Here is a 214,100-nt window from a genome sequence, read left to right as displayed (position 1 = left end):
AAATCAATCGCTGCCTCCATTTTTCGGACTAAATGATTTTCAGGCACCAACTGGTCTAAAGCGACCATTTCTACTTGATCACGTTGAATGGAATTATGTTTCGAAAGCATCTTCATCACTCCAAGTATTGTTTCTACCTTTATTCTAAAACAAAAAAGACTGTAGGAAAACTCGATTTTCATCGAGTTTGTCTACAGTCTGAAGCGTAGCTGAACTGCTACGCTTTTTTGTGTTCGTAAAGAAGCTAAGCCATTGCGGTTTTCTCAGATATATGTCATGAAATGCCAATATATTTGCTTTTTCCCTGATATATCAAGAATATAGCCGATATATCTTATGATTTTCCGATATGCATATGGACAAATAGAACGACTTTTTTTCGCTCTTCCTGCATAAATATTAATCAAAGAAATAAAGGAGGAACGTACATGGCTAAAAATCGTTATATTCTTTGCTTATTAGCGAGCGCTGCGATGCTCTATTTTGCTTTACCTAGATTGCCGATCCATGACGGTGGACTTGCTGGTATTTTCGCACTATCCTGGCTTGTTCTCTGCCTTATTGTGATCGCTGGCAATCTTTCAGCGTTACTATATGAACCGAAAAAAGCAAAAGCAAATGTGAGACAATCACCGGTAAAGTCGCAAAAACGTCTTCGTTCATACAATTGATTGAATCTATTGCCTCCTTCACCTTATAATAAGAGAAGAAATCGGAAAATTTTATCATGGTAGATAAAGACAGGAAAAAGCCATGTTGAAATATAATGAGATGATAATTTAAATTTAAAGGGTGAAGGTCTTGGCTACAAAGCATGAACAAATTTTAGAGTATATTGATCAACTACCAGTTGGAGAAAAAATATCTGTACGACAAATTGCCAAGGCATTAAATGTAAGTGAAGGTACTGCGTACAGGGCTATTAAAGATGCTGAAAATAAAGGGTATGTAAGTACGATAGAACGAGTTGGCACGATCAGAATTGAACGTAAGAAAAAAGAAAATATTGAAAAATTAACATATGCAGAGGTTGTCAACATTGTTGAAGGACAAGTACTAGGTGGACGAGCTGGCCTGCATAAAACACTTAATAAATTTGTGATTGGTGCCATGAAGCTTGATGCGATGATGCGCTACACAGGGGCAGGCAATCTGTTGATTGTTGGAAATCGGACAAGGGCTCATGAACATGCTTTAAAAGCAGGTGCGGCTGTTTTAATAACAGGAGGGTTTGATACGGAGGATGAGGTAAAAAAACTCGCAGATGAACTTCAGCTCCCGATTATCTCAACCAGTTATGATACATTCACCGTTGCGGCAATGATCAATCGAGCGATTTATGATCAGTTAATTAAAAAAGAAATTGTCTTAGTTGAAGATATTTTAACACCTGTTACCGATACGATTTATTTAAACACAACTGATACGGTGTCTAAATGGTATGAATATAACCGTGAAACAACGCATGGGCGCTATCCGGTTGTAGATGAGAATATGAAAGTGCAAGGAATGGTTACTTCCAAAGACGTTATTGGGGTAGATCCTGAGCAGTTGATCGAAAAAATTATGACGAAGAATCCGATGACGGTTAGCGGACAAACAAGCGTTGCTTCATCTGCCCATATGATGGTTTGGGAAGGGATCGAGCTTTTGCCCGTTACAGACAATAATAACAAGCTCATAGGTATTATAAGTCGTCAGGATGTGTTGAAAGCCTTGCAAATGATTCAACGCCAACCACAAGTTGGGGAAACGATTGATGATATTGTTACGAGCCAGTTAGTGCTGTCAAAAGGGAAAATGAAGAATGATGAAACTTATCGCTGTGAGGTCACGCCACAAATGACGAACCATCTTGGCACGATTTCTTATGGCGTCTTTACAACAATTGTAACGGAGGCGGCGAACGGTGTTTTACGAGGTTTTAAAAAAGGAGATTTAGTGGTTGAAAATATGACCATTTATTTTTTGAAGCCGGTACAAATTGACAGCACTTTAGAAATTTATCCAAAGGTGCTAGAGGTGGGGCGTAAGTTTGGCAAGGTTGATGTAGAGGTCTTTAATGATGGGGTTCTCGTAGGCAAAGCAATGATGATGTGCCAGTTGTTAGACAGACAATAGTAAGTGTGACTGTGCAATGGGGCTAGTATGAAAAGCAAATGAAAGCTAGTCGATCGCTTATCTACATTTGCTTTTTGCTTTAATCATGGAAGTATAGAATACATCTAGCACAGGCCTTCTCACCTATCAAACGGCTCCGATAAGCCAAAATATGTAAGGGGCTGGATAAGGAGGAAGACTCCTTTACTTCATTCGTGCCGAAACTATTCCGAATGGGTGCAAAAAAATGTCCAAAAAAGCGAGACCTTTTTTGGACATTTTTTGCGCACATTATTTAGAAAAGACCATTATTTTTCTAACTGCTCAGCTTCTTCAATCGCATGAGGTAAATAAAATTTATAAGACTTCACTCCACCCCATACATTAATAGCACCTAACAGGAGAAAGACACTTCCAACGATATATCCAACCGCGGTTTGATTGATAAAGAACTGATTCAATCCAAAAAGGGCCACAAATAAACCAAGTGCAACAGTAGCTTTTGCTGAAACCCACTTTTTTTCTGCAGGTCTTTGTGTGCGAAAATACTTCACCTTATAAAAAATATAGAAAGAGAAAGCGAACACAAATAAGATAACGAGTATTTTCATTTGATATTTCCTCCAAGCTTGAACAACTTCACTCTTTATCTTAACGATTTTTATGAGAAAATGCTACTGTCATCATTTTTTTTGTACTAAAAGCTGGCAGCATCTTAAAGAAAGAATTTGTATAAATGATCTTTTCTTTTCATTTTTTTATGGTAAAAATGGAGATAGATAAGTTTTTTGAGGAGTACACTACAATAGCGGATAAGGAGTAAAAAATGAGAGAAAAGATATTTGAAACCATTCAAAAATATGACACCATTATTATCCATCGTCATGTCCGCCCTGATCCGGATGCTTATGGGTCACAAGGGGGATTAGCCGAGTTGCTCAAGGCTTCCTTTCCGGAAAAATCGATTTATATGGTTGGGAAGGAAGAACCGTCATTACATTATTTATCACGGCTTGATCACATTGCTGATGAGACCTATAAGGGAGCATTGGTCATTGTGACAGACACAGCGAATGAAGCGAGAATTTGCGATCAACGTTATCAGCTTGGTGATTGTCTTATTAAAATTGACCATCATCCGAATGAAGAACCGTACGGAGATTTGATCTGGGTTGATACTGATGCAAGCTCTTGCAGTGAGATGATTTATGAATTTTACCTTGCAGGACAGGTTTCAGGTTTGAAAATGTCTGATGCTGCAGCCCGTCTTTTGTATGCTGGAATCGTTGGAGATACTGGCCGTTTTCTTTATCCAAGTACAACAGAGAAAACCTTTGCTTATGCGAGCGAACTAATTAAGTATAATTTTGACAGAACAGAGCTGTTTGATCGGATGTATGAACTAGAACCTAATCTCGTTAAATTAAAAGGATACGTTCTGCAAAATTTTAACATGAATGAACACGGTGTTGCTTCGATGATTATAAATAAGGAGCTTTTAAAAGATTTTGCTGCGATTCCTGCAGAAGCTTCACTTCTTGTTAGTACATTAGGGGATGTGAAAGGCCTCCTTGCTTGGGTATTCTTTATTGAAGAAGAGGATCAAATTCGTGTTCGGTTACGTTCGAAAGGACCTGTTATTAACGGCATTGCGAGAAAATTTAATGGGGGTGGGCATCCGCTTGCGGCAGGAGCCTCCATTTATTCATGGGATGAAGTTGAGCATGTCATGAAAGAGTTAGAAGAAGCGTGCATCAATTATCGGCAGAAGTCTTAATGGGGAATGAGGGAATGGCGCATATGCAAATTCCCTCTCCGTTATTTATCAAATTGCAGTTCAACTTGAATGGTTAAGGTTGTATAAAAAACGATTTCCTTGATTTTAAGGCGGTAACGTTTTTCATGGGCTTTAAAGGTCCGGTTTTCAATCGTCCTTTGAATAAGGTCTCTGCTTTTAAAAGCAGTTTCAATATTTTGTGTTAATAACGTGCGAATATCTTCCTTTGCAGACTCCTCGATTTCATGGACACTGTAAGTATCAAGCTTGTATCTTTCGTGGTTTAAAATTTTAACTTCAATTTTTTGGATCGTCAGTTTTTCTTCATTTTCTTTATTGATTTTTTCAACATCCTCTTGCCAAATTTCTTTTTCTTTTTTCAGATCTTGAATTTCTTCTTCTTGAAGCTTGATTTCCATGCTGTAGTCCTCCATCCACTCACCAAAGATAAAAAGGAAGATAAGCCAACTGATGAGTGCGCCAATGGCCATTCCTGCGAATAATCTTCGCCATTCTTGAAATTGATGATAGGATGGAATTCTCATTCGGACACATGCTCCCCTGTTAATAGCGTAATAAAGAAGGAGCCTGTTTGTGCACCACCAAGAGCACTTAATATCAGGAGGAAGGTTTTAAAGATATCCTTCGTATCCCCGGCAAATAGTCCTCGCTCAAAACTATAGACTGCATCAAATGTACCGCCAATTGCAGCAACGATGGCCCAAATTCTGATTTGTGAGGAAATGCGGAAAATTTCTGTCATCAGTGGTTTACCAGTTAAAAAGGCACCGATGCCACCAATTAGTGCTCCTCCAAGCAACACACCTAATGCAATAAAATAGCTATCAATTAATAGAGAAAAAAAAGGTTGCTCTTTCATGTACGTTCATCCTCACTACGGAATTTTGGAACATTTTCAACGAGAATTGTTACCTGCTACTTTGTTCTGTCTCTATTTTGCATCGATTTACCAACGACATCTCGAGCCAATGTCAATAAATGCGTGCTTATTACATTCATATGGACAAATATTTGAAAATATGATTTTTCATCCGGAGTTGTTGGACGAGTTTTTCTTAAAAAAAGAGAACATCTTTTCTTTTTTTTATTTGAGGTTCTATAATAAGAACTGAAGATACTTAGAAGAAATCGAGATGGACATGATCAATAGGCAGCTAGAAAAACCAATATACAAAAAATCTGCTGCTTCTAGTTTACAAACGAAATGGTTCAAAACAGCGTATGGAAAGGTGGGATCGTATTGTCATTTGTTCACCTTCATGTATATAGTTCATATAGTCTATTAACGAGTACGACGAGGATCGCAGAGCTTGTTCAGGCTGCAAAGCAAAAAGGGTTCTCCAGCATTGCCCTTACTGATCAAAATGTCATGTATGGAACGATTGCCTTTTATAAGGAATGTTTGAAGGCAAAGATTAAACCGATTATCGGTCTGACAGTTATGGTTGAGAGCGAAAGAAACGAAAGCTCTTACCCCCTCGTGCTGTTAGCGAAAAATCAAAAAGGATTTCATCATCTCCTCAAAATATCGAGCGTTGTCCAGACTAATTCACCGACAGGAATTCCGATGAAATGGCTAAGGGGTTATGCGGACGGCATTATTGCCATTTCTCCAGGAATGAAAGGGGAAATAGAAGAGAATCTTGCAGCAGGAAATTATGATGAAGCTGTAAAGAGTGCGACGGTCTACAAAAAAATTTTTGCAAACGGTCATTTTTATTTAGGAATTCAACATCATGGCATCGCCATTGAAGAAACCATTAATAAAGGAATCATTGACCTTTCTAAAGATTTACAGCTTCAACTAGTGGCTACGAACGAGGTATATTACATCAATAAAGAAGATTCTTTTGCTCACGAATGTCTTCTTGCGATTAAAAATGGGGAGAAATTACAAGATGAGGCGAGAGAAAAGTTAGAAAATGATCACTATTATTTAAAAACAGCGGATGAGATGGGAGAGCTTTTTTCCTATCTTCCTGACGCTTTAGAAAATTCTCTTCGAATTGCAGAAGCATGTAATGTCATGATTGAATTAAACCAAATGAGCTTGCCAAAATACCCAACGAATGAAGAAAAAAGCTCGGAGCAATTATTAGAGGAGCTTTGCTATAAAGGCTTTCAAGAGAGGTACCGAGAAAGCACGGATGAACACCGAGCGAGATTAGAGTATGAATTAAGCATTATTAAGAACATGAAATTTGCTGATTATTTCTTAATTGTTTGGGATTTCATGAGGTTTTCAAGAGAAAATGGAATTTTAACTGGACCTGGAAGGGGCTCTGCAGCAGGCTCGATGGTCGCTTATGTTCTGTATATAACCGATGTGGACCCGATTAGCCACCAGTTATTATTTGAACGCTTTTTAAACCCTGAGCGGATTTCAATGCCGGATATTGATATCGATTTTCCAGATCATCGCAGAGATGAAGTGATTGAATATGTTGCAAATAAATATGGGAAGATCCATGTTGCGCAAATCATTACCTTTGGAACGCTTGCAGCCAAAGCTGTTATGAGAGATGTCGGGAGAGTTTTTGGCCTTCAAGGAAAAGAGCTTGATCAAGTATCAAAGTTAATTCCTTCTCGTCCAGGAACGACATTGACAACGGCGGTAAAGGAATCAGAAGGGCTGCGTAAATTCATTCAAGAATCACCTCTTCATCAACGATTATTTGCAGTGGCAACAAAATTAGAAGGTCTGCCGCGACATACGTCTACTCATGCAGCTGGAGTCGTGTTAACGGAAAAGCCGTTGGTGGAGTCAATTCCCATTCAGGCAGGCCATAATGATATTTACTTAACACAGTATCCAATGGACCATCTTGAAGAACTTGGATTACTCAAAATGGATTTCTTAGGACTGAGAAATCTTTCACTGCTTGAGACGATACTTGATTCCATCAATCGAAAAACTGGCAAACGTATACAGATAAAAGAAATACCACTTGAGGATGAAGCGACTTTCAAACTCCTTTCGCAAGGGGAAACAACAGGAGTATTTCAGTTGGAATCAGATGGAATGAGAAGTGTCCTGAAAAGATTGCAACCAAGTCGCTTTGAGGATATTGTCGCTGTCAATGCTTTATATCGTCCAGGTCCAATGGAGAATATACCACTGTACATTAATCGAAAGCATGGGAAAGAAACGGTCACCTACCCCCATCCTGATTTAATTCCTATTTTAGAGCGTACATACGGTGTCATCGTATATCAGGAACAAATCATGCAAATCGCTGCGAACATGGCTGGTTTTTCTTTAGGGGAAGCGGATCTGTTAAGAAGGGCAGTTTCAAAGAAGAAAAAAGAGGTCCTTAATAAAGAAAGGGAACACTTTGTCCAAGGTGCTCTTGCAAAAGGCTATGATCAAAATACAGCTAACGAAATTTATGATTTAATCGTTAAATTTGCCAATTATGGCTTTAACCGGAGTCATGCAGTAGCTTACAGTGTCATTGCTTACCAATTAGCTTACTTAAAGGCACATTATCCGGTGCATTTTATGGCAGCTCTCCTATCATCGGTGAGCAACAGTGAATCAAAAATTGCCCAATATATACGTGAAACTAAACAGATGGGGATTGGACTTTTGCCTCCATCGATCAACCAAAGTGGTTATTCATTCCTTGTTGAGCAAAATGGAATCCGTTTTAGCTTAGCAGCCATTAAAGGGGTAGGAGTTGCAGCACTTAAAGAAATTTTTCTAGCAAGAAAGAAAAGAAAATTTGTTGATTTATTCGATTTTTGTCTAAGAGTTTCTACTAGAGCGGTGAATCGCAAAGTGCTGGAAGCGCTAGTTCATTCAGGGAGCTTTGATGAATTCGGGAAAGATAGGGCGGTTTTACTTGCAAGCATTGATGTTGCGATTGAGCACGCCCAGTTAGTAAACCCAAATGAAGAAGGAGTAGGGGATTTATTTGCAGATGAAGAGACGTTTTTTTTAAAGCCTAAATATGTTGAAGTCAGCCCGATTGAAGTGGAGCTGAAGCTTCAATTTGAAAAAGCTGTTCTTGGTTTTTATTTGTCAGATCACCCCGTCTCTATTTTTAATGGGTATATGGAGCGACTAGCGATTACAGAAATAGAATTTGCTCAACCAAATCAAAAATGGGTAAAGTCGCTTATTAATATATCAGAACTTAAAAAAATTCGTACGAGAAAAGGAGAAGAAATGGCGTTTTTAGCTATTTCAGATCAAAGTGGCGATATGGACGCCGTTGTATTTCCCAATGTTTTTAAACGTTTTGCCGGTGTTTTGCAAAAAGGCAATATTGTCATAATTGAAGGGAAAATAGAAATTCGTGAGGAAAGTAAACAATTTATTATCCAGTCCGCCTTAGATGCTAGAAAGGTAATCGAGAATATGGAAAAGCCGGCGGCTACCCTCTATTTAAAGATTGAAAAGGAAAAGGAAACAGCTCCACTTTTAGCAAAGCTAAAAGAGCTAATTAAGAAGCATAAAGGCTCGACTGCTGTCGTATTATTTTATGAAAGCAAGGAGCGGACGATTCGATTAGGAGAGGATAATAGGGTAGATCCTAGCGATTCATATCTGCATTCATTGAAGCTGTTGCTCGGAGAAAAAAATGTGATTTTGAAAAGTGAATAATGAACGTTATTATTAAACAATGATTCAAAATATTAATCTTTACAATTTAAGTGAATATGGTATATTGTTCTAATATACAGCGTGGTCAGACCACTTGCGGATTTTAGAGGGGTATAATCGGAAAAGGGAGTGAATTTGGCTTGACTTTACGTGAAGAAGCATTGCATATGCATAAAATCAACAAAGGGAAATTGGAATCAAAATCAAAAATACCGGTAAGAAATGCAAAGGATTTAAGCTTAGCCTACTCACCAGGAGTGGCAGAACCATGTAAAGCGATTTATGATAAGCCTGAAAGTGTTTATGATTATACGATGAAGGGTAATATGGTAGCAGTTGTCTCTGACGGGACAGCCGTGCTTGGTTTAGGGAATATCGGTCCTGCCGCTGCCTTGCCAGTTATGGAAGGGAAGGCTGTCTTATTTAAAAGTTTTGCTGGAGTAGATGCTTTTCCTATTTGTTTAAATACATCAGATGTGGACAAAATCGTAGAAACAGTCAAGCTTCTTGAGCCGACATTCGGCGGTGTAAATTTAGAAGATATTGCTGCGCCTAAATGCTTTGAAATTGAAGAAAGACTAAAAAAAGAAACTTCTATTCCTGTATTTCATGATGATCAACATGGGACAGCGATTGTTACGGTCGCTGGGTTAGTAAATGCTCTTAAGCTAGTGGGAAAGAAAATGACCGAAATTAAAGTGGTTGCTAGTGGGGCAGGAGCAGCAGGAATTGCTATTATTAAATTATTATACCATTACGGAGTTCGCGATCTTATTATGTGTGACACGAAAGGCGCGATTTATGAAGGGCGCTCCTTCGGTATGAATGCGATCAAAGATGAAGTATCAAAATTCACGAATCGCAATAATGAGGAAGGAAGTCTCGCTGACATTATAAAAGGTGCAGATGTTTTTATTGGCGTTTCTGTGGAAGGTGCCTTAACTACAGAAATGATTCGCTCTATGAATCCGGATCCGATTATTTTTGCGATGGCAAACCCGAATCCTGAGATTATGCCAGACGATGCAAAAGAGGCAGGAGCTAAAGTGGTGGGTACTGGTCGCTCGGATTTCCCAAATCAGGTTAATAATGTACTAGCATTTCCAGGGATTTTCCGCGGGGCATTAGATGTACGTGCGACACATATAAATGAAAAGATGAAGGTTGCTGCTGTAGAAGCGATTGCTAGCCTCGTTGGAGCAGACGAGCTATCAGCTGATTATGTTATTCCTGCTCCGTTTGATCCTAGGGTCGCTCCGGAAGTGGCGGCAGCTGTTGCCAAGACAGCAATGGAAACAGGCGTTGCTCGTATTAAAGTTGATCCAGAAGAAGTGAAACAGAAGACGAGCCGGCTTGCTATCATTGGTAAAAGTGAGTGATGAAGAAATTTGAATTCTGAAGCTGTAAGCAAAAAAATTTACATTGAAATTGTGAAAAAGATTAGAAAGATGATTGATGAGGACGGGTTAAAGCCTGGTGATAAAATCCCTTCAGAACGGGAACTCTCGGAGCGCCTTCAAGTTGGGCGCTCTTCCGTTCGCGAAGCGTTGCGAGCGATTGAATTATTAGGTTTAATTGAAACGCGAAGAGGGGAAGGCACTTTCCTCCGAGATGCCCGTGGAAATCAAATGGTTCAGCTGCTGAGCACCTTCATCCTCCAGGATCAAAAGGCAGTCAAAGATTTAAAAGACACCATTCAGTTTATTGAAATGGATTGTTTAAGAGTGATTCTGCAAAGAAATAATGATGAAGGGATTCATCACTATCGGCAGACAGTCGAAATGCTGGATGACGTTTCGGATGACGAGTTTTTTTTGAAGATGGTCGAATTAACGGATAATCACTTGCTCTATCGCATCTGGGTCGTTTTAAACGACTTTTATCGTTCCTTAGATTTGAAAAAAGAGACGAGCTCCAAACCTGCATATTTAGCAGTGTTAGATGCCTTAATGAATGGAGAAGAAAAAGAAGTTATTGAAAAGTACAAGAAATTAAGAAAATTATTGTGAAAATAGGCTCTTTTCGCAAACGTGGTTGTCAATGGATCATCGTTGCAGATAGGAGCGAAAAGTAGCTTTTTAAAGATGTCCATGTCTAATGAAACTGGACAAAAAAAGTGTAGAAATCACATATCGACAACAAATGAGAAACATTCACACATGGAAAGTCAGGAATTTATTTGCCCTAAATTAGGCATTTCTTTATCTACTAGTGGTCAGACCACTAAGGAAGAGATTCAAAATGTGTGACATGGGGAGGTTAGAGAGACCGTGATCAAGGATTTATTTACAAAACCAAAAAAGAAAAAGTATGCAACAATCCCTTCTGAAGCTGCAAAACATGATGTACCTGAAGGTATTATGACAAAATGTCCAAACTGTAAAAAAATCATGTATTCAAAGGAATTAACCAAAAATCTTAAAGTCTGTACTCACTGTCAATATCATCATCCAATGAATGCAAATGAGAGAATTGCCAGTTTTTTAGATCAGGGAAGTTTTGTGGAAATGGATCAGCAGTTGACTTCTAGTAATCCACTGCAATTCCCGGAGTACATTGAAAAGCTGGAAAAGGATCAGAAGAAAACGAAGTTAAATGAAGCGGTCGTAACTGGTACGGGGCGTGTTAATGAGCATGAAGTCGTCGTAGCTATTATGGACTCAACTTTTCGAATGGGTAGCATGGGCTCGGTTGTCGGCGAAAAAATTACGAGGGCGATTGAAAAGGCAGACGAGCTTTCCGTACCCTTTATTATTTTCACTGCTTCTGGTGGGGCAAGGATGCAAGAAGGGGTCTTAAGTCTCATGCAAATGGCAAAAACAAGTGTAGCTTTGAAACGGTTTAGTGATCACGGTGGCTTAATTATTTCGATTATGACTCATCCAACTACAGGTGGAGTTTCAGCAAGCTTTGCCTCATTAGGAGATTATAATTTTGCAGAACCGGGTGCCTTAATTGGTTTTGCAGGAAGAAGAATCATCGAGCAGACGATCCGTGAGGAATTGCCAGAAGACTTTCAAACAGCAGAATTTCTATTAGAAAAGGGTCAGTTAGATGCGGTTATCTCTAGGCTCGATTTAAAGGAAAAAATAACGACATTACTCGATATTCATCAGCCTGGAGGTGACCTCGAATGGTTGGAGAGTTAGAATTTGAAAAACCGGTCATCGAGCTAAGAAAAAAAATCTCGGAATTAAGAGAAATTACGAAAGAGGCGGACGTCGATTTAACAGATGAGATTGAAAAGCTAGAAGTCCGTCTTGAAAAGTTAGAAAAAGAGATTTATGAAAATATGAAACCTTGGGATCGCGTTCAAATTGCTCGCCATCCTAATCGTCCGACTACTTTGGATTATATTTCTCTTCTTTTTACGGACTTCTTTGAATGTCATGGCGATCGTAACTTTGGCGATGATGAAGCGATTGTTGCCGGGGTCGCTAAATTCCAAGGACTCCCTGTTACAATTATTGGGCATCAGCGTGGGAAAGATACAAAGGAAAATATTCGCAGGAATTTCGGAATGCCTCATCCAGAGGGATACCGCAAAGCGCTCAGAATCATGAAGCAAGCGGATAAATTTCGTAGACCGATCATTTGCTTTATTGATACAAAAGGTGCTTATCCCGGTAAAGCAGCAGAAGAAAGAGGGCAAAGTGAAGCGATCGCACGAAATCTTTTTGAAATGGCAGGTCTTCGTGTTCCTATTATTTGTATTGTCATTGGTGAAGGTGGAAGCGGCGGGGCGCTGGCGTTAGGAGTAGGTAATCATCTTCATATGCTGGAGAATTCAACATACTCTGTTATTTCCCCTGAAGGAGCTGCCTCTATTTTATGGAAGGATGCATCGAAAGCAAAGCTCGCTGCTGAGAAAATGAAAATAACCGCTCCAGATTTGAAAGAGCTTCATGTAATTGATGAAATTATTCCGGAAGTTAAAGGTGGGGCACATAAGGATACGGCATTGCAAGCTGAAGCGATTCATCATGCCATTGTACAATCATTAAAAGAATTATTGCCTTTAACCGAAGAGGATCTCATCGCGAGCAGATATGAAAAATATAAACAGATTGGCGAGTATACTGTACAAGCCGAGAATGAATATATAAGTACAACCTAAAAATAGGGATAAGCAAAAAGACGTACTTTAACGAAAAAAGTACGTTTTTTTGCTTAAAATTCCATTATAAAGCGCTTGCATTTTACCAATTATTCTGCCATATTGATGTAAGCATTTCCATAAGTTGTGAACCTATATGCTTCATGGTATTTTAGAAGTAAATAATACAGGACATTCTGTTTATAATAAGAAGGTGAATTGTAGATACTAGCAAAGCTTTGGTAATAGCTCGTAAATTATTTTGGTAGTTATTGTATTTTTATAGGTGATAGAGTGTGAAATCTTTATCATGTCAAAAGTCATTAAGTTTGAGGTGATTAATGTGAAGAAGATTGGTGTATTAACAAGTGGGGGAGATGCCCCTGGAATGAATGCGGCCGTCCGCGCTGTTGTTCGGAAAGGTATTTTTCATGATCTAGAGGTTTATGGGATTTATGGAGGTTATTCAGGGTTAATATCTGGAAACATAAAAAAGTTAGAACTTGGTTCTGTAGGTGACATCATACATAGAGGCGGTACATTTCTATATTCTGCCCGCTGTGAAGAATTTAAAACAAAAGAAGGACAACAAAAAGGAATTGAACAACTGAAGAAGTTCGGTATTGAAGGTTTAGTAGTCATCGGTGGAGATGGTTCTTATCGTGGAGCTAAGGCCCTTACTGAACAAGGATTTCCTTGTGTTGGTGTACCAGGAACAATCGACAACGATATCCCTGGAACTGATTTTACGATTGGTTTTGACACGGCATTAAATACCGTTATTGATGCGATCGATAAAATTCGTGATACGGCAACATCACATGAAAGAACATTTATCATTGAGGTTATGGGTCGTGACGCTGGAGATATCGCATTATGGTCTGGATTAGCTGGTGGTGCTGAAACCATTCTTATTCCAGAGGAAGATTATTCAATCGATGATATCGTTGCTCGGCTAAGAAAAGGAAGCGAGCGCGGCAAGAAACACAGTATTATTATCGTTGCTGAAGGAGTAGGCAGTGGGGTTGAAATCGGGAAGCAAATTAAAGAAGCAACTAATTTTGATACACGCGTGTCAGTTCTAGGGCATATGCAGCGTGGAGGAACTCCTACAGCAAATGACCGTGTGTTAGCAAGTCGCCTTGGCGCACGGGCTGTAGAATTACTTTTGGATAAAAAAGGCGGGCGCGCAGTAGGAATTGTGAAAAATGAGTTAGTTGATTATGATATTATTGAAGCATTAGAAAACATGAAGCATCAAATTAATATGGGAATGTTAAAGCTTTCAAAAGAACTATCTATTTAATCCTCGATTTTATAGATAATCTTAGATAGCTGCGATAGATAAAAAATCAACGATTTTTCAGGAGGGTTACACGTTAAATGCGTAAAACAAAAATAGTTTGTACAATTGGTCCAGCTAGTGAAAGCGTGGAAAAGCTCACGCAACTTATGGAAGCTGGGATGAATGTTGCTCGTTTAAACTTCTCCCATGGAGATCATGCTGAGCATGGTCAGCGTATAAAAAATATCCGCGAAGCTTCAAAAAAGGCAAATAAAAACATCGCTATTTTATTAGATACGAAGGGTCCAGAAATTCGTACTCACAATATGGTGAATGGAGCAATCGAATTAGAAGCTGGAAAAACAGTTACCATCTCTATGAATGAAGTAGAGGGAACTGTAGATAAATTTTCAGTTACATACGAGGGTTTAATTGATGACGTTCAAACTGGAGCAAAGATCTTATTGGATGATGGACTTATTGGTCTTGAAGTGTTGGAGATTGATCGCTCTGCGAAGGAAATTCATACGAAAATTTTAAACAGTGGAACTTTAAAAAATAAAAAAGGCGTTAATGTTCCAGGCGTGTCTGTAAACCTACCGGGTATAACAGAAAAAGATGCAAAGGACATTCTTTTTGGCATTGAGCAGGAAGTTGATTTTATTGCTGCCTCTTTCGTTCGCCGTGCCTCTGACGTAATGGAAATTCGCAAGCTTCTTGAGGAAAACAACGGGACTTATATTCATATCATTCCAAAAATCGAAAACCAAGAAGGCGTTGATAATATTGACGAGATCTTGGAAGTATCTGATGGTTTAATGGTCGCTCGTGGAGATTTAGGCGTTGAAATTCCGGCTGAAGAAGTTCCTTTAGTTCAAAAGGAATTAATCAAGAAATGCAACGATTTAGGAAAACCTGTTATTACCGCAACGCAAATGCTTGATTCTATGCAAAGAAATCCGCGCCCAACAAGAGCGGAGGCAAGCGATGTGGCAAATGCTATTTTTGACGGAACCGATGCGATTATGCTTTCAGGTGAAACAGCAGCAGGTATGTACCCTGTAGAAGCAGTGCAAACGATGCATAATATTGCTTCCCGTGCAGAATCTGCTCTTGACCATAAACGTCTTTTAACAAAAAGAACGAAAGCTGTCGAAACCAATATTACCGATGCAATTGGTCAATCTGTTGCCCATACGGCATTGAATCTTGCTGTTAATGCGATTATTACACCAACTGAGAGTGGTCATACTGCAAGAATGATTTCAAAGTATCGCCCACAGGCTCCTATTATAGCTGTGACGTATCATCCATCAGTTTATCGCCGCTTAGCTCTTGTTTGGGGTGTGTACCCACAATTAGGAGAAAGTGCAAATACAACAGATGATATGCTTGATATCGCTGTTCAAGAAAGCCTTAATAGCAAACTAGTGAAGCATGGTGACTTAGTCGTTATTACGGCTGGAGTTCCTGTTGGGGAATCAGGTACAACCAATCTGATGAAAATTCATGTTGTTGGAGATGTGCTTGTAAAAGCTCAAGGAATTGGTCGTAAATCAGCTTATGGAAAAGTAGTTGTTGCTCGAAATGCAGGAGAGGCATTGGCAAAGGTAACGGAAGGTTCTATCCTTGTTACGATTGGTTCTGATGCAGATATGGTTCCAGCAATCGAGAAGAGCGCCGCTCTAATCACTGAAGAAGGTGGTTTAACGAGCCATGCAGCAGTAGTCGGATTAAGCTTAGGCATTCCAGTAATCGTAGGTGCTGAAAAAGCAACATCCATTTTAAAAGATGGACAAGAAGTAACAGTTGATGCTACAAGAGGTGTCATTTATAACGGTCATGCAAGCGTCCTTTAAAAGGTCACGCTTCGAAATAAAGCAAGTGGCGAAAAACGGATTGTTTTTCGCCACTTGCTTTTATATTATGCACGAATGCCAAAATCAAAAACTTGCTCTGTCCTTGTTGATTCTGTTGCAAAGTGAATTAAACATATAAGGACAGAAGAGTTTCTGCAATTATTGGACTGGACGAGGGCAATCTTGTCTTATGAACGTTATATGAGGACAAGGCATGCATGGAAAATGCGAGAGTATCCTTCATCCTCCTGTATGAGGATATACTTTATAATTAATTTCTTCATGCCTCCTACATGAAGAGCTCTTTTTTTGTGAGGAGGCCAAAAAAGTTAGTCTTTGTACGCCCCCGCCCCGCAAAAATTTGCGGAAAATGAATTTTAGGAAGGGGTATCACCATTTTAATTAGTCCCTTTTTCTATACAAGCAGTTGCCGTATTGTTTGAACGAAGCGGCACGCAGTTAAGCGCGAGATAAGTATTTTGCTTTTGCCTGGGTTGCTGCGATGGGGAGGATGAAGGCTTTTTCGCGTGAGCTTTGCTGGAAAAGTTGAAATTGAATTTTTCAAAAGGTGCCTTCATGTTCTTCTTATCATTCGTTTTTTTAGGAGGACAAGAATATAATAGAGGTATGAGGGACGAGGTAGTGGCTTGAAAAGGAGGTTAACTATGAAATATATATTGTTACTCTTGCTTATAATCCCGGCGGGGGAAATTTTCGTTCTACTCCTTTCCGGCAGGATCATTGGTGTTTGGACAACGCTCTCCATCATTATTTTAACAGGGGTTATTGGTGCCTATTTAGCAAAGCGGCAGGGACTGGAAGCGTTGAGAAGAGCGCAATTAGATATGCAGTATGGCAGGGTTCCTGGTGAGGCGATTGTCGATGGAATGTGCATACTTGTTGGGGGAGTATTGCTTTTAACTCCTGGTTTTATTACGGATGCTATCGGTTTTTTATTGCTTATCCCTTTAACACGGCTTTATTTTAAAGGATTTTTGAAAAAAGGCCTGAAGAAATGGATCGATAATGGCAATGTGACCATTATTCGATAACAGTAGGGCGGTATGTGGAGCAAGGGACACGCTTACGAACAACAAATATAGAGCTCATTTTCACAAGCGACTAAGGGAACTTACAATCCTTTTCACAAGTTTAGGTCTCTGAGCTTCTAACGGAAAAAATTCTCGTAAAAGAAAGGGTGTCCGAAATGGACTGCTCCCAAAAAGTTTGGGGCAAATTCATTTCGGACACCCTTCTGTGTTTATGCTTCCTTCCCTTTTATAAATGCCCAAATATCTCTAAAAACATTGGCCCTATGTAAAGTTGTGATCAAAACTAATGTGACAGGTCCAACGATTAGACCAAGAAACCCGATCAGTTTAAAGCCTACAAAGAGGGCAATTAATGTTGCGAGTGGGTCTAGTCCTATATTCGAAGATAAAACTTTTGGTTCCATGATTTGTCTCTGCACAAGCACGATTATGTAGAGCACTCCTAATCCGATAGCCATGGAAACTTCTCCAATGACTGCTTCATAAATAATCCATGGGACAAATATTAGCCCTGTTCCTAAATACGGGATAATGTCAACTAGTCCAGTGACAAGAGCGATTGTAATAGCATAATCTACCCGCAGGATGATAAGCCCAATTAAAATGATCAACGTTGTGAGTGAAACGAGTGTTAGCTGTGCCTTAATAAAACCAAACATAGCCTTTTTTAAATCCAAAAACACGGTTTGGGTGCTTGACTTTGCTTTCGAAGGTAGGAGTTTCCCTGCTAATGCCGATAGTCGCCTCCAATCCTTGCTAATGAAAAAGGTAGCTAATAAAGAGAAAATAACGACCGTAGCTGCATTTGGGAACCAAGTGACGATATTTGGGATTTTCTCAAAAAAGGCTTGGATAAAGTTCCCTAAGGTTGTCCCAATGGTTTTTCCTACATTTTCAATATTTTCTAAGATGGTGTTTTGCTGCCCTGTACCAAGACTGTTAAACATGCTAGTTATTTTATTATAAAAAGGAATGATTTGCGCAGCAAACAAATGTTCAATATAATCAATTAATGTTTCTAAATGGTTGGGAACAACTTGTGCTAAATAATCTGCACCGGAAACAATTTCAGCAATGAGTAATGTAATTAATCCTGCAAAGACAGCAAATATGATGATAAGTCCAAGGAGTACGGCGAGTGTTCTTGGCATTCTTGCTTTCTTTTCAAAAAAGTTGACTAAAGGATTCATTAAAAAGGCAATAATCAATCCGATAATAAAAGGATAGGTAATCTTTGAAAGATAGTATAAAGAAAGAAACCCAAGTATGACCATTCCGACAACAGTGACAAATCTAACGGTTCGATGCAAGTATATACTATTCAATGTGAACCTCCTTATATTAATTGATGTGCTCATAGACTATTTCTAATGACTACGTATAAAGAAGAAAAAAGATTCTCATCCTCTCAAAATTTGTAAAAGTCCTTTAACGAATGAGATGGTGACATTATGTTACAATAACATAGAAGGATGAAAGGATGTTTTTGCACGATGTTTTCTCAACCGTTGTTATTTCTACTTCTTTTATTAGTTATAGCGTTGATTGCTAAAAATAGCTCGCTTATTATAGCAGTTGCTTTTCTTCTTATTATGAAGGTATTTGGCGTAGATTCAAAGCTTTTTGCAATTTTGCAGTCAAAAGGAATTAATTGGGGAGTCACAGTGATTACAATCGCTGTATTAGCACCTATAGCAAGTGGCGATATTGGATTTAAAGATCTTTCTAGTGCATTTAAATCTCCATATGCATGGATCGCGTTAATTTCCGGGATTGTTGTAGCTTTATTAGCGAAAGGCGGCGTATCTTTATTAACTGAAGATCCCCATATTACAACAGCTCTTGTACTAGGAACCATTATTGCCGTTTCGCTGTTCAAAGGAATTGCTGTTGGTCCATTAATTGGGGCAGGGATCGCTTATATGGCAATGAAGATCTTCGATTTTTTCAAATAGCTCTTTTTATCGTTTGAAGCGGAGGAGTAAAGCAATACTCTCTTGTCTGCACTGCACAATCCATTTGCTGTGTGTGGAATAAGAGAGTTATATTTTTCTAATAAAATATTAGTTTTTTCACATTTTAGTTACTTTTCATTCACAAATGTCAGATAATTGTTTATAATAGGACTTGTAAGCGCATCCGTATTGTGATGCGAAACAAATTTTTTTAGGATTGCATATATTGTGCATCATTTTAGCGGTGAGTTCAATTTGGTGAAAGCATTTTCTTTTTTGAGTATAATTGAGCAACCGCTCAGGGGATGTCATCACAGTTTATTGTCCGGACTTTTAAGTCGGGCTTTATGGTCTTTGCGATCATTTTTTGTAAAGTGAATCAATTTCATAATTTCGTTTGCTGTAAAGGACGAAACATGATAGCTGCTTTTCTTTATAGATTTCAAAATCATTCGTTTTTTAGAGACCTTTGCAAAATTGTGGAATCGATTCAAGGAACAGAGAAAATGGGTATGGGGAAATTTTAAATGGTAAAGGAGAGGTTGAGCATGACAGTGACACGTGGACTTGAAGGGGTAGTTGCAACATCGTCGTCTATAAGTTCAATTATCGATGACACACTAACATATGTTGGGTATAATATCGATGATCTTGCGGAGAATGCTAGTTTTGAAGAAGTCATTTATTTACTTTGGCACAGAAAGCTTCCAACACACGCCGAATTAGAAAAATTAAATAAAGAACTTGCAGATAATGCAGAGTTGCCAAAAGAAGTAATTGAGCATTTTAAGTTGTATCCAATTGATAAAGTTCATCCGATGGGTGCGCTCCGTTCAGCTGTTTCATTGTTGGGGCTTTATGATGAAGAAGCGGATTTAATGGAGCCGGAGGCTAACTATCGAAAAGCGGTGCGCTTACAGGCCAAAATGCCGGCAATTGTGACTGCTTTTGCCCGTATTCGTAAGGGACTTGAGCCTATTGCACCAAGAAAGGATTTAAGCTTTGCAGCGAATTTTCTTTATATGCTTTCAGGTAAGGAGCCAGAGCCAATTGCTATTGAGGCGTTTAATAAGGCGCTTGTCCTTCACGCCGATCATGAGCTAAATGCCTCTACGTTTACAGCCCGTGTTTGTGTGGCAACCTTGTCGGATGTTTATTCTGGTATTACAGCAGCGATCGGTGCTCTTAAAGGACCGCTCCACGGTGGTGCAAATGAAGCAGTTATGAAAATGTTAACGGATATCGGTTCTGTAGATCAGGTAGATTCTTATATTCGTGAGAAACTTGCCAAGAAAGAAAAAATTATGGGCTTTGGTCACCGAGTATACCGTCAGGGGGATCCGCGCGCCAAACATTTAAAGCTCATGTCTGAAAAGCTGACAAATCTTACAGGTAAACCAGAATATTATGAAATGTCAACCCAAATTGAGAGCATTGTGACGGGTGAAAAGAATTTACCACCAAATGTAGATTTTTATTCAGCCTCTGTTTATGATAGTCTCGGAATCGACCATGATCTGTTCACGCCAATTTTTGCAGTAAGCCGTGTATCAGGATGGTTAGCACATATTCTAGAGCAGTATGATAACAATCGTTTAATTCGTCCTCGTGCAGAATACACTGGACCGGGAATGCAGCAGTACGTACCTGTTGAGCAAAGGGGCTAATAAAGTCTTTCATGGATTTTATTATTCAACCTTTGAATGCACTTATGGTAAAATAAAATAGTAAAAGTGTTTATTAAAGGTATTTTTAGTAAAAAGTGAGAAGCCTATTTGTTCAATCTTGCTTTTATATAAGCCGTTGTTGTGCGAGGGCGAAACTGAAGTCGTTTTTCGCAACAAACAACATCTTTATATAAATCAGCCAAGTAAGAATGACTGCGATAGGAATGAGGAAAGGTTAGCTGACAAAGGCCTGTATACAAAATGGTCTAAGTCTCTAACCTTTGATTACGCATTTAAAGGCAGCATGAATACTGGGGCATACGAATTTGGAGGGAGAATGAAAATGACAGGAGAAAAAATAACAGTAACAAACGGGGTATTAAATGTTCCAAATAATCCAATCGTACCTTATATTGAGGGAGATGGAATTGGTCCAGATATTTGGGCAGCAGCATCAAGAGTATTAGACGCAGCTGTTGAGAAGGCATATAAAGGTGAGCGAAAAATTGAATGGAAAGAAGTTTTAGCGGGAGAAAAAGCTTTTAACCAAACAGGTGAGTGGCTTCCGGCGGAAACTCTTGACGTTATTAGAGAATATCTTATTGCGATTAAAGGGCCATTAACTACGCCTATTGGCGGTGGAATTCGTTCATTGAACGTTGCTCTTCGCCAAGAGCTTGATTTATTTGTTTGTTTACGTCCAGTGCGGTGGTTTGAAGGAGTTCCATCTCCAGTGAAACGTCCGCAGGATACAGATATGGTTATTTTCCGTGAAAATACTGAGGATATTTATGCAGGTATTGAATATGCAAAAGGTTCTGAAGAAGTGGAAAAATTAATTTCATTCCTAAAAAATGAATTAGGTGTAAATAAAATTCGTTTCCCTGAAACATCAGGTATCGGAATTAAGCCTGTATCAGAAGAAGGTACTAGCCGTCTAGTTCGTTCCGCAATTGAGTATGCCCTTAAAGAAGGACGCAAGTCTGTAACCCTTGTACATAAAGGTAATATTATGAAATTTACAGAAGGTGCATTCAAAAACTGGGGCTATGAATTAGCAGAAAGAGAATACGGTGATAAAGTATTCACTTGGGCACAATACGATAGAATTAAGGATGCAGAAGGTGTGGAAGCGGCTAATAAGGCACAGGCAGAAGCGGAAGCAGCAGGAAAAATTATCGTAAAAGATGCGATTGCTGATATTTTCTTGCAACAAATTTTAACACGTCCTCGTGAGTTTGATGTTGTCGCAACAATGAACTTAAATGGAGACTATATTTCTGATGCCTTGGCTGCTCAAGTTGGAGGAATCGGAATTGCTCCAGGTGCAAATATCAATTATGAAACGGGACATGCGATCTTTGAAGCTACGCACGGTACTGCTCCTAAATATGCTGGTTTAGATAAAGTAAATCCATCATCTGTTCTTTTATCTGGTGTGTTATTATTAGAGCATTTAGGATGGAATGAGGCGGCTGATCTTATTACAAAATCAGTTGAGAAAACGATTGCCTCTAAAGTGGTAACCTATGACTTTGCGCGCTTAATGGAAGGCGCTACAGAAGTGAAGTGCTCTGAATTTGGTGATGAATTAATTAAAAATATGTAAGTTTTGCCTTGAGACTGACTCATTTTTGGGTCAGTCCTCTCCAGTTTAGAAAAGAGTTAATCTTTAAGGAGGAAATCATTATGACTTTGAAGCGTAAAAAGGTATCGGTCATTGGTGGAGGCTTTACAGGAGCAACAACAGCGTTTTTATTAGCACAAAAAGAACTTGGTGATGTCGTACTAGTAGACATTCCACAAATGGAAAACCCAACAAAAGGAAAAGCATTGGATATGTTAGAGGCTAGTCCTGTACAAGGATTTGATGCAAATATTACCGGCACTTCGAATTATGAAGATACCAAAGACTCGGATATAGTCGTGATCACGGCTGGAATTGCCCGTAAACCAGGAATGAGCAGAGATGATTTAGTTCAAACCAACCAAAAAATCATGAAAAGTGTGACACAAGAAATTGTAAAGTATTCTCCGGACGCTTATATCATTGTGTTAACCAATCCGGTAGATGCCATGACATACACTGTTTTCAAAGAATCTGGTTTTCCAAAAAATCGCGTTATTGGCCAGTCAGGTGTGCTAGATACGGCGCGTTTCCGAACGTTTATTTCTCAAGAATTAAACTTGTCAGTTAAGGACATTACGGGATTCGTTCTAGGTGGACACGGTGATGATATGGTTCCGCTCGTTCGCTATTCATATGCTGGCGGAATTCCGTTGGAAACATTAATTCCAAAGGATCGTTTAGATGCGATTGTTGAACGCACTCGTAAAGGGGGCGGGGAAATCGTAAATTTATTAGGGAATGGCAGCGCTTACTATGCTCCTGCAGCTTCATTGGTTGAAATGTGTGAAGCGATACTAAAGGATCAGCGTCGTGTTTTACCTTCGATCGCTTATTTAGAAGGGGAGTATGGCTATGATGGCATTTATTTAGGAGTTCCGACGATTCTCGGAGCAAATGGAATTGAGAAAGTGATTGAACTAGAATTAACGGCTGACGAGAAAGCCGCGTTAGATAAATCGGCAGAATCCGTTCGAAATGTGATGGCGGTATTAGCCTAACGAACGTCGAAAAATCCAGAGTGAAAGCTCTGGATTTTTCTTTTTACCAAGCTTCTATGGTAAAATTAAAAGTGTGATCATTCATAAAAAATAAAATGTATGCGTTTACAACTAAGGATAGAGGTGGAGGAAATGTTGTTAGGACGGAAACGGAAATTAGGAAGAATGATAGATGAAATGACTAAAGGTGAGAAATTAACCTTAACAGAAAAGATTGAAGATAAAGATTTATTATTGTATTTAGGGCTAACGGATGATGCGAACCCCCTTTATATTCAGCATGACTATGCATCGCAAACTTCATTTAAAAAACCACTTGTTCCAACGATTATGCTTACAGGAATTATTACATCTGCAGTTTCAAAATATTTGCCAGGTCCAGGGAGTCATATTCACAAACAAGAAATCCATTTTCTAAAACCTGTTTATCATTATGGGACTGTTAATTTATTTTTTGAAGTAATTGAAGTTGTAAGAAGTACAAATACGGTTACAATCAGAGTGGAAGGCATGAATGAGGACGAAGAAATGGTGATTCAGGGTGAATTGCAAGTTTCGCCGCCAGAGCGTCTTGAAAAAATGGATGGAAAGGCTTTAGAGAATTTTTAATTATAAGGCTTTGTTAAACAGATTTGTTGTGAAAATGGTTTTTGGTCCTTTCGTGTGAAATCATGGTTTCACAGCGAAAATGAGCTAAAAATCAATATCGACCATTAATTGTAAAAACTTAGAGAAAAAATAGCAATAGTAGCACAAAAAGTGCAGCTATTGCTATTTTTTTTAGGTTTGTAAATGATATTATTAATAAAATAAGGACAACAGCTTACGCGCACACTACTTATAGAAAATGAACGAAAGCGAAATAAATTAAGGTGTTAAGGTGGGAACTGCATTCGTTTGTTTGCATGCTGCATTGGCAGTACTCAATTGAATTTCACTTTTTTTAAAGAAAGGTGACTTTGTAAAAGAATTGTAAATTCTGACCTAGATTGAAAAATTATATTATAATGAACATAGGAACAACTGGCGGACAGGAGGAGCTAATCGTGAAAAAAGTACTTGTGGTTGACGATGAACAATCGATCGTTACGTTATTACAATATAATTTACAGCAGGCTGGATACGAGGTTATTACGGCGATGGATGGCGAGGAAGGGATGAATACGGCCATTTCTGAGCAACCAGATTTTATCATTCTCGACTTAATGCTCCCAAAAATGGACGGGATTGAAGTTTGCAAGCACTTAAGACAGCAAAAGGTATCAACGCCTATTTTAATGTTAACTGCAAAGGATGAAGAATTCGATAAGGTTTTAGGCTTGGAATTGGGAGCCGATGACTATATGACGAAGCCGTTTAGCCCAAGGGAAGTAGTAGCACGGGTAAAAGCAATATTACGGAGGATTCAAGTACAGCCTTTAGCAGAGGGACAAGAACAAGAAAAGACAGACTATATAAAAGTAAAATCTTTAAAAATATACCCTGAGCATTATGAGGCTTATTTTGATGATGAACAACTAGAGTTAACACCAAAGGAATTTGAGCTTCTGTTATATTTGGCACAGCATAAAGGAAGAGTACTAACGAGAGACCAATTGTTAAGTGCGGTTTGGAATTATGATTTTGCTGGTGATACGAGAATTGTAGATGTTCATATTAGCCATCTTCGTGAAAAAATCGAAGAGGATTCAAAAAAACCAACCTTTATTAAAACGATTCGAGGCCTAGGTTACAAGATGGAGGAGCCTAAAGGAGAATGACAAAATATCGAACAAGGCTTCTTTTCGGTCTAGTTACCCTTATTTTTATCGTGTTAATTGGTTTAGGGATACTGTTAGGCCAGTTATTTAAAAATCATTTTATAAGTACATATGATTCACGTCTAAATAAAGAAAGCAGCCTTATTGCCGCCTTCATTGAAGAAGATGGAGGAATTGATCATCTGAATCAAAAAGAGTTAGATTCATTTAGTAATACACTCGATAGTAGAATTACTGTAACAGACTTAAATGGTGAGCTTAAATTCGATAGCGGCAGTATTGATAATCAGGTAGATGAAAAAAGACATTTAACTATTCTTGAAAATATTCTCGAAACTAAGCTAAATGGCAATTCTAATGTTCAAGCGTATGAAGTAGGGGGAGGCTTCAATCTTCACTACTATTGGCAGCCGATTTCAAGCAACGGGGTCGAGGAAGGATTTCTTTTTCTTAGTACTAAATTGACTGAAATTCAGAAGGCATATCAGCAAATATGGTGGCTGTTAATTATAAGCTTAGGATTGGCGCTTATTGTTATTCTCATTTTAGGTGCTCGTATTACTGCAAGATATACGAAACCGATCGAGTCGGCAACAAAGGTTGCGATTGAACTTGCAAAGGGCAATTATCGTGCGAGAACTTATGAGGATCCTCTTGAGGAAACAGGAATGTTAAGTACGTCCATTAATATATTAGCGCGAAACCTACAAGGAATGGTTAAGGCAAATGAAATTCAGCAAGGAAGATTAAGCGCCCTCATTGAAAATATGGGAAGCGGGCTTCTCCTCATTAATAGTAAAGGCCACATCAATTTAATAAATCGAACTTTTATCGAAGTTTTCCGTGTAGAAAGGCAAAATTACATTAACAGGCTTTATTATCATGTGATTGAGCATCAAGAAATTTCTGAGTTAATTGAAGAGATCTTCATGACTGAACAAAAGGTCAAAAAACAAATGCATCTTCCTATCGGAATAGAAAGGCGTTATTTTGAAGTATACGGAGTCCCAATATTAGGAACAAATGAAGAGTGGAAAGGGATATTACTTGTTTTTCATGATATTACTGAAATGAAAAAGCTTGAGCAAGTGAGAAAAGATTTTGTTGCGAATGTATCCCATGAATTGAAAACACCGATCACATCGATTAAAGGTTTTACAGAAACTTTGTTAGATGGTGCTAAAGAAGACAAAGAAGCATTGGAGCACTTCCTTAAAATTATTTTGGAAGAAAGCGATCGCTTGCAATCGTTAATCCTTGATCTGTTAGAATTATCAAAAATCGAGCAGCAAGGATACACCCTCTCAATTCGCGAAGTTAATATGAATCAGTTGTTAGAGGAAATGCTGCCGATCGTAAATCAAAAAGCAGAAGAAAAAGAGATAAAAATTATCCTACAACCACTGCAAAAAAATATTACGATCGATGGCGACTATTATCGATTAAAACAAATATTCATTAATTTAATCAGCAATGCAATCGCTTATAGTTTACAAGGTGGTCGAGTAACGGTTTCGATTAAAGAAGGAAAGAATACCATTGCGGTTTCCATTTCCGATACAGGGATTGGCATAGCGAAGGAAGAAATTCCGCGAATTTTTGAACGTTTTTATCGAGTTGATAAGGCGAGAAGCAGAAATTCTGGCGGGACAGGATTAGGTCTTGCTATTGTGAAACATCTGGTAGAAGCGCATAAAGGAAAAATAAGTGTCGAAAGTGATCTTGGTAAGGGAACGACATTCACAATTGAATTACACAAAACGTTTCCAAAGGAGAAAAAATAAAGCGCAGTATAGGCTAGCAATAAGTTGTTATAAAAAGCAAGTGAAGATAAATGTTTTTTTCTTCACTTGTTTTTTCTATTTGAAAGGTGTATCAGTCCTAGGTTTCATAAGATATGTAACAATGTTGTTTAACAAAGTCAAAGCTGTAAAAGATTTATTGTGTCAGATAATTGAAACCTTTTTGTCACTTAACCGTAATAATGCATAGAGAAATTTGTTTTGAGGAAAGGAGAACTTATGATTAGTTTAAAACGAATTTATACAATTGTGGGGCTAGTTATTGCTATAGCCGTATTAAGTGTGGTGGCGTTTACGACCTGGTATACGGTCGATGAATCAGAACAAGCTGTTATTTTGACCTTTGGAAAAGTAGAGGAAGGAATAACAGAGCCTGGTTTAAATTTTAAATTACCTTGGCCAATTCAAAGTGTTGAAAAACTATCAAAAGAAACATTTAGTCTTCAATTTGGTTTTGAAGAGAAGGACGGGGAGATTGTAGATTTTGAAGATGAAACAAAAATGATTACTGGGGATGAAAATATCGTCCTTGCCGACTTGGTTGTGCAATGGAAGATAACTGATCCTGGCAAGTATTTATTTAATGCAGATAATCCACGTGAGATTTTGCGGGATGCAACGTCTGCTTCATTAAGAAGCATTATCGGAAGCTCTGAAATTGATGACGCGTTAACGTCTGGAAAGGCAGAGATTGAGGCGGAAGTTCGCGATCTGCTTGTCACTTTAGTTGAGAAATACGATATTGGAATTTCGGTCCTTGGGGTTAAACTACAGGATGTAGAACTTCCGAATGATGAAGTTCGTCAAGCATTTACGCAGGTGACCGATGCCCGGGAAACGATGAATACAAAGATTAACGAAGCAAATAAATACAAAAATCAGAAGGAAAACGAGGCAAAAGGTGAAGTTGAAGCGATCCGCTCTAGGGCGAAAGGTGAGAAAGCTGCCCGTATAGAAACTGCTAGGGGTAGTGTAGCTGTCTTTAATGAATTATATAATGAATATAAGAATAATCCGGAAATCACAAGGCAGCGTTTAGTATTAGAAACGTTAGAGCAAGTTCTTCCAGGAACCGAAATTTACATTATGAATGATGATGGAAACACAATGAAGTATTTCCCTATTCGTCCACTTGAAAATAATCAACCGAAAGCAGAAGAACAAACAAAAGAAGAAGGGAGTGGGAATCAATAATGAGTGATCAAAATGTTATTGATATGAACGAGCGTGGTGGTAATGGTTTTAATGGCCGCTCTTACATTAAGCTAGGAATTTTTGCTGTTGTTGTGATCGGGATTCTTGCTCTCGTCTTGACAAATGTATATGTGGTAAAAGAAGGAGAATACAAGGTCGTTCGCCAATTTGGAGAAGTGGTTCGTATTGATGAAACACCTGGAATTTCTTTTAAAATTCCGTTTATCCAATCGGTGACTTCCCTGCCAAAATATCAAATGACTTATGACGTGACTGAAGCAGAGATTAATACGAAGGATAAAAAGAGGATGATTATCGACAACTATGCTGTTTGGAGAATTGAGGATCCGAAATTGATGATTTCAAATGCGAGAACAGTTGTCAATGCTGAATCACGTATGGAAGAGTTTATTTATTCCGTTGTTCGTACCGAGTTAGGGCAATTAAATTATGATGAAATTATCAATGATGAAAAATCATCTCGTGGCTCATTAAATGACCGAATTACAGAAAAAGTAAATGAACTGTTAGAAAATGATAAATATGGAATTGTCGTTACAGATGTCCGTATTAAACGAACAGATTTACCAGTTGAAAACGAGCAATCTGTTTTTACAAGAATGATTTCTGAACGTCATTCAACTGCTCAAGATTACTTATCTAGAGGGGATGCGGACAAAAACAAGATTGAAGCGGAAACCGATCGAGTCGTTCGTGAAATGCTTTCCAAAGCACAGGCTGAAGCTGAGAAAATTCGTGCAGAAGGGGAAGCAGAAGCAGCCAAAATCTATAATTCAGCTTTTTCAAAGGACCCAGAATTCTACTCTTTATTTAGAACTCTTGAATCCTATAAGAAAACGATTAATGATCAAACAGTGATTGTATTACCGTCTGATTCACCGTATGCACGACTTTTAATGGGATATACTGAATAATATCATGCCGTTATTTTTCCTTCTTTATATTCTCATGATAGAATATAAGGAAGAAAATAACGGCTTTTTTTATGAAAGGTGAGGTATGAATAGATGTCTAAAAAATTGGTTTTAATTGATGGGAATAGTATTGCTTATCGTGCTTTTTTTGCACTGCCCCTATTGAACAATGACAAAGGAATACATACAAACGCTGTTTACGGCTTTACCATGATGCTGATGAAGATTTTGGAAGAAGAGAAGCCGAGCCATATTATGGTTGCTTTCGATGCTGGAAAGACAACGTTCAGACATAAAACATTCAGCGAATATAAAGGCGGGAGACAAAAAACACCACCGGAGCTCTCTGAGCAATTCCCATATATTCGTGAATTGTTGGATGCATATCGAATTCCACGTTATGAACTGGAGAATTTTGAGGCAGATGATATTATTGGAACCCTGTCATTAAAAGCTGAACAGGATGGTTTTAATGTGAAAGTAATTTCTGGAGATAAGGATTTAACCCAGCTAAGTTCTGAAAAAACGACTGTCGCGATCACACGCAAAGGGATCACTGATATTGAAGAGTATACGCCGAAACATATTATGGAGAAATATGGTCTGACTCCAGAGCAAATTATTGATATGAAGGGCTTAATGGGAGATAGCTCAGACAATATTCCTGGAATACCTGGCGTAGGAGAAAAGACAGCGATTAAGCTGTTAAAGGAGTTTCAGACTGTTGATAATTTGTTGAATTCGATTGAACAAGTAAGTGGAAAAAAACTGCAGGAAAAAATTGCAGAATTTCAAGAACAGGCTTTAATGAGTAAGGAATTGGCAACCATTATTCGAAATGCACCTGTTGAAGTGGAACTTAGTGAGATTGAATATGATTCGTTTGAGCCGGAAAATGTAGTAAAACTCTTTAAAGAATTAGGCTTTAATTCCCTTTTAAATAAGCTTGACGTAGTTGAAGAGAGCAAGCCGTTAGAGGAAATTGAATATAAAATCGTACAGGAAGTAACGGCAGAGCTCTTTACCGACGAATCCGCCTTTTATGTTGAAATTCTTGAGGATAATTATCATTATGCCCCCATTATAGGCTTTGCCATCGTTCATAAAGAGGGGAGCTACTTTTTATCAGCAGATTTGGCTTTAAAGTCCGATGCTTTTAAAAAATGGGCAGAGGATGAAAAAAAGAAAAAATGGGTCTATGATGCGAAACGCTCTGAAGTTTCTTTAAGGCATCATGATATTCATTTAAAAGGAGTTGAATTTGATTTATTAATCGCTTCTTATTTATTAAACCCGTCTGAAACAATTGATGACATTGCTTCTGTTGCACATTCATATGGTTATCGTAATGTAGAATCGAACGATGCTTTTTATGGAAAAGGGGCAAAGAGAAAGATCCCAGAAGAGCAGCTTCTTGCAGAGCATTTAGTGAGAAAAGCCATTGCCTTATTTGAGCTAAAGCCAATCTTGGAAGAAAAACTAGAAGAAAACGAGCAATCTGACCTCTTCTTTGAGCTAGAAATGCCTTTATCCCTTATTTTGGCGGATATGGAATCGACCGGGATAAAGATCGATTTACAGCGTCTGCGCAATATGGGGGAGGATATCAATGGGCAATTGGTTCAAATTGAGAAAAGAATATTTGAACTTGCCGGCGAGGCTTTTAATATTAATTCACCAAAGCAATTAGGAATTATTTTATTTGAGAAATTACAATTACCAGCAATTAAGAAAACGAAGACAGGTTACTCGACCTCTGCAGATGTATTGGAAAAATTGGAGAACGAACATGACATTATCGGCGAGATCCTTCATTATCGACAACTTGGGAAGCTGCAATCAACGTATATTGAAGGACTATTAAAGGTTGTTAATCCTGAGAATGATAAGGTTCATACTCGCTATAATCAAGCACTTACACAGACGGGAAGACTGAGCTCAACTGATCCGAATTTGCAAAATATCCCTATTCGTCTTGAAGAGGGAAGAAAAATTAGACAGGCGTTTATTCCGTCTGAACAGGATTGGGTCATTTTTGCTGCAGACTATTCTCAAATTGAATTGCGTGTATTAGCCCATATAGCGGATGATGCAAAGTTAATTGAAGCTTTCAAGGAAGGTCTTGATATTCATACGAAAACAGCGATGGAAGTGTTTCACGTTTCACAAGATGAGGTAACAGCCAATATGCGTCGCCATGCCAAGGCCGTTAACTTTGGAATTGTTTACGGAATTAGTGATTATGGTCTTTCACAAAGCTTGAATATTACAAGAAAAGAAGCAGGGAAATTTATTGAGAAATATTTAGAGAGCTATCCTGGTGTTAAGAATTACATGGAAGAAATCGTACAGGATGCAAAGCAAAAGGGGTTTGTTTCTACCTTGCTTCAACGCCGAAGATATTTACCGGAGATTACGAGTCGGAATTTTAATATTCGCAGTTTTGCTGAAAGAACTGCAATGAACACACCAATTCAAGGAAGTGCGGCAGATATTATTAAAAAAGCAATGATCGATATGGCTGCACGGTTGGATGAAGAAGGCTTAAAAACGCGACTCCTTCTCCAAGTTCACGATGAATTAATTTTTGAAGCACCGAAGGAAGAAATCGAGATATTAAAAGAAATGGTTCCAGAAGTGATGGAGCAAGCGGTACAATTAAAAGTTCCGCTTAAGGTCGATTTTTCTTATGGTCCTACTTGGTTTGATGCAAAATAAATGAATAGAGGATGAGAGAGAATGCCTGAATTACCAGAGGTTGAAACGGTTCGAAGAACGCTCGAACAGCTTGTAATAGGAAAGGTAATTAAACGAGTTTCTGTAACTTGGCCAAAAATGATAAAAAGACCAGTAGAGGTTGAACAGTTTAAGGACGCTCTTGTTGGACAGGCCATTGAGGAGATCGGTCGCAGAGGAAAATTCTTGCTCATCTATACACCCGACTTTGCACTCGTTTCCCACTTGCGCATGGAAGGAAGATACGGACTTTTTACTCCTGATGATGAAATTGATAAACATACACATGTTATCTTTTATTTTACGGATGGCACCCAATTACGGTACCGGGATGTGAGGAAATTTGGAACGATGCATTTATTTAAAAAAGGGGAAGAGCTTAAAGAGCTTCCGTTATCGCAGCTTGGTCCTGAGCCTTTCTCATCTCAATTTACGGTTTCTCGTATGCAGGAGATGTTGGCGAAAACGAACCGAAGTATTAAAACGGTATTACTTGATCAAAAGCTTGTTGTGGGCTTAGGGAATATTTATGTAGATGAATCACTCTTCAAAGCAGGTATTCACCCTGAAAGGGCTGCTAATTCCTTATCGCAAAAAGAACTTGTTCAATTACATGCTGAAATCGTGAAAACGTTGGAGGAAGCTGTTGAAAAAGGAGGAAGTACGGTTCGCTCCTATGTGAATACGCAGGGCCAAATCGGCATGTTTCAATTGGAATTATATGTTTATGGCCGAAAAGGAGAGAAATGTAAAGTTTGTTCGCAAGAGTTAGAAAGAATTGTTGTTGGCGGCAGAGGAACGGTCTTCTGTCCGCAATGTCAAAAGAAAAAGAAATGATAATTTTGTTAACTATGCTATCTTTCTCGTTTATTTGCGGGCTTTTGTTTACATCCGCTGAATCTAAATATTAACATTGGAATGGCTCCTTCCATATACTATCTTAGCTTTTTGATGGGAAGGAGCTTATACCAGTGTTTACATTTTCACTTATTCTACTCGCATTTGCGGTAAGCTTAGATAGTTTTAGCGTCGGTTTTACTTATGGATTGCGAAAAATGAAAATCCCTTTTAAATCGATCATCGTCATTGCATGTTGTTCCGCAATCACATTAATTGTGGCAATGGCAGTGGGAAAAGTAATTGAAACCTTCCTTTCTCCTGACATGGCTGAGAGGATTGGGGGAATTGTTCTTGTCTTATTAGGTGGATGGATTTTGTATCAATTTTTTCGAACAGAGAAAGCGAAAGAGGCGCTCCCCCATGAAAAAATGATTGTTAATTTTGAAATTAAATCATTAGGGCTTGTGATCAACATTTTGAAGAAACCGATGTCTGCCGATTTTGATCGCTCAGGGACGATTACTGGAATTGAAGCGTTTGTTCTCGGATTAGCTCTTTCTCTCGATGCTTTTGGGGCGGGTATTGGGGCAGCTATGCTGGGCTATTCACCTCTCGCCTTGGCGGTTACAGTGGCTGTGATGAGTTCACTATTTGTAACTGTTGGGATGAAGATTGGTGCTATGCTTTCGAGAAATACTGTTCTGCAAAAGTTTTCGTTTATCCCTGGAATTCTACTTATTTTTATTGGGATTTGGAAATTGTAATGGGCTATTGATGTACTAGGAGCAGCAGTTAAAGATAAAGTGAGGAATCATTATGGCAATAGTTGTAGGATTAACCGGTGGAATCGCTAGTGGGAAAAGCACTGTATCGAATATATTGAGGGAGCATGGAGTGCCGATTATTGATGCGGATTTAGAGGCCCGTTTGGCTGTAGCAGCAGGGGAGCCAGCCTACAAGGAAATTGTTGCCTACTTCGGTCAAGATATTTTGCTGCCAAACCAAGAAATAGATCGAGCGAAATTAGGCGCGATCATTTTCAATCATGAAGAAAAGAGGTTGAAATTAAACAGCATAGTCCATCCAGATGTTCGCAGAAGGATGATTGAAAAACGTGAGCATGCTGTGAATGCCGGTGAAAAACTGATCGTTTTGGACATCCCTCTTTTATTTGAAAGTAAATTAACCCATTTGGTCGACAAAACATTGCTTGTTTTCGTGAATGAAGAAGTACAATTAAAAAGATTGATGGCACGCAACCAATTCACTGCCGAAGAGGCTCTTGCCCGAATACAATCGCAAATGCCTTTAAAAGATAAAATCAAATTAAGTGATGCCATCATTGACAACAATGGAACGATTGAGGAGACAAAAAAGCAATTAACTGCGATTTTGGAACAATGGGGGCTCGACATGAAAATGTAAAGCTTTTTACATGCCTTAAGCCTGTAGATGAGTTCGAAGTAAGTGGGACTTGTCTACAGGCTTATTTACATATGAATAGACTTAATCGCTAAGTTGAAATTCATTTCATCATTTCTCACCATAGAATACTGCTGCTGACAACCTCGTAATTGTATTTCATAATTTTTATAATATTAAGAGTGTTCGGTGAGAACCTTTTTTAAGAATGAATTCATGTTTTTTTCCATTTTGATTTGCTCAATAATGGAAATCCTTCAGTGAAAATGATCAACTCCATTTTTCTTCCATCATGGTTTTCAACATATAAAGCTTGGTTTACGACAAAAGCGGTAGAACCACCCTTCATTCCAAGATGTGCATATATTTCCTGATTTGAGACATTCACTTTCATGGGCATTCCATAATATTGCGGAGGATGTCTTCACCGCCTGGGAACGTGGGGGTATCATTGGAACTGGCGCTCATAACCTTGCCATAGTCTTCTACCGTTGCATTAGTAGACGGTCAGACCATATTTTCTGTAAATCGATAGGAATTGAAACAGAGCCGTTGAAAAAATCGGCTTTTCTATGTTTTAACAAATGGTGAATCCCCCAAGAGAGCTCTCTATAATCTTCAAGTGACAAGGATTGTAATCTGTCTAGCAATTGGCTGGTACTCGATTTTTTATCCTCATTTAGATAAGTAGAAACTAATAATGATGAAACTAGTGGATAAACTGGAGCGTGATTTTCTAGACCTAAAGATTCTATCACATGATTAATTGATTCAGGACCTAATTTATCGAGTAAAAAATCAGTATTTGTATTGGAGCTGAACATAATCATTCCCTTTGCAACTTCCTGTAAAGAAACTGCATCATTTTTGATCTGGTCTCCATCTTTCATTTCTTTAAGCCAATTTGGATGAGCTCCCCCATCTGTGTTGACAAGGTAAAACTTTTCTAATTCTACTAATGGAATTTGTTCGTCAGGGTCGATTTTTCCTTCCACTACTTGATTGGCAAATTCAATAGCAATGATTGTCTTCACCACACTGGCAAGAGGACCTTTTACTTCACCTTGTTTACATATCAAATTTTCTCCATCTACACTTAAGTGCATGGAGGCTAAGTCTGGATTCTTATCAATATAGTTTTGGACATAATCTGGATCATCGTGAAATAAGTAATAAGCCAAAACAGAAAGAATGAGTACAGCCCATTCCAGTAATAATTAATCCCGTTTTTGTGTAGGTGGATTTGTCAGCAAGAATGGTTACGATCATAATGAAAACGATCGGCATTATTGGTGGGGTGTAAAAAATTTCAATTGCAACAATGGCAATGATGATAGAAAGCGTGACAATAATCGTCTGGATGATATTCCATCTACTCCTTTTTTTAGCTGAAAGTAATGGAAATGCAGTTAGGAGGAAAATTCCAATAAAAATGATCCATAAATAAAGGGTCATGATAAAAATCCTTTCTGTTTAATTAAAGAACTACTTACAAATTTAGAGAATCTATTTAATTATTCGAGTAACGTCTTAAAGGGTTTCACTTTTGGAGTTTCGGGAACTGAAGAGTATCTAAAAAGAAGTTAGAAGAATTGTAGGGCATATTTAGGGAGCTTAAATGATCTTTAGAATGATTTTTCTTAATTTCCGCATTTAATTCAGCACAAAATCTTCTCATTGTGTTATACTAATTGTGATAAACGGTTTAAAAGTATAACATTTATTCGAGAGGAGCCGTAAGATGAAGGCAAAAATTGCGATCAATGGGTTTGGAAGAATTGGCAGAATGGTATTTAGAAAAGCCATTCTTGAAGATAGTTTAGAAATTGTAGCAATCAATGCTAGTTATCCAGCGGAAACGTTGGCACATTTAATAAAGTATGACACCAATCATGGGAAATTCGAAGGCAACATTATCGCAGAAGACAACGCCTTAGTCGTTAATGGTAAACGAGTCAAATTATTAAGCAATCGTAACCCAGCTGAGCTTCCTTGGGAGCAGTACGGGATTGATATAGTCATTGAAGCAACGGGGAAATTTAACGCAAGAGACAAAGCAAGCTTACATTTGCAGGCAGGGGCAAAGAAAGTCATTTTAACAGCACCTGGTAAAAACGAAGATGTCACCATTGTCATGGGAGTTAATGAAGAAGTACTTAATCTCGAAAGACATGATATTATTTCAAATGCTTCTTGTACAACCAATTGCCTTGCTCCGGTTGCCAAGGTATTAGATGCACAATTTGGTATTGTTAACGGGTTAATGACAACGGTTCACGCTTATACAAATGACCAAAAAAATATTGATAATCCGCATAAGGATTTAAGGCGTGCAAGAGCCTGTGCCCAATCGATTATTCCAACCTCAACAGGTGCTGCCAAAGCATTATCGCTCGTACTCCCAAGTTTAAAAGGGAAGCTGCATGGAATGGCTTTACGAGTTCCAACCTCAAATGTGTCGTTAGTTGATCTCGTTGTTGATCTGAAAAGAGAGGTTACGGTTGATGAAGTGAATAATGCGTTCCTATCAGCCTCAAAAGGAGCTTTAAAAGGGATATTGGATCTCACTGAAGAACCGTTAGTGTCCGTTGATTTTAATACGAATGAGCATTCAGCGATTATTGATGGCTTATCCACAATCGTTATGGGTGCAAATAAGGTAAAAGTATTAGCTTGGTATGATAATGAATGGGGCTATTCTTGTCGCGTTGTTGATTTAACAAAACATGTTGCCCGTGCCTTGCTCCAGAGAGCGGAAGTAAAAGTAAGTTAATAGATGGCTAATTATAAGTCCCTCATTTCTTTGAGTGGACTTTTTCTCTGTTTCGGTAATGACAAAATGTAAACAATGTCTATAACTCTAAATCAGTTTGTCCTCGTCTAGCTCCGGCACTTAGGCTCTATCACGTACGATAAGACAACCAGAGATGCTAGCACCATAGGTTTCCTATATCTCCTACCTGAATGGTCCGATTTTTACGGGTCTGAGCAAAGCGCCTGCGCTTTTGTACTGTTTTCCGGAATTGTAGGGTGAAATTCCGGAATTAATGCAATTTTTTCGGAAATACATCTGCTTTTTCCGGAATTAAGCAGAAAAATTCCGGAATTATTCACGATTTTTCCGGAATTCACCTACATTTAAGTAGTACACACGATTTGTTCCTTAAATATAAACAAATTTCCCCCTATATATTGCAAAAGAAATGCAAACAAAGTATACTATTCCACGTGAACTTCATGAATGAAGGATTTGTTTGCTACTTAAAGGGTTAGGACCTCTCTGGACTAACTTTCCCCCGTGGTAGTGAGCGTCCACTAGAAAAATTCATGTGTTTTCGTAAAAAGCCAAAAGGGGGAAATTGAATATGGAAACAATGGGTCGTCATGTTATTTCGGAATTATGGGGTTGCGATTTTGAAAAGTTAAACGATATTGAACAAATTGAACGGATTTTTGCAGATGCAGCATTAAAGTCAGGTGCTGAAATTCGTGAAGTCGCATTTCATAAATTTGCTCCACAAGGCGTGAGTGGAGTTGTGATTATTTCAGAGTCGCATTTAACGATTCACAGCTTTCCTGAACATGGATATGCTAGCATTGACGTGTACACATGTGGGGAAATGGATCCGAATATTGCTGCCAATTATATTGCAGAAGCGTTAGGAGCAAAGACACGAGAAAATATTGAACTACCGCGTGGAATGGGTCCTGTTCAAGTAAAGCAAAAAATTAATCTGTAGGTGCAAACGTAAATCAATGTGAAGTCATGCAGTAAATAAATTTTAGCGAGTGCAAGAGGTGTTTGATACACCTCTTTTTTTAATTTCCTCTCTATTACTTGTACTACTTTCTCCTTTTTAATAAGATATATTTATAAGACTGTTTTTGTACAGACCTGTGGTTTTGCATGGGTTAGTTTTTCGACCTCTTGCATTCCATCAAAGTATAATTGCACGGATATAATATGTTGGCACTTTTCTTATTCTTCATTCTTTTGCATCAAAATACTTTCACATGCACAACAGCCAGTTGAAAAACGAGCACGAAATTGTTAATTCGTTTTTCACCGTCTAGGAAAGATAGAGTTCGTAGCTTGTGGCTCACTTTTTTCTGGTGTACTTGTGTGTTGGCGGATAACGTACCGTGAAAATGAGTATTTGGACAATCTTCGCTAAGCAACTAGGGGTACTGCACCGCGCTTCCTTTATCGTAAAAGGGTCCTTTATAGTATGGACGGTGATAGATAGATAGAAAGCTCTTTGGCTTTATCTTCTTAATAAACCCATTGAACTTTCATTGTTTTCAAATGCGCGTCCAGTGCCTATATTACTTGTTGTAGCCCATTATGAACTTCGCAGCGGTATACCTTCCAAAAGGAGAATAGTTTGAGAAAAGAGCTATAAATAAAGATTTTCAGAATTCGGAGCTGATTGTAGTATGAAATGTCCTTCATGCCAAAATAGTAATACACGTGTCCTTGATTCTCGTCCAGTAGATGATGGTCGTTCCATTCGACGTAGAAGAGAGTGTGAACGCTGTTCTTCACGTTTTACCACCTTTGAGAAGGTTGAAGAAATACCTTTGATTGTTGTGAAGAAGGAGGGAACACGGGAAGAGTTTAGCCGTGATAAAATCTTGCGCGGCTTAATAAAGGCCTGTGAAAAGCGTCCTGTTGCTTTGCAGAAATTAGAGAACATTACTGCTGAGGTAGAAAAGGAGCTTCGCAGTCAAGGGGTGTCTGAAATTGATAGCGAGGTTATTGGTGAAATGGTGATGGAGCGTCTTGCCAAGATTGATGATGTTGCTTACGTTCGCTTTGCCTCAGTATATCGTCAATTTAAGGACATCAATGTATTTATTGAGGAGCTTAAGGAGCTCATAAAAAAAGAACAGTAAATGGTAGCCGATGGAGTGAAAGGCTAAGAGACATTTAAGAATGAACAAATCCTTTGGCTTTTTTCTTCATTAGCTTTAAAAGGAAAGGTTGGAACACAAATGGCCCAGCATTGGAAAGAAATGTTGCCAATTGATCGATATACAGTGGCCTGTAATGGAATACTCCACGAATATGACCGAAAGATCATTACGTTGTTGTATCAGCCTTTAATTGGTCCCGTATCAATGAGTTTATATATGACGTTATGGGCTCAGGTTGAAGAAAATAGACTATGGTCGCAAAGTAATTCCCATCATAGTCTTATGAGTTTTATGGATCTTCATTTAAAGTCCATCCATGAAGCTCGCCTTAAGCTTGAAGGCATCGGGTTGCTTAAAACCTTCGTTCAAGAAAATGAGGGCTCTCGCTCTTTTGTCTATGAGCTTCAACCACCTTTGCCTCCTGAACAATTTTTCTTAGATGGCATGTTAAATATTTTTTTATATCAGAAGGTTGGTAAAACGCAATTTACAAAATTAAAGAAGTTTTTTTCTGATAAGGTGCTTCCTGCTGAGACTGATGGTTATGAGAATGTTACGAGAGCATTTCAGGATGTCTATGATTCTGTCACCCCAGAGAATTTCCAAATGATGGATGGTGTTCTTGATCAAGGAGCTGATGAGGCATACATAGGACGAGTTGTTCAAAAAGGAATTCAAGTTGAAGTCGATGAAAGTTTTGACTTTGAACTACTGATGGCTGGGTTATCTGAATCGTTAGTTCCGAAAAAAGCGTTTACTCCAAAGGTGAAAAACGCGATCAGCAATCTAGCGTATCTTTATGGTATTGATTCTCTGCAAATGAAAAACCTAGTCATAACAGCAATGGATGAGTTGGAAGGAAAAATAAATATTGAAGAACTTCGCAAAGCGGCTCGGGACTGGTATCAGCTTGAGCACCAAGATAAGCTCCCAGTATTAGTAGATAAAATCCAGCCAGCATTGAAACAATCCAATGTAGATGAACCGAAGACGAAGGTCGAGAGGCTTATTCATTATTTGGATACGACATCTCCAAGACAGCTTTTAAGTGATATTTCGGGTGGGACGGTACCATCTAAAGCCGATCTAAAAATTATAGAAGATGTTATGTTTAAACAAAAACTCTTGCCTGGAGTCGTCAATGTCCTGATTCAATATGTATTATTGAAAACAGATATGAAGCTAACGAAGGCGTATGTCGATAAAATTGCCTCCCATTGGGCACGAAAAAAAATCTCTACTGTCAAAGACGCCATGGATTTAGCCATTAAAGAGCATCGTCAGTATTTAGAATGGGCAGATAATAAAAATACAAAGTCTGATTCAAAGAGAAAACCGATTAGAACAGAAGCGTTGCCAGATTGGTTTGATGAAAAGGAAGAAGCTTCTCCTCCATCCAATCAGGATGCGCAACTTGAAGTTAGAAAACGGGCATTAGAAGAACGATTGAAAAAATATAAAAATTAAGGAGGTGCCCTCCTCAGGTGGAAAGAATAAATGAAACATTAAACAAATTAGGAAACAGTATGAGTTTCCAAGAGCGTTATAAAAAAATGAGACAGGAAATCCTCCACGATCCTTATGTTCGCGAATTTCTTGTTCGTCATGAAGAAGAGCTGACACAGGAGATGATCGAAAGGAGTTTGATGACGCTTTACGATTACGCACAGCAGAGTAAGCATTGCCAAGATTGCCCGAGCCTTGGGGAATGCCAAAACCTGTTGAAGGGCTATCATCCTCAGCTTGTGATTGGAAGAGGGGCGATTGATATTTATTATGATCGCTGTCCGAGAAAGATTATGGACGATGAGAAACGAAAAAGTGAAAAGCTAATTCGAAGCATGCATGTTCCAAAGGATATTATTCGTGCTTCTTTTGCCGATATTGATTTGCTTGATGGTAGCCGCATAGAAGCCGTCGAGCGAGCAGAACAATTTGTTGAAAATTATGATCCGAATGGAAAACAAAGGGGCCTCTATTTTTACGGGAAATTTGGGGTAGGGAAATCCTTTTTATTAGGAGCCATTGCTAACGAGCTTGCTAAGAAAAATGTGTCGTCAATGATTGTGTATTTTCCAGAATTATTGAGAGAATTGAAAAATTCGATTGGTGATTCCACATTAAACGAAAAAATTGAAACAATTAAAAGGCAGCCGGTTTTAATGATTGATGATATTGGAGCCGAAACGATGTCAAGTTGGACTCGTGATGAAGTATTAGGGCCTATATTGCAATTTAGAATGCAAGAGTACTTGCCAACTTTTTTTAGCACAAATTTTGATTATGATGGACTTGAACACCACCTCACATACAGCCAGCGTGGTGAGGAAGAAAAAATGAAAGCTCGCCGTATTTTAGAACGGATTCGCTTTTTAACTGACCCGGTATTAGTGGATGGACCTAACCGGAGAAGGTAGAATAATTTAGGAGAAGCTGATACAAAAGTCGATTGTAAAAAGACTTTTGTACCAGCCTCTTTTTCGTTTAAAGAGAATTAATTCGATTACTTCTATTTTTGTGTAAATCCCCATATACATGTTACAGAGATTGGACTAGTTCAGGGCGGAATAGTTCAAGAGGAGATTGTTAAAGGGGGGATTTGGTTGGCTGAAATTACATTTCAAAATAAAGAGGATGCTAGCCAGTTTCACAATTACATACAACATCAAGTACAAACGAATTCTTTAAACGAAAAAATAACTCTTCAAAATGAAGATGATAATAAAGCGAAGGTGAAAATCGACAAGGACATAAAGGAATTAGTAGACGCAAGTAAAGCGGCATTCCTCCAATTTATTATAAAAATTAAGCTTCATGATTGGTTTAGGATGATCTTAAAGGAAAAATTTTATTACGAAGATGAAGATGAGATCCAGCAAATTTTGGATATTATTTACTCCATTGTTGAAGGTGAACGGGAAGATTTAGAGTCGTTAATTCATGATATAAATATGAACCAACAAATGGAAAAGGCGGTTTCGCAAATATTTGATGAGCAGCATTCCTTTTCGTTTGATTCCTTTGTTCGCTTTAGAATGCGCCCATATATGGAACAATTAGAAAAATATGTTGAAATCTCAATTGATGAATATAAAATGGAGCAAGAATATCAGATGTTCATTCAAACATTACGCCAATTTATATCAGAGAGAGCACCAAAAATAGAACAGCTTCATTTATATGTTGGTGATGGGGTCACGTTCTATGACCAGTATTTTTCTGAAATTAAGAGAGCTGAACTCATTCGCATGATCGACCGAAAGCTGATTTCAAATCATCCGGTTTATATTGATTCAGTCACCATTGCACCGCTTCTTTCCATATCCCCATCGAAAATTTATGTGTATACAGATGATGAGGAGGAGCCTCTTGTCCGGACGATACAAAATATATTTGAAGAACGTGTTCGCTTGAGAGCAGTGGACGATTTTCAGCAGTTTAAAAATAACTTTTTTGAGGGATAATTTTTTCGACAAAACTTGATTTTCCTAAACTAAACTACTATAATTACCTACATAATGATTCATGTACAATTGAATGTAGTAAAAGTTACGATGAGGACATGGGTATTCTTTAACCGGTTAATAGAGAGGGAAGACTAGGCTGGAATCTTCCTAATACGAATCGAATGCTTACCACCTCTGAACTTCAACCATGAATATAGCTAAGCTATTAGTATTGGTTGACGGTCAAAACCGTTATTTTGTTGCTAAAGTCATTTTTTGCTGTTCTGGAAAAATGAGAATTTGGGTGGAACCACGTGTTAATGATGATAACTCGTCCCTATTTGAGGGACGGGTTTTTTTATGTTCCAGAGGGTTTTGTCAAAACCGATATGTACTTTATGAATTAGTTAAGTTTGGCATTTTTCGCAGTTTTTTCATGGAGATAATGAAATGATTATCGAAAGGAACTGGTGGTTTGCGAAAAAGCCTTTTATTTCAAGGGAGGAAAAGAAAATGTCAGATGTGATTAAATTATCGTTTCCAGATGGTGCTGTAAAGGAGTTTCCATTTGGAACAACAACTGAAGATGTGGCTGCGTCGATTAGCCCTGGATTAAAAAAGAAAGCTATTGCTGGAAAACTAAATGGAGCGATGTATGATCTTCGTCGGCCAATTGAAGAAGATGGTGCGATTGAAATCGTGACAGTTGGAAGTGAAGAGGCTTTAGAAGTGCTGCGCCATAGTACTGCCCATTTAATGGCCCAAGCAATCAAGCGTTTATATAAAGATGTCAAGCTTGGAGTTGGCCCAGTTATAGAAGGTGGTTTTTACTATGACATTGATCTAGATCAATCCATCACACCGGAAGATCTCCCACTTATTGAAAAAGAAATGAAGAAGATCATTAACGAAAACATTGAAGTAGTTCGTAAGGAAGTCAGTCGTGATGAGGCGATTCAGCTTTATAAGGAAATTGGTGATGAATATAAACTAGAATTAATCGACGCTATTCCTGCTGATGAGAAGGTAACAATCTACGAACAAGGTGATTTCTTTGACCTATGTCGTGGTGTACATGTTCCTTCAACAGGGAAAATTAAAGAATTTAAGCTATTAAGCATTGCTGGTGCCTATTGGCGTGGAGATAGTAATAATAAAATGCTGCAAAGAATTTATGGTACAGCCTTCTTCAAAAAGGAAGATTTGGACGAGCATTTACGTCTGCTTGAAGAAGCAAAAGAGCGTGATCACCGTAAAATTGGAAAAGAGCTTAACCTGTTTACCAGCTCTCAATTAGTCGGTCAAGGGCTGCCGTTGTGGCTTCCAAAAGGGGCAACCATTCGTCGCACAATTGAGCGCTATATTGTCGATAAAGAAGTACGCCTTGGCTATGACCATGTGTACACGCCGATTATGGGCAGTGTTGAGCTTTATAAAACTTCTGGCCACTGGGCGCACTATCAGGAGGATATGTTCCCACCGATGGAGATGGATAACGAGCAGCTCGTTTTGCGCCCGATGAACTGTCCACACCATATGATGGTATATAAACAAGGAATTCATAGCTACCGCGAGCTGCCAATCCGCATTGCTGAGCTTGGGACGATGCACCGTTATGAAATGTCTGGTGCTCTATCAGGATTACAGCGTGTCCGTGGCATGACGTTAAATGATGCTCATGTATTCGTTCGTCCTGACCAAATTAAAGACGAGTTTAAGCGTGTTGTAAATTTAATTTTAGAAGTATACAAAGACTTTGACATTAATGACTATACATTCCGATTATCGTATCGTGACCCAGCCGATACTGAGAAGTACTTTGACGATGATGAAATGTGGGAAAAGGCTCAATCGATGTTAAAAGAAGCAATGGATGATTTAGGGCTAGATTACTTTGAAGCTGAAGGAGAAGCGGCTTTTTACGGACCGAAGCTCGACGTTCAAGTTAAGACAGCACTTGGAAAAGACGAAACTCTTTCAACTGTTCAGTTAGACTTCTTATTACCTGAACGTTTTGATTTAACTTATGTTGGGGAGGATGGAAAGCAGCATCGTCCTGTCGTTATCCATCGTGGAGTCGTATCAACAATGGAACGTTTTGTCGCTTTCTTAATCGAAGAATATAAAGGCGCGTTCCCAACTTGGTTAGCTCCTGTACAAGTTCAAGTCATCCCAGTATCGCCAGACGTCCATTACGATTATGCTAAAGAAGTTCTCGACCAGCTGAAGGCTGATGGGTTCCGTGCTGAACTTGATGACCGTAATGAGAAAATGGGTTATAAGATTCGTGAGGCGCAAATTCAAAAAATTCCATACATGCTTGTTGTAGGAGATAATGAAATGGCGGAGAAGGCTGTTAATGTCCGTAAATATGGAGAGCAAAAGTCTGAAACTGTCCCATTTAATGAGTTTCTTGCGGCATTAAATAAAGAGGTTGCACGGGTATAAGCTTATTTTATGTGTGGGGGCTGATTTAATTGTGTCCTTCCGTTGATGGAATAAAGAAATGAAGGCCTTAGCTCGTATTCTAAAAAAATACGAAACATTGCATCCAGTCAAAATAAAAAAGTTGTTGCCAAGCTCTTAAAATTTTGATAAGATATTTTTTGTCATTGCAATTTAGATAGTTGCTTGAAACAAGAAGTGTTACATTGACAGGTAACATCGATTATTGTAAAATAGTTAGGTAACTGAATACGAGTTTAGGGAAAAGAAGAAGCACCCGCTTCTCACCTGATTGACGCAAAAGCGCAGTTGGCAGGTTTTACGAACATAATTATTTGTTTACGTTTGTTTTCGTAAAGTGTGGGTGTTTCATGCATCCACACTTTTTTATTTGCGAATTAAGGTAAACACTGCGATTCAACTCCTGAGTCATGGATGATTTGGAATCGGTGCAATTATTGATCGTTTATGTTGGAAAATTCTTGACCCAAACGTTGTGTTCGTAAAAATTCTTGGAGGTGTCTAACTATTAGCAAAGACATGTTATTGAATGAAGGTATTCGTGCCCGAGAAGTTCGTCTTATTGATCAAAATGGCGAGCAGCTTGGAATTAAGTCAAAGAACGAAGCACTTGAAATTGCTGCACGTGTGAACTTGGATCTTGTGCTTGTTGCACCGAATGCGAAACCGCCAGTAGCTCGTATTATGGACTACGGTAAGTTTAAATTCGAACAACAGAAGAAGGAAAAAGAAGCACGTAAGAACCAAAAGATTATCAATGTTAAAGAAGTTCGTTTAAGCCCAACAATTGATGAGCATGACTTTAATACAAAGCTACGAAATGCCATTAAATTTTTAGAAAAAGGCGATAAGGTAAAAGCATCGATTCGATTTAAAGGTCGTGCCATTACTCATAAAGAAATCGGTCAACGTGTTTTAGTCCGTTTTGCGGAAAGCTGTAAAGAGGTTGCAACTGTTGAATCTCATCCAAAGATGGACGGAAGAAGCATGTTTATGATGCTTGCCCCTAAAAACGAAAAGTAATAAGGAGGAAATTCCAAATGCCAAAAATGAAAACTCACCGCGGCGCTGCAAAGCGTTTCAAGAGAACAGGATCTGGTAAACTGAAGCGTTCTCATGCATACAGAAGTCATATGTTTGCTAACAAATCTCAAAAACAAAAGCGTAAGCTTCGCAAAGGAACTCTTGTTTCTTCTGGCGATTACAAGCGCATCCGTAATTTATTAGTCAACCTTAAGTAAAACTGAGGAATATAGGAGGGAAATAGAATGCCACGTGTAAAAGGCGGTACAGTTACTCGCAAACGTCGTAAAAAGGTTTTAAAATTAGCTAAAGGTTATTTCGGTTCAAAACATACATTATATAAAGTTGCTAACCAACAAGTAATGAAATCATTAATGTACGCTTATCGTGATCGTCGCCAGAAAAAGCGCGACTTCCGTAAGCTTTGGATTACTCGTATCAATGCTGCAGCTCGCATGAACGGACTTTCTTACAGCCGTTTAATGTTTGGTTTAAAGCAAGCTGGTATCGAAGTAAACCGTAAAATGTTAGCTGATTTAGCTGTTTCAGATGAAAAAGCATTTGCTGAATTAGCATCAGTTGCAAAGCAAAACTTAAGCAAATAAAATATAGGTGAAAATCGACATCCGTCGCTCTCACTTATTTCAATAAAGCCATTCTCTCCAGTGAGAGGATGGCTTTTATGTATCTTTTGAGAAAGGAATGAAAAGGAATGCTAGAAGCGATAATCTACATAGTAGCAATCAATGTGATTGGACTTTATCTCATGTATAGTGATAAGCAAAGGGCAAAGAAAAATGAATATCGTATTAGTGAAAAAACATTATGGACGGTAGCGCTAATAGGTGGTGCTCTCGGGATGACGGCAGGTTATGAAAAGCCAAGTATCTGTACATGATTTCAAGAAAGTATAGGATATTTTTTTATGGTGTTCTATAATTATGATTAGTGGGGTTATTGTCTATATCCATTTATAAAGAAAAACATAAAGGTTCTATTTGTAGTTGGATGGGGACGTAGCCCACAGCGGGAGGCGTATCCGCAGGTCGATAGACCGAGGACCTTATACCTTGGGGGTAAAACTATATGGGTGTAATTAAGGATAGACAAACATCGTTAGGAACAGTTTATGAACGATACGACAGTAATAATGAGCTTATCCAAAAGTTTGGGATGATTGGCTTTATAAAGCTATCAACCGTAAGAAGGAAAACTTACTTCATAATTACAGATTTAAAAGGAAACTTAATAGAAGATGCCAATATCTATTTGAATGAAAAGATTGGCGATGACAAATATAAAAAAAGAGAAACTGCTTTTTCAGCTTTAAAGGTGTTCTACTCCTTTTTGGAACTTGTACATATTGATAATCCGCAAAATTTAACTAGCGGTGATATTAGGGATCTACGCTTGTTTTTAGAAGGGGGGAAAAAAGAGGGTAGTGTATGGAGTGTTGATCTCCGAGTTAGACGAGACAATCAGACATATAACAACTATCTAAATGTTTATAGAAATTTTTTAGAGAAAATGTATGGCATAACAGATTCATTTTTGTTTGAAACGATAAAAATAGGTACAACTATAGGTAATGGATTCTTTGCACATGCACATAAAGGGACTCAGGAACGATACAAGGCAAATAAAAAAGTATTTAAGCAACAATCTGTTCCGAAATACATAAAGCCATATCAATACGAAAGAATTATGGATGTAATTGAAAGAAGCTATGGGATACGTGAAAAAGTGATTATTGATTTGATGTATAATTATGGGCTGCGTATAGGAGAGGTTTTAGGGCTAACATTTGAAGATATAGTGCCATCATATAAAGAAGGTTATTATAACCTCATCATCCGTGATAGAATGTCTGACAAGCCCACACAAAGGGCCAAAGGGGTTATAACTCCTACATCGAAAGATGAATATAATGATGCTTGGTATAGAGAACAAGGTAATCACCTTGGATACCAGACGGTTCTAATTGAAGAAGAAATGGCAGAATTGATTCAAGAATACATAGACGAATCGAGAGATGACATTCTTTTAAGTAAAAGTCCAATTAAAAGGGAAAACCTAAAAAATAATGCAGTAGCAGACAGGGTTAGTACGACTCACCTTGTAAACAATGAGAATCAATATATCTTTTTAAATCACCAACACTATACTCCTATTACACAGGCTGGATGGGGGTATGTTCTTCGGGGGATTTTTAAAGAAGCAGGGATTCATGTAGATAAAGGTTCTAAATCTACTAATTTAAGCCATCGTTTTCGACATGCTTTCGCTATGAAACGAGTTAAAAGTGGAATGCAAATTTTAGAACTGCAAAAAGAACTTCGTCATGCCAGTCCGAAAAGTTGTGAAGCCTATTATAATCCTGATGATGAAGATAAAGTAGAATTATTGAGGAAAAACAACGAAAGGTACAAAGAGACTTATGATAAAGACAAAAACAAATGATTATTATACTGACATTGAAAACGAGACCATTATCTCAATAATTGCATCTCTTGAATCCGATTTGCAAATAAAAAATTTACTTTGGGAATGGCTTCAAACTAAGGATACTTGCGACATTCTGATGAAACGGAAATTCAAAGCAAAAAGAGGAAACTTGAAATTATTGTATATCAAAAAATTTTTGTTAATTATCGGAAAATACATACGAAGCCAAGAGGATTTTAATTGGGAAAATTATTGTTTCATTTTTCATGAAATCTCTAAACTTGGTAATTTCTCCCAAACATCAAGAGAGCTGATTAGCAATTTATATCAAAATATCATCTCTTTTGATGTGATTAAGAATCCCGAAGTGAAGTTGTTTATAGTAAATTATAGAAATCTGTTCTTGCCATATGAGTTTGAATTGAGAAGTAAGAAAAAACTTAATATAACTCCTTTTATTGAAAGAATCAGTACCAATTTTCCGATTAATTCAAAGGTTGGACAAATTATACAGATAGGTTATTACGCTCATAATAAGTTCATGTACGGCAATTTTTTTATGCCTACGGATAATAAGTTTTTATTTAGTATTGTGAAAAGTTTTTTAGAGATTTTTGATCAACAAAGCGGTTTCAAATTTACCATCCAACATAGAGTAATGACTACATTATTTGAGGATAGTTTAAGTGGCTACAAAATTAATAGATTTGAGGATTTTAACGAGAAAACGTTTAAAGAGCAATTGATCTATTTTAATCGCATGAATGATGAATATAATCCTCTTGGAAGACGTGAAGCCTACCCTTTTCTCTCAATGTTTTATAGATACATAGATGATATGTATTTAGAAGAAACAGGAGAAAGGTTATTCAATTCGTTTTTTTTCAACAGAGATCTTTTCACACACAACCTATATCAAAAAAGTCTTGAAGAGGGCTATGAGGTTGTAAACACCAATGGAATAGGCGACTATTCTGAAAGCGATAAGTGGTTTGTTGTTGCTGACCTTAATAAAAGTGGAACTCACATAGGAAACATTAATAATTCCTTTATGAACTTTGAGAAGGTACACAATATCGAATTTAGAGAAGACTTAAAAGATTACATATGGAAATCTGATTTGACATATCGAGGTACTTACAACCATTTTTATGTCTTAGTAGACTTTTTAAACCAAGCAGAAATGTATTATCAAGATGAAATGAAAGTATTAACCTTAAAACCTTCATTAACGGTATCCGACAAACTATTGGGTTCAAGTGAGGTTAATCCTTTTTCAAACAGATTTTTAATTTATTATCATGCAAGTCTCATATCAAATGAAAATTACAACGATAAAACAACCAAATCACGAATTGTTATCATACGCAGTTATCTAAAACATATTCAACGTAAATATAGCATTACTATGTTGAGTATTGACCAATTCAGTTCAATTCAAATTGAAAATAAGGGTGGAATTCCAATTCCATCAGAAGACTTTACCGAAATACAAAAGGAATTTACTCGAAGAGTAAAGACTAAAGAAGATGAAACATTATTAATTGTTTTACAATTATCTATTGAAACAAAACTTCGTCACGGTGAGATATTGGGATTAGAAAGAGATTGCATTGTATCAATTGATGATAGTGGGGAATTTGGCACAATTAAATATTACTCTAAGACTTCTGGAAGAAAATATAAGACAGAGATCTTCATGATAGAACATATTCGATTAATTGAAAGGGCTTTAAAACTAACTCAAGCAATTTATGAAAAAGCAGATTCACCTTTAAAAAAATATATTTTTATTTGTAGTCATTACTATCTTGATAATAAAGTGATTAGAATAAAGGGAAGATTTATTCATTTATTTACAGAAGTTTGTAAGAACTTATATGATCAAGAGAAAATTAGATTACAGTACAGCCCTAATAATTTACGAGATACATATATTGAGAGAGCTTGGCAAATGGTTGAGGATGGTCTTATTTCAACATTAGAGGTTGGCGTAATCACAGGAAACACAGCCGGAGTTGCAGCTAAACATTATCGTGATAGAGAGAATACAAAACGGTATGTTGAGGCACTTTATGAAGTTTCAATTTTGGATGATGAATTACAGGGAGAAGTTGTTGATATTGAATCAGTTAAAAACTTACCACCTGTTCAAGATGGTGCGGGTAATTGTGCAAGTGAATCATGTATAAAAGTTGGACTGGACGAAGAAAGTTTTTATAAATGTTTGACTTGTAAAAAGTTTGTAACAACTATTGAACGAAGTTCTTATTTTGAAGAGAAAATGAAAGTTTATAAAAAAAATAAAGAAAATGCGACCTCAGTGGCTGAGAGGAACTTTTATTCAGGTTTGATGGAGTTGTATGGAAGTTACTTAGCAAAAATGTATTCGATTATGGAGGGGAAAAATGAACACTGAGAAAATAGAGTGGAATATAGATAATGCAAGTACTTTATCCGGGCAACAGAATTACCTAGAAAGTGATTTTATTGATGAACCCCCCCTCTTGATTAGGACAAATTTGAGGTTTTCTGATAATAGATGGGAGATTGCCGATAAACTACACCCAAAGGCACACCCACTTGATTTTTCCCCTATCAAGTCAAAAATGTTTAGAGTATTATTGAAAAAAATTATGCTGCGTGAGCTGTTTAATAAACGAAATAGAAACAGTACAGTTTATAGCAGATTCAATGATATAAAAAGATTCATTTTTTATCTGGAAAAAGAAAAATTTATGTATGATTTAAGATACCTAACACCAGAGATCATTAAGGAATATGTAGAAACTCTTAAAAAAAGTAATTTAACAAAAAACTATCTATCAACGCTCCTTAAAAGTGTTGGGAGATTTTTGCAGGAAGTTCAATTCGCTGGATGTGACATAGATTTATCGGAGTTTCAAAAGATACTTACTGTTCCAATAGCAGAAAGAAAAGCGGAAAAAGAGGTTCGTAAAACACCAAATATCCCAAAAAGAATTTTTAATCTTGTTGTTAAATGTGCCTTAAAAGATATGAAGGATGAAAGCCTTAGAAAACAAGATCGAATGATGGCGTGTCTAATTGTTATTTTATCCCACACAGGAATGAGAAAAGGAGAACTTCACAGATTAGAAGCTGGTAAATTAAAGGACATTACAATCTTAAACAAAAAAGCAAAAGCATTCATACTTGAATTTTTTACTTTTAAAACAACTGCTGAAAATAATGGCAAATGGACTAAAACAATCGCTTTTCCTGAAACTGTACAGGCTTATCAGATTCTTGTGAAACTTTCAAAAGACAGGAGAAAAAAGGGAAGCACCAATTATCTATTTTTGAACAAGTTTAATAAGATATATGGTCGGACAACATTTGATTATCTCTTTGATGCCTTTTTTTATAGAAATCAAAATGAATTGTTTGATCGTATATCTGAATATGAAAAAGCCCAAATTCATTTACTGAAGATTGACAGCTATTTAAAGAGTACAATCCCAAAAACCTTACCAAATGTCCCCAAAAAAGGTGATACTATTTATACTTTAAATCCACATCAATTTAGAGTAGCCGTTGCTAATATTCTAAAAGATAAAGTTAGTTTGCAATGGATAAGAGAGCATATGAATCATTTGACTGAAGAAATGACAAAGCACTATTTTAGAGATGAACTTATAAAGGAAACACTATTTCAACGGGCAACGAATGATGGAACTTCTTTAGGTTTGGAACTAAACAATCAAAATCACTTGATAAAAAAAGAACTATCAGAACCAGAATTAATAAAAGCATATGAAGAGATTAATAAATTTCTCAAAAAGAAGAAATTCAATATTTTTAAAGATATTGATGAAATTATCAATACATTAAAATATAACCCCTTACGTGAAAGCGTTGTTGGGGTATGTACTAAACATTTAGGAATGTTGTGTGAGCGTCAATATCGTCTTGCAACCTTTGAAAAATGGTATTTTCTAAGTCCAAAAGTACCTAATATTGAATCGTTTGATTTCACCTATAAACGATTTATTGATAAGTCAAAAATCGTTCAACATAACAAAGAATTAGTTCAACAGGACTCAAAGTATCAAAGGGATTATGAGAATGAATTTTCTTCTTTAATTAAGTTTTATCAAAACCGGGTTTTACAAGAGCATGAATTACTTCTTTCTATTTTGAACGAGAAAGGAAAAGAATTCATTTTATCTTCTTACCCACAATTAAAAATCATAATTTCCGATATTGAAAATGTTAACAAGGAGATTACCAAATGGGCATCGACATTGAACTTAAAGAGTGTGTAAATGAAAACACTCTAAGATATGGTATTGGTGAATTAAGTGAAATTAGTAGCACAAAAATACAGGATCAATTGATCTTGTTAGAAGAATATCTACAAAAGTTCTGTATGAAACAAAGACAATTAAACGAACAAATAAAGCAGTCTAATAAACTATCTATTTCCTCTGTTTCATCGGGGGCAAAAGTACCAAGAAGCCAGATTAACCTCAATACAAATACATTAAAACTCTATATTGAAAAACGAATTCAAGAAATTGAAAAAGACGACATTTTGAATATAAATAGGACTAAAAAGCTCAAAAGTGAAAAAGGGGAGCTTTCCATGTATATAGATGGATTAAGACAGAAAGTAGTTGACAGCTTCGAAATGAAATTATATATAGAAAAGTTGGAAGCTGAAAATAAACGTCTTATCCAACAAATAGAAGATAGACAAAAGGATATTCAAAAATTAGAAATTGAAAACAATAAATTGCGTAAGGAAGTTGCTGATCAGAATAATAAAAAAATTGTATCCTTCAGTTGATTTAAAATCTAAGGAATTAGAGGATAGTTGAATCCAAAAATTTATAAAGAACAAGCTATTCATTATAGCTTGTTCTTTTGTTTTCATAAACAAATCGTGGACTTAATTTTATGCGAAGAAAGGTTAATTAAGAAAAACAAACATCAGGAGTCAGAATTATCCAGATTCTTATTTTAAAAACATTCAAATATATACTTGAATGTATTTGGTTAAATGAAGTATAATATAATCAAATGAATACTTGAATGAGAATGGAGTGAGAAAATGAATAAAAAAGATACCTGTGAGATTTATTGTTATGATGAAGAAAAAGTCAATCGAATACAAGGGGATTTACAAGCAATTGACATTGTTAGTGTTGCCCAAATGTTAAAAGCTATTGCTGATGAAAATAGAGCAAAAATTACCTATGCTTTGTGTCAAGATGAAGAACTGTGTGTGTGTGACATCGCAAATATAGTAGGTGTTACAGTTGCAAATGCTTCTCATCATTTACGCTCCCTTCATAAACAGGGGGTTGTGAAATTTAGAAAAGAAGGCAAACTGGCATTTTATTCATTAGATGATGAGCATATCAGACAAATTATGATGATTGCATTAGCACATAAGAAAGAGGTGAAGAGCAATGTCTAGTGAGAAAGCAAAACTATATGAAGAAGAAATGAAAGCCTATCGTGTTCAAGGATTTACTTGTACTAACTGTGCAGCCATTTTTGAAAATAATGTTAAAGAACTTCCCGGTGTTCAGGATGCGAAAGTAAACTTCGGAGCATCTAAAGTTTATGTTAAAGGGACGACAACAATTGAAGAATTAGAAAAAGCAGGAGCATTTGAAAATTTAAAAATTCGAGATGAAAAAGAACAAAGGGTAGAGCGAGAACCTTTTTGGAAGCAGAAAGAAAACATTAAGGTATATATATCAGCTCTTTTACTTGTGGTTAGTTGGTTCTTAGGAGAGCAGTATGGTGAGGAGCATGTTCTACCGACAATTGGATATGCAGGGTCCATTTTAATCGGTGGATATTCGTTATTCATTAAAGGTCTCAAAAATCTAAGCAGATTAAATTTCGATATGAATACGCTTATGACTATTGCCATTATAGGAGCTGCAATCATTGGTGAATGGGGTGAAGGGGCAACCGTTGTTATCCTATTTGCGATTAGTGAAGCATTAGAGCGTTATTCAATGGATAAAGCACGTCAATCTATTGAATCTTTAATGGATATTGCCCCAAAAGAAGCGTTAATTCGACGTGGCAATGAAGAAATGATGATTCATGTTGATGATATTCAAGTTGGAGACATCATGATTGTTAAGCCCGGTCAAAAGTTAGCAATGGATGGAGTAGTGGTTAAAGGTACATCGACATTAAATCAGGCTGCGATTACAGGTGAAAGTGTTCCAGTAACGAAAACCACACATGATGAAGTATTTGCAGGAACCCTGAATGAAGAAGGGTTACTTGAGGTTAAAGTAACAAAACGAGTTGAAGATACTACTCTTTCAAAAATCATTCACTTGGTAGAAGAAGCCCAAGCAGAACGGGCCCCTTCTCAAGCGTTTGTCGATAAATTTGCAAAATACTATACACCAGCGATTGTGATACTAGCTCTTTTAATTGCGGTAGTTCCACCATTATTTGGGGGAGACTGGAGCCAATGGATTTATCAAGGATTAGCTGTGTTAGTGGTTGGTTGTCCTTGTGCCTTAGTAGTCTCAACTCCAGTTGCTGTTGTTACAGCAATAGGAAATGCAGCGAAAAATGGTGTTTTAATTAAAGGTGGTATCCATTTAGAAGAAGCAGGACACTTAAAAGCGATTGCCTTTGATAAAACAGGAACATTAACAAAAGGGATTCCTGCTGTAACAGACATTGTGACATATGGTGGAAATGAAAATGAATTAATGACCATAACAGCAGCCATTGAAAAAGGATCGCAGCATCCACTTGCTTCAGCAATTATGAGAAAAGCAGAAGAAAATGGATCAGACTTTAATGATGTAATGATTGAAGACTTCCAATCCATTACGGGTAAAGGTGTAAAAGCCAAAGTAAATAACGAAAAGTATTATGTCGGAAGCCCAGCACTTTTTGAAGAATTGCATGGAAGCATTGAAAGTGATAGAAAACAAAAGATTACAGAAATGCAGACCCAAGGAAAAACCGTGATGGTGCTAGGAACGAAAAAAGAGATTCTTTCGTTAATTGCTGTAGCTGATGAAATTAGGGAAACATCAAAAGAAGTCATCGGTAAATTGAATAATATTGGAATTGAAACAGTAATGCTTACAGGTGATAATCAAAGAACTGCAAGTGCAATTGGAAAACAAATTGGTGTTTCTGATATTAAAGCTGATTTACTTCCAGAGGATAAGTTGAATTTCATTAAAGAACTTCGAGAAAAACATCAAAGTGTGGGAATGGTCGGAGATGGCGTGAACGATGCTCCAGCACTTGCAGCATCTACCGTTGGTGTAGCGATGGGTGGTGCTGGAACTGATACAGCTTTAGAAACGGCTGACATCGCATTAATGTCTGATGATTTGAGTAGGTTACCATATACAATAAAATTAAGCCGTAAGGCTTTAACAATCATCAAGCAAAACATTACCTTCTCTTTAGCGATTAAATTAGTGGCATTACTGTTAGTCATGCCCGGTTGGTTAACACTATGGATAGCGATATTTGCTGATATGGGAGCAACGTTACTTGTAACATTAAACAGTTTACGATTGCTAAAAGTAAAAGAATAGAATCATATGTAAAAGGGATAGCAGAACGTTATCCCTTTTTATGATAAAACCATTATTTAGTTTTGGGGATTATTGGTGAATTGCATTTTATGTCCTTTCATCAAATGGGGTTATTTTGAAAGAAATAAATGGCAAAGATGATCAATGCGATTTGGAATGTAATGATAACCGGAATTCCATATTTGAATGAATTATGGTGGGTTTTATGCCGAAATTGCTGGCCGCCTAGCAAAATTCCAACAGAGCCACCCAACAACGCAATTTTAAATAATGTTTTTTCTTTAATTCTCCACTCCCCTTTGATAGCCTTTTTTTTATCTAGGTACATCAATACCATACCAACAGTATTAAAGAAAAATAAGTATACAAATACAAGAAAAATCAATTTCAAATTAACCTCCATCTTATTCCTTTAAATCTCAATTATTTGAATTATGTAAAGGAGTTACATTTTATCAACCACAAATAATTATAACCGAAATTTGAATAAGATTCGATTTTATGGGGCGAGTAGCAAAAAGGAAAGAATTAAGGTCATATTATTAATGTAGATTTACATGGGTGAAAATTGTCCAATTTTTTCATGTGAAAAAGAACACGATATTGAACCATTTTACCAATATTAATCCAATTATTTTATCATAGTAGAAAATAATAATAGTTTTTTTGTCCAAAAGTAAAATTGATCTAATTTTACTAAAAAGCCAATAATAATCGAGTTAGAGTATGAATGTACAATAATCCCACTTATCATAATATAGGAATGAACTGGTTTCGTCATAAAACAAAGCACATCGCGTTTAAATGGGGGTTTCCGGCATTGTCATTGCTACAAATAGGGATGCTCGGACATTTTCTTTTTGAATGATGCCCACCCAATGTTTTTGTCATAAAAGCTAAAATAAGGCGATAAGCTTTAATAACCCATCTATTTTAAATCTGTTTTTTTAAATAACCCCTTGGCATCTGGATATAACATAAAAAGAAGGTGGTAGCATGGAAGAACAGGTAGCAATGCTTTTGGTCATCGCACAAACAAGCGGGTTTTTAGCACCGATAGCATTTATTCTATTACATTTTCTGAGGCAGTTTCTATTTATACCAGTTGTGGTTATCTGTATTGCTGGAGGAGTATTATTTGGAACTGTTGCTGGCACCTTTTACTCTGTGATCGGTTTGTTATTAAGCAGCTTTCTCTTTTTTGTATTGATACAGCGAATGCCGAAGACCCATGGAAAACTAAGTAATATTAAGAAAAAGTGGTTTGGTGAATATCGGAATTTAACGACTGGCCAAGTGGCGATTTTGCGCTTGATTCCATTTATTCATTATCATCTGTTAAGTTTTTGCCTCTTAGAACGATATCGAGGTTTTAAGGATTATATGAAAGCTTCTTTTTTGACCAATCTTCCTCTTGCCTTCTTTTACACCGTCTTTGGTGAATTTATCAGCCGTTTTACACCGACAATGATTCTGGTTATTTTATTTTCTCTTTCTATTCTTGTCTATATTTTGAGGGAGAAATTGACTGTCATTAAGTGGAGTGATTTTTTTAAAGCGACAGCTTAAAAAATAGGTCTTGAAAATTGGTCAGAGGAGATAATGATTTTCGAGCGTGTATATAATAACATAAAGCTTTCCCTTCTATGAGGGGAAAGGGTGAAATTTCTCATGGAAAAAACGGTAGGCAAGCTCGAAAATTTCGAGCTTGCCTACCGTTTGGATGTCAGGTGTTATTCATCCCTAAAAGGTGATTTAGAATGACCGTTCTTTTTCATAAATTCATGAATCGGGCTCTTCCAATCGATGCTTGCATTAGGATAGCTTTCTTGAACTTTTCTTTCAATAAACTCAAAATCTTCTCGAACAAGGCCATTTAAAGAAGCAATGCGATGAGGCCATATAAATACATTCACAACCTCAAAGGCATTTTCTGTAGTGCCTAAATATTTTTCACCTTCAAACAGAACCCCTTTATACGTAATAAGAAAGTTTTTTCGCACATTATTTTTATTATCAAGGAAATAGAAACGTTTCTGTTCGTGAGCGAGTTCTAGTTTTCGTTTTGGATTAAGCAAATATTTAATTAAGCTATATATTAAAAAGATTATGAGGGCAAATAATAGAAAACGTATCATCCACATAGCGTCGTCCTCCAGTCATTTTGCCTTATATACGAATGAGAAAAGAAAAGGTTTCATGTTTTTAAATATATTTTCAAAAAAAATGTGATATTTCATTTCTTCCCAGTTTTCGTTATGATGAAAATAGAAGATTACTCCCAGTTTGTAAGGAGCATATGCTTTCAACAAACTGAATGGAGTGCTCTGATTGTAGAAATGAGAGATGGTTTTCTCATTTCATCATAGCAGAACGATAATGAGCAAAAGTCTCATCATCACCAAACTGTAAATATTAGATAGTGGGGGACATAGATGGAGTTAAAAGAAATTTTTTTAATGCAAAAAGAATTAGATCAGCATATTGAACAGCAGCACCAGTTGGAAGATGAAGATTTATTTGACCGAAAAACGCTGGCATTGTTAGTAGAATTAGGTGAACTTGCCAATGAGACTCGCTGTTTCAAATTTTGGAGCTTGAAAGACCCGTCTCCTCGAAGTGTCATTCTTGAGGAATTTGTCGATGGAATACATTTTATGGTCTCATTAGGGATTGAATGTGGCTTTGCGGGCATCGAAACCATATCCGCACAGGAGCAAAATGAACTTAGCCTAACTGAGCAATTTTTAAAAGTATATGAATCTGTCCATACGTTTCGCGCTGTAAAATCGCGCAGTAGCTACGAAAAGATGTTTGAACATTACTTATTATTAGCATCATTACTTGGGTTTAGCGATACCGAAATAAAGGAAGCATATATCGCAAAAAATGAAGTAAATTATAAGAGGCAACAGGAAGGTTATTAATTTGTACATTTGCAAGAATTTTCGTTATAATGAATCCATATTCTACATATTAAGGGAGTCGAAATAATGACTAAATTAGATGAAACCTTATTGATGCTTAAGGAATTAACAGATGCAAAGGGAATTCCCGGTAATGAGAGAGAACCAAGAGAAGTCATGAAAAAGTATATTGCACCATTTTCAGATGAAGTGACCACTGATGGCTTAGGGAGCCTAATTGCGAAAAAGGTCGGAAAAGAAGGCGGACCTAAAATAGTTGTAGCAGGTCATTTAGATGAAGTCGGTTTTATGGTAACGCAAATTGATGATAAAGGGTTTTTACGCTTCCAAACAGTTGGTGGTTGGTGGTCACAAGTGATGCTCGCCCAACGTGTGACTGTTGTGACCAACAAAGGAGGCGTGACAGGGGTAATCGGTTCGAAGCCACCACATATTTTATCTCCAGAAGCACGTAAGAAGCCGGTTGAGATTAAAGATATGTTTATTGATATTGGTGCATCAAGCCGTGAAGAGGCTCAAGAATGGGGCGTAAAGCCAGGAGATATGGTCGTACCGTATTTCGAATTTACCGTTATGAACAATGAGAAGATGCTTCTTGCAAAAGCATGGGATAACCGTATCGGCTGTGCAATTGCAATTGACGTCTTAAAGCAACTAAAAGGTGAAAACCACGAAAACATCGTTTATGGAGTTGGAAATGTTCAAGAAGAGGTTGGCTTAAGAGGAGCAAAAACAGCTTCATATAAGATCAAGCCTGATATCGGCTTTGCGGTAGATGTCGGGATTGCTGGAGATACTCCAGGAATAAGTGAGAAGGAAGCAATGAGTAAGATGGGGAAAGGCCCTCAAATTCTTTTATATGATGCTTCGATGGTTTCCCATAAAGGTCTTCGTGATTTCGTTACAGGAGTAGCCGATGAATTAAACATTCCTTATCAGTTTGATCTCGTAGCAGGCGGCGGAACAGATGCTGGTTCTATTCATTTATCACATGAAGGTGTCCCATCTTTAGCAATTTCAGTTGCAACAAGATACATTCATTCACACGCAGCAATGTTACACCGGGATGATTATGATAATGCTGTTAAACTAATTGCAGAAGTGATTAAACGCCTCGATGCGGAGACGGTGAACAAAATTACGTACGAATAAGAAAGCTATATTAAATTGCTAGGTAGCATACCAATTTTTCTCTAGGATGGTTGGTATGCTATTTTTTGTTTTGTTAATTTCTGTAATATTGGCAAATTATCAGTGGTTTTTGTTTTTTGTTACAATTAGAGCAATCGTGCTATCCAATTAATTTAAGTAGTTTATGGGAATTAGTAGTGCTTGGAAGAGGAACCGATCATGTGGAATTTATAAAAAAGAAAAGCATTACAACTGGAGTACTATTGATAATTGTACTTTTTATACTTCTGTGTTGCTTGAACGATTATCTTTACTTTCTTAAATCAAAAAATTCGATTGAAATATACCAAGAGCTCTCCTTTGCAAATGATTTTGAAGAGGTGCAGGGATTTAATATTAGAAGGTAACGGTGAGAATTTTAAAAAGGAAGATTTTGATTACATAAACAGAGTGGATACGTCTGCGAACCGTATAAGTCAGTTAACGCTAATTGAGTATGATGAAAAAACATATGTCATTGTGACTTCCTCAGGGACACCTAGATTAAAAATTCTTGCAGTAGAAGAATTACCAATAGATATTAGAAATTACTTTTAGATATACTGGAGTAAGTGCTTTTTGGTTGAGCGAGTGAATTATATTTAGAGTAATTGATTTGGAGGTGTTTTAATGGAAACGAGAAAAAGGCTTAGGGTTTGTGAAAAAGGTCATGAGTATTACAAAAGTAGTAATTGTCAAAGCTGTCCGATTTGCAATAAGGAGAATAAGCCTGAGAGTGGATTCCTATCGAAACTTAGCTCACCTGCAAGAAATGCCTTGATTCACGAAGGGATTGAGACTTTACAAGAGCTTTCGAATTACAGCGAAAAAGAAATTCTAAAACTCCATGGAATAGGTCCTGCTTCTTTACCGATGCTGAGAGCTTCGTTAGAGGAAGAAGGGCTGGCGTTTAAAAAATAGATGGCCGGAGGGGGAAAGATGATTAAAGTATTATTTTTTGCTTATCCACAATATGCAGATTTTGAGATTGCCCATACATTATTTTTTCTAAAAAAGTAAGGGAATGCAGAGATTACAACTGCAACGATTGACGGGAACTCTGTTGAAAGTCTTGGTGGCTTAAACATAAATGCCGATATTTCTCTAAATGAAGTGAACTTAGAAGAAATTGACTTAATTCTGATCTCTGGTGGGGATGGGATTGAAAAAGTAATAGATGAAGAAATGGTCGAGAACGCCCTGAAGAGAGCTTATCGTTTAGAAGTTCCAATTGCATCAATTTATGCATCAGCAGTGTTACTTGCAAAAGCGGGAATAATTGCTGAGAAAAAATTCACTTGCATGGAAGGGACATTTAAATATTATCAAAATATATTTTCCCAATCCACTTATACGGGGGCGGATGTGGAAGTCGGAGCAGGATACATAACGGCAAAAGGAACTTCTTACCCTGAATTTACGATCGAAACTTGTAAACTCCTTGGATTGGTGAAAGATGGAAAACAAGCAGAAAGAATGTATCTATTTTGCACGGGAAAAAGGTAAAAGATTGTCCACACTGTGGGATCACAAATTTGGAGGCCTTGGATAATGGAATTGAAAAACAAAGTTGCGATTGTGACTGGAGCTAGTAGTTCAAGAGATATAGGAACGGCAATATGCCGAAAACTCGCTTCACAAGGGGTGGATATCTTCTTTACCCATTGGAAATCGGAACAGGCTTGGATTGAAGAGCTTCAACAGGAAATGGTCAATATGGGTGTCCGTTGTGAGAATCTGAACATCGATTTATCAGAAGTTAATGCGGCAGTAAAAATCCTTCATGCTGTGGAAAATAAACTTGGTACCCCATCTATCCTTGTCAATAATGCCGCTCATTCAAAGAATGATGGATTTTTGGTTTTGGATGCTAGTACACTAGATAAACATTATGCTGTTAATATGAGAACTACTTTTCTTCTTTGCGTAGAATTCGCCCGTCGTTTTGAAAAATCAAACTTACATAAAGGCAGAATTATTAATTTGACTTCAGGACAAGATTTAGGACCAATGCCAGGAGAGTTAGCTTATGTAGCAACAAAAGGTGCTATTTCTGCTTTTTCTCGCTCATTATCTCAAGAGCTTGCGCCAATAGGAATAACGGTGAATTCAGTAAATCCAGGACCGACAGATTCAACATGGATGAACGATGAAATTAGAGAATATTTATTACCAAAATTTCCGATGGGTCGAATTGGCCAACCAGAAGATGTTGCGAGAATCATTGCCTTTCTCGCGAGTGATGATGCACAATGGATCACTGGTCAGGTGATTCATTCTGAAGGTGGGTTTATTCGGGGCTAGGAGAAAATGCATTTTAAGAGGCGGAACCAATATTTCAAATTGGATTCCGCCTTTTTGAATTTCTTTATCCTTTTTTTATCTTTTTCTAGTCAAAATTTTTATATGTATTGTTTATCCTAAGTTTATCAAGTTCGAAAGGAAGAACATTATGAGTGAAATAATTCTTAAAGCAACCAATGTTTCAAAAAAATATGGGAAACACAAGGTACTCGATAAAGTGTCAATCAAAATAAAGCGAGGAATGATTTACGGCCTGATCGGTGAGAATGGTGCAGGAAAATCGACTTTCATGCGCACTGTTATGGGATTAATTACAATCGATGAGGGTGATATCGAATTGTTTGAGAAAACAGGTATGAAGGGGTTGCAGCAGGCACGAAGGAAAATGGGGCAGTCGATCGAAACGCCAGCCCTTTACCCAGAATTAACAGCTCGAGATAATCTTAGAGTCCAAGCGGCAAACGGTGGGGTAAGCGAACGGGAGATTGATGATTTGCTTCGTTTAATGAGCCTGGAGCATACCGGGAAAAAGAAAGCGAAGAATTTTTCATTAGGAATGCGCCAACGCTTAGCAATCGCTTCAACGCTTATTACACATCCAGAATTTTTAATTTTAGACGAGCCAACGAACGGGCTTGATCCTTCAGGAATTGTTGAAATGCGTGAAATTATTCATCGATTGGTATCTGAACGGGGGATCACTGTTTTACTTTCAAGTCATTTACTTGATGAGCTATCACAAATCGCTACCCATTACGGCATTTTACATGATGGAAAACTTATCAAAGAGCTTTCAAGAGAAGAGCTTGCAAATGAAACGCGCCAATATATTGAATTAGAGACTAAAGACGTTCAAAAGGCTGTTGTCGTACTAGATGAATTGGGGATTGGTGATTATGAAGTCATTAACGGAACGGGAATAAACATTTATGAACGCTTAAATGATGTAGCGACAATCAATCGTTCATTAGTTCATGCTAATGTTACTGTTTCTCGAATCGGGACAACTAGACAGAAACTTGAAGATTACTTTTTACAGTTAACAGGGGGAAACCATCATGCTTAATCTCTTAACGGCTGAGAGAATCAAATTAATTCGAAGCAAAAAGTTATTGATTGTTCTAAGTATTTTATCCATACTTCCTATCATCCAAGCGGTGAATAGTAAAATGATGGTGGGTTATGGAACCGAGCTTATTCAGGCAAAAGATACGGTCATTAACGGGGCAACAGGGATTCTCATGATGGAGAAAAATGGCTTGACTGTTTTACTCACGATGTGTGCATTTATTGGATTTTTCATAGGTGAAGAATTTCAAAATGGGACTATTCGCAATGCGTTGTCTTTAGGGCGAAGTCGCATTCATTATTATTTGTCAAAATTACTGATGGTTTCACTCCTTGCATTTGTTGGTGTAGTCGTTTTGACAGCACTGGGGATGATTTGTTTTTCAATCGTTTTAGGCTTTGGTGAAGTGTCCGAAATAAATAATTATGGCTGGTATGCCCTTAAAACTTTTATGACGCTTTATCTATTGATTCTGGCTAATGTATCGATCTATGTGATGATTAGTTTTATAACAAAAAACAGTGCCATTTCTCTTGTTTGGAGTTTTCTTTATACGATTGGAACAGGCTTTGGTGCAGGAATTTTTCTAGAAACCGAACATTTTAAACATGTGACCTTCTGGTTTACAGAATCATTTTTGTTCTATTCCGATTTCGCAAGTCCAATAGATGTGGCGAAGTACTCTGACATGATATTGGTTAGTTTCATCACAATCGTGTTATCATCAATTATAGGAATTTTGGTTTTTAAACGAGCAGATATAAAGTAGGTCGGTGAAAGTTGATAACAATATTAATTATTGAAGACGATATGGCGATTCATTCCCTATTGAAAGAAACGTTAGAATTGGATGGTTTCAACACACTAAGTGCATACTCAGGGACAGAAGGAAAACTACTCTTCGAACAAAGTCAAGTTGATTTAGTTCTCTTAGATTTGATGTTACCGGGGATGGATGGGGAAGAATTTCTTCAAGAAGTTCGGCATAACTCAGGAGTACCAGTGATTGTCATTTCCGCTAAAACGGATCAAGATTCGAAATTAGAGCTTTTGACCAATGGGGCAGATGATTACTTGACGAAACCGTTTGATGTGAAGGAGCTCCTTGCCCGAATTAACATCCAATTACGCCATGCAATAAAGGCACCAGTAAACAATCAGAAAGAAATTCATTACAAAAATATAAGCGTCAATTTGGAAACTCGGGATGTGAAAGTTGATGCTCAACTGATACGTTTAACTGGACGAGAGTACGCCATTCTTCTTCTTTTTCTAGAGAATCCACAAAAAGTGTTCAGCCGCGCTAATATTTATGAAAGTGTCTGGAATGAGCCCTATTTTGACAGTGATAAAACGATTAACATGCATATCAGTAATCTACGAAGTAAATTAAATCATGAAGAGACAAACTATATTAAGACAGTATGGGGTATTGGCTTCAAATTTGATTAAAAAGGAGCGTGATTGAAGTGTGGGGATGGATATTTGTTTTCCTAACATTGGCGCTTCTTTTTTATATTTATTTTTTTAAAAGAGAGATAAAAAGATTGAATCAAGAAATTAAAAATATCCCAACTCGAGCTAGCTTTGGCGGTAGACTGTCTGTAAATTTCCGTGAAAAGACTTTGTTGGAATTAATCGACGAATTAAATCAAATGATCGATGCATTTGAAGAGAAAAATCGTCAGGTGAAAAAAATGGAAGAAAACGTAAAGCTATCGATTACTGGACTATCTCATGATTTGCGGACACCCCTCACATCTATTAACGGATATGTGCAACTTTTACATGCAACCAATGATGAAACAAAGAAGGAGCATTACTTAGCAGTTATTGATCATTCAGTAAAACGACTGTTGGAAATGACTGAGCACTTCTATGATTTAGCTCGTATTGAAACGAGTCAAAAAGAAATGGTACTATCGCCGATTTCACTGTTTAAGTTAGTGGAAGAAATCTTTTTGACTTTTTATGAACAATTAGAGAAAAGGAAAATTGCACTCCAATTTCCCGAACAAACGGATGATAGAAAAATTATCGGCGATCAATTAATGCTCACTCGTGTGTTCCAAAATATCGCTCAGAATATTCTTCGTTATGCGAAAAGCAAGGCGATTATTCGCTACGAGAATGCAAAAGATTACCTCGTTTTCAGCATCAAAAATGATATTAAACGAGATAATAAAATGGCTGTAGAGAAAGTATTTATGCGTTTTTATACGGAGGATACCAGTAGAACAAATACGGAAGCAAGCGGGTTAGGCTTATACCTCTCAAAAAAGTTAGTTGAAAAAATGAATGGAAAGATGGAAGCTCGGCTGCAAGATAATTGGTTTGTTCTTACTATTTATCTTCCGATTTGTAAACTTGAGAAAACGAGTTGAAGCGACTGCTGAAATGGCAGTCGTTTTTTAGGAAAGCAGTTTAAATTCTGCTTTCTCAGAAATTCATGTAGCAAACTTTTCTTAGCAAATCCAGGATTCAAAAAGGAAATTGGAGAAAGAAGCATCAGGATAAAAGATTGGGGAGCGATGAACAAAGCCGTTTGCTCTGACCTAATTGGAATACTATAAAAGATAGTGCTCTGTTAATTAAAAAATTCATTGGCGACCATGATAAGAGAGTAAGTAAATGAATGGGGAGTGCCAAGGAAAAAGTATATTTTAAGATTTATTGAATTAGATAATCATGATATGTTGGAAAGGTAAGGAGTATCAACAATTGATAAAATGACTTGAGAGGAGCTACTGCAAGAATATAGGAGGGGTTATTTTGTACTTAAGAAGCGTAAAAATGATGAGGGAAAGAATTGAAAATCTAAATAGCTATCCGTTCTCGATTCCGAGCTTAAAAAATACGGATTTAATAGAGTTCAACAATCCTGTGACATTTTTTGTTGGGGAAAACGGTTCAGGGAAGTCGACCTTACTTGAGGCCATTTCTTATCAATGTGGTTTCAACAGTGCTGGCGGAGGTAGGAATAATCAATATTCTGTTGAGGCGTCTACATCTGATTTAGGTGACTATATCCGACTCTCCTGGTTTCCGAAGATCAATAGAGGCTTTTTTTTAAGAGCAGAGAGCTTTTATCATTTTGCTTCCTATCTCGATCAGTTGGCGGAGGAAGATCCTCTATTTCAATATCAAGGCTATGGAGGGAAGTCATTACATCAGCAATCCCATGGCGAGTCTTTTTTGTCTTTGTTTACGAACCGCTTTGGAGAGGAAGGGATATATTTGTTGGATGAACCAGAAGCAGCATTATCTCCTGCTCGACAATTAACTTTTTTAAGAGTCATTCACGAATTAGTAACTAAAGATCATGCCCAGTTTATTATTGCAACCCATTCACCTATTCTCCTTGGTTATCCAGATGCGCAAATTTATAATTTTGACGAATCACCGATTCAAGAAATTTGCTATGAAGAAACGGAGCATTATCGTTTAACATTAAACTTTTTGACAAGACGGGAAAAGTTTTTATATGAATTATTTCGAGATGACGAAGAATAATTGCACGAAAGCTGAGTGATTATTGGTATAAAGCGTTTAAGAAAAAGCATCTGTACATGATAGGAGGATTTAATCAAGTTACTTAGCGTTTCCGTCTCCAGTCGGAAGATAATGAGAACCGTTAATCGTAATAATAAACCATCGCAAAAATAATGGGGTGGTTTATTATTAAAAAGGAACAATTATTAAAAGGTCTATTTTTCTTTTTAATTTTTCACTTGTTTTGATAATGGAGAATTATTAGACGTATTAGGATATATATTCCTTTTTTATTTTGTAGTTATGTTAATGGTTCTAAATCCAAAAGAAGTTCTGTATAAAAAAGTATAAATTATGAGGTTACCTGTTAGCATCTCGTTAGCGGAAGCTATTTGTAGCAGGTGTTCATTGAATAAAGGACTAACCTTTTTTAGTGAAAGTTATCTCATAAAGGAGGACTGTAATGAAAACGACAGTAATGTTCATCCATAGCGCTGGCCCACAAGGACAAAATCAAGGCAGTACCAATTTGAGCGCCTACTTGAAGAAAGAGCTTGAGGAAGACTACAATTTCTATTCTCCCAGCATGCCAATTCCTGAGAATCCAAAATATGTAGAGTGGAAGAAAGCTTTTGAGCAGGAAGGCAATCATCTATCAGGAGAGGTCATTCTTATCGGACATTCGTTGGGAGGTTCTTTTCTATTAAAATACCTTTCCGAAGAATCTATGATAAAAATTTCTGGATTGTTTGTTGTTGCAGCACCGTACTGGGGAATTGATTCAGATTGGCAACGGAGCGACTTCTTCCTTCAAAGTGGTTTTGAGCGACATTTCGGTGAAATCGACAATTTATTCCTTTATCACAGTCGTGGTGAGGATATTGTTCCTTTTGTTCATCATGCTGCTTATGCTAAGAAGCTTCCACACGCTCATAAAAGAGTTCTTGATGGCAATCAGCATTTATTCTCAAATGGATTAACAGAATTAGTGAACGATATAAGAAGTTTATCGAGTATTTGAATCCGGTAATGATTGATGATAAAGCGAAGGATACATGAAACCAATCTATTATTCATTCGTAAACAATTGTAACCCTGTCGAGGAGGTGCTCTAAATGAAACGTTCTATAACGGTTACAGAATGTCCAAAATGTGGTGAGAATGGAAAAGGAATAGGAATAGGGAGGCATAGTGGATACGGAGCCATGTATCCTAAGGGGAAAATGAGTTTTGGTTCAGAGGTTGAATACATCATTTGCACAGATTGTGGATTTATCATTGAAAGTTACGTAAAAAAACCAGAGATTTTTAAAAACACATTTTTCTCTTAATGTGTGAAGGATATTCGGAGTAAAAAAAATCTAGCCTAAGCGGTTGAAAACGGATTTTTTATAAAAGAGAGAATTTGAGAAGGGTTGACCAGTAGAGGTAAGCACAGTAAAATTATCGCAAAATGCATTATAATAAATGGGAGTTGATAATATGTACAGAACGGTTAATGACTTTTTAGCAGATTGGACTGATTCAGCGGAGGGGACACTTCGCGTTCTTGAATCATTATCAGATGACAAATTGGATCAAGCGATTGTGGAAGGACATAGTTCTTTAGGATGGCTAGGCTGGCATCTTACGACAAGTCCTGTATTCTTTATGAGCCTTGTAGGCGTAAAATTAGAATCTTCAGGTGATCCGAAAGTGGTGCCAACGAAGGCAAATGAAATTGTTGATGCTTATAAAAAAATTGCTGAAGATATAAAGCAAGCGGTAGAAACAAATATGACTGATGATAAATTGCTTGAAACGGTGGATAGTTTCAGAGGACCAACACCACGAGGTGCTTTCTTAAGAAAGCTTATTGACCATCAAACCCATCATCGCGGCCAGATGACTGTTCTTCTCCGTCAGGCTAGTTTACCGGTACCCGGCATAATGGGTCCGACAAAAGAAGAAGGTTTGTAAATAATACGGTGGAAATTTTAATATGATTTTATCAAATAGGGCTTTACTTCAAATAGAAGTAGAGCTTTTTTTTTCAAGTCGCTCCTTCGCAAAATTTATTGCTTTTTGGCTCGAAGCTAGGAGCGCGTGATAAAAGGAAAGAGGAATTTTGTATAATAAATCATATTGGGAATTCATGGCGGTAGAAATTTTAAGTTCAGCAGAAAAAGCTATTGATGGACGACTAAAGCTATAGTGAAATGATGGTAGATCATACGGATGTAGAAATTTTCCAATGGATTTAAATATATAAAGTTCATAAGTGGAAAAAAATGATTTCGATAAAAGGAGAGTCATTACCTTTGAATGGAAAATGTGTAATATTTCATCAGTTTGGAAGTCCGAACGAAGTGTTGAGGGTGGAATCAAAATTTATCACTCCACCAAAGGACAATGAGGTTTTAGTGCGAATGTTAACACGTCCTATCAACCCTTCCGACTTGATACCGATACGGGGCGCTTACGCTCACCGAATTTCCTTACCGAATATTCCTGGATATGAAGGGGTTGGAATAGTAGAGGCTGTTGGCCCATTTGTTTCACAGGAACTGATTGGGAAACGTGTTTTGCCTTTACGTGGAGAAGGAACATGGCAGGAATTTGTAAAAACTACATCGGATTTCGCTATTCTAATTCCTGATTCCATTGATGATGTAGTGGCAGCTCAGCTCTATATTAACCCGCTTACTGCATGGGTGATTTGTACTGAAGTATTAAAGTTGGAGCCGAATGATGTATTACTAATTAATGCAGCTGGTTCCTCTGTTGGTCAGATATTTGTGCAGCTTTCAAAAATACTAGGTTTTAGAGTGATTGCTGTTGTTAGAAACAATCACTATACCGAAAGATTACGCACTCTTGGTGCTTCAGCAGTGGTAGACATCTCACAAGCTTCCCTTCATAAGTCCGTGATGGAGTTAACGAATGGAGAAGGAGCAGCAGCTGCTATTGATTCTATTGGCGGGAACTCGGGGAATGAGCTAGCTTTTTGTGTACATCCAAACGGTCATTTTCTATCCATTGGATTATTATCAGGAGTTCAGGTTAATTGGTCCGAAATTGTTCAAAAAGCTAAAGTAAATGCAAATATGTTTCATTTGCGAAACTGGAACGAGTATGCTTCGCTTAATAAATGGCATGATACTTTTCAGAATGTGATTAAGTTAGTAGTTGAGAAAAATTTAAATTTGAAGAGGGTACATGAAAGTTATCGTCTAACGGAAATTAAAAAGGCGATTGAAACGGTTGAATCAGCTAAAGGGAAAGTAATGTTAACCAATTAATGAAAAGAGGATGTGTGAATTTAACAGTGCATTCGTATAGTGTCATCTGCTTGGAATACCTTTTATTTTCACCAAAAAATGTGTAAAAGTTACAGGGGAGCTTAGAAGTTTAGAAGGACTGACTGTGTAGATAGCTATTTGCTTTGTCTTGCTATAATTAAGTATTATCATGATAAGCAATCATGAGGTTGCCAAATAGTCGAAATAAGAAAAACAAAGGAGAGAATAGATGAAGATTATTGTTACCAGCGTATTTGTCGAAGATCAAGAGAAAGCACTGGCGTTTTACACAAAAACATTAGGTTTTATAAAAAAGCATGACGTTCCAAGTGGAGAATATAGGTGGATAACGCTTGTTTCTCCAGATGAACAGGGTGGTACAGAACTTTTACTTGAACCTAATAACCATCCTGCTGCCAAAGAGTATCAGCAAAAATTATTTGCTGAAGGAATTCCTGTAACGATGTTTGGGGTTGGTGATATTCGGGAAGAGTACGAGCGTTTAGTTGAAAAAGGCGTGAGCTTTACGATGGAACCAACAAAAATGGGGGAAGTTACGATCGCAATTTTCGACGATACATGCGGAAACCTCATTCAGATGATTGAACAGTAATCATTCAATAATCATAAAAGCTTTACTTCAATTTGGAAGTAAAGCTTTTTGCTCTCTAGATTTTACGAGTGATCATTGGCAGACTTTCTCTTTAGCGTGGTCATTGTTATCTTGAGAGAAGTGCCTCTGTGAAGAAAATTGTAGTAAGGAAAAACTTGGGACATGATCTGAGCAACAGTCACGCTCACTCCAATTAGGAAAATCTCAGTTATAAAAATGCTTAATTTAAGTCGTTAACAGACTCTAGCATATAGCTGCCGTGACCTAAGACATGATCTAGGAGTTTTTGATATTTAATGATTTCTAACGCAGAAATCACTAAGGATTGATCCGGTTTTTCTGTATATAAGATTAGGATCGTTTTCATTTTGAGATTCATATTTAACAGTTTGAATGTACTTTCTGCCTTTTTTAATTCTATAGAGCTGGATCATGTTTTCATTCCTTAAACAAGTCTTTAGGTTATAGCTCCATTTTATATGAAAGATTAGCTGAAGTATACAAATATTTACAATAAAAAACCGGGAAAAGTATGCTTTTAAGCAATAGGAATAGATAGGATTTTCGCTTTATTGTATGGGAAAGTCTAGTTAAATTAAACGTTGTATATTTGCTCGATTGCAAAATGAAAGGTGAATGATGGTCTCTATTTTTTTACTACGGTTCAAAGCATTTATGCTTGACTACATGCTCATTGTCGTTTTTTTTACAGGATGATTTGTCATAAATGTACTTCTTTTTTTAGGCTTTGTTATATTTGGCTCATTTTCTCTCTGATTCCATGAAGTGATAGAGAAAACTTATTTTCTCACATCGTTTCATGGAATCAGAAGACCTTTCAGTATAACTGAAAGGCGTGTGCAACTAAGGTTGCACACGAAATTGAGCCAAAAGTCATTTAATCAACAACAAAGCTTTTTTTTAATAGAAAATGGAGCACCCTTTTCACATCAAAATTAAAAATCGAATCTTGGAACTTATTTCATGATCGCGTTTACAGATTCATTGATTCAGGCGATGGAGCAGTGCCCTACATGATTACCTTGTGTGCGCTGATATTTTCGAAAAAGCACCAGTCTTATACGATTTCATTGTGGAAACGCATGTTACAGTTCTATAATTAATAGAGTGATTTAAAAAAATGACCCGACATATTTGGATTGTGGTCTATAAATAACGTTATCGCTAGCCTGTTCTATTATGTGGGCAGTCCAGCCAACGATTCTACTGGCGGTGAAAGTGGGAGTAAAAAGCATGGGCTCTAACTGAATAGCTTTCATAATTGCTGCTGCATAGAACTCGACATTTGTATACAATGCTCTTCCTGGTTTAAATTCTTCTAATAAAGTAATGGCGCTTTCTTCGACCTCCATCGCAAAATCTAACCACTTATCTTGCCCGCCTAACTTCATTAACTTTTCTTTCAAAGCGACTGCACGAGGATCACGGGTTTTATAAACTCGATGGCCAAAACCCATTAATTTTTCTCCTTTTATGAGCTTCTCTCGGATCACTTTTGCAGCATCATTAACCGTGGAAATTTCATCTAATAATTTAAGTACTCCTGATGGAGCGCCACCGTGTAGAGGTCCTTTCATCGTTCCGATTGCGGAAGTGACAGCGGATACGATATCGGATTCACTTGATATCGTCACCCGGGCTGAAAATGTTGAAGCGTTCATCCCGTGCTCCAATGTTAAAATCATGTAAGCTTCTAAAGCATGAGCATGGGCAGCTGAAGGAATATCACCTGTTAACATATATAAGTAATTCTCAATATGGTCTAAATCATTTCGCGGTGGAACCTCAGCACACCCTTCCAGTTTGCGTTTACGAAAGGCGATGATACTTGGGATGAGAGCAGTTAATTTGATTGCTTGGGAAATAGTTGGTGGAAATTGATATTCTCCATATCCAGCTTCCGCTGAGATCACGGTTCGAAGCACACTCATCAAATCCATGGTTTGAGGCAATAGTGAAATAATCGTCTTTACATTATCGGATAACCAGCGATTTTTTTTCATTTCTTCCTTTAAGATGAAAAGTTGTTCCTTGTTTGGAAAATGTCCATACCAAAGTAAATAGGCCACTTCTTCGAAATGGTAATGGTCCGCTAATTTTTGGATGTCATATCCTCGATAAATAAGTCGTCCTAATTGACCGTCAATATATGAGATCCGTGTTTCAGCAGCGACTACCCCTTTTAATCCTTTTTCGTTCATCATTAACCTTTCCCCTTTCCCTCTTTTATTTTATTGTATAAAATAATTGTTATTAAGATAATTAAATAATCATAAATAAATTGATTAGTTTTATTAATAAGGAGGGGAATATGGATTTTCAATGGTTAAATACATTTGTGACGGCCGCGCAATGTGGAAATTTTCGTAGAGCAGCAGAATTACTTTATATTTCTCAGCCGTCAGTAACCGTTCATATTCAACAGCTTGAAAAAAATCTAGGGGTTCAATTGTTTCAGCGGGATGGAAAGAAAATCAAGCTGACGGAAACGGGACGGAGATACTATCACCATGCAGTGGAATTGTTAAGATTGTATGAAAAGGGGTTAGCTGACCTGAATTCCTTTAGCCAAGGATATATGACAAAGCTATCTCTCGCTATTTCTCCCTTAATTGCTGAGACCATATTACCTTATGTGATAAAAAGCTATACAAATAAGCATCCCGATGTGGAAATCGCAATAAAAATACTTGATTCCATACATATTGAGGAAGCGGTTATGAAAGAGGAAGTCGATCTGGGGCTTTCATGTGTAAACGTTCAAAATTCTAGTTTAATTAATGAGCTCTTGTATAAGGACCGCATTTTGTTTATTGTTCCTCATGATGGTAGAGATGCTGAAGCAGCACCACCATTGGAGGAGGAGGAGTTTTTTTCACACTATTATTTATTTACTGATAATCACCCAAGCTATTGGACTGATTTACTTAAAGCTGTGAAGAGCAAGTATCCAGTTATTAAGACAATGAAAGTCTCACAAACACATATTACTAAAAGATTTATTATCGAAGGTTTAGGCTTTTCCTTTTTACCAGAATCTACCGTTAGGAGAGAATTATTGGAAGGGAGATTATTAGAGGTGTATCAGCATTCATTTAAATTACCGGACATCTATACATATGCCATTATGAAATATAAGCATTCGCAACAACAGGAGTTTCTCGAATTTCTCTCCAATTACCGAATATAAATGAGATGGAAAAATCCACCGACGAGTTCATTTCGCCGATGGATTTTTCTTTATTTTAAGCCTGACTCAAGGGTTTGGAGCATTTCTTCTCTTTCATCTTCTGACGCGTTATTCCAAATGATTTCAAACAGAACGCCTAGCCCAGGAAGCATTTTTTCTTCGCCATTTTGAATCGCATCGACAATCGTTTCCCGTAATTCATCTTGGGAGTTGCCGGATACATTGTGAATAATGGCATTGCGTAAATTCAAATCCATACGTACACACTCCTTCTAAAATGACTTCTTTAATATATTTTCTAATTTGCCATGAATTATGTATAAGAAGATGAGGTTTTGCGATTAATGTTATTTGGAGAATTTAAAGAAATTTCGAGGATTACAACTGCAAAGGAATGTTTCACACTCATTTATAGAGGTTATTTTATTTTAATATCGAAATAATTAAAAGCATTCAGTTTTAATAGGAGGAATAAAATGTACATTTTAACAACTAGGTTATTAATACGTAATTTTGAAAATAATGATTGGCAAGCTGTACACGAATATACTTCAGATTGTAAAGTAATGAAATACATACCAGAAGGAGTTTTTACAGAGGATGATACAAAAGACTTCATAAAGAAGAACATGGGTGACGCAGCAGAGAAGTTTGCTGTTGTCTTAAGAGATGAGAATAGGGTGATTGGGCACATCGTTTTTCATAAGTATTTTGGTGAGCACACATATGAAATCGGCTGGGTGTTTAATCCTAAATATTATAATCAAGGGTATGCATCAGAGGCAGCACAAGGAATATTAAAATTCAGTTTTGAAGAAATGCATTTACACAGGGTTATAGCAACGTGTCAACCAGAAAATATCGCTTCATCACGAGTAATGGAGAAGATTGGTATGAGAAGGGAAGGGTATTTCAAAAAGTGTATTCCAGCCGGTAATGAGTGGTGGGATGAATATTATTACGCTATTTTAAAAGAGGAATGGGTTCATCATTGAGATTCCTACTATAGTTAAGCTATAATGAGGAAACTTACATATTGCAAAAAGGAGAAGTATCCGTTGAAATATATACAATCTGCTCAGAACCGACAAGTTAAGCAATGGAAAAAGCTTTTAACGAAAAAAGAACGGGATAAAACAGGAACTTTTTTAGTTGAAGGATTTCATCTTGTTGAAGAGGCAATTAAAGCTGATGTTGCACTAGAAATCATCATAAGTGAGGGAGTTGAGCTACCTCCACAGATGGACTATCGCTCTATTTCCTTAACGATGGTCACATCTGAAATCTTTCGAGAACTGAGTGATACCGAAACCCCTCAAGGAGTCTTAGCTCTTTGTGAGGCACAGAAAAAAGGTGCAGAGTTTAAAGGCAAACAGTTTTTGTTAATTGATGCGGTTCAGGATCCGGGGAATTTAGGTACGATGATTCGGACAGCAGATGCAGCAGGGATGGATGGAGTGATCGTTGGGCATGGGAGTGTTGATATTTATAACCCAAAGGTCATTCGTTCAGCTCAAGGAAGTCATTTTCATTTACCAGTTGTGAGAGGATCACTCAAAGAATCGCTGGAAAAGTTATTAGCTGAAAATATTCCTGTATATGGAACATCTTTAGAAAATGGCTCTATATATACGGAAATAAGTCCTTCCACCTCCTTTGCCCTTCTCGTTGGCAATGAGGGAAGTGGGGTTGATCAAGAGCTGTTACAGATGACGACAAAGAATTTGTATATTCCACTCTTTGGGAAAAGCGAATCGCTTAATGTGGCAGTTGCAGCAGGGATATTACTCTATTATTTGAAAGCTTGAATACCGTTCTTTTATATACTATAATTAACTGCGATACAATATAAGAATAAGAAGACATACTTCTCGACTTTGAGAATTGTCTAACGCAAGCTGCCAAAGCCTAGCAAACTTCAGGTCCCTCCCTACGATAAGTTAACTATGAATTGCTACCGCAATACAAGTTTCCTATATCGAAAGAACAGGTCCTTCCAGTTTGTCCGGCGAGGAACAAGCTGCTTTTCGCTTTTCTTATTACATAATGAAAAACATTGACGGAGAAAAGTAACTTACTCGCACTATTGAGGGAGAAAATGCCTTAGACTGAAAGCATTTTTATAGGTAAAGTAAGTGAAGTTCACCTCCTGAGTTGGCATCGGGACCATGAAAAATGGAGAAATTTTTCGTGTAAAGATGCATCGGCCTAAAAAGCCGTTATCGTAATGAAGTGAGCCATAATATGTGGCTAATTAGGGTGGTACCGCGATCATAAACCTCGTCCCTTTCTAGGGATAGAGGTTTTTTGTTTTTCAATGGAGGAACAGACAAACGGAAATTTATGAAAAAATAAGGAGGATTTAAACATGCAAGAACGATTGAAGGAACTTCAGGAGGAAGCATTGCAAGCGGTTGATGCTGCAGCTGATTTAAAGGAGCTTAACGACATCCGTGTTTCTTACTTAGGAAAAAAAGGTCCAATAACCGAAGTTTTAAAAGGAATGGGGAAGTTGTCTGCAGAAGAGCGTCCAAAAATGGGAGCACTCGCAAATGAGGTGCGTGATCTTATTTCTGCCAAAATAGAGGAAAAACAGCAAGCGTTAGAAGCAGCAGCTGTTGAAGCAAGGCTTGCATTGGAAACAATCGATGTAACCCTTCCAGGTAGACCTGTACACACAGGAAATCATCATCCCCTTACTCGTATTGTGGAAGAGATTGAAGACTTATTCATCGGCATGGGTTATACCGTTGCAGAAGGTCCGGAAGTTGAAAAGGATTATTATAATTTTGAGGCATTAAACCTTCCAAAGAGCCATCCAGCCCGTGATGCGCAGGATTCCTTCTATATTACAGAGGAAATATTACTTCGTACGCAAACATCTCCTGTTCAAGCAAGAACGATGGAAAAGCATGATGGCAAAGGACCAGTGAAAATTATTTGTCCTGGTAAAGTATATAGACGTGATAGCGACGATGCGACACATTCTCACCAATTCATGCAAATTGAAGGACTGGTAGTTGCTGAAAACATTCGCATGAGCGATTTAAAAGGAACCCTTGAATTATTTGCAAAAAAATTATTTGGTGAAGACCGTGAAATACGTTTGCGGCCGAGCTTTTTCCCATTCACAGAGCCATCGGTAGAGGTCGATGTTTCTTGCTTCAAATGCGGTGGCCATGGATGCAATATTTGTAAACAAACAGGCTGGATTGAAGTATTAGGATCAGGGATGGTTCATCCAAATGTCCTTGAAATGTCTGGCTTTGATTCGAAGAAGTATACTGGATTTGCTTTTGGAATGGGAGTAGAACGAATTGCGATGTTGAAATACGGCATCGATGATATCCGTCATTTCTACACGAATGATACGCGTTTCTTAAAGCAATTTAAACTCAACTAACGAACACAAAAAGCGATTTTATAATAAATTTTAGAAAATCAAGTTATTATTGTCGTTTTTTGGATTGTTTTCAAAGGTTGAGCGATTTATTAGATCAAGGAATGAGAAGGAGGATATAACATGTTTGTTTCATATAAATGGCTACAGGAATATGTAGATTTATCAGGAATTACACCTGATGAGCTAGCAGAAAAAATTACGCGCAGCGGGATTGAAGTCGAAGGCGTTGAGGTGTTGAATGAAGGACTTAAAGGAGTCGTTATCGGCCATGTCCTTGAGCGTGAACAACACCCAAATGCAGATAAGTTAAACAAATGCTTAGTCGACATTGGGGAAGAGAGCCCTGTTCAAATTATTTGCGGTGCGCCAAACGTGGATAAAGGACAAAAGGTAGCAGTTGCTACTGTTGGAGCAGTATTACCCGGGAATTTTAAAATTAAAAAGGCAAAGCTTCGTGGCGAAGAATCAAACGGTATGATCTGTTCCCTATCTGAATTAGGAATAGACGGGAAGTTAGTCGCGAAGGAGTTTTCAGAAGGAATCTTTGTTTTTCCCAATGATGTAACGGTCGGAGAAGATGCCTTAGAAAAATTACAACGGGATGATCAAATATTGGAGCTAGGCTTAACAGCAAATCGTGGAGACTGCTTAAGCATGCTTGGAGTGGCATACGAAGTAGCGGCTATTTTAAACCGCGAAGTGAAGCTCCCAAATCCAACAGTGAAGCCAATTGCGGAAGAGGCAACTGATTACATCACTATTAAAGTAGAGGCAAATGAAGATAATCCGTTATATGTTGCGAAAGTCATAAAAAATGTGAAAATTGCTCCATCGCCATTATGGATGCAGGGAAGATTAATGGCAGCAGGTATTCGACCGCATAATAATGTCGTTGATATTACGAATTATATTTTACTTGAATATGGTCAGCCACTTCACGCTTTTGACTATGATCGTCTCGGTTCAAAAGAAGTTCTTGTGCGTCGGGCAAAAGCCGGTGAAAAAATCGTGACTCTTGATGCTGCGGAGAGAATTTTAACGGAAGATCATCTTGTTATTACTAATGGAAGTGAACCAGTCGCTCTTGCAGGTGTAATGGGTGGTGCTAATTCAGAGGTCCAAGCAGATACGACTACCGTTTTGCTTGAATCTGCCTATTTCAAAGGAGAAACTGTTCGTAAAGCTTCAAAAGATCATGGACTTAGAAGTGAGGCGAGCTCTCGTTTTGAAAAAGGAGTCGATCCAAATCGTGTACGTGCGGCAGCAGAAAGAGCGGCTGAATTATTAGCATTATATGCGAGCGGTGAAGTATTAGAAGGCGAAGCGGTAGTGGATACTCTCCAGATTGAGCCAGCAGTTATTTCGATTACGCTGGAAAAAATTAATCGCGTTCTTGGAACAGATATTTCTATGCAAGAGGTCGAGAGTATTTTTACTCGTCTTCAATTTGAAACAAGCGTCGATCATGAAACGATTACGGTAACCGTTCCTACTCGTCGTGGTGATATTACGATTGCAGAGGATTTAATTGAAGAAGTCGCTCGTCTCTATGGCTATGATCATTTGCCGTCCACATTGCCGATCGGTTCATCGACACCAGGTCATTTAACAGCATATCAGCAAAAGAGACGGGCAGTTCGTCGCTATTTAGAAGGAGCAGGATTGTATCAAGCCCTCACTTATTCCTTAACAAGTGAGGAAAAAGCGACTCAATTTGCACTAGAAATACGTGAGCCGATCAAACTTGCAATGCCGATGAGTGAGGACCGTAGCCACCTTCGCTTAAGCATTATTCCTCAATTATTAGAGGTCGTGAAATATAATGTGGCTCGTCAAAATGATCGTGTTGCTCTGTATGAAGCTGGCCCTGTTTTCTTAGCGAATGGTACCGAAGAACTCCCTGATGAAAAGGAACGTTTAGCAGGAGCAATTACAGGGGTTTGGGAACAGCATCAATGGCAAGGAGAAAAGAAAGAAGTTGATTTCTTTGTCATAAAAGGAATTTTAGAAGGATTGTTTGCAAAGCTCGGACTCGAGCAGAAGATTGAATATCGTCAAGCGATAGTTGAAGGGATGCATCCAGGTAGAACGGCTGAAGTTTATTTATCTGGCGAAAAAATTGGCTTTGTTGGTCAAGTTCACCCAACGGTTCAAAAGGATCTGGATTTAAAAGAAACGTATGTGTTTGAGCTTTGCTTAGAAGCGATATTATCTGAAGGCGTAGCTCCATTACAGTATCAATCGATCCCACGTTACCCATCGATTACAAGGGATATTGCTCTTGTTGTTGAAAAGGAAAAGGTTGCCGGTGAATTAGAAAGCATCATCGTTGAAGCTGGTGGAAAGTTGTTAAAGGATGTCCATGTGTTTGACTTATATGAAGGTGAACATATGGAACCAGGTAAAAAATCGATTGCTTTCTCTTTAAAATATTTTGATCCGGAGAAAACATTAACAGATGAAGAAGTCACAAAGGTGCATGACAAAGTCTTAGCAGCAGTGAAAGAAAAGGCTGGAGCTGTGTTAAGAGGATAAAAAAGGGTGGAGCATTCGCAAGTGAATGCTCCACTTTTTTATGAAGGGGAGTACTAGTTCCAGAAATAATCGTATTTTTCCGGAATTACTATCAAAATTTCTGGAATTAATCGTATTTTTCCGGAATTACCGCCAAAAATTCTGGAAATAATCGCATTTTTCCAGAATTAATCGAGATCCGTACGAATCCCTTATAATAATTCCGCTGCTTTCGCGTTTAATGCCACTTGTTCCGGAGTTTTACATCCTGGTATAACCGTTGTGACAGCAGAATTTTTTAAGCACCAAGCTAACGCCCAAGAAGCCATCGGTACTCCTTCTGGAACCTCTGTTTTTTGGATTTCTTCCACCTGTTTAAGAAGTTTTGCTGTTTCCTCTTCATTATGTCTGGACCGCACATCGTTAGCAGTAAAGCTAGCACCTGGTTTGTATTTTCCACTTAAATAGCCGCTTGCAAGAGGTACTCTTGCTAATACCCCTAAATGTTGCTCTTGGGCGGATGGGAATACTTTTTCCTCTGGCACCCTGTCTAAACGGTTGTATACGACTTGGATGGCTCTGATGTTAAGGTCGCTCGCTTTTGCTGTTTGAAAAATATTGTCATTTGTTTTTAAGGATAATCCTAGATGTCTAATTTTTCCTGCTTGTACCTGTTTATCCAGCATCGTCCATAATTGATCATTGTCAAATTCATCATCGCCGGGAGAGTGTGCTTGATATAAATCAATATAATCTGTTTTTAACGATTTCAGTGAAGCATCTAATTGTTTTAAAACTTCATCGGCGCTCCAATGTCTTGTTCGTTCAAAATTTCTTTGGAAATGATGACCAAATTTTGTAGCAATAATCCAATCTTCACGATTGTGACGGCTTATGTAATCTCCGATAAAATTTTCTGAAAGATGATCGCCGTAGCACTCTGCAGTATCAATGAAATTAATCCCAAGCTCTTGGGCTTTGGTTAAGATGCGATCCACTTCTAATTGCTTAAAATTAAGACCCCATTCTCCGCCAAATTGCCATGTTCCCACTCCAACTACCGAAACATTTAAGTCAGTTTTTCCTAAAACTCTATATTCCACTACAATCACCTCTTTAAAAAATTCGTTACTCTTATCTTACTCTCCTATTTTTTGAGGGGCAAATATCCTAACTTCGCACAATCTTAAGGGCTTTTTCTGTATTAGCGAAGTGTAATTTGACGAATTTTGGTAATGTTTTTTCACCTTTCTCCTTTATCAATCTAGCTGCCGCTTTGTCGACTGCCGGTCCGGCTCCTTTTGGAATTGTAAAACCTGCTTCTTTTGACAAGTTTTCGAAGTGTCGTACAAAGGCGTATCGAGCAATGATGGATGCAGCTGCCACAGCAAGATGGACACTTTCAGCCTTTGTGCTAAAGAAGACATTTTCCTTATGGACGACAGACTGTCCTTTTAAGTATTGATAATATAGTTCTTTTTTAGCAAACTCATCAATAAGAATTGCTTCTGGTTTCTCAGGAGCTATTTTATCAAGAACATGACCGATTGCTTGATTATGTAATAGCGCTTTTATCTTCCCTTGGGACATCCCTTTTTGCTGTAATTGATTGTATTTTTCATTGTGTAATGTTAATAAGCTAAAGGGAATAATTTCTTTAATTTGCTTTGCAATTTCCTCAATTGCATCGTCTTTGAGATTTTTGGAGTCCTTTACGCCCACTTCCTTTAATAATGGAATTTGCTCTTTCCGAACGTAGGCAGCAACGACGGTTATCGGCCCGAAGTAATCGCCAGTTCCTACTTCATCGGAACCGATTACGGATAAGCCTTCAAAATGAGACGGAAGGATTCCAGAAGCTTTTGGTTTTGAGGAATCTTGCTTTTCAGCGGGGCTTCCCCATTTGCTCGCTTCTCTTTCACTATTGCTGCCTTGAAAAAGAACCTTTCCTGATTTATAAGCAGTTATCGTACATTGGGAAACTTTGGCACAAAAAACGCTGCCTGGTGGATTTGCTGTGGATAAATAAGGCTCATAATGTTTCTTCATGGTAGTAATAGCACTTAAAGTTAATTTTAGAACGACCTGACTCATTTCATTTCTCCTATCTATTATATAAAATTGGTGTAATGTCCTTTCATATGAAAGTGGTAAACCACTTATTCAGCCTTCCAAAATCCGCTATCTTTAGACAGGCTTAGACTTTTCACTCTAATAGGTTCATGTTATCATAGTGATTAGGATTCTATGAATAGGGGGCAACTAGCTTGTCAGAAGGACAGAAAACGCGCACAATGGTTGACATTTACGGTCAACAATATGTTATTATCGGCACTGAAGATTCACGCCATATAAAGCTTATCGCTTCAATGGTTGACGAGAAAATGCGTGAAATTAGCTCCAAGAATCCTTCACTCGATATGAGCAAGCTTGCGGTATTAACAGCTGTCAATGCCGTTAACGACTATATGAAAATGAAAGAACAGCTTGAACGATTAGAAGGTGAATTAAAAAGAGTAAAGGATTGAAGAATTCATGCTAGATCTCGCCATTTTTATTATATTATTATTTGGTTTTTTAGTAGGTTTAAGAAGAGGGTTTATCCTTCAGCTTATCCACGTAATTGGTTTTATCGTTGCCTTTGTCGTTGCTTATATGTATTATGATCAGCTTGCGCCGAAGCTTACCCTTTGGATTCCATACCCTAATTTTGGGAGTGACTCAGCTTTTCAATTATTACTTGACAACGGAAATTTAGAAGTAGCCTATTATCGTGCCATCTCGTTTGTCGGGATTTTTTTTGCGGTCAAAATTGTGATGCAGATTATAGGAAGTATGCTGGATTTTGTCGCTAACCTCCCTATTTTAAAAATGTTGAACGTTTGGGCTGGTGGACTACTGGGTTTTGTCGAAGTTTATCTTGTGCTATTTATTGTTCTATACATATCAGCACTTTTACCGATTGAAGTTGTGCAAAATGCACTGGGGAATTCTGCACTCGCCAATATGATTGTAGAAAATACACCTTATTTTTCTAGTCAAATTAAAGAGCTATGGATTGACTATATCGCATCTTAAAACTTCTCTGTTTTAGAGAAGTTTTTTTAAGTCAGTGGGTATATGAAAAGTGCTACAATGTAATAAATTTTTTCTACTGATAACTATAATATGAAAATGTTTCCATTTGTAAAATAAGGTAACAATAATTGTAACGGATTTAACGATACTTGTAAAACAGAGGCCATGTTTTTTGACTTTGATTGTTGATATAACGATTGTCCTCAATTTGTGTGAAACCAAAATTTCATACATCATTCAGTATGAATCATAAATAAAAATCCATTTTTAAGAGGTGAAAAGATGGCCGTCAATAAAAAGGATGTCATTCGATTGCTGGAAACGATCGCGGTTTATATGGAGCTAAAGGGAGAGAACCCTTTTAAAGTTTCAGCGTTTCGCAAGGCAGCAGCAGCACTTGAGGTAGAGGAGCAAACAATTGATGAAATAGAAGATTTTACAAAGCTGCAAGGGATCGGGAAGGGGACTGCCTCTGTAATTGAGGAATTTCTGCAGACTGGACAATCCGTCGTCCTGAAAGAACTGCAAGAGCAAGTGCCGAATGGGCTTGTTCTCCTTCTGCAACTACCGGGTTTAGGTGGGAAAAAGATCGCTAAGCTTCATAAGGAGTTAGGGATCGAAAATGTTGACGATTTAAGGAAAGCGTGTATCGAGAAAAAGGTGAGAGCTCTGGCTGGTTTTGGAGAGAAAACAGAGGAAAAAATATTGACTGCCATAGCAAGTGTGGGAAATCAGCCAGACCGTCTTCCGCTCGCTTATATGCTGCCCATTGCTCAGCATCTTGAAGAGGAACTGGAAAAAATGCATGATGTGGAACGTTTTTCAAGAGCGGGGAGTATTCGAAGGGTAAGAGAAACGGTTAAAGATTTAGATTTTATTATATCAACCGCGAAACCGTCAGTAGTTAAGGAACAACTACTAAAGTTTGAGAATATAAAAGAGATTGTTGCTGCAGGGGAGACAAAAGTATCGCTCATTCTTGATTATAGCTATGATGTTTCGGTTGATTTCCGTTTAGTTAAGCCTGAGGCATTTGCCACAACACTGCATCATTTTACAGGCTCTAAGGAGCATAATGTACGGATGAGACAGCTTGCTAAAGAGCGAGGCGAAAAAATTAGCGAATATGGTGTTGAAGTGGCTGAGACAGGTGAAATATTAACATTTGAGTCAGAAGCTGATTTTTATCAACATTTTAATCTGCCGCTAATTCCTCCAGAAATGAGGGAAGATGGGAAGGAAGTCGAAAATTACTCCGAAGAACTGAATATTATTTCCTTAGAGGATATTCAAGGTGATTTACATATGCATTCAACTTGGAGTGATGGGGCACATTCGATTGAGCAAATGATTAACGAGTGCCGTAAGCTCGGCTATAAGTATATGGCCATTACTGATCATTCGAAGTTTTTAAAGGTAGCGAATGGTTTAGATGAAGAGCGTTTAAGACGTCAACGGGAAGAAATTGCGAAATTAAATGAGAAATACGATGATATCACCATACTTGCTGGAGTGGAAATGGATATTCTTCCAGATGGCTCCCTTGACTTTGAAGATGACTTCCTCGAAGAGATGGACCTTGTGATTGCCTCCATTCATTCAGGTTTTTCCCAAGCTAAGGAACAAATAATGAAGCGACTGATAAATGCATTAAACAATCAACATGTCGATATTATTGCCCATCCAACAGGGAGAAAAATCGGAATAAGGGAAGGATATTCAGTTAACATTGATTTCTTAGTTGAGCTGGCTAAAGAAACAAATACTGCTTTGGAGCTTAATGCCAATCCAAATCGTCTTGATTTAAGTGCAGAGCATATAAAAAAAGCACAAGAAGCTGGTGTTAAAGTGGTGATTAATACGGATGCCCATAGGATGGAGACGCTAGAGCATATGAGCATTGGGGTTTCAACAGCCAAAAAAGGATGGATTAAACGAAGCAATGTCCTAAATGCATTAAGCTTAGACGAGCTTTTGCAATTTTTACGCGAGCGCTAAGCAATATATTTATACTAGCCTACTTGACTTCGATTGCGTAAAATGGAAATCGAGTAAAGGAAAAGGTTAACTTCATTTATGCTGATTTTTTTGGAACGCATTGTCTATTTTGCTTTGTGTTTTAGAAAAGCAATAAAGGCAGTTTTTCATGTTTTGTAAAATTAGGAGAAGATAAACGTTCTTCACAAAAACAATAAAAAATAAGTAAACAGCTTTGTTTAAAGAAAAGGGGGATTTTTCTCCATGCAACAGCGTGTTTTAAAGGTTTTAGAATTTCATAAAGTGAAAGAGCAGGTGCTCGAGCTTGCCTCATCAGCTTTAGGAAGGCGACTTGTGGAAGAACTTAAGCCTTCTACGAATTTCGAGAAGGTTGTTAGAAGTCAAGAAGAGACAGATGAAGCCACAAATATTTTACGTTTAAAAGGAAATGTGCCGTTAGGTGGGATTTATGACATAAGGCCGCATATGAAAAGAGCGGATATCGGTGGAATGCTTAGTCCTCAGGAACTGATGCAAATATCAAGCACAATCCATGCCAGTCGAATGATTAAGAAATTTATCAATGATTTATTAGAGGAAGAACTCTCACTGCCATATCTTCATGAATTGACGAATGAGATAGTTGTATTAGCTGAATTAGAAGATGCCATTCGAATGGCTGTTGACGATAATGGGGCGATTTTGGATAGTGCCAGTGAATTGTTACGTTCTTTAAGGAACCAATTGAGAACGAAAGAAAATCGCGTTCGCGAGAGATTAGAAAGTATGATTCGTTCTTCGAATGCGCAAAAAATGCTTTCTGATGCGATTGTCACCATTCGTAATGATCGTTTCGTTATTCCTGTTAAACAGGAGTATCGTGGCCATTACGGTGGAATTATTCATGACCAAAGTTCTTCCGGTCAAACATTATTTATTGAACCGCAGTCGATCGTTCAACTGAATAATGAACTTCAAGAAGTTCGGATTAAAGAACAGCAAGAAATAGAGCGCATTTTAATCGAGCTATCCAGTCGCGTTGCTGAATTCAATATGGAGTTAAGAAAAATTGTCGATGTCCTCGCACAAATTGATTTTATGTTTGCGAAGGCACGTTATGGGAACAAAATCAAAGCTTCAAAGCCGAAAATGAATAATGAGGGGCGGATAAATCTTGTTAAAGCAAGGCACCCATTAATTCCTGGAGATGAAGTGGTTGCGAATGATATTTACCTTGGGAAGGACTTTACAACCATTGTCATTACCGGTCCAAACACAGGGGGAAAAACGGTTACGTTAAAAACAGTGGGCCTTTGTACGTTAATGGCGCAAGCTGGATTACAAATTCCAGCATTAGATGGTTCTGAAATGGCTGTTTTCGGCTCGGTCTTCGCAGATATTGGTGATGAACAGTCAATTGAGCAAAGCTTAAGTACTTTCTCCTCGCATATGGTTAATATTGTTGATATTTTAAATGAAGTCGATTTTCAAAGCTTAGTTTTGTTTGATGAACTAGGAGCAGGGACAGACCCACAGGAGGGGGCTGCACTTGCCATTTCCATTTTAGACGAAGTTTACAAAAGCGGGGCAAGGGTCATTGCGACAACCCACTATCCAGAATTGAAGGCATATGGTTATAATCGAGAAGGGGTTACAAATGCAAGTGTGGAGTTCGATATTGAGACGTTAAGTCCGACGTATAAGCTACTCATCGGTGTCCCAGGGCGAAGCAATGCTTTTGAAATTTCAAAGCGTTTAGGTTTGAAGGAAACGGTTATTGAGACCGCCAAATCATATATGAGTGCTGATTCGAATCAAGTGGAAGGGATGATCGCTGCCTTAGAGGAAAATCGCAGACAGGCTGAGGCTGAACTTGAAGAAGCACATAGCTTATTAAGGGATGCAGAAAAGCTTCATCAAGATCTTCAGAAGCAAATGGCTGAATATTATACCCGTAAAGAAACACTGGAAGAAAAGGCGAAAGAAAAAGCTCAAGAGATCATTGAAAAGGCGAAGGCAGAATCAGAAGAGGTTATTCGCTCCTTGAGGAAAATGCAAATAGAGAAACAAGCGGAAGTGAAGGAGCATGAACTGATTGAAGCAAAGAAACGACTCGAGGAGGCTGTTCCAAAGACGAAACAGTCGAAAAAGGCGGCTGTTCAAAAGAACAGTACACATGTTTTCAAGGCAGGCGACGAAGTAAAAGTATTGAGTTTTGACCAAAAAGGCCATCTGATTGAACAGGTTTCTGACAAAGAATGGCAAGTTCAAATAGGAATTTTAAAAATGAAGGTAAATGAAGCAGATTTGCAATTTATAAAAAGTGAAAAAGCTGTACAGACGAAACCAATGGCTACAATTAAGGGCAAGGATTTCCACGTTGGGTTAGAATTAGATTTAAGAGGCGAACGTTTTGAGGACGCCCTAGTTCGGGTCGAAAAATATATTGATGATGCCCTCCTAGCGGGATATCCCCGTGTATCGGTTATTCATGGAAAAGGAACCGGTGCTTTGAGACAAGGTGTCCAAGAATATTTACGAAATCATCGTTCTGTGAAGAAAATTCGTTTTGGTGATGCTGGAGAAGGAGGAACCGGTGTTACCGTGGTGGAATTTAAATAAGGAAATCTCTTATCTTCCCTTGTGGATAGGAGATTCCAAATGATGGGGTGAGTTCAAGTGACCGGTTTTTGGGAGAACGATTATGTGGAAACAGCTGCCTATTTTAGTGTGGTGATTCTATGTCTTGTTGTGTTTTTAGCGATATTCGAGCTTGTGACGAAATATCGAAACTGGGAAGAAATAAAAAAAGGAAATTTAGCGGTGGCGATGGCTACAGGTGGAAAGATTTTTGGAATTGTGAATGTATTCCGACACTCGATCTCACATCATGATACGTTATTTACAATGATTGGTTGGGGAGCCTATGGCTTTTTATTGCTGTTAGTTGGTTATTTCATTTTTGAATTTTTTACTCCAAAATTTAAAGTGGATGAAGAGATAGAAAAAGATAATCGTGCTGTCGGGTTTATTTCTATGATGATTTCGATTAGTTTATCATTTGTAATTGGTGCGAATATCGCATAAGGGGCGAGTACATTTGGAGAAATTAGCAAAAATCCTTTTTGTTTTATGTGCTGTATTTGTTGTGATTGGGATTATTTATCTGTTATAATCGACCACGCAGTTCACAGCATCGTTGATGATTGTTTTCGTTCTGTATAAAGGTGAACAGGAAATAGGACTTTTTTCCAGTATTTCACCTTAGTGAGAGCGTTCTTTAACATCTGATAAAACGAGATATGATTCACTATATGAAGATAGTATTTTCTAAAACGTCGTCGATTACGACGTTTTTTTCATGAACTGCACTTTTTCAACTTTGTTTATTGTGGCTCATTCTTTGAAATGTATTTTGACTTAAGCAACAAAAGTCAAACAAACTCACGAGTCCCTTTCTGTAAGCACTTTTGTTTTGGTAATAATGTTAAGTGTTCAATTTCTTAGTGAAAATCAATCAGACGTTATTTACTTAATAAGCACTCAACTGCTAAATAATATTTGATTGTCACTGCAATGCTCCTATATTATAATTAGTAATGAACAATTAGAATGTTCTAAAAATTATAAGAATAGGGGGGTTACTATGACTGATTTGAAACCGTGGCTAAAGTGCTATCCAGAAGAAATTCCACATACATTGACCTACTCAAATGAACCTGTCCAAAACTATTTAAAGAACACAGCCGAAAAAAATCCAAATAAAATAGCCATTCATTTCATGGGTAAAGAGATGACTTACCAGGAAGTGTACTCTGCATCACTTAAGTTTGCAGCTTATTTGCAAAGCTTAGGTATTGAGAAGGGCGATAGAGTAGCGATCATGCTGCCTAATTGTCCGCAATCTGTGATTAGTTATTATGGAATCTTGTTCGCCGGCGGCATTGTTGTACAAACGAATCCACTTTATATGGAAAGAGAAATTGAGTATCAAATGAATGATTCAGGCTCGAAAATGATTGTGACATTAGATATTCTTTATCCACGCGTCACTAAGGTGATGTCGAAAACTTCTTTGCAACATATTATTGTAACCGCTATCAAGGATTATTTGCCATTTCCGAAAAATTTGGTTTATCCATTTATTCAGAAGAAGCAGTACGGCTTTTCTGTTAATGTAAAGCATGAAGGAAACCAACATCTTTTTACTGAAATATTGAGACAGCCTCAAAAAGCATTACAGAAGCATGAGTTTGATTTTGAAGAGGATCTTGCTTTATTGCAATATACGGGGGGAACAACGGGTTTCCCAAAAGGGGTAATGCTCACTCATAAAAATCTAGTAGCCAATGCATCAATGTGTGAAGCGTGGCTGTATAAATGTAAAAAAGGAGAGGAAGTTGTCCTTGGATTTCTGCCATTTTTTCATGTGTATGGAATGACCACTGTATTGATTTTATCTGTAATGCAAGGCAATAAAATGGTTCTCCTACCAAAATTTGATATGGAAACAGCTTTAAAAACGATAGAAAAGCAGCGTCCTACTTTATTTCCTGGAGCACCGACGATGTATATTGGCTTATTGAATCACCCTGACTTACAAAAATACGATCTTTCATCGATTGATTCCTGTATTTCAGGATCAGCACCGCTCCCTGTTGAAGTACAACAGAAATTCGAGGAGGTTACAGGAGGAAAGCTTGTTGAAGGATATGGTTTGACGGAAACTTCACCTGTCACCCATGCGAACTTTCTTTGGGATCGTCCACGCATAAAAGGAAGTATAGGCGTGCCATGGCCTGATACGGATGCTGCAATCTTTTCTATGGAGACAGGCGAAAAGCTGCCAGCAGGGGAAATTGGGGAAATATGTGTTAAAGGGCCACAGGTCATGAAAGGTTATTGGAATCGTCCAGAAGAAACAGCGCAAACGTTGAAGGATGGTTGGCTGTTAACAGGTGATCTTGGTTATATGGACGAGGACGGATACTTCTACGTAGTCGATCGGAAAAAAGATATGATTATTGCAGGTGGTTTTAACATTTATCCAAGGGAGATAGAAGAGGTTTTATATGAACATCCAGATGTTGTAGAAGTAGTAGCGGCAGGAGTTCCAGATCCGTATCGAGGAGAGACAGTTAAAGCCTATGTTGTGTTAAAGGAAGGTGCGGTTGTCTCAGAAAAGGAATTAGATCAATTTGCAAGAAAGCATTTAGCCTCATATAAGGTACCGAGAATATACGAATTTAGGAACGAATTGCCAAAAACAGCAGTAGGGAAGATTTTGCGAAGATCTTTAGTGGATGAAGAAAAGAAAAAATGGCAAGATGAAGAACAAATAAAGGCATAGTGTAAGGGAGAACTTGTCCTTTTTTACTATAATGATTCGGAAGATATTTTCTTGACATAAATCCAATACACGTCTATCATAAAATTATGAATGATTATTCATTCATAATTTTCTTTTTTGAATTGGTAACTGAAATCGATACTATCATGGGTTTAGATCATATAGGTCAGTGTCTGTGTGGAAATAAAGGTCAAAGTACACGTTCATAACATTCTCCCATTAAGATGGTTCAAAAGCAATTAAAAAAATTGCTGCTTTATCGTTAGGAATGGATATCCCATGTTACATATGTCAGTGTTTCTTGGAAGGAGAGAGCTCGTTGAAAAAGAATAAACCAAAATACAAACAAATTATAGATGCTGCTGTCATCGTAATTGCTGAGAATGGCTATCATCAGGCCCAAGTGTCCAAAATTGCGAAGCAGGCAGGGGTAGCAGATGGTACGATCTATTTATATTTTAAAAATAAAGAGGATATTCTCATCTCTCTCTTTCAAGAAAAAATGGGAAGCTTTGTAGAAAAAATTGAAGAGCAAATTGCAGGAAAAGAAACAGCAGCAGAGAAATTATTAATGATGGTTGAAACGCATTTTAAGATTCTTTCCAAGGATCGCCATTTAGCCATTGTCACACAGTTAGAATTACGGCAATCTAATAAGGAGCTTCGTCTGCGCATTAACCAAGTATTAAAGGGGTATTTAAAAGTTATCGACAAAATCTTAATGGAGGGTAAGGAAAATGGAGAGTTTGCTGCGGACTTAAATTTAAGGCTAGCCCGGCAAATGATTTTCGGAACGATGGATGAAACAGCGACAACATGGGTGATGAATGATTTGAAATATGATTTACAAGCGCTCGCAGCGCCGGTTCACAAGCTGCTTCTGAATGGTTGTCGTGGGGAGCAATAATGGCAAAACATAAGGGGGAAGGTAAATGAGCTATTTAAGCTGGTCAAATGAGCAAAATGTCGCGACGATTAAACTAAATCGTCCACCTGCCAATGCTTTGTCGTCAGGAGTCATTAAGGAACTAGCCGAGGTATTAAATGAATTAGAGCCAAACGAAGAGATTCGGGTTATTTTGATTCATGGTGAAGGAAGGTTTTTCTCTGCTGGAGCGGATATAAAGGAATTTACATCGGTCCAGTCTGGAGAAGAATTTGCAAAGCTAGGAACAAATGGTCAGGAACTATTTGAACGAATGGAGAATTTTCCGAAACCGATTATCGCCGCCATTCATGGTGCAGCCCTTGGTGGTGGGTTAGAATTAGCTATGGCCTGTCATTTCCGGCTTGTGTCTGAAACGGCAAAATTAGGGTTACCAGAATTACAGTTAGGAATTATTCCAGGGTTTGCAGGTTCTCAACGTTTGACTCGCTATGTAGGAGCAGCGATGGCTGCTGAAATGATGTTTACAAGTGATCCAATTACAGGTATAGAAGCAGTCCAATATGGTCTAGCAAATCATGCTTATCGCGAAGAAGAACTGTTGGAAAAGGCGCAGGCAATGGCCGAGAAAATCGCGAAGAAAAGTCCATTGTCTTTGAAAGCAACAATTGAACTGTTGAATTATTCGAAAACAAAGGAATTTTATCAAGGGGTAAAAAGAGAAGCTGAATTGTTTGGTGAAGTATTCCACTCAGAAGATGCAAAAGAAGGAATTGCTGCCTTCCTTGAAAAAAGGAAGCCTGTATTTAAAGGGAAATAACTCATTTTATTTTACGATGAATTTTTTGAAAACATTTTCTATTCTATAATTTGAGAGCGTTAACAATTCGTGTTGCGTTTAAGAGCTTGTATTCCAAGTCTCTTTAACATAGGAAAAAAAGACTTAGACCGAGTCATCTATCTGGAATAATATTAGGAGGGAAAATCATGAACATCTTTGTATTAATGAAGAGAACGTTCGATACGGAAGAGAAGATTTCCATTGCTGGTGGCAAAATTAATGAGGATGGAGCGGAATTCATCATCAATCCTTATGATGAGTATGCAATAGAAGAAGCCATTCAGATTCGTGATTCAAAAGGTGGAGAAGTGACAGTTGTTACGGTTGGAAACGAAGAAGCTGAAAAGCAATTGAGGACTGCATTAGCAATGGGAGCAGATAAGGCAGTATTGATCAATATAGAAGACGATCTTGAAGATAGTGATCAATATACAACAGCAAAAATTCTTGCGGAATATTTAAGTGATAAAGAGCCCGATTTAATCATCGGCGGAAATGTGGCGATCGATGGTGGTTCTGGTCAGGTTGGACCGCGTGTTGCAGAACTTCTTCAAATTCCATATGTGACGACTATTACAAAATTAGAAATAGATGGTTCGGAAGTGACCATTGTTCGGGATGTAGAAGGTGATTCAGAGGTTATTCAAACAAGCTTGCCTTTACTTGTCACAGCTCAACAAGGCTTAAATGAACCACGCTACCCATCTTTGCCAGGGATTATGAAGGCGAAGAAGAAACCATTAGACGAGCTTGAATTGGATGATCTTGATTTGGAAGAGGACGACGTTGAAGCGAAGACGAAAACGATTGAAATTTTCTTACCAGCCGAGAAAGAAGCAGGGAGAGTTCTAGAAGGGGATCTTTCTGCCCAAGTGAAAGAATTAGTGGATCTCCTTCACAATGAAGCAAAAGTAGTTTGAATTTAATGAACGTGTCCGAATAAATAAAGACCTTGAAAAAATATGACGTTGTTAATCTCTGAATCTATTACACAGGAGGAATCGAAATGGCTAGAAAAGTTTTAGTGTTAGGTGAAGTCCGTGACGGACAATTGCGTAACGTATCGCATGAAGCAATTTCCGCGGCCAAGACAGTCGCTGAAGGCGGCGAAGTAGTCGGTGTTTTACTGGGGGATTCAGTTCAGCCTCTAGCTGAAGAATTAATAAAAAATGGTGCGGACAAAGTTGTTGTCGTTGAAAATGAAAAATTGGCCCATTATACATCAGATGGATATGCTCAAGGGTTATTAGCTGTTATAGAAGAAGAGCAGCCTCAAGGGCTTATTATCGGTCATACATCATTAGGGAAGGACCTTTCACCGAAAATTGCGAGCAAACTTCATTCAGGATTAATTTCGGATGTTACAAGCATTGAAGTAACGGGTGGAAATATTGTCTTTACTCGTCCAATTTATTCAGGAAAGGCCTTTGAAAAGAAAATTGTGACAGATGGTTTGATATTTGCAACCATTCGTCCGAATAATATTGCTCCGATAGAGAAGGATGAATCGAGAACAGGAGAAGTTTCTACTCTAGCGGTTGACATTAAAGATTTGCGAACCATTATTAAAGAGGTCGTTAGAAAAGCGACTGAAGGGGTAGACCTTTCGGAAGCAAAAGTGGTTGTTGCTGGAGGCCGTGGAGTTAAAAGTGAAGAAGGATTTGAACCGCTAAAAGAGCTTGCAAATGTACTTGGTGGAGCTGTTGGCGCATCTCGAGGTGCATGTGACGCTGAGTATTGCGACTATTCATTGCAAATTGGCCAAACGGGTAAAGTTGTAACACCTGACCTTTATATCGCTTGTGGAATTTCTGGAGCGATTCAACATTTAGCCGGCATGTCCAATTCAAAAGTCATTGTGGCGATTAATAAGGATCCAGAAGCAAATATCTTTAATGTTGCTGATTATGGTATTGTTGGGGACTTGTTCGAAGTTGTTCCAATGCTGACAGAAGAATTTAAGAAATTGAAAGTGAATGCCTAAATAATGAAACGAGCGGTGCATGAAGCCGCTCGTTTCATTTATATAGGTCGATGTGAAGGACAGCATGAATAGATGCGAGATTTATGGGAAAATTACTTTCGAACAAATTATTCGCATCATAGCATAAACGGTGATATACTGTCGTTAGTATCGTTTTACAGTAAATAGCTATGAAGTTGGGCATGTGATCGAATTCATAGCCAGTTCATTTTAGGAGGTAAATATATAATGGCAATTACAAATGTAACTGACCAAAATTTTGATACTGAAACAAGCTCTGGTGTAGTACTTGCTGATTTTTGGGCACCTTGGTGTGGTCCTTGTAAAATGATTGCTCCTGTTCTTGAGGAGTTAGATTCTGAGCTTGGAGAGAAGTTGAAAATCGTTAAGCTTGATGTCGACGATAATCAAGAAACAGCAGCTAAATTTGGTGTGATGAGCATTCCTACATTATTGGTATTCAAAGATGGGGAAGTTGTAGACAAAGTAGTGGGCTTCCAGCCAAAAGAAGCTTTAGCTGAGCGTTTAAACTCACACTTATAAGAATAAAAGGCTTCCGGCAGACAATGTCGGGAGCTTTTTTGTTGCTTTTGTTTGTTGAGGCTCATTCTTTAAATGAGTGCATCTTTTTTTAGACAATCAATTTTATCTTTTGCTAAGTTCACTTGGGGTTGTGGCATGGTAGGTTGCCTTTCCTAAAGATAGAAGGAAGCTTTATCCCCCACGGGAACAAAACGGACTTTATTGCTGCACAGATACGCCCCCTGTGTTTTTATGCTTACTATACAATAAGCACTTTGGTGCTAGTTATGATATATTTATCTCAAGAATTGCAAAGTTGGGATGAGATTAATGATGAACGACAATTTAAAAAATAAATTAGCTTTTCTCCCAGACCAGCCGGGATGCTATCTTATGAAGGATCGGCAAGGAACGATTATCTATGTTGGGAAAGCGAAGGTTCTCAAGAATAGGGTGCGATCTTATTTTACCGGCTCTCATAATGGAAAAACGCAAGTGCTCGTTAACGAAATCGAGGATTTTGAGTATATTGTAACCTCGTCTAATATGGAAGCACTCTTGCTTGAACTAAACTTAATTAAAAAATATGACCCTAAATATAATGTGATGTTAAAGGATGATAAGACATATCCATTCATTAAACTTACAGCAGAGCGCCACCCCCGCTTAATTACAACGAGAAAGGTGAAAAGGGACAAAGGGAAGTATTTTGGCCCTTACCCTAATGTCGGGGCTGCAAATGAAACGAAGAAATTACTCGATCGTATTTATCCTCTTCGCAAATGTGCAACTCTCCCTGATCGCGTTTGTTTATACTATCATTTAGGTCAGTGCCTAGCACCATGCATCAATGAGGTGCCGGAATCGACATACCGTGAAATGGTTGAAGAAATTACGAGATTTTTAAATGGTGGCTATCAAGAAATCAAAAAAGAATTAACGGAAAAAATGCTAAAGGCTTCTGAAGAGCTTGATTTTGAACGAGCGAAGGAATTTCGTGATCAGATTGCGCATATTGAGTCGACAATGGAAAAGCAAAAAATGACGTCAACAGATTTTACTGATCGAGATGTATTTGGTTATGCAGTAGACAAAGGCTGGATGTGCGTCCAAGTCTTTTTTATCAGACAGGGGAAGCTAATTGAACGGGATGTTTCACTGTTTCCTTTTTATAATGAACCGGAAGAGGAATTTCTAACCTATCTTGGTCGTTTCTATGACGAGGCAAGTCATTTTAAACCGAAAGAAATCCTTTTGCCAGAAAAGGTCGATGAGGATCTCGCGGAAAAGCTCTTAAACGTAAAGATAACAAAGCCAAAACGCGGTCAAAAAAAGGATCTTGTTAAGCTAGCTGCAAAGAATGCAACGATTGCGTTAAAGGAAAAGTTCTCTCTTGTGGAACGGGATGAACAGCGAACGATTAAAGCTATTGAACAATTAGGCAACGAACTGGGCATTTCGATTCCACGGCGTATTGAAGCTTTTGATAATTCAAATATACAAGGGACAGATCCAGTATCAGCACTTGTTGTTTTTATTGACGGAAAACCGGCAAAACGGGAGTATCGCAAGTATAAGATTAAATCAGTCAAAGGTCCTGATGATTATGAATCAATGAGGGAAGTGGTTAGAAGGCGGTATTCGAGAGTTTTAAAGGAACATTTACCGCTACCAGATTTAATTATTATTGATGGTGGAAAAGGGCATGTAGAAGCAGTTCGTGATGTGCTTGAAAATGAGCTGGGATTAGATATCCCTCTGTCAGGTTTAGTAAAGGACGACAAGCATCGGACGTCACAGCTTCTATATGGCAACCCGCTTGAAATCATTCCATTGGCAAGAAACAGTCAAGAGTTTTATTTGCTGCAAAGAATTCAGGATGAAGTACATCGGTTTGCGATTACCTTCCATCGTCAATTACGGGGAAAAACTGCTTTCCAATCCATTTTAGACGACATACCTGGAATTGGAGAAAAGCGAAAAAAGCAGTTATTGAAGCATTTTGGCTCTGTGAAAAAAATGAAAGAAGCAACACTTGAACAGTTTAGAGAATTGGGAATTCCAGCGAAGATCGCAGAGAGCCTATATAAAAAACTACAGGAATGACGTTGTTTTCATAAAATGGCTGTGCTATAATTAGGACAATTTTATATCGCTATCACTTATTAATGACTGAGCGCTAATGATTCTTTGTGAATGTTCAAAATCGGCATTTGCAACCATTACGTAGTTCAGTGATACAGATTTATTTGTACGGTACTTTTCTATTTTTAGAGGAAATTTGGCGATTAAGCCAATAATAATCTAAAAGAAGGAAAAGGCCGAATTAATAAAGTGAAGGTAGAGGTGCGGACGCAAAGAGTAAGGACTTGGAGAAAGATGAGTTTCGAAGAAAAGTCTTGAAAGGGGTGGACCGCCGAAGTGAAGAAAGGCTCATTCCTTTTTTTGCTGGTTCTGTGACCAAATAGGTGCAGAATTGTCAAGACATGTTTGTCTTGGAGAGCTATCTTACTTTGCGAAGACGTAATACTTTAGTTTTTTACGTTGTTACAGCGCAGCAGTGAGATAATTTCTCACTGCTTTTTTTATTGCCTGTTCAACTATGAGGGACACACTTAGGAAGAAAGAAGGGAATGGCATGGGATTAATCGTACAAAAGTTCGGGGGAACGTCTGTAGGAAATTCAGAAAGAATTCTCAATGTAGCAGAAAGAGTCATTGAAGAAAAGAATCGTGGCAATGATGTTGTCGTAGTAGTCTCTGCAATGGGCAAAACAACAGATCAACTTGTGTCACTTGCAGGGGAGGTTACTTCTAGTCCAAGCAAAAGGGAAATGGATATGCTTTTAACGACTGGGGAACAAATCACGATTTCCTTGTTAGCGATGGCATTACAACATAAAGGCTATGATGCGATTGCATTTACAGGCTGGCAAGCAGGAATTGAAACAGAACCAGTATTTGGGAATGCACGTGTTCTAAAAATTGATAGCACTCGTGTACAAGCTGAACTTGAAAAAGGAAAAATCGTCATTGTCGCTGGCTTCCAAGGGGCTACGGCCGATGGAGAAATTGCTACATTAGGTCGGGGAGGGTCTGATACGACAGCGGTTGCTCTAGCGGCAGCATTAAAAGCGGATAAATGTGATATTTATACGGATGTAACAGGGGTTTTTACGACTGATCCTCGCTATGTAAAAGCAGCTCGAAAATTACTCTCGATCTCTTATGATGAGATGTTAGAGCTTGCTAATTTAGGTGCTGGAGTTTTGCATCCGAGAGCGGTTGAGTTTGCTAAAAATTATCATGTTCCTTTAGAAGTACGCTCCAGTATGGAAAGGGAATCAGGAACAATCATCGAGGAGGAAGGAAAAATGGAGCAAAATTTAGTAGTACGGGGGATTGCCTTTGAAGATAAAATTACAAAGGTTACCGTATTAGGTTTATCCAATACATTATCAAGCTTATCAACGATTTTTACGACATTGGCGAATAACCATCTTAATGTTGATATTATTATCCAAAGCACAACGAATAAAAATACAACGGATTTATCATTTTCTATTCATTCAGAGGATTTGAAGGATACGCTGCAGGTTTTAGCGGACAATAAGGAAAGTCTTAAATATGAGACTGTACAATTCGAATCAGATTTAGCAAAAGTATCAATTGTTGGTTCAGGTATGGTTTCAAATCCAGGTGTTGCTGCAAAAATGTTTGAAGTGCTAGCAAATGAGTCAATCGAGGTAAAGATGGTCAGCACATCTGAAATAAAGGTTTCAACGGTTGTAGAAGAGGGAAATATGATCCGTGCTGTAGATTCATTACATCACGCTTTTGAATTAGCAGGTACAGCAGTGAAATCATAAAAGAAAAAAGCCAAAAAGCACTAAACATGCTTTTTGGCTCCATTTATGCACAAAGGATTATCGATGAATAGAGGTACGCTATTCGATCGTATCTTTATTGTCCCACTTTATCGTGAACACGACTTTTTTAGCTCGTCTCTTTGGATGTTCATATGCTTCAGCTACGACATTTTTTTGAGCTTCAACTTGTTGAGCTAAAAATCCTGCTTCCAGTTGAAAGGTAGAGATTTCTTTTTTTCGCAGTCTTTCGGAGATTAAAGGGCTTGTTAATTCTACTTGAAGTTCGTTTTTTGACTCATCTTTAATGGTTAAGTATCCCCATCCAGCTTTTTCGAAGAAATCGATCATTTCATCGAAACTATTTAGTGGGTATTTACGCGCCAAATCTTTTCCGGCCCAATAAAGAATGGCAGATGTTTCTTTTCCGAGAAGACTTGGGATTAAAATTTCTCGTATCAGTTCATACCCAAATGCTGGAACATTTGTGTGTTCTGATGGATGTGTATTTTCAGAAGTAATCATTTCAGTCAATGCTCTCCCCTCTTTCTATGATTCTATTATATACATTTTTGCCTGTTTTACGCACGAAATATAAAAAAACAATCATCCGTGTATTAGTAAATTTTGTTATTCTAATATATCGAAAAAAAGTGGTGCAAATGCGGAGATCTTTTGTTTATATAGTCGAAAGATTTTGTTTTTAAAGGGTATTTTGTGTATACGTTTTCTTGACGGTCTTAGAGCGAGAGAGTAAAATGGACTTGTCACATAATTGTAAAAAATTATTCGACATTTTTTCAATTTAGCTGATACATATTCTCTTTAAGGGGAATAGGGAGAAGTGACCGCTAGAGCTTTCAAAATTTAAAGGGGGGTAAATTTATGGCGGGTAATCGAGAGTTTTTTTATCGCAGATTGCATTCATTGCTAGGGGTTATTCCAGTTGGACTGTTTCTTATCCAACATCTTGTGGTGAATCATTTTGCTACAAAGGGAGCAGATTCCTTCAATAAAGCAGCACACTTTATGGAATCATTGCCATTCCGTTATGTTCTTGAAATTTTTGTTATTTTCCTACCGTTATTGTTCCATGCTATCTATGGCATTTACATTGCTTTTACAGCAAAAAATAATGCAAGTAGATATAATTTTTTCCGGAATTGGATGTTTGTTCTTCAACGTTTCACCGGAATTGTCACGTTAATCTTTGTTGTGTGGCATGTTTGGGAAACAAGAATGGCGGCTGCTTTTGGAGCTGAAGTCAATTTCAATATGATGGAGAATATTTTATCGAATCCATTTATGCTGTGGTTCTACATAATTGGGGTAGTTTCAACTACTTTTCACTTTGCCAATGGACTATGGTCTTTTGCTGTAAGTTGGGGGATTACAGTGACACCGAGATCACAACTTATTTCAACATATGTCACAATCGGTATTTTCATCGCCCTTTCAATTGTAGGAATTCGCGCAATATTCGCATTCGTTTAATAGATTAGTAGACATGTAGCAAGAGGAAATAAAGGAGTGAAAACGCATGGGTAAAGGTAAGATTATTGTAGTCGGTGGAGGACTAGCCGGCTTAATGGCAACAGTTAAAGCAGCAGAAAATGGAACACCTGTGGAGTTATTTTCATTGGTGCCGGTAAAACGTTCTCACTCTGTTTGTGCCCAAGGCGGTATTAATGGAGCTGTAAATACAAAAGGGGAAGGGGATTCTCCCTGGATTCACTTTGATGATACGATTTATGGCGGTGATTTTTTAGCAAATCAGGCGCCAGTAAAAGCAATGTGTGAGGCAGCACCTGGCATTATTCATTTATTTGATCGTATGGGTGTTATGTTTAATCGAACATCTGAAGGATTGCTTGATTTCCGTCGCTTTGGAGGGACACAGCATCACCGTACAGCTTTCGCTGGGGCAACGACAGGACAACAGCTACTCTATGCATTGGATGAACAAGTTCGTCGCCATGAGGTTGCTGGTTTAGTAAATAAATTTGAAGGCTGGGAATTTTTAGGGACGATTATCGATGATGAAGGAATTTGTCGTGGAATCGTTGCTCAAAACCTGACTTCAATGGAAATTAAATCTTTCCCTGCAGACGCAGTGATTTTAGCAACAGGTGGTCCTGGAATTATTTTCGGTAAATCGACCAATTCAGTTATTAACACAGGCTCTGCTGCGGCCGTTGCTTATCAGCAGGGAGTATATTATGCAAACGGTGAATTCATCCAAATCCACCCTACTGCGATTCCAGGAGATGATAAGCTCCGCCTGATGAGTGAGTCTGCTCGTGGTGAAGGTGGTCGAGTTTGGACATATAAAGATGGAAAACCATGGTATTTCTTAGAGGAGAAGTATCCTGCTTACGGAAACCTTGTACCTCGTGATATCGCAACCCGTGAAATTTTCGATGTTTGCGTGAATCAGAAATTAGGAATTAATGGCGAGAACATGGTATACCTCGATCTATCTCATAAAGATCCTAAGGAGCTTGACATTAAGCTCGGTGGAATTATTGAAATTTATGAGAAATTTACCGGTGAGGACCCTCGGAAATTACCAATGAAAATCTTCCCTGCCGTCCATTATTCTATGGGTGGTTTATGGGTTGATTATGATCAAATGACGAATATTCCTGGATTATTCGCTGCTGGTGAGTGTGATTATTCACAGCACGGAGCGAATCGTTTAGGGGCTAACTCTTTGCTGTCCGCTATTTATGGTGGAATGGTAGCGGGTCCAAATGCAGTGAAGTATATTAACGGACTTGAAAAGAGTGCTGATTCTCTTTCTTCTTCTCTATTTGAAGGCTATGTTCAACAAGAAGAAGAAAAATGGAATCAAATTATGTCTATGAACGGAACAGAAAATGCATATGTTCTCCATAAAGAGCTTGGCGAATGGATGACAGATAATGTAACGGTTGTTCGCTACAATGATAAACTGTTAAAAACAGATGAGAAGATTCAAGAGCTGTTAGAGCGTTTTGAAAATATTAATATTAATGACACGGCAAAATGGAGTAATCAGGGAGCAACTTTTACTCGTCAATTGCAAAATATGCTTCAACTAGCACGTGTTATTACGCTCGGTGCTTATAACCGCAACGAAAGCCGTGGAGCTCATTACAAGCCGGAATTTCCAGAGAGAAATGATGAAGATTTCTTAAAAACAACAATGGCAAAATTTGTTGATGCAAAATCTGCGCCTGAGTTTCACTATGAAGAAGTTGATACTTCCCTTATCGCACCTCGTAAGCGCGATTACTCTAAGAAAAAGGAGGAGAAATAAGAGATGGCAGAAAACAGCACCGTCCATTTCATAATCTCTAGACAGGATTCTCCTGATTCTGAACCATATCAGGAAGAATTTCATGTACCGTATCGTCCTAACATGAACGTGATTTCTGCACTGATGGAAATCAGACGTAATCCTGTAAATGCGGAAGGAAAAGAAACTTCTCCGATAACTTGGGATATGAACTGTTTAGAAGAGGTTTGTGGAGCATGTTCAATGATTATCAACGGTAAGCCTCGACAGTCTTGCTCCGCGATCGTTGACCAATTGGAACAACCGATTAGGCTTGAACCAATGCGTACTTTCCCGGTCGTTCGTGATTTACAAGTAGATAGAAGTAGAATGTTTGACTCCTTGAAAAAAGTTAAGGCATGGATTCCAATCGATGGGACATACGACTTGGGACCAGGACCGCGTATGCCTGAGGTAAAGCGTCAATGGGCATATGAATTATCAAAATGTATGACCTGCGGAGTATGTCTCGAAGCTTGTCCTAATGTGAACAGCAAATCGAATTTCATTGGTCCTGCACCACTTTCACAAGTGCGTCTGTTTAATGCTCACCCAACTGGTGAAATGAATAAGGCGGAACGTTTAAATGCCATTATGGAAGATGGTGGCCTTACAAACTGTGGGAATTCGCAAAACTGTGTTCAGTCTTGTCCTAAGGGAATTCCACTTACAACATCGATTGCTGCATTAAACAGAGATACTACATTGCAGTCATTTAAAAACTTCTTTGGAAGCGATCAAGTATAATTTGTAAAAGAGGGTGTTCCATATGTTTGGAACACTCTCCATTGCGTTATTCATTGCTATTTTTCCTATTCGATAGTACGTAAAAACTCACTGTCTTGAGCTTAAATATTTTCAAAATTTCTATCTTACAGTATAATGAATGAATAATCATTCATTTTCAGCGAAAGGAAAGATAAGATGAGTAGAATAAGCTATATCGAGGATTTTGCAACTTGGGAACATCGCTTCCATTTTTATTATCCAGTGAAAGTGCGATTTTCTGAAACTGATATGTTTGGACATTTGAACAATACTATTCCTTTTACATATTATGAAGAAGCAAGAATTGAATATTTTAAAAGCAAGGGCATGATGACAGATTGGCTTGATGGAAAAAGTGAGGCGATGATTGTTGTCGCCGATCTGCAATGTGATTTCCTCAAACAAGTGTACTTTGATGAACAGCTACGGATATATGTTAGGGCTCATAGTGTTGGAACTTCTTCAGTTGATATTCACTATATGGGAAAAAGAGAAAACGAAGAGATTTGTTTTGTTGGAAGAGGAACGATTGTTCAAGTCTCTAAGAAAACGGGTAAAAGTATTCCTTGGTCAAGTGAAGTGAAGGCAGCAATGTTGGAGTGCGAAACGATTCAATAACTCCGCATCCGCACATTTTTTTTAAAATATAAAACTCCTTTAAAGGATTGTTGTCACTCAGATAGTTCCCTTCACATATGATATGGTGACTAAATATATACCCATCCCGCTGTTCATAGCTGGCGAAGGCAAGGAGGGTTACAATACTTGAAGGAGAATGAATATACTCACAAGCCATTACTCACCAAACGTGAAAGAGAAGTATTCGAGCTATTAGTACAAGATAAAACAACGAAAGAAATCGCTAGTGAACTGTTTATCAGCGAAAAAACGGTTCGGAATCATATTTCGAATGCCATGCAAAAACTCGGTGTTAAGGGGCGTTCACAAGCAGTTGTAGAACTCCTTCGAATGGGAGAGCTAGAACTTTAAATGCAAACCGGCTATCCATTTTTGGAAGCCGGTTTACTCGTAAAATCGGGTAGTCAAAAACCGATTTTAACAACCGCTTTGGTTTAGTGAACAATGATCAAATCGACATTCCTCGACATTCTCGCTGCGAATTTTTCTTGAAATTTATGTGAAAAAAGTAGAAAATAAAAGAAAAAACATGTTTGAACGGGTTTAATCAATCATTACACATTTGATTTTAAATATGGAAATAAAACTTGTGTAGTATTTTAAAAGTAGGGAGTTGTGGAATGATGGAGCGTGAGGAAATACAAGACAAAACCGGCTTAGATATTGTGGCAGAAATTGAAAAAGACTTGCGGTACATAGCTGGAATTATTAAACAAAAAGGTAGAGAGATCTTGAGTAACTATACGATTACTCCACCGCAGTTTGTCGCGTTGCAATGGCTTTTTGAAGAAGGAGACATGACAATCGGGGAATTATCGAATAAAATGTATTTAGCATTCAGCACGACAACCGATTTGGTTGATCGGATGGAAAAAAATGAGCTTGTCAAGCGTGTGAAAGATCCGAATGATCGAAGAGTGGTGCGAATACACCTTTTAGAGGAAGGCGAAAGAATTATTGATGAAGTGATCAAAAAACGTCAAGCATACCTTCAAGAGGTATTGCGAAACTTTTCTGCGGAAGAGGTTATTGCGCTTAAAGATAACTTAATGCGATTACATCAAGATATGCGAGAATGAGGCGAGTTATTTGGAACAACCAATTGGAGTTATTGATTCTGGTATTGGCGGATTAACAGTTGCGAAAGAAATTATGCGCCAATTACCGCATGAAAAAATACTTTATCTCGGTGATACAGCCCGCTGTCCATATGGTCCACGGACAGGTGAAGAAGTGAAGAAATTTACATGGCAGTTGACCAATTTTTTATTAGGAAAAAATATAAAAATGCTTGTCATTGCTTGTAACACAGCAACGGCTGTTGCTTTGGAAGAAATTAGACAGACATTATCAATTCCTGTGCTCGGTGTTATTTATCCAGGAGCAATTTCTGCATTAAAGGTGACAGAGAACTATAAAATTGGCGTCATTGGCACAGAAGGAACGATAAAGAGCAGAGCTTATGAAACAGCTTTAAAGTCTATCAACGGGTCTGTTTTAGTCAGTGGATTAGCCTGCCCCAAATTTGTTCCATTAGTAGAAAGCGGAGAATACGATGGGCCGGTTGCCAGAAGGGTAGTGGCAGAAACACTTGCTCCGTTAAAGAATCAGGGGCTTGATACACTTATTCTTGGCTGCACTCATTATCCCTTACTAGAACCAATTATTAAAGCGATAATGGGGAATCGTGTGAAAGTCATAAGCTCTGGTGAAGAAACAGCAAGAGAGGTAAGCAGCATTCTTTATTATAAAGGACTTTTAACAACTAATAGCACTGTTCCTGCTCATGAGTATTATACGACTGGATCAAGCAGCATTTTTTCTAAAATAGCATGCCAATGGTTAGGGAAAAGTATCCTTCATGTGCAAACGATCAAAATTGAAAGTAAGACTGAAAGCCTCCTGTAATGGGGCTTTTTACTATGTCAGAAATTTTTAGTTCATGTTAGCTCTGAATCGAAGAACAAGTTTTCCTCGAGTCAGAGCTATTTTTTTGATATAGCTAAAAAAACATGAAAGATCAAAGCTTCTTACGAATTAAGCCAAAATCAATAGAATCAAATCATACATAAATATTTAAAGGGAGAACATCTGTAAAAGATCTTTGACATCCTCTTTCGTCTTATTTTATAATGTTGCTGTAAAATATCTTTTACATCACTTAATTTGAAGGTGCTGTTCATATGAAAAATAGAATAAAAGAATGCCGAGAAAAGAAAGGCATTTCCCAAGGGAAGTTAGCTGATTTATGTAATGTGAGTAGGCAAACAATTAATGCGATTGAAAATAACAAATATGACCCCAGTTTACAATTAGCTTTTAAACTTGCGAAAACTTTGGAGATGACAGTCGATCATTTATTTTGTGACGAGGAGGAAAGTTAATGAAGACACGAAAAATAGGTGCTGTAGTAATTGGTACAGCTATTCTAATTGTGATAGGTTACACAATTTTTAATATTACTGTAGGAGAAGTAGTTGGTTTTCAAGAGGTTATCGTAATTGGCACGTTGTTAATGATGTTTTTATCAACAATCACATGGGGAAATAAGGAAGAGAAAGACGGAATCTTAATTGAGGAGGAACTTGGTCAACGGATTACAGAAAAAAGCTCAAAAATTAGCTATTTCATTCTATTATTCTTGATTTTGATTGCGGTAGCAGCTGATGAAATTGTAAATGGTTCAATTAATGTCTTTTTGTTAGCAATATTAGGTTTAGCTTTGATTTTACTACCTTTAGTCGAATTCTTTGTCGCTAAAAAGTATCAGTAAATGATTAATGCTTTGAGTTTTCTTGATAGTCTTTTTCATATTACGAACAGGTGAAAATGTTGCTCAATTTTCTTAACCTATCTGAAAATTTTCGATAGGAAAGAAATTGAGTACGATTACAGGTTTTTAGTGGAAGACTAGTATTAACACTTGTTTTGTGCGATCATTTAGGCCGAGGTCGGTAAGAGGGGCTTTAACCTTGAACTATTAATTAGACTGAAAGTTTGATAAAAAAATAACAGTAGACGGGCCATGATTCAAAATGATTCTTGATTGTCCAATTTTTTTGTTGCGAAACGGTCTAATTTATAATTAAGCTCGTATATATGTTAGTACAAACTGTCTTTGGAGGGATATGCATGTCCATTAATAAAAGAACAATTGTACTAACATCAATGATTATTTTATCTGTTCTCTTGTCTGGCTGTGGCTTGCTGGGTGGGAAGGAAAAGGAGAAAATCGATCCACCACAAACGGTTACATACACAGATGATGGCCAGGTAATAGAGGGCGCGGTAGGAGAGGAAAATACAGAAGAGGCAAGTGAAGGTAGTGTGATGACGGAACTGTATTTATTCGATAAAAACGGCTATGTAGTACCGCAGACTTTTTCATTACCGAAAACAGAGTCGGTTGCAAAGCAAGCTCTTGAGTATTTAGTTGAAGGAGGCCCTGTTACGGATATGCTTCCGAATGGCTTTGCAGCTGTATTGCCTGCTGAAACGGAAGTAAGTGTTGATATTACAGGCGATACTGCAGTTGTAGATTTTTCTAATGAATTCAAAAATTATAAACCTGAGGATGAATTGAAGATTTTAGAGGCGGTTACATGGACTGTAACCCAGTTTGACTCAGTCGAGAATGTTGAATTGAAATTAAATGGTCATGAACTGACTGAAATGCCGGTTGCTGGTACGCCAATTGGAAAAACGGTTAGCAGAGCAAATGGGATTAATCTTGATACGACAGACGTTGTTGATATTACCAATACGAAAGCAGCCACCGTATACTATGTTGCAGGGGAAGAAGGTTCTTACTATTACGTACCAGTGACGCGTCGAGTTGAGGAAAATAATGTAGAAGGTGTTGTCGCTGAACTGGTTAAAGGGCCGAGCTACTCATCGACATTAATCAATGACTTTTCACCTGATGTCGAATTGCTTGAGGAACCGAAAATTGAAGATGGGAAAGTGACATTAAACTTCAATGAATCTATTTATGGGAGCTTTGAGGAAAAAATTATTTCTGAACATGTTTTAAACATGCTTGTCTTATCCTTAACAGAGCAGGAAGGAATTGAAAGTGTGGAAGTGATGGTTGATGGAGAAGCCGAACTCGTAAAGGAAAATGGAGAAAAGCTTGTAGAACCTGTGACAAGACCTGAAAAAGTGAACACAATTAGTTTTTAAAAACTCTTTTTTGATATACTATAGATAGGACAGCAGAAGAAGGTGGCTTGATTACTAGCCACCTCTTCTTTATTGTTTCTTTCATTACGATGCTTTTTTGAGGGGAACAATTGGGAAAAGGAGGATAATGAGTATGCGAGCAGATGAAAGACAACCGTACCAGATGCGCCCTATTGAGATTGATACAGATTATTTGATGCATCCTGAAGGTTCTGTACTAATTACAGTGGGTAAGACGAAAGTAATTTGTACAGCCAGTATTGAAGAAAAAGTACCACCTTTTATGAGAGGTCAAGGGAAAGGGTGGGTTACTGCTGAATACTCCATGCTACCGCGTGCTACAGGACAGCGTAATATACGAGAAGCCGCCAAAGGAAAGATAACTGGGCGAACAATGGAAATTCAACGTTTGATCGGTAGGGCGTTAAGGGCAGTCGTTGATTTAGATGCTCTTGGCGAGAGAACGATCTGGATTGATTGCGATGTTATCCAAGCGGATGGAGGGACTAGAACGGCTTCTATCACGGGTGCTTTCGTTGCGATGACAGAAGCGGTACATAAGCTCTATCTTGAAAAAAAGCTATCTAAATACCCGATCAAGGATTTCTTAGCAGCGACGAGCGTTGGAATACTTGAAGATGATAATGTTGTTTTAGATTTAAATTACATAGAGGATTCTAATGCAAATGTGGATATGAATGTTGTGATGACGGGAAATGGTGAATTTGTTGAAGTTCAAGGTACAGGAGAAGAATCCACCTTTTCATATGAGCAATTACAGCAATTGTTAAAGGCTGCTCAAGAGGGAATAAGCGCAATATTTGAGCACCAGAGAGCAGCAATTGGCGAGGAAGCAACTGCAAAAATTGAGGAGAATGGAACAAAATGAAAACGATCATTATAGCGACAAAAAATCACGGCAAAGCGCTAGAATTTATAAGAATGTTTCAGCCTCTCGGATATGAGGTAAAAACATTATTAGATTTTGATGAAATTGAAGATATAGAGGAAACGGGCCAAACCTTTGAAGAAAATGCCATAATAAAAGCAAAAGCAGTCGCTGAAAGAACTGGCCAGGTGGTCATTGCTGATGATTCCGGTCTAGTTGTGGATGCCCTTAATGGTGCGCCGGGCATTTATTCTGCACGCTACGCCGGTTTGGCAAAAGATGATGAAGCGAATATTGACAAAGTACTAGAGCAACTAAAGGAAGTTCAGGATGAGGAAAGGACAGCGAGATTTTATTGCGCTTTAGCGGTTGCAGAGCCAGACGGCAAGTCATTTACAGTAAACGGCACTTGTGAAGGCGTGATTTTGCGAACTAGAAGAGGAGTCAATGGCTTTGGCTATGATCCGATATTTTTTGTTAATGAATTAGGAAAAGCGATGGCGGAGCTTGAACCAAGAGAAAAAAATCAAATCAGCCATCGGGCCAATGCGCTGAAAAAATTAGAAGAAATCATCCAATCAGGGAAATTTAATGCATGATATAGAAGGTGCGGGAATATGGCAAAAGTGTTAATCGTTAGTGATAGCCACGGTCAGCGAATCGAGTTGACTGAATTGAAAGCTAGGCATGAAAAAGACATGGACTTAATGATTCACTGTGGGGATTCTGAGCTCTCAAAGCAGGATAAGGAGCTTCAAGGTTTTCATGTAGTAAGGGGAAATTGCGACTTTGGCAATGACTTTGAAAAAGAACTAATAAAGGAACTTGATGGATATCGTTTTTTCGTTGCACACGGCCATTTATTTTCTGTAAAGTCATCGCTCATACAGCTCCAATATCGTGCTGAAGAAGTAAATGCGGATATAGTTTGTTTTGGTCACTCCCATCTCCTAGGAGCCGAAATGGTGCGAAATAAGTTATTTATTAATCCTGGCAGTCTCCGGCTTCCGAGGGGAAGAAGAGAGAGAACTTATGTGATTCTGAACATTCAAGGTACAACAGTTGATGTTCATGTGTATGACTATGATTCAGGAGAAATGACGGACTTGCGTCAAAGTTTTTTGTTTGAGCGTTAATGGGTGTTATCTAGTATTTGCGAATATAATTGTAATATCGTCAGTAAATTTCAAATTTCGCTGCTATAACAAAATTATCGCTAATATATTATTAAAGATCCGTGCTTGCACGCTAAAATATGAAAAGTTAGAGCTATACAACTTATGGGGGAGAGCGTTTTCCCCCATTCCATCAAAAGAAAACGTAAAAAAACTTAATTTTCCTGTTGACTTTTAATTATTAGCACAATATAATAAAAAATGTCCTTGAAAAAAGAAGCCACGCTTTTGGTATGGAGAACGAATTTTTTCGAGTGAACAAAAATAATGATTATATGATTTGTCCCAGTAGCTCAGCTGGATAGAGCAACGGCCTTCTAAGCCGTCGGTCGGGAGTTCGAATCTCTCCTGGGACGCCATTAATACACACCAATTATGTACATATTCGTTAAGTCGCATTGCATGTGACTTAACGTTTTTTATTTTCAGACTTTGCTAAACTGTGTTGATAAAATGAGCCAAAAATCAACATCGATAAATATTAAAAACTAATAATATAACTTTTATTCAATTTCATTAAACCCCAGTATTTTTTAAAGCGCTTTCTTTCATGTTAGATTTTCTGACATGAAATCCAACTTTCTTCTATTATAATCACATTATAAAAATATGCCCTTTTCTTAGCGAAAAGCTCCAATTTAAATTATCAAAAAAATATAAAAATTTTCTTAGTTAGGAATATCGTTGCATCAATAATGTAAGCGTATCCAATTAGACAGATAAATATAAATAATCGCACAATTCACAAAAATACTGTTGACGAAGGCAGAAAATGCGAGTAAGATAGTCCTCAAATAAATATTCACGGAGAAATGAATTAGCTAAAAAACGTAGGCTGCTGAAAATTTTTTGAATCTTAAGATATATCTTTTTTTAACATTAAATTTCAGTCGTTTAAAGCGGTTTTATATTAAAGCGAAGAGGTGGTTTCGTGTCAGAACAATGGATTTTTTTAAATGATCAATATGTCACGAAAGAAAATGCCAAGGTATCTGTTTATGACCATGGTTTCCTCTATGGGGATGGGGTATTCGAAGGAATTCGAGTATATAGTGGCAATATTTTTAGGATGAAAGAGCATATGAAGCGCTTATACAATTCTGCAAAGTCGATTCTGCTGACCATTCCTTATACGGAGGATGAATTAACAGAAATCATTGCGAATACAGTTGAAAAGAATAAGGTTGAAGATGCTTATATAAGAGTCGTCATTTCAAGGGGAGTTGGCGATCTTGGGTTGGACCCGTATAAGTGTGCAAAAGCAAGTGTTATCGTCATTGTGGAGCCATTATCGATTTTTCCAAAGGAACTTTATGAAACAGGGCTCGAAATCATAACCGTGGCAACACGGAGAAATCGCCCTGATGTATTAAGCCCAAAGGTAAAGTCACTCAACTATTTAAACAATGTTCTCGTTAAAATTGAGGCACATTTAGCGAATGTGAGTGAAGCGCTCATGTTAAATGACCAAGGCTATGTCGCAGAAGGATCAGCTGACAATGTCTTTATTTTTAAAGACGGTAGCTTTTTAACTCCTCCAGGCTATGTGGGTGCCCTTGATGGAATTACTAGAAATGCTGTTATTGATATCGCAAAGGAACTTGGATATGAGGTTAAAGAAGAACCATTTACACGACATGATGTGTACACAGCAGATGAAGTCTTTCTTACGGGTACAGCTGCAGAAGTAATTGCGGTCGTGAAAGTGGATGGCAGAGTAATTGGCGATGGTGCGCCTGGAGCACATACAAACAGGTTGTTAGCGAAATTTAGAGAACGGGTTGTCATGGAAGGTGTTAAGGTTTATAGCGAAACAACACCACGTGTAAGTTAGGGATAAAATTTATATGAAAAAGCGACGAAGAGGATAAGTAGTTTTATGCTATGTGGATCAACAGAGAGCCGGAAATGCTGAGAACCGGTGGTCACAACATAAAATGAACTCACCTCAGAGCGCTGTCTTGAAAGAGTTTCTAGTAGGGACAGTCGAGTGGCGACACTCGTTATCAAAACGGCTAGATTATAGCCATAAGTGCATGCCAAAAAGCATGAACAAGGGTGGTACCGTGGAAATGCTACAAAGCCTTTTCATCCCTTTCGCCTAGATTTAACTAGGCTTACGAGGGGTGGAAGGGTTTTTTATATTGTCAATTTTCTTAATTGGCAACTGCTTTTGCAAATGTTCAGAAATAAACATTTGCACTTCTTGTAAAATTCAAAGCTTGATTATCGTTTTGCACGGCGCTTGTGATGTGAACTATCGTTTATGCAAGTCGCAATATTGCCTGCGAAAAGCGCCTTGATTTTTGAAAAAATAGCTAAGGAAAGAGGAGGGCAAGGAATGTTACAGGAAACCGCCTTAACAAATACTAAGGCTGAGAACAAATCATTAAGCGGATCGGAGCTTTTGCTTCAAGCGTTAGAAAAGGAAAAAGTAGAAGTCATTTTCGGATATCCAGGTGGGGCAGTACTACCAATTTACGACAAAATCTATGATTCTAAAATTCTTCATGTATTACCTAGGCACGAACAAGGTGGTATTCATGCTGCTGAAGGATATGCTCGAATTACGGGGAAGCCGGGTGTCGTCATTGTAACATCTGGACCAGGCGCCACCAATATTGTTACTGGATTAACGGATGCTATGATCGATTCTCTTCCACTTGTTGTCTTTACAGGTCAAGTTGCAACAGGTGTGATTGGAACGGATGCTTTTCAGGAAGCTGATATTCTAGGGATCACGACGCCTATTACAAAATACAATTATCAAGTTCGAAATATTGAGGACATTCCGCACATCATAAAGGAAGCATTTTATATTGCTACTTCTGGTAGACCAGGTCCCGTTTTAATTGATATTCCGAAGGACATTGCAACAGCGGTGACAGAAGTTCCGGAGGAGAAGGAAATCTATCTGCCAGGCTATCAGCCAACTTTGAAACCAAATTATTTGCAAATCCGCAAATTAACAGAGGCTGTCAGTCGGGCGAAAAAACCGGTCATTTTAGCGGGTGCCGGAGTCCTCCATAGCAAGGCATCTTGTCAACTAAAAGAATATGCGGAACAGCAAAATATTCCCGTTGTTCATACTCTTCTAGGGTTAGGAGGATTTCCTGCTGAACATGAACTTTCCTTAGGGATGGCCGGGATGCACGGCTGTTATACGGCTAATATGGCATTATACGAGTCAGATCTTATTATCAATATTGGCGCCAGATTCGACGATCGTTTGACAGGGAACTTAAAACATTTTGCTCCAAATGCCACAGTGGCGCATATTGATATTGACCCGGCTGAAATCGGCAAGAATGTTCCGACGGAAATTCCCGTTGTAGCGGATGCGAAAGAAGCTTTAATCGAGTTAATTGCTCAAGAAGGAAAGCCGCCTTCACATCATGAATGGCTAAAAATATTAGCAGGCTGGAAAATCGAATATCCTTATGTTTATGAAAATAACGCCAATACGCTTAAACCTCAAAAAGTGTTAGAGATGCTCTATCAAAAAACCAATGGTGATGCCATTGTCGTAACAGATGTCGGTCAGCATCAGATGTGGGCTGCGCAATACTATCGGTTCGGAAAGGCGAATCGCTGGGTTACTTCAGGTGGTTTAGGCACGATGGGATTTGGGTTGCCGGCTAGCATTGGTGCTGCACTTGCAGATAAAGATGCCACCGTGTTAGCAGTTCTTGGAGATGGTGGATTTCAAATGTGTACGCAAGAGCTCGCCGTTATTCGTGAACTGAATTTACCGATTAAAATCGTTATTCTCAATAATGTTGCTTTAGGTATGGTTCGGCAATGGCAAGAACTATTTTACGAAGAGCGTTACTCCCATAGTAAAAATCCGGTGCAGCCTTCTTTTGTGAAATTAGCTGAGGCATACAACATCAAAGGGTATGTCATTGAATCGGAAGCGAAGGCAGAGGAAGTGTTGGCTGAAGTTCTTCAAAATCGTGAACCAGTGCTATTGGATTTTCGCATTGATGCTAATGAAAATGTCTACCCTATGATCGCCCCGGGAAAAGGAATAAATGAAATGGTAGGGGTGAAGCAAAAATGAAAAGAATCATTACGCTGACTGTAAATAATCGACCGGGGGTGCTGAATCGAATCACCAATCTTTTTTCAAAAAGAAATTACAATATCGAAAGTATTACAGTGGGCCATTCAGAAATCGAAGATGTATCGAGAATAACTTGTGTCGTCAATGTTGAGAACGATCAAGTAATTGAACAAATTACGAAACAATTAAATAAGCAAATTGATGTTTTAAAAGTCACTGATATTAGTGAACAATCGATTGTTGCAAGAGAATTGGCATTAATTAAAGTACTGTCAACCCCGAACAACAGAAGTGAAATGAATGCGTTAATAGAGCCATTCAGAGCATCAATTGTCGATGTTGGCAAAGACACTCTTGTCATTCAAATTACTGGAGAATCTGATAAAATCGAAGCTTTTATCGAGCTGATGAAGCCATATGGAATTAAAGAACTCGCGAGAACAGGAGCGACAGCGTTCTTAAGAGGCACTCAACGCTCAAGCAATCAGGTGAAAAATATTTCTATCGTTTAACTAAGGGATTCCGTAAATAAAACATAAATAAAATAATATTTATTTTCGAAAGGAAGAGGACAAATGGCAAAAATGTACTATAACGGAGATGCAAATCCAAATTATTTAGAAGGAAAAAAAGTAGCGGTTATTGGCTATGGTTCTCAAGGGCATGCCCACGCTTTAAATATGCGCGATAGCGGAGTAAATGTAGTGGTTGGACTTCGAAAAGGTAAATCTTGGGATAAGGCCGTAGAAGACGGATTAGAAGTATATACGGTAGCGGAAGCAACTGCCCAAGCAGATGTCGTAATGATTCTTTTACCAGACGAATTGCAACCAAAAGTATATAAAGAAGAAATTGAACCAAACTTAACAAATCAGGCATTAATGTTTGCCCACGGGTTTAACGTTCATTTTCATCAAATTGTACCACCGCAATCTTGCGATGTCCTCTTAGTAGCACCAAAAGGCCCGGGACATTTAGTAAGAAGAACATATGAAGAGGATGCAGGTGTTCCAGCGTTGTTTGCTATTTATCAGGATGTGACGGGAGAGGCGAAAGAGCTTGCTTTAGCCTATGCGAGAGCGATTGGTGCATTAAGAGCAGGAGCGCTGGAAACGACGTTTAAAGAAGAAACGGAAACAGATTTATTTGGAGAGCAGGCGGTGCTATGTGGAGGAACAACAGCGTTGGTAAAAGCCGGCTTTGAAACACTTGTGGAAGCAGGCTATCAGCCGGAATTAGCTTATTTTGAAACACTTCATGAATTAAAGCTCATTGTTGACCTCATGTATGAAGGTGGATTGGCAGGAATGCGTTATTCCATCTCAGACACAGCTCAATGGGGTGATTTTGTCACAGGTCCACGAATCGTAACAGATGAAGTGAAAAAAGAAATGAAGGCAGTATTAAAGGATATTCAAGACGGTCAGTTTGCGAAAGGATGGATTCTTGAGAATCAAGCGAATCGTCCAGTATTTAACGCAATTAATGCTAGTGAAAAAGAGCATCTTATTGAAAAAGTCGGAGAAGAACTTCGTGCTATGATGCCATTTGTTAATAAGAATCGTAAAAAAGAAGTGGTGACGAAATAACATTTTTCACATCAATAGGAAAGGATGGAGGGGTAATGATGAAAAAACGGATCGCAGTACTACCGGGAGATGGGATTGGAAAAGAGGTTACGAGAGGTGCCGTAGAGATACTTCGTGCCGTTGGAGAGAGATTTGGACATCAATTCTCCTACTCTTATGGACAAATTGGTGGTGGTTCTGTAGATGAGTTAGGAACACCATTACCAGATGAAACGATTGAGCTTTGCAAAGGAAGCGATGCAGTCCTGTTAGGAGCAGTTGGGGGTCCGAAATGGGATCAATTACCTGTCCATCTTCGTCCGGAAAAAGGGTTATTAAAGATTCGTAAAGAGTTAGAATTGTATGCGAATTTACGCCCGACACTCTATTATTCTAGCCTTGCTGATTCTTCACCATTAAAAAGAGAAGTGATTGAAGACGTTGACTTGCTCATGGTTCGAGAGTTAACGGGTGGTTTGTATTTTGGTAAACCGAGTGAACGAATGAAGCAGGATGGTCGTGATGTAGTTGTTGATACGTTGTTTTATCAGAAGTCAGAGATGACAAGGGTGATCAAGCTAGCCTTTGAGCTAGCGAAGAATCGTAAAGGCCGTGTTACATCTGTAGATAAGGCCAATGTATTGGAGTCAAGCAGACTTTGGAGAGAAGTCGCTGAAGAGGTAGCAAAAGATTACCCTGAGGTAATTGTTGAACATATGCTTGTCGATAATGCAGCAATGCAGATGGTTCGTAATCCGAAGCAATTCGATGTAGTCGTAACGGAAAACATGTTTGGCGATATATTGAGTGATGAAGCGTCTGTTTTAACGGGCTCGTTGGGAATGCTGCCATCGGCGAGTATTTCTGAAGGTGGTCCATATTTATATGAACCAATTCATGGCTCTGCACCTGATATTGAAGGGCAAAATATTGCCAATCCACTTGCTACCATATTATCTGTTGCCATGATGCTTCGTCTATCCTTCGGGCTTGAGGATGAAGCGAAGGCAGTTGAAACTGCCGTAGACGAAGTGTTGAAAAGTGGTTACCGTACTAAAGATATTGCTTCAGTTGGTACAAAGCTTGTGACAACGACAGAAATGGTGGAAGAGGTTAAGGCGACCATTCTTGATAATGAAACGATTCAAAGCATTATGGGCTGCTACGTATAAGTGACACGGTTAATGAGTAGGTCTTTCTATATTTTGCCTAGTATGACACGAACACGACCTCTTCGGTCGTGTTTATCTATAAAGCTCTAATTTAGAAATATTTTTGTAGGAGGGATAAGATGGGAAAATCGATTGTTGATAAGATTTGGGAACGTCATATAGTCCATAAGGAAGCGGGAAAACCGGATTTGCTTTATATCGATTTGCATCTTGTGCACGAAGTAACATCTCCACAGGCCTTTTCTGGCTTAAGGATGAAAAATCGCAAAGTGCGTAGACCGGATAAAACCTTTGCGACGATGGATCATAATGTTCCAACGATTAATCGCCAACAAATAGATGATCAAGTAGCTTTAAATCAAATGACTACATTGGAGAAGAATTGTCGGGAATTTGGGATTGAACTTGCTGGGATTGACAGTCCAGAGCAAGGGATCGTTCATGTTATCGGTCCAGAATTAGGTTTGACTCAGCCGGGAAAAACAATCGTATGCGGAGACAGCCATACTTCTACGCACGGAGCGTTTGGAGCGCTAGCCTTTGGAATTGGAACTAGTGAAGTGGAGCATGTATTGGCTACGCAGACGCTATGGCAATCAAAGCCAAAAACAATGAAACTAGAGATCAATGGTGTTTTAGCAAATGGCGTCACAGCCAAGGATGTCATTCTATATGTTCTAGCAAACTATGGGATTAAGTTTGGGACAGGGTATGTAATTGAATATTGTGGGGATGTCATTAAGAACTTGTCGATGGAAGAACGGATGACGATCTGCAATATGTCGATTGAAGGTGGAGCAAGAGCTGGCTTGGTGAGCCCAGATGAGACGACTTTTTCCTATTTAAGAGGAAGAAAGCATGTGCCAAAGGGAGAGATTTTTGATCAATATGTTGAGAACTGGAAATCCCTTGCTTCAGATGAGGACGCCGAATATGATAAAGTCATTGAAATTGATGGTAGTGATATTGCCCCGATGGTAAGCTGGGGAACCAATCCTTCGATGACAGCTAAAGTAGATGGTTCAATTCCAACCGAAGCTGAGTGTGCTACTGAATTGGAAAAAGAATCGCTGGCAAGAGCGTTAGCTTATATGGGGTTAAAGGAAGGTCAAAAAATTCAAGATATTAAAATCCAACATGTGTTTATCGGTTCATGCACAAATTCACGAATAGAAGATATTCGAGCTGCTGCAGAAATGGTAAAAGGAAAACAAGTTCATCCGGGGGTTCGTGCTCTAGTGGTGCCAGGCTCTCAATTTGTGAAGAGGACTGCTGAAGAGGAAGGGTTAAACCGGATTTTTGAAGAGGCAGGCTTTGAATGGCGCGATGCAGGCTGTAGTATGTGCTTAAGCATGAATGCAGATGTTGTGCCAAGTGGTGAGCATTGTGCATCAACCTCAAATCGAAATTTTGAAGGGCGCCAAGGTGCCGGTGCCAGAACGCATTTAGTCAGTCCACAAATGGCAGCAGCAGCGGCGTTAAATGGTCATTTTGTCGACATTCGTAATCTAAACAAAGTAGAAGTGCTATAAGGAGGGTGAGGGAATGACTGGGTTTCAAGAACTTGGGGGGAAAGCTGTAGTGCTTGACCGCGCCAATGTGGACACTGATCAAATTATTCCGAAGCAATTTTTAAAACGAATTGAGAAAACAGGCTTTGGGAAGTTTCTATTTTATGATTGGAGATATAAGGCGGAAGGAGTTCCGAATGAAGAGTTTGTATTAAACAAGCCGGAGAATCAAGGAGCTACGATTTTAATTGCAAATGAAAACTTTGGCTGTGGCTCTTCGAGAGAGCATGCACCGTGGGCATTGCTTGACTATGGATTTAAAGCCGTGATTGCACCATCTTTCGCAGATATTTTTAAGCAAAACTGTTTAAAAAATGGCATCCTGCCAATTGTGCTACAGGAAGAGGAAGTGAAACTTCTGATTGCAAAAGGTAAGGAAAAGGCCATGATTCTTCATATTGATTTAGTTGAACAAAAAGTGACAAATCATGAAGGCTTTAAAGCAACCTTTCCTATTTCAGACTATTGGAAAACGATGCTCGTTAATGGTTGGGATGAGATTGAAATTACCCTCCAGCTAGACGACAAAATCTCAGCTTATGAACAAGCGAACAATTTATAAGTTATTAAATTTCGGGCAAGCACACTATAAAAATAATGGATTTTGACTCCGAGAACAACTAAGTTAGACTTTGTCACTTTGTTTAGCATTTGAAACGAATCAAGTGTATAAATCGATGTTTAATAAAAAATTTTTTTATGATGTTCAAGAAGGGTTTTAGCATGGTTTACGATGCTCTTTTTGAAGATGCGGAACTAAATCGAGAAATAAAATATTGAGTGTGTTTAGAGAATGAGCAGTTAAAATGCTCGTTCTTTTTTATGTTTACAAAATAATAAAGTGGCTAACTGATCTCTCCGCTAATCATAAGGTTAACAATTCAGATATCGTAAAAATTTAATCAATTTTGAATCATTGTGATAAATTCTTTTAACTTATATGTTTTATGTGTCGATAAATTCTATATGAAACAAAGAATTGAAACTTACTAACAATCTCTGCTGGAGAGAAATGATTTATGCCCAACGTTGGGAAATCGCTAATTATCCATTAGAAAAAGGAATATTAGGTTGGGAAAAAGGAAGAATGTTTTCGTAAACTTTGTTTTTGTAAGATTTTAAAAAAATAATTTTAATAATATAATAATGGTAAAAAGTAGTCATAGCGTTCTATAAATTTAGCTAGTAAGGGCCAAGTGAGTCTATGTCAGAGTGAAAGAAATAACTTAACAGGAGGTTATGGCATGAAAAAAGGTTTGATTCTATATGAGGATTTTGGTGGAGAAAGATTAAATGACAAATTAGAGTGGCGTTGTGAGCCAAAAAAATGGGAAATTAGCTCATCTAAACTTGTTTTAGAAACGGATGAAAGAACGGATTATTGGCAACGAACACATTATGGCTTTCAGGCAGACAATGGACATTTCCTCTATGCAAAAACAAAAAAGAATTTTAGAATGACAACAAAAGTTGAAGCTTCCCCAAGTTCAAGGTATGACCAAGCGGGACTTATGATACGATTATCGGAAGATACATGGGTGAAAACGTCTTTAGAGTATATACCAGATGGTTTAAGTAAGTTAGGAGCAGTAGTTACAAATAGAGGATACTCTGATTGGTCGACACAATATGTGGATTGTAAAAATGTTCAAATTTTCTATAGAATATCTAAAATTGACCAAAACTGCTATGTTGATTTTTCATGGGATGGCGAGGTTTGGAATCAAATAAGAATTGCCCATTTACATATTTCCAAGAATGCAACGATTCAAGCGGGAGTATACGCATGTAGTCCTCAAGGAAAAGAACAAGTCGTTCGTTTTGATTATCTTGCCATCGAAGAACTTGGTAATGATCCGAAAGAAGCTTATTTATAAGATTACAGCAATGATTAAAACGTTAGTGAATTCATGCTCATAGAATTTTAAAGAATTATTGTGGGAGTAAGAAATGGTTGGGCACACACAACTAATCCTTATTTACTTGATTGTACTTGAGCTACGATTAATAAATGATGTAATGTATCAACTTCATAGATAGACTAAATTTTAATAGCAATCAACAAATGGGAGCACTCCACAATATCGAAGCTAAGATTATGTCTATGCTTTCGGTTTGTCGTTTTTTTAATTGAAAGGATATGCTAGTCATGTATTATGATTAGCTATTGCTCTTTATTCAAAGGGTTGCATGCTTTAGAGTTTCCTAACGTCCGTTGAATGGTTATAAATATAAAAGTACATTAAAGAACAGCATATTTAATAATTTAGGGTTTCTTTGTAGTATACAATTAAGGTGCATAAGCTTCTCAATTAATTGTCATTTTTATTGAAAATGGTGTATTATTAATTACTTTACTCCACGCTTGCAGACATGTTTTAGAACATGCTAAACTTACCTCAACTAATTTGAAGGGGTATTTTATATGAATAAAAAGGGGCGAAAGAGAATAAAAGGCAATGTTATTCAATTTCCTGACCTTGAAAAGCGGCTTTTAGACAAAGGCTTAGAACAACTTCAGCAGAAAAATTTTACAGAAGCAGTGAGATGGTTTGAAGAAGCGAAGAGCCTTGCACCTGAGGATGGCGATATTTATGTTGGTTTGGTTTTAGCCTATTATGAAGCAGGGGTCTTTGAGAAAGCGAAACAGCTCGCTGAAGATATGCTAAAAGAAGGAATTGGCGAGTATTTTCAAACGGTTGATCTTTATTTAATGATCCTCGTTCAGCTTCATGAATATGAAAAAATTATGACAACGATCGAGGTTCTTCAGGATGAGAAGGATATACCGTTTGAAAAACAGGAGCATTTTTCTAAATTGTTGGCGTTTTGCAAACGGATGATTGAAAATAAAGTGGAACAAGATGAGCGAAGTCATTATGCTGATGAAGAGAGCGAAAACACAAATTTGTTGGCGAATAAAGACCCTAATCAATTAGTATTAGCGATAGCCGAATTGGCGCATAAAAATGTTCGGCAATACATAACTGAAGTAAAGCAATATCTTGAAAGCGAAGAAGGTCATCCGTTTCTTAAAACGATGCTCCTCAATATCTTGCAAGAGCAGGAATATGAAAAAGAGATTCAGATTGAGAAATTTGGCAAAGTGAAGCTTGTTGTTCCAAGCTTACTCATCCCTTCCACTGAAATGAATCAAATGAAGGATGTACAAAGAGAGTTATTTCATCTTGAGAATGAAGATCCGATTCTCTATCAACATATTATCAGCCTTATTGAACGACATTTATATCTTCTTTATCCATTTGAATGGTCGCCCGTCGATCCGGTTTTATGGGCAGCAGCCTATCATTTAACGGGTCTTAGGTTCAGTGGAGTTGACGCTCATATAAAAGATATAGCAGGACAGTATCCGGTTGTTATAGAGGAAGTTGAAAGGGCCTATTTCTTTATTCAAAAATTAGAAAAAATTTCTTATCCCATTATTTAGCTTCAATGTTGAAAGAGACAAATCGTATGTTATAATGTAGTGGTTGTAATGTGTAATCATTGGTATTTACATATTAAATTGGATATGGCTTTAGGATGCATATTCATTATGGTTGTTTTCAAATTACTGATTGTTATTGCCAATAACAAAGCCGTAGTTCATTTTAGCAAATTGCTTTCCTGCTATGAATGGAGTGAATGGCGTTATTTTTTTGCTTTAGCGTGATTCTTCAGGACAGCAATAGCAAATCGTGTGGAAAAGAACCAATGATAATAGATTTTGGAGGGAATATAAGTATGTCTGCAAAATGGGAAAAACAAGAAGGGAACCAAGGAGTTCTTACATTTGAAGTAGATGCAGAGAAGTTTAATGAAGGTTTGGACGCTGCATTCAAAAAAGTTGTTAAAACAGTAAGTGTACCTGGCTTCCGTAAAGGGAAAATGCCTCGTGCAATGTTTGAAAAGCGTTTTGGAGTAGAATCTTTATACCAAGATGCGATTGATATCCTTCTTCCAGAAGCTTATACAAATGCAATTGAAGAAGCTGGAATTGAGCCGGTGGATCGTCCAGAAATTGATGTTGAACAAGTAGAAAAAGGAAAAGCTCTTATTTTCAAAGCGACAGTTACTGTTAAACCGGAAGTAAAGCTTGGGCAATACAAAGGGATAGAAGTAGAAAAGGTTAATACTGAAGTAACAGAAGAGGATGTTAATCAAGAATTAACTTCACTTCAAGAGCGTCATGCTGAGCTAGTAGTAAAAGAAACTGCTGCTGAAAATGGCGATACAGTCGTAATGGATTTCGAAGGATTTGTTGACGGAGAAGCATTCGAAGGTGGACAGGCAGATAATTATTCCCTTGAGCTTGGTTCAGGTCAATTTATCCCTGGCTTTGAAGAGCAGCTAGTAGGAACTGCTGCTGGTGAAGAAAAGGATGTAGAAGTTACATTCCCAGAAGATTATCATGCCGCTGAGCTTGCTGGCAAAAAGGCTGTATTTAAAGTGAAAGTTCATGAAGTAAAAGGAAAAGAGCTTCCTGAGCTTGACGATGAGTTTGCTAAAGATGCGGATGATGAAGTAGAAACTTTAGATGCATTAAAAGAAAAAATTAAAACTCGCCTTGAAGAAAGCAAGAAGCATGAAGCTGAACACACTGTACGTGATACAGTTGTAGAAAAAGCGGCTGAGAATGCCGAGATTGACTTGCCGGCAATCATGATCGATAACGAAGTAGATCGCATGATGCAAGAATTTGAGCAACGTCTACAAATGCAAGGAATGAATCTTGAACTATACTTCCAATTCTCAGGTCAAGACGAAAGTGCTTTACGCGAGCAAATGAAGGAAGAGGCTGAAAAGCGTGTTCGTATGAACCTTACTCTCGAAGCGATTGCAAAGGCGGAGAACATCGAAGTTTCTCCTGAAGAAATGGATGCAGAGTTAAACAAGATGTCTGAAATGTACAATATGCCTGTAGAGAATATTACAGCTGCTTTAGGAAGCCTTGAAGGTCTAAAAGCGGATGTGCAAGTTCGTAAAGCATTAGATTTCCTTGTTGAAAACAGCAAAACGGTTGAATAATTTAAAACAAACTTAATAAAACAAGGCACGATTTATTCGTGCCTTGTTTTATAAAATATAATATATAATATTTATATTGGCGATATTCAATTATTATCAGTTTTGTACATATACATATAATCAAAAGTATTTGCAAATTTAAAAAATAAGTTTAAGGGAAACACCCGACTTAATTTGAGCTTTTTTGGTTAAGCTTAACTGTACACCAGTAAAAAGGTTTTTCTTCCGTTTTTCGTGAATCCAACCCTGCTCAAGGTCTGTAAAACAACTTCTGCTTATAAGAGTTATTATTTCCTGTCCGTACATAAAATGTGGTACAATGCAATACATAACTATTGAAAATGGTTTGTAAAGAAGAACCATTTTGCGTTCCATTTTTACCAAGAACTAAATAAGAAGCTCGATAAAGTAAAACAGTATTTTGTTTAAAATAACTTTAGATAGAGAAATAATTTGCAGTAGTGAATGAGCAGGGAGCAGATGTTCTAGTTGGCGTGTAGTGACAGAGAAAGTCCAGCGGAGCCTCTGGTGAAATGTAAATAACTTTAAATGTAAAAATTTTTTCCAAGTGGATATTCTTTCGTGAAATCGACTCAAATTTTTACATAAAGTAAAGTTCTACGTAAACAAGAGACGATACTAGACGTTTTCAAGGGGTGAAAAAATTGTTTAAATTTAATGATGAAAAAGGACAATTAAAATGTTCTTTCTGTGGAAAAACACAGGATCAGGTTCGTAAGTTAGTTGCCGGCCCAGGTGTATATATATGTGATGAATGTATTGAGCTTTGCACAGAAATTGTGGAAGAAGAGCTTGGAACAGAGGAAGAAGTAGAGTTTAAGGATGTGCCGAAGCCGAAGGAAATTCGGGATATTCTAGACGAGTACGTAATCGGTCAGGAACAGGCAAAGAAAAATTTGTCAGTGGCTGTTTACAACCATTACAAACGCATTAATTCAAATAGTAAAATTGATGATGTTGAGTTGGCTAAAAGTAATATTGCTATGATTGGTCCAACTGGTAGTGGAAAAACCTTGCTTGCTCAGACGCTTGCACGAATTTTAAATGTTCCTTTTGCAATCGCTGATGCTACATCGCTTACGGAGGCTGGATATGTAGGGGAAGATGTTGAAAACATTTTGCTGAAATTAATCCAAGCTGCTGATTATGATGTAGAAAAGGCAGAAAAAGGCATTATATACATTGATGAAATTGATAAAGTGGCTCGTAAATCTGAGAATCCTTCGATTACAAGAGATGTATCAGGTGAAGGAGTTCAGCAGGCATTGTTGAAAATTTTAGAAGGTACAGTAGCAAGTGTACCGCCTCAGGGTGGAAGAAAACACCCGCATCAGGAATTTATTCAAATTGATACCACAAATATTTTATTTATTTGTGGTGGTGCTTTCGACGGCATCGAACCGATTATTAAGCGCCGATTAGGTCAGAAAGTTATTGGCTTTGGCGCCGATGTTAAACAGCAGGAAGTGGAAGATAAGGACTTATTGTCAAAAGTATTACCAGAGGATCTATTAAGATTCGGGCTTATCCCTGAATTTATTGGCCGTCTTCCTGTTATTGCGAGTTTGAACTCACTCGATGAAGAAGCCTTAATTGAAATTTTAACGAAGCCTAAAAATGCTTTAGTTAAACAATTCCAAAAAATGCTTGAAATTGATGATGTTGAGTTAGAATTTGAGGAAGAAGCTCTTAAAGAAATTGCTAAAAAAGCAATTGAACGCAAAACAGGCGCTCGGGGATTAAGATCGATTATCGAAGCAATTATGCTTGATGTCATGTATGAATTACCTTCCCGCGATGATATTTCAAAATGTATCATCACGAAGGAAACGGTTGTTGAGAACAGTGCACCGAAGCTTCTTCTAAAAGATGGAACTGTGATTGAGGAAGAAACGAAAACATCAGCATGAAATGATTAATTGGAAGGGTGACTTACGTGTTGTCCTGAGGCACTATCCATTCGAAATTTCATAAAGCTTATAAAAGTCAAACCAACTAGTTGGTTTGACTTTTTTTATCGTTTAGGAAGCTCTCCCCGTGTATATTTCATATCCTCAAGTTTCGTTTTCCCACGGTGAGTGACCAAAAAGCGCTATCGCAAGAACAAGCACACTATCGTTTGGAGGCTGATAAAGATTCACTACAAAAAGTTGAATGATTAGCTTTTTAAGGTTTACCGTATTTTCGTTCTTTCCCCCTTTTTCCCTTTCAAAGTTTTCTATAAAATTGTTGTTTATTCCATTCTTGAAGAGGAGATACTAAACGTATGCAAATAACTTAAATGCAGGTTATTTAAATGATGAGATGGAGGCAATAAACGAACGAGGCATCCGTATGAATGCAACCCATTATACAAGCTAGAGAGGTACAGGAGGGAAGACCATGAGTTGGACAGGGATAGCCTTATTTATCCAGTTTTTTTTCGGTATTGTAATAGGGCTTTATTTTTGGAATTTATTAAGAAATCAGCGGACACAAAAAGTATCGATAGATAGGGAATCAAGAAAGGAAATGGACCAGCTAAAAAAAATGCGGTCCATCTCTTTAACTGAGCCACTTTCGGAACGGGTTCGTCCCTCAAGTTTTGAGGATATTGTCGGTCAAGAGGATGGAATAAAGGCGCTTAAGGCCGCTCTATGCGGTCCTAATCCGCAGCATGTAATTATTTATGGACCGCCTGGTGTTGGAAAAACAGCGGCAGCAAGATTAGTTCTTGAAGAGGCGAAAAAAAACCCTAAATCCCCGTTTAAGCCCGCTTCTGTCTTTGTAGAGCTAGATGCAACTACCGCCCGCTTTGATGAACGGGGAATTGCCGATCCCCTCATCGGCTCTGTCCATGATCCGATTTATCAAGGAGCCGGAGCAATGGGGCAGGCTGGTATTCCGCAGCCAAAGCAGGGGGCCGTAACAAATGCACATGGGGGAGTATTGTTTATCGATGAGATAGGTGAACTTCATCCCATTCAGATGAATAAGCTTCTGAAAGTATTAGAGGATCGAAAAGTTTTCTTGGAAAGCGCCTATTATAACGAAGAGAACACGCAAATACCGAACCATATTCATGATATTTTTAAAAATGGATTGCCTGCAGATTTTCGCTTAATTGGTGCAACGACTAGAACGCCGAGTGAAATCCCACCAGCGATCCGCTCTCGATGCATGGAGGTATTCTTCCGAGAATTGACTGAGGAAGAAATTGAAAAGGTTGGTAAGAAAGCCGCAGATAAGGTGAAGCTAAAGATCGGTGAAACAGGGTTGAGAACTCTTGCTAACTACGCCCGCAACGGTCGTGAAGCCGTCAATTTAATCCAAACCTCAGCTGGTCTAGCGATTCAGGAAGAACGTGATTTTATTAAAGACGAAGATATTGAATGGGTCGTCCATTCGAGCCAGCTTTCTCCACGGATGGAAAGAAAGATCATGAAATTTTCCTCAGTTGGGCTTGTCAACGGGTTAGCGGTCTACGGCCCCAATACGGGGGCATTATTAGAAATTGAAGTGATGGCCATTCCTGCTAGAGAAAAAGGGACAATCAATATTACTGGAATTGTCGAAGAAGAGAGTATTGGCGATAGAAGTAAGTCAATTCGAAGAAAGAGTATGGCAAAAGGTTCTATTGAAAATGTTATCACTGTTCTTCGCTCTATGGGGGTTCCTGCTGATGAATTTGATATCCACGTAAACTTTCCAGGTGGGGTTCCGATAGATGGGCCTTCGGCCGGTATTGCCATGGCTACAGGAATCTACTCTGCTATTTATAAGCTCCCGATCGATCATAGGGTTGCAATGACAGGAGAAATTAGTATACATGGGAATGTAAAACCAATTGGTGGAGTTCTTCCAAAAATAAAGGCAGCGAAAAAAGCAGGGGCAGAAACGGTCATCATTCCGAAGGAAAATGTCCAATCTATTTTGAACGAAGTGAAGGGAATCACCATTGTTCCTGTCACGCATCTATCAGAAGTATTTGATGTGGCCTTATTAAAAGAAAAACCTGAGGAAAGAGTGATTACGGCATCTGTCGAATTGAAGAAGAAAGAAAGTATTTAACTCTTCGTGCATAAAAAACTTCGGTTTGTACCAAAAGCCGAAGTTTTTTATTGAATTTCATTATTTTTTTCCCCTTCAGCATTTGCGGTGGATGTCTTATTGAAATGGAAAACTCACCGGATTTTGGCATACAGAGCAAATTTTCTATTTATAAAGAAATTCTCTCGATTCATGCATTGTCATCAGAAAATGATTGATACTAAAGAATGTTCCCCAATCATTAGTCTAAATCGCAAAAATACGATTCGTTTCCCTTTAGTTATTGTGAAATTGAATCGAAAGCCTTAAAATAGACTATTATTCGTAAATACGATAGAATTGTACAATGAATTATTCTCATTTTTATGAAGATAGATATGCATTTGGAGGTGCTAGTAAATGGCGAATAAGAAGGAAGTAATCGTCCCCCTCCTACCGCTTCGAGGCTTACTTGTATATCCTACTATGGTCTTGCATCTAGATGTGGGCCGGGATAAGTCTGTTCAAGCTTTAGAGAAGGCAATGGTAGATGATAGTCTCATTTTTTTAACAACGCAAAAAGACATGTCCATAGATGATCCTGGGGAAGAGGATTTATACAGAATGGGAACTTTGACAAAGGTGAAGCAAATGTTAAAGCTCCCGAACGGAACGATTCGCGTTCTAGTGGAAGGCTTAAAAAGAGCTGAAATTATTCGTTTTTTTGATGAAAATGATCATTTTGCAGTAAGTGTGAAAACGTATGTGGATTCAACCGAAAAGGATGTTGAAGACGAAGCGTTTATGCGTACGCTACTGGAATATTTTGAACAGTACATAAAAATGTCAAAAAAGATTTCAGCTGAAACTTATTCAAGCTTAACAGATATTGAGGAACCAGGAAGAATGGCAGATATTATTGCCTCACATTTGCCGCTAAAGCTAAAAGAAAAGCAAGAAATTTTAGAGACGATCAATGTTAAGGATAGGGTCAATCGATTAATTGAAATTATTCATAATGAGAAAGAAGTTCTCAATTTAGAAAAGAAAATTGGCCAACGTGTCAAGAAATCAATGGAACGAACGCAAAAGGAATATTATTTGCGAGAACAAATGAAGGCGATCCAGAAGGAGCTTGGCGATAAAGATGGGAAAACGGGTGAGGTCGCTGAACTAGCAGAGAAGATCGAGAAGGCCAATATGGTCGAACATGTGAAGAAGGCAGCTTTAAAAGAGCTAGATCGCTACGAGAAGGTTCCTTCAACTTCAGCTGAAAGCTCCGTCATTCGGAACTATATTGATTGGCTTATTTCTTTGCCTTGGACAAATGCGACGGAAGATGATCTCAATATTTTAAAAGCAGAACGAATTTTAGATGAAGATCATTACGGCTTAGAAAAAGTCAAAGAGCGGGTTCTTGAATATTTAGCTGTTCAAAAGATGACGAACTCCTTAAAAGGACCGATTTTATGTCTTGCCGGCCCTCCTGGTGTTGGGAAAACGAGTTTAGCTCGATCAATTGCTCGTTCGTTAAATCGTAATTTTGTCCGTATTTCACTTGGTGGTGTACGGGATGAGTCGGAAATTCGCGGTCATAGACGCACCTATGTTGGCGCAATGCCAGGGCGCATTATTCAAGGGATGAAAAAGGCTGGAACGATTAATCCAGTATTTTTACTTGATGAAATTGACAAGATGTCTAGTGATTTTAGAGGCGATCCTTCTTCTGCAATGCTTGAAGTATTGGATCCAGAGCAAAATCATAATTTCAGTGATCATTATATTGAAGAAACATACGATTTATCGAAGGTTATGTTTATTGCAACGGCCAATGATTTAAGCTCGATCCCTGGTCCGTTAAGAGATCGAATGGAGATCATTTCGATCGCTGGTTATACAGAACTTGAAAAAATTCATATTGCGAAGGATCATTTATTGCCTAAGCAAATTAAAGAGCATGGGATGACGAAGTCCCAATTGCAAATTCGAGAGGATGGCATCCAAAAAATCGTCCGCTATTACACGAGGGAAGCGGGTGTGCGTAGCTTAGAACGCCAGCTCGCAGCGATTTGCCGTAAAACGGCAAGAATTATCGTTTCAAACGAAAAGAAGCGTGTCGTCGTCACGGAAAAGAATGTAGAAGAATTTTTAGGAAAAACGATCTTTCGTTATGGTCAGGCCGAGCTCGAGGATCAAGTCGGTGTGGCAACAGGATTAGCATATACAACAGTTGGCGGAGATACCTTGCAAATTGAAGTATCGCTATCACCTGGAAAAGGTAAGCTTGTATTGACTGGGAAGCTCGGAGATGTGATGAAGGAGTCTGCTCAGGCTGCGTTTAGCTACGTTCGTTCAAAGGCAGCAGAGCTTGGGATAGAAGAGGATTTTCATGAGAAGCATGATATTCATATTCATGTCCCTGAAGGAGCGGTGCCGAAAGATGGTCCATCTGCTGGAATCACAATGGCTACAGCTCTCGTTTCTGCATTAACGGGAAAACCGATTAAGAAAGAAGTCGGAATGACTGGAGAGATTACGTTAAGAGGTCGCGTTCTTCCAATTGGCGGCTTAAAGGAAAAAACATTAAGTGCACATCGTGCAGGTCTTTCTGTGATTATTCTTCCAAAGGATAATGAAAAGGATATAGATGATATTCCAGAGAGTGTTAGAGATGAACTTAAGTTTTTCCCAGTAACCCATGTTGACGAGGTCCTATCGATTGCGCTGAATGGCGGTGCACCATCGTGAAGGTAGTGAGTTCAGATATCGTCATAAGTGCGGTAAAGCCTGATCAGTATCCCGATACAGATTTACCTGAATTTGCATTAGCTGGTCGCTCGAATGTGGGGAAATCTTCCTTTATTAATAAAATGCTTAACCGTAAAGGGTTGGCGAGAATATCTTCGAAACCAGGGAAAACGCAAACCTTAAACTTTTATTTAATCAATGAAATTCTTCACTTTGTTGATGTTCCAGGCTATGGTTATGCGAAGGTTTCCAAAAAAGAACGGGAAGCCTGGGGAAAAATGATTGAGACTTATTTAACTTCTCGTGAACAGCTTCGTGCTGTACTGTTAATTGTGGATTTACGTCATCCCCCAACAAGCGATGACATTATGATGTATAACTTTTTAAAGCATTATAATATTCCTTGTATTGTTATTGCGACAAAGGCGGATAAAATACCGAAGTCAAAATGGCAAAAGCATTTTAAAGTAACAAAAGAAACACTTGATTTAGATTCAGAGGATACGATCATTCTTTTCTCTTCCGAAACGGGAAAGGGAAAGGATGAAGCATGGACGGCGATTGAAAATTATATGGGATAGTATAGCCGTAACTGAAAGAACTTGATGGAGCATCTTCATCAAGTTCTTTTTTTTACTTTTAGTTCATAGAAATATAAAAACCAGTCCAAGCTTGGGAAAATGTTGAAGCATAAATTAGACGTTTTTCACGACTAAAAAACTGAAAATTCAGTAAAATGGAATTTTGTTACAAAATATGATGCCATCCTTTGGCAAACATTGAAATCACTTACGAATTAAAGGAGTTGTTGTCATGAAGCGATTAACAAAAGGAGCAATTGGGTTTTTTTTGTTGCTTCTCCTTGCAGCATGTGGATCAGGCGGTGCATCCTCAGAAAATGCAAATGGATTTAAGTTGATTAAAGATGGAGAACTAGTCTTCGCATCTTCAGGAGAATTTAAGCCCTTTAGTGTTACGGACGCAGATGGAAAGATGACGGGGTTTGATATTGAAGTAGGTGAGGCGATAGCACAGGAATTAGGGCTTGAACCAGTGCAACAAAAGATGAAGTTCGGCAGCATTGTCGAAAGTGTGAAGGCAGGGCGAGTCGATGCAGCCGTTGCCAGTCATACGATTACAGAAGAACGCCTAGAGCATATAAGCTTTTCGACGCCATATTATTATTCTGGTCCACAAATTTTTGTCCGTCCGGATAGCGCTGTTGAGAAGCTCGCAGATTTAGAAGGATTAGAAATCGCCGTATCGAAAGGTTCAACTTATGAGGAATATGCAGCAAGTATTTCAACGAATATCATTTTTTATGACAGTGATGTCACAGCGCTTGAGGCACTTAGCCGCGGAAAGCATGACGCGGTTATTACGGATTTTGTAACGGGCAAAGAAGCGATCGGGGCTGGAATGGAAATCGAAGGGAAAGAATTGCTGGGCAAAAGTGAGCAGGCGATTGCTGTTGCGAAGGAGAATGAAGCCCTTTTAGAAAAAATCAACGAAGCTCTTCAAACATTAAAAGAAAATGGCACATTAGCAGAAATTAGTAAGAAATATATTGGCGAGGATATTACTGTACTCCCTGAAGAATCTTAAGTAAATGGCGAATGTGCACAGCTGCATTCGCCATTGCTGTTAGGAGGTATCTTTTTGGAATTGTTATCTTTATTTGTAGAGACATCTCCGATTTTTTTGCGGGGGATGCTCCTTACTTTTCAATTAACGCTTGTTTCAATTTTGATTGCTATTTTTATTGGTTTGTTTTTCGCATTTTTAAAAATATCGACTGTCAAGGTACTTGTGTGGGTTGCGAATTTATATATTTTTCTCGTACGTGGAACCCCGCTTGTTGTACAAATATTCATCTTTTACTTCGGATTGACAGCTTTAAATATTTCGCAGTTTTGGTCAGTTGTACTAGGGCTAGCCTTCCACAATGGCGCTTATATTGCAGAGATTTTTCGCGGAGCGATCCAGTCAGTGGATAAGGGGCAAATGGAGGCAGCTCGGTCTCTTGGGATGTCAAATGGATTATCAATGAGAAGAATTATCTTGCCACAGGCGTTTCGGAGGGCGTTACCGCCATTGGGAAATCAATTTATAATTGCTTTAAAGGATTCTTCCCTCGCATCGTTTATTGGCATGTATGAGCTCTTCAACGTAGCTACAACACTCGGCTCCAGTGATTTCGACTATATGAGCTATTTATTGATTGTAGCAGTTTATTATTTAGTGCTAGTTCTATTCTTTTCGCTCCTTGTTGGAAGGGTAGAAAAGAAAATGGCGAGCAGTGATTAAGGAGAGATATGATGTCTGTGTTGAAGATTGAAGTTGAAAAATTAAACAAGTCCTTTGGTCCGTTACATGTTTTAAAAGATATAAGTTTGACAGTGAAAGAAAGCGAGGTCGTCTGCTTAATTGGTGCAAGCGGTTCTGGAAAAAGTACGTTGTTACGCTGTTTAAACTTTTTAGAAATAAAGGATAGCGGGAGGATCACGATAGAAGGAGAACAAATTGAGGAGAATACCCATGATTTAAATCATGTTAGAGCTCGGGTAGGCATGGTGTTTCAGCATTTTCATTTATTTCCTCATAAAACGGTATTAGAAAATGTGATGGAGGCACCGTTATTTGTGAAAAAAAAGCCGAAGGAAGAAGCAAGAGTGGAAGCGAGGCGTTTGCTTGAAAAGGTAGGCTTATTGGAAAAAGCGAACGTTTTTCCTTCAAAGTTATCAGGCGGACAAAAGCAGCGAGTTGCGATTTCTAGAGCGTTAGCCATGAAACCAGATATTATGCTTTTTGATGAACCAACATCAGCATTGGATCCCGAGCTCGTCGGTGAAGTATTGGCTACGATGAAAGAACTTGCATTAGAAGGAATGACAATGATTGTCGTTACACATGAAATGGGCTTTGCCCGTGAGGTTGCTGATCGGGTTATTTATATGCATGATGGAAAAATAGTTGAGGTAGGCCATCCAAAGGAATTATTTCAGCAGCCGAAAGAACAGAGAACAAAGGATTTTTTAGATTCGGTTTTATAATGATTCTATGGCAGTCACTAAAAAGGGTTCGAATAAGTGTCCGCATAAAAGGGTTCATGAGGACGGAGAAAGGTATAAAAGAGCACCGCGTGTTCTCATAAAGGGTTCATGACGACAAAGAAAAGCCAAAAAGAAGGAAACCGTGTCCGCATAAAGGGTTCATGAGGACAAAGGAGAGCGGATTTTGAGCAAAAAAGTTAGTTTTCATGGAGGGTCTTTGAAGAAAGAATTTTATCCTCATAACATGCCAAGGGGGAGAAATTCAACCGTATATTGTCCAAATGAGAGTCTATTAGCCTATATCGGTTTACATCAACGACATGGTGGACCAAAAATGGAAAGAAGAAAGCAAGTGACGCGAGATGGCTTCACTTGCTTTTTAGTTTGGAGCTTTGTAACTGTTTTTATTTACTTCGCACAAACAAAAGATAGACTCCGTAGGCAATGAATAGGATTGGCCAATAATTTAGTACAGATGTGACGCCGTTTTCTAGCAAACCTAGCCAGCCAATAATTTTCTCATAAAAAAGGAGCATGATTGCCAATACTAGGAATAATAGACCTTGAAATAGACCGGCTCCGACTTTTTGATAACGAAGAAGAAAGCCGAGAGCAATAATTAAGATAAAGGCCCCGATTGAGTTCGGCCAAATGGTTAGATGATTAATAATATGGAAATGCAGTCCGAATCCAGCGAGGATGACCCCTGGCAAAATCGCGTCATAATCCTTTGCTAAATAGCCTTGAAATAGGAAGGCTAGTCCTACAATGATTAAGAGAGTCGGCCATGTGTGAAGGCCGTCGAAAAGAGTGATATTTGCTTGTTCTAAAAAGAAGTACCCCCCAAATCCTAAAAGAATGATTCCAGGGAAAATTCGTTGATTTTTCATTTTTACACTTCCAACATAAATTTGTTCAATTTCTATTTAATCATATCTTGATTTTATGAAAAGAAGAAGTGTTAATTTAAAATTATTTATCGTAAATCATGTTAATATGTGAAAAAACTATTGAGAATCAAACTCTTTTCTAAGCCTCCCGATTTATTCACGAAATTGTTGATTTTGGCAATTACAATGTGAATCGACTCACTTGAATAGTCCTATCTTTTTTGTTAAGGTACTAGAGGAAGAACTTTGTCGGAATAGGAAGAAACAAGCTCTTTCATAGATTTTAGCTTTTATAACTCATCCGTTTTCATGATATGTTCACATTTCATTGGTTATTAGAAATCTTATCATGTTATAATAATTATTAAGTGGATCGATTTCTGTTCGTTTGAAATCGGTTCGTGTATTTACGAACATTTTTGGGGGTACGAAACAATCATGCATATTCTAACTGTTGGTCTAAATTATAAAACAGCCCCAGTTGAAATTCGAGAGCGTTTAACGTTTGACCCTTCTCAGTTAGGGGAAGCAATGAGTAGACTGAGCGGGAAAAAGAGTATCCTTGAGAACGTTATTCTATCAACATGCAATCGCACAGAAATATATGCCGTCGTAGATCAGATTCATACCGGACGTTACTATATCAAGGAATTTTTATCAGAATGGTTTAATATCCCTCAGCAAGAGTTTTCACCATTCTTATTTGTGTATGAGCAGGATGGCGCGGTTGATCACTTGTTTAATGTTGCTTGTGGCTTGAATTCAATGGTTTTGGGGGAAACTCAAATCCTTGGACAGGTGCGCTCTAGTTTTAAGGAGGCACAAGCAAACGAAACAACAGGTACGGTTTTTAACCAGTTATTTAAGCAGGCCATAACATTGGCAAAACGTGCTCACTCTGAGACGGATATTGGTGCTAATGCAGTGTCTGTTAGTTACGCTGCGGTTGAATTAGCGAAAAAAATATTCGGTTCATTAGATGGAAAGCATGTCCTTATTTTAGGGGCGGGCAAGATGGGCGAGCTAGCGATTCAAAACCTTCATGGCAATGGCGTGAGCCAAGTGACGGTTATTAATCGAACTTTTGAAAAGGCGAAAAGCTTAGCTGAGCGCTTTTCAGGGCAAGCAAAGTCATTAAATGAACTTCAATGTGCATTAATGGAAGCTGACATCTTAATTAGTTCAACTGGAGCGAAGGATTTTGTCGTTACGAAGGATATGATGGAATGTGTAGAAAGATTGCGAAAAGGGAAGCCGTTATTTATGGTTGATATCGCAGTGCCGCGTGACTTAGATCCAAAGCTTACGGAATTGGATAATGTTTTCTTATATGATATTGATGACTTAGAAGGAATTGTTGAGGCGAACCTACAGGAGCGTCAAAAAGCAGCGTCGAAAATTTTGCTCATGATTGAAGCGGAAATCGTTGAGTTCAAGCAATGGTTAAATATGCTGGGAGTTGTTCCTGTTATTTCAGCGCTGCGTGTTAAAGCGTTGAAAATTCAGGCAGAAACGATGGATAGTATTGAAAGAAAACTGCCTCATCTTTCTGACCGGGAAATAAAGGTGCTGAATAAGCATACGAAAAGTATTATTAACCAAATGTTAAAGGATCCAATTTTACAGGCGAAAGAACTTGCCGGCCAAAATAATGCTGACGAAGCATTGGAATTATTTATGAAAATATTCAACATTGAAGATCTTGTAAAAGAACAGCAAGAAACGAAAGTTGCCGATTTAAAGAGAGCTGTTGTTGCAACACCACAAGCTTCCTTTCAATCATAAAAGGGGTTCTATCTATGATTGAGGTTTACATGACTCGGCTACATGAATTCACAATCATTCTTTATGCCTTGAGTATTTTATTATATTTTATTGATTTTCTTTACAGTAGCCGGAAAGCAAACAAAGTTGCCTTCTGGTTACTTGCGTTTGTATGGCTTTTGCAAACGACTTTTTTGTGTATTTACATGGTGAATACAGGCAGATTTCCAATACTGACAATTTTTGAAGGCCTTTATTTTTATGTCTGGGTTCTAATTACTTTGTCGCTTGGACTTAATCGCCTATTAAAGGTTGATTTCATTGTTTTTTTTACGAATGTTATTGGGTTTGCGATCATGGTCATTCATACATTTGCTCCGATACAATACGAATCTGAAATTATGGTCCAACAACTTTCATCTGAATTACTTTTTATACATATTACAATGGCTATTCTTTCATACGGAGCATTTTCGATTTCAGCAGTCTTTTCCCTTCTTTATTTGTTGCAATACAATCTTTTGAAACGCAAAAAATGGGGAGCGCGTCTTATACGAATATCTGATTTGTCGAAGCTTGAGCATATGTCCCATATTTTAAATGTCATAGGCGTTCCCATGCTTTTATTATCCCTGATTTTAGGATTGCAATGGGCTTATATTAAATTGCCGGAGATGATCTGGTATGATGCGAAAGTAATCGGTTCCTTTATTGTTCTTGTCGTGTATGGTATTTCTTTATACCTACGTGTTGGAAAGGAATTTCAAGGTAAGAGTTTAGCGCTGTGGAATTTGGCTTCTTTTTTAATTATATTAATCAATTTCTTTCTGTTTGGTCAGTTATCTTCTTTCCATCTATGGTACACATAGATGGAAATCCCATCCAGAAAAAATATGCCGTTTTGATTATTAGCCAATTTTAATTAAAATGGCTAGTCCCGTATCATGGTAGTATAAAAAAATCGTTCTAATATTAACAAATAATCCTTTCAGGAGGCAATCATGAGAAAATTTATTGTTGGTTCAAGACGAAGTAAACTGGCTTTAACACAAACAAATTGGGTTATCGAGCAGCTAAAAAAAATAGATCCAAATTACGATTTTGAAGTGAAAGAAATCGTCACAAAGGGAGATAAAATTTTGGATGTAACCCTTTCTAAAGTCGGGGGAAAGGGGCTATTTGTGAAGGAGATTGAACAGGCGATGCTTGATGGCGAAATTGATCTTGCTATTCACAGCATGAAGGATATGCCGGCTATTCTTCCTGATGGTTTAGTTATAGGTTGTATTCCTGAAAGAGAAGATCACCGTGATGCTCTAATTTCTAAAGGGCATATACCGTTAAAAGATTTGCAACCGGGCTCTGTTATTGGAACAAGCAGCTTACGACGAGGAGCACAATTATTAGCGGCACGGCCAGATCTAGAGATTAAATGGATTAGAGGAAACATAGATACGCGTCTTGCGAAGCTGGAAACGGAAGAGTACGATGCGATTATTTTAGCGGCTGCTGGGCTTTCGCGCATGGGTTGGGCTTCAGATGTTGTAACGGAATTTCTTGAGCCGGAAATATGTCTTCCGGCCGTTGGGCAAGGTGCTTTATCGATTGAATGTAGAGGCGACGACACAGAGCTTCTACAGCTTTTAAGCAAATTTACTTGTCAGGAAACGGATATCACAGTTAGAGCTGAACGCGCATTCCTTCATAAGATGGAGGGGGGATGCCAAGTTCCGGTGGCAGGATATGCCAATATGAATGAAGATGGTAAAATCGTATTAACGGCTCTTGTCGCTTCTCCTGATGGAAAAACAATTTATAAAGAAAAGTTGGAAGGAACAGATCCTGAACAATTGGGTGTTGCTGCTGCTGATTACTTGATAGACAAGGGAGCAAAGACTTTAATCGATGCAGTGAAAAAGGAGTTAGAAGGAGAATGAATTCCCGAGCATTGACAGGGAAAAGAGTACTTGTTCCTCGCGGCAAAAAAAACGCTTCAGCTTTTTCTGCTATTGTAGAGGAATTTGGAGGGATTCCAGTAGAGGTCCCTCTTCTTGAATTTCGTCCAGTTGAAAATAGGAGCGACATTGCTCCAATTTTAACTTCCTTGCATACATATGATTGGCTCATTTTTACGAGTGATGTAACTGTTGAGACTTTTTTTTCCATGGTCGGTGTGAATTTGGACAAGTCTCGTGTCAAAATCGCTGTGATTGGTGAAAAAACGGAAGAGGCTCTATTGAAAAGGGGAATTTCCGTTGATTTCAAGCCAGAACATTATGTTGCGGAGAGCTTTGTGAAGGAGTTTTCTCCTTATGTAAATGAAGGGGAAAGACTGTTAATTCCGAAGGGGAATTTGGCGAGGGATTATATTGCCCAGTTTTTCAAAGAAAAGGGACATATTGTTGATGAAATTATCATTTATGAAACGTATTTTCCCGAAGATAGTAAGGAAAAGCTTCTATATTTATTGCGAAATCGCAAGCTGGACGTACTCCCTTTTACAAGCCCTTCAACAATTGAACATTTTATGTCAATCGTTACCACTTATGATCTATTTGAACAAATGAAAGAATGTATTGTGGCGACGATCGGTCCAGTGTCAAAGCGAAAGTGTGAACAATTGGGACTAACGGTGCACGTCTGTCCTAAAATATATACATCCTATGAAATGATGAGCGCAATTGCACAATACATGATGAAAAAGGAAAAAATAGGAGGATAAAAAATGAATTTTAATCGCCACCGTCGTTTGAGACAATCTGCAGCTATGCGTTCAATGGTTCGAGAAAATCAGCTCCATGTTGAGGATCTCATATATCCGCTGTTTGTAGCTGAAGGAGAGAATATTCGTAAAGAAATCTCTTCAATGCCGAATGTTTACCAGCTATCCCTTGATTTATTAATAGAGGAGATTGATGAGGTTGTATCTTTAGGGATTAAATCTGTTCTTTTATTTGGAATCCCGCTTGAGAAAGATGAGTGTGGACAAGGAGCATTCCATGATCATGGAATTGTGCAGGAAGCAACTCGGTTAATTAAGCAGCATTACCCGGAATTAATTGTTATTGCTGATACCTGTTTATGTGAATATACAAGCCATGGGCATTGTGGAATCGTTGAGAATGGAAAAGTGTTAAATGATCCGTCATTGAAATTGTTGGTTGATACGGCTGTTAGCCAAGCAAAAGCTGGTGCTGATATTATCGCTCCGTCAAATATGATGGATGGCTTTGTTGCTGCTATTCGTGCTGGGCTAGATGAAGCAGGCTTTGAAGATACACCAATCATGTCTTATGCAGTTAAGTATTCCTCTGCTTTTTACGGACCATTTAGAGATGCAGCAGAAAGCACGCCGCAATTTGGTGATCGCAAAACATATCAAATGGATCCTGCAAATCGCTTGGAGGCTTTTCGAGAAGCAGAATCCGATGTCGCAGAAGGAGCTGATTTTCTAATTGTTAAGCCAGGAATGCCTTATTTAGACATCGTACGTGATGTGAAAAATAATTTCACTTTGCCAGTTGTCATTTACAATGTGAGTGGAGAATATTCAATGGTGAAAGCAGCTGCTCAAAACGGCTGGATTGATGAAAAGTCCGTAGTAATGGAAATGCTTGTTGGGATGAAGCGAGCTGGAGCGGATATCATTATTACGTATCATGCTAAAGATGCGGCAAAATGGCTGAAAGAAAATTAAAAATGTGAGAAATGAGGGATGAAGATGCGTTCTTATGATAAATCAATTGCTGCCTTTCAAGAAGCAAAGGAATTAATGCCTGGAGGGGTGAATAGTCCTGTCCGTGCTTTTAAATCGGTCAATATGGACCCAATTTTTATGGAAAGGGGAAAAGGCTCTAAAATCTATGATATTGATGGGAATGAATACATTGATTATGTATTGTCATGGGGTCCATTAATTCTTGGTCATACAAATGACCGTGTCGTTGAAGCATTGAAAAAGGTGGCGGAATTAGGTACGAGTTTCGGTGCACCAACAATAATGGAGAATGAATTAGCCAAACTTGTGATAGAACGTGTCCCTTCTATTGAGGTTGTCCGGATGGTATCCTCTGGTACTGAAGCAACGATGAGTGCCCTTCGCCTTGCCCGCGGATATACTGGACGCAATAAAATATTGAAGTTTGAAGGCTGCTACCACGGACATGGGGATTCTCTCTTAATTAAAGCAGGTTCAGGTGTTGCCACGTTAGGTTTGCCAGACAGCCCTGGTGTTCCTGAAGGGATCGCCAAAAATACCATAACCGTTCCATATAACGATCTTGAAAGTGTAAAGTTTGCTTTCGAACAATTTGGTGATGATTTGGCTGGAGTTATTGTGGAGCCTGTTGCTGGAAATATGGGGGTTGTTCCACCACTGCCTGGTTTTTTAGAAGGGCTTCGTGAAATTACGAAGGAAAATGGCACCCTGCTCATTTTTGATGAAGTGATGACTGGATTCCGTGTCGGCTACAATTGTGCACAAGGCTACTTTAATGTGACACCAGACTTAACTTGTTTAGGCAAAGTAATTGGCGGAGGACTACCAGTTGGAGCGTATGGTGGACGCGCTGATATTATGGAGCAAATTGCTCCAAGCGGACCGATTTATCAAGCTGGAACGCTATCTGGAAATCCTCTAGCGATGACAGCGGGGTTTGAAACTTTAAGTCAGTTAACACCAGAAAGCTACCAAGAGTTTGAACGTAAAGCAGATATTCTTGAAACTGGATTAAAAGCGGCAGCTGATAAATATGGAGTTCCAATTACAGTTAATCGAGCCGGTTCGATGATTGGTTTCTTTTTTACGAAAGAAGATGTCATCAACTATGAAGCAGCCAAAACGTCTAATTTGGACTTTTTTGCTTCCTATTATCAGGAAATGGCAAATCAAGGTGTTTTCTTGCCTCCTTCCCAGTTTGAAGGTCTCTTCCTTTCAACAGCACATAGTGATGAGGACATTGATAAAACAATTGCTGCTGCAGAAGTAGCGTTTTCCAAACTTAAATAAGCATTTTTCTTGATGGCCTGAACTCTAGCTTCTATCTGCTAGAGTTCAGGCTTTTTCCCCATTGTGCGATATTTTTTCGTCGTAAAATTTCGTATCCAACCGATCACTACGTCAAGTCCCTCTTAGTTTTTTTATCTCGAAATAGCTTTGATGGTGTGAGCGCAAAAGAAAACTCAGCGCGCTTATCCTAGCAGGAATCATAATGGCTCCGAATGCGCCTTGAGCTTTTGTTCTTTTCTCTGAATTTTTATCATAAAAAGATTTTCTGTCTCATAAATTGTTAATGACATGGTGATTGATGAGAGGAAATGAAAGGAGGAGTCGCTTTGTCTGAAGGAAATGAATCTTTCTTACGGTTTTCCTTGGAAGAATCTGTTTGGTTTCAAAAAGGACAGGAAGTAGCGGAGCTTATCACGATTTCGCTTGATCCAAATATAACCATTCATGAAAATGACGATTATGTAACGATTGAAGGGGAATTACAACTTAGCGGGGAATATAAACGGAAAGAAACAGAAGCTGAGGTGGAGGAAGAGATACCATTATCACCTAAATTCGTCCAACAAATCGAGAACAGAGAAGAAGGGATTACTCAGTTTTCTCACCGCTTTCCAGTTGATATTACCATTCCTGTTCACCGTATTGCTAACATTTACGATCTAGACGTGGAAATTGAATCCTTTGATTATCTTTTCCCTGAACAAAGCTGTATGAAGTTAACAGCGGACTTAACAATAACAGGGTTAAAAAGCGATGAGCCAGAGGTTCAAGCGGAACCTTCAGAACTTGAGCTTGCATACCGAGAGGAAGAACCGCCGAAACAGGAATTGAAGCTTGAGGAAGTCGAAGAAGTACAACCAGCTGAAGAGACTGTTCTCCCTGCAAATGATCTGTTTGCACCATTTGTAGCAGAAGCGCGAAAATCTCCTGAAGAAGAGCAGAATGAAGCAGAGCCAGCTCCTTCATTATTAGAACTTGATAAGGCGCCGACGCTGCAGGTGTATGAGCAAGAATCTGAGGCAATCAAAACTGTTCCAGATGTATCATTTGCCCCACAAAGATATGAATTTACTCCCAATGAGCCAGCAACCGCTCAGCTAGAGGAAGTAGAGCAGGCTGAGCATGAGTATGAAAGTCCAGCCGATGAAGAATCCTCTTCTTCATCATCCGAAGAAGTTGCAAAAAAGAAAAAGAAGAAATCAAAAAAACAAGGGATCTCGATTACCGAATTTTTAGCTAGAAAAGAAGATGAAGAGGCTGTTGCTCGTTTGAAAGTTTGCATTGTTCAAAGCGGAGATACGCTCGATGTCATCGCAGAACGTTATGAAATCTCGACACAGCAGCTTTTAAAATTCAATCATCTAGAGGTGAATCAAGATGTGTTCGAGGGGCAGGTTCTATACATCCCTGCTACCGTTACCCATAATTAATCATTTGATCGAGTTTATTCAAAAACAGGCTGGGTGGGTTGGTCGGTGAAAACCTGCTCGTCCTGTTTTATCTATGTTGCATGAGAATTTCGGGGAAGAAAATACGATGACATAACCATCACTGTTTCACTAAAGTTCTATTGTACTGGCTTAGTAATTAGCCTATGGAAAGAAGTGAGTTCGTATGAGTGAGACGAATCATTTACAGGAAGTTGAACCGATTTTAAGTCATTATGGAATTCAGCCCCATTTTGTAGAAGGCTTTCAAAAGGTAAAGAGAATTTATTCCAATAAAGGCGTATTTGCTTTAAAAAAAATAACTCCTCAACAAGGAACCGATTTTATTAAGCATATTCAATTTCTCTATCAAAAAGGCTTCAATCGTATTATTCCTATTTATCCGACTCTCGATGGAAGATATGCGGTGATACATGGGAAAAATTTGTACTATTTAATGCCTTGGCTTCCCAATGAAATAAAAGAGGATCGCAACGAGATTCATCAGCAAATGTTCCGAGAACTTGCGCGGCTGCATACATTATCAGTTCGCGAGGTTACGATTGATAAAGAAGAGAAAAATGAGCATTATGAAAATACGATTCGTGAGTGGGATAAAGAGAATGAATTTCTTGAGGGGTTTTTAGAGCAATGTGAGGGAAAGTGGTATATGTCGCCATTTGAACTCCTGTTTTGTCTTTATTATCATGATATCAGTCAAGCATTGCGTTTTTCCTCCAATAAATTTAAGGAATGGTATGAAAAAACAAAGGATGATGAGAAGGCAAGAGTTGTTTTAGCACATGGCAAGCTTTCAACTGAGCATTTCCTTTATGACGACAAAGGCTATGGCTATTTTACAAACTTTGAAAATAGCAAGCAAAGTTCACCGATGCATGATTTGTTACCATTTTTATCAAGAACATTAAAAACGTACCCGAAATCAAATGAAGATTGCGTTGATTGGATTTACACTTATTTTAAATATTTTCCTTTAAGGGACGACGAATTAAATCTCTTTTTAAGTTATTTCTCCCATCCTCATGGATTTTTAGCGGTTGTGGAAGAATATTATAAATCGCGAAATAGAGATGAGCGAAAATATGTTCAAAAATTACAAAGGCATTATTGGCACCTAAAAAACACAGAATATATCGTTATGCGTATTGATGAAATAGAAAGACAAAAACGGCTTGAAAAGGAAGCTCAAGCCGAAGCGCAATCTCAAGGTGATACCCAAGGATAGGATTTGTAAACCGACCCGAGGAACAATCTTTAAGATAGATTGTTCCACCGTTATAATAACTCAATTTTAAGAGCTACTGTAATCAAGACAAGAGCAATTAAAAACAGGACATCGAATGCAGTTGGAAATAAAATCGTACGTATCCCTTGAAATATGCAAAATGGAATAGCAAATTGATGCAGGACGTCTCGAGATTTTTTCAACCACGGTGGAAGTGCATATGGATTATATTTTCTCCTCACAATCTCTTCCCCCTTTTCCCCAATAGGAATTTTCCTTATTACTTAATCTATGTCCTTTGATTTGGGAATGTGCGAAAAACGTTGTTGAAGCTTTGTTAGTCTGATTGAAGTTGAGTCCGGAAATATTGGTGGAATTTCCGGAATTATGTCATGAAATTCCGGAATTATTTGTGAATTTTCTGGAATTCCGCCATGAAATTCTGGAATCACCCCAAAAATTTCCGGAATTCCTATCTAACATAGTCTTTTTTGACGTACGTTTCCTCTCAATGAAGTGTCATTTTCTGAAAAACTGTATATACTAAAAAAAAATCGGTTATCCTTATTGACGTCAGTCTTTGTTTTTATGTAGTATATTGATTATACAAATAGAGTTATACTGCTATGATAGGGAATAGTACGTTGGTTCCTTGCTTTAAGAGAGGAAAACCATGAGCTGAAAGGTTTTCTAAGCAATACCAGTGGAAGTCGCCCTTGAGCATCTTTTGCGAACGAATGATTTTCAAGTAGTAAAAGACGGGGAATCCGTTATCTTGTTAAGCGCCAATCGATTTTTTTATAAAATGGATTGGAAAAAAGGTGGTACCGCGAAGCATACTCCATTCGTCCTTTTAATGACGAATGGAGTTTTTTGTTTCATCGGGAAATGAAAGTTTTCGCCGTTGTAGATCACTTTTTAATGAAGTGTATCTGCTGATCCAGCGCTAATCGCCTAGCAAACCTGAGGTGCTTGCAACCGCCAATTTTCTTTATTTTATTTTAGTAGAGGTCCTTTCAGTTATGTACGGCGATGGAGAGAGCGCTTTAGGTTTTGAAATGAAAAAGGAAGAAGAAAGGAAGAATGAAATGGAAACAAATGAGCTATCGATGCCAACGAAGTATGACCCGAATACGATTGAGAAGGGCCGTTACGATTGGTGGGTAAAGGGAAAGTTTTTTGAAGCACAAAGTGATGAGAAAAAAGAACCGTATACCATCGTCATTCCTCCACCAAATGTAACAGGCAAGCTTCACTTAGGACACGCCTGGGATACGACATTGCAGGATATATTAACCCGTATGAAAAGAATGCAAGGCTATGACGTTTTATGGCTGCCAGGGATGGACCATGCGGGGATTGCGACACAAGCAAAAGTTGAGGAAAAGCTCCGCCAAGAAGGGGTAAGCCGGTATGATTTAGGTAGAGATAAATTTGTTGAAGAAACATGGAAGTGGAAGGAAGAGTATGCTGCTCATATCCGTGCACAATGGGCGAAGCTAGGGCTTGGTTTAGACTATAGTCGAGAGCGCTTTACTCTTGATGAAGGACTGTCGAAAGCGGTCCGCGAAGTGTTTGTTTCCTTATATAAAAAAGGACTTATTTATCGCGGAGAATACATTATTAACTGGGATCCGTCCACCAAAACAGCATTATCTGATATCGAGGTTATTTATAAGGATGTTCAAGGTGCGTTTTATCATATGAATTATCCTCTTGCAGATGGCTCAGGTTCGATTGAAGTAGCGACTACTCGTCCCGAAACAATGCTTGGTGATACGGCGGTTGCAGTTCATCCAGAAGATGAACGCTACAAGCATTTAATCGGCAAAAAAGTGGTTCTCCCAATTGTTGGCCGCGAAATTCCAATTGTAGCTGATGACTATGTAGATATGGAGTTTGGTTCAGGGGCAGTAAAAATAACACCAGCCCATGATCCGAATGACTTTGAATTAGGAAATCGCCATAATCTTGAACGTGTACTTGTGATGAATGAAGACGGTACAATGAATGAAAAAGCAGGGAAATATAACGGGATGGATCGCTTTGAATGCCGTAAGCAAATCGTGAAGGATTTGCAAGAACAAGGAGTTCTTTTCAAAATTGAAGAACATATGCACTCTGTGGGCCATTCGGAACGTAGTGGTGCCGTTGTCGAGCCATATTTATCAACGCAATGGTTTGTCAAAATGCAGCCTCTCGCTGATGAAGCGATTGCCCTTCAACAGAAGGAAGAAAAAGTGCATTTTGTCCCAGACCGTTTTGAAAAGACGTATTTACACTGGATGGAAAATATTCGCGATTGGTGTATTTCTCGCCAGCTTTGGTGGGGACATCGCATTCCAGCCTGGTATCACAAGGAAACGGGTGAGGTTTATGTCGACCATGAACCACCTGCTGATATAGAAAATTGGGAGCAGGATAACGATGTTTTAGATACATGGTTCAGTTCCGCATTGTGGCCGTTTTCGACGATGGGCTGGCCGGACACAGAATCTGCTGATTTCAAGCGTTACTATCCAACGGCAGCACTTGTAACAGGCTATGATATCATTTTCTTCTGGGTATCGAGAATGATTTTCCAAGGGCTTGAATTTACAGATGAGCGTCCATTTAAGGATGTACTCATTCATGGTTTAGTTAGAGATGCACAAGGCAGAAAAATGAGTAAGTCATTAGGCAATGGCGTTGACCCTATGGATGTTATTGCACAATATGGAGCTGACTCTTTACGTTACTTCCTTTCAACGGGAAGCTCACCAGGTCAAGATTTACGCTTTAGCATGGAAAAGGTCGAAGCAACTTGGAATTTTGCTAATAAAATTTGGAATGCATCACGCTTCGCTTTAATGAATATGAACGGTCTAAAGTTTGAAGAAATTGATTTAAGTGGTGAAAAATCAGTAGCAGATAAATGGATACTTACTCGTTCAAATGAGACCATTGATACTGTAACGAGACTATCTGAACGTTATGAATTTGGTGAGGTTGGCCGAGTTCTTTATAATTTCATTTGGGATGATTTCTGTGATTGGTATATTGAAATGGCGAAGCTACCGTTATACGGGGATGATGAAGCTGCGAAAAAGACGACGCGCTCAATTTTAGCATATGTGCTGGATAATACAATGCGCCTGCTTCATCCATTCATGCCTTTCATTACCGAGGAAATTTGGCAAAACCTACCACATCAAGGTGAGTCTATTACAACAGCTAAATGGCCTGAAGTGAACGAAAACCTTTCTGACAGTGAAGCAGCTTCTGAAATGAAATTGTTGGTGGAAATCATTCGTTCAGTCCGAAATATTCGTGCCGAAGTAAATACACCGATGAGCAAGAAAATTAACATGCTTGTCAAAGTAAAGGATGACCTTCTTCTGCAGGTGTTGGATAAAAATCGTTCCTATTTAGAACGGTTCTGTAATCCAGAAGAACTTAAAATGGGCAAGGATATTCTGATTCCTGATAAAGCGATGACGGCAGTGGTTACTGGAGCAGAAATTATTTTACCACTTGAAGGTTTAATTAACATAGCTGAAGAAATTGCACGTCTTGAAAAAGAGCTTGATAAATGGAATAAAGAAGTGGAAAGGGTTCAAAAGAAACTAAGCAATGAGGGCTTTGTGAAGAAAGCTCCAGAAAAAGTGATTGCTGAGGAAAGAGCAAAGGAAGCAGATTATTTAGAGAAAAGGGCAGCTGTGGAGCTTCGCATTAAAGAGTTAAAGGGTCAATGAGTAGGTGTGAGGGCGAATCCGTTTGGCGGGTTCGTCTTCACTGTCTGAAAGGATATTGGTTTATATCATGTGATCTAGCATAATGGAAAAAGGTGGAAACGACATGTTTCAGTTTTACGAGGAAGCGTTGAATTGGATTCATTCACGCTTAAGATTAGGGGTCAAGCCAGGATTAAAAAGAATGGAATGGATGATGGATAAGCTAGATCATCCAGAAAAAAAAATGCCGACCATACATATTGGAGGAACGAATGGGAAGGGCTCGACGGTAACGTATTTACGCTCGATTTTGCAAGAGGCAGGTTTAAAGGTTGGAACCTTCACCTCTCCTTATTTTGAACACTTTAATGAGCGAATTTCGATTAATGGTCATTCTATCAGTGAGGAAGATTTGGTCAAGATAACAAATGTGATTAAACCACTAAGTGATGAATTAGAGCAGACGGAGCTTGGCTCACCAACTGAATTTGAAGTGATTACCGCCATGAGCTTTTACTATTTTGCTGAGGTCGCTCCAGTCGATCTTGCTATTTATGAGGTTGGACTTGGTGGCAGGTTTGATTCTACCAATATTATCACACCGCAAGTATCGATTATTACAAGCATCGGCCTCGATCACATAAATATTTTAGGGAATAGCTATGAGCAAATCGCCTTTGAAAAAGCGGGAATCATAAAGCCACATATCCCAATTTTAACGGCAGTTAAGCAGGAGGAAGCATTTAACGTTATTAAAGAAAAAGCGGTGCAAATGGATGCCGCCATACATCGTCTTGGAGAGCATTTTTTTATTGACAATCACGCATCACTTGATAAAGGTGAACAATTTTCCCTGCAAACGTCAAAAAGTTATTTAGAGAATTTAGAAATAAGAATGCTCGGACGGCACCAAACGGAAAATGCCGCTTTAGCAGTTGAAGCAGCCATTCTTTTAGCAGCTTCTTACAATATTACCGAAGAGGATATTCGTCAAGGGTTGAAAAAAGCATACTGGCCTGGAAGATTTGAAATCGTCTCCTCTGCCCCATTAATCGTCCTGGATGGAGCCCATAATGAAGAGGGGATTGAAACGCTAGTAGTGGAATTAAAGCGCCGCTTTCCTGAACGAAAAAAAAGGCTGATTTTTGCTGCCCTTGGTGATAAAAAAGTAGATAATATGATTAAGAAGCTAGACTCGGTCTCCCAGATGATTACATTCGTGAGCTTTGACTTTCCCCGAGCGGCAAGTGCAGAGGAGCTCTATCAGTTTAGTAGCTTGGTCCATAAACGAGCGGAAGGCGATTGGCAAAAGGCAATTATAGAAGAGCTGCATGCACTGCAAAGTAATGAAATGCTTATTATCACAGGCTCTCTCTATTTTTTATCTGAAGTAAAACCATTTATAAATACGATCATTTAGTACGTGAATACGTAAAATATATGACAAAAGTTAGAAAATTTGTTAAACTAATGAGTACGATTGTGCAAATATTTGCTAAAATTTGTTAATGTATGGTCGTTAATAGTATGAAAAGAATGAAGCAAAAATAATAGATAGTTTTAATTTGATTTGCGTTTAAACTGAGAAGAGGGAGGGATAATGTTGCTGAGGCCGCATGTAAAGAGGATTATATGGATTTTATGGCTTCTTATTGTACCCGCTGGTAGTTGGCTCGTATATTATTTTTTCCCTCCTCTTGTATCTGCAATAAGTTTTGAACTGTTAGGATTTTTGGTATTAACATGCTTTGTTGCTGGGACACCAATGATTATCAACAATACGCCAATATTTTATATACAATGGGTCTCACTTACAGTCTTTCTCATTTTTGGCCTCTTCGTTGAAGTTATCTTAATGCAGATTGCCATTGTTGTCCTCCTTTTAAGAATACGCGTTCCGAGGGAACAATTGCACCGCTATCCATTAAATTGGCTCATGTTTTTTATTACTTCAGTCGGCAGTGGGGTTGTATATTATGCTCTCGGTGGAACCCATGGAATCGATATTTTGAGCAATCCGTTCAATCTCGTATTAGCGTTTGCATACGCCTGCACTTATTTTCTCTTAAATCATTTTCTTCTAAAGTTTATTGCTTATCTTGTTCAGAGGAAAAAAAGAGCTCTCTTTGACAAAGATTTTATTTGGGAAGCATTATCAAGTGCTATTACATTGCCTATCGGATTGATTTTGTATATTTTATATCAAGAAGTAGGGGCAATCGCTGTTATTTTTGTTGGTATTCCTTTTGCAAGCCTATCGATCATATTAAATTTATACCATTCTAGTAATAAGGTGAACCAAAATTTACAGAAAGCGACCGAAATTGGACATGAATTAGCTGAACGTTTACATGTAGAAGAAGTACTTGATTTGTTTATCCAAAGATTGACTGAAATGTTTCCGGTTGATTATGCTCATATTTTAGATATTATCGACGATGAATTACAATTATTGAGAAGCGTGGAGAAAAATGGGGAGCAATCACTGGAAATTTCTCCACAATTTATAAATCAAGGAATAAGTGGACATGTTTGGTCGACTGGAAAGGCTGTTTTATACAATTCAAAAAGAGAGTGGAAAGGCATTGTGCATGGATATATGCCTGTGTCTGCAGAAAGCATTATATGTGTGCCAATTGTTCGTAGCAACGAGGTGATCGGCATCCTTCTTCTCGCATCGGAACAAAAAAGAGCCTATGAAAAAGCACAGCTTATGATTGTTGATATTCTTAGTTCGTATTTCGCGGTTGCGATTGAAAATGCCAAGCACTATGAACGAACAAAAGAAGATAGTGAGCGTTGTGCCCTTACAAAGCTTTATAACTATCGATATATGGAGCGTGCTTTAGAAACGGAATATCTTCTTTTAACGAATGGCAAAAGAAAACATCTTTCTGTTATTTTATTGGATATTGATCATTTTAAAAATATTAACGATCGCTACGGTCATCAGAGTGGCAATGAAATTCTCTTCCAGCTTGCGCAACGTCTTTCTGGGCTGATTGATACGAAAACGGGAATTGTAGCCAGATTTGGCGGTGAGGAATTTGTTATTATTCTTCCTGATGTTGATAAGAAAGCAGCGTTGAATATTGCTGAATTTGTGAGGCAGATGATCGCCAATCGTCCATTTATCCTCTCTCGACATATTGAAGATACAAAAACTGAAATTACTGTTCACCTGACAGCGTCCATTGGAGTGGCTTCAGCTCCAGAGGATGCGGATGATTCCATGTCCTTAATTCGCCATGCTGATCGGGCGCTTTATGTGGGAGCAAAACGGAATGGACGGAATAAGGTAGCAGAATATGTGAAATAAGAGTGGAAGCCCAGAAAAAAAGGGACTTGCTCTTATTTTTTTGCCGTTTTTCGATAGAAGCTTCAGTTTTAGGGTGAACAGGTGCAAAAAAAGGAAAAAATTAGAGTGCTCTCTACGAATATTTAACAAATTCCCTATTGATTATAACTAATAATTGGTATAATAGTAGTAATAAAGACTCAGAACGTATGACGTAGTCAAGGGAGGGGAATTTATGAGAAATAGGTTAAAGAACATTTCGATTGGGTTTATTATTCTATTTTTACTATCATCTATGTTTTTACAGCCTCTACCCATAGAAGCAGCAAGTCAACCGGATGTTCATTTTTCTGTATCGCCGTCATCAGCAGAGCTTACTTTAAATGCCGATAGCATGGCTGAGGGGGCGCTTAATATTGATTTAGTTCCTAAAGGGACTGTTGGTCAGAAGCAGAGAGAGCCAATTGACGTCGCATTTGTATATGATACATCAGGATCGATGGATGACTTTTTTGAGAATAAGAGGAAATCTACGAGTGCAAAGAATGCATTAGCGAGTGCGCTTACTTATTTTAGCGCTAAAGATAATCAAGTATCTGGAGATCGTTTTTTCTTTATTCCGTTCAATGATAATGTCCGTACGAGTGGACAGGTAAAAGTCGTAGAGGGCTTAAAAAATATCGAAGGCTTGCTCGGCAAGCTTGAATCGAATAACATAGGCGGTACCAATTATACACAGACTCTTGAGTACGCAAAGAGCAAGTTAATGCAAAGCAATAATAAAAATAAATATATTGTCTTTCTTACAGATGGGGAACCGACCGTTTTAAATTACGGAAATTATAAGTACATATTATACACAAACGGAACCGCTTTATACAATGGAGTAACTTCAAGGGGAAACTATACAAAAACAAGAGAATTGATTCATCGTATTGCTAAGGAAACGAGCAGACAGTTAGCAGCAGATAATATTACGATGTATAGCATTGGTTTTGCTAGAGAGGATGAGATCGATTTTCAATTATTGGAAAGCATGTCATCGATTACCGGCGCCACAGCTGTCCGAGCAACCCCTACCAATTTGACAAATATATTTCAAGAGATTTCCAAGAAAATCGATAGTTATACAATTAGTGGTGAAGTGACGGTCGATTTGCGGAAATTTAATGGAGACGTTACTGTTGCTCCTGATGCGGATGCGATAGTAGATGATAATCAAGTGGTGCATATCCCGTTTAGGTTTACATTTCCAGTTGGCGCTGAGCCAGATCCCAGTAATATAGCAACATCGCTACCATTAATTTTTCATAAAGCAGGCACCTATTCTTTCGAGCATATCGAACTACAGTATGATGGACTGACCACGGCAAAGAGGCATGCTCCTGTTACCATAAAAGTAAATCAGGATATGAATTCCATTCCAGGGGCGAGCTTTGCAGTAAAACCATCTTCGGAGGAATTTGTCAAACCGCCTCATGATAATGCAAAAGGGAACATCGATATTACGATTACCGGGAAGGGAATGGCACCTAAGGACGAAAGATTGCCGATTGATGTCGTTTTTGTCCATGACACATCGGGCTCGATGGCTGAACTATTTGATGGTGCACGGCGTGATACAACGGCAAAACATGCTTTGCAATCAGCCATAAACTATTTCGAAATGAATTCAAAAGCCGAAGATAAGTTTTACTTTGTTCCCTTTGACAGTGAAGTCAGTAGAAAAACAAAAGCAGGAGCAAATTGTTTTCTAGGTTACTGTTGGGGTGAGAAAAGAATCAATATCTTCCCGCTTGAAGGTTTAAATAATATTAAAAATGCGATTGGTGATTTAGATTCAGGTGGTGTTTCAACCGGGGGTACAAACTACAATGCGGCATTGACTGAAGCAATGAGAAAATTTATCCAAGGAAGCAATAGAAGCAAGTATATAATCTTTTTAACAGATGGGGAGCCAACTGTCCTTACGCACAATAACGATCGCTATGAAATATTTACGAATCAAACAGCGAGGAAAAATGGTGTCAACGCTCCGTTGGCAGAAGTAAAAAGAATTATAAGAGAACAGGCGTTAAATATTTCTGATACTCTTGGAAGTAATGGAATTACACTGTACAGCATTGGCTTTGCCCAGGAAGGTGAAGTGGATTTCGAACTATTAAGAAATATGTCCGCTAAGACGGGAGGATATGCTGTTCAAGGGAAGTCTAATAATTTAACATAGATATTTGATGATATTTCAAGAAAAGTAAATGCTTCTAATATTTCAGGAAGCGTCACGATCGATTTAAGTCCTTTTAATGGAGACGTTATCGTTGATCCAAATTCTAATTTCAAGACAAACGATGAGCAGATTGTGCAAATCCCTTTTAACATTACATTCCCGGCAGGAGAAAAGCCAGATCCACAGATGATTCAACAATCTTTACCGTTGCAATTCCAGAAGGCAGGGAGCTATGAATTCCGCAATAATGTGACGATGACCTACACGGATATTAACGGTACACTGCAGACTTTTGAACACGAACCGTTTACGGTTATCGTCAATGAAGAGACGGCACCATATTTTTTAAATGAAGTGAATATTTTAGGAAATCCATTTTATTCTCCTGATAACTTAATAAAGATTGGCAATCACGATTCAGAAAGAAATGAATTTTTCGTTGAGTACAAGCTTAGACCTGAAACAGTATTTACTGAAATTACGAGCGGACTAATCAATGATATTAAAATTACGCAACCGCTTTTTCAAGGAATCTCTTTAGCGACGCATGAGCAAATTTCGCTATATAAAGATGGTAAACGCGTGGAAGGGATCACGGTTCAACCAATAAATAATGGACGAGCGCTCGAAATCCATCTGCAAAATAATGATATTATTTATGATTCTGGAAACTTTTCGGTTGGAGAATATGTGATTAAAGTAAGGTTAAAGGCAGACTGGGCATTACCATACATGCAAATGCCGCAAGCACAGTTATATTTTCATGATTCCCGTTTCAAGGAGCAAAATCAGTCTTTAAATATTGATGAACAGCGGATTTCTATGAGGGTTCAATTAAATGAAACGAACTATACTTATTCTGGGGACTACAAAGGATCAGTTGAAAAAATCAGTCGTCAAGATGGGGCAACGATAGCAGAAACCATCCTGACTCAAGACAATATATTGATTGAAAAGGCTGTAAAAGGAATGGGTTTAATCAATCAGGGGACTGCTATTGAAATTACGTATTATGATGATACGAAAGCGATTCTCTACTTAAAAACAAATTTTCTGCTTAAAAATGTATCCTTAAGCCAAAATCTTCAATCTGGAGATACAACTAAGGGACGCATTGCGTTTAAAATCATAGACTTTGTCGCTGGTGACGAGGTAATCTATGAATATCAATTAAATGTAGACGGTTCTGATACGGACTGGCATGAGTTTGACCCAATGGCAATGATTGAATTACCTAAAGACTTAGAGGGATTCGTTGAGATTCGCGTGAGAACAAAAGGCGGTTTTAGTATCAATGATAATCCAATTGTTAAATCGTTAACGATTGTAAAGGAAGGTTTATCTGTTGAACCGAATCCAATTGAGATTGATGTCGGCGAATCACTTGCCGTTGAAATTAAAATAACACCGGACGATGAAACCGATAGAGACTTTGATGTTACAATTTTGGAACCAACGATTGCTATGTTTGAAAATGGAAAAGTAACAGGCTTAGAACCAGGTGAGACCCATCTCCAAGTCATCACGACTGATATTGCTGGAAATGAGATTAAAGAGCTAATCCCGTTGAAGGTTAATTCAATCTTAATTGAGAAAATTACCGTTACACCAAATCCGCTCCATATTGGAAAGCTGCTGGAATATCATGATTTTCATGTTGAGATAGAGCCAAAAAAAGCCTCAAATCAAAAGCTAGCTTGGAAATCCTTAAATCCTTCTATTGTTGAAATTATGGAGCCAGGTCGGATCTATGGGAAGATGACGGGAACAGCTGAAATCGAAATTAAGGCTGAAGATGGCAGCGATGTTGCCACGACGATTATTGTTCATGTCGGTTCTCCATTAACAGGCATAGAGGTAGATAATGAGCTTGTGATTGAAAAAGGGGCAACAGATAAAAATGTTCATCAACATTTTAGATATTTACCTTCGGATGCCACTAATATTAAAGGGAAGCCTTCCTTTGCTTCAACCAATGAAAATATATTGGAGGTTGAGCCGAATGGGGAGTTTATTCCGAAGAGGATTGGTGATGCAGGTGTGAAAATCACCGTCCGAGATGAGGATGACAATACATTTACAGCAGAATTAAAAGTGAAAGTGGTCGAAAAAGGTTCAAATAGCGGGAATAATGGGGATAAATATTAACTTAAAAATGCCGATTGGGTACATGCCCAATCGGCATTTTTTATTCTTTTTTCATTAAATCGGTCATCACTTCTAATCGATCAATTTTAGGCAATCCCTGTGCTTGATTTAAAAAAAGTCTTTTATCATTTTTGATAACAAGTCTTGATTCGGCAGGTTTATTTTCTAATCCCTTCCCAAATTCAATCGCATGACCATTTTCTTTTGCCTTGCCGCGGTACGCGTTAATTTCGAGGTTTCCATTTGCAAAGATTCCTCCTTCAACACGAAGATAGGAACCTACCGCATACAACTCTGCATTCTCGTCCGTATATAGATAGGCATTAATGGAGTTGACTTCATCGAGAAATTTATTGATCCGCGCAATTTCCAGTTGCCCTTTCGTCATCAGGATCAGTTCACTTTTATTTAAGCCTCTAATGTCCACATTGTTAATCATCGTATTACCGAGAACATAAATGGTAGAATCGAAGGCGATATCTCCTCTTATCGTTAAATCACCTGTGATAAGAATATTTGCTGAAATTTCCATCACATCATTGCCAACATTTTCGATTATCCCGTTGCCGTCAATAACAATCCATTTCGATTTATCATCGATAACGAGGCGATTTGTGTCGATATAGACCTCTTCCTCATCATCGCCAAGGCGTAAATAGCTTTGGATCGTTGGGGATTGATTGAGATTTTCAAAAGAGGACACGACCTCAACGGCTGGAGAATTTAGACCTTCCGCAATAATCTCGTTCATTTCCAATGGCAGTGGATCAATATGAGTGCTTAAAAATCCTGCTGCTTTGAGCTTTTCTTTAAACGTTTTTTCAATATCGACACCAACATATTCGCCCTCTTCTTTGGAAACAGTGGGAGCAGTTGGATAAAATGCTCTTTCTATTTGTTCCACAGGAAGAGGATGAAAGGAGCTTGTAATGGTTTCTTCCGCAATGTAGCAGTTGTTTTGGCAATATTTTATGTCATTCCCTTCAATAAACAATTGATGCTCATTTTCTTCATTGACAGATGGAAACGTTGTCGGTTCAACGTCATGAACCCCATTATAAATGTATTTAGCTTGGTTGCTTATAACGAGTTTTTTATTTGCGTATATATTCCCTTTCTCAACAAAGGTAGAGCCATTTAATGTTAAGGTTTCTCTAGAACCGATTGCGTATTTTAAGAAGCTGGGCATCCCTGTTATGTAAACGATTTGCTCATATTTTCCGCTTGAAACCTTCAAAACCCTTGTGTAGTCTTCATTTTCTTTAATGTCGTACTCACTCTGGTCACTTATATTTTCTATTTGATAACCGTATGGGTTATGAATGAGTTTAGCCTCAATAATATTGTGATGATAAGTACTAACAGACATATCGGGGTTGCCGGAAGGGTGGTTAAACTCTGTATCAATTGTTTTCTTTATGTAGGCAACAGCCTCACCTAGGGCACGAATTGCATCCAAATCGTTCGTTACTTGATCTTCTCTTATTTCAGTTCGTTTCGCACCGCCGATACTCGTAGAAAGAATGGATAAGCCTAACACTGTAAATACTAAAATCAAGAGCATCACGACCACAAGGGTAGAGCCACGTTCATTCTTGACCAATATGTTCACCTCATTAAAAACCAAAAGTACTTTCCAAAATTAACGGCTCAATTTTGAATAAATTTGAAAACCGCTCTTTATCTTCGCCAATGATAAGATTCAAATGAATAATGCCATGTGGACAATGCTCACTTAATCCTGGATTGCTGCAAGAAAACGTGATCTCAGAGCTTTGCTCATCAATGGAGGTGAATCTTGAGCTGTCGGATGAAATTTGCGTAATCGTTGCACTGTCTTCATTGGCATCATCTGTTACCGTCTCGATGAAGAATCGATCATCTTTGAAATAAATGAATAAACGGCGCTCAATTTCAATATCCCCATCTTTGTTATATCGATGATCAACGATATAACGTTCTACATCCTTTGGGGCATACCTTACAAGTTCTATCCCCTGTGCCCCATCCTGTTCATATTTCTTAATGTAATCTGGCGGCGCCTCATACATTTTATTAAGAATCATGGTTGCAACATAGTCGGCGTCATCCCGTAATTGGGCTTCAATCCCGATTTTTTGATACAGCTTCAAACCTGTTGTGAAAACACTATAAATGATTCCAGATACAATTGCCATAATGACGAGTGTCACTAAAACCTCAACTAATGTAAACCCGTTCTCTGTTCTGATTAGCTTCTTCATTTTTGGATCAAACCCCTTACGGAAGCGGTTTGGCTATTCCACATAACCGTCACTTCCACACCTATTAACTGCTCTTGTAAATCGGGTGCGTTCTTATTTGGAACTTCATCACTTTCGATTCCTTTTGTAAATATTACTTTCGATTCGTAATCAACATTGTTAATTTTCGTTGAAAAAAAACTTTTACAAACGCTTGGATCATCAAAAACCATTTCGGTTTTCTCACCAATTAAGGCGTCATTGCAATTTTCATGATTAATTTCTTTTTCTGAGATATCATCATTTTCATTAAAATAAGCCTGGTAAATTTTCTCGAAATCCTGCTGTTCGAAATAATAAAGGACATTACGTGCAACATTTATCCCCACGGTTTTATTTTCGTTTTTTTTCGTGTACGAGTAGGCCTGATTAAAGAAGGATAGAAAAGTAGTCATAATAATGCCCAATATTGTTATAGAAACAAGGACTTCAACTAATGTAAGTCCCCTTGCATTATGTATTAATTTCAAACGCTCCACCTTCCTTTGTCCTATTTTTTGTGAACTAGTTGTGAGAAAAGGATTTTCTCTATCATATTTACTACATGGCTTCTTTTAAAATAGTTAACTTTATTATACAATATTTAAGAGTCTATAATTGTAGAAAATATGCGAAAAACGTTGAGATTTCAATTGTTTTTGCAAGCAAGCGCTTTTCATTTGTACGGGTATGTTAAAAAAATAGTGTTGATTGAAATATTAAAATAGAACTAAAACTTTTATACTAAAAAGAGGTGAACAAATGGGAGAACTGGTCGTCTCTGTTATATCCTTAATTATTCTCGTACCCATTATTTATTTTCTACCATTGGGATTAACCAATAAGGGAAAAGGGCTGCTGATCATTATTGCTTTTATCTTTGCCAATGTAGGAATATTGGCAAAAGGTAATTTTCCAATTTGGCAAACGGCACTTATCCTGTTATTATTAACCGTTCTTACGGTTTACATATTGGATAAAAGATTTCATCACCTATTATTTTTAAAGAAAAATGAAAAGCTTTCTGAGCCTTTACTATATAATGAAGAGTTCGTTACATACGAAGAAGAAAATAAAGAAGCTGAGGAAATGTCTCTCGAACAATTTGAACAGCATAATCTTTCATTCGTGCAGGAAGAAGAGCTGGTTAGCGAAGAACGTTTATTGGAAATCGAGCAAATGGAAGATTTGGGGGAGGAAACGAACGTAGGAGATAGGATAGAAAAAGATGATGAAGAAATAGTTGACCCCCCATTTCTCACTGGAAAAAATGATGAAATGAGCGGGATCGAGAAATCGACATACATGACAGAAATCGAGATGCTGTTAGAAAGCGAGGAGCTGGAAAACTTCCCAAATAACATCGAGACTCTTGACATAGTAGCCAAGAACAGCTTTTCCCCTCAAAGCGAGGTGGTGAATTTAGAAGATAGTGATAGGAAGGAGGACGATGCGAGTAGCGAATCGGGAAGCCAAGAGGCTGAAGCAGTTGCGCAAGAGACTCCTCTCTTAGAGTCGATCATTCTAGAAGAAGCTTTCTCCCAGCTAGATCTTGCTCATAAGGAGATTGCCGCAGGAAATGAAGGGGCTATGAGTTTTTTACAAACTGAAAGTCTTGAACACCATTCTTTGCACAAGACAGCAGAAGCAACTACGTTCGCTGCCTTGGAAGAAAGTTCGTACATAGATAGTGATCGAGATGATGGGGACGAGAATTTACAGTTTGATATAAAAAATCGAGTGATTATCGCTGAAGGTGAGCAAAGAACTAGCCTTCAACAGCAAATAATGCAGACGATGGTATCACAAATTGATCATGCTAGAAAACAAATGACTCCTCATGAGTTTGAGAAGTACGTGAAGGAATATTTACATCCAGAAATATCGGCACAAGACTATTATACTTTTGCCAGTATATTGATAGAGCATTATATCAGGCAGAAAGAATTGAATAAATTGCAAGGATTGTTGGCTGATTTAAGGGAAAAATTTACAGATTATCCTGTATTGCAGATGGAAATTCAATATTTGTTTAAACAATATTGTGAAAAAATAAGCTGATTTACCTAAATACATGTTAAAATAATGTAATATATGGATGGATTTTATACATACATGTCGAATGGAGTATGGATGAGATTTATTCGAAATAGTTTCGTGAACTTATAGATTAGGTGTGGTGAAAATTTTATGAAAAAAAGTACTCAAATTAACAGTTTACCCATTATTAGCATTTTAGATGGTAATCAAGTAGGAAAAGTAAAATCTTTAGTGATCAATCCTGATAAAGGTTCAGTCGATTTTTTAATGATTGATCATGAAGAATTTCAAGTAAGTGTCAAGGCAATTCCGTTTAAAAAAGTAGTCGGAATAGGAGAGTATGCAGTAACAATTGATAGTGAAAATGCAGTCATTGATTTAAATGAAATTCCTATTGCCAATCAGCTTGTAAATAAGAAAATCAAAATTACAGGCACAAAAGTAATGACAAGAAAAGGTGAGTTAATAGGTGAAGTAATTGAGTACTTTATCGATCAAGAAACGGGCAATATTCTTGGCATGCAATTGAAGCTAACGGATAAAGAAGTGGCCCTCCCATCTGAATCCGTTGTTACATTTGGAAAGGACATCATTATTGTTAAAGAAGATGCGGCTTCATACTTTCTAAATTCTGTTGAGGAACTAGAAGGAAAAAGTGTGACAGAAGAGCTAGCGGAAGCATATTCGGATTCTAGTGCTGTGACAGTAGCAGAAGATGAGGGAATAACTTCTTTAAAGGAAAAGCAAATTGAGCTTTTAATTGGAAAAAAACTTACGAAAGATATTTATGATAAAGAAGGAGTTCTTTTATTTAGTGAAGGGACTTATTTAACAGCAGAACAAATTCAAAAAGCACAAGCAGAAGGACCAAGTATTGTTGTTGAGCTGTCCATGAATGTGGAAGCGTAATGGAGGAGGCCGGTTTTTGTGAGGAACCAGCACGGGATAAAGCTGTTTCTAGTCTTAATGATTTCTGTTGCCTATATTTTTAGTTTCTCACATTTCGGTACATTAGCTTACGGAGCCATTGTTAAAAACCATGATTATTTTGCAGACGGTACGAAAATTGGCTCCCTATCTGTAGCTGGCAAAACAGAAAATGAAGCACTTCAACTTACAGATGAAGAGCTAACAAAATGGCTGAATGAAACAACGATCACTTTAAAATACAAGGAAAAGAATGAACAGCTAGACTTGCGTTATTTTACCTTTGATCTGACAGAGACGGTTCAAAAAGTGAAGAATGGCCAGAGTAATCCTATTTTTGTCCAATTAAATTCGTTGGATGAAACGCTCTATTCTTTGTCCTCACGGCTTAATAAAGAGGATCTTGCTATTGAGGAATTAGAAGCTGACATTGTGCGCGCTGCCCAACTGTTAGAGATTGGTTCTTATCAGATCCGCATCGAAGATTACTTTTTGGATGGACAAAGCAACGAACCCCAGGTGATTTCTGAGTTTCAACTTGATTCAGCATTTGTCGAAAACGAACTTGATCTATTTATAGGCAAGACAATTGAATTGGAGGCAACATCACAATTTTCATTTCTGGACTATGTGAAAGATGAGATTGGCGCAGTTTCCTCCCTGACTTTAAGCAAAATAGCTACTTCCATTTATGAGGTAATCCTGCCAACTAATTTTGAAATGATTGAAAGACATATAAGCTCTGAGCTACCAGAGTATGCCGCTTTAGGGTTTGAGGCAAAAGTTGACCCAGAGTTGAACTATGATTTAATCTTCTCTAATGGAAATGAATGGAGCTATTTCATAGAGTTTGAAAAAGTGGATGATGTTTTTATCACCTATCTAAAAGGGCCGACGTTATTAAATCAATATATTCTTTTACAAGAAGATAAGGAGAGCTTTAAGCCAAAGACGATTCTACAATTCAATTCAGAGCTTTCTCCAACTGAATCTCAAGTTAAGGTTGCAGGAAAAGAAGGGCAGCTTATTAAAATTTATCGGGAGCATCGAGATGAAAATGGGGCAGTGCTGAAAAAGGAATTGATTTCGGAAGATTTTTATCCACCTATTCATCAAATCGAGATTACCGGTTTGATTGTCTCAACAGGAGATTCGACTGTAACTTCTGGGACGGAAAATACTGAAGTGGAAGCAGAAGGAAATCCTGAATCGCAAAATAGTGAGCCTGCTTCGATAGATGAGAATGGTGAGCAGGCACCGCCATCTGATCGCGATCATTTGGATAGTCCAAAGAACGATGAAAATTCCCTCTGGGGAAAAGAAAATGAAATACCAAAATAATCACCAAAAAGCGGGGAACTTAATATGAAACAGCAAACCCGAAAACGACTTGGAGATTTACTTGTTGAAGCTGGTCTTATTTCTGAGGATCAGCTTCAATCTACATTAAAGGAGAAAAGTCCCGGTCAAAAACTGGGCGATGCCCTTTTGCAAAGGGGGTATATTACAGAACAGCAGCTTATTGAAGTGTTGGAGTTCCAGCTTGGCATTCCACATATTAGCTTATATCGCTATCCGTTCGATACCACTCTTTTCAGCCTGATTTCGAAGGAGAAAGCGAAAAGAAACCGTCTTATTCCATTGAAAAAAGACGGAGATAAGCTTTTTGTTGCAATGGCTGACCCTATGGATTACTTTGCTATTGATGATTTGCGACTTTCGACTGGTTTTCAAATTGAAACGGCCATTGCAACGAAGGACGACATTTTAAGAGCGATCAATAAATATTATGAAATTGATGAAGGTTTTGATGAGTTAATCGGTGATCTGCCTGATCATGAAGCGGCGCAAGAGGAGGAAATCAGTTCAGATGATTCCCCTGTTGTACGCCTTGTCAATCAGCTAATGTCGAATGCCGTTGCGATGAAGGCAAGTGATATTCACATTGATCCCCATGAGACAAAGGTGCTTATTCGCTATCGAATTGACGGGATATTAAGAACGGAAAGAGTTTTGCCGAAGCATATGCAAAGCTTGCTGACAGCGAGAATTAAGATTATGGCGAACCTTGATATTACAGAACATCGAGTACCACAAGATGGAAGGATTAAGGTGAATTTAGATTTTCATCCCATTGATCTCCGTGTATCAACATTGCCGACTGTGTTTGGAGAAAAAATTGTTTTACGCATCCTTGATCTTAGTAGTTCTTTAAATGATGTTACTAAATTAGGTTTTAATAAGTTAAATTTGAAGCGATTTATCGATATGATTGAAAAGCCGACGGGGATTGTGTTAATTACCGGACCAACGGGATCAGGAAAATCCTCGACTTTATATGCTGCCCTCAATCGACTCAATAGTGAGGAAGTGAATATTATTACGGTCGAGGATCCAGTCGAATATCAATTAGAAGGAGTTAATCAGATCCAAGTGAATGCGAATGTTGGGATGACCTTCGCCAAAGGGCTGCGCTCTATTTTACGTCAAGATCCAAATATCATTATGGTTGGGGAAATTCGCGATAAAGAAACCGTTGAAGTGGCTATTAGAGCTTCGCTAACGGGTCATCTTGTATTGAGTACGATCCATACGAATGACTCGCTCGGCACTGTTACTCGCCTTCTTGATATGGGAGTGGAGCCATTTTTAGTGGCCTCCTCACTAAGCGGAATTGTTGCCCAGCGTTTAGTTCGCCGTGTATGCCGTGATTGTGCGGAAGAGCAGGCTCCTTCAAAAAGAGAGTTAGAAATTTTTGCTAAACGCGGTATCAAAATTGAACGAATTGTTCGCGGCAGAGGATGTTCATCATGTAATATGACTGGGTACAAGGGGCGCCTTGCGATCCATGAGGTCCTTGTTATAAATGATGAGATGAGAAGGGTTATTATGGATGGTGATTCTTTTACAAGATTAAGAGAATTGGCGATTAAAAGTAAAGCCATTTTTCTCATTGACGATGGTTTACTTAAGGTTAAACAAGGCGTGACGACAACGGAAGAAATTTTAAGAGTAGCGATTCCTGAATAGGGGTGCAAAATGTGAAAGAAATGATTGAGCATATTTTAAGAGCTGGTTTTGAATTAAAAGCATCTGATCTCCATTTAACAGTTGGAGTCCCCCCTATTATGAGACTGAACGGGGAATTAAAAAGATATGGAAAAGAGACGTTAAAGCCGATTGATACAGAAGGAATGGCGAAGGCGATCATTCCTGCTCATATGTGGGAGCAGTTCAAGGAAAAGGGAGAACTTGATTTTTCTTACGGGATACCAGGTGTCTCCCGTTTTCGTGTTAACGCTTATTTACAGCGCTCCTGTGTAGCGATGGCTATACGAATTGTGCCGACGAAGGTTCCAACGATTGAGGATTTGCAATTGCCTTCCGTTTTGACGAAAATTGCCGAGCGCCCACAAGGATTAATCCTCGTAACAGGTCCGACCGGAAGTGGAAAGTCGACAACATTAGCTGCGCTTATTCAATATATGAATCAACATATGCGCAAGCACATCATCACACTGGAAGATCCGATTGAGTATTTGCATAAGCATGGCAATTCGATTATTGACCAACGGGAAGTCGGCTTCGATACAAATAATTTTGCGAATGGATTACGTGCAGCATTAAGACAGGACCCAGATGTCATCCTCGTTGGGGAAATGCGTGATTTAGAAACGATTCAAACGGCGATAACGGCTGCAGAAACAGGACATCTTGTGCTAGGAACGTTGCACACGTCAAGTGCGCCGGCAACGATTAATCGGATCATTGATGTTTTTCCACCATCCCAGCAGCCGCAAGTAAGAATTCAACTTGCCTCTGTGCTCGTGGCTGTTATTTCTCAGCGTTTGTTTCCAACAGCGGATCAAAAAAGAAGAAGAGCTGCTACGGAAATTCTTATTAATAATGCAGCCGTAGCTAATTTGATTCGCAATGAGAAAATATACCAAATTGTCAATGTGATTCAAACGTCACGTGCCTATGGCATGCATACGCTAGAATCAAGCATTAAAGAGCTTGTCCAGTCCGGAATCGTTTCAAGGGACGCTGCTGAACCATTTTTACAGGAGAATCTAAAATAAAATGGCTAGATTTAAATATGTTGGTAGAGATCGTAAAGGAAATAAACAGGGGTTTGTCAATGCTACTTCAAGAAGAGAAGCAATGAAAAAGCTTAAATTGGATGGGATACGCGTTTTAGAAATGACGGAAATATCAGAGTCAATATTGACGAAGGATATTTCAATCGGTTCACCGGTAAAGCTTGAGCACCTCGTTATTTATTTGCGACAGTTTTCAACACTTTTGAAGGCTGGGGTATCAGTTGTGGAATCAACCAATATTTTAGCTCACCAAACCGAAAGTAAGGCTTTAAAAAAAGCGCTTTTCGATATTGAACAAGAACTACGCGAAGGGAAACCGCTCTCAGATGCTACCGCCAAGCATAAAAAGATTTTTACTCCGATGTTTGTTAATATGATTCGAGCTGGTGAAGCAAGTGGAAGCATGGATGAAACACTGGAGCGTTTAGCTGTTCATTTTGAAAAGCAGCATAATACAAGAGCAAAAATAAAATCAGCGCTAGCTTATCCGATTGTCGTCGGAATTTTAGCGATTGCAGTAGTTATATTTTTACTCGTTTCCGTAGTCCCGACGTTTGTGGACATGTTTGCTGACTTTGGAGGAGAGCTTCCAGCGATTACGCAATTCGTCTTAAACGCAAGTAAATTCATGCAAGCATTTTGGTGGCTAGTCGTATTGCTTATTCTGTTATTCGTTGGAGTGATTGCCCTTATAAGGCGCAATAAAAATACAAAGTATTATTTAGACTATTTTCTATTAAGACTACCGATTTTTGGCAAGATGTTTCAAAAAGCGGTGCTTGCACGAATGACGAGGACATTGAGTTCTTTGTTTACAAGTTCTGTTCCAATTTTACAAGCTCTTTCGATTGTTGAAAATGTGGTCGAAAATGAAGTAATTGCTAAAGTTGTTCGTCAGTCCCGGGATGCCCTCGAACGTGGACAATCATTAACAGGTCCGATGAAAATGCATTGGGCATTCCCGCCGCTTGTCACGCAGATGATTACTATTGGGGAAGAGACAGGCTCATTAGATGCGATGCTGGGAAAAGTGGCAGACTTCTATGAAAAAGAAGTAGAAAACAGCACGGATAGAATTAAAGCATTAATGGAGCCTATTATGATTGTCGTATTAGCAGGACTTGTCGGCACGATCGTTACGTCGATTATGGTTCCGATGTTTGAAATCTTCAATCAGGTCAGCTAATCAAATAGGTTAACAAATTTTTGCAAAATAATTACTCGATTAGCGTTTACAAGTTTACTATGTTGAAACTATAATAGTATTTAGTACTTATATACTAGAAAAAAGGGAGAGATTTACATGATAAAAAATGTAAAAAAACAAGTAAACAATCAACGCGGGTTAACGTTAGTCGAGTTATTAGCGGTTATCGTTATTTTAGGGATTATTGCGGCGATTGCGATTCCAAGTATTGGAAAAATCATTGAAAACACGAAAATTGATTCAGTCAAAGCAGACGCGATTCAAATTATTAATTCGGCAAAGATTTATTATTCGGAAACGGGAGAAGCTAATATTGCTTTAAGTGATCTAAAAAATAATCATATTGAGTTAAATTCGGAATTTTCAGATAATACAAGTGTAAGTGTTAAAGAAGGTGAATTTAGAATTACAGGTAAAGGTGAAAAAGATAATATAGAAGTCGAATTTTCTAATGTAAGTATTAGTGATATAAACAATGCAAAAAAAGGTGATAAAGAAATAAAGAAAAGTCAGTAAGCTAAATATGAAGTGAAGGAAATAAGTACTTATGATAATTCTCGTGATATTCATTTATGGACTCATCTTAGGTTCTTTCTTTAATGTAGTGGGACTCCGAGTTCCAGTAAAAAAATCAATTATAGCACCGCGTTCAGCATGCCCGAACTGCAGCCATCAACTGCGGGCCTTTGAGTTATTTCCCGTGCTGTCTTACATAATACAAGGGGGAAAATGTCGTCAATGCCAGACGAGAATTTCCCCGCTTTACCCAATAGTGGAGCTTATGACAGGGCTGTTATTTGTCTCGGCTTCACTCCTGTTAGGCTGGACGTTAGAACTTATCGTGGCTTGGACATTGATTTCTCTTTTCATGATTATTTTTGTTTCCGATATTACGTATATGCTAATCCCTGATAAGGTTTTGCTTGTGTTTGCGGGGATTTTTTTGTTGGAGCGGCTCATACTTCCTCTCAGTCCGTGGTGGGACTCTCTTCTCGGTGGAGTGATTGCCTTTTTCCTTTTATTTCTCATCGCAATTGTGAGCAGAGGCGGCATGGGTGGTGGAGATATTAAACTGTTTGCTTTAGTTGGTTTCGTTGTAGGAACAAAGGTATTTTTACTCTCCTTCTTTTTAGCAACTTTAATGGGGGCATTAGTCGGTGGAATCGGGATTTTGTTTAAATTGACAGAACGGAAGAAGCCGATCCCGTTTGGACCTTTCATTGCAGTTGGTACATTAACGGCTTATTATTTTTACGAGCCGATTCTCTCATTTTATCTCTCATTTTTAGCAGGTGTTTAAGGGGTCGTTTCATATGCATTTCACATTATTTTCAAGGAAAAAGCGCGTTGTTAATCTCGTCATTAATGATCATTCCATTCGCTATGTAGAACTGAAGCAGATCGAGCCGCTAGTTCCACTACGCTGGGAAGAACGCTTGTTGCCAACAGGAATCATTGCCAATGGAAAAATTATTGATTATGAAACACTCAGTAATATATTGGAAGAATGTATAACCGATTGGAAGTTGAAAAATCGTCAAGTTCGCTTTCTTATACCTGAATCTTTCGTCATTATTCGGAAAGTGTCTATTCCTGCTGAAGTAAAGGATGATGAAATGAAAGGGTATCTTTACTTAGAATTGGGTTCTACTATCCATCTTCCCTTTGAGGAACCAGTATTTGATGCAGTCGTTCTTTCAAAGGGTGAAGAGAAACAAGAAATTTTGCTTTTTGCTGCACCGGAAGAAAACGTTCAGGAATATATGGAACTTTTAACGGAAGCAAAGCTTGATCCGGTTGCAGCTGAAGTTTCTCCACTAGCCATATACCGACTTTATGCCCATCTGCAAAAAGAGCGAAAACAAGAAGCATTGCTTGTCGTGCAATTTGGTTTAAGCGAAGTCAATATTTGTATTTTTGAAAATACTATTCCTTTTTTTATGCATCATCTTCCGCTTGAATTCAATGGTGAAGATTGGGATAAAAAACTTAATCGCTTTGGAGAATACGAATTAGCTTTTGTGGGAGAAAATGAGCAGTTTTCTTTTCAAATGGAGGATTCTTATAAAGAGCTTAACCGCTTGATGGACTTTTATCGCTACTCATTGCATCAAGGGAAAAAACAAGTATCTAAGATCTTGCTTAGTGGAGATCACCCACTGCTTGGGCAAATAAAAGCTGAACTTGACAATCGCTTTGATGTTCCTGTGCAAATGCTCGTTTTTGAGCAAGGAGAAACAGATCTGCCTCACACATTTCATTTAGCATTAGGGCTTGCTTTAAAAGGGGTGTAATCAATGCTCATCGATATTAATCTATTACCTCAAAAAGAAGCGAAAAATAAATCCCTTTTAACGTTCATTGTCATTTCTTGTTTCCTTCTTTTTATTGGTGGAGCATTCGCTTTTTGGATCAATGCCACCTATACGAAAAAATTAGAAAATATAGAGCAACAAATAGCCACAGCGGAACAGTTGGTGGCAAGTGAACAGCAAAAAATAACAGCCTATGAATCTGCGAGTTCAATTGCTGATTTGGAAAATGCGGTTAAATGGGCGAAAAGCTACCCAATTAAAACAGTCCCTATTTTAAAAAATTTAACGGCTTTACTCCCTGAAAGGGGATTTATTCAATCAATTAACTATGAAGAAACTGGACTTTTACAATTAACGATACAGTTTGAAATGAGCCGTGAAGCTGCGTATTACTTAAATTCTCTTTTAGAATCGGACTGGGTCACCAATGCAAGACTAGAGACATTAGACGCCGTGACTGGATTTTATGATAAAAAATTCGGAGAGCCGGATGCTGGCTTTGATGATCGTGCCATTAAAAATGAAAAGTATATTCCCCGCTATTTAGGACTATATGAAATTGAGTTGAACCGTGAAGTATTAAAGGCAAGTGGAGATAGCTCCCACGAGGAAGGGGGAGATGGTCTATGAAGATAAAATTGTCTCGAAACGAAAAAATATTAATTATTGGGGTTAGCGCAATCCTCATTCTCATATTTTCATGTATTTATTTTTTTGTTTTGTACCCTAAAATAGAGCAAATTCCATTAAAGGAAACGGAATTGGCATCTCAGGAACAATTATTGTCAACTTTACAAAGTAAAACGATTGACATAAATTCCAATACTTTCCAAAGTGCGGTTTCCTTGCAAAAAATGGTTCCTGTTAAGGAATTATCACAGCAATTAATCCTCGATATTGAAAAAGCAGAAGTTGTCTCGGGAAGCTTTGTTACAAATATGAATTTTGAAAATGGTGAAGTTTCGTATGCTGTGGAACAGGAAGAAACTGAACAAGCAGAGTTAAATGAGGGTGAAGAGCTTGAGGAAGAACAAGTCGAAGAAAATACAATCGCATTGCCGGCTGAAGTAAAAAAAATTTCCGTAACGTTAAGCGTGGAATCGCCAAGTTATTTTGAATTTGAAAAATTTATTAGCAATCTGGAAAACTCAGAGAGAATTACGGTTGTGGAAGCTATTGATTTTACTGCTGGTGAAGAAATTATTGAGCAGGAGCAGTATGATAAGCCGTTAAGCTATCAAGTTAAAATCGCTGCCTTCTATATGCCGACGTTAGCCGATTTAATGGAACAGCTACCCAAGTTGGAAACGCCTGAACCGGCAGACAAAAAAAATCCTTTACCAAAGTTCGGTGATTTATAGTTACCCTAATGTACTCGAGCAATTCTACAGTGGAAAGTACAGGGGTCTGTTGATTGTTACTATCTTGATTTTTAAAAAATTTGACGAAAATCTCTATAACAAGACGACAAAAGTCTTGTTATTTTTTTTTGCCTTTATGATATGTTTGATGCAAACCTGCATTCGACATGGAAGGAGGGCAATCATTGGACAAGTCAGGAAATTCAAAAACGATTACAATAAAAATTAACGGAAAAGATCGCTCCACCGAAAAAGAGAAACAAATAGGAGAATGCGAAAATAATCATGAACAACAAAAAAATAGCGCCTCCGCTCCATATAAAGAGCTGGAGAACATTGCATCGCAAGAGCTGTCGGCTGCAGAACAGGTGAAAGAAGAGGATGATTTTGACTGGATCTTGCCTGATGTAGAGGAGCAGGAACAACTACAGGAATACAAAATTATGAGCCAATCGAAGGGAAAGGGCGGGGGAAAAAAAGGCAATCCTATTCGCAATAAAGGGATAGTGCCATCGATATTATTAATCGTTTTTTTAGCCGTTTTATCTGGGACAACCCTTGGCGTTTTAATGTTAAATATGGTTATTTCTGATTCCATGACAGAAGCGGTATCCGGACCGGTGGAGGAAACACCCCCTGAAGAAAAAGCAAACCCCACTGGAACGGCAGTTGTTGAGCTTCCAGCACTGACAAGTTATTTAGTTCAAGGTGGTGTTTTTTCGACAGCTGACGCCGCTAATGTGGAAGCTGCGACTATGACGAAAAAAGGACTACCGGCTAAAGTAATAGAGATAGATCAGCAATTTTTCTTATTTGTAGGTGTGGCAGATAATTTAGAAAATGCAAAGTCGCTAGGAAGCCATTTGCAAGAAAGCGGAATAGATACTTTTTCCAAGGAGATAGCCATTGGTGGAGGCTCACTTTCGCAATTGCAGGCATCAGAACGAAGTCTGTTAGAAGCCGCTCCCAATTTATATAAGCTTCTTTTAGAGATTTGCACAACTGCACATCTCTCTAATTCAATGGCGACAGAACAAAAAAACGCGTTAGCTGCGCAAATAAATCAATGGAAGGAGCTTGAGAATATCCAAAATGAGCAACTTCAACAGCTTAAGGGTGAATTAGAGGGAGCAGCTAACTTATTAAGCAGCTATAGTGAAAATCATGAGCAAGAGACATTGGGGGACGTACAGCAGCACCTCTTGAATTTCCTTTCTGCTTATCAAGCTCTATAGCACAAATACCCCTTTTTTTTGAAAATGTTGTGAAAATAGTATTGAAGAAAATTAATTTTCTGGGAAATAATTTATAGGAAAAAAGGAAGAATGTTGAATATAAAGGAGTCTGCGTGAAAATGATTACGTTGACTCTTTTTTAAAACATAAAATCATGGAAATTGAAACTTCGTAACGGTAAAAAACGTCTTAATAAGAGGGTATAAAATAGAAGTGATTAGTTCGGAAGAAGTTTTTTTACTTGGAAATTGTTTCTAAGAAGAGAATTTGGTACGATAAGCTTGTATCATCCTTTTCTGAAACAATCATAAGGTTAGGTGATTTAATGCAAACCCTCATTTTAGCCTCTTCTTCTCCACGGCGAAAAGAACTTCTAGAAAATTTACATTTAACATTTGAAGTATGCAGCAGTGATGTTGACGAGACCTACAACCCAGATCAAACCCCTGAAGAAATTGTAATGGAATTAGCTAAGCGCAAAGCGGAATTTGTTGCCCGAAGATATCCGACAGCTTTTGTGATCGGGAGTGATACAATTGTGGTGGCAAATGACCAAGTATTGGGAAAACCGAACGATGAGTATGAAGCTATAAAAATGCTTCAACAATTGTCGGGAAACCATCATTCTGTTTATACAGGTGTGTCAATTTTTAGTCCAACGAAGCACATCGAGTTTGTTGAAAAAACCGAGGTGGTATTTTGGGAGTTAACAGACGAGGAAATCAAAAGCTATGTTAACACCGGAGAACCGATGGATAAGGCAGGGGCCTATGGAATACAAGGCTTTGGAAGGCTCCTCGTTAAAAAGATTAATGGAGACTATTTTTCAGTAGTAGGCCTGCCGCTATCAAAAACGATAAGAAAACTGCGCATGCTCGGATATGATTTGCCTTTTTAACTTCCATTTGCCATTAAGGTAAATAGGAGGAATCATGTTGCAAGATGAAACATTAATGATCCGAGATTTTCCTGAGAGTGAAAGACCGAGGGAAAGATTTGAACAAAGTGGCCCAGCAAGCCTTTCAAACCATGAATTGCTTGCGATTTTGTTAAGGACGGGAACAAAAGAGGAATCGGTTCTACAATTATCCAATCGCTTGTTGACAAATTTTGAAGGCTTAAGGCTTTTAAAAGAGGCAACGTTAGATGAAATAACTGCTATAAAAGGCATAGGAAAAGCAAAAGCTATACAAGTACTTGCAGCAGTAGAAATAGGCCGGCGAATTTCTAATTTATCCTATGATGACCGATATATCATCCGTTCCCCAGAAGACGGGGCGAATTATGTCATGAATGATATGCGCTTTCTGGCGCAAGAGCATTTCGTTTGTTTGTATCTAAATACAAAGAATCAAGTCTTGCATAAGAAAACTGTTTTTATTGGGAGTTTGAATGCTTCTATCGTTCATCCGAGAGAGGTCTTTAAGGAAGCTCTTCGCCGCTCTTCTGCCTCTGTCATCTGCCTTCATAATCATCCTTCCGGAGATCCTACGCCAAGCCGTGAAGATATTGAAGTAACAAAGCGTTTGGTTGAAGCAGGAAAAATTATTGGGATTGAAATATTAGATCATTTAATTATAGGGGAGAATAAATTTGTAAGCCTAAAGGAAAAAGGATACTTATAAAAAGAGTATTTCCTTATTACTATGAATTTGTGTCCTATTTCATATATAATGAAATATGCCCTTAGGGCACTATGATTTTGACATTTGTTAAGCTATAATAATGCTTGTGACTTTTGCACGATCTCTCGTGCAACAAAGTCCATTTCAGTTAATGAAAAAATGGATAAACACTTAATCAGGACACGAATAAAGGTGTTAAACGATTTGTTTCAGAAAGGGAGATACAACAATGTTAGGTATTGGAACTAAAGACCTTGGGATAGATTTGGGTACAGCAAATACCCTTGTATATGTGAAAGGCAAAGGTGTCGTCGTACGCGAGCCTTCTGTTGTCGCTTTACAAACAGATACAAAACAAATTGTCGCTGTTGGAAATGATGCGAAAAATATGATCGGTAGAACTCCAGGAAATGTCGTTGCGCTACGACCAATGAAGGATGGTGTAATCGCGGATTATGAAACGACAGCAACAATGATGAAATATTATATTAAGCAGGCGACAAAAGCTAAGGGCTTTTTTTCTGGGAAGCCATATATAATGGTGTGTGTTCCATCAGGGATTACAGCAGTGGAGGAACGAGCTGTTATTGATGCAACTCGTCAAGCGGGAGCGAAGGATGCTTATACAATTGAAGAGCCGTTTGCAGCCGCAATTGGAGCTAATCTTCCGGTATGGGAACCAACGGGAAGCATGGTTGTGGATATCGGTGGAGGAACGACGGAAGTGGCGATTATTTCCCTTGGCGGAATCGTTACAAGCCAGTCAGTGCGTGTTGCTGGAGATGAAATGGACGATGCAATCGTGAGCTACATAAGAAAAACGTATAATTTAATGATTGGTGACCGGACTTCAGAGACGATTAAAGTGGAAATTGGTAGTGCTGGGGAGCCAGAAGGTATCGATAACATGGAGATTCGTGGTCGTGATTTATTAACGGGTCTGCCGAAAACAATCGAAATTACGGCTTTGGAAATTTCACACGCCCTTCGTGATACCGTGGATGCTATTGTGGATGCTGTCAAAGTAACACTTGAAAAAACACCTCCAGAGCTGGCGGCAGATATTATGGATCGCGGCATTGTATTAACTGGAGGCGGCGCTTTACTGCGCAATCTTGATCGGGTTATTAGTGAAGAAACGAATATGCCTGTATTAATTGCCGAAAATCCACTCGATTGTGTAGCGATTGGAACCGGAAAGGCGTTAGATAATATCAACTTATTTAAAAATCGGGCAAAGGAATCACGTTAGTCTATACCCATTTCTTTAGAGATCAATCGCAAGTGAATTCATTTGCGATTGATCATCATGTACTCGATTTATTATAAATAGCTCTATGAATATTGTAAAAAATGAGGTGTAGTAAATGCCACAATTCTTTTTGAATAAACGCCTGATTTTTTTGCTTGTCAGCATTATTATTCTCGTGGCATTAATTGGATTTTCCTTAAGAGAACGAGAAGAATTAACTGTGCCAGAGCAATTTTTGAAGGATGCAACCGGATGGATACAAAATGTTTTTGCCAAGCCACAGGGCTACGTAACCGATTTCTTTGAAAATGTGAAAGATCTCCAAAATACATATTCAGAAAATAAGGAATTGAAATCTCGCTTAGACAAGCTTGCGAAGCTTGAGGCAGATGTTCAACAGCTAGAAAAGGAAAATAAAGAGCTTCGGGAGATTTTAGGTGAAAAAGAAAGCCTCCGAGATTATGATCCTATACAAGCAACGGTTATTGGGCGCAACCCAGATCGTTGGCACGAAATTATCATTATTAATAAGGGCGAAGTCAATGGAATCGAACAAAATATGGCAGTTGTTTCGTCCAATGGATACTTAATTGGGAAAGTGAAAAGTACACAGCAATTTACGGCGACAATCCAATTATTAAGTGCAATGGACCCGACGAATCGGATCTCCGCTGAGATCAAAGGGAACGATGAATATTTTGGTACGATCGAGGGCTATGATGTCGACCGGGAACTGTTAAAGCTAAAACGGATTCCTTACGATGCCAAAATTGAAAAAGAACAAAAGGTTGTTACATCTGGATTGGGTGGAATATTCCCTCAAAACCTGTCAATCGGAGAAGTGGTGGATGTTGAACCTGATGAATTTGGTCTTAATCAAACCGCATATGTGAAACCAGGAGCAAACTTTTATAATATTAGAAATGTTATGGTTGTAAAAAGAGTGATGGATCAGCCAAATTTAAGTGAAATGGTCGATGATGAGGAGGAGGAGCTGTGAGAAAATTTCTTCTTCCTCTCTTATTCATCTTTTTCTTTATATTAGAAAGTATCTTTGTTCAATCTCTTCCTGCTGAGATGTTTAATAGCGAACGCATTTTAGTTCCCCGGTTTTTGATGATCGCGATTATCTTTTTGACTCTTTATGGCAATCGAAATCACGGTCTGATTTACGCTCTCGTCTTTGGGCTGTTGTTTGATGTCGTTTATACGGAAATAATCGGCATTTATTTATTTTTATTCCCTTTAATTGCTTACTTGACTTCAAAAGTGATGCGACTACTGCAAGCGAACATTGTTGTTATTTCAGTTGTTTCGTTACTAGGGGTGGCCCTATTGGAACTCTGTGTCTATGAATTAACATTTTTAATTAACAAAACAGATATGGTTTTTTCCATGTTTGTCGATTTAAGATGGTTGCCAACATTAATTTTAAATTTGGCGTTTATTATTATTTTTGCTTATCCGCTCAAACGTCACTTTGAGAAATATGCTCTTTCATTAAAAGAAGAGTAACTTAATTAGCCATAGTTCCTTTCACGAAAAATAGGTTTTTTTCACTAACGAGAATTTTTCCGAAAAAATAATATTCTCTTTGAAAACATGCGTATTTAATAAAGGAATATATGTTGTATTTGTCGAATATCTGTTACAGACCTTTTTTCTGTAAACATGGGCCTGTTAGATGATAAGGCTGCTTTTTGCCTGTTTGTCACAAGCCCTTCTTTTTACATCTTTCAACAGGCTTGACAGAGTGTTCACCTTCGTTCTGCTTGAGGCAAAACCATTATCGGCTTGAAACAGTCACTCTAATAAAGCCTAAAGATTTATGAACATCATCGATAAAAAAGTATGTATTCAAACGATATGAATGTTATGCTTGATATATGCCAAGCTCTAGCACTTTCTTTTTTGTCTCACAGGGATAAAATAGAAGGTATGATTCGTGAGAGATTTGGAGAATTGTTTAGCGCAAGCTGTGAGCCTTCTGCAAACTTTAGGTCCGTAGGATTCTTTGGACTTTTAAAAAGATTTCTTAGTTTGTATGGCGATGTACAGGAGCTTACGCTTTTCTATGAGGTGAACATCTTGATATGAAGAAAACTCAGAATGTGCTAATAAAGGGAACGAAAGACGGACTAACATTACATTTAGATGACAGTTGCTCTTATGAGGAATTAAAACGAGAGTTAAACGAGAAACTGACGGAAAATCAAAGAGTGAATAACGATCATCCTTTAATTTCTGTTAGTGTTAAAGTTGGAAATAGATACTTAACTGATGAGCAAAAGGAAGAAATTAAGACGTTAATTCGGCAAAAAAAGAATTTGGTGGTCGAGTCGATTGAATCTAATGTCTTAACAAAGCTTGAAGCAAAGCAAATTATGGAGGAGCATGAAATTGTTTCTGTCGCAAGAATTGTCCGCTCTGGTCAAGTTCTCGAAGTACCCGGAGATTTGTTGTTGATTGGAGATGTAAATCCTGGTGGCAAGGTCGTGGCGGGAGGTAATGTATTTGTAATGGGAGCGTTAAAAGGAATTGCTCATGCGGGCGCAAATGGAAATTCGAATGCCATCATTTCTGCTTCGATCATGATGCCGACTCAGTTAAGGATTAATGAAGCGATCAGTCGCTCTCCTGATGTCCATGGAAACGAAGAAAGACGAGAAATGGAGTGCGCGTATATTGATGAAAATGAACAAATTATAATTGATAGATTACAAGTTTTGATGCATCTTAGACCAAATTTAACAAGATTGGAAGGAGGATTCTAAAGTGGGGGAAGCAATCGTTATAACATCTGGTAAAGGCGGGGTTGGAAAAACAACCACTTCAGCTAATATAGGTACAGCTTTGGCTCTTCAAGGGAAAAGAGTTTGTTTGGTAGATACAGATATTGGTTTGCGCAATTTGGACGTCGTAATGGGGCTAGAAAATCGAATTATCTATGACTTAGTGGACGTTATTCAAGGCCGCTGTAAAGTTCATCAAGCTCTCGTCAAGGACAAGCGTTTTGACGATCTGCTTTATTTACTGCCAGCGGCACAAACAAGTGATAAAACAGCGGTTGAACCGGAGCAAATGAAGGTCTTGGTCGAATCTTTGAAACAGGATTATGATTATATTATCATTGACTGCCCAGCTGGAATTGAACAAGGCTACAAAAATGCAGTAGCAGGAGCAGATAAGGCGATCGTTGTTACAACTCCAGAAGTATCGGCAGTTCGTGATGCAGATCGAATTATCGGACTTCTTGAAAAGGAAGAAAATGTAGAATCTCCTAAACTAGTGATTAATCGTATTCGCAATCATTTAATGAAAAATGGCGATATGTTGGATGTGGATGAAATTACAACCCATTTATCAATTGAATTAATAGGCATTGTAGCAGATGACGATGAGGTCATTAAGGCATCAAATCATGGTGAACCGATCGCATTAAACCCCAATAGCAAGGCATCAATTGCCTACCGGAATATTGCTCGGCGCATTTTAGGAGAATCCGTTCCTTTGCAGCCATTAGGTGAGGATGATAAGGGCGTTTTTTCTAAATTGAAGAAGTTTTTTGGCGTAAAGTAAATATACATATGTAAGAACCGAGGTTATGCTTCGGTTCTTTTTTAATGCTCCGTTTTTGTCTTTATTGATGGGAAAGAGTTAGAACTCCTTCTTGCCTCCTGCTCTTAATAGACGATTTTTCTTGTCATATATGACGTGGACAACTCATACACTTGTACAAACTAGATAAGGGGATTGGTGGGGACATGTCTAGAGCGGATGATATTAGAAAAAGGATAGCGAAACGAAAACGTGAAAGGGAACGAATGACGAAGCAGATAAACGAGCAATTTTTCGTTGTCGAAGAGGAAGAAAAATATGGATTTGAAAAATTCCCCTCTTACGAAAGTGATCCAGGAGAAAGCGGGCATCCACTTTTTAATAAAGAATTCTTTTTGTTTAAAATATTGGCATCAGCTTGTCTTGTGCTTATTGTTGCCATTATTTTCCGTAGTGGCGGAGAATCATTACAGCCAGTAAAGAGCTTTGTCACAAAATCATTGGAGCATGATTTTCAATTTGCAGCGGTGGCAGATTGGTATGAAAATAAATTTGGCAAGCCATTGGCCCTTTTGCCATTTGAGCGCAAGGAAGAGTCACCGGAATCCGATGGAATTCAAGAGTATGCTTTACCTGCGGCAGCACGGATTTTAGAGGAGTTTGCAGAGGATGGTCAAAAGGTTTCCATTGAAACGGAAAAAGGCGCTGCAGTTACAGCGATGAGTGAAGGAAGAGTCAGTTATGTTGGCAATGAGGAAGGCTTTGGAAAAACGGTCATTATTCAGCATGCTGATAAAAGTGAAACATGGTATGGCAACCTTGAATCGATTGATGTTACATTGTATGAATTTATTAAAAAGGGAAAAAGTGTTGGCACGGCAGCGGATGCTGGTGATGGAGCGAAGGGCTTGTTTTATTTTGCCATTAAAAAAGGGGATGACTTTATTGACCCCATCCAGGTGATTCAATTTGACTAACTTTCTTTCCCTTTTTCGAAAAATATATATCCATCCATTATTATGGGTTGTTGTTGCGATAGCGGTTATGACAGCGCATTTTATTGAACTTTCTCTTTTGCTCTTCATTATTTTTATCCATGAGTTCGGACATGCGGCTGCCGCTTCTTTTTTTTCGTGGCGCGTGAAAAAAATTTCTATTCTGCCCTTCGGGGGAGTGGCGGAAATGGATGAGCACGGGAATCGTCCGCTTAAGGAAGAGGCTATTGTCACCTTGGCGGGTCCGATTCAGCATCTTTGGCTAATAGCAGTGGCTTTGCTTTTAAATAATGCTGGAGTAATGTCGGAATTTATTTTTACCCACTTTATTCAATTTAATTTAATGATCTTCATGTTTAATTTGCTCCCTATTTGGCCGCTTGATGGGGGTAAGTTTATTTTCTTATGGCTGTCATTAAGAGAATCCTTTCCAAAGGCATTTAAGCAGACATTAATGATTTCGATTATCGTTGTATTCGTTTTTACCGCTTTTATGCTATTGATTGAACCAATCAATTTAAATTTATGGATCGTTGTTTCCTATATTATTTTTACTTTGCGTTATGAGTGGAAGCAAAGTCGATATATCTTTATTCGCTTTTTAATGGAAAGGTATTATGGGAAGAAAAATGAGTTACGTAAGCTTAAGCCGCTTATTGTTGAGGCTGATGATCTTGTTATTCATGTGCTAGAACGTTTTCAACGGGGCTATAAGCATCCGATTATTGTTGAGAAAGATGGCAACGAAACAGGTTCTTTAGATGAAAATGAACTTCTTCATGCTTATTTTGCCGAAAAGCAAATTACTGCGAAAATTGGCGACTTACTCTACCCCTATTAAAGTTTGAGAAAATAGCCGCACTGTTGGATAATAAGGTGAATGAAGCAGGTAAGGAGTTTTATTTCGTGAATACTATCATTGTAAATGGAATGGGTAGAGAAAAAAGGTATGCATTCATTAAAGATCATAAGGTGGAAAAGCTTGTTGTTGAACAGCCACAGCATCATTCCATTGTAGGTTCGATCTACTTGGGCATTGTTGAAAAGGTTTTGCCGGGCCTGAACGCTGCTTTTATTGATATTGGTCTTGAAAAGAAAGGCTTTTTACACCGGGATAAACTCCCGGCTTTCTTCGTGTCGAACGAGGATAAAAGCATCGCTACTTATCTTCATCAAGGTGAAAAAATTCTTGTTCAGGTAGAAAAGGATATGAGCGGAACTAAGGGGCCCAAGGTAACTGCACTGATCGAGCTTGGCGGGGATAGAATCGTTTATACACCGCAAGGGAGATTTGTGGCCGTATCGAAGAAAATGGCCGATCAATATGTGCGGGAAGAATGGCGTCAGCTTGGCAATGAGCTCAAGCGGGGGGATGAAGGAATTTTATTTCGTACAGCTTGTGCAGGGTGTTCCAAGGAGGATGTGATCGTTGAATTGGAGCAATTGCGAGCGATGTATGAAAAAATGGTTCAAACTTCGAAGTTGATGAAGAAGCCCGGCATAGTTATGAAGCGTGATTTCTTTTTGGAAGAGGTAAAAGCTGTCATTTCAACCTTAAATTCAGGTAGAGTTATCGTTGACACGTTTGAGCTGAAGCAGGAACTTGAATCGGTTTGCTTTCATGTGGAACTTATTTATCACCACCAGAGAGAAGATATTTTTTCAATTTATCGATTGGACCAAGAGATTGAAACTGCTTTAAGAAAAGTAGTGTGGTTAGAAAATGGAGCTTATTTAGTGTTTGATGAGACTGAGGCTTTAACAGTAATTGATGTAAATACTGGTCAGTTTTCCGGAAAACATAATCCTCCAGACACCGTTATCATGACGAATCTTGTAGCAGCGGAAGAAATTGCCCGACAAATTCGTCTTCGTAATTTAGCGGGGATGATCCTTGTTGACTTTATTGATATGAAAACAGAAAAAGCACGAGCCCAAGTAAGAAAAAGGTTAGAAGCTGCTCTCGGAGGGGATGAGAGAAGAACGAAAATTGTCGGATTTACACCTTTAGGGATTCTGCAGATGACGAGAATGAAAACGCGGATTCCCCTTAAGGAAACAATGCTCCGTGCCTGTCAAGTGTGCGAAGGAAGCGGGCAAGTATTCAGTGCAGAAACAGTCGCCTTTCGTTTGGAACGGGAACTATTACAGTTCAGGGGAAAGGATATAGAAGCGGTTTTAATCGAAGCCACAGAGGATGTCAGAAGCATTTTTGCTGGAGAAAATGGAAGTGAACAGAAACTTTTAGAGGACGCTTGTGGGATCGAGGTTTATTTTACAATTACAGAAGGATCGAAGCCTTATTACCGTATTAAACAGATGGGCGAGAAAAAGAATATTGCGATTACAAGCTAAGCAACGGTATATTTTCATGTTGACACTAACTGTCGGACTATGATAATATTTTCATGTTATGTTTGTAGCGCACCCGTGCTACAACCGCACAGATCAGGTTATAAAGATTACTCATTTGTATTAAGCTGTGAGTGCCATAAGTCAATCGATCGACAAGCTAAAGAATGACTTTACAGTCGGGAGCGTCTTATAAAATGGCCTTTATTGCTTTTCGAGTCACCTGTGATGGCGAGTCTGAGTCTAAGAGGAGGTGCAGTTCATGTACGCAATTATCGAAACTGGTGGTAAGCAAATCAAAGTAGAAGAAGGTCAAGCAATCTACATTGAGAAGCTAAACGCTGAAGCAGGCGAAACAGTTACATTTGATAAAGTTTTATTCGTTGGTGGCGAAAACGTTAAAGTTGGTAGCCCAGTTGTAGAAGGTGCAACAGTTACAGCTAAAGTTGAAAAGCAAGGTCGCGCTAAAAAGATCATTGTTTTCAAATACAAAGCGAAGAAAAACTATCACAAAAAGCAAGGTCATCGTCAGCCATATACAAAAGTTGTAATTGAAAAAATCAACGCTTAAGGCGGTTTATGATGATTCAAACAACGATTTATCGTACTGAATCTGGACGAGTACAATCGTTTACGATTAGTGGTCATGCCCTCTTTGCCAACAAAGGAAATGACATTGTTTGTGCAGGAGCTTCTGCTGTTTCTATCGGAGCGATTAATTCCATTATCGCATTAACCGGAGTAGAACCAGAAATCGAGCAAGGAGAGTCGGGCTTTCTCCGCTGCGTCATTCCAGATAATCTCACGAAAGACGTACAAGAGAAGGTACAGCTATTGCTTGAAGGGATGATCGTGAGCTTACAGACGATTGAAAGAGATTATGGAAAGCATATAAAAATAACCTTCAAAAAGTAGGAGGTGGAACAAAATGTTAAGATTAGATCTTCAGTTTTTCGCTTCTAAAAAGGGAGTAGGTTCTACAAAGAACGGTCGTGACTCAATCTCAAAGCGTCTTGGTGCTAAGCGTGCAGATGGTCAGTTCGTAACTGGTGGTTCAATCCTTTATCGTCAACGTGGAACAAAGATTTATCCAGGTGTTAACGTTGGTAAAGGTGGAGACGACACTCTATTCGCGAAAGTGGATGGCGTTGTTAAGTTCGAACGCCTAGGACGTGACCGCAAGCAAGTGAGCGTGTACCCAGTAGCTCAAGAAGCTTAATTCTTTAAAAAAACTCTAACCGTTTTTGGTTAGAGTTTTTTTGAGTTTTACGGAAAATGGTCGGCAAACATCATTTTGACCGATAAATTTGTACGAGGACCGATAAATGCGCACGAAGACTGATAAATTTGTATGAAGACCGATATATTCACATAACGATCGATAAATCAAATTTTCATCTATATTTGTCCCCACATACTGGTTATTTTGATATACTAGCAAGAAGAAGGTTTCAGTTCGTTTGTTTAGGAGTGCTTTTATGAAAAAAGAGTGGGATACGATTGAGCTTTTGCGACATGCAAGGCATGATTGGCTTAATAAAATTCAATTAATTAAAGGAAATTTATCTTTAAACAAAATGGATCGTGTGAAAGAAATTATTGATGAAATTGTCATCGAAACAAGACAAGAATCAATTCTATCCAACCTGAACATTCCTCAATTTGCCGCACTGCTCCTTACATATAATTGGGAAAGTCATTCAATTCACTTAGAGTATGAAATTATCGGGGAACCAAATCTATCATCAAGTCATCTCGTTAAGGATGATGTATTGACCAATTGGACAAACACTTTTTTAGAGGAATTAGATCAAGCCATTAAGGCATTTCATGAAAATCATTTATCAGTAACAATTGAAAGACAAGAAACAGGGATCGGTTTCTTTTTTGATTTTCGAGGAATAATAACAAATATTGAACATATAGAGCGTTTTCTTCAACAGCAATCAATCGTTGTAAAAACAGTGCACGAGCTTTCAGAGCATGAACTCTCTATTGAAGTATTTATGCCATATCAATAAAATAAAAATTTGCTAAAGTGATGAGGGCGACATCTTGTGAAAAATTAAGTAATCACTTTATTAAATGACACATCTACTGCTGATGGGAGGACAAAAATGTTTGTAGATCAAGTTAAGATATATGTAAAAGGAGGAGACGGAGGCAATGGAATGGTTGCCTTTCGCCGTGAGAAATATGTACCAAAGGGCGGCCCAGCCGGTGGAGACGGAGGTAAAGGTGCTGACGTTATTTTCGAAGTGGAAGAAGGACTTAGAACGCTCATGGACTTCCGCTATAAGCGTCATTTTAAAGCACCTCGCGGGGAACATGGGATGTCAAAAAATCAGCATGGCCGCAATGCAAAAGATATGATTGTCAAAGTTCCACCAGGTACAGTTGTGACTGATGCGGAGACGAAGGAAGTGATCGCCGATTTGACGGAGCATGGTCAGAGAGCGGTGATTGCTCGTGGTGGTCGAGGCGGGCGTGGCAATACAAGGTTTGCAACACCAGCTAACCCGGCACCAGAGCTGTCTGAACATGGGGAACCAGGGATTGAGAAAGAAGTTGTTCTTGAATTGAAGCTTCTTGCTGACGTAGGGTTGGTAGGGTTTCCAAGTGTTGGGAAGTCTACTTTGCTATCGGTCGTATCGGCTGCGAAGCCAAAGATTGCCGATTATCATTTTACAACAATTGCCCCGAATCTTGGTATGGTGGAGACAGAGGATGGAAGAAGCTATGTTATGGCCGACCTGCCAGGTTTGATTGAAGGAGCACATTCCGGAGTAGGCTTAGGGCATCAATTTTTACGTCATATAGAAAGAACTAGAGTGATTGTTCATGTCATTGATATGGCGGCAACAGAAGGAAGAGACCCATACGAGGACTATAAAACGATTAATAATGAATTAAAAGAATATAATTTACGGTTGACGGAGCGACCACAAATAATTGTAGCGAATAAAATGGACATGCCGGATGCGGAAGAAAATCTGGCATTGTTTAAAGAACAGCTGGAAGAGGATTATCCGGTATTTCCGATCTCTGCTGTGACACGGCAAGGATTAAGAGATCTTTTATTTGCAGTGGCTGATAAAATTGAAGAAACACCAGAGTTTCCTCTTGCACATGAAGAAGAAACAGATGTTAATCGTGTACTTTATAAACATGAAGCAGACCAAAAAGAGTTTGTGATTACCCGTGATCCTGATGGCAGTTTTGTGGTTTCTGGAGATGCGGTTGAGCGATTATTTAAAATGACCGATTTCTCACGTGATGAATCGGTGCGCCGTTTTGCTAGACAGCTTAGAGGAATGGGCGTTGACGATGCATTGAGAGAAAGAGGTATCCAGAGCGGAGATACGGTGAAGCTGTTAGATTATGAGTTTGAATTTCTTGATTAAATTTTCTTGAAAAGGAGACGTCAAAGAACTTTGGCGTTCGCCCTTTTCTAATGGGGTGGAGAAATGAGCAAAGACAAATTTGATAAGAAATTTTATTTGGTGCGTGAGGATGTTTTACCTGAGGCGATGAAGAAGACGCTAGAGGCAAAGGAAATGATCGAACGGAAAAAAGTAGAATCCGTTTGGGATGCTGTTCAACAAGTTGATTTAAGTCGAAGTGCATTTTATAAGTATCGTGACACTGTTTTTCCGTTTCACACCATTGTGAAGGAAAAATTAATCACTTTGTTTTTTCATTTAGAAGACCGTTCTGGAACCCTTTCACAGTTACTTGGGGTTGTAGCATCATCAGGTTGTAATGTGTTGACGATCCATCAAACAATCCCGCTTCAAGGGAGAGCACAAGTAACGATGTCCCTCAACATTACAGGAATGGGAATAGAGATCAATGAGCTATTAGCGAATTTAAAAAAGCTAGAATTTGTGGAAAATGTAGAGGTACTTGGGTCTGGGGCGTAGCTCCAAACCCAAAGATTTGATTGAAATTATTTGAAATTTTAGATAGATAGAATCGCTTATTAAAAACGATCAAGATCCTAACAAATTAAAATGGTGCAAAAGTTCAGTGATGTTCGTTTTTAACTAGAAGTGAGAATTATGAAATTGACTAGATATTTACATAAGATTAAGGCGTCCTTTTCATATAGACAACAGGATGACTTCTGGGGAGGAAAATTCATATGAAAATTGCATTTTTAGGGCCGAAAGCCACGTTTACAGACATCGCAGTACGCGAAATGTTTCCGTCCGATGAGGGGATTCCATATATGACGATTCCTGATTGCTTGGATGCCGTCATGAAAAATGAAGTGGATGCTTGTGTCGTACCATTGGAAAATGCATTAGAAGGGTCGGTTAATATCACTCTTGACTATTTAATCCATGAGATAACGCTTCCTATTTTAGCAGAGGTAACAGCGCCAATTAGGCAGCATTTAATGGTCCACCCCCAAAATAAAGATAATTGGAAAAATATTGAGACGATCTATAGTCATTCGCATGCAATTGCCCAATGTCATAAATTTCTTCACCAAAATTGTCATGGAGTTCAAAGAGTAAGTGTCACCTCGACGGCAGCGGCTGCGAAACATGTATTTGATCATCCGGCAGACCAAGCAGCAGCGATTGCCAATGAATTAGCAGCTGAAGAATATGGACTAGCAATTGTCGCCCCTGACATTCATGACTTTGATTTCAATCACACACGCTTTATTGTTTTGGCCAAGGAGGAGAGCCAATTCAGCAATAGTCCTTTGCAGAGGGCTGGCAACAAAACGTCGTTAATGATTACTCTCCCCGCGGATGATCGTTCTGGTGCTCTCCATCAGGTATTGTCAGCATTTGCTTGGAGAAAGCTTAATCTTTCAAAAATTGAATCAAGACCAACTAAAACAGGGCTTGGAAATTATTTCTTTATAATCGATGTCGAAATGGCGATGGATCAAGTTTTGATCCCTGGCGCAATTGCTGAACTAGAAGCACTTGGCTGTGCGGTTAAGGTTTTAGGAAGTTATCCATATTATCAAGTAAAACAGCAAAAAGGGGTCAGATAGGCTCCTTTTTGCCCTATAGTCCTATTTTAAAGTTCATTCATGCTTCGATAAGGAAGCCATTGGTTCGTAATGCTTCTTCAGCTTGATTTAGGGCTTCTTCTGTTGCAGCAGCTATCGTATGAAGGTGGATGCCATCTGTTAATTCTGATAAATAGGAAGAATTAGTGGCGCTGATTTTCTCAATAAATTGCTGAACTTCTTTCGCTGATGAAACCATAATTGAGGCAGTTAAATCACCGTATACGGAGTGTTCAATTTTTACATCAAGGACTGTTACTCCATGTTTGACCAGTAATAACAGTTCCTCTTCCGTTTTTTCTGGTGGATGGAAACAGGCGATCGTTCTTTCCACCCTGTTTGACATTTCCGGTCGTCTCATATACAAATATCCTTGGCTTGTTGCAATAATTGGTTCTCCTTGTGCTTTAAGCAATGTAATATCTCCAACTATTACTTGTCTAGAGACATTGGTTTTCTTTGCTAATTCACTTCCAGTTATCGGTTCTTGGCTTGTTTGGAGCCAGGATACAATCAGCTTCCTTCTTTCATCACCTAGAATTTTCTGACCTTTCATGTGTTCTCCACCCTTTACTTCTATATTTTCTATATAAACTTTGTTATACAATAACGATTTTTTGCTCATTCTTTTGAAGTCTTTATTTCTCATGTCTTCTAATGATATAAACCATCTTGAAAATAGTTTATCGTAGTTTTTTCTTACAGTCGATATTCAATCACTTTTGTGGATAGAAGCAAACTCCCTTTTTTGACAAATTTCAAGCTTGTACGAGAATGTTTTCACTCTCCGCTAACATAATTTATTTAGATTAAGCATAAGTTTTTTTGAAGATTATTAGCAAATTACCCACACAATCATACAATATATGGACATTTGCATAGGAGGGAGAAGTCAGAGTGAAGATCCATATCGTACAGAAAGGGGATACTCTTTGGAAAATCGCCAAAAAGTACGGCGTGAATTTTGAAGAGCTGAAGAAACTGAATTCACAGCTCAGCAATCCTGATATGATTATGCCCGGGATGAAAATAAAAGTTCCAACTGCTGGGGGAAGCATTAAAAAAGAAGCTCCTATTGGTCAGAAAGAAACACAGTTCAATATGGGCGTTAAAAAGGAAAAACAAGTAAAAGAACAGCCTTTTGTAAAGGAGAAGAAAAAAGAGGCGCCGGTTGAAAAAGTGGAAGAAAAACCGATTATGGAAAAGCCAGTGCCTGAAGTGCCAAAAGTGGAAACACCGAAAAAACCATTTGTACCGAAAATGCCTAAACCGATCATTCCGGAAATTGATATTAACAACTATTATATGATGAATATGGCAAATGTTAATGTGGAACAAAAGCCTCATCAGGCACCGCAATTGCCACCAAAACCGGCGAATATTCTACCGGAAACTAAACCAGTAAAGCCTTTTAAGCCTGTAGAAACGGATTCTTTTGAGGAATCATCCTCAATCGAAATGCCGATTAAAGGAGGATTTCAGCAGCCGATGTATCCATTTAAACCTTACCCTGCTCCAGGGGGATATCCATATCAGCAATCACCAGTGAATCCCGGAGTACAAGGAGCAATGCAGCAACCTCCGAACTATGGAGGAATGCCGGGAGTAGAAAATCATTATTTTGATGATGAATCATCTCCGTTTATGCCTAATCAACCTGCCGGTGTAATGGGAGCATATGATAATGCCCAACTTCCTCCAATGGCAAATATGCCGAATATGCCAAACATGCCGCAAGTCTCACCGGAAATGGCGAATATGCCAGCGATGCCGCAAGTCTCACCGGAAATGGCGAATATGCCAGCGATGCCACAAGTCTCACCGGAAATGGCGAATATGCCAGCGATGCCACAAGTCTCACCGGAGATGATGAATATGCCGCCGATGCCACAAGTCGCTCCAATGATGCAGGCACCATATCCGTGTCCGCCATATCCATGTCCTCCATATGCTGCTCCTTATCCAATGCCATATGGACCTCCAGGACCGGGATTGGCACAACCATATCCTGCCCATCCGCCATATGGACCAGGACCAGAAGTTGCTGGGGCATACGCTCCTCAAGCAATGCCATTTGGCTCGAACCAGCCATTTCCAGCAGTACAAGGAGCAATGGATGATAAAGATTGCGGATGCGGTGGACCACAATTAGTGGGTAGCTATGGCCCTCAACCACAAGTGCCTACAGGTTATGGAATGCCAGGAGGATTTGCACCAAACTTTCCTGGCGCCGTACCAACAGGATATGGGATGGAAACACCGATGGGGTATGAGGCGGAAGGAGAGTATCCAGAAGCGGGAGGATATGGACCGGGAGCACCTGCCCAAGCTATGCCAGGAGGATATGGGCCAGGTGTGGCACCAGTGTATGCTCCACCATATGGCCAGCCGTTTGCTAGTCCTCCGTATATGAACCCTTATGGACCAATGGGTGCTGGTTTTGGGATGGCAAGGAAGCAAAATGAAAGTGATGGAAGTGACGATTAACGATCAGGGAGACGGTTTATATATGGATCGTCTCCTTTTTTATTTACAAGAACAGCTTCCCTTTCAAATTAAATCCTTGCAACCTCTTAGCAATCATGTTTTCCTCCTTGAAAGTAATGACTTTGCCAAGTATATCATCAAAGGTTATCCATCATATCGACGCCTTAAGAGGCAAGTAAACATAACAATGGATTTAAAGGAGCACGGATTTTCTCATACTTATTCTTTTTATAATTTAACAAGTGGTTGCCCTTTATTTTTTGAGCAAACATTTTATGGCATTATCGAATACCTCCCTCCTTCTGATCATTCATTTACTTATGAAGGGCATGATAATAGGGTTGAAGCTTTAGCTTTGTTACATCAATTCCATGAAGTCGGCCGTGAGCTTGTTGAGAAATATAATGGAGAGTTAAAAAAACAGCACTTATTAAATAAGTGGAGGGGAAGAACAGCTGCATTTCTAAACCAAATTTCCTTTATTAAATTTTTTATTCAAAAAGAAATCCTAGAAGAGATATTACAATGGGCAGATTGGGCGCTTCGTGGTTTGGAGCAAGAGACAGGAGCCAGCAACTCTCCTACTATCTTACATGGCGACTTGGCGCATCATAATTTTCTACGAATAGAAGGGGAAGAATTATATCTCATTGATTTCGATTTAATGATGATAGGAGATAGAAGTCTTGATTATCTTCAATTTGCTAATCGGATTCTTCCACATATAAATTGGTCGTTTGAGCGTTTGGCAAAATTGGAATTAATACGTCCTTTCTTACATTCGAAATTCTTTTTGTATGGATTAGCTTTTCCATCTGACATCTTTAGGGAATGGAACAGAATGATTAGGGAGAAGCAATATAATAATCCGATTATTGTACGTCAACTTCTTGATTTAACAGTAGGGCAGTTTTTTGAAAGAGAGCGTTTTATTAAGGAGCTACAGTTTGCATTAAGCGGACATTCCCAAAAATAAAGCAGACTGGTCGGAACTGACAGGATGAAAAAGGAATTCACCTCACACTCTAATAGTGAGCAAGTGTTTTGCTCTTATTTGAGAGTAGGGGGCGTATTATTTTGAACTATAAAAAATTAACATGGCCTGCTGCTGTAGCCATGATGTTAAGTCTTGGGGCCTGTGGCAACAATGATGAGGCAGTAGATGGCCAGGATCGGCAACCTCTTGCTATCGGTTATTATTCAAATGAACACCATGAAGAAGACGGAGGAAATACGAATTGGTTGAATGAGGATAACGATGGGCCTGTAACAGAAATAATGGACCATACCATTGCAGGAGAAGGAAGAAATAACGGCATTCGTGGAATTAATAATAAGGCCGCTCCTGATGGAGAATTTAATTACACCTTATTCAGCCGCGATGATCAAAATTATCATGCCCATTTAAATACTAATAACAGTGGAGCAAGAAGCTCTTATTATACAGCCTATAATGGGAGGCTTGCTCAAAGAATCGGAAATATCGCTACGACAGTAGTCAATGTTGCAGATGCGAGAGCAGTGGTGCATGAGGATCGGATTATTGTTGGCGCTGTTTTGGAAGACCCTCTGAGAGCTGAAGAAACAAAAGCGGCTATTGTGGATGCTATAGAACCATATGTTAACGGCAGAACTGTATCAGTTACGACAAATGACAGCACCTATAGTAGAATCCGTACAATTGATAATCAGCTTCGTGATGGTGGACCGCGCGACATGGTGGATGAAGAGATTGATCATATGTTTAAAACAATTAGTAATGAGAGAAATAGAAGTGTTGAGTATAATCAATGACTTTAAGGAGCAAGCTGAAAAAGGCTTTGCTCCTTTTTTGGAAAAAATTTCTTTTTCTCTTATGAAAAAGGATAATATTTCTTTATTTGGTCAAAATAATAGTGGAGATATAGCAATTGTTTTGATGTTAATTTGATATATGTTTGATTAAAAGAGGTGACCACTGTGAAAGTCATAAGGTCTATAATATGTTTACTGATTGCAATCTTTCTTTCGGGAATCGATGGCATCGTAAGTGCTGAAGCAAAAAATGATCAGACTAAAGAAACGTTACAGTTTGAACCTCTTGAAGTTCAAGTGGTACTGGAACGGATGTATCTAGACGGGGAATTCAGTCAAGAAACGGTCAAAGAAACCATTTGGTCGATGGAGGATTTTTGGGCAAAATATGATAGCTGGCAGCTCATTGATATGACTGAAGATAAAGTAGTCTTCAGAGAATTCGTCGATGATATTTCTCCGCTCCTTAAAGCTAATGGTTATTTTGGAATTAATAACGATGGAGCATTAACCATTTTTAATGGCAAGCCGCAAACCTCAAAAATTATTCATACTTTTTTTCAATTAGATATCGGTAAGCTCGAAAGTAAGAAACATGAAGAGTTGAAAAAGGGAATCCCAATAAAGGATAAGCATCATTATGTCGAAGTGCTAGAAACTTTCAAAGACTTTACCCTAGAAGAGAAGGTAGCCAATTAATGAAGGATTGATGGAACCGAATTAAAATCGGTTCTTTTTTTATCGATGTTAAGAGGTTGTTCATGCATCTGTCACTCTTATAAACTGTCTCACCACGACAAACGATTGCCATGGTTCACATTCTGTATTACAGATAGTGTCCTAGTCTGTTCAGCGTAAAACAATTTTAAAATTTCCGCAGCATCAATCGTTGTTCCAAAAGAGAAAAATAGTGTTTTAACTGAAATAATTCATCATTGCCGCTCCTGTTTGAAACGAGGCTTTTCTTTATGGTAGGTGGATAGATAGTATGATACAATGAAGTACAGCAAACTAGAGGGGCGAATGCAATTGTTTGAGTTTATTCAAGGGAAGGTCGATTTTATCGGCCCTGAATATATTGTGTTGGAAACGAGCGGAGTGGGCTTTCAAATTACAACGCCTAATCCGTTTGTTTATGCGAAGGATCAAGGAAAAGAAATTAAAATTTATACATATCACTATGTTCGTGAAGATATGATGGCATTGTATGGTTTTCAAACAAGGGAAGAGAAGACCTTGTTTACGAAATTGTTAAATGTCTCTGGTATTGGTCCCAAAGGGGCGTTAGCTATTTTAGCTGCGGGAGAACCAGAACAGGTTGTCGACGCAATTGAAAATGAAGATGAAGGCTTTTTAGTGAAGTTCCCAGGGGTGGGAAAGAAAACAGCAAGACAAATGATTCTTGATTTAAAAGGAAAGCTTCAAAATGTCGTGCCAGACTTTTTCCCTGATCTTTTTGCTCCTGACAAAGGCGTTCGGGCGGAAAGCGCAAATCAAGAACTTGAAGAGGCGCTTTTGGCTTTAAAGGCGCTCGGCTATTCTGAAAAAGAAATGAAGAAGATTGCGCCTGAACTACAGAAAGAAACGTTAACGACAGATCAGTACATAAAAAAAGGTTTGCAGAAATTATTAAAATAGAAAGGGGTGAAGATCGTGGAGGAACGGATTGTGTCTGGTGAAGCTGATGTGCAGGAGCTTTCCCTCGAACAAAGCTTGCGTCCGCAGACTCTTAAACAGTATATAGGCCAGGATAAGGTGAAAGAGAATTTAGAGGTTTTTATTAAAGCAGCAAAACTTCGCCAAGAAACATTGGACCATGTTCTCCTTTACGGTCCACCCGGTCTTGGGAAAACTACTTTAGCAACCATTATTGCAAATGAAATGGGTGTAAATATCCGAACGACGGCCGGACCTGCGATTGAGCGCCCAGGTGATTTAGCAGCGATTTTAACAGCGTTAGAGCCAGGAGATGTCCTTTTTATTGATGAAATCCATCGCTTACCACGCTCAATTGAAGAAGTGCTTTACCCGGCGATGGAGGATTTTTGCTTGGATATTGTGATTGGTACAGGTCCAAGTGCACGCTCGGTTCGTTTGGATTTACCGCCGTTTACCTTGGTCGGAGCAACGACAAGAGCTGGCTCATTGTCAGCTCCTTTACGCGATCGCTTTGGGGTTTTAAGCAGGCTAGAATACTATCATGAAGAGCAGTTAAGGGAAATTGTGATTCGAACGGCTGAAGTATTTGAAGTGGAGATCGATTCATTGGCAGCCGTTGAAATAGCGAGGAGATCAAGAGGGACGCCGAGGATTGCTAATCGGTTGCTGAGAAGGGTGCGAGATTTTGCACAAGTTCGTGGCAATGGAGCTATTGAGCATTCGTTGGCACAGAAGGCTTTAGAGCTTCTGCAAGTGGACCGGCTTGGCTTAGATCATATTGATCATAAGCTATTAAAGGGAATTATTGAGAAATTTCGCGGCGGTCCAGTTGGTTTAGAGACGATTGCTGCCACAATCGGTGAAGAATCGACAACGATTGAAGATGTGTACGAGCCTTATTTATTACAAATAGGCTTCCTGCAAAGAACTCCTCGAGGTCGGGTTGTAACAGACCTAGTTTATCGCCATTTCGGGATGGAGGTGCCTTCTATTGAGCGGAATTCCTAAACTACTAATGATTGTCGGGGTAATCATTTTTGTTGTAGGATTTCTTATGCAATTCATTCAAATTGGAAAGCTACCTGGGGATATTGTCGTAAAAAAGGGCAATACAACCTTTTATTTTCCGGTTGTTACATCGATTTTAATTAGTATTGTTCTTTCACTTATCTTTTATTTTATTGGAAAATTTCGTTGATGTTTATATTTCAGCAGTTGTCAGCAAACTAAGAGCGAGTGATTTGGCTGCAGCTCATTTTTTGCTGAATTAAAACTGTATAAAATGAGCGACGATAAAATTATATTAAAGTGAATGAAGTTATGAATAAGGAACAGGGTGACATCATTGAAGGTAGATTTATTTGATTTTCATTTGCCTGAGGAACTGATTGCACAAACCCCTTTGCAGGAACGGGCAAGCAGCAGGCTGATGGTCTTAAACAAAGAAAATGGTCAAATTGAACATGATATTTTTAAACATTTAAAAAGCTATCTTAAACCAGGTGATTGCCTCGTTTTAAACGATACGAGAGTTTTACCAGCACGGCTTTTTGGGGAAAAAGGAGATACAGGTGCAAAAATCGAAGTCCTTTTATTAAAGCAATTAGAGGGTGATACATGGGAGACTTTGGTTAAGCCGGCTAAACGGATTAAGGAAGGTTCTGTCATTTTTTATGGAAATGGCTTGCTTTCTGCTGTTTGTGTTGGTGAAAAAGATCATGGTGGTAGACTTCTGCAATTTCGTTATGAGGGAATTTTTTATGAGGTACTAGAGGCTCTTGGTGAGATGCCGTTGCCTCCTTATATTAAAGAACAGCTTGAAGATAAAGAAAGATATCAAACTGTTTATGCAAAGGAAAGGGGCTCGGCAGCAGCACCAACTGCAGGTCTTCATTTTACTGAAGAACTTCTTGCAGAACTGAAGGAGATGGGGGTTCAAATTGCTTTTATTACCTTACATGTCGGTCTAGGAACCTTTCGTCCTGTAAGTGTGGATGATATTATGGAGCATGAGATGCATGCAGAATTTTTCCAAATGACAGAAGAAACAGCTCAAATGTTAAATGTGGTGCGAGAGGCTGGAGGGCGAATTATTTCAGTTGGGACAACGTCAACGAGGACGTTAGAAACGATCGCATCAAAGTATAATGGAAAATTTATAGCTGACAGTGGCTGGACCGATATTTTTATTTATCCGGGCTATCAATTTAAAGCAATTGATGGCATGATTACAAATTTTCATTTGCCGAAATCAACATTAATCATGCTTGTTAGTGCTTTAGCAGGGAGAGAGCATGTGCTCCATGCTTACCGAACTGCAGTAGAAGAAAAATACCGTTTCTTTAGTTTTGGAGATGCAATGTTGATATTATAGTTGTCGCATTGCTTTATGCAATGCAGACTTCAGGAGGTACAGAAATTTGACTGCAATACGCTATGAATTAATAAAAACCTGTAAGCAAACAGGGGCAAGACTAGGGAAAGTGCATACTCCGCATGGGTCATTTGAAACTCCTGTTTTTATGCCTGTAGGGACGTTGGCAACGGTTAAGACGATGTCACCAGAAGAGCTCGTGCAAATGGGAGCCGGGATTATTTTAAGCAATACGTATCATTTATGGCTTCGTCCTGGTCATGAGATTGTAAAAGAAGCTGGTGGCCTTCATAAATTTATGAATTGGGATCGAGCAATTTTAACAGATTCCGGTGGGTTCCAAGTATTTAGCTTAAGTGAGTTTCGCAAGATAGAAGAGGAAGGCGTTCATTTCCGCAATCATTTGAATGGAGATAAACTTTTCTTATCACCTGAAAAAGCGATGGAAATCCAAAATGCATTAGGCTCAGATATTATGATGGCTTTTGATGAATGTCCACCATATCCGGTGACATATGAATATATGCAAAAATCGGTAGAGCGTACATCACGATGGGCAGAAAGATGCTTAAATGCTCATCAACGTCCTCAGGATCAAGGGCTTTTTGGCATTGTGCAAGGTGGAGAATATGAAGAGCTTCGGAAGCAAAGTGCTAAAGATTTAGTTTCGTTAGATTTCCCTGGCTATGCAGTTGGCGGCTTGTCAGTAGGAGAGCCAAAGGATATCATGAATCGTGTTCTTGAATTTACGACACCGTTACTACCTTCCCATAAGCCGAGATATTTAATGGGAGTGGGCTCACCAGATTCATTAATAGATGGAGCAATTCGCGGGATCGATATGTTTGATTGCGTACTTCCATCCCGAATTGCCCGCAATGGTACATTGATGACAAGTGAAGGACGCCTTGTTGTTAAGAATGCGAAATATGCGCGTGATTTCGGTCCAATTGATGAGCATTGCGACTGTTATACATGCCGCAATTATAGCCGAGCTTATATTCGTCACCTCATAAAATGTGATGAAACATTCGGAATACGACTTACAACTTACCATAATCTCTATTTTCTGTTAAAATTAATGGAGCAAGTCCGAGAAGCGATTCGCGAGGATCGTTTAGGGGACTTCAGAGAAGAATTTTTTGAAAGATATGGCTTTAATAAGCCCGACGCAAAAAACTTCTAAAAGAGTAAATATAAATAGCTTGAAAGGAGGTTGGACGAATGGAAATGCTAGGTACAATTGCACCACTGTTATTAATGTTTGCGCTTTTCTACTTTTTATTAATTCGCCCGCAACAAAAGCGACAAAAAGCAGTTCAGCAAATGCAAAATGATCTCAAAAAAGGTGATAAGATTGTGACGATTGGCGGCCTTCATGGAATCGTTGATGCGATCGATGAAGGACAAATTGTCATCAAATGTGGCGATGGAAGCCGTCTTACATACGATCGTGCTGCGGTACGTGAAGTTATTGAATCATCAAATGATTTACTTGCTAAAAGCTAATAGTGCTTTTAAGCTAAAAACACCCATCTAAAAAGATGGGTGCAAACTGTAGACAAATTCGAAATTTTTCGGGTCTGTCTACAGTTTTTTTATGCTTTGTTATATGACTTGCTTGATCTAGTCTTGTTTTTCTTTGGACTTTTCATTTTTAGTATAACTAAAAAGATGTATAAAACCTCCGTTTTACACGAAATGCTCAAAAGCTTTTTTAATATATAAGCCAGTGTTAGCTTTCCAAGAACTGAGTCCCAAGTGCAAGCGCGCTTTATTTGCTTGATATTAACCGAAGGCGGGAGAAAGAATCATACAGTCCTACAAAAAGCGAGTTACTCTTGACCTTATGAAAGCGTCCGTTAAAAAGGACTGACGTTTAAATGCTTCTTGTTTTTGGAGTGCTCATATTAACGCCCAGTATTCCTCCCATCATTGCTGTAACAATATAGCATACATGGTAGACGATTTGCTCTAAAGAAAATAGGCTATCATAACCTAAATATTGAAATAGAAAAATGATCAATGTATAAATAACCCCGGTTAATGCACCAATGAGCCAGCCTTTCTCTTTCCCTTTTCTTCCAGTAATAAATCCGCCTGCAAATAATGTAATAAAGGAAATTATCGTCGTTAAAATTCCTAATGATGATTCTTGCGTATTCGTAAATCGCAGTATTACAGAAAATACAAAGCTGGCAATAATTAGTAGTAAAAATATGCCGATTACTCCATATAAAATAGCAATTCCATGGTTTTTTGACTCTTCTATTTTGACCCTCTCCCTTCGATCAAGACTTCATGTATTTTGTGCTTAGCAGCGAGTTCAACTTTTATGATAGTTGATGAACAAGCTACTTTGCTTGTCTTAGTACATGCATATTCAGGAGCAGAGAAAAATAGAAGCTGAACTTTTCCATTTCTAACAAATTAGAATGCTGGCGATAAAAAGCTCACTTCTCATATTTAGGCAAGGAATGTGGATAATAACAAAAGAAAAGATAGATAAGAAATTACGGAAGGGGAAAAGAATGTGGCTGAGCTTATTCCAATTGCGTTAAGAACCCTGTTTTTTTATGCTCTTATTATCCTTATTTTTCGTATGATGGGAAAGCGTGAAATCGGCGAACTTAGTATTTTAGATTTAGTCGTTTATATTATGATTGCGGAATTAGCAGTTGCTGCGATCGATGATCCGAATAATCAGCTCTTTCATGTCGTCATGCCAATGCTGTTACTGATGATCATTCAAATTGTATTTGCATTTATCTCGTTAAAGAGTAAACACTTCCGGGATGTGGTGGAAGGAAAGCCAACATTGATTATCAACAAGGGAAAAATTGATGAAAAAGAAATGAAAAAGCAGCGCTATAATTTTGATGATTTGTTGTTACAATTGCGAGAACAAAATGTTCGCAATATTGCCGATGTGGAATTTGCCATTTTGGAGACATCAGGAAAATTAACTGTGTTTGAAAAAGAAAAGAATCAAAGTAGCTACACCATTCCGCTCATCATTGATGGGGAAATCCAAACGAAAAATTTGGAACGCATCGAAAAAAATCCACTATGGCTTAGACAGGAATTGCGGAAGCGTGGCTACCGGGATGTAAAAAAAATATCCTTCTGCAGCTTTCAAAATGGCGACTTTTTTATTGACGTTCAAGATTTTAGATGAAAGATGAAGAAGATTTTCAAGATGGTTGATTTGGCCCATTTTGAATGAGGGAGTCTCAAATGAGCCAAATATGAAAAGCATACGTTAAATAAGCTTATTTAAAAGCAAAGATTGCTAAAAATCCTCCTATTTTTGGGATTCTTTGCAAATCATGTTTTCGTACTAAGCCAAACAGGAGCAAAAGAATAGCATAACTTAAGCTCATAACGATGGCAGCAAGGATGATGTGGCTTGCAAGGGAAAGACCTGTGATTTGTTCATAAGTATAAAAGCCTAGTACTCCTGAGAGAAACATGACGATAAAGCCTTTTGCATAATCTCGTATATAAAAAGTAAAGGAAATTCGTTTCAAAACCGTGGCGAAATGGAGAAAGGTAACTAGGACGATGCCAATAATAATTCCAAGCGCTGCCCCATTAATGCCAAAGTTTGATTGACTGGCAAGAGCAAAAATGACCCCGAGTTTCACAGCTGATCCGATGATGCTATTAATCATCGCTGCTCGTGCTAAATCCAATGCCTGTAACGTCGCTTGCAACGGCCCTTGATAATAATAGAAAAGGAAGAATGGGGCCATAATCTTGATAAAAATGGCCCCGGATGTAGAGCCATACATAAACTCCATTAGTGGATCTGCTAAAACATATAAAATAATAATCGCCAGTCCACCGGTTAAAAAGACAAAGCGCAGTGCTTGCTGTAAGCGATATTCAATGAGCCCCTTATCATTATTTGAATTGGCTTCACTGATTGCTGGTACTAGCGAAGTCGATAAGGAGTAGGTAATAAACGAAGGGAGAAGCAATAACGGCATGGCAAATCCGGTAAGGGAACCGTATTGTTTTGTTGCTAGTGATGTACCAACTCCGGCCAAAGCAAGGCTATAGGAGACGACAATCGGCTCAAGAAACCAAGAGAAGTTGCCGATTAGTCTACTTCCTAATGTTGGTAGTCCTACACCCATTAATTCTTTAAAGGTCGATTTACCAGCCTGTATTTGCTTAAAGAAATTTCTTCTAAATGGAAATTTCTTTTTCATTTTAAACGTTGTAATTAAGTAAAGCAGCGACATAAGCTCACCGATAACAGAGGCAAGCATTGCTCCTGCGGCGGCGAATTCAATCCCATATGGGAGAAACATCTTTGTTAAAACAGCAATCAGGGCGATTCGTATGACTTGCTCAATTACCTGTGAGTAGGCTGCTGGCTTCATGTTTTGTCGTCCTTGAAAATATCCTCTAATAACGGCTGAAATTGCAACAATTGGGATAATCGGAGTAATTGCCAGTAATGGTAGTTTTGTGCGATTATCAGTAAACAATAGGTCAGATAAATAAGGTGCGCTAAAAAGGAGAACAGGTGTAAACAACAAGGATAAAGAGATCGTCGTTGTTAAAGAGACTACTAATATTTTTTTGATTTTTTTGAAGTCTCCTTTTGCTTCTGCCTCAGCCACACTTTTTGAAATCGCTACAGGCAGTCCTAATTGTGTAATAGTGATAACTAACATAAGGGTTGGAAATGCCATCATATAGAGACCGACGCCTTCTTCTCCAATAAATCGGGCAATGACGATACGATTGATGAAGCCAAGCACTCGGGTGACTAACCCGGCAATTAATAATATGATCGTTCCTTTTAAAAACTTAGACATCTTGCTCCCTGCCTTCTGGATATAAGTTCTATAAGACGGATCTTGGAATTATAAAGTATTTTCTTGGAAAGTCGCTTTCAGAAAAGAGTTAAATCATATACAATTATCTATATGCTTGAAAGTGGACAAAGCATGACAAGTTGTTTCGTTTTCTATATGAAGATTATCTAGGAGGAGTTCAAATGAGCACTGTCCATGAATACGATCGTTTCCGTAGTGAAGTAAAACCAGCTCTTATTAGTAAAGTGGAAGAATTAAATCTATTAGGATATGGAACCATCCACGAGCAACAGTTATGGGAGTTTCTCACGACGAAGAAGTGGAAGCGAGTGAGAGATGACATTAAGCTATATGAAATAGTAGCTGATATTCTCTCATTAAAACCTGGTGAATATATGAGTTTTGCCTCCGTTGAAGCATTGAAGCTCCTTGATTTTTCTCTTGAGGACGAAACGGAGTTGAAAGAACTTTTAAAATGAATCTAGCTTATACATATAAAATTGACACCTCTTCCAAACTGTTTCATAATAATCTTATTGACTTTCATTGAAATGAAATAACAGGTTAACAGCGTTAAAGAATTAGCTTTTGCATTCTTTTAAGGAGGATTTCTACATAATGGTCAAACGGAACAGAATCGTTGCTTTTTTTCTTATAGTCCTTTTTTTGGGCGGGATAATTGGTGCAACGACAACAAATATTTTAGGAAATATTAAACTTGGCTTAGATCTTCAAGGGGGCTTTGAAGTACTGTACGAGGTCAAGGCGGAAGATGGACAAAAGATTGATGATGCTACATTGGCTAGCACGGCTGAAGCATTAAATAAACGTATAAATGCACTAGGAGTTAGTGAGCCAACCCTTCAGGTTGAGGGAGATAATCGCATTCGCGTTCAGTTGGCTGGTGTTCATGACCAAAATCAAGCACGGGAAATGCTCTCTACGGAAGCGAATTTATCATTCCGAGATGTAGATGATAATTTAATGATGGATGGTAGGGATTTAGTTGAAGGTGGAGCGCAGCAAACCTTTGATGACAATGGTCAGCCGAGTGTTTCTTTGAAATTGAAGAGCGCTGATAAGTTTAGAGAAGTGACAGAACAAATAGTTAACATGGGAGCTCCAAATAATTTGCTTGTTATTTGGCTGGATTATGAAGAAGGAGAACATAGCTTCCGGGAAGAAGCAACGAAGGAAAATCCAGCATATCTTTCTGCTCCAAGAGTTTCGCAAATTTTTAATCAAGACTCAGTCTCTATCTCAGGGGATTTTACAATTGAAGAGGCTAGTACTTTAGCAAACCTATTAAATGCAGGAGCTTTACCGGTTGAGCTTGAGGAAGTTTACTCTACTTCTGTAGGAGCGCAATTTGGGGCAGACGCTTTGGATAAGACGGTGCTGGCAGGGATTATCGGAATTGCAGCCGTATTTATTTTTATGCTTGCTTATTATCGCTTCCCTGGTTTTATTGCGACGGTTACTTTATCGGTCTACATATACTTGATCTTGCTCATATTTGATTGGATGAATGCAGTCTTAACCCTTCCGGGAATTGCAGCAGTTATTCTTGGGGTTGCGATGGCAGTGGATGCCAATATCATTACTTTTGAGCGCATAAAAGAAGAACTGAAAGTTGGCAGAAATTTAAAAGCTGCATATAAAGCGGGTACGAGCGGTTCTTTATCAACGATTGTGGATGCGAATATTACAACCCTCTTAGCGGCAGCAGTTCTTTTTTACTTTGGAACAAGCTCTGTACAGGGATTTGCAACAACTTTAATGGTCAGCATTCTAGTCAGCTTCATCACTGCTGTATTCGGTACTAGGTTGTTCTTAGGGTTATGGGTCAACAGTAACCTCTTTAATAAAAAACCTCGCTGGTTCGGTGTAAAGCAGGAAGAGATAAAAGATATTGCTGAAAGTTATGATACGCTTGATTTGCCAACAAAATTTGATAAATGGGATTTCATCAAACCGCGTAAAAAGTTCTTTGCGCTTTCAGGTATTTTATTAGCTTTAGGGCTTTTATGTTTGGTTGTATTCCGCTTGAATTTAGGGATTGATTTCTCTAGTGGTACTAGAATAGAGGTTCTTTCCGATTACTCTTTAACGAAGGCGGAATTTCAAGAGCAGCTTGAGAGTGTTGGGATAGAAACGAACGATATTGTCATTTCAGGTGACGCTCATAATATCGGGGTTGCCCGCCTCAAGGGTGAGGATATTCTTAATCAAAACGAGATTGCGGATTTAAAAACAAATTTTAAAGAGAAATATGGCGCTGAACCGAATGTAAGTACCGTATCACCAACGGTTGGAAAAGAATTGGCGAAAAATGCGGCGAAGGCAGTCCTGATCGCATCGATCGGAATTATAATCTATGTTACGATTCGATTTGAGATGCGAATGGCCATCCCTGCCGTAATTGCGTTGCTACATGATGCATTTTTTATCATTGCCATCTTTAGCATCACCCGTTTTGAAGTGGATTTAACCTTCATTGCAGCCGTATTGACGATTGTTGGTTACTCGATTAACGATACGATTGTTACTTTTGACCGGATTCGTGAAAACATGAAGAAGAAGAGACGGATTAAAAACACGGAGGAACTGGCTGATATTGTGAATCGGAGCTTACGCCAAACCTTTGGCCGGTCATTAAATACGATTATTTCAACTGTGTTCGCCGTAGTTGCATTACTTATCTTCGGAAGCGAATCAATTACGAACTTCTCTTTCGCATTGCTAATTGGTTTGATTGCAGGAACATATTCATCTTTGTTCTTAGCAGCTCAAATATGGTATGTATGGAAGGCGAAAGAATTAAAGACGAAAGGTACATTAATTACTTACAAAGAAAAGCGTAAAAAGACAGATGAACCGCAAGTATAATGGTGAAGAGGCTGAGTCAAAAGGTCGTTAATTACGACTTTTTGTTCTCAGCTTTTTTCTGTTTTAAGTTACGTTACGGTATTTGGATCATCGTGTGAAATTCTTTCTTTTCTAATTCCCACAATAATGAAAGCATTTTAGTGCTAAATTATTTTTCTGTTTACTTTTTCTGATGGAAAAGCAGAAACCACCCTTATGAGACTGGAGTGTTTAGGATAGACTGGTAGAAGGTTTGTTTAAAGGGATAGTGGACTTTTGTTTAAGGGGGGAGTACGTTGGAAAAAAGTGAACGTTTTAAAAAAGCAGAGTTTGCTGCCATCATTGGCATAGTTGGAAATGTCGTCTTGGCAGCGTTAAAATGGAGCGTTGGTATATATGCGAATAGCAAGGCTTTAATAGCAGATGCAGTTCATTCTGCTTCAGACGTGGCAGGCTCGTTAGCTGTTTTTATTGGTTTAAGGGCCGCGAAGCAGCCTCCTGATGAGGAGCATCCATACGGTCATGGGAAGGCGGAATCGATTGCAGCCATCATCGTAGCGGTGTTGCTGTTTATCGTTGGATTAGAGATTGGAAGATCCTCATTTGACGCGTTTTTTCATCCGATAGAGGCTCCTAATCCGATCGCTATCGTAGCAGTGTTAATTTCAATTATTACAAAAGAGTGTATGTTTCGTTATAAATTTCGATTAGGCCAGCAATTAAAAAGTGACGCTCTCATTGTAAATGCTTATGAACATCGTTCAGATGTTTATTCGTCTTTAGCGGCTTTAGTGGGAATTGGAGCAGCCGTAGTTGGCGATTTTTTGCAAATTGGTTGGCTTGAATATGCTGATCCAGTCGCAGGACTGGTGGTAGCCTTGATGATCTTGAGAATTGCGTGGACGCTTGGAAAAGAATCGATTGGCAATGCCCTCGACCGTGTCATGAACGATGAAGACACGGTTGAACTTAGAAAAGTGGTAGAGTCTGTTCCTGAAGTCAAAAAAATAGATGAGTTTCATGCGCGCGAGCATGGTCATTACGTTATTATTGATATTAAGATATCTGTTGACCCACATATGACGGTAGAGCAAGGCCATAAAGTTGGAAAAGCTGTGAAGAAAAAGTTGCTGCGGGAAAAGAATGTAGAAAATGTTTTTGTTCATATTAATCCCTACAATCCGAAATAGTCAAAGAATGTCAACGTAATGTGCGCCAAAAGCTAATATAAACTTTTGCTGCACATTTTTTTGTTTTTTTGAATATTTACGAATACACTCTTAGCTTGAACCGAATATAGCGCTCTAGTATAATAGAAAAGTTGAGAGGTGAACGTATGTTAAAGCCGAAAACTAGATGGATTTGCCAACAGGTCGATGAAGAAAAAAAGAGAAGACTTGTAGAGGAGCTTAGCATTACACCGCTGGTGGCATCTTTACTTGTTAATCGGGGCTTTGATACCCCGGAGCTCGCCTCGTCTTTTCTTTTTGATAAAGATCATGCGTTCCATGATCCATTCACTTTAATAGGAATGGATATTGCTGTTTCACGAATAAAAGATGCGATAGCAAATAATGAACAAATTCTTATATTTGGTGATTATGATGCAGACGGAGTTACAAGCACTTCCGTCATGATGCTTACCCTTCAGGAATTAGGGGCGAATGTCCAGTACTATATTCCCAATCGTTTTACAGAAGGATATGGACCGAATGAAAACGCATTTCGTCATGCTGCTGAAAGTGGCATTCATCTTATTATCACCGTCGATACTGGAATTGCTGCGCTCCATGAGGCAAAAATAGCCAAAGAATTGGGGCTTGATTTAATTATTACCGATCACCATGAACCAGGACCAGAATTGCCTGAAGCATTGGCGATCATTCACCCAAAATTGGAGAACAGTCCTTATCCATTTCATGATTTAGCCGGTGTTGGGGTTGCGTTCAAATTGTCTCATGCTCTTTTGGGAAAGGTGCCCGAGCATCTGTTGCAATTTGCTGCGATTGGTACGATTGCTGACTTAGTCCCTTTAGTTGGAGAAAATCGATTAATAGCTAAAAGAGGGATCCAAGCGTTAAAAAATACGGACAACCATGGCCTGAAAGCGTTGTTGAAATTAGCTGGTTCCGATTTGCCTGCCGTTAATGAGGAGACGATTGGATTTGTAATTGCTCCTAGAATAAATGCTGCCGGCAGATTGGAAAGTGCAGATATTGCCGTCGATCTTTTATTAACTGAAGATCCATATGAAGCGGAGACCATTGCAGAAGAAATTGATGCATTAAATAAAGAAAGACAAGCACTCGTCAATGAAATCGCAGAGGAAGCGATTCAAGAGGTTGAAGAAAATTATCCAATTGACGAAAATTCCGTTATTGTCGTTGGAAAATCTGGGTGGAACGCAGGTGTGATTGGGATCGTTGCCTCCAAACTTGTAGAGCGATTTTATCGTCCGGCGATAGTCCTAAGCGTTGATGATGAAAAAGGTTTGGCGAAGGGGTCTGCTCGGAGTATTATGGGATTTGATTTATTCCAAAATTTATCGACATGTCGTGATATATTGCCTCATTTTGGCGGTCATCCGATGGCTGCAGGAATGACATTGAAAATAGAAGATGTTGGAGAACTACGCAGCCGCTTAAATCAATTGGCTTCAAAAATACTTACTGAGGAAGATTTCATTCCTGTCACAAAGCTGGATAGTGAAATAGAATTAAAAAATGTCGATTTAAAGGCGCTTGAGGAAATGCAGATGCTTGCTCCATTCGGGATGTATAATCCAAAGCCGAAGGTACTTATTAAAGCAGCTAGTATTTCCCAAATGAAGAAAATCGGTGCGGATCAAACCCATTTAAAGCTTGTATTAGAGGATCAAGGAAGTTCATTAGATGGGATTGGTTTCGGGTTAGGAAGTTTATTAGATGAAGTTTCTCCTTACGCGAGCTTAGCGGTCATTGGAGAATTAGCTATTAATGAGTGGAACAACATCCGGAAACCGCAAATTTTCCTTCAAGATTTAGCGGTGCATGAGTGGCAGTTGTTTGATTATCGTGGCTTAAAGAGAATCGAAAAACTGTCCGATAGTGTTTCTAGTGCACTTTGGATTGTGTTTAATGAAAAGTACGTGAGCAAATTTACCCATCAAAATAACGAGTTAATTGTGGTGAATAATTTGGATAAAGCTCGCCATTTGGATATTACAGGACGGAACATCGTTCTTGCCGATCTCCCCCCTTCTAAAGAGTTTCTTGTTTCACTCTTACAGGGGAAGCAACCAGCAAGAATTTATGCCCATTTTTATGGTGAAGAGAGTGATTATTTCTCCACGATGCCGACAAGAGAGCATTTTAAATGGTATTATGCTTTCTTGATGAAAAAAGCACCTTTTGATCTGAAAAGATATGGCGATGATCTTGCTAAATACCGTGGTTGGACGAGAGCGACGATTGATTTCATGTCGCAAGTGTTTTTAGAACTAGAATTGATAAAGCAGCATAATGGATTTATTACCTTAAATGAGGTTAAAAATAAAAAAGATTTATCAGAATCGATCACATACCAGCAAAAGCAGGCACATTATGCTCTTGAAGGGGAGTTACTCTATTCATCCGTTGACGAACTGAAAAAGTGGTTTGACGAAATGATAATTGGGTCGGTTACCAATGAGGAGGCAGTTGAAGAATGGATTTAAAAAAACATATTGCAATTGTGGAAGATTGGCCAAAGCCAGGAATTAAATTTAAGGATATTACACCGTTGATGAACGATGGGGAGGCATATCATTACGCAACAGATCAAATTGTGGAATATGCTCGAAAGAAAGATATTGATATTATTGTTGGTCCTGAAGCACGTGGCTTCATTATCGGCTGTCCCGTAGCTTATTCTTTAGGAGTTGGTTTTGCCCCAGTAAGAAAAAAAGGGAAATTGCCAAGAGCGACCATTGATGTTGATTATGGCCTTGAATATGGAAAAGATGTATTAACGATCCATCAAGATGCGATTAAGCCTGGACAACGCGTGCTTATTACAGATGACCTTCTCGCTACCGGTGGAACGATTGAAGCAACGATTAAATTAGTTGAAGAGCTTGGCGGGGTTGTGGCTGGAATCGCCTTTTTAATTGAACTTACTTACCTAGAGGGAAGAAGTAAATTAGATGGCTATGATATTTTAACATTAATGGAATTTTAACTGATTTTGAGCGCTGTTCGCGCTCTTTTTCTATTTCATTATGTGAAGGGCAAGTAAAGCAATTCGACAAAATTCTTACTTTTCTCGAAAAAAGAATGCTCAATCTCTTTACATATCGTTGTTTTTTTTCGATAATAGTAACAATTATATTATTTTTTATTTACTTTTTTCACAAAGAAGTGATCTATACAAAATGACAGAATCGATCATATGTGTTAAACAAATACCTCAGGATAGATAAGGTGATTACATGGCCAATGAACAAGTTTTGACAGCTGAACAGGTCATCGAAATAACAAGGAAATATTTAAATGGTGAACATGTCAAGACTGTTCAAAAAGCATATGAATTTGCTAGACATGCTCATCGTGACCAATATAGAAAATCCGGAGAACCGTATGTTATCCATCCAATTCAAGTGGCTGGAATTCTCGCGGATTTACAAATGGATCCGGATACGGTCGCAGCCGGATTTCTTCACGATGTTGTGGAAGATACTGAAGTTACGCTCGACGATATTCGTGAGGCCTTCAATGATGAAGTGGCAATGCTTGTTGACGGTGTGACAAAACTAGGAAAAATTAAATATAAATCGCATGAGGAGCAGCAAGCGGAAAACCATCGAAAAATGTTTGTTGCCATGGCTCAGGATATTCGCGTGATCTTAATTAAGTTAGCAGATAGACTTCATAATATGCGAACTTTGAAGCATTTACCTGCTGAAAAACAGCGGCGTATTTCCAATGAAACGTTAGAGATCTTTGCTCCTTTAGCCCATCGCTTAGGGATTTCGAAAATTAAATGGGAGCTGGAGGATACAGCTCTTCGCTATTTAAATCCGCAGCAATATTACCGCATTGTAAACTTAATGAAGAAAAAGCGTGCAGAACGAGAGCAGTACTTAGACGATGTTGTTGTTGAGATGCGTACAGCATTGGATGAGGTTGCAATCAAAGCGGATATTTCTGGGCGGCCAAAGCATATTTACAGCATTTATCGAAAAATGGCACTGCAAAATAAGCAGTTCAATGAAATTTACGATTTGCTTGCCGTTCGCATTGTTGTAAACAGTATAAAAGATTGTTATGCGGTGCTTGGCATTATTCACACCTGCTGGAAACCGATGCCGGGGAGATTTAAAGATTATATCGCCATGCCTAAACCGAATATGTATCAGTCTCTTCACACAACAGTAATCGGACCAAAGGGTGATCCACTTGAGGTGCAAATTCGAACCTTCGATATGCATCGAATTGCTGAGTTCGGGATCGCAGCCCACTGGGCATATAAAGAAGGGAAAACAGTTGATGAGAATTCTTCTTTAGATGACAAACTCACATGGTTTAGAGAAATTCTCGAATTTCAGGATGATTCTTCAAATGCAGAAGAATTTATGGAATCGTTGAAGATTGATCTTTTTTCCGACATGGTTTTTATCTTCACCCCTAAAGGGGATGTAATTGAATTACCGGCAGGCTCTGTTCCTATCGACTTTGCTTATCGTATTCATTCAGAGATTGGCAATAAAACGATTGGTGCAAAGGTGAACGGAAAAATGGTCACCCTTGATTATAAGCTGAAAACAGGGGATATCGTCGAGATTCTTACATCCAAACACTCTTATGGACCAAGTCAGGATTGGATTAAGCTTGCGCAAACATCACAGGCAAAAAATAAAATTAGACAATTTTTCAAAAAGCAGCGTAAAGAAGAGAATGTAGAGAAAGGCCGCGAGCTTGTTGAAAAAGAAATTCGCAATATGGAGTTTGAATTGAAGGAAATTTTGACACCAGAAAATATTAAACGGGTGGCTGAGAAATTTAATTTCTTCAGTGAGGAAGATATGTATGCTGCTGTTGGATACAACGGAATTACAGCTCTCCAGGTTGCGAATCGTTTAACAGAGAAATGGCGCAAGCAACGTGATCTAGAACAGGAAACGACGATTGCCAGTGCGGTCAATGAGTTAAAATCATTCCCGACAAAGAAAAAGCGTGAGTCAGGTGTAAGGGTAACAGGGATTGATAATTTATTGATACGCTTATCAAGATGCTGTAGTCCAGTGCCTGGAGATGATATCGTCGGATTCATAACGAAAGGTCGCGGTGTCTCTGTTCACCGTTCAGATTGTACCAATATTGATACGGCTGATGCGAAGGCACGGCTCATCCCGGTTGAATGGGAGACGGCTTTAAATGACCGTAAGGAGTATAATGTTGATATTGAAATCACTGGCTATGATCGAAGAGGATTGCTAAATGAAGTATTGCAGGCAGTCAGTGAGACGAAAACCAATATCTCTGCTGTAACTGGTAAGTCGGATCGCAATAAAATGGCGACAATTAGCATGACGATTATGATCGTCAATGTTGCTCATTTACAAAAGGTAGTTGACCGGATTAAACAAATCCCAGATATATATGCTGTACGAAGAATTATGAATTAGATTTTTTTCATCCGGTTGAGTAAAAAAACGATTTGCGAAAAATCTATTTATGATAAATCCGCGCAAAAATCCCTGCTGTCGAGAATGTGACAGCTTTTCTTTTTTTTAGAGGAGGTAATATCGTAATGAGAATTGTTGTACAAAGAAGTAAAGAAGCTCAAGTAACGGTTACTGGAAAAGTTGTTGGAAAGATCAATAAGGGTTATGTCCTTTTAGTCGGTGTCACCCATGAAGACAGTGAAGACGACGCCAAGTATTTAGCTGAAAAAATTGCCCATTTACGTGTTTTTGAAGATGACAATATGAAAATGAACTTGTCCTTACTGGATGTCGGAGGCGAAATACTTTCCGTTTCCCAATTTACTCTTTACGGAGATTGCCGCAAAGGACGAAGACCAAACTTTATGGAGGCAGCGAAACCTGACCATGCAGAGAAAATCTACGATCATTTTAATCGTTTATTAGAAGAGCAGGGGATTCATGTTGAAACAGGTCAATTCGGGGTAATGATGGATGTACAGTTGACAAATGATGGACCAGTGACACTTATTTTGGAAAGTAAATAAGGCAATGAAAAGCCGTTTTAAAAATCGGTATGACGAGAATCGATTCTTTTTCTCTTCAAAAGTTGAAGGAAGGATTCAAAATGAACGATCATAATGACAAAAAGAAGAAAGATAATGAAACATGGAAGCTTTGGGATGCTATATTTACTTCAGGTCTATTGTCTTTTTTCAAAGACAGTCAAGAAGCTGGAAATGATCAAAAAAAATTCAATCAGCTGCTCTTACAAGTCGTAATCGGTCTTATTTTTGCCGTCATTTTGTTTGCGATTGGTTTTTCGATATTTTTGGACTGAAGCCATTTTCGTTCATTAGAATAGGATTTGTCATGAAGGCCACAATCAACGGATCTTATGACATTTTTTTTCGAAAAAAGGTTAAAAAATCTGCTGTATTCATTATAAAGAAGCTGAAAATCATAAGCAAAAAGCAAGGGGAAAATGATTCGTTTTCCCCTCTTGCTTTTAAAGAATTCTACCTTCATTATTTAAAATATGTCACGACACCTTGGACAATACCATTGGTGACCTGTTCTTGATATTGGGAAGTATTTACCATCAGTTCTTCTGTCGGGTTGCTTATATATCCCAGTTCTAGTAAAACGGCCATTTGTTTATTTTCCCGAATGACATGGTAATCCCCTTGGCGAACACCGCGATCATTCAGTTTGGTTTGCTTGATGACGGCATTATGTATGCTTGAGGCTAGTCCCTTCTGATGTGAATGATAGTAATAGCTTGTCATTCCTTTGACAGTATAATTATCAATGCTGTCATAGTGAAGGCTTATAAAGGCATCGACATTTTGATAGTGAGCCATACTCACTCTGGAACTGAGAGCGAGGTATTGATCGTTGCTCCTTGTCATGAATACTTTTGCCCCTTGTGCTTTCAATTTATTCGCTAAAAGCTGGGCGGTTTTTAATGTTAAGTTTTTTTCGAGGCTTCCCTTAGCTCCAGTCGCTCCGTTGTCTCGCCCCCCATGACCAGGATCGATCATGATTTTCTTACTCTTTATATCGCTACTTGTTCCGATTTTTTCGATTTGTGGGACGCCGTTACTAACCGTAACAATCCAGCCAGCGACATATCCACTTTTTCCATTTGCTAATTTCACTTCATACCAATCTTTATGAATGTTGACAATTGAAAATTTGTCTCCAGCATTTGCCCTCGCTACTACCTTTGCGCTTAAATCGGGAGCAGACCGAATATTCGTTCCATTATGATCAATCGTTAAGCTGCTGTTTTTTGGAGAACTATTGGAAGAAGGGGCTTGTGATGGTATTGATTTCTCTATATACCACCCAGCAATCCAGCCTTTTTTGCCAGAGTGAAGTTCAATTTTCACCCAACCGTTCACTTCTTCAAGAATCTTAACTCTCTCTCCTTTAGAAACACTGCCGATAACTTTTCCATTTAAAGAACCAGAATCTCTAACATTTAAAGAAGTTGCCGTGACAGTCCCCGTTATCCCAGAAAGGTTTGAATTTGATTTTGCTGGTGGAACAGAAGTACCGGTGCCTGATTCAAGCTTTACATATTCACTGCTAATCCATGCTTGTTGGTTTTTAAATGTAATTTCAATCCAACCGTTATGATGTGAGAGAACGGTTATTTGGTCCCCTTTTTTCAGCCTTCCTAACGACTGCCCCTGCGTAGATGGAGTTGAACGGACGTTAAGGGAGCTTGCGGTAATTGTCCCGATATTTCCGCCTGTTGTTGTCTCTTTCTCCGTTTGTAAATAGTCTTTTGAGATCCAGCCTTTTCCGAAACGGCTATTAACCTGATACCAATTGGCTTCAGATTTAAGAATCTCCACAGCATCGCCCTTATTTAAAGCTCCGAGTACAGAATGGCTTGTCCCAGGGCCGGTTCTGACTCTAACGCTATTGGCTGTAACATTTCCCATGAAGCTCTCATTTGCAGGGTCAACCGCCTCTTTTTTTGTGACAAGCCAGCTTGCAATCCATGCTTTCTTTCCTGAGCCGATATCGACTTGGTACCAATCACCTTCTTGTTTTATAAAGGAGAAGGTATCCCCTTTATTCACTTTTTTAATCACATTATAGCTAAGCCCCGGACCTTCCCTGACATTGACGTTCGCTTCGCCAACTTGTACTGTGCCTGCAGCAGCAGGTTGAAGCGGCGGATAAATACATGATAAGACAAGAATAAGACAAAGCAATAGTGGTAGATATTTTTTTCTCTGCATTCTCTGTCTCCCTTCGCTAAATACTAGGTTGCCTTCTATGTTACAAGCTATTGCTTTTCTCTCAAAGGCTCAGCATTTTTGATCAACTTTACCGTTACCTCGAGTTGCGATTACTATATTTGGTTCCTCTGCATCTTTCTATTCTAAGGGATCAGACTAAACTTGTTAAGTCAATGTTTGCATGATTTTTTGCTTTTTATCTGTCTGTATTGATTCTCAGCTCATTTCATGAGAAACGAGGGGGTCCACACAAAACGAATCAAAAATCGTTTGAGCGATAATATGGTTTAACAAAGCTTTTTTTAAAGTAGGATAATTATCTATCCTTCATGGAAACAATAGAGAGAGAAAAAAATAAGAAGGGTGATTTCGATGAGGTTTAGTGATAAAGGAACGACGATTCAACAAGGAGAAAATCAACTATTTGGCATTGATTTTCATGATTTTCTGCAAAAAGAACAGAACTCAAGCATGGTCGAGCTAGCATCTGAATTTGGTTTAACGATGAGCGATGTGCGAAAATTAAAGAAACAATTAGAACGTTCATGAATAGTCTTGACAATTACAGTCTTGCTCCGTATTATTATATAAATAAAGTATGAGAAGATGATAACCGTTGATGGAGAAGAGTAGTTAAGATACATATGATTAGAGAGGGAGTGCCACAGGCTGAAAGCATTCCTACATAATGACTTAATGAAAGAACACTCCGTAGGCTTCGCTCTGAAAGAGAAGATTCTTTAGTAGGAGAGGAACGTGAACAGGCGTTAACTGTCAAAGTGGAATGGCGTAATAGCACGTCTTCAATTAGGGTGGCACCACGGGATTATATCTCTCGTCCCTTGTATATTTATATACAAGAGACGGGAGTTTTTTTATTTTTATTCGGAAGATTTCAGAGGAGGATTCTCATGTCTATTAATATTCCAAGAGGAACTCAGGATATTTTACCTGGACAAGTAGAAAAATGGCAGCTCATTGAAGAAAAGGCTCGAGAGCTTTGTGGGAAATTCCAATATAAGGAAATTCGCACGCCGATATTTGAACATACTGAATTATTCACAAGAAGCGTGGGAGATACAACGGATATTGTCCAAAAAGAAATGTATGAATTTGAGGATAGAGGAGGCAGAAGCCTGACGCTCCGTCCTGAAGGAACGGCGGGAGTCGTTCGCTCATTCGTTGAACAAAAAATGTTCGGGTATGCTAACCAGCCAGTAAAACTCTATTATATGGGGCCAATGTTTCGTTATGAAAGACCGCAAGCCGGTCGCTTTCGTCAGTTTGTCCAATTTGGAGTGGAGGCTTTAGGAAGCGCAGATCCAGCAATAGATGCAGAGGTCATCTCATTAGCGTATAGCTTATATCAAGAAATGGGCTTGAAAAAACTGAAGATCGTCATCAATAGTCTTGGTGACAAAGAAAGTCGAAATGCCCATAGAGAGGCGCTGATTCAACATTTCCAGCCGCGAATTGGTGAATTTTGCAGCGACTGTCAAAATCGCCTCACGACCAATCCTTTAAGAATTTTGGATTGTAAAAAGGATAGGGAGCATGAGCTGATGAAATCAGCACCTTCCATTCTTGAATTTTTAAATGCTGAGTCTCAAGCATATTTCGAGAAGGTGCAAAAATATTTAACCGCACTGCAAATCCCCTTTGAGGTCGACTCTAATTTAGTAAGAGGATTGGATTATTATAACCATACAGCATTTGAAATTATGAGTGATGCAGACGGGTTTGGTGCAATCACTACTTTATGTGGTGGAGGTCGCTACAACGGCTTAGTTGAAGAGGTAGGCGGTCCTGAAACACCAGGGATTGGTTTTGGTTTAAGCATAGAACGCTTCATTGCTGCTCTTGAAGCAGAAAAAGTAGAGCTTCCATTAACAGAAGGTATTGATATCTATTTAGCAGGGTTAGGTGAAGCTGCTCAAGAATATACTGTAAAGCTTTTATATCAGCTTAGAAATGCTGGTTTTTCAGCAGAACGTGATTACTTAAATCGAAAAATTAAAGCTCAGTTTAAAGCAGCCGATCGCTTAAAAGCCAAATACGTAGCAATTTTAGGAGAAAATGAGCTAAATGAAAATAAAATTAATGTGAAGTCATTGGCATCTGGTGAGCAAACGGAGTATTCGCTTGACCAATTTATTGAACAATTTAAGGCTTCAGTTGAATAGGAGGAGTTTTTGTGTACGGGAGAACATATTTTTGTGGAGAAGTACCAGAGCAAGCGATTGGAGAGCAAATCGTTTTAAAGGGTTGGGTGCAAAAGCGCCGCGACTTGGGCGGTCTCATTTTTATTGATTTACGTGATCGGACTGGAATCATTCAGGTTGTCTTTAATCCTGAAGAATCACCGGAAGCACTCGCGATTGCAGAGAAGATAAGAAACGAATACGTTCTTGATATAAATGGGATCGTAGTGGCGCGAGAAGAGGGAACGATTAACGAAAATGTCAAGACAGGAAAAATTGAAGTAAAGGCACAGAAAGTAACGATCATAAATGAGGCTAAAACTCCTCCTTTTACGATCGATAATAAGTCTGAAGTATCTGAAGATATCCGTCTAAAATATCGTTATTTAGATTTACGGCGACCAGTGATGTTTGAGACGTTCAAAATGCGTCATCAAGTAACAAAAGTAGTGCGCGATTTTCTAGATAGCGAAGGTTTCTTAGATATTGAGACGCCTATTTTGACGAAGAGCACACCTGAAGGGGCACGTGATTATTTAGTACCAAGCCGTGTTCATCCAGGAGAATTCTATGCCCTCCCACAATCACCACAGCTTTTTAAACAGATGCTTATGGTCGGTGGAATAGAACGGTATTATCAAATTGCTCGTTGCTTCCGTGATGAAGATTTACGTGCAGATCGTCAGCCTGAGTTTACACAAATCGATATTGAGACAAGCTTCTTAAGCCAAGATGATATCATTACCATGATGGAAGCGATGATGAAGAAAATGATGAAAGAAGTAAAAGGACAGGATATTTCGACTCCATTCGCTCGCATGCCTTATGATGAAGCGATGGCACGCTTTGGTTCTGATAAGCCTGATACTCGCTTCGGACTTGAACTTGTCGATTTATCAGAGATTGTGAAAGATTCTGGCTTCAAAGTATTCGCAAGTGCTGTTTCCTCTGGAGGACAAGTGAAGGCGATCAATGTGAAGGGCGCTGCTTCTGCTTATTCTAGAAAAGATATTGATGCTCTGACCGAGTTTGTTGCAGTCTATGGTGCAAAAGGTCTTGCTTGGCTGAAAGCTGAAGCAAAAGGATTAAAGGGCCCCATTTCAAAATTCATTTCTGAAGATGAAGCAGCTGGCATTCGCTCCGCATTAGAAGTAGAGACGGGCGACCTCTTACTGTTCGTAGCCGATAAGAAAACGGTCGTCGCGGATGCTTTAGGGGCTCTTCGCCTCAAGCTTGGAAAAGATCTTGAATTAATTGATCAAAGCAAGTTTGAATTTCTCTGGGTCACTGATTGGCCGCTATTGGAATATGATGAAGAGGCTGGGCGCTATTTTGCTGCTCATCATCCATTTACAATGCCAGTACGAGAAGACTTGCAACTATTGGATACTGATCCGGGTGCAGTAAGAGCGCAAGCATATGACTTAGTTTTGAATGGTTATGAGCTAGGCGGGGGATCTCTTCGTATTTTTGAAAAAGAAGTACAAGAAAAAATGTTCAAGATTCTTGGTTTTTCAGAAGAAGAAGCAAGAGAGCAGTTCGGTTTCTTACTTGAAGCATTCGAATATGGTACACCACCGCATGGCGGGATCGCTCTCGGATTGGATCGCCTTGTTATGCTACTTGCTGGTCGAACGAATCTTCGCGATACGATTGCATTTCCGAAGACGGCGAGCGCAAGCTGCTTGTTAACAGAAGCGCCTGGTGAAGTCAGTGAAGCGCAGCTTTCTGATCTCCATTTATCGTTGAAAAAGAAGTAATTGGTAATAAATGCATAGGGTGCTTTCTTGAAAGGGCAGCCTCAATATGCTATGATAAATACAAATAAAGAGTCCTGATGTGTTTGTGGTAAACCCTATGTTTTGACCTAACATACTACCTTCGGGAGTTTGCGTTTCCTCGTGAAGTAAATGCCTATTTAGTAGGACTTACAACCACTCGGAACAGAACACCCACCTGCTGAGTGCGGGTTCAAAACGAAGGATAAACGAGCGACGGCACAATTGGGACTCTTTACATATGAAAAAACGTTCATGCGCTTAGCATGATTTTTTTTAAAAGATAAGAAAGTATAAAAATTTAAGGTCTACCGCAGTCATTAGGGCTGTGGTATTTTTTATTTATGGACAGAAATATTCTAAAAGAGATCTTTTTTGATCATCATCAACATTGGGAAGCCTTTAA

Annotated in this window: 192 protein-coding genes, 1 tRNA gene, 1 other RNA gene, 1 riboswitch and 7 other annotated features; of the genes, 172 read left to right on the top strand and 22 right to left on the bottom strand. The window is 38.4% G+C overall.

Annotation, left to right across the window (positions count from 1 at the left end; translation table 11 throughout):
• Positions 1-428 precede the first annotated feature (428 nt).
• The gene (locus PZE06_RS02380) at positions 429-671 is read left to right on the top strand and encodes a hypothetical protein (protein ID WP_150913899.1); all 243 of its coding nucleotides are present in this window, start codon (positions 429-431) and stop codon (positions 669-671) included.
• A 130-nt stretch (positions 672-801) separates the two neighbouring features.
• Positions 802-2,121: a CBS domain-containing protein gene (locus PZE06_RS02375; RefSeq protein ID WP_150913897.1), complete on the top strand. Its 1,320-nt coding sequence runs from the start codon at positions 802-804 to the stop codon at positions 2,119-2,121.
• 287 nt (positions 2,122-2,408) lie between these two features.
• Here the strand turns inward: PZE06_RS02375 and PZE06_RS02370 are convergent, their stop codons facing one another.
• On the bottom strand, positions 2,409-2,711 hold the full coding sequence (locus PZE06_RS02370) for a YtpI family protein (RefSeq protein WP_150913895.1): 303 nt from the start codon (positions 2,709-2,711) through the stop codon (positions 2,409-2,411).
• A gap of 215 nt (positions 2,712-2,926) precedes the next feature.
• Here PZE06_RS02370 and PZE06_RS02365 point away from each other — a divergent pair, with 215 nt between their 5' ends.
• Positions 2,927-3,877, top strand: coding sequence for a DHH family phosphoesterase (locus PZE06_RS02365; RefSeq protein ID WP_150913893.1), 951 nt, complete (start codon positions 2,927-2,929; stop codon positions 3,875-3,877).
• A gap of 41 nt (positions 3,878-3,918) precedes the next feature.
• Here PZE06_RS02365 and ytrI read toward each other — a convergent pair whose 3' ends face one another.
• Both ytrI and ytrH read right to left on the bottom strand, forming a co-directional pair.
• Positions 3,919-4,422: a sporulation membrane protein YtrI gene (gene ytrI / locus PZE06_RS02360; protein WP_150913891.1), complete on the bottom strand. Its 504-nt coding sequence runs from the start codon at positions 4,420-4,422 to the stop codon at positions 3,919-3,921.
• Positions 4,419-4,757, bottom strand: a complete 339-nt coding sequence (gene ytrH, locus PZE06_RS02355) for a sporulation membrane protein YtrH (RefSeq protein WP_150913889.1) — start codon at positions 4,755-4,757, stop codon at positions 4,419-4,421. The genes ytrI and ytrH overlap by 4 nt, the downstream gene beginning before the upstream one ends.
• 381 nt (positions 4,758-5,138) lie before the next feature.
• On the opposite strand from ytrH, the gene dnaE reads away from it, so the two are divergent.
• The 8 genes from dnaE (at position 5,139) to PZE06_RS02315 (ending at position 16,799) form a co-directional block, all read left to right on the top strand.
• Positions 5,139-8,507, top strand: a complete 3,369-nt coding sequence (gene dnaE / locus PZE06_RS02350; RefSeq protein ID WP_150913887.1) for a DNA polymerase III subunit alpha — start codon at positions 5,139-5,141, stop codon at positions 8,505-8,507.
• 140 nt (positions 8,508-8,647) lie between these two features.
• A complete protein-coding gene (gene ystJ / locus PZE06_RS02345; protein ID WP_150913885.1) occupies positions 8,648-9,886 on the top strand; it encodes an NADP-dependent malic enzyme in 1,239 nt (412 codons plus the stop codon).
• 9 nt (positions 9,887-9,895) lie between these two features.
• Entirely contained in the window at positions 9,896-10,516 is a 621-nt protein-coding gene (locus PZE06_RS02340; protein WP_150913883.1) for a FadR/GntR family transcriptional regulator, read from the top strand.
• Between the two features lie 261 nt (positions 10,517-10,777).
• A complete protein-coding gene (accD, locus tag PZE06_RS02335) occupies positions 10,778-11,656 on the top strand; it encodes an acetyl-CoA carboxylase, carboxyltransferase subunit beta (protein WP_150913881.1) in 879 nt (292 codons plus the stop codon).
• Complete coding sequence (gene accA, locus PZE06_RS02330) at positions 11,641-12,624, top strand: acetyl-CoA carboxylase carboxyl transferase subunit alpha (protein ID WP_150913879.1); 984 nt, start codon at positions 11,641-11,643, stop codon at positions 12,622-12,624. Before accD ends, accA begins: the two co-directional genes overlap by 16 nt.
• A 322-nt stretch (positions 12,625-12,946) precedes the next feature.
• Positions 12,947-13,909, top strand: a complete 963-nt coding sequence (pfkA, locus tag PZE06_RS02325; RefSeq protein WP_150913877.1) for a 6-phosphofructokinase — start codon at positions 12,947-12,949, stop codon at positions 13,907-13,909.
• Between the two features lie 77 nt (positions 13,910-13,986).
• Positions 13,987-15,747 (top strand): pyruvate kinase, encoded by a 1,761-nt coding sequence (gene pyk, locus PZE06_RS02320; protein ID WP_150913874.1) that lies wholly within the window; start codon positions 13,987-13,989, stop codon positions 15,745-15,747.
• 665 nt (positions 15,748-16,412) lie between these two features.
• A complete protein-coding gene (locus PZE06_RS02315) occupies positions 16,413-16,799 on the top strand; it encodes an FxsA family protein (RefSeq protein WP_150913872.1) in 387 nt (128 codons plus the stop codon).
• Between the two features lie 209 nt (positions 16,800-17,008).
• On the opposite strand, the gene ytvI is transcribed toward PZE06_RS02315, so the two are convergent.
• Positions 17,009-18,124 carry a sporulation integral membrane protein YtvI gene (gene ytvI / locus PZE06_RS02310; RefSeq protein ID WP_150913870.1) on the bottom strand — a complete coding sequence of 372 codons (1,116 nt, stop codon included), beginning with the start codon at positions 18,122-18,124 and terminating at the stop codon, positions 17,009-17,011.
• Positions 18,125-18,292: 168 nt separating this feature from the next.
• Between ytvI and PZE06_RS02305 the strand changes: the two genes are divergently transcribed.
• From PZE06_RS02305 to coaE, 13 genes are all read left to right on the top strand, one after another.
• Positions 18,293-18,754 carry a DUF441 domain-containing protein gene (locus PZE06_RS02305; RefSeq protein WP_150913868.1) on the top strand — a complete coding sequence of 154 codons (462 nt, stop codon included), beginning with the start codon at positions 18,293-18,295 and terminating at the stop codon, positions 18,752-18,754.
• 548 nt (positions 18,755-19,302) lie between these two features.
• Complete coding sequence (gene citZ, locus PZE06_RS02300; protein WP_150913866.1) at positions 19,303-20,421, top strand: citrate synthase; 1,119 nt, start codon at positions 19,303-19,305, stop codon at positions 20,419-20,421.
• A 343-nt stretch (positions 20,422-20,764) separates the two neighbouring features.
• A complete protein-coding gene (gene icd, locus PZE06_RS02295) occupies positions 20,765-22,030 on the top strand; it encodes an NADP-dependent isocitrate dehydrogenase (RefSeq protein ID WP_150913864.1) in 1,266 nt (421 codons plus the stop codon).
• An 80-nt stretch (positions 22,031-22,110) separates the two neighbouring features.
• Positions 22,111-23,049: a malate dehydrogenase gene (gene mdh, locus PZE06_RS02290; RefSeq protein ID WP_150913862.1), complete on the top strand. Its 939-nt coding sequence runs from the start codon at positions 22,111-22,113 to the stop codon at positions 23,047-23,049.
• A 132-nt stretch (positions 23,050-23,181) separates the two neighbouring features.
• Complete coding sequence (locus tag PZE06_RS02285; RefSeq protein ID WP_150913860.1) at positions 23,182-23,658, top strand: MaoC family dehydratase; 477 nt, start codon at positions 23,182-23,184, stop codon at positions 23,656-23,658.
• A gap of 434 nt (positions 23,659-24,092) precedes the next feature.
• The gene (locus PZE06_RS02280) at positions 24,093-24,809 is read left to right on the top strand and encodes a response regulator (protein ID WP_150913923.1); all 717 of its coding nucleotides are present in this window, start codon (positions 24,093-24,095) and stop codon (positions 24,807-24,809) included.
• Positions 24,806-26,593, top strand: coding sequence for a two-component system histidine kinase PnpS (gene pnpS / locus PZE06_RS02275; RefSeq protein ID WP_150913858.1), 1,788 nt, complete (start codon positions 24,806-24,808; stop codon positions 26,591-26,593). The genes PZE06_RS02280 and pnpS overlap by 4 nt, the downstream gene beginning before the upstream one ends.
• Before the next feature lie 237 nt (positions 26,594-26,830).
• A complete protein-coding gene (gene hflK, locus PZE06_RS02270) occupies positions 26,831-27,805 on the top strand; it encodes an FtsH protease activity modulator HflK (RefSeq protein ID WP_150913856.1) in 975 nt (324 codons plus the stop codon).
• Positions 27,805-28,740 carry a protease modulator HflC gene (gene hflC / locus PZE06_RS02265; protein ID WP_150913854.1) on the top strand — a complete coding sequence of 312 codons (936 nt, stop codon included), beginning with the start codon at positions 27,805-27,807 and terminating at the stop codon, positions 28,738-28,740. Before hflK ends, hflC begins: the two co-directional genes overlap by 1 nt.
• A gap of 93 nt (positions 28,741-28,833) precedes the next feature.
• A complete protein-coding gene (gene polA / locus PZE06_RS02260; RefSeq protein ID WP_150913852.1) occupies positions 28,834-31,458 on the top strand; it encodes a DNA polymerase I in 2,625 nt (874 codons plus the stop codon).
• 21 nt (positions 31,459-31,479) lie between these two features.
• Positions 31,480-32,313 carry a DNA-formamidopyrimidine glycosylase gene (gene mutM / locus PZE06_RS02255; RefSeq protein ID WP_150913850.1) on the top strand — a complete coding sequence of 278 codons (834 nt, stop codon included), beginning with the start codon at positions 31,480-31,482 and terminating at the stop codon, positions 32,311-32,313.
• Positions 32,314-32,447: 134 nt separating this feature from the next.
• On the top strand, positions 32,448-33,080 hold the full coding sequence (ytaF, locus tag PZE06_RS02250) for a sporulation membrane protein YtaF (RefSeq protein WP_150913848.1): 633 nt from the start codon (positions 32,448-32,450) through the stop codon (positions 33,078-33,080).
• Positions 33,081-33,132: 52 nt separating this feature from the next.
• Positions 33,133-33,741: a dephospho-CoA kinase gene (gene coaE / locus PZE06_RS02245; protein ID WP_150913846.1), complete on the top strand. Its 609-nt coding sequence runs from the start codon at positions 33,133-33,135 to the stop codon at positions 33,739-33,741.
• 482 nt (positions 33,742-34,223) lie between these two features.
• Here coaE and PZE06_RS02240 read toward each other — a convergent pair whose 3' ends face one another.
• Both PZE06_RS02240 and PZE06_RS02235 read right to left on the bottom strand, forming a co-directional pair.
• Positions 34,224-34,817: a serine hydrolase gene (locus PZE06_RS02240; protein ID WP_191963128.1), complete on the bottom strand. Its 594-nt coding sequence runs from the start codon at positions 34,815-34,817 to the stop codon at positions 34,224-34,226.
• 76 nt (positions 34,818-34,893) lie between these two features.
• Complete coding sequence (locus tag PZE06_RS02235; RefSeq protein WP_150913842.1) at positions 34,894-35,193, bottom strand: hypothetical protein; 300 nt, start codon at positions 35,191-35,193, stop codon at positions 34,894-34,896.
• A gap of 286 nt (positions 35,194-35,479) precedes the next feature.
• Here PZE06_RS02235 and PZE06_RS02230 point away from each other — a divergent pair, with 286 nt between their 5' ends.
• The 17 genes from PZE06_RS02230 (at position 35,480) to PZE06_RS02150 (ending at position 55,600) form a co-directional block, all read left to right on the top strand.
• A complete protein-coding gene (locus PZE06_RS02230) occupies positions 35,480-36,511 on the top strand; it encodes a glyceraldehyde-3-phosphate dehydrogenase (protein ID WP_150913840.1) in 1,032 nt (343 codons plus the stop codon).
• Between the two features lie 592 nt (positions 36,512-37,103).
• Positions 37,104-37,478, top strand: coding sequence for an adenosylmethionine decarboxylase (gene speD / locus PZE06_RS02225; protein ID WP_095307881.1), 375 nt, complete (start codon positions 37,104-37,106; stop codon positions 37,476-37,478).
• A gap of 697 nt (positions 37,479-38,175) precedes the next feature.
• Positions 38,176-38,634, top strand: a complete 459-nt coding sequence (gene nrdR / locus PZE06_RS02220; protein ID WP_095307879.1) for a transcriptional regulator NrdR — start codon at positions 38,176-38,178, stop codon at positions 38,632-38,634.
• 99 nt (positions 38,635-38,733) lie between these two features.
• Positions 38,734-40,122 (top strand): replication initiation and membrane attachment family protein, encoded by a 1,389-nt coding sequence (locus PZE06_RS02215; RefSeq protein WP_150913838.1) that lies wholly within the window; start codon positions 38,734-38,736, stop codon positions 40,120-40,122.
• Between the two features lie 17 nt (positions 40,123-40,139).
• Positions 40,140-41,072 carry a primosomal protein DnaI gene (gene dnaI / locus PZE06_RS02210; RefSeq protein WP_150913836.1) on the top strand — a complete coding sequence of 311 codons (933 nt, stop codon included), beginning with the start codon at positions 40,140-40,142 and terminating at the stop codon, positions 41,070-41,072.
• Between the two features lie 186 nt (positions 41,073-41,258).
• A complete protein-coding gene (gene ytxC / locus PZE06_RS02205; RefSeq protein ID WP_150913834.1) occupies positions 41,259-42,119 on the top strand; it encodes a putative sporulation protein YtxC in 861 nt (286 codons plus the stop codon).
• A 78-nt stretch (positions 42,120-42,197) separates the two neighbouring features.
• Positions 42,198-42,443 (top strand) — a binding site (T-box leader).
• 171 nt (positions 42,444-42,614) lie between these two features.
• Complete coding sequence (gene thrS, locus PZE06_RS02200) at positions 42,615-44,549, top strand: threonine--tRNA ligase (protein WP_150913921.1); 1,935 nt, start codon at positions 42,615-42,617, stop codon at positions 44,547-44,549.
• Between the two features lie 256 nt (positions 44,550-44,805).
• Positions 44,806-44,941, top strand: a sequence feature (ribosomal protein L20 leader region).
• 145 nt (positions 44,942-45,086) lie between these two features.
• Positions 45,087-45,590 carry a translation initiation factor IF-3 gene (infC, locus tag PZE06_RS02195; protein ID WP_095307815.1) on the top strand — a complete coding sequence of 168 codons (504 nt, stop codon included), beginning with the start codon at positions 45,087-45,089 and terminating at the stop codon, positions 45,588-45,590.
• 17 nt (positions 45,591-45,607) lie between these two features.
• Positions 45,608-45,808 carry a 50S ribosomal protein L35 gene (gene rpmI / locus PZE06_RS02190; RefSeq protein ID WP_009333215.1) on the top strand — a complete coding sequence of 67 codons (201 nt, stop codon included), beginning with the start codon at positions 45,608-45,610 and terminating at the stop codon, positions 45,806-45,808.
• 27 nt (positions 45,809-45,835) lie between these two features.
• Entirely contained in the window at positions 45,836-46,195 is a 360-nt protein-coding gene (gene rplT, locus PZE06_RS02185) for a 50S ribosomal protein L20 (protein WP_150913832.1), read from the top strand.
• Between the two features lie 107 nt (positions 46,196-46,302).
• The gene (locus PZE06_RS02180; protein ID WP_150913830.1) at positions 46,303-46,488 is read left to right on the top strand and encodes a DUF1294 domain-containing protein; all 186 of its coding nucleotides are present in this window, start codon (positions 46,303-46,305) and stop codon (positions 46,486-46,488) included.
• 188 nt (positions 46,489-46,676) lie between these two features.
• The gene (locus tag PZE06_RS02175; RefSeq protein WP_150913828.1) at positions 46,677-48,050 is read left to right on the top strand and encodes a tyrosine-type recombinase/integrase; all 1,374 of its coding nucleotides are present in this window, start codon (positions 46,677-46,679) and stop codon (positions 48,048-48,050) included.
• Complete coding sequence (locus PZE06_RS02170) at positions 48,028-50,454, top strand: hypothetical protein (protein ID WP_150913826.1); 2,427 nt, start codon at positions 48,028-48,030, stop codon at positions 50,452-50,454. The genes PZE06_RS02175 and PZE06_RS02170 overlap by 23 nt, the downstream gene beginning before the upstream one ends.
• Positions 50,444-52,321: a tyrosine-type recombinase/integrase gene (locus PZE06_RS02165; RefSeq protein ID WP_150913824.1), complete on the top strand. Its 1,878-nt coding sequence runs from the start codon at positions 50,444-50,446 to the stop codon at positions 52,319-52,321. Before PZE06_RS02170 ends, PZE06_RS02165 begins: the two co-directional genes overlap by 11 nt.
• On the top strand, positions 52,288-52,845 hold the full coding sequence (locus tag PZE06_RS02160) for a hypothetical protein (RefSeq protein ID WP_150913822.1): 558 nt from the start codon (positions 52,288-52,290) through the stop codon (positions 52,843-52,845). Before PZE06_RS02165 ends, PZE06_RS02160 begins: the two co-directional genes overlap by 34 nt.
• Positions 52,846-53,109: 264 nt before the next feature.
• Positions 53,110-53,478, top strand: a complete 369-nt coding sequence (locus PZE06_RS02155; protein ID WP_150913820.1) for an ArsR/SmtB family transcription factor — start codon at positions 53,110-53,112, stop codon at positions 53,476-53,478.
• Entirely contained in the window at positions 53,471-55,600 is a 2,130-nt protein-coding gene (locus tag PZE06_RS02150) for a heavy metal translocating P-type ATPase (protein ID WP_150913818.1), read from the top strand. The genes PZE06_RS02155 and PZE06_RS02150 overlap by 8 nt, the downstream gene beginning before the upstream one ends.
• Before the next feature lie 100 nt (positions 55,601-55,700).
• Here PZE06_RS02150 and PZE06_RS02145 read toward each other — a convergent pair whose 3' ends face one another.
• The gene (locus PZE06_RS02145) at positions 55,701-55,991 is read right to left on the bottom strand and encodes a DUF1294 domain-containing protein (RefSeq protein ID WP_225310581.1); all 291 of its coding nucleotides are present in this window, start codon (positions 55,989-55,991) and stop codon (positions 55,701-55,703) included.
• A gap of 605 nt (positions 55,992-56,596) precedes the next feature.
• Here PZE06_RS02145 and PZE06_RS02140 point away from each other — a divergent pair.
• Positions 56,597-57,169 carry a TVP38/TMEM64 family protein gene (locus PZE06_RS02140; RefSeq protein WP_150913814.1) on the top strand — a complete coding sequence of 191 codons (573 nt, stop codon included), beginning with the start codon at positions 56,597-56,599 and terminating at the stop codon, positions 57,167-57,169.
• 164 nt (positions 57,170-57,333) lie between these two features.
• Here the strand turns inward: PZE06_RS02140 and PZE06_RS02135 are convergent, their stop codons facing one another.
• A complete protein-coding gene (locus PZE06_RS02135) occupies positions 57,334-57,744 on the bottom strand; it encodes a sigma-w pathway protein ysdB (RefSeq protein WP_150913812.1) in 411 nt (136 codons plus the stop codon).
• Positions 57,745-58,035: 291 nt separating this feature from the next.
• Here PZE06_RS02135 and PZE06_RS02130 point away from each other — a divergent pair, with 291 nt between their 5' ends.
• The 15 genes from PZE06_RS02130 to PZE06_RS02060 all read left to right on the top strand — a co-directional run bounded on the left by PZE06_RS02130 (position 58,036) and on the right by PZE06_RS02060 (position 70,456).
• Positions 58,036-58,527: a dUTP diphosphatase gene (locus tag PZE06_RS02130; protein ID WP_150913810.1), complete on the top strand. Its 492-nt coding sequence runs from the start codon at positions 58,036-58,038 to the stop codon at positions 58,525-58,527.
• Positions 58,528-58,593: 66 nt separating this feature from the next.
• Entirely contained in the window at positions 58,594-59,679 is a 1,086-nt protein-coding gene (locus tag PZE06_RS02125; RefSeq protein ID WP_150913808.1) for a M42 family metallopeptidase, read from the top strand.
• A 648-nt stretch (positions 59,680-60,327) separates the two neighbouring features.
• Entirely contained in the window at positions 60,328-60,618 is a 291-nt protein-coding gene (locus PZE06_RS02120; RefSeq protein WP_150913806.1) for an RNA polymerase alpha subunit C-terminal domain-containing protein, read from the top strand.
• A 111-nt stretch (positions 60,619-60,729) separates the two neighbouring features.
• Complete coding sequence (locus PZE06_RS02115) at positions 60,730-61,203, top strand: DJ-1/PfpI family protein (protein WP_225310583.1); 474 nt, start codon at positions 60,730-60,732, stop codon at positions 61,201-61,203.
• 45 nt (positions 61,204-61,248) lie between these two features.
• The gene (locus PZE06_RS02110) at positions 61,249-62,001 is read left to right on the top strand and encodes an SDR family oxidoreductase (RefSeq protein WP_150913804.1); all 753 of its coding nucleotides are present in this window, start codon (positions 61,249-61,251) and stop codon (positions 61,999-62,001) included.
• 148 nt (positions 62,002-62,149) lie between these two features.
• The gene (locus PZE06_RS02105; RefSeq protein ID WP_150913802.1) at positions 62,150-63,067 is read left to right on the top strand and encodes an ATP-binding cassette domain-containing protein; all 918 of its coding nucleotides are present in this window, start codon (positions 62,150-62,152) and stop codon (positions 63,065-63,067) included.
• Positions 63,060-63,839, top strand: coding sequence for an ABC transporter permease (locus PZE06_RS02100; protein WP_150913800.1), 780 nt, complete (start codon positions 63,060-63,062; stop codon positions 63,837-63,839). The genes PZE06_RS02105 and PZE06_RS02100 overlap by 8 nt, the downstream gene beginning before the upstream one ends.
• 11 nt (positions 63,840-63,850) lie before the next feature.
• Positions 63,851-64,522, top strand: coding sequence for a response regulator transcription factor (locus PZE06_RS02095; protein WP_150913797.1), 672 nt, complete (start codon positions 63,851-63,853; stop codon positions 64,520-64,522).
• A gap of 95 nt (positions 64,523-64,617) precedes the next feature.
• Positions 64,618-65,454 (top strand): sensor histidine kinase, encoded by an 837-nt coding sequence (locus PZE06_RS02090; RefSeq protein WP_225310580.1) that lies wholly within the window; start codon positions 64,618-64,620, stop codon positions 65,452-65,454.
• A gap of 388 nt (positions 65,455-65,842) precedes the next feature.
• Positions 65,843-66,583, top strand: a complete 741-nt coding sequence (locus PZE06_RS02085) for an AAA family ATPase (RefSeq protein ID WP_191963127.1) — start codon at positions 65,843-65,845, stop codon at positions 66,581-66,583.
• A 442-nt stretch (positions 66,584-67,025) separates the two neighbouring features.
• Entirely contained in the window at positions 67,026-67,583 is a 558-nt protein-coding gene (locus PZE06_RS02080; protein ID WP_150913793.1) for an alpha/beta hydrolase, read from the top strand.
• A gap of 94 nt (positions 67,584-67,677) precedes the next feature.
• Positions 67,678-67,893, top strand: coding sequence for a transcription initiation factor TFIIIB (locus PZE06_RS02075; protein WP_150913791.1), 216 nt, complete (start codon positions 67,678-67,680; stop codon positions 67,891-67,893).
• Positions 67,894-68,044: 151 nt separating this feature from the next.
• Positions 68,045-68,521, top strand: coding sequence for a DinB family protein (locus tag PZE06_RS02070; protein WP_150913789.1), 477 nt, complete (start codon positions 68,045-68,047; stop codon positions 68,519-68,521).
• Positions 68,522-68,832: 311 nt separating this feature from the next.
• Positions 68,833-69,843 carry a zinc-dependent alcohol dehydrogenase family protein gene (locus tag PZE06_RS02065; protein ID WP_150913787.1) on the top strand — a complete coding sequence of 337 codons (1,011 nt, stop codon included), beginning with the start codon at positions 68,833-68,835 and terminating at the stop codon, positions 69,841-69,843.
• A gap of 229 nt (positions 69,844-70,072) precedes the next feature.
• Positions 70,073-70,456: a VOC family protein gene (locus PZE06_RS02060; protein WP_150913785.1), complete on the top strand. Its 384-nt coding sequence runs from the start codon at positions 70,073-70,075 to the stop codon at positions 70,454-70,456.
• A gap of 1,133 nt (positions 70,457-71,589) precedes the next feature.
• Here the strand turns inward: PZE06_RS02060 and PZE06_RS02055 are convergent.
• Complete coding sequence (locus PZE06_RS02055; protein ID WP_150913917.1) at positions 71,590-72,678, bottom strand: citrate synthase/methylcitrate synthase; 1,089 nt, start codon at positions 72,676-72,678, stop codon at positions 71,590-71,592.
• Positions 72,679-72,788: 110 nt separating this feature from the next.
• Here PZE06_RS02055 and PZE06_RS02050 point away from each other — a divergent pair, with 110 nt between their 5' ends.
• Positions 72,789-73,667: a LysR family transcriptional regulator gene (locus PZE06_RS02050; RefSeq protein WP_150913783.1), complete on the top strand. Its 879-nt coding sequence runs from the start codon at positions 72,789-72,791 to the stop codon at positions 73,665-73,667.
• Between the two features lie 50 nt (positions 73,668-73,717).
• Here the strand turns inward: PZE06_RS02050 and sspI are convergent, their stop codons facing one another.
• On the bottom strand, positions 73,718-73,924 hold the full coding sequence (gene sspI / locus PZE06_RS02045; RefSeq protein ID WP_150913781.1) for a small acid-soluble spore protein SspI: 207 nt from the start codon (positions 73,922-73,924) through the stop codon (positions 73,718-73,720).
• 219 nt (positions 73,925-74,143) lie between these two features.
• Here sspI and PZE06_RS02040 point away from each other — a divergent pair, with 219 nt between their 5' ends.
• The 4 genes from PZE06_RS02040 to pheT all read left to right on the top strand — a co-directional run bounded on the left by PZE06_RS02040 (position 74,144) and on the right by pheT (position 79,605).
• On the top strand, positions 74,144-74,662 hold the full coding sequence (locus PZE06_RS02040; protein WP_150913779.1) for a GNAT family N-acetyltransferase: 519 nt from the start codon (positions 74,144-74,146) through the stop codon (positions 74,660-74,662).
• Between the two features lie 63 nt (positions 74,663-74,725).
• Entirely contained in the window at positions 74,726-75,475 is a 750-nt protein-coding gene (locus tag PZE06_RS02035) for a TrmH family RNA methyltransferase (protein WP_150913777.1), read from the top strand.
• 239 nt (positions 75,476-75,714) lie between these two features.
• Positions 75,715-75,958 (top strand) — a binding site (T-box leader).
• A gap of 77 nt (positions 75,959-76,035) precedes the next feature.
• Positions 76,036-77,070, top strand: coding sequence for a phenylalanine--tRNA ligase subunit alpha (pheS, locus tag PZE06_RS02030; RefSeq protein ID WP_150913775.1), 1,035 nt, complete (start codon positions 76,036-76,038; stop codon positions 77,068-77,070).
• Positions 77,071-77,190: 120 nt separating this feature from the next.
• Positions 77,191-79,605, top strand: coding sequence for a phenylalanine--tRNA ligase subunit beta (pheT, locus tag PZE06_RS02025; protein ID WP_150913773.1), 2,415 nt, complete (start codon positions 77,191-77,193; stop codon positions 79,603-79,605).
• Between the two features lie 191 nt (positions 79,606-79,796).
• Here the strand turns inward: pheT and PZE06_RS02020 are convergent, their stop codons facing one another.
• A complete protein-coding gene (locus tag PZE06_RS02020; protein ID WP_150913771.1) occupies positions 79,797-80,687 on the bottom strand; it encodes an aldo/keto reductase in 891 nt (296 codons plus the stop codon).
• A 67-nt stretch (positions 80,688-80,754) separates the two neighbouring features.
• Positions 80,755-81,678 carry a ribonuclease HIII gene (gene rnhC, locus PZE06_RS02015; protein WP_150913768.1) on the bottom strand — a complete coding sequence of 308 codons (924 nt, stop codon included), beginning with the start codon at positions 81,676-81,678 and terminating at the stop codon, positions 80,755-80,757.
• Between the two features lie 173 nt (positions 81,679-81,851).
• Here rnhC and zapA point away from each other — a divergent pair, with 173 nt between their 5' ends.
• From zapA to PZE06_RS01950, 13 genes are all read left to right on the top strand, one after another.
• Positions 81,852-82,112 (top strand): cell division protein ZapA, encoded by a 261-nt coding sequence (zapA, locus tag PZE06_RS02010; protein ID WP_150913766.1) that lies wholly within the window; start codon positions 81,852-81,854, stop codon positions 82,110-82,112.
• Between the two features lie 7 nt (positions 82,113-82,119).
• On the top strand, positions 82,120-82,662 hold the full coding sequence (locus PZE06_RS02005) for a CvpA family protein (protein WP_150913764.1): 543 nt from the start codon (positions 82,120-82,122) through the stop codon (positions 82,660-82,662).
• A 282-nt stretch (positions 82,663-82,944) separates the two neighbouring features.
• Entirely contained in the window at positions 82,945-84,660 is a 1,716-nt protein-coding gene (gene polX, locus PZE06_RS02000; protein ID WP_150913762.1) for a DNA polymerase/3'-5' exonuclease PolX, read from the top strand.
• Positions 84,661-84,903: 243 nt separating this feature from the next.
• Entirely contained in the window at positions 84,904-87,261 is a 2,358-nt protein-coding gene (locus PZE06_RS01995) for an endonuclease MutS2 (protein WP_150913760.1), read from the top strand.
• A gap of 57 nt (positions 87,262-87,318) precedes the next feature.
• Positions 87,319-87,726, top strand: a complete 408-nt coding sequence (locus PZE06_RS01990; RefSeq protein WP_150913758.1) for a DUF350 domain-containing protein — start codon at positions 87,319-87,321, stop codon at positions 87,724-87,726.
• Positions 87,727-88,285: 559 nt separating this feature from the next.
• Positions 88,286-89,989: a long-chain-fatty-acid--CoA ligase gene (locus PZE06_RS01985; RefSeq protein WP_150913756.1), complete on the top strand. Its 1,704-nt coding sequence runs from the start codon at positions 88,286-88,288 to the stop codon at positions 89,987-89,989.
• 319 nt (positions 89,990-90,308) lie between these two features.
• Positions 90,309-90,896 (top strand): fatty acid metabolism transcriptional regulator FadR, encoded by a 588-nt coding sequence (locus tag PZE06_RS01980; protein ID WP_150913754.1) that lies wholly within the window; start codon positions 90,309-90,311, stop codon positions 90,894-90,896.
• Between the two features lie 25 nt (positions 90,897-90,921).
• Positions 90,922-91,695 (top strand): enoyl-CoA hydratase, encoded by a 774-nt coding sequence (locus PZE06_RS01975; RefSeq protein ID WP_150913752.1) that lies wholly within the window; start codon positions 90,922-90,924, stop codon positions 91,693-91,695.
• Between the two features lie 167 nt (positions 91,696-91,862).
• The gene (locus tag PZE06_RS01970) at positions 91,863-92,636 is read left to right on the top strand and encodes an electron transfer flavoprotein subunit beta/FixA family protein (protein ID WP_150913750.1); all 774 of its coding nucleotides are present in this window, start codon (positions 91,863-91,865) and stop codon (positions 92,634-92,636) included.
• A gap of 86 nt (positions 92,637-92,722) precedes the next feature.
• Positions 92,723-93,700 (top strand): electron transfer flavoprotein subunit alpha/FixB family protein, encoded by a 978-nt coding sequence (locus PZE06_RS01965; protein WP_095307728.1) that lies wholly within the window; start codon positions 92,723-92,725, stop codon positions 93,698-93,700.
• Positions 93,701-93,928: 228 nt separating this feature from the next.
• Positions 93,929-94,243: a thioredoxin gene (trxA, locus tag PZE06_RS01960; protein WP_150913748.1), complete on the top strand. Its 315-nt coding sequence runs from the start codon at positions 93,929-93,931 to the stop codon at positions 94,241-94,243.
• Between the two features lie 312 nt (positions 94,244-94,555).
• Positions 94,556-96,328 (top strand): excinuclease ABC subunit UvrC, encoded by a 1,773-nt coding sequence (gene uvrC / locus PZE06_RS01955; RefSeq protein ID WP_150913915.1) that lies wholly within the window; start codon positions 94,556-94,558, stop codon positions 96,326-96,328.
• A gap of 227 nt (positions 96,329-96,555) precedes the next feature.
• A riboswitch (Lysine riboswitch) is annotated at positions 96,556-96,736 on the top strand.
• A gap of 124 nt (positions 96,737-96,860) precedes the next feature.
• Positions 96,861-98,090 carry an aspartate kinase gene (locus PZE06_RS01950; RefSeq protein WP_150913746.1) on the top strand — a complete coding sequence of 410 codons (1,230 nt, stop codon included), beginning with the start codon at positions 96,861-96,863 and terminating at the stop codon, positions 98,088-98,090.
• A 78-nt stretch (positions 98,091-98,168) separates the two neighbouring features.
• On the opposite strand, the gene PZE06_RS01945 is transcribed toward PZE06_RS01950, so the two are convergent.
• Positions 98,169-98,612, bottom strand: a complete 444-nt coding sequence (locus PZE06_RS01945) for a YslB family protein (protein WP_150913913.1) — start codon at positions 98,610-98,612, stop codon at positions 98,169-98,171.
• A 360-nt stretch (positions 98,613-98,972) separates the two neighbouring features.
• Between PZE06_RS01945 and PZE06_RS01940 the strand changes: the two genes are divergently transcribed.
• The 31 genes from PZE06_RS01940 (at position 98,973) to PZE06_RS01790 (ending at position 132,294) form a co-directional block, all read left to right on the top strand.
• Entirely contained in the window at positions 98,973-99,581 is a 609-nt protein-coding gene (locus tag PZE06_RS01940; RefSeq protein ID WP_150913744.1) for a succinate dehydrogenase cytochrome b558 subunit, read from the top strand.
• 46 nt (positions 99,582-99,627) lie between these two features.
• The gene (gene sdhA / locus PZE06_RS01935) at positions 99,628-101,388 is read left to right on the top strand and encodes a succinate dehydrogenase flavoprotein subunit (protein WP_150913742.1); all 1,761 of its coding nucleotides are present in this window, start codon (positions 99,628-99,630) and stop codon (positions 101,386-101,388) included.
• 3 nt (positions 101,389-101,391) lie between these two features.
• A complete protein-coding gene (sdhB, locus tag PZE06_RS01930) occupies positions 101,392-102,153 on the top strand; it encodes a succinate dehydrogenase iron-sulfur subunit (RefSeq protein ID WP_095307689.1) in 762 nt (253 codons plus the stop codon).
• 177 nt (positions 102,154-102,330) lie between these two features.
• Positions 102,331-102,792 carry an acyl-CoA thioesterase gene (locus tag PZE06_RS01925; protein ID WP_150913740.1) on the top strand — a complete coding sequence of 154 codons (462 nt, stop codon included), beginning with the start codon at positions 102,331-102,333 and terminating at the stop codon, positions 102,790-102,792.
• 147 nt (positions 102,793-102,939) lie between these two features.
• A complete protein-coding gene (gerE, locus tag PZE06_RS01920) occupies positions 102,940-103,164 on the top strand; it encodes a spore germination transcription factor GerE (protein WP_019154738.1) in 225 nt (74 codons plus the stop codon).
• 272 nt (positions 103,165-103,436) lie between these two features.
• Entirely contained in the window at positions 103,437-103,892 is a 456-nt protein-coding gene (locus tag PZE06_RS01915; protein ID WP_150913911.1) for a MarR family winged helix-turn-helix transcriptional regulator, read from the top strand.
• A gap of 10 nt (positions 103,893-103,902) precedes the next feature.
• Positions 103,903-104,721: a glutamate racemase gene (gene racE, locus PZE06_RS01910; RefSeq protein ID WP_150913738.1), complete on the top strand. Its 819-nt coding sequence runs from the start codon at positions 103,903-103,905 to the stop codon at positions 104,719-104,721.
• 275 nt (positions 104,722-104,996) lie between these two features.
• Positions 104,997-105,197, top strand: coding sequence for a helix-turn-helix transcriptional regulator (locus PZE06_RS01905; protein WP_150913736.1), 201 nt, complete (start codon positions 104,997-104,999; stop codon positions 105,195-105,197).
• The gene (locus PZE06_RS01900; protein ID WP_150913734.1) at positions 105,197-105,586 is read left to right on the top strand and encodes a hypothetical protein; all 390 of its coding nucleotides are present in this window, start codon (positions 105,197-105,199) and stop codon (positions 105,584-105,586) included. The genes PZE06_RS01905 and PZE06_RS01900 overlap by 1 nt, the downstream gene beginning before the upstream one ends.
• A gap of 359 nt (positions 105,587-105,945) precedes the next feature.
• On the top strand, positions 105,946-106,995 hold the full coding sequence (locus tag PZE06_RS01895) for a GerMN domain-containing protein (RefSeq protein ID WP_150913732.1): 1,050 nt from the start codon (positions 105,946-105,948) through the stop codon (positions 106,993-106,995).
• 133 nt (positions 106,996-107,128) lie between these two features.
• Positions 107,129-107,884: a ribonuclease PH gene (gene rph, locus PZE06_RS01890; RefSeq protein WP_150913730.1), complete on the top strand. Its 756-nt coding sequence runs from the start codon at positions 107,129-107,131 to the stop codon at positions 107,882-107,884.
• On the top strand, positions 107,881-108,483 hold the full coding sequence (locus tag PZE06_RS01885; RefSeq protein ID WP_150913727.1) for an XTP/dITP diphosphatase: 603 nt from the start codon (positions 107,881-107,883) through the stop codon (positions 108,481-108,483). Before rph ends, PZE06_RS01885 begins: the two co-directional genes overlap by 4 nt.
• Before the next feature lie 18 nt (positions 108,484-108,501).
• Complete coding sequence (locus tag PZE06_RS01880) at positions 108,502-109,020, top strand: metallophosphoesterase (protein ID WP_150913725.1); 519 nt, start codon at positions 108,502-108,504, stop codon at positions 109,018-109,020.
• Positions 109,021-109,341: 321 nt separating this feature from the next.
• Positions 109,342-109,418, top strand: a tRNA-Arg gene (locus tag PZE06_RS01875).
• Positions 109,419-109,990: 572 nt separating this feature from the next.
• Positions 109,991-110,893: a branched-chain-amino-acid transaminase gene (gene ilvE / locus PZE06_RS01870; RefSeq protein WP_150913723.1), complete on the top strand. Its 903-nt coding sequence runs from the start codon at positions 109,991-109,993 to the stop codon at positions 110,891-110,893.
• 15 nt (positions 110,894-110,908) lie between these two features.
• Positions 110,909-111,158 (top strand) — a binding site (T-box leader).
• A 242-nt stretch (positions 111,159-111,400) separates the two neighbouring features.
• A complete protein-coding gene (gene ilvB / locus PZE06_RS01865; protein ID WP_150913721.1) occupies positions 111,401-113,122 on the top strand; it encodes an acetolactate synthase large subunit in 1,722 nt (573 codons plus the stop codon).
• Positions 113,119-113,637 (top strand): acetolactate synthase small subunit, encoded by a 519-nt coding sequence (gene ilvN / locus PZE06_RS01860; protein WP_150913719.1) that lies wholly within the window; start codon positions 113,119-113,121, stop codon positions 113,635-113,637. The genes ilvB and ilvN overlap by 4 nt, the downstream gene beginning before the upstream one ends.
• A gap of 63 nt (positions 113,638-113,700) precedes the next feature.
• On the top strand, positions 113,701-114,714 hold the full coding sequence (gene ilvC / locus PZE06_RS01855) for a ketol-acid reductoisomerase (RefSeq protein ID WP_150913717.1): 1,014 nt from the start codon (positions 113,701-113,703) through the stop codon (positions 114,712-114,714).
• Between the two features lie 38 nt (positions 114,715-114,752).
• Entirely contained in the window at positions 114,753-115,865 is a 1,113-nt protein-coding gene (gene leuB, locus PZE06_RS01850; protein ID WP_150913715.1) for a 3-isopropylmalate dehydrogenase, read from the top strand.
• Between the two features lie 119 nt (positions 115,866-115,984).
• On the top strand, positions 115,985-117,397 hold the full coding sequence (gene leuC / locus PZE06_RS01845) for a 3-isopropylmalate dehydratase large subunit (RefSeq protein WP_150913713.1): 1,413 nt from the start codon (positions 115,985-115,987) through the stop codon (positions 117,395-117,397).
• Positions 117,398-117,410: 13 nt separating this feature from the next.
• Complete coding sequence (gene leuD, locus PZE06_RS01840; protein WP_150913711.1) at positions 117,411-117,998, top strand: 3-isopropylmalate dehydratase small subunit; 588 nt, start codon at positions 117,411-117,413, stop codon at positions 117,996-117,998.
• A 682-nt stretch (positions 117,999-118,680) separates the two neighbouring features.
• Entirely contained in the window at positions 118,681-119,313 is a 633-nt protein-coding gene (locus tag PZE06_RS01835; protein WP_150913710.1) for a DUF1349 domain-containing protein, read from the top strand.
• A gap of 548 nt (positions 119,314-119,861) precedes the next feature.
• Positions 119,862-120,884, top strand: a complete 1,023-nt coding sequence (locus PZE06_RS01830) for a tetratricopeptide repeat protein (protein ID WP_150913708.1) — start codon at positions 119,862-119,864, stop codon at positions 120,882-120,884.
• A 296-nt stretch (positions 120,885-121,180) separates the two neighbouring features.
• A complete protein-coding gene (gene tig / locus PZE06_RS01825; protein WP_150913706.1) occupies positions 121,181-122,464 on the top strand; it encodes a trigger factor in 1,284 nt (427 codons plus the stop codon).
• A gap of 665 nt (positions 122,465-123,129) precedes the next feature.
• Positions 123,130-124,395: an ATP-dependent protease ATP-binding subunit ClpX gene (clpX, locus tag PZE06_RS01820; protein ID WP_150913704.1), complete on the top strand. Its 1,266-nt coding sequence runs from the start codon at positions 123,130-123,132 to the stop codon at positions 124,393-124,395.
• A gap of 472 nt (positions 124,396-124,867) precedes the next feature.
• Positions 124,868-126,535, top strand: coding sequence for an ATP-dependent protease LonB (lonB, locus tag PZE06_RS01815; protein ID WP_150913702.1), 1,668 nt, complete (start codon positions 124,868-124,870; stop codon positions 126,533-126,535).
• 378 nt (positions 126,536-126,913) lie between these two features.
• Complete coding sequence (gene lon, locus PZE06_RS01810) at positions 126,914-129,241, top strand: endopeptidase La (protein ID WP_150913700.1); 2,328 nt, start codon at positions 126,914-126,916, stop codon at positions 129,239-129,241.
• Complete coding sequence (gene yihA, locus PZE06_RS01805; RefSeq protein ID WP_150913698.1) at positions 129,238-129,822, top strand: ribosome biogenesis GTP-binding protein YihA/YsxC; 585 nt, start codon at positions 129,238-129,240, stop codon at positions 129,820-129,822. The genes lon and yihA overlap by 4 nt, the downstream gene beginning before the upstream one ends.
• Before the next feature lie 232 nt (positions 129,823-130,054).
• Complete coding sequence (locus PZE06_RS01800; RefSeq protein ID WP_150913696.1) at positions 130,055-130,846, top strand: transporter substrate-binding domain-containing protein; 792 nt, start codon at positions 130,055-130,057, stop codon at positions 130,844-130,846.
• A gap of 54 nt (positions 130,847-130,900) precedes the next feature.
• Positions 130,901-131,548, top strand: coding sequence for an amino acid ABC transporter permease (locus PZE06_RS01795; protein ID WP_150913694.1), 648 nt, complete (start codon positions 130,901-130,903; stop codon positions 131,546-131,548).
• Between the two features lie 8 nt (positions 131,549-131,556).
• Positions 131,557-132,294: an amino acid ABC transporter ATP-binding protein gene (locus tag PZE06_RS01790; protein ID WP_225310578.1), complete on the top strand. Its 738-nt coding sequence runs from the start codon at positions 131,557-131,559 to the stop codon at positions 132,292-132,294.
• Positions 132,295-132,698: 404 nt separating this feature from the next.
• Here the strand turns inward: PZE06_RS01790 and PZE06_RS01785 are convergent, their stop codons facing one another.
• Positions 132,699-133,184, bottom strand: coding sequence for a LiaI-LiaF-like domain-containing protein (locus tag PZE06_RS01785; RefSeq protein ID WP_150913690.1), 486 nt, complete (start codon positions 133,182-133,184; stop codon positions 132,699-132,701).
• 438 nt (positions 133,185-133,622) lie between these two features.
• Between PZE06_RS01785 and hemA the strand changes: the two genes are divergently transcribed.
• The 8 genes from hemA (at position 133,623) to ysxE (ending at position 142,629) form a co-directional block, all read left to right on the top strand.
• Positions 133,623-134,969: a glutamyl-tRNA reductase gene (gene hemA, locus PZE06_RS01780; RefSeq protein ID WP_150913688.1), complete on the top strand. Its 1,347-nt coding sequence runs from the start codon at positions 133,623-133,625 to the stop codon at positions 134,967-134,969.
• Between the two features lie 14 nt (positions 134,970-134,983).
• Positions 134,984-135,817 carry a cytochrome c biogenesis protein gene (locus PZE06_RS01775; RefSeq protein WP_150913686.1) on the top strand — a complete coding sequence of 278 codons (834 nt, stop codon included), beginning with the start codon at positions 134,984-134,986 and terminating at the stop codon, positions 135,815-135,817.
• A 132-nt stretch (positions 135,818-135,949) separates the two neighbouring features.
• Positions 135,950-136,885 carry a hydroxymethylbilane synthase gene (hemC, locus tag PZE06_RS01770; protein ID WP_150913684.1) on the top strand — a complete coding sequence of 312 codons (936 nt, stop codon included), beginning with the start codon at positions 135,950-135,952 and terminating at the stop codon, positions 136,883-136,885.
• A complete protein-coding gene (locus PZE06_RS01765) occupies positions 136,882-137,670 on the top strand; it encodes a uroporphyrinogen-III synthase (RefSeq protein ID WP_150913682.1) in 789 nt (262 codons plus the stop codon). Before hemC ends, PZE06_RS01765 begins: the two co-directional genes overlap by 4 nt.
• Before the next feature lie 3 nt (positions 137,671-137,673).
• Positions 137,674-138,645, top strand: a complete 972-nt coding sequence (gene hemB / locus PZE06_RS01760) for a porphobilinogen synthase (protein ID WP_150913680.1) — start codon at positions 137,674-137,676, stop codon at positions 138,643-138,645.
• 24 nt (positions 138,646-138,669) lie between these two features.
• Positions 138,670-139,956 carry a glutamate-1-semialdehyde 2,1-aminomutase gene (gene hemL, locus PZE06_RS01755; protein ID WP_150913678.1) on the top strand — a complete coding sequence of 429 codons (1,287 nt, stop codon included), beginning with the start codon at positions 138,670-138,672 and terminating at the stop codon, positions 139,954-139,956.
• 326 nt (positions 139,957-140,282) lie between these two features.
• Entirely contained in the window at positions 140,283-141,386 is a 1,104-nt protein-coding gene (spoVID, locus tag PZE06_RS01750; RefSeq protein ID WP_150913676.1) for a stage VI sporulation protein D, read from the top strand.
• 184 nt (positions 141,387-141,570) lie between these two features.
• Positions 141,571-142,629, top strand: coding sequence for a spore coat protein YsxE (gene ysxE / locus PZE06_RS01745; protein WP_150913674.1), 1,059 nt, complete (start codon positions 141,571-141,573; stop codon positions 142,627-142,629).
• Between the two features lie 50 nt (positions 142,630-142,679).
• On the opposite strand, the gene PZE06_RS01740 is transcribed toward ysxE, so the two are convergent.
• On the bottom strand, positions 142,680-142,871 hold the full coding sequence (locus PZE06_RS01740; protein WP_095307440.1) for a hypothetical protein: 192 nt from the start codon (positions 142,869-142,871) through the stop codon (positions 142,680-142,682).
• 375 nt (positions 142,872-143,246) lie between these two features.
• Positions 143,247-143,485, top strand: a binding site (T-box leader).
• Between the two features lie 232 nt (positions 143,486-143,717).
• On the opposite strand from PZE06_RS01740, the gene PZE06_RS01735 reads away from it, so the two are divergent.
• From PZE06_RS01735 to PZE06_RS01715, 5 genes are all read left to right on the top strand, one after another.
• On the top strand, positions 143,718-146,363 hold the full coding sequence (locus PZE06_RS01735) for a valine--tRNA ligase (protein ID WP_150913909.1): 2,646 nt from the start codon (positions 143,718-143,720) through the stop codon (positions 146,361-146,363).
• A 103-nt stretch (positions 146,364-146,466) separates the two neighbouring features.
• A complete protein-coding gene (locus tag PZE06_RS01730) occupies positions 146,467-147,762 on the top strand; it encodes a bifunctional folylpolyglutamate synthase/dihydrofolate synthase (protein ID WP_150913672.1) in 1,296 nt (431 codons plus the stop codon).
• 180 nt (positions 147,763-147,942) lie between these two features.
• Positions 147,943-149,661: a GGDEF domain-containing protein gene (locus PZE06_RS01725; protein WP_150913669.1), complete on the top strand. Its 1,719-nt coding sequence runs from the start codon at positions 147,943-147,945 to the stop codon at positions 149,659-149,661.
• Positions 149,662-149,875: 214 nt separating this feature from the next.
• Positions 149,876-151,867: a vWA domain-containing protein gene (locus PZE06_RS01720; protein ID WP_150913667.1), complete on the top strand. Its 1,992-nt coding sequence runs from the start codon at positions 149,876-149,878 to the stop codon at positions 151,865-151,867.
• Positions 151,868-151,999: 132 nt separating this feature from the next.
• Positions 152,000-154,015, top strand: a complete 2,016-nt coding sequence (locus PZE06_RS01715; RefSeq protein ID WP_150913665.1) for an Ig-like domain-containing protein — start codon at positions 152,000-152,002, stop codon at positions 154,013-154,015.
• A gap of 40 nt (positions 154,016-154,055) precedes the next feature.
• Here PZE06_RS01715 and PZE06_RS01710 read toward each other — a convergent pair whose 3' ends face one another.
• Genes PZE06_RS01710 through PZE06_RS01700 form a run of 3 tightly spaced genes read right to left on the bottom strand, consistent with a single transcriptional unit; the run spans position 154,056 to position 156,767 of the window.
• Positions 154,056-155,618 (bottom strand): hypothetical protein, encoded by a 1,563-nt coding sequence (locus tag PZE06_RS01710; RefSeq protein ID WP_150913663.1) that lies wholly within the window; start codon positions 155,616-155,618, stop codon positions 154,056-154,058.
• Positions 155,619-155,631: 13 nt separating this feature from the next.
• Entirely contained in the window at positions 155,632-156,258 is a 627-nt protein-coding gene (locus PZE06_RS01705; RefSeq protein WP_150913661.1) for a PulJ/GspJ family protein, read from the bottom strand.
• Positions 156,255-156,767 (bottom strand): type IV pilus modification PilV family protein, encoded by a 513-nt coding sequence (locus PZE06_RS01700; RefSeq protein ID WP_191963126.1) that lies wholly within the window; start codon positions 156,765-156,767, stop codon positions 156,255-156,257. Before PZE06_RS01700 ends, PZE06_RS01705 begins: the two co-directional genes overlap by 4 nt.
• Positions 156,768-157,038: 271 nt before the next feature.
• Between PZE06_RS01700 and PZE06_RS01695 the strand changes: the two genes are divergently transcribed.
• The 29 genes from PZE06_RS01695 (at position 157,039) to pheA (ending at position 184,263) form a co-directional block, all read left to right on the top strand.
• Positions 157,039-158,337, top strand: coding sequence for a hypothetical protein (locus PZE06_RS01695; RefSeq protein ID WP_150913657.1), 1,299 nt, complete (start codon positions 157,039-157,041; stop codon positions 158,335-158,337).
• Between the two features lie 129 nt (positions 158,338-158,466).
• The gene (locus PZE06_RS01690) at positions 158,467-159,225 is read left to right on the top strand and encodes a PRC-barrel domain-containing protein (RefSeq protein WP_150913655.1); all 759 of its coding nucleotides are present in this window, start codon (positions 158,467-158,469) and stop codon (positions 159,223-159,225) included.
• An 18-nt stretch (positions 159,226-159,243) separates the two neighbouring features.
• Positions 159,244-160,584 carry a G5 domain-containing protein gene (locus PZE06_RS01685; RefSeq protein WP_150913653.1) on the top strand — a complete coding sequence of 447 codons (1,341 nt, stop codon included), beginning with the start codon at positions 159,244-159,246 and terminating at the stop codon, positions 160,582-160,584.
• A gap of 24 nt (positions 160,585-160,608) precedes the next feature.
• Positions 160,609-162,273 carry a GspE/PulE family protein gene (locus tag PZE06_RS01680; protein WP_150913651.1) on the top strand — a complete coding sequence of 555 codons (1,665 nt, stop codon included), beginning with the start codon at positions 160,609-160,611 and terminating at the stop codon, positions 162,271-162,273.
• A gap of 11 nt (positions 162,274-162,284) precedes the next feature.
• The gene (locus tag PZE06_RS01675; RefSeq protein WP_150913648.1) at positions 162,285-163,325 is read left to right on the top strand and encodes a type IV pilus twitching motility protein PilT; all 1,041 of its coding nucleotides are present in this window, start codon (positions 162,285-162,287) and stop codon (positions 163,323-163,325) included.
• Position 163,326: 1 nt separating this feature from the next.
• Complete coding sequence (locus PZE06_RS01670) at positions 163,327-164,532, top strand: type II secretion system F family protein (RefSeq protein WP_150913646.1); 1,206 nt, start codon at positions 163,327-163,329, stop codon at positions 164,530-164,532.
• Positions 164,533-164,649: 117 nt separating this feature from the next.
• Positions 164,650-165,069, top strand: a complete 420-nt coding sequence (locus PZE06_RS01665; RefSeq protein ID WP_150913644.1) for a prepilin-type N-terminal cleavage/methylation domain-containing protein — start codon at positions 164,650-164,652, stop codon at positions 165,067-165,069.
• A 31-nt stretch (positions 165,070-165,100) separates the two neighbouring features.
• Positions 165,101-165,853, top strand: coding sequence for a prepilin peptidase (locus PZE06_RS01660; protein ID WP_191963125.1), 753 nt, complete (start codon positions 165,101-165,103; stop codon positions 165,851-165,853).
• Between the two features lie 13 nt (positions 165,854-165,866).
• The gene (gene pilM, locus PZE06_RS01655; RefSeq protein ID WP_150913642.1) at positions 165,867-166,847 is read left to right on the top strand and encodes a type IV pilus biogenesis protein PilM; all 981 of its coding nucleotides are present in this window, start codon (positions 165,867-165,869) and stop codon (positions 166,845-166,847) included.
• Positions 166,848-166,850: 3 nt separating this feature from the next.
• Positions 166,851-167,498, top strand: a complete 648-nt coding sequence (locus PZE06_RS01650; RefSeq protein WP_150913640.1) for a PilN domain-containing protein — start codon at positions 166,851-166,853, stop codon at positions 167,496-167,498.
• Entirely contained in the window at positions 167,495-168,229 is a 735-nt protein-coding gene (locus PZE06_RS01645; RefSeq protein WP_150913638.1) for a hypothetical protein, read from the top strand. Before PZE06_RS01650 ends, PZE06_RS01645 begins: the two co-directional genes overlap by 4 nt.
• A 185-nt stretch (positions 168,230-168,414) precedes the next feature.
• Complete coding sequence (locus tag PZE06_RS01640) at positions 168,415-169,464, top strand: hypothetical protein (RefSeq protein WP_150913636.1); 1,050 nt, start codon at positions 168,415-168,417, stop codon at positions 169,462-169,464.
• A gap of 325 nt (positions 169,465-169,789) precedes the next feature.
• The gene (locus PZE06_RS01635) at positions 169,790-170,362 is read left to right on the top strand and encodes a Maf family protein (RefSeq protein ID WP_150913905.1); all 573 of its coding nucleotides are present in this window, start codon (positions 169,790-169,792) and stop codon (positions 170,360-170,362) included.
• Positions 170,363-170,396: 34 nt separating this feature from the next.
• A complete protein-coding gene (radC, locus tag PZE06_RS01630) occupies positions 170,397-171,089 on the top strand; it encodes a RadC family protein (RefSeq protein ID WP_225310577.1) in 693 nt (230 codons plus the stop codon).
• A gap of 229 nt (positions 171,090-171,318) precedes the next feature.
• Positions 171,319-172,341 carry a rod shape-determining protein gene (locus PZE06_RS01625; RefSeq protein WP_150913634.1) on the top strand — a complete coding sequence of 341 codons (1,023 nt, stop codon included), beginning with the start codon at positions 171,319-171,321 and terminating at the stop codon, positions 172,339-172,341.
• 115 nt (positions 172,342-172,456) lie between these two features.
• Positions 172,457-173,341, top strand: coding sequence for a rod shape-determining protein MreC (gene mreC / locus PZE06_RS01620; protein ID WP_150913632.1), 885 nt, complete (start codon positions 172,457-172,459; stop codon positions 173,339-173,341).
• Positions 173,338-173,856, top strand: a complete 519-nt coding sequence (mreD, locus tag PZE06_RS01615) for a rod shape-determining protein MreD (protein ID WP_150913630.1) — start codon at positions 173,338-173,340, stop codon at positions 173,854-173,856. The genes mreC and mreD overlap by 4 nt, the downstream gene beginning before the upstream one ends.
• A 578-nt stretch (positions 173,857-174,434) precedes the next feature.
• Entirely contained in the window at positions 174,435-175,115 is a 681-nt protein-coding gene (minC, locus tag PZE06_RS01610; protein WP_150913628.1) for a septum site-determining protein MinC, read from the top strand.
• Between the two features lies 1 nt (position 175,116).
• Positions 175,117-175,920: a septum site-determining protein MinD gene (minD, locus tag PZE06_RS01605; RefSeq protein WP_150913626.1), complete on the top strand. Its 804-nt coding sequence runs from the start codon at positions 175,117-175,119 to the stop codon at positions 175,918-175,920.
• A 185-nt stretch (positions 175,921-176,105) separates the two neighbouring features.
• Positions 176,106-176,876, top strand: a complete 771-nt coding sequence (locus tag PZE06_RS01600; RefSeq protein ID WP_150913624.1) for a M23 family metallopeptidase — start codon at positions 176,106-176,108, stop codon at positions 176,874-176,876.
• On the top strand, positions 176,869-177,735 hold the full coding sequence (locus tag PZE06_RS01595) for a M50 family metallopeptidase (protein ID WP_150913622.1): 867 nt from the start codon (positions 176,869-176,871) through the stop codon (positions 177,733-177,735). The genes PZE06_RS01600 and PZE06_RS01595 overlap by 8 nt, the downstream gene beginning before the upstream one ends.
• A 65-nt stretch (positions 177,736-177,800) precedes the next feature.
• Positions 177,801-179,249 (top strand): Rne/Rng family ribonuclease, encoded by a 1,449-nt coding sequence (locus tag PZE06_RS01590; protein ID WP_150913620.1) that lies wholly within the window; start codon positions 177,801-177,803, stop codon positions 179,247-179,249.
• Positions 179,250-179,321: 72 nt separating this feature from the next.
• Positions 179,322-179,495: a sequence feature (ribosomal protein L21 leader region), on the top strand.
• A 13-nt stretch (positions 179,496-179,508) separates the two neighbouring features.
• Positions 179,509-179,817: a 50S ribosomal protein L21 gene (gene rplU / locus PZE06_RS01585; RefSeq protein ID WP_095307271.1), complete on the top strand. Its 309-nt coding sequence runs from the start codon at positions 179,509-179,511 to the stop codon at positions 179,815-179,817.
• Between the two features lie 11 nt (positions 179,818-179,828).
• On the top strand, positions 179,829-180,161 hold the full coding sequence (locus tag PZE06_RS01580) for a ribosomal-processing cysteine protease Prp (protein ID WP_095307267.1): 333 nt from the start codon (positions 179,829-179,831) through the stop codon (positions 180,159-180,161).
• A 13-nt stretch (positions 180,162-180,174) separates the two neighbouring features.
• Entirely contained in the window at positions 180,175-180,465 is a 291-nt protein-coding gene (rpmA, locus tag PZE06_RS01575) for a 50S ribosomal protein L27 (RefSeq protein WP_126407387.1), read from the top strand.
• Between the two features lie 259 nt (positions 180,466-180,724).
• Positions 180,725-181,267, top strand: a complete 543-nt coding sequence (locus tag PZE06_RS01570; RefSeq protein ID WP_150913618.1) for a sporulation initiation phosphotransferase B — start codon at positions 180,725-180,727, stop codon at positions 181,265-181,267.
• Between the two features lie 96 nt (positions 181,268-181,363).
• Entirely contained in the window at positions 181,364-182,650 is a 1,287-nt protein-coding gene (obgE, locus tag PZE06_RS01565) for a GTPase ObgE (RefSeq protein ID WP_150913616.1), read from the top strand.
• Positions 182,651-182,713: 63 nt separating this feature from the next.
• Entirely contained in the window at positions 182,714-183,169 is a 456-nt protein-coding gene (locus PZE06_RS01560; RefSeq protein WP_095307251.1) for an ACT domain-containing protein, read from the top strand.
• Positions 183,170-183,390: 221 nt separating this feature from the next.
• Positions 183,391-184,263 (top strand): prephenate dehydratase, encoded by an 873-nt coding sequence (gene pheA, locus PZE06_RS01555; RefSeq protein WP_150913613.1) that lies wholly within the window; start codon positions 183,391-183,393, stop codon positions 184,261-184,263.
• Positions 184,264-184,300: 37 nt separating this feature from the next.
• Here pheA and PZE06_RS01550 read toward each other — a convergent pair whose 3' ends face one another.
• On the bottom strand, positions 184,301-184,837 hold the full coding sequence (locus PZE06_RS01550) for a transcription repressor NadR (protein WP_150913611.1): 537 nt from the start codon (positions 184,835-184,837) through the stop codon (positions 184,301-184,303).
• Between the two features lie 341 nt (positions 184,838-185,178).
• Here PZE06_RS01550 and safA point away from each other — a divergent pair, with 341 nt between their 5' ends.
• From safA to yajC, 11 genes are all read left to right on the top strand, one after another.
• Positions 185,179-186,768 (top strand): SafA/ExsA family spore coat assembly protein, encoded by a 1,590-nt coding sequence (gene safA, locus PZE06_RS01545; RefSeq protein ID WP_150913609.1) that lies wholly within the window; start codon positions 185,179-185,181, stop codon positions 186,766-186,768.
• A complete protein-coding gene (locus tag PZE06_RS01540) occupies positions 186,743-187,744 on the top strand; it encodes an aminoglycoside phosphotransferase family protein (protein ID WP_225310576.1) in 1,002 nt (333 codons plus the stop codon). Before safA ends, PZE06_RS01540 begins: the two co-directional genes overlap by 26 nt.
• A gap of 101 nt (positions 187,745-187,845) precedes the next feature.
• On the top strand, positions 187,846-188,562 hold the full coding sequence (locus tag PZE06_RS01535) for a YhcN/YlaJ family sporulation lipoprotein (RefSeq protein ID WP_150913605.1): 717 nt from the start codon (positions 187,846-187,848) through the stop codon (positions 188,560-188,562).
• Entirely contained in the window at positions 188,543-188,698 is a 156-nt protein-coding gene (locus PZE06_RS01530; RefSeq protein WP_191963124.1) for a hypothetical protein, read from the top strand. The genes PZE06_RS01535 and PZE06_RS01530 overlap by 20 nt, the downstream gene beginning before the upstream one ends.
• 92 nt (positions 188,699-188,790) lie before the next feature.
• Positions 188,791-189,261, top strand: a complete 471-nt coding sequence (locus PZE06_RS01525) for a BofC C-terminal domain-containing protein (protein ID WP_225310582.1) — start codon at positions 188,791-188,793, stop codon at positions 189,259-189,261.
• Positions 189,262-189,591: 330 nt separating this feature from the next.
• Positions 189,592-190,200 (top strand): Holliday junction branch migration protein RuvA, encoded by a 609-nt coding sequence (gene ruvA, locus PZE06_RS01520; RefSeq protein ID WP_150913601.1) that lies wholly within the window; start codon positions 189,592-189,594, stop codon positions 190,198-190,200.
• A gap of 15 nt (positions 190,201-190,215) precedes the next feature.
• Positions 190,216-191,229 carry a Holliday junction branch migration DNA helicase RuvB gene (gene ruvB / locus PZE06_RS01515; protein ID WP_150913599.1) on the top strand — a complete coding sequence of 338 codons (1,014 nt, stop codon included), beginning with the start codon at positions 190,216-190,218 and terminating at the stop codon, positions 191,227-191,229.
• Positions 191,213-191,419, top strand: a complete 207-nt coding sequence (locus tag PZE06_RS01510) for a DUF2905 domain-containing protein (protein WP_150913597.1) — start codon at positions 191,213-191,215, stop codon at positions 191,417-191,419. Before ruvB ends, PZE06_RS01510 begins: the two co-directional genes overlap by 17 nt.
• 147 nt (positions 191,420-191,566) lie before the next feature.
• The gene (queA, locus tag PZE06_RS01505; protein WP_150913595.1) at positions 191,567-192,595 is read left to right on the top strand and encodes a tRNA preQ1(34) S-adenosylmethionine ribosyltransferase-isomerase QueA; all 1,029 of its coding nucleotides are present in this window, start codon (positions 191,567-191,569) and stop codon (positions 192,593-192,595) included.
• Positions 192,596-192,641: 46 nt separating this feature from the next.
• Positions 192,642-193,781, top strand: a complete 1,140-nt coding sequence (gene tgt, locus PZE06_RS01500) for a tRNA guanosine(34) transglycosylase Tgt (protein WP_150913593.1) — start codon at positions 192,642-192,644, stop codon at positions 193,779-193,781.
• A 38-nt stretch (positions 193,782-193,819) separates the two neighbouring features.
• A complete protein-coding gene (yajC, locus tag PZE06_RS01495; protein WP_150913591.1) occupies positions 193,820-194,104 on the top strand; it encodes a preprotein translocase subunit YajC in 285 nt (94 codons plus the stop codon).
• A 370-nt stretch (positions 194,105-194,474) separates the two neighbouring features.
• Here the strand turns inward: yajC and PZE06_RS01490 are convergent, their stop codons facing one another.
• Positions 194,475-194,837, bottom strand: a complete 363-nt coding sequence (locus PZE06_RS01490) for a TIGR04086 family membrane protein (protein WP_309145442.1) — start codon at positions 194,835-194,837, stop codon at positions 194,475-194,477.
• Between the two features lie 291 nt (positions 194,838-195,128).
• On the opposite strand from PZE06_RS01490, the gene PZE06_RS01485 reads away from it, so the two are divergent.
• Positions 195,129-195,773: a DUF421 domain-containing protein gene (locus PZE06_RS01485; RefSeq protein ID WP_150913589.1), complete on the top strand. Its 645-nt coding sequence runs from the start codon at positions 195,129-195,131 to the stop codon at positions 195,771-195,773.
• 94 nt (positions 195,774-195,867) lie between these two features.
• On the opposite strand, the gene spoVB is transcribed toward PZE06_RS01485, so the two are convergent.
• Positions 195,868-197,427 carry a stage V sporulation protein B gene (gene spoVB / locus PZE06_RS01480; protein ID WP_150913587.1) on the bottom strand — a complete coding sequence of 520 codons (1,560 nt, stop codon included), beginning with the start codon at positions 197,425-197,427 and terminating at the stop codon, positions 195,868-195,870.
• A gap of 182 nt (positions 197,428-197,609) precedes the next feature.
• Between spoVB and PZE06_RS01475 the strand changes: the two genes are divergently transcribed.
• The 8 genes from PZE06_RS01475 to PZE06_RS01440 all read left to right on the top strand — a co-directional run bounded on the left by PZE06_RS01475 (position 197,610) and on the right by PZE06_RS01440 (position 207,797).
• Entirely contained in the window at positions 197,610-197,906 is a 297-nt protein-coding gene (locus PZE06_RS01475; RefSeq protein WP_150913585.1) for a post-transcriptional regulator, read from the top strand.
• A 139-nt stretch (positions 197,907-198,045) separates the two neighbouring features.
• The gene (secDF, locus tag PZE06_RS01470) at positions 198,046-200,316 is read left to right on the top strand and encodes a protein translocase subunit SecDF (protein WP_150913582.1); all 2,271 of its coding nucleotides are present in this window, start codon (positions 198,046-198,048) and stop codon (positions 200,314-200,316) included.
• 275 nt (positions 200,317-200,591) lie between these two features.
• Positions 200,592-201,485 carry a cation diffusion facilitator family transporter gene (locus tag PZE06_RS01465; protein ID WP_150913580.1) on the top strand — a complete coding sequence of 298 codons (894 nt, stop codon included), beginning with the start codon at positions 200,592-200,594 and terminating at the stop codon, positions 201,483-201,485.
• 146 nt (positions 201,486-201,631) lie between these two features.
• On the top strand, positions 201,632-203,989 hold the full coding sequence (gene recJ, locus PZE06_RS01460; protein WP_150913578.1) for a single-stranded-DNA-specific exonuclease RecJ: 2,358 nt from the start codon (positions 201,632-201,634) through the stop codon (positions 203,987-203,989).
• Positions 203,980-204,492 (top strand): adenine phosphoribosyltransferase, encoded by a 513-nt coding sequence (locus PZE06_RS01455; RefSeq protein WP_150913576.1) that lies wholly within the window; start codon positions 203,980-203,982, stop codon positions 204,490-204,492. The genes recJ and PZE06_RS01455 overlap by 10 nt, the downstream gene beginning before the upstream one ends.
• A 250-nt stretch (positions 204,493-204,742) precedes the next feature.
• Complete coding sequence (locus PZE06_RS01450) at positions 204,743-206,938, top strand: RelA/SpoT family protein (RefSeq protein ID WP_150913574.1); 2,196 nt, start codon at positions 204,743-204,745, stop codon at positions 206,936-206,938.
• 125 nt (positions 206,939-207,063) lie between these two features.
• Entirely contained in the window at positions 207,064-207,504 is a 441-nt protein-coding gene (gene dtd / locus PZE06_RS01445; RefSeq protein ID WP_150913572.1) for a D-aminoacyl-tRNA deacylase, read from the top strand.
• An 80-nt stretch (positions 207,505-207,584) separates the two neighbouring features.
• Complete coding sequence (locus tag PZE06_RS01440) at positions 207,585-207,797, top strand: hypothetical protein (RefSeq protein WP_150913570.1); 213 nt, start codon at positions 207,585-207,587, stop codon at positions 207,795-207,797.
• A gap of 187 nt (positions 207,798-207,984) precedes the next feature.
• Here PZE06_RS01440 and PZE06_RS01435 read toward each other — a convergent pair whose 3' ends face one another.
• Positions 207,985-209,715, bottom strand: a complete 1,731-nt coding sequence (locus PZE06_RS01435; RefSeq protein WP_150913568.1) for an N-acetylmuramoyl-L-alanine amidase family protein — start codon at positions 209,713-209,715, stop codon at positions 207,985-207,987.
• A gap of 372 nt (positions 209,716-210,087) precedes the next feature.
• Here PZE06_RS01435 and PZE06_RS01430 point away from each other — a divergent pair, with 372 nt between their 5' ends.
• From PZE06_RS01430 to ssrS, 4 genes are all read left to right on the top strand, one after another.
• Entirely contained in the window at positions 210,088-210,264 is a 177-nt protein-coding gene (locus tag PZE06_RS01430) for a hypothetical protein (RefSeq protein ID WP_191963123.1), read from the top strand.
• A gap of 58 nt (positions 210,265-210,322) precedes the next feature.
• Positions 210,323-210,561, top strand: a binding site (T-box leader).
• Between the two features lie 65 nt (positions 210,562-210,626).
• Positions 210,627-211,898: a histidine--tRNA ligase gene (gene hisS, locus PZE06_RS01425; protein ID WP_150913566.1), complete on the top strand. Its 1,272-nt coding sequence runs from the start codon at positions 210,627-210,629 to the stop codon at positions 211,896-211,898.
• Between the two features lie 11 nt (positions 211,899-211,909).
• Positions 211,910-213,676 (top strand): aspartate--tRNA ligase, encoded by a 1,767-nt coding sequence (gene aspS / locus PZE06_RS01420; RefSeq protein WP_150913564.1) that lies wholly within the window; start codon positions 211,910-211,912, stop codon positions 213,674-213,676.
• Between the two features lie 68 nt (positions 213,677-213,744).
• A non-coding RNA gene (gene ssrS / locus PZE06_RS01415) (6S RNA) lies at positions 213,745-213,930 on the top strand.
• Positions 213,931-214,100 lie beyond the last annotated feature (170 nt).

The organism is Robertmurraya sp. DFI.2.37, assembly GCF_029211245.1.
GTDB lineage: Bacteria > Bacillota > Bacilli > Bacillales > Cytobacillaceae > Robertmurraya > Robertmurraya methanolica_A.
Note: the sequence above shows the minus strand (reverse complement) of the source record. Positions and strands in the feature narration are given on the sequence as shown.

Bases quoted from the DNA above. Each gene is read 5' to 3' on its own strand.
- PZE06_RS02380 (WP_150913899.1), top strand. From the start codon at position 429: ATGGCTAAAAATCGTTATATTCTTTGCTTATTAGCGAGCGCTGCGATG.
- PZE06_RS02370 (WP_150913895.1), bottom strand. From the start codon at position 2,711: ATGAAAATACTCGTTATCTTATTTGTGTTCGCTTTCTCTTTCTATATT.
- PZE06_RS02365 (WP_150913893.1), top strand. From the start codon at position 2,927: ATGAGAGAAAAGATATTTGAAACCATTCAAAAATATGACACCATTATT.
- ytrI (WP_150913891.1), bottom strand. From the start codon at position 4,422: ATGAGAATTCCATCCTATCATCAATTTCAAGAATGGCGAAGATTATTC.
- ytrH (WP_150913889.1), bottom strand. From the start codon at position 4,757: ATGAAAGAGCAACCTTTTTTTTCTCTATTAATTGATAGCTATTTTATT.
- accA (WP_150913879.1), top strand. From the start codon at position 11,641: ATGGTTGGAGAGTTAGAATTTGAAAAACCGGTCATCGAGCTAAGAAAA.
- pyk (WP_150913874.1), top strand. From the start codon at position 13,987: ATGCGTAAAACAAAAATAGTTTGTACAATTGGTCCAGCTAGTGAAAGC.
- PZE06_RS02315 (WP_150913872.1), top strand. From the start codon at position 16,413: ATGAAATATATATTGTTACTCTTGCTTATAATCCCGGCGGGGGAAATT.
- PZE06_RS02305 (WP_150913868.1), top strand. From the start codon at position 18,293: ATGTTTTCTCAACCGTTGTTATTTCTACTTCTTTTATTAGTTATAGCG.
- citZ (WP_150913866.1), top strand. From the start codon at position 19,303: ATGACAGTGACACGTGGACTTGAAGGGGTAGTTGCAACATCGTCGTCT.
- icd (WP_150913864.1), top strand. From the start codon at position 20,765: ATGACAGGAGAAAAAATAACAGTAACAAACGGGGTATTAAATGTTCCA.
- mdh (WP_150913862.1), top strand. From the start codon at position 22,111: ATGACTTTGAAGCGTAAAAAGGTATCGGTCATTGGTGGAGGCTTTACA.
- PZE06_RS02285 (WP_150913860.1), top strand. From the start codon at position 23,182: ATGTTGTTAGGACGGAAACGGAAATTAGGAAGAATGATAGATGAAATG.
- pnpS (WP_150913858.1), top strand. From the start codon at position 24,806: ATGACAAAATATCGAACAAGGCTTCTTTTCGGTCTAGTTACCCTTATT.
- hflK (WP_150913856.1), top strand. From the start codon at position 26,831: ATGATTAGTTTAAAACGAATTTATACAATTGTGGGGCTAGTTATTGCT.
- hflC (WP_150913854.1), top strand. From the start codon at position 27,805: ATGAGTGATCAAAATGTTATTGATATGAACGAGCGTGGTGGTAATGGT.
- polA (WP_150913852.1), top strand. From the start codon at position 28,834: ATGTCTAAAAAATTGGTTTTAATTGATGGGAATAGTATTGCTTATCGT.
- mutM (WP_150913850.1), top strand. From the start codon at position 31,480: ATGCCTGAATTACCAGAGGTTGAAACGGTTCGAAGAACGCTCGAACAG.
- coaE (WP_150913846.1), top strand. From the start codon at position 33,133: ATGGCAATAGTTGTAGGATTAACCGGTGGAATCGCTAGTGGGAAAAGC.
- PZE06_RS02235 (WP_150913842.1), bottom strand. From the start codon at position 35,193: ATGACCCTTTATTTATGGATCATTTTTATTGGAATTTTCCTCCTAACT.
- PZE06_RS02230 (WP_150913840.1), top strand. From the start codon at position 35,480: ATGAAGGCAAAAATTGCGATCAATGGGTTTGGAAGAATTGGCAGAATG.
- speD (WP_095307881.1), top strand. From the start codon at position 37,104: ATGGAAACAATGGGTCGTCATGTTATTTCGGAATTATGGGGTTGCGAT.
- nrdR (WP_095307879.1), top strand. From the start codon at position 38,176: ATGAAATGTCCTTCATGCCAAAATAGTAATACACGTGTCCTTGATTCT.
- PZE06_RS02215 (WP_150913838.1), top strand. From the start codon at position 38,734: ATGGCCCAGCATTGGAAAGAAATGTTGCCAATTGATCGATATACAGTG.
- thrS (WP_150913921.1), top strand. From the start codon at position 42,615: ATGTCAGATGTGATTAAATTATCGTTTCCAGATGGTGCTGTAAAGGAG.
- infC (WP_095307815.1), top strand. From the start codon at position 45,087: ATGTTATTGAATGAAGGTATTCGTGCCCGAGAAGTTCGTCTTATTGAT.
- rpmI (WP_009333215.1), top strand. From the start codon at position 45,608: ATGCCAAAAATGAAAACTCACCGCGGCGCTGCAAAGCGTTTCAAGAGA.
- rplT (WP_150913832.1), top strand. From the start codon at position 45,836: ATGCCACGTGTAAAAGGCGGTACAGTTACTCGCAAACGTCGTAAAAAG.
- PZE06_RS02180 (WP_150913830.1), top strand. From the start codon at position 46,303: ATGCTAGAAGCGATAATCTACATAGTAGCAATCAATGTGATTGGACTT.
- PZE06_RS02175 (WP_150913828.1), top strand. From the start codon at position 46,677: ATGGGTGTAATTAAGGATAGACAAACATCGTTAGGAACAGTTTATGAA.
- PZE06_RS02170 (WP_150913826.1), top strand. From the start codon at position 48,028: ATGATAAAGACAAAAACAAATGATTATTATACTGACATTGAAAACGAG.
- PZE06_RS02165 (WP_150913824.1), top strand. From the start codon at position 50,444: ATGAACACTGAGAAAATAGAGTGGAATATAGATAATGCAAGTACTTTA.
- PZE06_RS02160 (WP_150913822.1), top strand. From the start codon at position 52,288: ATGGGCATCGACATTGAACTTAAAGAGTGTGTAAATGAAAACACTCTA.
- PZE06_RS02155 (WP_150913820.1), top strand. From the start codon at position 53,110: ATGAATAAAAAAGATACCTGTGAGATTTATTGTTATGATGAAGAAAAA.
- PZE06_RS02150 (WP_150913818.1), top strand. From the start codon at position 53,471: ATGTCTAGTGAGAAAGCAAAACTATATGAAGAAGAAATGAAAGCCTAT.
- PZE06_RS02140 (WP_150913814.1), top strand. From the start codon at position 56,597: ATGGAAGAACAGGTAGCAATGCTTTTGGTCATCGCACAAACAAGCGGG.
- PZE06_RS02135 (WP_150913812.1), bottom strand. From the start codon at position 57,744: ATGTGGATGATACGTTTTCTATTATTTGCCCTCATAATCTTTTTAATA.
- PZE06_RS02130 (WP_150913810.1), top strand. From the start codon at position 58,036: ATGGAGTTAAAAGAAATTTTTTTAATGCAAAAAGAATTAGATCAGCAT.
- PZE06_RS02125 (WP_150913808.1), top strand. From the start codon at position 58,594: ATGACTAAATTAGATGAAACCTTATTGATGCTTAAGGAATTAACAGAT.
- PZE06_RS02120 (WP_150913806.1), top strand. From the start codon at position 60,328: ATGGAAACGAGAAAAAGGCTTAGGGTTTGTGAAAAAGGTCATGAGTAT.
- PZE06_RS02110 (WP_150913804.1), top strand. From the start codon at position 61,249: ATGGAATTGAAAAACAAAGTTGCGATTGTGACTGGAGCTAGTAGTTCA.
- PZE06_RS02105 (WP_150913802.1), top strand. From the start codon at position 62,150: ATGAGTGAAATAATTCTTAAAGCAACCAATGTTTCAAAAAAATATGGG.
- PZE06_RS02100 (WP_150913800.1), top strand. From the start codon at position 63,060: ATGCTTAATCTCTTAACGGCTGAGAGAATCAAATTAATTCGAAGCAAA.
- PZE06_RS02080 (WP_150913793.1), top strand. From the start codon at position 67,026: ATGAAAACGACAGTAATGTTCATCCATAGCGCTGGCCCACAAGGACAA.
- PZE06_RS02075 (WP_150913791.1), top strand. From the start codon at position 67,678: ATGAAACGTTCTATAACGGTTACAGAATGTCCAAAATGTGGTGAGAAT.
- PZE06_RS02070 (WP_150913789.1), top strand. From the start codon at position 68,045: ATGTACAGAACGGTTAATGACTTTTTAGCAGATTGGACTGATTCAGCG.
- PZE06_RS02065 (WP_150913787.1), top strand. From the start codon at position 68,833: ATGATTTCGATAAAAGGAGAGTCATTACCTTTGAATGGAAAATGTGTA.
- PZE06_RS02060 (WP_150913785.1), top strand. From the start codon at position 70,073: ATGAAGATTATTGTTACCAGCGTATTTGTCGAAGATCAAGAGAAAGCA.
- PZE06_RS02055 (WP_150913917.1), bottom strand. From the start codon at position 72,678: ATGAACGAAAAAGGATTAAAAGGGGTAGTCGCTGCTGAAACACGGATC.
- PZE06_RS02050 (WP_150913783.1), top strand. From the start codon at position 72,789: ATGGATTTTCAATGGTTAAATACATTTGTGACGGCCGCGCAATGTGGA.
- sspI (WP_150913781.1), bottom strand. From the start codon at position 73,924: ATGGATTTGAATTTACGCAATGCCATTATTCACAATGTATCCGGCAAC.
- PZE06_RS02040 (WP_150913779.1), top strand. From the start codon at position 74,144: ATGTACATTTTAACAACTAGGTTATTAATACGTAATTTTGAAAATAAT.
- pheS (WP_150913775.1), top strand. From the start codon at position 76,036: ATGCAAGAACGATTGAAGGAACTTCAGGAGGAAGCATTGCAAGCGGTT.
- pheT (WP_150913773.1), top strand. From the start codon at position 77,191: ATGTTTGTTTCATATAAATGGCTACAGGAATATGTAGATTTATCAGGA.
- rnhC (WP_150913768.1), bottom strand. From the start codon at position 81,678: ATGAGTCAGGTCGTTCTAAAATTAACTTTAAGTGCTATTACTACCATG.
- PZE06_RS02005 (WP_150913764.1), top strand. From the start codon at position 82,120: ATGCTAGATCTCGCCATTTTTATTATATTATTATTTGGTTTTTTAGTA.
- polX (WP_150913762.1), top strand. From the start codon at position 82,945: ATGGCCGTCAATAAAAAGGATGTCATTCGATTGCTGGAAACGATCGCG.
- PZE06_RS01995 (WP_150913760.1), top strand. From the start codon at position 84,904: ATGCAACAGCGTGTTTTAAAGGTTTTAGAATTTCATAAAGTGAAAGAG.
- PZE06_RS01985 (WP_150913756.1), top strand. From the start codon at position 88,286: ATGACTGATTTGAAACCGTGGCTAAAGTGCTATCCAGAAGAAATTCCA.
- PZE06_RS01975 (WP_150913752.1), top strand. From the start codon at position 90,922: ATGAGCTATTTAAGCTGGTCAAATGAGCAAAATGTCGCGACGATTAAA.
- PZE06_RS01970 (WP_150913750.1), top strand. From the start codon at position 91,863: ATGAACATCTTTGTATTAATGAAGAGAACGTTCGATACGGAAGAGAAG.
- PZE06_RS01965 (WP_095307728.1), top strand. From the start codon at position 92,723: ATGGCTAGAAAAGTTTTAGTGTTAGGTGAAGTCCGTGACGGACAATTG.
- trxA (WP_150913748.1), top strand. From the start codon at position 93,929: ATGGCAATTACAAATGTAACTGACCAAAATTTTGATACTGAAACAAGC.
- uvrC (WP_150913915.1), top strand. From the start codon at position 94,556: ATGAACGACAATTTAAAAAATAAATTAGCTTTTCTCCCAGACCAGCCG.
- PZE06_RS01950 (WP_150913746.1), top strand. From the start codon at position 96,861: ATGGGATTAATCGTACAAAAGTTCGGGGGAACGTCTGTAGGAAATTCA.
- PZE06_RS01945 (WP_150913913.1), bottom strand. From the start codon at position 98,612: ATGATTACTTCTGAAAATACACATCCATCAGAACACACAAATGTTCCA.
- PZE06_RS01940 (WP_150913744.1), top strand. From the start codon at position 98,973: ATGGCGGGTAATCGAGAGTTTTTTTATCGCAGATTGCATTCATTGCTA.
- sdhA (WP_150913742.1), top strand. From the start codon at position 99,628: ATGGGTAAAGGTAAGATTATTGTAGTCGGTGGAGGACTAGCCGGCTTA.
- sdhB (WP_095307689.1), top strand. From the start codon at position 101,392: ATGGCAGAAAACAGCACCGTCCATTTCATAATCTCTAGACAGGATTCT.
- PZE06_RS01925 (WP_150913740.1), top strand. From the start codon at position 102,331: ATGAGTAGAATAAGCTATATCGAGGATTTTGCAACTTGGGAACATCGC.
- PZE06_RS01915 (WP_150913911.1), top strand. From the start codon at position 103,437: ATGGAGCGTGAGGAAATACAAGACAAAACCGGCTTAGATATTGTGGCA.
- PZE06_RS01905 (WP_150913736.1), top strand. From the start codon at position 104,997: ATGAAAAATAGAATAAAAGAATGCCGAGAAAAGAAAGGCATTTCCCAA.
- PZE06_RS01900 (WP_150913734.1), top strand. From the start codon at position 105,197: ATGAAGACACGAAAAATAGGTGCTGTAGTAATTGGTACAGCTATTCTA.
- PZE06_RS01895 (WP_150913732.1), top strand. From the start codon at position 105,946: ATGTCCATTAATAAAAGAACAATTGTACTAACATCAATGATTATTTTA.
- rph (WP_150913730.1), top strand. From the start codon at position 107,129: ATGCGAGCAGATGAAAGACAACCGTACCAGATGCGCCCTATTGAGATT.
- PZE06_RS01885 (WP_150913727.1), top strand. From the start codon at position 107,881: ATGAAAACGATCATTATAGCGACAAAAAATCACGGCAAAGCGCTAGAA.
- PZE06_RS01880 (WP_150913725.1), top strand. From the start codon at position 108,502: ATGGCAAAAGTGTTAATCGTTAGTGATAGCCACGGTCAGCGAATCGAG.
- ilvB (WP_150913721.1), top strand. From the start codon at position 111,401: ATGTTACAGGAAACCGCCTTAACAAATACTAAGGCTGAGAACAAATCA.
- ilvN (WP_150913719.1), top strand. From the start codon at position 113,119: ATGAAAAGAATCATTACGCTGACTGTAAATAATCGACCGGGGGTGCTG.
- ilvC (WP_150913717.1), top strand. From the start codon at position 113,701: ATGGCAAAAATGTACTATAACGGAGATGCAAATCCAAATTATTTAGAA.
- leuB (WP_150913715.1), top strand. From the start codon at position 114,753: ATGAAAAAACGGATCGCAGTACTACCGGGAGATGGGATTGGAAAAGAG.
- leuC (WP_150913713.1), top strand. From the start codon at position 115,985: ATGGGAAAATCGATTGTTGATAAGATTTGGGAACGTCATATAGTCCAT.
- leuD (WP_150913711.1), top strand. From the start codon at position 117,411: ATGACTGGGTTTCAAGAACTTGGGGGGAAAGCTGTAGTGCTTGACCGC.
- PZE06_RS01835 (WP_150913710.1), top strand. From the start codon at position 118,681: ATGAAAAAAGGTTTGATTCTATATGAGGATTTTGGTGGAGAAAGATTA.
- PZE06_RS01830 (WP_150913708.1), top strand. From the start codon at position 119,862: ATGAATAAAAAGGGGCGAAAGAGAATAAAAGGCAATGTTATTCAATTT.
- tig (WP_150913706.1), top strand. From the start codon at position 121,181: ATGTCTGCAAAATGGGAAAAACAAGAAGGGAACCAAGGAGTTCTTACA.
- lonB (WP_150913702.1), top strand. From the start codon at position 124,868: ATGAGTTGGACAGGGATAGCCTTATTTATCCAGTTTTTTTTCGGTATT.
- lon (WP_150913700.1), top strand. From the start codon at position 126,914: ATGGCGAATAAGAAGGAAGTAATCGTCCCCCTCCTACCGCTTCGAGGC.
- PZE06_RS01800 (WP_150913696.1), top strand. From the start codon at position 130,055: ATGAAGCGATTAACAAAAGGAGCAATTGGGTTTTTTTTGTTGCTTCTC.
- PZE06_RS01790 (WP_225310578.1), top strand. From the start codon at position 131,557: ATGATGTCTGTGTTGAAGATTGAAGTTGAAAAATTAAACAAGTCCTTT.
- PZE06_RS01785 (WP_150913690.1), bottom strand. From the start codon at position 133,184: ATGAAAAATCAACGAATTTTCCCTGGAATCATTCTTTTAGGATTTGGG.
- hemA (WP_150913688.1), top strand. From the start codon at position 133,623: ATGCATATTCTAACTGTTGGTCTAAATTATAAAACAGCCCCAGTTGAA.
- PZE06_RS01775 (WP_150913686.1), top strand. From the start codon at position 134,984: ATGATTGAGGTTTACATGACTCGGCTACATGAATTCACAATCATTCTT.
- hemC (WP_150913684.1), top strand. From the start codon at position 135,950: ATGAGAAAATTTATTGTTGGTTCAAGACGAAGTAAACTGGCTTTAACA.
- PZE06_RS01765 (WP_150913682.1), top strand. From the start codon at position 136,882: ATGAATTCCCGAGCATTGACAGGGAAAAGAGTACTTGTTCCTCGCGGC.
- hemB (WP_150913680.1), top strand. From the start codon at position 137,674: ATGAATTTTAATCGCCACCGTCGTTTGAGACAATCTGCAGCTATGCGT.
- hemL (WP_150913678.1), top strand. From the start codon at position 138,670: ATGCGTTCTTATGATAAATCAATTGCTGCCTTTCAAGAAGCAAAGGAA.
- ysxE (WP_150913674.1), top strand. From the start codon at position 141,571: ATGAGTGAGACGAATCATTTACAGGAAGTTGAACCGATTTTAAGTCAT.
- PZE06_RS01735 (WP_150913909.1), top strand. From the start codon at position 143,718: ATGGAAACAAATGAGCTATCGATGCCAACGAAGTATGACCCGAATACG.
- PZE06_RS01730 (WP_150913672.1), top strand. From the start codon at position 146,467: ATGTTTCAGTTTTACGAGGAAGCGTTGAATTGGATTCATTCACGCTTA.
- PZE06_RS01725 (WP_150913669.1), top strand. From the start codon at position 147,943: ATGTTGCTGAGGCCGCATGTAAAGAGGATTATATGGATTTTATGGCTT.
- PZE06_RS01720 (WP_150913667.1), top strand. From the start codon at position 149,876: ATGAGAAATAGGTTAAAGAACATTTCGATTGGGTTTATTATTCTATTT.
- PZE06_RS01705 (WP_150913661.1), bottom strand. From the start codon at position 156,258: ATGAAGAAGCTAATCAGAACAGAGAACGGGTTTACATTAGTTGAGGTT.
- PZE06_RS01695 (WP_150913657.1), top strand. From the start codon at position 157,039: ATGGGAGAACTGGTCGTCTCTGTTATATCCTTAATTATTCTCGTACCC.
- PZE06_RS01690 (WP_150913655.1), top strand. From the start codon at position 158,467: ATGAAAAAAAGTACTCAAATTAACAGTTTACCCATTATTAGCATTTTA.
- PZE06_RS01680 (WP_150913651.1), top strand. From the start codon at position 160,609: ATGAAACAGCAAACCCGAAAACGACTTGGAGATTTACTTGTTGAAGCT.
- PZE06_RS01670 (WP_150913646.1), top strand. From the start codon at position 163,327: ATGGCTAGATTTAAATATGTTGGTAGAGATCGTAAAGGAAATAAACAG.
- PZE06_RS01665 (WP_150913644.1), top strand. From the start codon at position 164,650: ATGATAAAAAATGTAAAAAAACAAGTAAACAATCAACGCGGGTTAACG.
- PZE06_RS01660 (WP_191963125.1), top strand. From the start codon at position 165,101: ATGATAATTCTCGTGATATTCATTTATGGACTCATCTTAGGTTCTTTC.
- pilM (WP_150913642.1), top strand. From the start codon at position 165,867: ATGCATTTCACATTATTTTCAAGGAAAAAGCGCGTTGTTAATCTCGTC.
- PZE06_RS01650 (WP_150913640.1), top strand. From the start codon at position 166,851: ATGCTCATCGATATTAATCTATTACCTCAAAAAGAAGCGAAAAATAAA.
- PZE06_RS01645 (WP_150913638.1), top strand. From the start codon at position 167,495: ATGAAGATAAAATTGTCTCGAAACGAAAAAATATTAATTATTGGGGTT.
- PZE06_RS01635 (WP_150913905.1), top strand. From the start codon at position 169,790: ATGCAAACCCTCATTTTAGCCTCTTCTTCTCCACGGCGAAAAGAACTT.
- radC (WP_225310577.1), top strand. From the start codon at position 170,397: ATGTTGCAAGATGAAACATTAATGATCCGAGATTTTCCTGAGAGTGAA.
- PZE06_RS01625 (WP_150913634.1), top strand. From the start codon at position 171,319: ATGTTAGGTATTGGAACTAAAGACCTTGGGATAGATTTGGGTACAGCA.
- mreC (WP_150913632.1), top strand. From the start codon at position 172,457: ATGCCACAATTCTTTTTGAATAAACGCCTGATTTTTTTGCTTGTCAGC.
- minC (WP_150913628.1), top strand. From the start codon at position 174,435: ATGAAGAAAACTCAGAATGTGCTAATAAAGGGAACGAAAGACGGACTA.
- PZE06_RS01600 (WP_150913624.1), top strand. From the start codon at position 176,106: ATGTCTAGAGCGGATGATATTAGAAAAAGGATAGCGAAACGAAAACGT.
- rplU (WP_095307271.1), top strand. From the start codon at position 179,509: ATGTACGCAATTATCGAAACTGGTGGTAAGCAAATCAAAGTAGAAGAA.
- PZE06_RS01580 (WP_095307267.1), top strand. From the start codon at position 179,829: ATGATTCAAACAACGATTTATCGTACTGAATCTGGACGAGTACAATCG.
- rpmA (WP_126407387.1), top strand. From the start codon at position 180,175: ATGTTAAGATTAGATCTTCAGTTTTTCGCTTCTAAAAAGGGAGTAGGT.
- PZE06_RS01570 (WP_150913618.1), top strand. From the start codon at position 180,725: ATGAAAAAAGAGTGGGATACGATTGAGCTTTTGCGACATGCAAGGCAT.
- obgE (WP_150913616.1), top strand. From the start codon at position 181,364: ATGTTTGTAGATCAAGTTAAGATATATGTAAAAGGAGGAGACGGAGGC.
- PZE06_RS01560 (WP_095307251.1), top strand. From the start codon at position 182,714: ATGAGCAAAGACAAATTTGATAAGAAATTTTATTTGGTGCGTGAGGAT.
- pheA (WP_150913613.1), top strand. From the start codon at position 183,391: ATGAAAATTGCATTTTTAGGGCCGAAAGCCACGTTTACAGACATCGCA.
- PZE06_RS01550 (WP_150913611.1), bottom strand. From the start codon at position 184,837: ATGAAAGGTCAGAAAATTCTAGGTGATGAAAGAAGGAAGCTGATTGTA.
- PZE06_RS01540 (WP_225310576.1), top strand. From the start codon at position 186,743: ATGAAAGTGATGGAAGTGACGATTAACGATCAGGGAGACGGTTTATAT.
- yajC (WP_150913591.1), top strand. From the start codon at position 193,820: ATGGAAATGCTAGGTACAATTGCACCACTGTTATTAATGTTTGCGCTT.
- spoVB (WP_150913587.1), bottom strand. From the start codon at position 197,427: ATGTCTAAGTTTTTAAAAGGAACGATCATATTATTAATTGCCGGGTTA.
- PZE06_RS01475 (WP_150913585.1), top strand. From the start codon at position 197,610: ATGAGCACTGTCCATGAATACGATCGTTTCCGTAGTGAAGTAAAACCA.
- secDF (WP_150913582.1), top strand. From the start codon at position 198,046: ATGGTCAAACGGAACAGAATCGTTGCTTTTTTTCTTATAGTCCTTTTT.
- recJ (WP_150913578.1), top strand. From the start codon at position 201,632: ATGTTAAAGCCGAAAACTAGATGGATTTGCCAACAGGTCGATGAAGAA.
- PZE06_RS01455 (WP_150913576.1), top strand. From the start codon at position 203,980: ATGGATTTAAAAAAACATATTGCAATTGTGGAAGATTGGCCAAAGCCA.
- PZE06_RS01450 (WP_150913574.1), top strand. From the start codon at position 204,743: ATGGCCAATGAACAAGTTTTGACAGCTGAACAGGTCATCGAAATAACA.
- dtd (WP_150913572.1), top strand. From the start codon at position 207,064: ATGAGAATTGTTGTACAAAGAAGTAAAGAAGCTCAAGTAACGGTTACT.
- PZE06_RS01440 (WP_150913570.1), top strand. From the start codon at position 207,585: ATGAACGATCATAATGACAAAAAGAAGAAAGATAATGAAACATGGAAG.
- PZE06_RS01435 (WP_150913568.1), bottom strand. From the start codon at position 209,715: ATGCAGAGAAAAAAATATCTACCACTATTGCTTTGTCTTATTCTTGTC.
- PZE06_RS01430 (WP_191963123.1), top strand. From the start codon at position 210,088: ATGAGGTTTAGTGATAAAGGAACGACGATTCAACAAGGAGAAAATCAA.
- hisS (WP_150913566.1), top strand. From the start codon at position 210,627: ATGTCTATTAATATTCCAAGAGGAACTCAGGATATTTTACCTGGACAA.